The sequence below is a fragment of the Kitasatospora sp. NBC_01560 genome, from assembly GCF_045208415.1.
GTDB lineage: Bacteria > Actinomycetota > Actinomycetes > Streptomycetales > Streptomycetaceae > Kitasatospora.
This window is the reverse complement of the sequence record NZ_CP109364.1, coordinates 5,364,155-5,594,840: the sequence shown is the minus strand read 5'-3', so window position 1 is coordinate 5,594,840 and position 230,686 is coordinate 5,364,155. Positions and strand designations below refer to the sequence as shown.

Below are 230,686 nucleotides of genomic sequence, written 5' to 3'. Positions count from 1 at the left end.
AGCACCGGGTTCGGCTTGACGCCGGCCGTCCACACGATGGTGGAGGCGTCGGCCTCGACGCCGTTCTTCAGCACGACGTGCTGGTCGACGCAGGAGTCCATCGAGGTCTCGATGTAGATCTCGATGTTGCGCTCTTCGAGCTTCTCCTTGGTCCACAGACCGAGGTCCGGGCCCATCTCCGGGAGGATGCGGTTGGCCGCCTCCACCAGGATGAAGCGCATGTCGTCACGGCTGACGGTCTTGTAGATCTTGGAGGCGTCGCGCGCCATGTCCTCGATCTCGGCGATCGTCTCGACACCGGCGAAGCCGCCGCCGATGACGACGAAGGTCAGCGCCTTGCGGCGGATCGCCTCGTCCGTGGTGGACTCGGCCTTGTCCAGCTGCGCCATGACGTGGTTGCGGAGGCTGATGGCCTCCTCCACCGTCTTCATGCCGATGCCGTGCTCCGCCAGACCCGGGATCGGGAAGGTGCGGGAGACCGAGCCGGTCGCGACGACCAGGTACTCGAAGGGCAGCTCGTACGAGTCGCCGGCCGCGGGCTGGATGGTCGCGACCTTGCGGGCGTGGTCCACACCGGTGACAGCACCGGTGAGCACCTCCGCCTTCTTCAGGGCGCTGCGCAGCGGCGCGACGAGGTTGCGAGGCGCGACGTTGCCGCCGGCCGCCTCGGGAAGGAAGGGCAGGTACGTCATGTACGACCGCGGGTCCACGACCGTGACGGTCGCTTCGCCGTAGCGCATCTTCTTGAGGATGCGCATCGCGGCATACAGGCCGACGTAACCACCGCCGACAATGAGGATGCGAGGACGCTCCGTGGTGCTCATATCGGAAAGTATCCAGCACCGTCCGGAGCAGCCTTCGTGAGCCCGGTCACAAGCCACTGGACACCCCGTGCTACACTTCGCGCCCCCTCGGAGCGGCCGGGGGTGTCACCTCACGGCCCCCACGGCCCCCCTGTGAGCACAGGCGTGCGGATGCCCCACCTGAGCAGCAACGATCCGCACCACGCCTCGGTTCCCGCGCGTGATTTCGATTTTCAAACCCGTACGGGAACACAGCCTGCGATCCAGCGGGCGTCACGGCTACCGCACCTTCAGTCCCACATTTCGGACGTTGCGGGCACTCGGGCACGACGAATGGCTGGATCGCCATGTGAAGAAATTCACGAAGTTTCTCGCCCGGCCCCGGGCGCGCCCCGGCCCCGGCACCCCCAGCGGGGTCCCGGGGCCGGTCGGGTAAGGCCCGTACGAGGTCAGGAGGCCATACTCCAGGCGATGCCGTCCAGGATGTCGTGCTCGCTGACGACCAGCTCGGCGGCGCCGGTCCGGGTCATGATCTCCAGCAGCTCCAGGGCGCCGGCCGCGATCACGTCCACCCGGCCGGGGTGCATCGACGGGATGGCCGCCCGCTGGTCGTGGGTGGCGGTGAGCAGCTCGTCGGCGATCCGGGCCACCTGCTCGCGGCTGATCCGCGAGTGGTGGATCGCCCCGGAGTCGTAGGCCGGCAGGTCCTGGGCGATCGCCGAGACGGTGGTGACCGTCCCGGCCAGGCCCACCAGGGTGGCCGCGCCGGTCAGCGGGACGACCTCCTCGGCCTTGTCCAGCTCGGCCCGGACGTGCGCCCGGGCCTCGGCGACCTGCTCCGCCGACGGCAGCTCGGCGCCGCCGAAGTGGCGCTCGGTGAGCCGGACGCAGCCGATGTCCACCGAGCGGGCCGCCCGGACCTCCGCGCCGCCGAGGACGAACTCGGTGGAGCCGCCGCCGAGGTCGAAGACCAGGTACGGCGCGGGGAACTGACCGCCGGTGAGCTCCTTGGTGGCGCCGACGAAGGAGAGGTGCGCCTCCTCCTCACCGCTGACCACCTCGGGGCCGACGCCCAGGATGTCGCGCACGCCCTTGGCGTACTCGTCGCTGTTCTCGGCGTCCCGGGAGGCGCTGGTGGCGACGAAGCGGATCCGGTCCGGACCGACCCCGAAGCCGGAGATGATCTCCGCGTACTCGCGGCAGGCCGCGAAGGTGCGGGCCAGCGCGTCCGGGTGCAGCCGGCCGGTCCGGTCCACGCCCTGGCCCAGCCGGTTGATGACCATCCGGCGGTCGAGGTCGGTGATCTCCCCGGTCTCCGGGTCGAGATCGGCGACCAGCAGCCGGATCGAGTTGGTGCCGCAGTCGATCGCGGCCACGCGCGTCATGCTCACTCGGACTCCTGCGGTGCGGCATCCTCGGCCACGCGCTTCTTGGCGGCGCGCTCGGCGGTCTTCTGCTCCTTCGCGGCGATCACGGCCGCGTGGTCCTGCTCCTTGGCACGGTTCCGGGCGACCCGCCCGCCGGCCGCCTCGACCTCGGCCGGGGAGACGCAGGGGCCCTTGGCCCACCAGTCCTCCAGCATGCCGATCGCCTCGTCGCCGAGCGGGTTGACGCCCTCGCCGGCCGCCAGGGAGTGGCCGACCAGCACGTGCAGGCACTTCACCCGGTCCGGCATGCCGCCCGCGCTCGGGAAGCCCTCCAGCACCTCGATGGCGTCGCGGCGGGCGATGTAGTCCTCGTGCGCCTTCTGGTAGGCGGCGGCCAGCTCCGGATCCTCGGCGAGCCGGGCGGTCTGCTCCTTCATCACGCCGTCCGCCTCCAGGGTGCCGATCAGCGAGGCGGCCTTGGGGCAGGTCAGGTAGTACAGGGTCGGGAACGGCGTGCCGTCCGCGAGCCGGGGGGCCGTCTCCACGACGTCCGGGTTCCCGCAGGGGCAGCGGTGCGCCACGCCGCGCAGACCGCGCGGGACCCGGCCGAGCTGGGCGGCGATGGCCGCGACGTCGGCGTCGGAGACGGAGACGGAGGGGTGGTTCTCAGTGGTCATGGGGGGAGCTGGCTCCAGCAGGGGGCAGGGATGTCTGCGACGGGCGGGGAGGGGGCGGGGCGAGGGCCGCGGTGGTGTCGGCGGCGTCCACCGAGTCCCACACGCTCGCGTACCAGGGCTTGGCGGCCTTCGCCGGGGCGGCGGCCGTGCCGTCGGACGGCGCCGGCGCGGGCACGGAGGACTTGGCGGCGCCCTGGCCGGCCCGGTCCACCGCGATGTACGGGGTCTCCCCCGGCATCGCGTAGTGCAACCGGGCGCGGGCCTGCGCCTTGACGTACTCCGGGTCCTGCCAGCGGGCCTTGTCCCGGCGCAGCTGTTCGACCTGCTGCCGGGCGTGTTCGGCCTTCGCCCGCTGGGCGGAGATCTCGGAACGCTGGGAGATGAACTGCCGCGTCGGGTAGGCGAGGATCGCCACCAGCGAGCAGAGCACCAGGACGAGAACGGTCGCCCGGCTCGTGAAGCGCGGCCGGGCCGCCAAGCCCGGGATCCGCCAGCCTGCCATCTCCCGTGTCCCCTCCTGTCGCACCGGTGCCCCGCCGCCCACCCTACGGGGTGGACGGCGGGGCACCGGTCAGGCGTGCGCGGGCGGGCCCGGCTCGGCCCTCGTGCGCGCGGCCTCGGGTCACTCCGCGGCGCGGCTGAGCTGGTTGTTCCGCGGCGCGACTGCGCTCGTTACTCCGCTGCGCGGCTGTGCTCGTTACTCCGCTGCGCGACTGTGCTCGTTACTCCGCTGCGCGGAAGCGCGGGAAGGCGCCGCGGCCGGCGTACTCGGCGGCGTCGTCGAGGATCTCCTCGATGCGCAGCAGCTGGTTGTACTTGGCGACGCGCTCGGAGCGGGCCGGGGCGCCGGTCTTGATCTGGCCGCAGTTGGTGGCGACGGCGAGGTCGGCGATGGTGACGTCCTCGGTCTCGCCGGAGCGGTGCGACATCATGCAGCGGTAGCCGTTGCGCTGGGCCAGCTCGACGGCGTCCAGGGTCTCGGTCAGCGAACCGATCTGGTTCACCTTCACCAGCAGCGCGTTGGCGGTGCCGGTCTCGATGCCCTTGGCCAGGCGGGCCGGGTTGGTGACGAACAGGTCGTCGCCGACCAGCTGGACCTTGTCGCCCAGCTTGACCGTCATGGCCTTCCAGCCGTCCCAGTCCGACTCGTCCAGCGGGTCCTCGATGGAGACCAGCGGGTACGCGGCGACCAGCTCGGCGTAGTACTCGATCAGCTCGGCGGCCGAGAGGGCCTTGCCCTCGAACTGGTAGGCGCCGTCCTTGTAGAACTCGGAGGCGGCGACGTCCAGGGCCAGCGCGATGTCGCGGCCGGGCACGTAACCGGCCTTCTGGATGGCCTCGGTGATGAGGTCCAGCGCCTCGCGGTTGCTGTCCAGGTTCGGGGCGAAGCCGCCCTCGTCGCCGAGGCCGGTGGAGAGGCCGCGCTCCTTCAGGACGCCCTTGAGGGTGTGGTAGACCTCGACGCCCCAGCGGACGGCCTCGGAGAAGGACTCCGCGCCGATCGGAGCGATCATGAACTCCTGGATGTCGACGTTGGAGTCCGCGTGCGAGCCGCCGTTGAGGATGTTCATCATCGGGACGGGCAGGACGTGCGCGTTCGGGCCGCCCAGGTAGCGGAACAGCGGCAGGTCGCTGGCCTCGGACGCGGCGTGCGCGACGGCCAGCGAGACGCCCAGGATGGCGTTGGCGCCGAGCGAGGACTTGTCCGGGGTGGCGTCCAGGTCGAGCATGGCCTGGTCGATCAGGCGCTGCTCGGTGGCGTCGTAGCCGACCAGCTCCGGGCCGATCTGCTCGATGACGGCCAGGACGGCCTTCTCCACGCCCTTGCCGAAGTAGCGGTTCTTGTCACCGTCGCGCAGCTCCAGCGCCTCGAAGGCACCGGTGGAGGCACCCGACGGGACAGCGGCACGACCGGTGCTGCCGTCGTCGAGGCCGACCTCGACCTCGACCGTGGGGTTGCCACGCGAGTCGAGAATCTCACGGGCTACGACGACATCGATGGACGGCACGAGGCATCTCCTAGCGGAAGCAGGTCCGGCTGACGATGGGTGCTGTCGGCCGGACGATTGCGGAGTCGTTACGACCAGAGCCTAACCGCACGGGCTCCCGGGGCCACGCTGACCTCGGTCCCGTCTCAGCGTGTGGCCGTGCTACCCGCCGGTAGTTCACCTGGTTGCCGGTCGAAAGACGACCGGATGGGGACGAAGGGGGCCGAACCGGCCCCCCTCGCGCACCACTGCGGGCGGACGGCCGGTCAGCCGAGGCTGAGCACCTGGCCGGGCATGATCAGGTTCGGGTCCGTACCGACGGTCCCGCGGTTGCCGTCGTACAGCGCCTGCCAGCCGCCGGAGACGCCCTGGGCGCCGGCGATGCCGGCCAGCGTGTCGCCGTCGCGGACGGTGTAACCGTGACCGGCCTGCTGCTGGGCGGCGGCCGGGGCGGCGGGGGCGGGCTGCGCGACCCGGGCGTCCTGGGCGGCCCCCTGGCCGGCGTACTGCTGATAGACGCTCTGGTGACTGGTCCAGTACCAGTCACCGTTGCTCTGGTACCAGAACACCTTCGCGTCGGCGTCCCAGCCGGCGTGACCGGAGAAGCCCGGGGCCTGGGTCTCCTGCTGCCCGTACTGCTGGACGGCGGACTGCGGCGCCTGCTGCTGGACCGGCTTCTGCGCCGGCTTCTGGGCCTGCTGCACGGGCTTCTGAGCCGGCTTCGACGGTCCGGGCTGCTGCGCGGCGGGCTTGGCGTCCGCCGAGGTGTCGACCGAGGCCGGGGCACCGCCCTTGCTCAGTCCGGCCTTCTGGGAGCAGACCGGCCAGGCGCCCGGGCCCTGCGAGGCGAGGACCTTCTCGGCGACCGAGATCTGCTGCGCCCGGGTGGCCTGGTTGGCCTGCGGCGCGTAGCCGGTGCCGCCGTACGCCTTCCAGGTGCTGGGGGTGAACTGCAGACCGCCGTAGAAGCCGTTGCCGGTGTTGATGCTCCAGTTGCCGCCGCTCTCGCACTGGGCGACGGCGTCCCAGGTCGAGGCCGGGGCGGCCGAGGCACCGGTGGCGGTGAGCAGCGGCATCGCGAGCCCGACGCCGGCCACGCCGGCGACGGCGATGGCCCTCTCGGTCTGGGTGCGACGACGGTGACGGCCGGTTCCAACGAACAGCATGAAGGTCCCTCTCCGCACGCCTGCGAGGTGAGCTGTCGGGTTCGGACCGGGAGGTGGCCCGGCCGCGTGACGCGGACTTCCTGCCCGCGCGGGCGGCTTCACCCCGAGCCGTGGGGGACGGCAACAAACCTGGTTCCCCCGCCCCTGCCCAGGGTCTGGTCGGTTTCCCGTGGCACGGCGGGCAGGATTCGGCGTCCCGTGCACGAGGTCCGCAGCTGCGAACTCCACGGAGGGTAGACAGATCCTCTTACCAATCACAAGCTCATATCGCCGACATCACACAGAAATTACGACGCATGGTCGATCGCCCACCAACGACGGCGCTATGTCCGGATTGATGACGGTTCAACCCCCGTGCCTCCGCGCGTCGACGACACTCCATCAGAGTGGCGACGCCTCAGAACCCACTGTCGGAGGAATCACCCGAAGACCCGGCGGAAGGCATCGGGGAACTCACCGAGGACTTCTCCGGTGAGGTCACCGACACCTTCTTCGCCGGACTGAATTCGACCGGGAGCTCCCGCAGGCCACGCATGATCAGGCCACCGCGCCAGCGCAGGTCGTCCGGGTCGGCGGCGAGTTTCAGATCGGGCAACCGGGTGAGCAGGGTGGCCAGCGCCGCCCGCCCCTCGAGGCGGGCCAGCGGGGCGCCGATGCAGTAGTGGATGCCGTGCCCGAAACCCAGGTGCGGGTTGTCCGTCCGGCCGAGGTCCAGGGTGTTCTCCTCCACGAACCGCGCCGGGTCCCGGTTGGCCGCCGCGAGCACCACCAGCACCGGGTCACCGACCGGGATCGCCACCCCGCCGATGGTCAGCGGGCTGGTCGCGAACCGCCAGGTGGCCAGCTCCACCGGCCCGTCGTACCTCAGGAGTTCCTCGATCCCGGTCTCCAGCAGGCCGCTCTCGCCACGGGCCACCGACTCCTGCAGCTGCGCCCGCCGGTCCGGATTGCGCAGCAGCGCGTAGGTGCCGTTACCGATCAGGTTGACCGTCGTCTCGAAGCCCGCGAAGAGCAGGATGAAGGCCATCGCCGCGGCCTCGTTCTCGGTCAGGTGCTCGCCGTGGTCACTGGCCCGGATCAGGCCGGAGATCAGGTCGTCGCCGAGGTCCGCCCGCTTGCGGTGGATCAGTTCGAGCAGGTACGAGCGCATCTTCTTGACGGCACGCCCGACACCCCCGCGCCGGCCCCCGCCGTGGCGGATCATCATGCCCGCCCAGTCACGGAAGTCGTCCTGGTCCTCGGCCGGCACGCCGAGCAGGTCACAGATCGCGTAGATGGGGAGCGGGAAGGCGAACTCGTGGATCAGGTCGGCGCTGCCCCGCTCCGCGAACCCGTCGATCAGCCGGTCCGTGAGCTCCTGCACCCGCGGCTCGAACTCGGCCACCCGGCGCGGCGTGAACGCCTTCGACACCAGTCGGCGCAGCCGCGTGTGGTCCGGCGGATCGATGTTCAGCAGGTGCGTCATCAGATCGGCCTGGCGCTCGCCCGGAATGCCCACCCGGCCGGTGCGGTGCGCCTGCCCGCTGTGGTGCACCGGGTTCTTGGAGAGCCGCCCGTCGGCCAGCGCCTGCCGGGCATCCGCGTACCTGGTCACCAGCCAGGCCTCCACCCCGCTCGGCAGGGTGGTGCGGTGCACCGGCTCGTGCTCCCGCAGCCAGGCGTACGCCGGGTACGGGTCGGCGGCGAACTCCCAGGTGAAGAGGGGCGGGCGGGCGGAATCGGGCTGCACTGACATGGGTCGACGGTATCCCGGTGGGGTTCCCCGGCGGCGGTCCGGTCGGGGCCCGGACGGCGGCGCGGCGGGCGGCGCGGCGGGCAGTGCCGACAGGGGCGTGGCGAGCGGCGCGGGCCGGGGCACCGGGAGGGGCGCGGGCGGCGGCGCGCGGCGGGCGGGGCGGGGGCGCCCGCGGCGCTCCGGCGGGTTCTCCGGCGTGGCAGGCGTGAGCCTGGTCACCTGCGGGGTAATCCCTGTTGCGGAGGGTCAGGACAAGCCTACGATCCTCCGCAAAGCAACACGTGGGCGCCGGTGCGGAGCCGCCCACAGGGAGGAGCGCACCATGCGGGTCACCGGGGCAGTCGTCGTCATCGCCGTGGTCGACGGCGGGTCGGGTGCCGACCTGGCACGCCGCCTCACCGCCGCCGGCGCCGCCGGGGTGCTCATCGCCGACGAGCGCGAGGGCGTCGCCGAGGACCTCGCCACCGAGCTCGACCGGCCCGGCTGCCCGGTCGTCGGCGTCTGCGGCGACATCCGCCGGCCCAGCGACATCGCCGCCCTGGTCGACACCGCCGAGAAGCACCTCGGCCCGATCGACCTCTTCTGCGTGGCCGGCCCGGACGGCGAGCGGATCCTCTCCCTCGCCGACCTGCCCGACCACCTCGACCTGGAGCGGCTCGCCGAACTGCTCGAACTGGTCGGCGAGGCCATCGGCGAGGTCCTGGTACCGCCGCAGCGCCGGTCGGTGGAGACCGCCGCGGCGGTCTGACCCGCGCTACTCCGGCCGGCCGGGCCCGAGCCCCTCGGCGGCCCGCACGGCGTCCCGGTACCCCCGGGCCGCCGCGCGCAGCGCCGCGTCCACGTCCACCCCGCCGTCGTGCGCCCGCTGCGCCACGGCGAGCAGCAGGCTGCCCGCGGACTCCGCGGTCAGCTCGGCGGGTAGTTCGTACGGCGCGTCCGGCACGCCCGCGACCCCGCCGCGCCGCACCCGCGACACCAGCTTCGCCGCGTACGCCAGCGAGGGCAGCCCGGCCGGCACGCCGTCCAGCACCGACTCGCGGTCGGACTTCTCCGCCGCCTTCAGCGTCTCCCAGTTCGCCTCCACCTCGGCCGCGCCGGTGGCCTCGGTGTCCCCGAAGACGTGCGGGTGGCGGTACATCAGCTTGTCGACGAGGTCACCCGCCACGTCGTCGACCGAGAAGGCGTCGGTCGGGTGCTCCTCGGCGATCCGGGAGTGGAAGAAGACCTGGAGCAGGACGTCCCCCAGCTCCTCGCGGATCGTCGCGCGGTCCCCCTCCTCGATCGCCTCGACCAGCTCGAACGCCTCCTCGACCAGGTACTTCACCAGGCTGGCGTGGGTCTGCTCGGCGTCCCACGGGCAGCCCCCGGGCGAGCGCAGGCGGTCCATCACGGAGACCAGGTCCAGCAGCCGCGCACCCGGCAGGTCGTAGGAGCCCGGCAGGACCTCGATCTCGGGCACCTCCCCCGCACGCTCCACCGCCAGCCGCGCCAGCGCGTCGGTCAGCCCCGGATCGCCGTCCGGGCCGCCCAGCCAGACCGTCGGGCCCGCGGCGGCCGGCTGCCCGGTCAGCAGCCGGGCCAGCGCCGGTACGGAGCCGGGCTCCACCACCTCCACCTCGACGCCGGCCTGCCGCACCGCCGCCACCTGCGGGTTCCCGGCGTCCCCCGTCAGCACCCGGCCGGCCGACCGCAGCGCCTCCCAGGCCGGCCAGGACAGCAGGCCGGGGGCCACCCGGTGGGTCGTGGTGAGCAGGATCAGCTTCGCGTCCGGAAGATTCGTCACACCCCCGAACCTACCCGCCGCCGCGGGCGGGCCGCCTCCGGTTTCACCGGCCCCCGGCGCGGTCCGGAGGCCCGGGCAGGGCGCCCGCCAGCCGGTCGTACCGGAGGTCGGTCGTACCGGAGGTCAGGGGGCGGCTGGGGTCAGGGAGCGGCGAGCCAGGGCGGGGTTTCGGGGAGCAGGGCGACCCGCTCCGGGTCCCAGGTGCCGTAGCGGGGATTGATCCGCAGGTGCAGCGCGGCGGCGGTACCGGCCAGCGCCAGCCGGACGGTGGCGTCGCCCTCCGGGGTGCCGGCGTCCTGGCCGGCCGCGGCGGCCAGGACGCGGATGCCCAGCCGGCGGCGGTAGGAGGCGTCGATCCCGCTGCCCGGGACCCCGCCGGCGGCCAGCGCCCGGGCCAGCGCCGCGGCGCCGCCGTACCGCTGCTCGTCGGCCGCCCGGGCCGCCGCCACCTCCGGGGGGCCGACCGCCAACCCGCGGTCGGCCACCGCCCGGGCGACCACCGCGTCGAGCACCAGGTCGGTGACGGCCCTGCGGGCCGGCCCGTCGGGCTGCTGTTCCGCGTCCGCCGAGGCACCGCCGGCCGCATGGCGCAGCTCGGCGACCCTCGCCTGTACCGCGCCCACCGCGATCGGCCGCCCGTCCAGCACCGCCGCCGCCCCCGCGGTGAGCCCGCCGTCCGCGCACCCGGCGAGGGCCGAGGCGGCGAGCAGGGCGCCCACGAGGGCGGTCCGACGGTGCATGGCTGGCCTCCGGGGTGACGGCGGCGCTCGGCAGGGCGTTCGCGCGAAAGGCCGGGCGTTGTCCCGAGAGTAGGGCGGACGGGCCCGGGCCGCGCGGACCGCGGCGCGCGCGAGTCCCCCGGACGGAGCACCGCCGCCGCCGGCCCCGGGCGCGCTCGCCGGCCGGCCCGGGTCAGCGGGTGGGCGTCCAGGGGGTGGCGCGCGGGTCGGCGGGCGGGGGGTTGCCGGTGGTGCGGTGCGGCTGGAGGGTGTCGAGGTTCTGGCGGAGGCGGCGGACGGCCGGGTGGTGCGGGCCGTCGCGGCGCTCCCGGTCGAAGAGCAGCTGGAGCAGCCACTGCCAGGCGGCCTCGGCCTCGCCGCCCGCGGCGAGCAGGACGCCGATCCGCTCGCGCAGGTCGAACGCCCGGTCCTGGTCCCCGGCCGGGGCGGCGGCCAGCAGCGCACGGTACTCGGCGAGCGCCTCGGTGCCGTGGCCGAGCCGCTCCAGGCACTCGGCGGCCCGGTAGCGGTGCTCCTGGGCCGCCGGGCCGAGCGGGCCGCCGTCCGCGGTGGCGGCGAGCAGCCGGTACTCGGGGAGCGCGTGGGCGTAGCGGTGTTCCTGGTGGAGGGTGCGGGCGTGGATGGTCCGGATGGTGCGGACCAGCGGCGCGGCGTCACCGAGCGCCGCCTGCGCCCTGGGCAGCAACGCGGCGGCGAGGTCGAGGACCTCGGCGCGGCGGCCGGCGTCGACCAGGTCGGAGAGCCGGGCGCAGGCGGCCGCGAGGTCCGGCTCGCCGGGAGCGGCCGGCGGTGCGGGCGCCGACGCGGGCCGCGGCGGTGCGGCGGACGGCGCCGGGAGCGGTACGGCGGGCGGCGCCACGGGCGGGGGCACCGCGGCCATCAGGAACGGGTGCGGTTCGGCGCGCGGAGCCGGCGGGGCGGCCGCCGGCTCCGGCCGGGGCTGCGGCTGGAGCGGGTGCCGGTACGGGCGGGTGGGATCGGGCAGCGGCCCGAACCGGGGCTGCGGCGCGGGCACGGCCGCGGGGAGCAGCGGCAGCAGCCGGGCGTGCACCTCCTGGGCGTCGGCCGGGCGGTCGGCAGGCTGCTTGGCGAGCAGGTCGAGCACCAGCCGTTCGAGCACCGCCGGGACGTCGGGCCGCAGGTCGCGCAGCGGCACCGGCGGTTCGTCGACGTGCCGGCGCAGCACGCCGAGGGCGCTCGGCGCGCGGAACGGCTCCTCGCCCGCGAGCATCGCGTGCAGCAGGCAGCCGAGCGCGTAGAGGTCGCTGCGCGGGTCGATGGTGGCGCCGAGCGCCTGCTCGGGGGCCATGTAGGAGGGGCTGCCGATCGGCACGCCGGTGAGAGTGAGGCGGGTGGCCTCGGTGTCGAGCGCGGTGGCGATGCCGAGGTCGAGCAGCACCGTCCGGCCGTCGTCCCGGACCATCACGTTGCTGGGCTTGAGGTCGCGGTGGACGACCGGCACGGCGTGCACGGCGCCCAGCGCGGCGCAGAGCTGGGCGGCGACGGCGACCGCGCGTTCGAGCGGGAACGGTGCGTCCTCGGCGATCAGGTCGGCCAGGCTGACGCCGGGGACCCGCTGCATGACGAGGTACAGCTCGCCGTCGTCCTCGCCCGCGTCGAAGACGGTGACCAGGCCGGGGTGGTCGAGCGCGGCGGTGATCCGGCATTCACGCAGGAAGCGGCGGCGCAGCTCGTCGCCGTGGCGCCGGTGGTCGTTGCCGCCGGCGGAGCCGTCGGTGGGGAGCAGGTGGTCGGTGCGGAGGAGTTTGACGGCGACCGGGCGGTCCAGCCGCTCGTCGTAGCCGCCCCAGACCTGGCCCATGCCGCCGTGGCCGATCTTCTCGGCGAGCCGGTAGCGGCCGCCGATCACCCGGGCGGAGGTCACGGCCGGCCGCCCTCGCGGGCCTGGCGGCGGAGCAGTTCGCCGAGCTCGCGCAGCTCGTCACCGGTCGCGGGGGCCGGCGCGGGGCCGGGGCCGGCTCCGGGGGCGGGTGTGGCGGGGCCGGCCGCCGGGGCGTAGCCGGGCGCGGCACCGTACGACGGGCCGGCCGCCGCGGGCGGGTACCCGGCCACCGGCCCGGCGGCCGCCCCGGGCGGCGGGTAGTACGCCGCCGCCGGGGCGGGGGCCGGGGCCTTCGGGCGGCCCGCGTCCCAGACCGCCCGGAGGTCCATCGCCAGGAAGTGCAGCGGTGCGCCGAACCACATCAGCACCATCGCCACCATGCCGACGGTGTCCGCGGTCGGTGCGTTCTTGGTGCCGCCCGCGACCCCGGCGCAGACCAGGTAGGTGAGGAAGAGTCCGGCGAAGAGCACCGCGCCGGCGATGTCGTACGCCCGGCGGCGGCGGATCGCCAGCAGCAGCGAGGGGATCATGCCGAGCAGACCGACGGTCAGCAGCGGTACGAGGGACCACAGGATGCGGCCGAGCAGGCCGAACGGGCCGGCGGCCGCCCCGGGGCGCAGCGCCGCCAGCGGCTGGGTCGGCGGCACGGGGTACGGCCCCGCGGCGGGGTGGGGCTGGGCCGGGTACGGCGGGCCGTACCGGGGCGGGCCGAACTCGGGCTGCGCGTACTCGGCCGGGCCGAACCGGGGCTGCTCGAAGGAGGGTTGGCCGAACTGGGGGCCGACCGGGTGGGGCGCTCCGTACCCGCCCGCGTCGGCCGGGCCGTCGAGGGGCGCGCCGCCGGGGAACGCGCCGCCGGACGGTGGTCCGAACTGCCCGGGGTACTGCCCTGACATGTGCGCTCCTGAGCGGGGTGGAAAGGCGGCCGGCGGCGGTACGAACGGACTTCGCACACCGTACCGCCCGCCGCCGACCCTGCGGAGGGCGTTCCACCGTCACGGCTCCTGCGCCGGACGGCCCCGGCGGCCCGCCCGTACCGCCGCGGTCAGCCGGCCGTCGGGGGTACGCCGGTGGCGAGCGCGTCGGTGAGGGCCTGGGTGAGGGTGCGGGCCAGGCCGGCGGCCTGCTGGAGGGCGCTGTCGAACGCTTCGAGGCGGGCGAACGCGGCGCCGAGGGCCTGCTGTTCGGCGAGCGGCAGGCGCGGGAGCTCCACCCGGCGGATGTCGAGGCGGGCGGTGGTGGAGGCGTGGCTGGCGGCCCTGCGGGTGGCGGCGGTGGACCGGAACCGACCCGCCAGGAAGTCCGGGTCGAGCGCGGCCCGGTCGGGGCGGAGCAGGTGCAGCTGCCGGCCGAGCGCGGCGCCCGCGTACGGGCTGCCCGCCCGGACGACCCTGGCCACGCCGCCCCCGAGCGCGGGGACGAGGACGTCGCCCGGGCGGATCCGGACGTCACCGGCGGGGCCGGCCGGCCCGGCCGGGTCGAGGACGACACCGGGCGCGCCGCCGGTGAGGAGGTCCTGGTCCGTCAGCACGGGGGTGCCGGCCGGGTCGGCGGCCACCGGGCGGGTCGGCACACCGGAGCCCGAGGAGTACACCTCCAGCGCTCCGCCGCGGACCAGCTCCCCCACCGTGACCACCGGCGCGAGCGCACCGGCGGCGACCGCACCGGGGCCGGGCGGGACGGCCGGCGGCGCCCCCGGCGCCGGCAGCAGCGAGGCGGGCTCGGCCAGGCCGGCCAGCAGCTCGGTCAGCCGGCCGCTCAGGTGGGCGAGTTCGGCCGCCCCGCCGACCTGCGGGGCGGGCGGGACGTGCCGGGTCGGCGAGAGGTCGGTCTCGTCGTCGAGCAGGTCGATCGCGGGCATCGTCCGGTGGACCCCCGGCAGGTCCGCCGGCAGCGGCAGGCCCTCCCGGGCGGCGAGGTCGAAGCCGCGCCAGGCGTCCAGGACGGTCCGGTGGAGCGTGGCCCAGTCGACCTTGTCGCGCCCGCCCTCCCCCGGCTCGGTGACGGCCGGTGGCACGGGCCCGGGCGCGGGCGGGCCGAAGGACGCCGCCGACGCGTCGAGCAGCAGCACCTGGCGGAAGTCGTCCCCGGGCCGCGGCGCGCGCAGGATCCACAGGTGGAGCGGCACCCCGTACGGCGGGGCGGCGCCGGCCGGCAGGGCGACCACGGCCCGCAGGGCGCCGGAGCGCAGCAGCTCGGCGCGGACCCTTCGCCCCGCGCGGCGGGTGGCGACGGTCGGCGGCAGCAGCAGGGCGGCGAGGCCGCCGGGGCGGGTGTGGGCGAGGCAGTGCAGCAGCCAGGCGAGTTCGGACTCGCCGCGCGGCGGGACGAGACCGCCCGGCCAGCGCGAGTCGAACTGCAACTCGTCGTGCCCCCAGTCCCGTTCGTTGTAGGGGGGCTGGCAGAGCACGGCCTCGAAGGTGTCGCCGGGGTAGCCGTCGGCGCGCAGGGCGTCGCCGGCGCGGACCTCCGCCGGGAGCGGCCCCGGCTCGTCGGCGGGCGCGTGCAGGGCGAGCCGGAGCGCGGCGAGCGCGGCGGTCACCGCGTCCGCGTCCTGGCCGTAGCGGCCGGTGGTGGGCGGGAGGGCGAGCAGGACGGCTCCGAGGCCGACGGCCGGGTCGAGCACGGTGGCGGGGACGCCGGCCACGGCGGCGAGCAGGCCGGCGGCCTCGGGCGGGGTGGGGCTGAGCTGACGGGTGTTGGCCTCGGCGTAGCGGGTCAGCAGCTGCTCGTACGCGCCCGGGGCCCCGGCGGCGTCGGCGAGTTCGGCGAGCAGGCGGGCGAGGTCCAGCTGCGTGGAGCCGAGCAGGCCGGGGAGGCCGAGGGCCGCGGTGGCGCCGTGGCCGAGGGCGGCGGTCGCGACCTCGGCGAGCGCGCGGGGCAGGGCGGTGGCGAGCCGGGTGTCGGGTTCGGCGGCGAGCGCCTGCCGGTGGCCGGGCTCGCGATGAAGCAGGAGGAGGACGGCCCCGGCCTGGACGAGCGGCCCGGCGGGGTGGCCGGCCGGGTCCCGGAGGGTCTCCAGCAGCTGCCAGACGCGCTCCAGCAGCGGCAGCTCGGCGAGCTTGCCCTGGGCGCGGAGCCAGTCGGCCACCTCGTCGAGCGCGAAGGCCGGGCTGCTGTCGGTGCCGCCGACCGGGCGCGGGAAGTCGGCGTGGCGGCGGCGCCAGTTGCTGACGGCGGCCCGGCCGACCCCGGCCAGCCGGGCGATCTCGACGGCGGTCACCTCGGGGCGGTCCGGCATGGAGCTCCTTCGTCACGCACGGGGTGGGGTGTGACCGCACAGCATAGCCAGCACCCCCGACCTCGGCGTTCACATGTGAACAGAGCCGTTTTGCGAATAGCCGTTGACATCGTTCACAGCCAATGATGTGATCTCTCCTGTCGGCACCGCAGGAAGGCGCCGACGACCACCACCGAGATCCGGGAGCACCCCATGTCCGTCGCCACCACGCCCCGCCGCCGCGCCACCCGCCGCAACGCCGCCCTGCTGCTGGGCGCCGCGCTGGTCGCCCTCACCGCGACCGCCTGCAACTCCACCGGCGGCGCGTCCGTCGCCACCGAGCCGAAGCAGACCGCGGCCGCCTCCGCCCCGGCTGGCGCCGCCGCCGGCTCCACCGGCGCCGCCAAGCCCGCCGAGACCAAGCCGGCCGACGCGCCCAAGGCGGCGGCCAAGGTGGGCGACACCATCGCGCTCAAGGGCATGGAGAAGAGCAACACCGCCGACGTCACCGCCGTGAAGGTGGTCGACCCGGCCGAGAGCTCGAACGAGTACCTCAAGCCGGCCGACGGCAAGCGCTACGTGTCGGTGCAGTTCCAGATCAAGGCCACCGGCACCCAGGCCTACGGCGAGACCCCGTGGAGCAGCGCCAAGGTCGTCGACGCCCAGGGGCAGGCGTACGGCCCGACCCTGGCGGACACCAAGGCCGGCCCGGCCTTCCAGACCCCCACCAACATCGCCGCCGGCGAGAGCGGCAAGGGCTTCGTCACCTTCGAGGTCCCGACCGACGCCAAGCTCGACAAGGTCCAGTTCGCCCTGGACAACGGCTTCGCCAACCAGGTCGGCCAGTGGAAGATCGGCTGACACCTCGGTTCACGGGCAGCCCGGACCGCAGGGCCTTCACAGGGCGCACAAGCCCCACCGGACGCCCTCGCCCCACCTGCCCCACCCGCCGCATCAGCGGCACCCGCACCACCGGCCGGACCGGCCCCAGCAGCCGCACCGGCCGCAGGAACACCGGGGGAACGAGAACAGCGGTCCCGGGCACCGTTGCCCGAGACCGCCGCTCACCCCGCCACCGCGCCCCACGGCGCGGAGACGGTCCGCTACTTCTTCGCCCCCGCCAGGTCGTCGAACATCGCGGACAGGAACTCCCGGCACCATCCGAGCAGTTCACGCCCGACCAGCGGCTTCCCGCCGATCCGGCCGGTGGCCGGCCGGGGCACCAGCAACTGCTGGGCGGCCGCCTTGACCTGGCTGCGCGGGTAGAGCCGGTTCAGCCGCAGCTGCTGGGACTCGCGCAGCTCGACCGGCCCGAAGCGGACGTTGGCCCCCGCCAGGGTGATGTCCGCGATGCCGCAGCGCCGCGCGTACAGGCGCAGCGCCGCCACCAGCAGCAGGTTCTCCACCGGTTCGGGCAGCTTGCCGTACCGGTCGACCAGCTCGTCGCGGACCTGCTTGATGTCGTCCTCGGAGTTGACCGCCGCGATCGAGCGGTAGGCCTGGAGCCGCAGCCGCTCGCCCGGCGCGTACTCGTGCGGCACGTGGGCGTCCACCGGCAGCTCGATCTTCACCTCCAGCGGCTCCTCCTCCGGCTCGCCGCCGCCGCCGGCCAGCGACTCCCGGAACTCGGCCACCGCCTCGCCGACCATCCGCATGTAGAGGTCGAAGCCGACGCCCGCGATGTGCCCGGACTGCTCACCGCCGAGCAGGTTGCCGGCGCCGCGGATCTCCAGGTCCTTCATCGCCACGTACATGCCGGCGCCCATCTCGGTGTGCTGGGCGATGGTGGCGAGCCGCTCGTGCGCCGTCTCGGTCAGCGGCTTCTCCGGCGGGTACAGCATGTACGCGTACCCGCGCTCGCGGCCACGGCCGACCCGGCCGCGCAGCTGGTGCAGCTGGGAGAGGCCGAAGGTGTCGCCGCGCTCCACGATCAGGGTGTTGGCGTTCGAGATGTCGATGCCGGACTCCACGATCGTGGTGGAGACCAGGACGTCGAACTCCTTCTCCCAGAAGTCGACGACGACCTTCTCCAGCGCGGTCTCCCCCATCTGCCCGTGCGCGGTGGCGATCCGCGCCTCGGGGACGAGCTCCCTGAGCCGGGCCGCCGCCCGGTCGATCGACTCGACCCGGTTGTGGATGTAGAACACCTGGCCCTCGCGCAGGAGTTCACGCCGGACGGCGGCCGAGATCTGCTTCTCGTCGTACGGGCCGACGAAGGTCAGCACCGGGTGCCGCTCCTCCGGCGGAGTGGTGATGGTGGACATCTCGCGGATGCCGGTGACGGCCATCTCCAGGGTGCGCGGGATCGGCGTCGCGGACATGGTCAGCACGTCCACGTTGGCCCGCAGCTTCTTCAGCTGCTCCTTGTGCTCGACGCCGAACCGCTGCTCCTCGTCGACGATGACCAGGCCGAGGTCCTTGAACCTCGTCTCGGAGGAGAACAGCCGGTGGGTGCCGATGACGACGTCCACCGAACCCTCGAAGAGGCCCTCCAGGACGGCCTTCGCCTCGCTGTCGGTCTGGAAGCGCGAGAGCGCCTTCACCGTCACCGGGAAGTTGGCGTACCGCTCGGCGAAGGTGGAGAAGTGCTGCTGCACCAGCAGCGTGGTCGGCACCAGGACGGCCACCTGCTTGCCGTCCTGCACCGCCTTGAAGGCCGCCCGGACGGCGATCTCGGTCTTGCCGTAGCCGACGTCGCCGCAGATCAGCCGGTCCATCGGGACGGACTTCTCCATGTCCGACTTGACCTCGGCGATGGTGGTCAGCTGGTCCGGCGTCTCCGCGTAGGGGAAGGCGTCCTCCAGCTCGCGCTGCCACGGGGTGTCCGGGCCGAAGGTGTGGCCGGGGGCGGCCATCCGGGCCGAATACAGCTTGATCAGGTCGGCGGCGATCTCCTTGACCGCCTTCTTGGCCCGCTGCTTGGTCTTCGCCCAGTCCGCGCCGCCGAGCCGGTGCAGCGTCGGGGCCTCGCCGCCGACGTACTTGGTGACCTGGTCCAGCTGGTCGGTCGGGACGAAGAGCCGGTCGCCGGGGTGGCCGCGCTTGGCCGGCGCGTACTCCAGCACCAGGTACTCGCGGGTGGCGCCCTGCACCGTGCGCTGCACCATCTCCACGTACCGGCCGACGCCGTGCGCCTCGTGCACCACGAAGTCGCCGGCCACCAGCGCCAGCGGGTCGATCGCGTTGCGGCGCCGGGACGGCATCCGCCGCATGTCCTTGGTGGAGGACCGCTGCCCGGAGAGGTCGGTCTCGGTGACGACGGTCAGCTTGAGCGCCTCGTCGACGAAGCCGTGCTCGATCGAGCCGCAGGAGACGTGGACGACGTCCCGGGTCGGCGCCTCCGTGAGGTCGGCGACCAGCCGGGCCGGGATGCCCTCGTTGCCGAGCACCTCGGCCAGCCGCGAGGCCGGCCCGTGCCCCTCCGTCACCATGACCACCCGCCAGTCGGCGGCCAGCCGCTCCTTGGCGTCGGCGATGGCCCGCGCGGTGTCGCCCCGGTACGCCTCGACGGCGTGCATGCCGAGGGCGAGCGTGTTGGCGTCGCCGTGCCCGCCGTCGAATCCGGCCGGGCCCGCCGCCCCGCCGGCCGCGGACTCGCTGGTCGCGAACGGGCTGACCGACCACCAGGGCAGGCCGATCGCAGCCGCGTGCTCGCGCACCTCGGCCAGGGACCGGAGCGAGGCGGCGGAGACGTCGATCGCCTCCAGGTCGATCGGCCGGTCGCCGCCGGCCGCGGCCGCCACCCAGGAGGCGTGCAGGAACTCCTGACTGGTCGCCACCAGGTCGGCGGCCCGGGTGCGGACCCGCTCCGGGTCGCAGACCACCGCGACCGAGCCGAGCGGCAGCACGTCCATCAGCAGTTCCATGTCGTCCACCAGGACGGGCGCCAGCGACTCCATGCCCTCGACGGCGATGCCCTCGGCGATCCGGTCCAGGATCTCGGCGAGGCCCGGGTGCTCGGCGGCCAGCTCTGCGGCCCGCGCGCGCACCTCGTCGGTCAGCAGCAGTTCACGGCAGGGCGGTGCCCACAGGCCGTGCTCGGCGATCTCCAGCGAGCGCTGGTCGGCCACCTTGAAGTAGCGGATCTCCTCGACGTCGTCGCCCCAGAACTCCACCCGCAGCGGGTGCTCCTCGGTCGGCGGGAAGACGTCCAGGATTCCGCCGCGGACGGCGAACTCACCACGCTTCTCGACCAGTTCGACCCGGGAGTAGGCCGCCGCGGAGAGCCGGCGGGCAACCGCCTCCAGATCGTGCGACTCCCCGCGGACGAGGGCCACCGGCTCCAGCTCGGCGAGCCCCTTCACCTGCGGCTGGAGCACCGAACGGACCGGTGCCACGATCACCTGCACCGGCCCGGCCGCGGGGTCGTCCGCCCGCGGGTGCACGATCCGGCGCAGCACGGCCAGCCGGCGGCCGACGGTGTCCGAGCGCGGCGAGAGCCGCTCGTGCGGCAGCGTCTCCCAGGCCGGGTACTCGGCGACGGCGTCCGGCGGCAGCAGCGACCGGAGCGAGGCGGCGAGGTCCTCGGCCTCCCGGCCGGTCGCCGTGACGGCCAGCACCGGGCGGCCGCGCTCCCCCGCCGCCCGCCCGGCCAGGGCACGGGCCAGGGCCGCGATGACGAACGGCCTGGCGGCGGGCGGGCCGACCAGGTCCAGGTGCCGGCGGCCACCGGCCGCGGCACCGGTGGCGGTCGCGGCCTCGATCGCCTCGGCGAGCGCCGCATCCCGGGCGACGACATCGAGCAGTCCGGTCAGGCTCATCTGGAGTCTCTTCTTCGTCCCGTGGCTGGTGCTGCCCCGGGGCGGCAACGGCCCGCCGGGGCAACGCGAACGGCCCGGCACGCCGAGCGGCCGGGGGTCTCCAGCCTACGCCGCGGCGCCGACAGGCACGCGGCGCACGGCCGGGGCGCGCGCGGGACGCGTCCGGGACGCACCGGAGCCGGCCTCCGCGGCACGACCCGGACGCGGACGAAGCACCGCCCCCAAGCTGCGACTGTGCCTCCGCGATCCGCCACGAACTGGACATACTCCTGTCACTGCCCGTCCATGGAGATCGCGCACCATGGTGAATGTGCCCGCCGCACCCAACCGTGGGGGATGGCTGCGGAGGCACAGTCGCACTTCCGATGGGGGTCGGGGGTGCGAGGCCGGGCGACCCTGGGTGGGGGCGCCCGCCCAAGCGCCGGGAACCGTGGCGCCCTTTCCTGGAGGGCGCCACGGGTCTCGGCCTCTTCCGTTCCCGGCGGCCACGCCCGCCCCACGGGCACCTCGGCCCGCTCCGCAACCGCCTCCGCCCGCCGCGCGGGCGGCTCGGCCCGCTCCGGAGCAGTCGTACCCCATTTGTGCGAACGCGCACCCGGGCCGGTCCGCCCTCCCTACCCTGTTGTGAAGACCGTGTGGGGACGCCCGGAGGGGCCAGGGGGCGTCGCGATGGAGGGGGTTCTTCGTCATGCGCGTTGTCATCGCAGGTCAGGGCTACGTGGGGTTGCCGCTGGCGGTCCGGGCGGCCGAAGTCGGGCACCAGGTGGTCGGCTACGACGTCGACGAGCGCCGGATCAAACGGCTTGCGGTCGGCGAGTCGTACGTCGAGGACATCCCGGCCGAGCGGCTGCGGCCGCTGCTGGAGAGCGGGGCCTACCTGCCGTCGGCCGAACCGGCGGACGTCGCGGGCTTCGACATCGCGGTGATCACGGTGCCGACCCCGCTGCGCGACGGCGTGCCCGACCTCTCGTTCATCGAGTCGTCGGCCCGGCTGCTCGCCCAGCACCTGCGCGCCGGGGCCACCGTCGTCCTGGAGTCCACCACGTACCCGGGCACCACCGAGGAGCTGCTCGCGCCGCTGCTGGAGGAGGGCTCCGGGCTCACCGCCGGCCGGGACTTCCACCTCGGCTACAGCCCCGAGCGGATCGACCCGGGCAACCCGACCTGGCGGCTGGAGAACACCCCGAAGGTGGTCGCCGGCATCGATCCGGCGGCACTGGCCGCGGTCGACGGCTTCTACGGGCAGCTGGTCGAGCGGACGGTGCCGGTCTCCTCCTGCAAGGAGGCCGAGCTGACCAAGCTGCTGGAGAACACCTTCCGGCACGTGAACATCGCGCTGGTCAACGAGCTGGCGATGTTCGCCCACGACCTCGGCATCGACGTCTGGGAGGCGATCGACGCCGCCTCCACCAAACCGTTCGGCTACCTGCGCTTCACCCCGGGGCCCGGCGTCGGCGGCCACTGCCTGCCGATCGACCCCTCCTACCTGTCCTGGCGGGTGGAGCGGGCGCTCGGCCGGTCCTTCCGCTTCGTCGAGCTCGCCAACGACGTGAACAGCCACATGCCCGACTACGTGGTGCGCCGGCTCGGCGAGGCGCTGAACGACCGGCAGCGCTCGGTGAACGGCTCCCGGGTGCTGCTGCTGGGGCTCGCCTACAAGAAGAACACCGGCGACGCCCGGGAGACACCGGCGGCCCGGATCGCCGAGCTGCTGACCAGGATGGGCGCCGAGGTCCGGGCCGCCGACCCGCACGTGGTGGTCGGGGTGCACGTCCCGGAGCCGGTGATCCCGGGGCAGCGTGCACCCGAGCAGGACCGGCACGGCGACCCGTTCGCCGCCGTCCGCCGGGTGGAGGCGACTCCGGAGGAGCTGGCCGGGGCCGACGCGGTGGTGCTGCTGGCCGACCACGACGAGTTCGACTACGAGGCGGTGACGGCACACGCCCGGTACGTGCTCGACTGCCGGCGCCGGCTCTCCGGCGCGTCGGTCGAGGTGCTCTGACGCGACCGGGCCCGCCGCCCGGCGCTCTGCCGGCCCGGCGACCCGCGTGGCCGGCGCGACCGTGTGGGGTGGGGTGCCGGGCATCCGCACCTGCCCGGCACCGCCTGCGGAGCTCCGGCCGGACTACCAGCGGGAGAGGTTGATGTCGTACATCATCACCTCGTACCCCTGGTGCCCGTTGAAGTCGTACTGCTCCCAGTTGAAGACGGTCCAGGAGCCCAGGCCGCCCCCGAGATAGGTGATGACCCGGTTGTTCCCCGCGTCGATCCGGTCGACGTTGTAGATCCGGACCGCCATCCAGCCGTCATTCGCAAAGCAGAGCGTCCCGCTGTATCCGTAGTTGTAAACCTTCGCGTAATCGGTTCGGTTTCCGCAGTCAACCCGGTTCACCGCGTTCGCGCCGGTGACCGGCAGCAATGCGGCCGCGGCGGCGGTGAGAACGGCGACGGCCCCGGCCCGGCGGGCCTGGCGATTTCCGGCGCGACGTTCCCCGCGGGATTGTGCGCGATTTGTGCGGCGAATCATGAAACCCCTCCATCGGCAGCGGTTGCGACTCCAGAGGTTGACATGACGCCCCGCTGCCCAACAGTTGTTTTCCGGCCAAGCCGCACCACCGGAGCACCCCCCGAAACGGGTCGAAGCGGAATGCGCTAGGGTCCGAACAAGCTTGCCGTGCTTGAGGATCGGAGCAGACGGTTGGTACGTCCACCACATTTCGGACGATTCGCCGCCATCACCCTGGCGACCGTTTTATCGGCCTTTTCCGCAGGCTGCACCAGCACTTCCGTGAGCGGTCCGGCACAATCCCTGCCACCCCCTCCGGAGATCACCTCGCCGAAAGCCCCGGAATCCGGGCGCGGCGGAATGACCGGACTGCCGCTCTCCGCTTATCAGGGTGACGACCGGATGGCCGTACAAGAGATTCAGGCCCGGAATATGCTGGTCGTCAGCTGTATGCGCCGGGCCGGGTACACCGCATTCAGTGGCGACGGACTGCAGGCCGCGCGGGCGCCGGACAATGCGACGGCCCTGCCGGCCGGCGCCTGGGGATACCTCGGGGCGGAGGCCGCGGGCGTCCAGGGCTTCCACCCGCCGCAGCGGAGCCTGCCCCGGCCGACCGGGCCCGCCGCCGGATCCGGCGAGGCCTACGACACCACCCGGGTGGACTGCGACCGGCAGGCCGCCGAGCGGATCGGGGCACCGCCGGGGCCGGGGACGGAGCTGGTCGGGCGGCTCTTCAACGAGTCGCTCGCGGCGGCCGGCCGCGACCACCGGGTGATCGCGGCGACCGGGCAGTGGTCCGCCTGCATGGCCGCCGCGGGCTTCGCGGCGGCCGACCCGGCCACCCTGCCGGACCGCTTCCGCGCCGCCCCGGCGGTCACCCCCACCGAGCTCGCCACGGCCCGCGCCGACGCGGACTGCACCGGCCGGAGCAACCTGGCCGGCATCTGGTTCGCCGTCCTGGCCGGCTACCAGCAGCAGCAGATCGACCGCAACGCACAGGCCCTGACCGCCCAGCAGGAGGCGGTCAGGGCCCAGGATGCGAAGCTCGCGCAGTTGATGGCGGAGACGGGCAACGGCCCCTGAGGTCCGTCACCCGCCGCCGGCCGTCAGCGCCGCTTGTAGGCGACCGTGTGCGGGGTGGCGTACTCCGCCCCGTCGTCCACGATCACGATCTTCGGGATGACCCGGGTCCGGTCCTCCGGCCGGCCCGGCCCGTCCGCGGCACCGGCAGCAGCAGCCGCAGCCGCACCGGAGGCGGACGACCCGCCGGGCGGCGGCGAGGCCGGCCGCGGCGGTACACCGACGGGCGCGGTGGGCGCGACCGCCTCGGCGGGCGCCACGCGCCCCGGCGTGACCGGGCCCGGGCTCACCGGACCGGGAGTGACCGCACCCGGGGCCACCGGGCCCGGGGTGACCGGCAGCAACTCGGTGGCCGCCTCGGCCACGGCTCCCGGCCGGCCGGCGCTCGCGGCAACCGCCTTGCGCAGGTCCGCCACCGCGATCTCGCCGGTGTCCGCCTCGGAGTCCACCACCGGCACGTCGGCCACCGCAGCGTCCGGCACCGGCACGTCGGCCACCAGCACGTCCCGCGGAGCGGCCTCCACCGCCACCGCACCCGTCGCAGCCGGCGCTCCGCCCCCGGCCGTGACCGGGCCGGTCGCGGAGTCCGGCGTCGCGTCACCCGTCGCGTCACCCGCCGGCTCGGTCGCCGAGCCGGCCCGCAGGTCGGCGGCGGGCTCGATCGCGCCCACCGCCGCACCGGTGAGCGAGGCGAGGGTGCCCTTGATGTGGTCCAGGTGCTGCTGCACCGTCTCCTGCCGGGCCGCGAACTCGCGCTGCTCCCGCTCGCTGGCCGCGTTGATCCGCTCGGCCTCGCGGCGGGCCTGCTCGATCAGCTGGTCGGCGCGCGCCTGCGCCTCGGCGTCCGACTGCTTGATCTGCCCGAGCACGGTCTCCCGGTGCTGCTCGGCCTCCTTGACCCGGCGCTCGGCGGTCGCCGAGACCGCCTGCTCCTCCGCGTCAGCCCTGGCGGCCGTCGCGGCGAAGGTCTCGTCGGCGTTGCGGCGCAGCTCGGCCAGCTTGGCCTCGGCCCGCTCGGAGGCCTCGGCGGCCGCGACCCGCACCTTGGCGGCGTGCGCCGTCGCGGTGTCCCGCAGGGTCCGGATCTCGCGGTCGGCCTCGGCCCGGATCGTCTCGGCCTCCGCCCTGGTCCGCTCGTCGGTGCGCCGGGCGGCCTGGTCGGCCTCGGAGCGGGTGGTGGTGCCGTACTCCTTCGCGGACCGGGCGAGCTCCTGGCCCGCCTCGTAGACCTCGTCGCGGAGGTCCTCGGCGAACCGCTCGGCGGCCTCCCGGACGGCGCGGGACTCGTTCTCGGCCATCGCGGCCAGGCCGGCGGCCTGCTCGCTGAGCACCTGGTAGTCGGGTTCGGGAGCGTCGGCGGCGGCCTGCTGGATGTCGGCAAGACGGCGCTCCATCTCCCGGATCCCGGCGCCGAGCACACTGAGCCGCTCCCACGCCTCGTCCCGTTGGGCGGTGAATGCGGTCAGTGCTCGGTCGACCTGCTCGGGCGCGTAACCGCGCCGGGCAGCGGTGAAGCCGTACTGGGGGACGGCGTCGCTCATGGGCTCTTCCCCTCGGGTCGCGGGCTGCGGAGCCCATGATCGGACGGATCGGACGGATCGGGAACCCGATCGGGAACCGGGTCGGAATATCGACGAGGAACTGATCGGAGTATGGCGAGGACCGGACGAGTAGACCCATCCTCTTGACCTATTTTGCGCAGATCAGGGCGAAACCCCAACGAGGCAGAGCCGCGGCGGTATGCCGAAGGGGTCGCTCCGGGCACCGGAACGACCCCTTCACCTGCGCGGATCCGTGACGACCTGCTAGAGCAGGCCGTCCCAGAACTGCTCCAGCAGGACGGCCCACCAGGTGTCCGCCGACTGCAGGGCCGCCGGGTCGATCGCGGCGAGCTGGGCCTGGAAGTCGGTCGTCCAGCGACCGGCCTGGTCCGGCGTCAGCCCGTACCGGAGCCGCCACATCCGGCCCAGCAGGGCCAGCGCGCGGACGAACTCCGGTACACCGCTGTTGACGAACCGCGGCGGCTCCCCGGTTCCCTCCAGGTCCACCGCGACCACGTGCGCTGTGCCGTACTGCACACAGAGCTGGCGGCCGTAGTCGTTGCCGAGCACGAGGTAGCCGCCGAAGTCCGGGCCGCCGGCCTGGCCGCGCTCGGCGGCCAGCTCGGCGAGCGTCGGGATCGGGCGGCCCTCCTGCGCCTGGGCCCAGAAGAACGGGCCGAAATCGCGCGGCAGGCCCGACCACATCAGGGTCTGCGCCACCGGCTCGGGGACGCCCTGCCGGGAGACGGCGCGCTGCTCGAAGCGGAACACGTTCTGGCCGAAGGCCTGGCCGAGCTCCTGGGCGAGCTGCTGCGGCGGGACGGGCGGCAGCGGCGGGACGGCCCCGGGCGCGGGCAGCGGCACCCGGAACGGACGGACCCGCTGGGCCCCGGAGGCGAGCTGGTGCAGCTCGTCCAGGTGGTCGAGCAGCTGGGCCATGCCGGCCTGCCGGGAGTGGTGGTCCCGGCCGTAGTCGGCGGTGTGGGTGAGCCGGACGTTCGGCCAGGAGGCGGCGATCATGCGGTTGCAGTAGCCGCCCGGGAGGTCGCAGGACTCCAGCTCGGTGTAGAGCTCCAGCACCTGCTCCGGCGGGACGTTCAGCCGGCGGAGGTCCTGGAGGATCTTCCACTCCGGGTGCGGGGTGCCGGGCTCGCTGCGGTGCAGCAGCTTCTGCTCGGAGCCGTCCGGGCCGCGGTAGCTGAGCGCGGCGAAGTAGCCCGGGCCGACCGCGGGCACGCCGGGCGGCACCGGGGCGCCCTGCGGCGGCCCGGGGACGGGGGCCGGCGGGACGGCCGCCGGGGCGGGGGCGGGAGCGGCGCCCCCGGGGGCACCCGGGTAGCCGTAGCCGGCCGCGGGCGCGCCGGGACCGGGCGGCGGCGGGACGGCCGGTCCGCCGGAGGGCGGGGTGCCCGGGTCGGCCGGCACGCCGAGCAGCGCCGGGTCGATCGCCCCGGCCAGCTGGGTGCGCTCGTACGCCACCCCGCCGGCGGGGGTGCCTGTGGCGGGCGGGGCGGCCGGGGCCGCCTGGGCCTCCGGGCCGCGCAGGCCGGCCGGCGGCGGGGGCGGCGGGGTGGAGCCGGAGCCGCGGCCGCCCGCGCCGGCGGCGGGGGTGCCGCCACCGGCACCGGGGGTCTGCCGCAGACCGCCCGGCGGGGGCGGCGGCGGGGCCGAGGCCTGGTTGCGGCCGAGCGAGACAGGGGCGCCGGATCCGCCGGACGGCCCGCCGCGCAGCGCGGCGGGCGGGGGCGGCGGCGGGGTGGAGCCGCGGCCGCCCTGCGGTGCCTCGGCGGCGGGCGGCGGCACGGCCTGCGCACCCGGGCCGGGCGCGCCGGGCAGGCCCATCAGCCCGGGCAGGGCGTCGGGCGAGGCCAGCATGGTGGGCGCGTGCTCGACCGCGGGCCCGGCGGGCGGAGCCGCGGGTGCGCCGGGGCCGGGCACGGGGGCGCCGGGCAGGCCGCCGAGGCCGGGCAGGCCGTCCGGCGGCGCGAGCATGGTCGGCGCGTGCTCGACCGCGGGCGGGGCCGCGGGTGCGCCGTGACCGGGGGCGCCGGGCAGGCCGGACAGCCCGGGCAGGCCGTCCGGCGGCGCCAGCAGGGTCGGCGCGGGCGCGGCCGCCGGGGCTGGCGCGACCGGGGGCATGCCGTAGTCGGACACGGGCAGCAGTTCGGTGGCCGCCTCGGCGCCGGGCCGGGGCTCGCCGGGCAGGCCGGCGCCGTTGGTGCGCAGTCCGTCGGGCAGCAGGACGGTCGCCGCCTCGACGCTGCCGGAGCCGGCGGGCGGGGCCACGGGCGGTGCGGCGGGCGGGGCCACCGGCGGGGTCACGAGCGGGGCGGCCGGCGGGATGCCGAAGGCCGGTTCGTCGTGCCCGGGCGGCGGCGCGAGCATGGTCGGCGCGTCCCCGGCCGGCCGCTCGGAGACCGGCGGCGTGGTCAGCAGGGCCGGCGCCGGCGCCGGCAGCGGCTCCGGCACGGGCGGCGGAGCAGCAACCGGCGGAGCGGCAGCCTGCGGAACCGCGACGGGCGCGGGCGCCGGCCCCGGGGCCGGCGCTGCGGCCTGCGCCGGGACCGCGGCCGCCGGCGTACCCAGCCGTTCGGCCTCGGCCGCGATCGCCGCGGCGCCCGCCTCCTGGAGCCACTGCGGCGGGCTGAGCAGGAACGACGTCGCCTCCACCGGCCCGGGTGCGGGCTTCGCCGCGCCGGCCGGGTTGGCCGCGACCGGCCGCCCGTAGACCTCCTCGTACTGCCGGACCACCTCGTTGACCGGCAACGCCGGCCAGAGGGTGCTGGCGCCGGAGTCCCGGGCGATCACCAGCCGCGCCTCACCGGCCGAGCCGCCCGGGGCGGCCGCGTCCCCGGAGCCGTCGGCGGCACCGGCACCCGCCTCGCCACCGGCCGGCCGGACCGCCCAGCAGACGAAGCCGAGGTCGAACTCCCGGACCCGTACCTCGCGCTGCTGCGAACGCGGCACCCCGCCGTTGATCCACTCGTCGGCGAGCTCCTGCGCCTGCGCGTACGTCACCACGCCCGGTTCACCCCTGTCCCCTTCGTCCCCGCCTGCTGCTTCGCGCCCGCCTGCTGGGCACCGTCGATCGCCACCACCGGAGCCACGTCAGCCCACCGGTACGGCGCGGGCGAACCCGCCGTCCACCATCAGCTCCGCCACCGTCTCCAGCTCGGGCGGGCTGCCGGCCAGCCGGAGCAGGAACTCGTCGAAGTCCGCGCCGCAGGGCAGCAGCAGCCGGGCGACGCGGTCCTCGGGCGCCTCGGGGGCCCCGCCGTCGCGGGCGTCGTCGTAGAGGCAGAACCAGACCGAGCCGGTCCGGTCGCCGCGCACCTTGAGCGCCACGATCCCGCCCTGGGCGTAGGCGATGCCCAGGTAGTCCTTGGTGAGGTGGTCGCGCAGGCACTTGTTGGCGTAGACGACGTCCTGGGTGCCGTACTCCTCGCTGAGGGTCAGGAACGGCTGGTCGAGCAGCAGCCCCAGCTCCGGGTCGAGCGCCACGCCGACGGGGGCGCGGCCGCCGCCGAGCTTGAGGAAGGTCCGGTAGGCGCCGGGCAGCCGGTGGCCGAGGCGTTCCTCGGCGCGCTGCACGAGGTCCTCGGGGACGCCGATCGGGTCGCCGCCGTCCTTGGCGAGCGAGAAGTGCACGGGCCGGCGCTCCTGCAGCGGGCGGGTGCCGCGGCGGCCGTGGTCGGCGGTGGAGGTGGCCAGGCCGCCGTGGTGCCGCAACAGCGCCTTGACCTCGACCGGGACGAGCTCCATCCGGCGCCAGCCGGGCGCGGCCCGGCCGACCGCGTGGTGCCACGTCCAGCCGGGCGGGGTGGCGACGGCGGTGCCGAGGTCGGCCCAGAGCGGGTGGCCCTGGGTGAACTGCGCGGCGTTGGCCGAGACGTAGTCGGTCAGGCGCAGTTCGTCGACGCCGAAGCCCTCGGGCGGGTCGGCGACCTCGGCCGCGGCGGCGGCGTAGGGGCCGAAGTCCGGGAAGCCGTACTCGTCCACCCGGACCCCGGCGGGGTGCCGCTCCGCACGGACCGGGTCCGGGAACTGCACCACCTGACCTGCGTACGCCGCATTCGGTACGGCGGCGACGCCGGGCCGACCTGTCGTCATCTGGGAGCCCCCACTGGCTGCTGCAAATACTCGGTGCGCTTGCTGGCTACCAGCGTAGGGGGTCGGCCTGCGCACCGGACCCCCGCCCGGGGGCCGGAACGCTCCGGCGGTCAGTGCGCGAGCGCCTTGGCCAGGGCGTCGGCGACCCGCTCCTGCTGGCCCTCGGTGATCTGCGGGTAGAGGGGCAGGGTGAGCAGCTCCCGGGCGGCCCGTTCGGCCACCGGGAACGCGCCCTCGCGGTGGCCGAGGTGACGGAACGCCGGCTGGAGGTGGACCGGGACGGGGTAGTGGACGCCCGCGCCGATCCCGGCCTGCTGGAGGCGGGCGAGCACGGCGTCGCGGTCCCGTCCGGGCCCGATCCGCACCGCGTACAGGTGCCAGACGTGCTCGTTGCCGGGTGCCGTCCGGGGCAGGGTGACGCCGTCGAGCCCGGCCAGCAGCCGGTGGTAGCGGGCGGCGGCGGCCCGGCGGGCCTCGTTCCAGGCGGGCAGCCGGCGCAGCTTGGCGCGCAGGACGACGGCCTGCAGGGCGTCCAGCCGGGAGTTGAAGCCGAACCGCTCGTGCACGTACTTGCGCCCCGAGCCGTGGTCGCCGATCAGCCGGACGGCGGCGGCCAGGCCGTCGTCGTCGGTGACGACGGCGCCGGCGTCACCGTACGCGCCGAGGTTCTTGCCGGGGTAGAAGCTGGTGGCGGAGATCCGGCCGTGGAGGGCGCGGCCGTGCTGCCGGGCGCCCTGGGACTGCGCGGCGTCCTCCACCACCGGCCGGTCGCCGGCCAGCTCCAGCAGCGGCGCCATCGGGGCGAGCTGGCCGTTGAGGTGGACGGGGAGCAGGGCCACCGCCGCCGGCAGCACGGCCGCGACCCGGTCCGGGTCGATCAGCAGGTGCGCGGGGTCGGCGTCGACCAGCAGCGGGCGCAGCCCGGCCCGGACGACGGCCTCGGCGGTGGCGACGAAGGTGTTGGCCGGCAGCACCACGCCGCCGCCGGGCGGCAGGTCGAGGGCGCGCAGCGCCAGTTCGAGGGCGTCGGTGCCGTTGGCGGCGCCGACGCAGTGCCGGGTGCCGGAGAACGCCGCGTACTCCTCCTCGAAGCCGGCCGCCTCGGGGCCCCGGATGTAGCCGCCGGTGTCGAGCACCCGGTCGAAGCCGGCCCGGACCTCGGCCTCGACCTCGGCGTGCGCGGCCGACAGGTCGACGAGCGGGACGGGCTGGTCGGTGGTCATCCTGGTCTCCCCCTGGGGCGGCGTCTCGGCGGTCCTGGTCCGGGTCCGGGTCGGGCGCCGGCCGGTACGGTCCGGCGGGGCGGGCCGCCCTGCCGGACCCTGCGGGTGCGGATGCGGATGCGGGTGCGGGCTCAGCCGAGCGCGGCGCGCAGCGCGGCCACCACCCGGTCCTGCTGCGGTTCGGTGAGCGCGTGGTGGAGCGGCAGGATCAGCGAGCGGCCGGTGAGCAGCTCGGTGGCGGGCAGCGGCACCCGGGCCGTCCCCTTGTACGGGGCCTCCAGGTGGGCGGCCATGATGCCGCGCCGGGCGGAGACGCCGGCCGCGGCGAGCCGGGTGAGCAGTTCGGTGCGGTCGGGGGCGCCGTCCGGCGGCAGCACCCAGCAGGACTGGTAGTTGGTGGTGCCGTGCGCGGGGTCGGCGACCAGCCGGACGCCGGTGCCGGCCAGCAGCTCCCGGTAGCGCGCGGCGAGCTCGCGCCGCCGGGCGACCATGGCCGGCAGTTTGCGCAGCTGGACCAGGCCGATCGCGGCCTGGACGTCGGTCATCCGGTAGTTGAAGCCGATCTCGTCGTACGTCTCCAGCAGGCTCGCGCCGCCGGCCGCGGCGTGCCGGTCGGCGGCCGAGACGCTCATCCCGTGCTCGCGCAGCCGCCGCAGCCGGGCGGCGAGGTCGCCGTCCCGGCAGGTGACCATGCCGCCCTCGCCGGTGGTCAGCAGCTTGCGCGGGTGGAAGGAGTAGGCGGCGATCGCGGCGGTGCTGCCCACCGGGCGGCCGCGCAGCAGCGAGCCGGCGCCGCAGGCGGCGTCCTCGACGACGGTGATGCCGCGCGGCTCGACGGCGGCCCGGATCGCGTCCAGGTCGACCGGGACCCCGCCCTGGTCGACCGCGACGACGGCCCTGGTCCGCGCGGTGAGCAGCGGGGCGACGGTGCCGGCGGTGAGGTTGCCGGTGTCCGGGTCGACGTCGGCGAAGACCGGGACGGCACCGACGTAGGTGACGGCGTTGGCGGTGGCGACGAAGGAGAGCGAGGGCACCACGACCTCGTCCCCCGGCCCGACGCCGGCACCGATCAGCGCCAGGTGCAGGGCGCTGGTGCAGGAGGAGACGGCGACGGCGTGCGCCACCCCGAGGTGCTCCGCGAAGGCCCGCTCGAACGCGGCGACCCGCGGCCCCTGGGCCACCCAGCCGGAGCGGACGGCCTCGGCGGCGGCCTCGGCCTCCTCCTCCCCCAGCCAGGGGACCATCACGGGGATGCCGGGCGCTCCCGGGCCGGGCGCGGCGGGGCCACCGGGCGCGGCGGGGCCACCGGACGCGGCGGGCGTGCTGGACACACTGGACACAGGCGTACTCCGAACTGCCGTGAACTGCCGTGCAGACAGGGGAAGGACCGGGGACTACTGCTCGCGCCACCAGGCGACCAGCCGGCGCAGGCCCTCGTCGAGGCCCAGCCCGGGCTTCCAGCCGAGGTCCCGCTCGGCGGCGGTGATGTCCGCCAGCCGCCGCACCACACCGCCGGCGGTGCCCCGGGCCGGCCCGTGCTCGACGTCCAGGTCGGAGCGGTCCATCGCGGCGAGCAGCGCGTCGGCCAGACCGCGCAGCGACACCTCGGTGGAGCTGGCGATGTTGTAGACCCGGTCGGTGACGGGCGCGGCGGCCGCCAGCAGGTTGGCCCGGGCGATGTCCTCGGTGTAGACGAAGTCCATGGTCTGCGCGCCGTCGCCGAAGATCAGCGGCGGCTGCCCGGCGGCGATCCGCTCCATCCAGCGGATGAACACCTCGGTGTACTTGCCGTGCACGTCCATCCGGGGCCCGTACACGTTGAAGTACCGCAGCGCGACGTAGTCCAGCCCGGCCATCGCGTGGAAGGAGCGCAGCAGCCCCTCGTTGAAGACCTTCGCCGCCCCGTACAGGGTGTCGTTGTGGTACGGGTGCTGCGTCTCGGGCGTCGGGAAGGTGTCGGCGAGGCCGTAGACGGAGGCGGTCGAGGAGGCGATCACCTTGCCGACGCCCACCTCGGCGGCGGCCTCGACCACGTCGAAGGTGCCGTCCACCATGATCTCCAGGGCCAGCCGGGGCTCGGTGGCGCACTGGGTGATCCGGATCGCGGCCAGGTGGAACAGCAGGTCGGTGCCCGGGTGCAGCAGGTCGCGCAGCAGCGCGCGGTCCCGGATGTCGCCGTCCACCACCCGCAGCTGCCCGGGCGCGGCGATCTCCCGGGCGTACGCCAGGTTCGCCGCCCGGCCGCGGACGAAGTTGTCGAGCACGACCACCTCGCGGGCGCCCCCCTCGACGAGCTGGTCGACCACGGTGGAGCCGATGGTGCCGGCCCCGCCCGTGACCAGGCAGCGGGCTCCCTCGATCTGTACAGCGTTCACCGCGTGGCGGCCCTTTCCTGAGCGTCGGACAGTGCGTCATCCAGGCCTGCGCCCACCGGGACGGTGGCGCCGCCGAGTTCGAGGCTGAGCGAGGCCGCCTCCAGCAGCTGCAGCACGCGCAGCCCGGAGCGGCCGTCGGTGAGCGGGGCCCGGCCCTCGGTGATCGCCGCGGCGAACTCGGCCATCACGTTGCGCAGCGCCTCCTGCTCGACCAGCGCGGGGGCGACCATCTCGCCGACCCGGTAGGAGATCAGCGCCTGGTGGCGGATCGCGTCGGTCAGCTCGTCGGGCGGGGTGAGGTCCACACCGCGGTCGTGCACCGCCAGCCGGGCCTGCGGGTTGAGGTCGTCCCAGACCAGGGTGCGCCGCGAGCCGCCGATCAGCGTGGTGCGCACCTTCGTCGGGGAGAGCCAGTTGACGTGGCAGTGCGCCAGCGCGCCGTTGCTCAGCCGCACCGTCAGGTACGCTACGCAGGCCCGCCCGGCACCGATCGGGTCGGCGCCCTGCGCGGAGACGCCGACCGGCTCGACGCCCGGCGGGAGCACGAAGTCGAGGATGGACAGGTCGTGCGGGGCGAGGTCCCAGAGGACGTCGACGTCCGGCTGGACCAGCCCGAGGTTGATCCGCACCGAGTCGAAGAACTGGATGTCGCCGATCTCCCCGCCGTGCACCAGCTCACGGATCCGGCGCACCACCGGGGTGTAGCAGAACGTGTGGTCGCACATCAGCACCAGCCCGCGCTCCTCGGCGAGCGCCACCAGCTCGGCGGCGTCCGCGGCGGAGGTGGTGATCGGCTTCTCCACCAGGACGTGCTTGCCCGCCTCCAGCGCGGCCCGGACCAGCCGGTGGTGCGCGGCCGCCGGCGTGGCCACCGCGACCGCCCCGACCCGCTCGTCGGCGAGCACCTCCTCGAACGAGGTGGTCGACCGGACGGTGCTGTACTCGCCCAGCACCCGGCGGGACCGGCTCTCGTCCAGGTCGCAGAGCCAGTGCAGGCGCAGCGCCGGCGTCTGCTGCGCGTTGCGGACCAGGTTCGGGCCCCAGTAGCCGGCGCCGACCACGGCGATCCCCACCGGGTGCGCGGGCGCGGTCTGCGGCGGCGCCCCCGGCGTGGGCACGTGCTCGCCGGGCGCCTCGTTCGCGGTTTCCGTCTCCGTCATCGCAAGACCCCCCTTGCTCGTCGTCGACCGGGCCTGCCGAGCACGCGGACCGGCCGCCGGAAGGCCCTCGCGCCGACGCCCCGCACTGCCCCCGGGGCCTCTTCGCTCCGTCCCTGCCGACACCCGCGCACCCCTTCGGCCGCGCCGCGGCCGAACGACCCCGGCGGCCTCAACGGCCGTCACAGGCAAAGGAGTTGTCATGCCACGCCGGAAACCCCCCAGCGCCCGGCCGGCCCCTTGGCCCACTGCCGGAACGCTACCGGCCACCACCGCCGGCCGGGAGTGGATTCGCGAAACCCGGGGACGAGTCGTGACGATGCCGTGCGGATCCGGCCAACACCACGTGCCCGCCCCGCCCGGCCACCACCCCGCCGTGCACCATCACCGCCGCGCCCCGCCCGGCCGCCGCAACCCCGGTTGTACGGATGTCGGTGCCATTTGACAGGCTTGCCCCGGACTGACCCCGGTCGGCCGGTCCGTCCACGGGACACGGAAGCGGCAGGAAGAGGAGGATGACGAAGCATGACCACCGGTGAACCCGACGGCCCGCCCCTGCTGCGCCACCACCGCGACAGCCTGCTCCCCGCCGTCGCCGCCGCACTGTCCCTCAAGGGCGGCGAGGTGCACACCCTGGCCGGCGACAAGCCCGCCCGGCGCCCCGCCCTGCACCCGCTGGTCGGCGACTTCCTGGACACCCTGCCCCCGGAGCACCGCGAACGGTTCACCGGCCGCTGCCCCGAGGCCGTCCTGCTCTCCCAGTACCTCGCCGCCGTCGACGCCCGGCGCTCCAAGCGCGCCGCCCGCAAGCCGATGAGCGTGCAGGACGCCCGCAAGGCGCTCAAGGGCTCCCGGCTCACCACCGTCCGGATCCGCGAGGAGCACGACCCGGCGCACGGCACCCACGCCCCGCCCTGCCGCTCCTGCGTCCCGATGCTGGAGCACTTCACCGTGCAGAGCGTCGCCGTCGGCCCGCCCGGGCGCTGACCACGCGCCCCGCGCCGCCGCGCGCCCCCGTACGCCCCCTGTCCCCGAGCCACCGGAGCCCGTCCTGAATCCGCCCAGCCCGCCCCCGCCCCCGCCGGCCACCCTCGCCGGCCACGCCCTCCGCACCCGCCCGCGGTTCCCCGCCGACGTCGCCGCCGAACTCAAGACCGCCGGCTGGCACCCCGGCCGCTGGCAGATCGGCCAGGCCGAGGAATGGGCCGACACCCTCGTCGCCCACGGCGGCCCCACCGGCGTCCCGCACACCGTCTTCCCCGCCGCCGTCGAGGCCTGGGCCGAATTCGGCGGCCTCGCCTTCGACCTGGCCGGCCCCGGGCGACAGCTCGCCCGCACCCCGTTCCTGATCGACCCGCTCTGCGGCCTCCACCAGCCGCGCACCCTGGCCGACCTCGGCCGCGCCCTGGACACCACCCTCGCCCCGCTCGGCGAGGAGGCGTACGGACAGGCCCTGCTCGCCGTCGACGAGACCGGCCGCGTCTACAGCCTCGACCACACCGGCGAGTGGTTCCTCGGCCACAGCATCGACCAGGCGATCACCGCACTCGTCCTCGGCACCGCCCCGGAGCGCCTGCGCACCGCCGACGACACCTGACGGGCCGCCCGCCACCGACGCCCGGCCGGCGGCGGGCTCACGCCAGCCGGTCGGCCCGGACGGCCAGCCGGGACGGCAGCACCGCCTCCACGCGGAACCCGCCGTCCCGCTCCGGCCCGGACGAGAAGGAGCCGCCCAGCGCGACCACCCGCTCGCGCATCCCGACCAGCCCGTTGCCCCCGCCGGGCAGCGCCGCCGCGCCCCGCTCACCGCCCGGACACGTGTTCACCACGCTCACCCGCACACCGTTGGGCGCGTACGCCAGCAGGACGGACACCTCCGCGCCGCCGGCGTGCTTGTGCGCGTTGGTCAGCCCCTCCTGCACCACCCGGTACGCGGTCTGCTCGGCCTCGGTGCTGAACTCCTGACGGCTGCCGCTGACCGTCAGGGTGACGGCCATCCCGGCCACCCGGGACTGGTCCACCAGCCGGGGCAGCGCGGCCAGCGAGTCCGGCTCCGGCGCCGTCTCCTCCGACATCCGCAGCACCCCGAGGATCTCCCGCAGCTCGTTCAGCGCCTGCCGGCCGACCTCGCCCATCAGCTTGGCGCTCTGCGCCGCCTTCTCCGGATCCTTCGCCACGATCCGCTCCAGCGCCCCGGCGTGCACCACCATCAGCGACACCCGGTGCGCCACCACATCGTGCATCTCCCGGGCGATCCGGGTCCGCTCCTCCAGCCGCGCCCGGCGGGCCCGCTCGCGGGCCTGCTCGGCCAGCAGGTCCAGCTCGGTCTCCAGGCCGTGCGCACGGTCCTTGAGCGACTCGATCAGCCGCCGCCGCGCCCCCATGTACAGGCCGGTCACCACCGGCGGCACGGTCAGCCCGACGGCCACCAGCACCGCCATCAGCACCTGGCCCCAGAGCGGCGGCGCATCGGCCGCGGCGTCGCCCGGCGTCGACATCTCGACCAGCATCACCCCGACGGCCTCGGCGAAGGCCAGCGCCGACAGCGCCACCACCCGCCGGCGCCGCGACGGCCACTCCCAGGTCTCCGCCAGCGTGTACAGCGACACCATCAGCAGCACCACGCCGAGCATCCCGGGCATCGCCACCAGCGCCACCAGCACCGGCACCGCGGGCCAGCGCCGCCGCACCACCAGCGTCGCGCCCGCCGCCGCGCCGAACAGTGCGACGCCGACGATCGACCAGGGCCCCAGATGGACCCTCGGCGCGAGGAAGGCGACCGCGCTCGCCGCGCTCTCCAGAGCAGCCAGCGCGGCCAGCCCGACGTCCAGGAGAGCGCTGCGACGCCTCTCCCACCACCAGAACGACCGGCCCCGCGCGCGCTCCCCAGGCGACTTGCTCATAGCCCCACAGCCTATGCGCGAACCCTCACCCATCCCCACCCGGTTCCGTTCCGACACCCTTTCGAACCCTTAAGTGGTCCAGACCACACGCGGGGAACGTGATCTTGTCCGCCATCCGGCCACCTCGCGGACAGCACCCCTCCCGCCACCTATGCTGGGGCTCGTCGGACAGCGCGGTCCGCACGCGTCACACGCGCCACACGCGCGCGGAATGTGGCGATGAGCCGTTGCCGAACCCCACCACCACAGGGAGCCAGCCGTGACCGCTCCGGTCCCCACCCCGGCGGACAGCCCCACCCAGGCCGGCACCGCCGGCCCGAACGCCGACAACTCGGCCCTTCGCGCCGACATCCGCCGCCTCGGCGACCTCCTCGGCGAAACACTCGTCCGCCAGGAAGGCCCCCAGCTGCTCGGCCTCGTCGAACAGGTCCGACTGCTCAGCCGCACCGACGGCGAAGCCACCGCCGAACTGCTCTCCGACATCGACCTGGAGACCGCAGCCAAGCTCGTCCGCGCCTTCTCCACCTACTTCCACCTCGCCAACGTCACCGAGCAGGTGCACCGCGGCCGCGAATTCGCCACCCGCCGCGCCCGCGAAGGCTCGCTGCTCGCCCAGACCGCCGACCAGCTCGCCGACGCCGACCCCAAGCACCTCGAAGACACCCTGGCCAACCTCGCCGTCCGCCCCGTCTTCACCGCCCACCCCACCGAGGCCGCCCGGCGCAGCGTCCTCAACAAGCTCCGCCGGATCGGCGAACTCCTCGACCGCATCCACCGCGAGCAGCTCGCCTCCGGCCTCGCCGAGGCCAACCCCGCCCGCACCTCCTCCGCCAAGCGCCAGGCCGACCGCCGCCTCGCCGAGGTCATCGACCTGCTCTGGCAGACCGACGAACTGCGCATCGCCCGCCCGGAGCCCACCGACGAGGCCCGCAACGCCGTCTACTACCTCGACGAGCTCTACCGCGACGCCGTCCCCGAAGTCCTCGAAGAACTCCACGAGGAACTCGCCCGCGTCGGCCTCACCCTCCCCGACGGCGTCCGCCCCCTCACCTTCGGCACCTGGATCGGCGGCGACCGCGACGGCAACCCCAACGTCACCCCCCAGGTGACCTGGGACGTCCTCAACCTCCAGCACGAATACGGCATCAAGGACGCCCTCTTCGCCGTCGACGACCTCCGCGGCTCCCTCTCCACCTCCGAGCGACTCGCCGGCGCCTCCGTCGAACTCCTCGCCTCCCTCAACACCGACCTCCACCTCCTCCCCGAACTCAGCCCGCGCTACAAGCGGATGAACGCCGAGGAGCCCTACCGCCTCAAGGCCACCTGCGTCCGCCTCAAGCTGGAGAACACCCGCGAACGCCTCGCCCACGGCACCCCGCACGTCGAAGGCCGCGACTACCGCGGCACCCGCGACCTGATCGCCGACCTGCGCCTCATCCAGGACTCCCTGCGCGCCCACCGCGGCGAACTCATCGCCGACGGCCGGCTCGCCCGCGCCATCCGCACCATCGAGGCCTTCGGCCTCCAGCTCGCCACCATGGACGTCCGCGAGCACGCCGAAGCCCACCACCACGCCCTCGGCCAGCTCTTCGACCGCCTCGGCGAAGAAGCCTGGCGCTACGCCGACATGCCCCGCGAGTACCGGCAGAAGCTCCTCGCCAAGGAACTCCGCTCCCGCCGGCCCCTCGCCCCCACCCCCGCCCCCCTCGACGCCGCCGGCACCAAGACCCTCGGCGTCTTCAACACCATCCGCGAAGGCTTCGAACGCTTCGGCGACGAAATCGTCGAGAGCTACATCATCTCGATGTGCCAGGGCGCCGACGACGTCTTCGCCGCCACCGTCCTCGCCCGCGAAGCCGGCCTCATCGACCTCCACGCCGGCATCGCCAAGATCGGCATCGTGCCGCTGCTGGAGACCACCGACGAACTCCAGGAAGCCGACCGCATCCTGGACGAGATGCTCTCCGACCCCTCCTACCGGCTGCTCGTCTCCCTCCGCGGCGACATCCAGGAGGTCATGCTCGGATACTCCGACTCCTCCAAGTTCGGCGGCATCACCACCTCCCAGTGGGAGATCCACCGCGCCCAGCGCCGCCTGCGCGACGTCGCCCACCGCTACGGCATCCGGCTGCGCCTCTTCCACGGCCGCGGCGGCACCGTCGGCCGCGGCGGCGGCCCCTCCCACGAAGCCATCCTCGCCCAGCCCTGGGGCACCCTGGAAGGCGAGATCAAGGTCACCGAACAGGGCGAGGTCATCTCCGACAAGTACCTGCTGCCCTCACTGGCCCGCGAGAACCTCGAACTCACCATCTCGGCCACCCTCTCCGCCTCCGCCCTGCACACCGCACCGCGCCAGGCCCCCGAGGAACTCGCCCGCTGGGACGCCGCGATGGACCAGGTCTCCGAAGCCGCCCACACCGCCTACCGCGGCCTCGTCGAACAGGAGGACCTGCCGAAGTACTTCTTCGCCGCCACCCCCGTCGACCAGCTCGCCTCCCTCCACCTCGGCTCCCGCCCCTCCCGCCGGCCCGACTCCGGCGCCGGCCTCGACGGCCTGCGCGCCATCCCCTGGGTCTTCGGCTGGACCCAGTCCCGCCAGATCGTCCCCGGCTGGTACGGCGTCGGCTCCGGCCTCGCCGCCGCCCGCACCGCCGGCCTCGGCGACGTCCTGGACGAGATGTACGGCCAGTGGCACTTCTTCCGCAACTTCCTCTCCAACGTCGCCATGACGCTGGCCAAGACCGACCTGCGGATCGCCCGCCACTACGTCGAACAGCTCGTCCCCGCCGACCTGCGCCACGTCTTCGACCAGATCGTCGCCGAGCACGAACTCACCCTGCGCGAAGTCCTGCGGCTCACCGGCGAGACCGAACTGCTCGAACACAACCCCGTCCTCAAGCAGACCTTCACCGTCCGCGACGCCTACCTCGACCCGATCTCCTACCTCCAGGTCGCCCTCCTGCGCCGCCAGCGCGAAGAGGCCGCCACCGGCCGGCCCGAGGACCCGCTGCGCGCCCGCGCGCTCCTGCTGACCGTCAACGGCATCGCCGCCGGCCTGCGCAACACCGGCTGACACCCCGGCCCGAACAACCGGAGGAGCCCCGCGGCACCCTGCCGCGGGGCTCCTCCGCACTCCCGGTCAGCCGATCGACCGCACCTCGGCCACCAGCGCCCCGTACCGCGCCACGATCTCCGGGCGGACCCGGTCCGCATCCGCGGTGTACACCGCCACCCCCGCGCCGTCCCCCCGCGCGCCGATCTGCGCGACCGCGGCCGCGGCCCGGCCCGCCGCGGTCGCGGCCGTCCCGCCGGCCCCCGGACCACCCGACACGGCCCCGGACGGACTGCCGGACGCAGACCCGGACGGGCTGCCGGAAACGGATGACACCGGCCGGAAAATGCCGAAGGGGCCGGTGCCCGGTACCCCGGACCCGGCCCCTTCGGGCCTCGTCACTCCCCAAGATCGCCCGCACGGCGGCGCTTCACCCACAGGGCCGCACCGCCCGCCGCCACGACCAGGCCGCCACCGACGGCCAGCAGGCCCGCGTCACCACCGACCGAACCACCGAGCACCTGACCCGCCGCAGCGGGATCCGAGGACACCACACCCGGATCGGGCTCCGCCACCGACTCCGCGTGCGCCACACCGCCACCGGAGAGCAGCACCCCGGCCGCACCCAGCGCACCGGCCGTACCCACTCGCCGGCCGAGCCGTCTCAGCCTGGCCACCCGGACCTGCCGAAGGCGCCGGACCGGCCGAAAACTCCGCATCGAGAACTCCCCAGGACTCGTTCGCGTACTGGCCCGACGCTATCCGATCCCGCACACGATTCTCACTCCCGATCAGGTTTGGACGGCCAAGCGTTGTACGACCGTTGCGTACCCCACCCAGAATTTGACGCCGCGTCACCCGATCAGGAGTTGTACGTCCCCTGCGCCCGCTCCAGCCCCTCCGACAGCAGCGCCTCCACCGCGTCCGCCGACCGGTCCACGAACCAGTCCAGCTCCTTGCGCTCCGTACTGGAGAAGTCCTTCAGGACGAAGTCCGCAACGTCCATCCGGCCCGGCGGACGACCGATCCCGCACCGCACCCGGTAGTAGTCCGGCCCCAGCGACTTGGTGATCGACTTCAGCCCGTTGTGGCCGTTGTCCCCACCGCCCAGCTTCAGCCGCAGCGCCGCGTAGTCGAGATCCAGCTCGTCGTGGACCGCCAGCAGCGCAGACGCCGGCACCTTGTAGAAGTCCCGCAGCGCCGTCACCGGGCCGCCGGAGAGGTTCATGAACGACAACGGCTTCGCCAGCACCACCCGCCGCCCCGACAACCGCCCCTCCGCCACCTGGGCCCGGCTCTTGTGCGCCTTGAACTTCGCACCCATCCGCTGCGCCAGCAGCTCCACCACCATGAACCCGATGTTGTGCCGGTTCCGGGCGTACTGCTCCCCCGGGTTGCCCAGCCCCACCACCAGCCACGGGCCCTCGTACACGTCCTCGCTCATCCCACCGCTCCTCGTGGTCACCGTTCACCGCCATCTTCCCGGACATGCCGCTGCCCCGGGCGCTCCAGCGGGAGCGACCGGGGCAGCGGTCAGGCTGTGCGAGAGGCTCAGGCCTCGGCGCCGGCCTCGGCGGCCTCGGCGTCGGCGTCGGCCTGCGAGGCCTGGGCGCCGATGACCTGCAGGACGACGGTGTCGGCCTCGACGGCCAGCGTGGTGCCCTTCGGCAGCACGATGTCACCGGCGGTGATCGCGGCACCGGCCTCCAGGCCCTCGACCGACACGGTCACGGACTCGGGCAGGTGGGTGGCCTCGGCCTCGATCGGCAGCGCGTTGAGCACGTGCTCCAGCAGGTTGCCGCCGGGGGCCAGCTCGCCCTCGGTCAGGACCGGGATCTCGACGGTGACCTTCTCGCCGCGCTTCACGAGCAGCAGGTCGACGTGCTCGATGGTGCGCTTGATGGCCTCACGCTGGACGGCCTTCGGCAGGACGTACTCGTCCTTGCCCTCGATCGGAACGACCAGCAGGGCGTTCGGGGTCTTCAGGGCCATCATCAGGGCGTGGCTGGGCAGGTTCAGGTGAACCGGGGCGTGGCCGTGGCCGTAGACGACACCGGGGACGAAGCCGGCGCGGCGGGCACGACGAGCGGCACCCTTGCCGAACTCGGAACGGGTCTCAGCGGCAAGGCGGATCTCGGACACGACTGCACTCCTCGTGAAAATGGCGCGGGGGTGCAGGCAACGCGAAAAACCGCCGGGACCACACCCTCAGTACGTTCGGGGGTCACTCGGCGGCGTACGACCTCTGTCGGCAGTCGGAAATCCGACACCGGCAGCGCGTCGATCACGGAGCACGCACCCGGCCAGCAGGCACGCGGCATCCCTCGCCGAGCAGTTTCACGAGTCTAACCGCACCGGGGCGCTGACGCGAAATCGACGGCGGCCCCGGCCCATTCAGGACCGGGGCCGCCGACGCGGGGCTTCGTCAGTGCACGCCCTCGAACAGACTGGTGACCGAACCGTCCTCGAACACCTCACGGATCGCCGCGGCGATCGACGGGGCGATCGACAGCGTGGTGATCTTGTCCAGCTGCAGCTCCGCCGGAGTCGGCAGCGTGTTGGTGAACACGAACTCGCTGACCCGCGAGTTCTTCAGGCGGTCGGCCGCCGGCCCGGAGAGCACACCGTGCGTCGCCGCCACGATCACGTCCGCCGCACCGTTCTCGAACAGCGCGTCCGCCGCGGCACAGATCGTCCCCGCCGTGTCGATCATGTCGTCGACCAGGACACAGACCCGGTCCTGAACGTCACCGACCACCTCGGCCGACAGGATCGTGTTCGCCTGCGTCATGTCACGACGCTTGTGGATGATCGCCAACGGCGCACCCAGACGGTCCGACCACTGGTCCGCGACCTTCACCCGGCCGGCATCCGGCGACACGATGGTCAGCCGGTCCCGGTCCACCTTCTCGCCCAGGTAGTCCGCCAGCAGCGGCAGCGCGAACAGGTGGTCCACCGGACCGTCGAAGAAGCCCTGGATCTGCGCCGTGTGCAGATCCACCGCCATCAGCCGGTCGGCACCCGCCTGCCGCAGCAGGTCCGCCACCAGCCGGGCCGAGATCGGCTCACGGCCCAGGTGCTTCTTGTCCTGACGCGCATACCCGTAGAACGGCAGGATCGCGGTGATGCTCCGGGCCGAAGCCCGCTTCAGAGCATCGATCATGATCAGCTGTTCCATGATCCACTGGTTGATGGGAGCCGTGTGGCTCTGCATCACAAAGCAGTCCGCACCGCGCGCCGACTCCAGGAAGCGGACGTAGATCTCACCATTGGCGAAGTCCAGGGCCTTCGTCGGAACCAGCTCGGTCCCGAGCGACTCGGCCACCTCCCTCGCCAGCTCAGGGTGGGCACGGCCGGAGAAGAGCTTAAGTTTCTTCTCACCCGACGTCGTGATCCCGCTCACTGCACCGTCTCCTCGCGTTGCTGACGCTGAACCCGTCCGCACCGCAGGCAGGCACGAGCCCACAGGCGATAGGGGTCGGGGGAATGTCGGTACGCCTGGACACGGACTGTAAGCCCAGTGGCGCACGTATGACCCCAAGGTTACGCGCCCGCGCAGAAACCGTCCGCCCCGGGACCGCCCACCGGACACCCACCCCGCACCATCAGGCCTCCCCGGCCCCCTCCGACGCAGCAGCCGCAGCCTGCGCCGATGTGGTCCCCGGACGCTTGCGCTCCACCCAGCCCGCAATGTTGCGCTGCTGCGCCCGCGCCACCCCGAGTGCGCCCGGCGGAACATCGGAGGAGATCACCGAGCCGGCCGCCGTGTAAGCGCCGTCACCCACCGTCACCGGAGCGATGAACATGTTGTCGGACCCCGTACGGCAGTGCGCCCCGATCACCGTGCGGTGCTTGTTCACACCGTCGTAGTTCACCGTCACCGACGCCGCACCGACGTTCGTGCCCTCGCCGATCGTCGCGTCCCCGATGTACGAGAGGTGCGGCACCTTCGCACCCTCACCCAGCTCCGAGTTCTTCACCTCGACATAGGTGCCGACCTTCGCCTTCCGGGCCAGCTTCGCCCCCGGACGCAGGTACGCGTACGGACCCGCCGACGCGAAGTCGCCCACCACCGCACTGTCCGCCGTGGTGTTGCTCACACGCGCCCCCACCCCGATCCGGGTGTCCTTCAGCGTCGAGTTCGGCCCCACCTCGCAGCCCTCGCCCAGATGAGTGAGGCCCTGCAGCTGCGTCCCCGGCAGCACCACCGCGTCCGGCTCGTACGAGACCTGCACGTCCATCCACGTCGTCGCCGGGTCCACCACCGTGACACCCGCACGCATCGCCCGCTCCAGCAGGCGGTCGTTCAACAGCCGGCGCGCCTGCGCCAGCTGCACCCGGTCGTTGATGCCCAGGATGTCCCGGAAGTCCGCCGCCACCACCGCACCCACCCGGTGCCCCGCCGTCCGCAGGATCTCCAGCGTGTCCGTGAGGTACTCCTCACCCTGCACGTTGTCCGTGGTCACCTCCGCCAGCGCCACCGCCAACAGCTTCGCGTCGAACGCGAAGACCCCGGAGTTGATCTCGGCGATCGCCCGCTGCGCGTCCGAGGCGTCCTTCTCCTCGACGATCGCCGCCACCGCGCCGTCCGCCTCCCGCAGGATCCGCCCGTAACCGAACGGCTCCGGCACCACCGCCGTCAGCACCGTCACACCGTTGCCCTGCCCGACGTGCGCCGCGGCCAGCGCCCCCAGCGTCTCCCCGGTCAGCAGCGGAGCGTCCCCGGTCGTCACGATCACCGTGCCGTCCAGCTCCACACCGTCCGCGGCCAACGCCTCCAGCGCCGTCCGCACCGCGTGCCCGGTGCCCTTCTGCTCCTCCTGCACCACGGCCCGCGCGCCCGGGTGGTGCGCCGCCAGGTGCTCCTCGACCTTCTCGCGCATGTGCCCGACCACCACCACCAGCTGCTGCGGCGTCAGTTCCTCCGCCGCCGCCACCGCGTGGCCCACCAACGACCGTCCGCACACCTCGTGCAGCACCTTGGGGAGGCTGTTCGACTTCATCCTGGTCCCGCCACCGGCGGCGAGCACGACAACGGCAGCAGGCGAATTGGCACTCACGGGGGGAGGCTCCTCGGTCGGTTCACAGGAGGGCAGTGCAGGCCAGAGGAAGAACCGCACGTCGACGCCCTGGCGCTTCGAGGATAGTGCGAGGCATCCGAAGGAAAAGCCAAGCCCCCGGCCCGCCACCGGCAGACCAGGGGCTACTCATGGTGCTCCCGGAGGAGGATTCGAACCCCCATAAGCTGGACCAAAACCAGCTGTCCTGCCCTTAGACGATCCGGGACCGCGCTGCTTGCGGCTCCGGTCGCCACCGTGCCGCGCTTGCCCAAGACTACGGGGTGAAGGGCGCCACATCTACCTCCATTCCCGACCACCACCCCTCAATCCGTCGGTAGAGATCCGCACTGCCGAGCACGTTGACGGACAAACAGCCCCGGTAGGTCGTTCCCGTGTTCTTCCTGGTCGTCTTCGGGTTGTGGCGCTTGAGGGTGGGACGCAGGAAGCGCTCCACCGGCACCCCTGCGACCTCGGCCCAGTAGTGCTCCGCCCCCTCCACGTCGGCCGACTCGTGGATCGCCACTCGAAGCCGCCACCGGTCTGGTGAAATCCCCAGAAGTTGCAACCAGGCGAGATGGAGCCCGATGACCTGCGGGTCGCTGTTGATGAAGCGGACGGTCTCGCGGCGGGCACACTCCTTGGCCTTCGCCCCCTCGGCCCAGCAGAGGGCGATCCCCACGACGAACAGGTCCCGCTTGCTCATGGGACCGATCTCCGCCTTTGCCGCCTCCTTCGTCCGGACCCGTACCTCATCCCGTTTGGCCATGGCGACAGCGAGCCGTTCCTTGCCCTTGTAGGACCGTGCCCGTCGCGGTGGCGCCGGCAGGTCCCTCACCCGGAGGGATATCGAGCTCTTCGACACCCCCGGCTCTGCCCGGATCTCGTCGTAGGTGCGCCCTTCCCGTCGGAGGCGGCGGGCGGCTTCGCGGTGTTCGGTCTTGGCTCGCATGCAGTGATTCTGTGTGCGATACGTCCCGACACGGGGCGAATCCGGACTTCATCCATCCAGTCGGGTGAATTCACTCAAGCGCCGGGCGGCTACGTATTCCCCTGGCGGCCGGGGTCAACCTACGATGCCGTAGGTTACGCTGACGTAACCTCCCGCCCCTCTCCCCCAAGGGACGCCCATGACCATCCAGGCCGGCGAGGCGCGCACCGACACCGCGCACTCCATCGATCCCGCCCCCACGCTTCTCTCCGCCACCCGCGGCGGCGAGAAGCAGGGGCTCGCCGAGCGGATCGCGCTCGGAGCCTTCATCGCCGTACCGTTCGTCGCCCTGCTCGCCACCGTGCCGGTGGCCTGGGGCTGGGGGCTGGGGTGGACGGATCTCGCGATCGCCACCGTCATGTACTTCCTCACGTGCCACGGCATCACGATCGGCTACCACCGTTACTTCACGCACGGTTCCTTCAAGGCCAACAGGGCGTTGCGGGTGGCTCTGGCGATCGCCGGGTCGCTGGCGATCGAGGGGCCGCTGGTGCGCTGGGTGGCGGACCACCGCAAGCACCACCGGTACAGCGACAAGGACGGCGACCCGCATTCGCCGTGGCGGTACGGCGAGACGGTCCCGGCGCTGCTGAAGGGCCTCTGGTGGGCGCACATGGGGTGGCTCTTCGACGAGGAGCAGACCTCGCAGGCCAAGTACGCGCCGGATCTGGTGGGTGACCCGGCCATAAGGGCGGTGTCCCGGCTGTTCTGGCTGTGGACGACGCTGTCGATGCTGATCCCGCCGCTGGTCGGCGGTCTGGTGACGCTCTCCTGGCAGGGTGCGCTGTCCGCGTTCTTCTGGGGTTCGCTGGTGCGGGTGGCGCTGCTGCACCACGTGACGTGGTCGATCAACTCGATCTGCCACGCGCTGGGGGCGCGTCCGTTCCGGTCGCGGGACCGGTCGGGGAACGTGTGGTGGCTGGCGGTGCTGTCCTGTGGTGAGTCGTGGCACAACCTGCACCACGCGGACCCGACGTCGGCACGGCACGGGGTGCTGCGTGGGCAGATCGACTCCTCGGCCAGGCTGATCCGTTGGTTCGAGCTGGCCGGCTGGGCCCGGGACGTCCGCTGGCCGGACGCGCAGCGGATCGCTGCCCGCCGCGCCGCATGAGGGCTCGCCTGCAGCATGATGTAGGGGTGAACGGGAGCAGCGAAGACAGCACAGGCGGTCATGACAGCACGCGGACGGACGCCGCGCCCGAGGTGGCGCAGGCCCGTTCGCGTGCCGCTGCTCCGGGGGGTGCCGTGGCGCCGGCGGGTCGCCGGCGGGGTGGCCGGGTGCGGATGACCGGGAAGCAGCGGCGGGAGCAGTTGCTGGAGATCGGCCGGTCGGTGTTCGCGGAGCGTGGCTACGACGGGACGTCGGTGGAGGAGATCGCCGAGCGGGCCGGGGTGTCGAAGCCGGTGGTGTACGAGCACTTCGGTGGCAAGGAGGGGCTGTACGCGGTGGTGGTGGACCGCGAGATGCAGCTGTTGCTGGACATGGTGACGGGGGCGTTGACGGGCGGGCATTCGCGGGAGTTGCTGGAGCAGGCGGCGTTCGCGTTGATGGACTACATCGACACGTCGACGGACGGTTTCAAGATCCTGGTGCGGGATTCTCCGGTGGCGCAGTCGACGGGGACGTTCGCGTCGTTGATCAGTGACATCGCGACGCAGGTGGAGGACATCCTGGGTCTGGAGTTCAAGGCGCGGGGGTTCGATGCGCGGTTGGCTCCGATGTATTCGCAGATGCTGGTGGGGATGGTGGCGCTGACCGGTCAGTGGTGGCTGGAGGTGCGGAAGCCGCAGAAGTCGGAGGTGGCGGCGCATCTGGTGAATCTGGCGTGGCACGGCCTGGAGGGGATGGAGCGGCATCCGAAACTGGTGGGTGACCGGAAGGCCTGAGGACCGGGGCCGGGGCCGGCGCCAGGACCGGGACCGGGACCGGGACCGGGACCGGGACCGGGACCGGGACCGGGGTCAGCGTCTGGTGCCGACGGCGAAGATCCGCCGGAACGGGAAGACGGTGCCGTGGGGGCCGGCGGGGTAGGCCCGGCGCAGGAGTGCGCCGTATTCGGTGAGGAAGGCGTCCTGCTGGGCGGGGTCGGTGAGCCGGGCGAGGACGGGGCGCAGTGCGGTGCCCTTGACCCATTCGAGGACGGGGTCGGGGCCGGTGAGCAGGGTGCTGTAGGTGGTTTCCCAGACGTCGGCGGAGCAGCCGGCGGTGGTGAGGGCGTGGAGGTAGTCGGCGGGCGGGTGGACGCCGGCGGGGGTGTCGTCGCCGAGGTGGTCGCGCCAGCGGGGGCTGCGGCGGAGTTCGGTGAGGATGGTGTGGCTGGGGGCGTCGAAGTTGCCGGGGACCTGGAGGGCGATGACGCCGCCGGGTGGGAGGGCGGCGGCCCAGTGGGTCAGGAGCCGGAGGTGGCCGTCGATCCATTGCAGGGTGGCGTTGGAGACGATGGCGTCGGGTGCTGCGGGGGTGGGGTCGTAGGTGGCGGCGTCGGCGAGGAGGTAGTCGGCGGTGGGTTCGCCGGTGGTGCGGGCGGTGTCGAGCATCTGCGGGGAGTTGTCGATGCCGGTGAGGTGGGCTGCGGGCCAGCGTCGGCGGAGGGCGGCGGTGGAGTTGCCGGGGCCGCAGCCGATGTCGAGGACGGTGGGTGCGGGTTCGTGGGGGAGGGTGGGGACGTGGGCGAGGAGGTCGTGGAGGGGGCGGGTTCGTTCGGTGGCGAAGCGCAGGTACTGGTCGGGGTCCCAGGTGGGGGTGGGCATGGCGGCCTCCCAAGTATCTCGACGTCAAGATATCTGAACGCAGCTTCCACGTTACATTTCTCGACGTCAAGAGACTTCACATCGACACATCCCCCGATACACTGATCGTCATGGAGGACGAGGTCGACCGCCTGGTCGCAGCATGGCGCCGAGAGCGCCCCGACCTCGACGTGGAACCACTTGAGGTGCTCAGCCGGGTCAGCCGGCTCGCGCGGCACCTCGACCGGGCCCGGCGGACGGCCTTCGCGGAGCACGGGCTGGAGCCCTGGGAGTTCGACGTGCTGACCGCACTGCGGCGGGCCGGCACCCCGTACCAGCTCTCCCCCGGCCAGCTGCTCACCCAGACCCTGGTGACCTCCGGCACCATGACCAACCGGATCGACCGCCTCACCGGCAAGGGCCTGGTCAAGCGGCTGCCCGATCCGGACGACCGGCGCGGCGTGCTGGTGCGGCTCACCGAGGACGGCCGCGACCGGGCCGACCAGGCACTCGCCGGGCTGCTGGCGCACGAGCGCGAGCTGCTCGCCCAGCTCAGCGGCGCGCAGCAGGGCGAGCTGGCCGGGCTGCTGCGGCAGCTGGTCGCGCCGTTCGACAACATCCCCGGCTGAGCGGGCGCGCGTCCGTCGCACCCTCGCCGTCGTGCCCTCGACGCCGGACTCCGCCGTCGTGCCCCGCCTCCGCCACCGCCACCGCCACCGCCGTACTGCGCCCGCTGTGCCCCGCCCCCCGTCGGCCCGCTAGAACCCGTCGGGGTAGGGGGCGCTGAGCGCGGGCACCGGGGCCGGCTCGGCCTCGGCGGTGCGGTAGCCGGGCAGCAGCTCCGCCAGCCGCCGGCGCACCTCCCCGTCGCCGTTGCCGGCGGCGGCCTCGTACAGGCCGGTCAGGCCGCCGGCGAGGTCCTCGGGGCCGGCGGTGGATTCGGCGACGGTGGCGTAGATCCGGGCGTGCGCGGTGGGCAGCCGTTCCTCACCCTCGGAGAAGAGTGCCTCGTTCAGCTTCTCGCCGGCCCGCAGGCCGGTGTAGCGGATCTCCACCTCGTCCCGACCGAGCTGCACCTGCTCGGCGAAGTTGTGCACCAGGTCGACGATCCGCACCGGCTCGCCCATGTCCAGGACGAACACCTCGCCGCCGCGGGCCATCCGGCCGGACTCCAGGACGAGGCCGACGGCCTCCTCGATGGTCATGAAGAACCGGGTCACGTCGGGGTGGGTGATGGTCACCGGGCTTCCGCTGCGCAGCTGCTCGGCGAGGACGGAGAGCAGTGAGCCGCGGGAGCCGAGGACGTTGCCGAAGCGGACGGCGGAGAAGACGCCGGTGCCGAGGTTGCGGGCGTCGCGGGCGTTGGCCTGGACGATCAGTTCGGCGAGCCGTTTGCTGGCGCCGAGGACGGAGGTGGGGTCGGCCGCCTTGTCGGTGGAGATCAGCACGAACCGTTCGACGCCGGTGGCGAGGGCGGCCTCGACGAGGTGGTCGGTGCCGAGCACGTTGGACTTCACGGCCTCGCTGGGGTGGCGTTCGAGCAGCGGCAGGTGTTTGTGGGCGGCGGCGTGGAAGACCACCTCGGGCTTGAGGTCGCGGAAGATCTGCTGGATCCGCGGGCGGTCGCGGATGTCGGCGATCACGAGGGAGTCGTCGGTGAGCAGCGCCTCGCCCCAGATCTCCAGTTGGAGCCGGTGCAGGTTGGATTCGTCGTGGTCCAGCATGTAGAGCGCGCTGGGGTTGAACGCGTGGACCTGGCGGCAGAGTTCGCTGCCGATGGAGCCGCCGGCGCCGGTCACCAGGACGCGCCGGCCCTCGATGACGTCGCGGACGTCGGCGGAGACGACGTGGACCTCGTGGCGGCCGATCAGCCGGTTGACGTCGAGGCTGCGCATGTCGGAGCCGACGACTTCGCGGCGCAGTGCGGCGAGGAAGGAGGGCAGGTAGCGGACGGCGGCGCCGGCTGCGGCGGCGGCGGTGGCGAGGGCGCGGACGCGTTGCGGGGCGAGGCCGGGGATGGCGAGGGCGACGACCTGGGCGTGGTGTTCGACGGCGAGTGCGGTGAGGTCGGCGAGGGTGCCGAGGACGGGGACGGTGTCCACCGTGCGGCCGGATTTGGCGGGGTCGTCGTCGAGCAGGCCGATCGGGGTGAGGCCGAATTCGGGGGTGCGGCCGAGGTCGCGGACGAGGGCGGTGCCGGCCGCGCCGGCGCCGACGACGAGGGTGCGCAGGCCGGTCGGTGGTGCGCTCCGGTCCGTTCCCGGGGTGTGCGGGGCTGTGTGCGGGCGTGCGGAAGTGCTGTGCGGCGACATCTGTCCTCCGGATTTCCCTGACCTGACGGACCTGAGCCGGTATCTGGGTGTTACGGGCGGATCAGCCGGCGCCGGGTGCTGCGGTCGTGGCGACGGACGGCGGGGCTGGGGGTGCGGCCGGTTCGGACGGACTGATGCCTGCCCGGCGGGCGACCGCGACGGCGGCGAGGGTGGAGTGCACCCCGAGTTTGCCGAGGACGTTCTGCATGTGGGTGCGCACGGTGTGCGGGGAGAGGTAGAGCCGTTCGGCGACGGCCTGTCGGCCGAGGCCGGCGACCATGCAGCGCAGGATCTGCTTCTCCCGGGGGGTGAGCGTGTCGACGAGGCGTTCGCTCTCGGTGCGGTCCCGCCGGGCGGTGGTGAGTTCGCGGATGACGCCGGTGAGCAGGGCGGGCGGCAGGTGGGTCTCGTCGCGCAGGACGCCGCGGATCACGACGAGCAGGCGGGCGAGTGAACTCTCCTTGGCCACCCAGCCCGTGGCGCCGGCGTGCAGGGCGCGGGCGGCGCGGTGCGGGTCGTCGGCGGTGGCCAGGACGATCGCGTGCAGCGCGGGATGGTTGCGGCGGGCCCGGGCGAGCAGGGTGATGCCGTCGGGTGCCGGGGTGGTGCCGTGGTGGGACGCGGCGGGGTGGTGCAGGTGGTGCGGGTTGCCCGGTGGTGGCGGCAGGGCGGGTGGGCCGGTGGGTGGCGCGGCGCCGGGGCCGGTGGCGGGGCGGCGCGGGGCGGGCAGGACGGCCTGCGGGTGGCGGCGGGCGGGGTCGGGCGGGTCGGTGCCCGGCCGGGTGGGCCTGCGGGTGCCGGTGGCGGCGGTTGTGGCGGCGGTGACGGCTGCTGCGGCGGTGCCGCTGTCGGCGCCGAGGTCGGCGTCGATCAGGATGACGTCGAAGGCGCGCCCTTCCATGGCGGCGCGCTCCAGGGCGCGTTCGGCGGCGGCGGCACTGCCGGCCGCACCGACCTCCACGTCGGGCTCGGCGGCGAGCGCCGCGGCCAGCGCCTCGGCGAAGATCCGGTGGTCGTCGACCACCAGGACGCGGATCCGCCCCATCGTCACTCCCCCCTGCTCAGACCAGGTCTGTGCCCGGAGCGACGACCCGGTTCCACAGCCGTGACCTGGGCACTTCTCTGCCGCCCACCCCCCGGTTCCCGGGAGGCCCGAAGGCGCCGGCCCCCACCGGTACCGGATTCAGCGTACGGGGTGGGGGGCGGCCGGGTGGGGGTTTGGTGAAGTTTCGTCAGGAGGTGCGCACTTGGCGTGACTTGGTGCATCCGCGATGTCGTCGGGCCGGTCCGGCGAGGGCGGCCGGGAGTGGCCGGCGAGGCGGGCGGGGCCGGGCGGGCTGGGTGAGCCGGCGGGGCGGGGACGGGCATGGCGACGCCCGGCCCGCGGAGTGCGGGCCGGGCGTCGGGGGCCGGGTCGTGCCCGGTCGGCGGGTCGCACCCGGACGGCGCCCGGTACTGCTCCCCGCAGTGGATCAGACCCCGTACGGGTGCTCGGTGCGGGCGGTGCGCAGCGCGCGGGCCCACCAGGTGAGCTGGTCGAGCATGCCCTTGGCGGCGCCGTTCGGGATGGTGGCGTCGACGGGCTCGCCGTCGTCGCCGAAGACCGCCCAGGCGCTGTGGAAGCTGACGCTGTCCCGGACGGTGACGGCGTGCAGCTCGGCGAAGACGAGTCGGAGCTGCTCGACGGCGCGCAGGCCGCCGCCGAGGCCGCCGTAGGAGACGAAGCCGACCGGCTTGGCCTGCCACTCGGGCTTGTGCCAGTCGATGGCGTTCTTCAGCACGGCGGGGAAGCTGTGGTTGTACTCGGGCGTGATCACCACGAAGGCGTCGGCGGCGGCGAGGCGCGGCGAGAGGCCGCTGATGACCTCGGTCTGCTCGGCGGTGGGCTCGTGGCCCAGGTGCGGCAGGGGGTGCTCGGCGAGGTCGATCAGGTCGAGTTCGAGGTCGTCGCGGCGGCCGGCGGTGCGCAGGAACCAGTCGGTGACGGTGGGCGCGAAGCGGCCCTGACGGCTGCTGCCGACGAGGACGGCGACGCGGAACGGGGTCTCGGACATGGCTCTCTCCGGGGCTGGCTCGGCGGATGCCGCCCGATCGGACGGCCCGTCAGGTAAAGTACAACGTGCATGGCAGTAAGTACAACGATTACTGCAATCCTCTGGGAGGCCCGGCATGACCAGCGCGAACGAGATCCCGGCCGGTCCGCGCCGGGGGCTGGCCGAGAAGCGGGAGGCGATCGTCCGGGCCGCCCGCGCGATCTTCGGCCGGGACGGCTACGCGCGCGCCAGCATCGACGCCATCGCGGCCGGCGCCGGGGTCTCCACCCGGACCATCTACAACCACTTCGCGGGCAAGGAACTACTCTTCCGCACCGTCGTCCAGGAGAGCGCCGGCCAGGTCCGCGCCGCCCACCTGGACGTCATCGAGCGGCACCTGGCCGTGGTGACCGACCTGGAGGCCGACCTCACCGCGCTCGGCCTGGCCTGGGTCGGCGCACTCACCGACTTCGCCGACCACTTCGCGCTCGTCCGGCAGATCAACGCCGACGCGGCGCACCTGCCCAGGGACCTGCTGGAGTCCTGGCAGGAGGCCGGCCCGCGCTGCGCCGTGGCGGAACTTGCGCTCCGGTTCGGCGAGTTGGCGGACAACGGTCTGCTGGTGGCCGCCGATCCGGGCTGCGCCGCCACGCATTTCGTCCAGCTCACCGGCAGCGAGGTGGCCCAGCGCTCGTACTGGGGCGCGCACCCGATCGGCCCGGCCGAGACGGCGGCGATCGTCACCGTGGGCGTGCAGGCCTTCCTGCGCGCCTACGCGGCGCAGCCCACGCCGTCCGCGCAGCCCGTGCAGCCCGTGCAGCCCGTGCGTGCGGCACACGCGGTGCCGTAGCGGTCCGACGGGTCCGGCAGATCCGGCCCGGTCCGGTGGGTCCGGCAGGGGTGCCGGGAACGACGGAGCGCCGCCCCCCGGCGGTCCGGGGGCGGCGCTCACGGGGTGGCTGCGGCCTACAGGCCGTTCTTCTCCAGGGTGAACTTCCAGGCGTCGGCCACGATGTCGTCCAGGTTCGGGCGGCGCGGCGTCCAGCCCAGGGCCTCGTGGGCGCGCTCGGCGGAGGCCACCAGCACGGCCGGGTCGCCCGCACGGCGGCCGGTGGTCTGCACCGGGATCTCCCGGCCGGTGACGCGCTTCACGGACTCGATGACCTCGCGCACCGAGAAGCCGCTGCCGTTGCCCAGGTTACAGATCAGGTGCTCGCCCGGCTCGGCCGCGTCCAGCGCCAGCAGGTGCGCGTCGGCGAGGTCCGCGACGTGGATGTAGTCGCGGATGCAGGTGCCGTCCGGGGTCGGGTAGTCGTCGCCGTACACCGCGATGTGCGGGCGCCGGCCCAGCGCGGCCTGGAAGACCAGCGGGATCAGGTGCGACTCGGGGTCGTGGCGCTCGCCGTAGGCGCCGTACGCGCCCGCGACGTTGAAGTAGCGCAGCGAGACGGCGGCCAGGCCGTGGGCGACGGCCTCGCTGGTGATCAGGTGGTCGACGGCCAGCTTGGTGGCGCCGTAGGTGTTGGTCGGCGCGGTGCGGGCGGTCTCGGCGATCGGCACGACCTCGGGCTCGCCGTAGGTGGCGGCGGTGGAGGAGAAGACGAGCTTGCGCACGCCCGCCGCGCGCATAGCGGCGATCAGCTCCAGCGAACCGGCCACGTTGTTGCGCCAGTACTTCTCCGGGTCCACGACGGACTCGCCGACCTGCGAGGAGGCGGCGAAGTGCAGCACCCCGTCGAAGGAGGCGTCCAGGACCTTCCCGGCCTCCTGGATCCGGCCCTCGACGAACTCGGCGCCGGCCGGCACACCCTCCCGGAAGCCGGTGGAGAGGTCGTCCAGGACGGTCACCCGGTGTCCCGCCTCCAGCAGGTGTGCGGCGACCACGCTTCCGACATAGCCGGCACCACCCGTGACCAGGTACTTACTCATGATGCGACCTCCAGCGGCGACGGTCCGCCGCGTCGGCGGGCCATCGGTGACGTACGTACGACTGGCGCCTATTCTCCCTGGCCGCCGGGGGTGCTCCGGACCGCCTCCCGTGCCCCCGCCGGGCGAAGCCCCGGCCGTCGCGGGGGCCCGGCCGTCGCGGGGGCCCGGCCGTCGCGGGCCGGCCGTCGCGGGCCGGCCGTCGCGGGGGGCCGGCCGTCACGGGGGCCGCGCCGTTCAGTCGGGGCGCGGCGCTCAGTCGCGGCCCATCCGTTCGAGCAGTCCGGTGCGGGCCGCCACCGCCGCCGCCTCCAACCGGGTGCGCGCGCCGAGCTTCATCAGCACTCGCTGGACGTGCGTCCGGGCCGTGCTGGCGGCGATCCGCATCCCGGCCGCGATCGCCGCGGTGTCCTCGCCGTCCGCGATCCGGGCCAGCACCTGGACCTCACGGCGGGTCAGCAGGCGCAGCAGCCGGACGGCCTCGTCGTCCGATTCGGCTGCTGGGCGCAGCAGTTGGTCGAAGGCGCCGCGCAGGACGTCCACGGTGACGGCGGCCTCGCCGGCCCGGGCCCGGGCGATGGCGCGTTCGACCACCTCGATCCGCTCGTCGCTGGGCACGTAGCCCGCGGCTCCGGCGGCGAACGCGCCTGCCACGCCGCGGAGTTCGCCGACCGGTCCGAGGACGATGACGGCCACTTCGGGCCGTTCCCGGCGGATTCGGCGGAGTCCGTCGAAGGCCCCCGGCTCGCCCGGTCCGGCCAGCCCGAGCAGGCAGACCTCCGGTCGGCGGCCGGCGACCAGGTCGGCGGCGGATCCGGCGGGGGAGCCGACGGCGAGTACCCGGTGGCCGCGCAGCTGGAGCGCGGTGGCCAGCGCCTCGGCCAGCAGCCGATGGTCGTCGACCACCACGAGTCGAACGCCCATGACGCCCTCCCGGTCGGGTCCGGCTCCGCGCCCGCACCCGGTGGGGCGGGCGGCCGATGACGCACCATCACAGCGCATTCGGTACCCGGACCGCTAGGCCGCCTCCCGGGGGCGGGGTGCGGTCCGTGGTCCGGAGCAGGGCCGGGGGCGCCGTCCGGAGCAACGCAAAAGACCCCCGCCCGTTGGGCGAGGGTCTTTCACTTGGAGCCCCCATGCGGAATCGAACCGCAGACCTTCTCCTTACCATGGAGACGCTCTACCGACTGAGCTATAGGGGCGAACCGGTCGAACAAGGAAGACATTACACGGCCGACGGCCCGGAAGGGAAATCGGCCTCCGCCGCTCCCGGGGGTGCGCACCGGCCGGCTCACGGGCGCACTCGAAGCCCGGTCCGCACTCCGTCAGGCGGTGGGGTGGGCCCGGCCCGGAGGCGGGGCGGGCCCGGTCAGGCGTCGGGGTGGGCCCGGTCGAACTCCTCGCGGGCGGCGAGCATCAGGCCGGTCCGTTCCTCCGTCCAGCGCCCGACCGGGGCCACCAGTGCGGCGAGCTCGCGGCCGAGCGGCAGCAGGTCGTAGACCACCCGCGGCGGGGTCTCGGGGTACACCGTCCGCCGCACCAGGCCGTTCCGCTCCAGCGAGCGCAGTGACTGGGTGAGCATCTTCCGGCTGACGCCGTCGACTCCGCGCTGGAGTTCGGAGAACCGCTGCGGCCCGCAGGCGTGGAGGACCATCATGATCAGCATCGACCACTTGTCCGCCAGCTCGGCGAAGACGGCCCGGCTCGGACAGAGCTGGGCGAAGACATCAAGCCCCTGGGGCTCGTCGGCCCCGGCCCCGGCGTGGGCCTGCTCCTGTGTCGTCATTCCTCCAGGGTAACCGGAAGTCTCCAATCCATCCTTGGTAACCAATAGAGACCTGGTCTATATTGGAGACCGACGGGGGCCGCCACGGCCTGTCCGTGGCCCTGCCGCGCCCCCGTCGTCCGCAGCCCTGCCTGCCTTCCCCTGCCCCGCCCCGCCTTCCGCGCCCCTACCTGCCTTCGTCGAGGAGCACTCCCGCCATGACCGCCACCCGCCCGACCGTCGCCATCGCCTTCCACTCCGGCTACGGCCACACCGCCGTCATCGCCGAGGCCGTCGCCCGCGGCGTCGCCGCCACCGGGGCCGAGGCCGTCCCGATCGCCGTCGACACCATCACCGACGAGCAGTGGGCCCGGCTGGACGCCGCGGACGCGATCATCTTCGGCTCGCCCACCTACATGGGCACCGCCTCCGGCGCCTTCCACACCTTCGCCGAGGCCAGCAGCAAGCGCTGGTTCGGCGACGCCTGGCTGGACAAGGTCGCCGCCGGCTTCACCAACTCCGCCTCCAAGAGCGGCGACAAGGCCGGCACCCTCGGCTTCTTCCAGACCCTCGCCGCCCAGCACGGCATGAACTGGGTCAACCTGGGCCTCAAGCCCGGCTGGAACTCCTCCACCGGCACCGAGGACGACCTCAACCGCCTCGGCTTCTTCGCCGGTGCCGCCGCCTCCACCCCCTCCGACGGCGGCCCCGACACCGTGCACAAGGCCGACATCGCCACCGCCGAGTACCTCGGCGAGCGAGTCGCCAAGCACACCGCCGTCCTGCTGGTCGGCCGCGCCGCCCAGGCCGCTCCCGCCGCCTGAGCCCCGCACCCGCCTGCCCTCCGCTGCGGCCTCACGCCGCTACGACGTCAGACCCTCACGCCGTCACGCCGCCGGATCCGCCCCCAGCACGGGCGCCCGGCGGCGTGCGCCGTCCACCCCAGCCACCGCGAGGTCCGTACCGCTGGTCTCCGGGAGCAGCCGCAAGCAGAGCAGCGCCACCAGCCCCAGCGCCACCAGGTACCAGCCGACCGGCTCCGCCGTCCCGTACGCCTCGGTGAGCCGGGTCGCGACCAGTGGCGTCGTCGCCCCGCCGACCACGCCGCCCAGGTTGTACGTCAGCGCGGCCCCCGTGTACCGGACGCTGGTCGGGAACAACTCCGGCAGGTACGCCGCCACCGGCCCGAACAGGCACCCCAGCACCACCATCGACCCCGCCAGGGCCAGGAACATCAGCGGCCGCCGCACCGTCTCCAGCAGCGGGAAGAGCACCGGTGCCCAGCACACCGCGAGCACCGTCGCCCCCGACAGCGTCCGCCGGCGCCCCCACCCGTCACTGCGCCGCGCGCTCACCCAGACCGTCCCGCCCATCGCGACCCCGCCCGCCAGCAGCATCGACAGCACCAGCGTGCTCGGCACGCCCAGCCCGGTCGTCGCGTACGCCAGCGCGTAGGTGGTGGTCAGGTAGAACATCGCGTACCCCACGGTGATCATCCCGCAGCCGAGCAGCACCGTCCGCCAGTGCCCGCGCAGCACCTCGACCACCGGCGGCCGCTCCCGCACCCGCCCGGCCTCCGCCGCGAACAGCGGCGTCTCCTCGATCCGCAGCCGCACGAACAGGCCCACCGCCACCATCAGCAGCGACGCCAGGAACGGGACCCGCCAGCCCCACGCGTGGAACGCCCGCTCGTCCAGTGCCAGTTGCAGCGCCAGGAACACCCCGTTCGCGAGCACGAACCCGATCGTCGGCCCGAGCTGCAGGAACGCGCCGTACCGCCCCCGCCGCCCGGCCGGCGCGTTCTCCGCGATCAGCAGCGCCGCGCCGCCCCACTCCCCGCCCAGCCCGACGCCCTGGCAGACCCGCAGCACCACCAGCGCGACCGGTGACCACCACCCCCACGCCCCGTAGCCCGGCAGCACCCCGACCGCCGCCGTCGACAGCCCCATCAGCAGCAGCGACACCACCAGCGTCGCCTTCCGCCCCAGCCGGTCCCCGAAGTGCCCGAACACCACCGCCCCCAGCGGCCGTGCCAGGAACGCCACCGCGTACACCGAGAACGCCGCCAACAGCGCCCCCACCGCGCCCAGTTCGGGGAAGAACACCGGCCCGAAGACGAGCGCGGCCGCCGTTCCGTAGAGGAAGAAGTCGTAGAACTCGATCGCCGTCCCGATCAGCGCCGCCGCAGCGGCCCTCCGCAACTGCGCTGCCCGCCGGGCATCCTGCGTATCCATACCGCCACCCTGACGACCCGCCCGCCCCACGCCCAGCACCCACCCGGGTGACACCGGCGCACCCCCTGCCCGCGCGCCTCCCCGTCACCACGCACCCCCGGAAACACCACTGCCCGGCCGCCGGGCTCACGCCCAACGGCCGGGCAGTCACACACCCTTCCGGCTACCTCGCGTACGGGTTGTCGCCCGGCGGAGCTGGCGGCCCGTACACCGGCGGCACCGGGGGCCCCGCAGGCCCGCCCTGCTGCGGCGGGTACCCCACCGGCGCAGACGGCACGGGCGGCATCGGCGCCGCCGGGCCGCTCCGCCCCGCGGCACGCTTGCGAACCACGAAGAAGATCACGCCCGCCACCAGCACCAGCCCGACGACCACCGCCACCACGATCGGCAGGGTGCTGCCCGAGTCCGACGCCTTGTCAGCCTGCGGCTGCACGGCCGGCGACCCCACCGGCGAACTGCCCCCGCTCGGCACAGCCCCCGCCGACGGCACAGCCGACGCAGACGAGGACGCGGACGCCGACGCCGTCGCGGACGGAGCCGCCGACGAAGACGCAGACGGCTGCGACGGCACGGGCACCGGGGCGGCCGCCTCCGGAATCGGCGACACGTCCGCCGGCCCAGGATCCCCCGGCGTCGCCAGCGCGACACGCGGCCGAACAGCCCCGTAGCCGACGTTGTCGGACCGGGCCGAGCCGTCACTCGGCTTGCCCGCCGTGTTGATCAGCACACGGGTGACCTGGTTCGCCGTCCAGTCCTGGTGCATGGACCACACGAGTGCGGCCGAGGCGGAGACCAGGGCCGCCGCGTCGGACGTGCCGTGGCTCTGGCAGTAGCCAGTGGAGCCGATGCAGGCCTCGACCATGTCCATCCCGGGCGCGGCGAGATCGACCTGCGGTCCCCGCTCCGACTCGCTGGTCGTGGTCCCGTTCCGGTCGACCGCCCCTACCCCGACCACCTTGGGCAGCCCACCCGGGTACTCGACGGGGTTGCCGCCCTGCGCGTCATTTCCGACGCTGGCCACGACCAGCGCACCCTTCGCGGTCGCCCGTGCGATGGCATCGGTCAGCTTGGCCACGTCGTCCGGCGAGGTCCAGGTCGCGGACATCCCCTGGGAGACGCTGATGACCTTCGCACCCGCGTCGGCCGCGTACGTAATGGCCTGCCCGATCTGGCCGAGGTAGGTGGTCGCGACCAGCGGCTGTCCGTTCTTACCGTTGTCGATCTTCAGCGGCAGGATCTTCACCCCCGGGGCCAGCCCGTAGGCACCCTTGCCGGACCTGCCCTTGCCGGTTCCCGCGATGAGGCTGGCCATCTGCGTCCCGTGCCCGTCGGGGGAGGTCCCGACTCCGCCCGGCAGCCCGCTGAAGTCCTTGCCCGGCAGGAACTGCCCGACCAGGTCGGGGTGGTCCAGCTTGTAGCCACCGTCGACGACCGCGACCGTGATGCCCTGCCCCGTCGAGGTCTTCCACATCTCCGGAGCCTGCATGGCGTCCAGGTGCCACTGACTGTCACGGATCGAATCCTCGGCCGCCGCGGGTCCCGCGATCGGGCCCACTACCACCCCTGCGGCCAGGAGAGCCGAGGCGACCACCCGCCCCCGCAAGCGCACGCTCGTCCGCCTCATCACCACTCCTCGTCGTCTCCCCGTCGGCCGAGGACCGCGCCCCGGACAGGTCTGCCCGGCCACCGGGTGGGCCCAGTGGCCGGGCAGCCGTTCGGTCCTACTCAATCACGCCCGGATTGCTCTGCGGCGTACCGCTGGTCCAGGTCTCTTCGTCCTCGTGGAGGTAGTCGGCCCGCTGCCGGCGCTCGCGCTCGCTCTTGCCGGTGCCGCCGCCCGTCATACCGGGGCCGCCCGCCATGCCGTTCTGGCCCGACCGTGCGCCGCCCTCGGCACCGGGGCCGCCGGGCGCACTGGCCCGGCGCAGACCCGTACCGCCCGGGGTGAACTCCCCGCTCGCGGTCGGCCCCTTGCGGCCGCCGACCGTTCCGCCGGTGGTCGAGGTCAGCCCGCGGCCCCGCGCACTGCCGCCGGAGCCGCCGCCGTGACCGCCCGCGCCCGGGTGCATGCCGCCGCCCTGACCGCCCATACCGCCGCCGCTCGCGCCGCCGGACCGGCCGCCCTGGGCCGCCGCCTCACGGCCGAAGACCTGGCCGCCGCCGGGGATGCCGGGGGTGCCGCTCTTCGACGGCAGGGTGCCACCACCGAAGGTGCTCGTCCGGCTCGAACCGGGGCCGGTGCCCTTGGGCGGCACGGAGCCGCCACCGCCACCGAACGGGCCACTGCCCTTGGGCGGCACGGAACCGCCGCCACCGCCGAACGGGCCGGTGCCGGGGAAGGGGGTGGTCGGGTTGGGGGTGCTCGGGTAACCCGGCTGTCCCGGAGAGACCGGCGGCAGGTTGCCACCGCCGCCGCCGGGGACGGTCGGACCCGTCTGGCTGGGCAGGGTCGGCGCGGGCGGCAGGCTGTTGAGGTCGGTGCCGGGGCGGTCGCCCGGGTACGTCGGCGTCGGGGCCGGCGTGGGAGTTCCCGGGTCACCCGGCAGCGGCACCTGACCACCGTGCGAGGGAGGCAGGGTGCCACCGCCGCCCGGGCTGCTCGGGCCCTGCGGGCCGGTGGCCGGCGGACGGGGCGTCACCGAACCGCCGCCACCGCCACCCCCGACGGGCGGGCTGTAACTGCCGCCACCACCGCCGACACCGCTGTGCGGGTTGCGGTAGCCGCCGCCGGAGCCCGTCCCGCCGCCACCACCGCCACCTCCACCGAAGTCCGAGGAGCTGTCCTGGCCACCACCGGGGGTCCCCGGCAGGCTCGGCGGTTCGAGCGAGTTGAGCTTGGTCGTCGCCGCCTCGTACGCCTGCGCCAGCTTCACCATCTGGTTGACGGCTTCCTGGTGCTCCTGCTCGACCTTCTTGGCCGCCTGCTGTGCCTCGGCCGTCGTCACCCAGTTGGGGTTGCTCTGCTTCATGACGGAGTCGACGGTGGACCCGACGCCGTACCGGGTCTCGAAGTCCGCGGGGATGTACGGGATCGACTGGTTCTTGTGCTTGGCGACCCGGTCGATCTCGGTCTGCGGCAGCGGCGGCACGGCGGTCTTGGCGGTGCTGAGTGCCTCGCCGGCCTGGTGCATCGCGTCGCCGGCGCCGGTGGAGTAGTCGCCGAGCAGCGCGGCCGACTTGTGGAAGTTACCGGCCCAGGTCTTGAACTCCTCCGCGGCCGGCCCCTCCCAGCTGATCTGGTCGACGTGCGCCTTGAGCGCGCCGCTGAGCTCCTTCAGCACCTTCCCGGCCGCCTGCAGCTGGCTCCCGCGGCTCAGCACCTTGGCCGGGTCGGTGCTCTCGACCATGGCCTTGAGCTCTTCGTGCTTCTTGGCCTCGAAGTTCGTTCCGCCTGCCATTACCTGCTCCCCGTCATGCCGAAAGTCCCACCCTGGAGCGCCATCAGAAGGTCACCGTCGGGCCGGGGCCGTTCGGCCCTGCCGCCGGAGTGACGATGCCCGCGTTCTTGGCGACGGTCTGCTGGGCGGCCGTCGTCTGCTCCTCGTTGCCCGCGTAGTTGCTGGCCGTCTTCGCCACGCCGTTCTTCATCGCCTCGATCTGGGAGACGAAGCTGGCGTGGAGCTTCACCAGTTGGTCGTGGACCTTCCCGTACGCGGACGTGAGGTCGGTCGACTCGGCGAAGTTCTTGCCGAAGTTGTCCGCGTGCAGGCGCTGTTCCTGGAGCTTGTACGGCGCCGCCGCCGAGCCCTCCATCGCCTGGAGCAGTGCCTCGATCTTCTTCGTGAAGGCAGTCAGGGTGTCCAGCTCGATCTGGACGTTCTTGCTGCCGAAGGCGGCGACCAGCGACGAGGCGCTGGTGTTCGTCTCGGCGGCGCGGACGATGTTGTCGGCCACGCCGAACATCTTGCCGAACCAGCTGTTGCCGTGATCGCCGCCGAGCGAGAACGGTGTCTCGTCGGGCGCGGCCGCAACCGTCGTGCCGTTGGTCGTCCCCGTACCGTCGCCTGCAGGCGCGTCTGCCACCGCAATCCACCTCTCCCCCGTGTGCGGGGCGGCCCGCAGGCCGCCGCACCGCAACACACCGTCAACTTCTCGGTCGTACAGTCGTACCCGGCGCTCGCCGTCCGCCCTGGGACAGCGGTCGCCTCAGCCATCGTAGCCACCACCACCGTCGGACCGGCAGGCCCCTTGGCAGGAGCGACCGCGATCGGTACGAACTTGACACGTACAACGCCCCCCGGTGCCATCCGGCGCGCGGGGCGCCGGTGGCATCGGGGGGCGTTTCGGGTGGTTCGGGCGGCTCAGACCTGCTCGGCCAGCTCCATCCAGCTCATCTCCAGCTCCTCCTTCTCCTCGCGGACGGCGCGCAGCTGGCTGTCCAGCTCGGCGACCTTGGAGAAGTCGGCAGCGTGCTCGGCGAGTTGGGTGTGCAGCTTGGACTCCTTGGCGTCCAGCTTGGCGATCTGACGCTCCAGCTTCTGCATCTCCTTCTTCGCCGCGCGGGTGTCCCCGGCCGACAGGCCGGGGGCCGCGTCCACCGAGGCGGCACCGGCCGCGGACGCGGCGGCGGCAGCGGCGGAGGCCGCCATCCGGGCGCGCCGCTCCAGGTACTCGTCCACGCCGTTCGGCAGCATCCGCAGCTTCTTGTCGCCGAGCAGCGCGTGCACCACGTCGGTGGTCCGCTCGATGAAGAAGCGGTCGTGGCTGATCACGACCATCGAGCCGGGCCAGCCGTCGAGCAGGTCCTCCAGCTGGTTGAGCGTCTCGATGTCGAGGTCGTTGGTCGGCTCGTCGAGGAAGAGCACGTTGGGCTCGTCCATCAGCAGCCGGAGCAGCTGGAGCCGCCGGCGCTCACCGCCGGAGAGGTCGCCGACGGGGGTCCACTGCTTGTCCTTGCCGAAGCCGAACTGCTCGCACAGCTGGCCGGCGCTCATCTCCCGGCCCTTGCCGAGGTCGACCCGCGAGCGCACCTGCTCGACGGCCTGCAGCACCCGGGTGGCCGGGTCCAGCTCGGCGACCTCCTGGGAGAGGTAGGCCAGCCGCACCGTCTTGCCGACCTTGATGACCCCGGACTCCGGCTGCACGTCGCCCTCGGAGGCGTACGCGTCGCGCATGGCGCGCAGCAGCGAGGTCTTGCCGGCGCCGTTGACGCCGAGCAGGCCGATCCGCTCACCGGGGCCGAGCTGCCAGGTGAGGTCCTCCAGCAGCAGCTTGGGGCCGGCCTTCACGGTGACGCCTTCGAGCTCGAAGACGGTGCGGCCGAGCCGGGCGTTGGCGAACTTCATCAGTTCGCTCTTGTCGCGGGGCTCCGGCACGTCGGCGATCAGGGCGTTGGCGGCCTCGATCCGGTAGCGCGGCTTGGAGGTGCGGGCGGGGGCGCCGCGGCGCAGCCAGGCGAGCTCCTTGCGGGCGAGGTTCTGGCGCTTCTGCTCCTCGGTGGCCTCGATCCGGGTGCGCTCGGCGCGGGCGAAGACGTAGTCGGAGTAGCCGCCTTCGTACTCGTGCACGGAGCCGTGCTGGACGTCCCACATCCGGGTGCTGACCTGGTCGAGGAACCAGCGGTCGTGGGTGACGCAGACGAGGGCGGAGCGGCGGTTCTGGAGGTGCTGGGCGAGCCAGGCGATGCCCTCGACGTCGAGGTGGTTGGTGGGCTCGTCGAGGACGATCAGGTCGGGCGAGCCGAGCAGCAGCTTGGCGAGGGCGATCCGGCGGCGTTCGCCGCCGGAGAGCGGGCCGATGACGGTGTCGAGGCCGTCGGCGAAGCCGGGCAGGTCGAGGCCGCCGAAGAGGCCTTCGATGATGTCGCGGATGCGCGCGTCGCCGAGCCATTCGTGGTCGGCCCGGTCGGCGATCACCTCGTGCCGGATGGTGGCCGTGGGGTCGAGCGAGTCGTGCTGGGTGAGGACGGCCATCTCGACGCCGCCGGCGTGGGTGATCCGGCCGCCGTCCGGCTCCTCCAGCTTGGCGAGCATCCGGATCAGGGTGGTCTTTCCGTCGCCGTTGCGTCCGACGACGCCGATCCGGTCCCCCTCACTGACGCCGAGGCTGACCCCGTCGAGAAGGGCCCGGGTGCCGTAGACCTTCGTGACGGACTCGATGGTGGCGAGGTTGACGGCCACGTGTGCTGCGCTCCTGGAGTTCGACGGACCCGGGGCTCAGAGGGAGCCCCGATCCTCTCCAGCCTAGGGGGTGTCCGGCGTTTCCCCTGTCGGTGCCCGGTGGGCGGCCCTCCGGCCCGTCCGGCCCACCTGCCGGAGCCGCCTTCCTGAGCTGCCTGCCGGAGCCACCTTCCTGAGCCGCCGAGCGGATCCCCCGAGGCGAAGCGCCGGGCCCCGTACTCGCCCACCGCTCCCCTCGCCCCGCGCCCCGTGCTCAGCCCGCGAGCACCGCCGCGCCCGCCACCGGCCCGTACGTGGCGTGCGCCGCCCGGCAGGTGCCGGAGGCCCGAAGGGCGTCGGCGACGGCGGCCGCCGCGTCGGCGTCCTTGGAGAGGAAGGCGCACGTCGGACCGGAGCCGGAGACCAGGGCGCCGAGGGCGCCGGCCTCGGTGCCGGCCCGCAGGGTGGCGGCGAGCGCCGGGCGCAGCGAGAGGGCGGCGGGCTGGAGGTCGTTGGCGAGCGCGCCGGCCAGGGCGACGGCGTCGCCGTCGGCGAGGGCGGCGAGGAGGGCCGGGTCGGCGTCGGGGGTGCGGACGTCGGTGTCGGCGGAGCCGGTGCCGGCCTCGTCGCGCAGGCGGTCGCACTCGTGGAAGACGGCGGGGGTGGAGAGTCCGCCGTCGGCGACGGCGAAGACCCAGTGGTAGGTGCCGGTGACGGGCAGGGCGTCCAGGATCTCGCCCCGGCCGCGGCCGAGGGCGACGCCGCCGACGAGGGCGAACGGGACGTCCGAGCCGAGTTCGGCGGCGAGGTCGAGCAGCACGGGCTGCGGCGTGCCGAGGCCCCACAGCGCGTCGCAGGCGACCAGTGCGGCAGCGCCGTCGGCGCTGCCGCCGGCCATACCCCCGGCGACCGGGATGGCCTTGGCGATGTGCAGGTGGACGTCGGGGGCGGCGAGGCCGTGGTGGGCGGCGAGCAGCCGGGCGGCGCGGGCGGCGAGGTTGCTGTCGTCCAGGGGGACGACGGCGGCGTCGGGGCCGGTGCAGCTGAGGGTGACGCCCTGGCCGGGCGTGCCGGGGGTCGCGGTCACCTCGTCGCCGAGGGCGACGGCGAAGAAGACGTTGGCGAGGTCGTGGAAGCCGTCGGCGCGCAGGCCGCCGACCCCCAGCTGGACGTTGACCTTGGCGGGGACCCGTACGGTGATCACTCGGACTCCGTGGTCGCGGGCTTGTGCTCGGCGATGGCGGCGAACTGCTCGACGGTGAGCATCTCGCCGCGGAGCTTGTGGTCGATGCCGGCGGCGGCGAGTGCCTGCTCGGCGGCGGCCGGGGAGCCGGCCCAGCCGGCCAGGGCGGCGCGCAGGGTCTTGCGGCGCTGGGCGAAGGCGGCGTCGACGACGGCGAACACCTCGGTGCGGCTGGCGGTGGTCTTCGGCGGTTCGCGGCGGATCAGCGAGACGAGGCCGGAGTCGACGTTGGGTGCGGGCCAGAAGACGCTGCGCCCGATGGCGCCGGACCGCTTGACGTCGGCGTACCAGTTGGCCTTGACGGACGGGACGCCGTACACCTTGTTGCCGGGCTTGGCGGCGAGCCGGTCGGCGACCTCGCTCTGGACCATCACCAGAGTGCGTTCGATGCTGGGGAAGGTGGCGAGCATGTGCAGCAGGACGGGCACGGCCACGTTGTAGGGGAGGTTGGCGACGAGTGCGGTGGGCGCGGGCCCGGGCAGCTCGGTGACCTCCATGGCGTCGCTGAGGACCAGGTCGAAGGCGTCCGCCTTCCCCGGCATCCGGGCGGCGACGGTGTCCGGCAGGTGCTGTGCGAGGACCGGGTCGATCTCCACGGCGGTGACGTGCCGGGCGACCTCCAGCAGGGCCAGGGTCAGCGAGCCGAGCCCGGGGCCGACCTCGACCACGGAGTCCTCGGCCGTCACCCCGCCCGCCCGGACGATCCGCCGTACGGTGTTGCCGTCGATGACGAAGTTCTGTCCCCGCTGCTTGGTCGGCTTGACGCCGAACGCGGCCGCCAGCTCACGGATGTCGGCGGCGCCCAGCAGGTGGCTGTCAGAGGTGGGGTCGGTGGTGCTCACGCGCCAAGGATACGGGCGCGCCGGGCCGTCAGAGTTCGACGACCTGCTGGAGGTCGATCTCCACGGGGTAGGGCGCGGTGGTGCGCAGGACGCCCTCGTGCTGGGCGACGGGCAGGTAGACGCCCTTCTCCTCGTCCCGGTGGAACTCGTGGACGATCGGGAGGTTGTCCAGGCCGCGTTCGACGCGCCAGTAGTACGGGATGCCGGCCTCGGCGTACTGCCCGGGTTTGCGGAACCGGTCCGCCGCCCGGGAGCCGGGGGAAACAACCTCGACCGCCAGCACCACGGATTCGGGCGAGGTGCATTCCAGCTCGAAGAAGTCCAGGCCGGTCTTGTCGATGACGACGACGTCGGGCTTGGTCACGTTGTGGTCGTCGAGCAGCACACAGCGCTCGACGTTGACCACGTACGGCTGCACCCGCGCACTCGCCAGCGCGAGAAGCAATTGATCCCGCACCTGGTCGTGCCACCACTTGGCCATCCCTCGGACCACGACGGCTCCGTCCACCAGTTCCCAATCGAACGGCAGGTCCATGTCCTTGACCTGCTCGTACGTCCAGCCCTGGGACGGCGGAAGCTTCCAGTCGATCGGCTCGGCGGTCATCGCCACCTCCCTCACCGCACTCATGCTAACCAGCATTGCAGTCCGGTGAGAGTGCCGAATCGTTCCGCCGGAATCCGACGTTTGTTCGGCCAACTCGGTGTCGGCCGCCTCGGTCGCGGCCGGGGCTCAGTACCCGAAGGCCCGCGCCGTGTTGGCCGCGATCGCCGTCGCGAGCTCGTCCTCGTGCAGCCCCAGGGTGGCGGCCATCGACCGTACGGTGACCGGGATCAGGTAGGGCGCGTTGGGGCGGCCGCGGTAGGGGTGCGGGGTGAGGAAGGGCGCGTCGGTCTCGACCAGGACGCGGTCGAGCGGGGTGGCGGCGAGGGCGTCGCGCAGCGGCTGGTTGGCCCTGAAGGTGACGGGGCCGGCGAAGGAGAGGTACCAGCCGTGCTCGGCGCAGGTCCTGGCCATCGCGGCGTCGCCGGAGTAGCAGTGGAAGACGGTCCGCTCGGGTGCGCCTTCGGCCAGCAGGACGGCGATGACGTCCTCGTGGGCGTCCCGGTCGTGGATGACCAGGGCCTTGCCGTGCCGCTTGGCGATCTCGATGTGGCGGCGGAACGACTCCTTCTGGATCTCGACGCCCTCGGGGCCGGTGCGGAAGTAGTCGAGGCCGGTCTCGCCGACGGCGCGGACCTGCGGGAGGGCGGCGAGCGCGTCGATCTCGGCGAGTGCGGCGTCGAGGGCGGCGGCGCCGCCGGCCGGGCGCTGCTGCCCGGACCAGCCGTCGGGGTCGCCGAGGTGGATCCGCGGCGCCTCGTTGGGGTGGAGGGCGACGGCCGCGTGCACCTGCTCGAACTGGGCCGCCAGGTCGGCGGCCCAGCGCGAGCCGGGCACGTCGCAGCCCACCTGGACGACGGTGGTGACGCCGACCGACGCCGCCCGGGCGAGGCCCTCGGCGGGGGTGCCGGACTGCATGTCCAGGTGGGTGTGCGAGTCGGCCACCGCCACCGCCAGCGGGGCGGGCAGGGGCGGCGGCGTCGACCGGTCGCCCTGGGAGTCGGCCGCGGTCTTCTTCGGCATCAGGAGGCCGGCTTCTCTTCCAGGCGGGGGAACAGGATGTCGCCCTTGGTGACGGTGGCGCCGGCGGGCAGCCGGCCCCAGTCGGCGACGGTGGCGATGGTCTGCGCGGACAGCGCGCCGAGGCCGGCGGCGTCGGCGCCGAGCGAGTCCCAGAGCTTCTCGGCGGTGGCGGGCATCACCGGGTTGAGCAGGACGGCGGTGGCGCGCAGGGCCTCGGCGGCGGTGTAGAGGATGGTCGCGAGGCGGGCCCGGCCCTCCTCGGAGTCGTCCTTGGCGACCTTCCACGGCTGCTGCTCGGTGAGGTAGCCGTTGACCTGCTTGACGAACTCGAAGATCGCCGCGAGGCCGCCGGCGAAGTCCAGCTCCTCGCCGATCTTGCGGTCGGCCGTGGCGACGGCCCTGGTCAGCCCGTCGGCGACGGCCTGCTCGGCGTCGCCGTGCGCGGCGGAGGCCGGCAGGGTGCCGTCGAAGTACTTGCCGACCATGGCCGCCACCCGGGAGGCGAGGTTGCCGAAGTCGTTGGCCAGCTCGGAGGTGTACCGGGCGGTGAAGTCCTCCCAGGAGAACGAGCCGTCGGTGCCGAACGGGATGGCCCGCAGGAAGTAGTAGCGGTAGGCGTCCACGCCGAAGTGCGAGGTGAGGTCGGTCGGGGAGATGCCGGTCAGGTTGGACTTGGACATCTTCTCGCCGCCGACCATCAGCCAGCCGTTGGCGACGACGCGCTTGGGCAGCGGCAGGCCCGCGGCCATCAGCATGGCCGGCCAGATCACCGCGTGGAACCGCAGGATGTCCTTGCCGACCAGGTGCACGGAGGCGGGCCAGAGCTCGGCGAAGCGCTCGGGGTCGCTGCCGTAGCCGGCGGCGGTGATGTAGTTCTGCAGGGCGTCCACCCACACGTACAGGACGTGCTTCTCGTCCCAGGGCAGCGGAACGCCCCAGTCGAAGGTGGAGCGGGAGATCGAGAGGTCCTTGAGGTCCTGCTCGACGAAGCGCAGCACCTCGTTGCGGGCCGAGGCGGGCTGGATGAAGTCCGGGTTGGCGGCGTAGAACTCCAGCAGCCGCGGGGCGTACGCGGAGAGGCGGAAGAAGTAGTTCTCCTCCTCCAGCCACTCGACGGGCCGCTTGTGCACGGCGCAGAGCTTCTCGTCCTCGGTGGCGCCGTCGAGCAGGTCGCCGGGGAGCTTGTACTCCTCGCAGCCGACGCAGTAGGGGCCGGAGTAGCCGCCCTTGTAGATCTCGCCCTTGTCGTACAGGTCCTGGACGAACTCCTGCACCCGGTCGGTGTGCCGCTGCTGGGTGGTGCGGATGAAGTCGTCGTTGGCGATGTCGAGGTGCTGCCAGAGCGGCTTCCACTCCTCCTCGACCAGCTTGTCGCACCACTCCTGCGGGCTGACGCCGTTGGCCTCGGCGGTCCGCAGGATCTTCTGGCCGTGCTCGTCGGTGCCGGTCAGGTACCAGACCTTCTCGCCGCGCTGGCGGTGCCAGCGGGTCAGCACGTCCCCCGCCACGGTGGTGTACGCGTGGCCCAGGTGCGGGCGATCGTTCACGTAGTAGATCGGGGTGGAAACGTAGTACGCCGGGGTCGTGCCCCCGGTGGTGCTGTGCTCTGCAGTGGCCGCCATGGTCGGAAAGCTTAATCGCGTGCGGGGGCCGCCCTCGACCGAGTTCTCGGCGGGGCGGCCCGGGCTGCGGCGGCTCCCCGGCCGCCGGTGGGGGTGGGGGTGGGGGTCAGCCGGTCAGCCGCGCCCAGAGCCGGGCCAGCCGGCCGCGCGGGCGGACGGGGCGGGGCTCCGGCGGGGCTCCGGCGGGCTCGGCGTACGCCGAGTAGCCGGGGGCGTGCTGCCACAGCTGGTCGGTGACGGCCACCCGGCCCTCGCGCATGATCCGGACGGTGTGGCCCCCGCAACCGGGGCAGGTCGGCTTGAGCAGCGGCGACGGCACCCGGACACCGTTGGCGTGGTACTCGAACACGACGTGCCCGTCCCGGGCGACGTGGTGCTCGATGTCGTACGCCTGCTCCCAGCCGTACCCGCAGCTCAGGCACGCGAAGGAGTAGGCCTCCCGGACGGTCTCCACGGGAGTGTGCGGCCGGCCGGTCAGGCCGGGGTCGCTCAGCGCGTTGCCACCGCGGGGGCTACCGATCGTCTCGCTCATAGCCGTCTCCCAGCGCCCGCCGGACGCTCGCCCGGCTGGGTCTTTCCCCTCCAGGAAATGCCCGGACCACCCCGGTCGATGCCCGTCTTGTGAAGTCTTGGACGCGGGTTGGGAATCCCTATACGAAAGGGTGGTTCCTGTCCGAAAATCCCGGCCGAAGCTTCAGCTCAACGGGTGTTTACCAGGGCCTTCCCTCCAAGGTACGCGCCCCTGCCGGGGGTGGCACCCCCGGATTCCGGGGCCCCCGCAGGCCCGGATTCCAGGGCTCCCGCCCGCCCTGATTCCGGGGCCCGGTGCCGGTGGATTCCGCGGCTGCGGCGCCCCCCGGATTCCGCGGCCCCGGCCCCCCTCGTCCTCACGGTTTGGCGGGGGCCTGCGCGCGCTCCGCGTTCTTGGCCGCGACCACGGCGTCGAACACCTCCCGCTTGGGCAGCCCGACGGCCTCGGCGACGGCTGCGATGGCCTCCTTGCGCCGCTCGCCGGCCTCCTCCCGGACGGCCACCAGGCGGGCCAGCTCGGCCGGGGTCAGCTCCTTCGGGGCGGCCGGCGGGGCGCCGGCGACGACCACGGTGATCTCGCCCCGGACGCCCTCGGCGGCCCAGGCGGCCAGTTCGCCGAGCGGGCCCCGCTTGACCTCCTCGTAGGTCTTGGTCAGTTCGCGGCAGACGGCGGCGGGCCGGTCGTCGCCGAAGGCTCCGGCCATCGCGGTCAGGGCCTCGGCGATCCGGTGCGGCGCCTCGAAGAAGACCATGGTGCGCGGCTCGGTGGCGACGGAGGCGAGCTGGCGGGCCCGGTCGCCGGTCTTGCGCGGCAGGAAGCCCTCGAAGGTGAAGCGGTCCACCGGCAGGCCGGACAGCGCCAGTGCGGTCAGCACGGCGGACGGCCCGGGCACCGCGGTGACCTTGATGTCGGCGGCGACGGCGGCGGCCACCAGGCGGTAGCCGGGGTCGGAGACCGAGGGCATCCCGGCGTCGGTGACCAGCAGCACCCGGGCGCCGCCGAGCAGGGCCTCGACCAGTTCGGGGGTGCGGCCGACCTCGTTCCCCTCGAAGTAGGAGAGGACCCGGCCGACCGGGGTGACCCCGAGCGCCTGGGTGAGCCGGCGCAGTCGCCGGGTGTCCTCGGCCGCGATCACGTCCGCGGTGGCCAGCTCGGTGAGCAGCCGGGGCGGGGCGTCCGCGACGTCGCCGATGGGGGTGCCTGCAAGTACCAGTACGCCTGTCACGGGCCCCATCCTTCCAGCAACGGCGGCCCGGGTGCTTTTGGTGACGATTCGGGCAGCTTCGGAGGGAGCCGTTCCCCCTGTGGAAACCGCCCCTACGATGTGGCGGATGAACGGCGACACGGCGGCGCAGACGCCCACTGGTACAGACCACACCGCAGAGGGTGGCGTCGGCGTGCCGGTCCTGACGGACCAGCCGTCCTCCGCCGTCCCGGGCCCCCGTGCGCCCGGCCTCGCCCCCGGCTCCGACCTCCTCTCCGGCTCCGCGGCCGGGTCGGAGGCGGACGGCGGGCCCGACGACGGGCCCGACGACGCCGGGCCCGCTCCGGGCCCGGAGCGGCCGGCCTGGCTGCGCGGCCTGGCCCGGTTCGGTCACGCGCCGGCCCCGCAGGCCCCGCTCGCCGAGCGGCTGGTCCCGCCGATGCCGGACGGCCCGGGCGTGACGCCGGACCGGGTGGCGCCCTCCGCGCTGCTGCTGCGGCTCGGGGTGGCGTTGCCGGCGCCGCTGTGGTCCTGGCTCTGCCGCTGGGCGGGCTGGCTGGGCCCGGTCGCCGTGGCGGTGTTCGCCGGGGTGCTGCGGTTCACCGGCCTCGGGCAGCCGCACGCGATCATCTTCGACGAGACGTACTACGCCAAGGACGCCTACGCGCTCTGGCACGGCGGCTACGAGATCAGCTGGCCGGACGGCGCCAACGAGAAGATCATCTCGGGCGGGCCGGTGCCCTACCGGCCGGATCCGAGTTACGTGGTCCATCCGCCGGTGGGCAAGTGGATCATCGGCGCGGGTGAGCAGCTGTTCGGCATGAACCCCTTCGGCTGGCGGTTCGCGGTCGCGCTGCTGGGCACGCTCTCCGTCCTGATGGTGGCCCGGATCGGCCGCCGGCTGTTCCGCTCGACGCTGCTGGGCACCGTGGCCGGCCTGCTGCTCGCCGTGGACGGCCTGCACTTCGTCCTCAGCCGCTCGGCGCTGCTGGACCTCGTGGTGATGTTCTGGATCCTCGCCGCCTTCGGCTTCCTTCTGCTGGACCGCGACCGCACCCGGGCCCGGATCGCCGAGCGGCTCGGCGGCCTGGCGGACTCCGCGGCGGCGCAGCGGCTGAACCTCGGCTGGCGGCCGTACCGGATCGCGGCGGGCGTCTGCGTCGGCCTGACCTGCGCGACCAAGTGGAGCGGCCTGTACGTGGCCGCCGCCTTCGGCGTGCTGACGGTGCTCTGGGACGCGGGTGCGCGCCGGCTGGCGGGGGCGGGGCGGCCGTACCTGTGGACGCTGGTGCGCGACGTGGTGCCGGCCTTCGTGTCGGTCGTCGTGGTCTCCGTGGTGGTCTACGTGACCTCGTGGTGGGGCTGGTTCGCGAGCAGCACGGTGCCCGGCAAGGGCGGCTGGGGCCGGGACTGGGCGGTCGGGAGGTCCACCGACTACCCGTGGATACCCGAGGGCCTGCGGGCCCTGTGGCACTACCACTCGACGGTCTACGACTTCCACACCCACCTGAGCGACCCGCACACGTACCAGTCGAACCCGTGGAGCTGGCTGGTGCTGGGCCGGCCGGTCTCGTTCTTCTACGAGTCCCCCAAGCAGGGCCAGGCCGGCTGCACCGCGAGCGAGTGCGCCCGCGAGGTGCTGGGCATCGGCACCCCGCTGCTCTGGTGGGCGGGCGTGGTGGCGCTGGTGTACTGCCTCTGGCGCTGGGCCGCCCGGCGCGACTGGCGGGCGGGCGCGGTGCTCTGCGGCCTGGCCGCCGGCTACCTGCCCTGGTTCGCCTACCAGCAGCGCACCATCTTCCTGTTCTACGCGGTGGCCTTCGTCCCGTTCCTGGTGCTCGCCGTCACCATGCTGGTGGGCGCGCTGATCGGCCCGCCGGGCGTCTCCCGGGACCGCCGGATCATCGGTTCGACGGCGGCCGGCCTGCTGGTGCTGCTGATCGTGTGGAACTTCCTCTTCTTCTACCCCCTGTACACGGGCGAGACGATCCCGATGGACGACTGGCGCAGGCGGATGTGGTTCACCAGCTGGATCTGAGCGCGGGAACGGTGCGGACGTGGTACGCGACACGTACCAGATCCGTCACAAGACCCGGGCATTTCGTCGGCGTACGGAGCCGAGCTGCCTAGGCTGGGCTCCGAACGCGCATCCGGCCACCTCCGGCTGCGGCCCGCCGCCAGACCCTTGGGGGAGCAGCACCATGCGCAGAGGCGCGAAGATCGGCATCATCACCGGCGTGTCCCTGGCCGTGCTGGCGGGAGGCGGCTACGGGGCCTACAGCCTCGTCGGCGGCTCCGACTCGGACGGCGCGGCGGGCAAGAAGGCCCGCACGGTGGTCGCCGAGCCGCCCAGCGCCGAACAGGCGGCGGCCGGCGCCAAGGACTTCCTGACGGCCTGGGCCGCGGGCGACCTCGCGAAGGCGGCCGCGCTGACCGACGACCCGGCGGCCGCCACCACGGCGCTCACCGCGTTCAAGGACCAGGTGAAGCCGAGCGGCCTGACCCTGACGCCGTCCGGCCCGGCCACCCCGGCCGCCTTCGCCTCGGCGACCGGCACCCCCTCCCCCGCCGCCAAGCCGACCGGCGCGGCGTCCACCGCGGCGACGCCCTCGGCGGCCGCCACCGACTCCCCCTCGGCGTCCGCCCCGGCGGGACCGACCGGTGTGCTGATGGGCTACAAGGCCCGGGCCGAGTTCGAGGGCACCAGCCGGGTCTGGGACTACAACGGCTTCCTCGGCGTCGTGAAGATGAGCGACGACACGCCGGCCGTGCACTGGGCGCCGACGGTGATCCACCCGCACCTGGCCGCGGGCGAGGTGATCTCCACCCAGCCGGTCTTCGCCCCGCCGGGCAACGTCGTCGACCGCAACGGCAAGGCCCTCCAGGGCGCCTCGCTCACCCCGTCGCTGCTGGCCACGCTGCAGGACAACGCGCGCAAGCTGCAGCCGGCCCAGGACCAGAGCGACGCGGGCAGCGGCGTGGTCATCACCGCCGCGGACGGCAAGAGCGCCACCGACAGGCTGTTCACCATCGTCGAGCCCAAGCCCGCCAAGCCGTTCAAGGTGACCATCGACAACACGCTGCAGGCCGCCGCCGAGAAGGCGATGACCGACCTCGGCGGCAAGCAGGGCTCGATCGTTGCCATCGAGCCGAGCACCGGCCAGGTGCTGGCCTTCGCCAACGCGCCCGCGAACGGCCAGAACCGGGCCTTCGTCGGCCTGCTGGCCCCCGGCTCGACGATGAAGATCGTCACCGCGACCGCGCTGCTGGAGGCCGGCGTCAACCCCGACACGGTCGTCCCGTGCCCGGTGAAGAGCAGCAACCCGAAGGCGATCCCGAACTCGTTCCCGGACGCCTACCCGAACAACACGCTCCAGCAGGACTTCATGATCTCCTGCAACACCGCCTTCATCGACCAGGGGCTGGCCAGCCTGAAGCCGGGCTCCCTGACCAGCACCGCCAAGGACGTCTTCGGCGTCGGCCTGGAGTGGAAGACCGGCCTGCCGAACACCGACGGCCGGGTGCCGGACCCGGGCACCAACAAGGACGAGCAGGCCATGCAGTCGATCGGCCAGGGCAAGATCCAGATGAACCCGCTGGCCATCGCCTCGATCGCGGCGACCGTGCAGAGCGGCGAGTTCAAGCAGCCGATCCTGGTCGCCGACCTGCCGCAGCAGAAGGCCGCCCGCGCCCTCTCCCCGGACACCCTGGGCAAGCTGAAGGCGATGATGGCGGCCACCGCCAAGGACGGCACCGCCAAGGCCGTGATGGCCGGGATCTCGGACAACGCGGGTGCCAAGACCGGCTCGGCGGAGGCCACCGGCGTCGAGACCACCAACAGCTGGTTCACCGCCTACCGGGGCAACCTGGCGCTCGCCGCCGAGGTCCAGGGCGGCGGCCACGGTGCCGACGCGGCCGGTCCCGCCGTCGCCTCGGTGATCAAGGCGGCCGGCAACCGCTGACCCCCGGGACGACCACCCGCACCTCCCGAACGGACACTGCCCCGGAAGTGCCCGGCTCCGGCCGGTCACTCCCGGGGCAGTGCGCTGCCGGGGCAGCGCGGGTCCGCGGCAGTACGGGTCCGCGGCAGTACGGGTCCGCGCAGTACCGGTCCGGGCTGCTACCGGGGCAGCGCGGGCTCGGGCAGGCTCAGCAGGCAGCCGGCCGGGACGGGCGGCTTCGCGCTCCACCGGCGGGCGGCCAGCCGGGGCCAGATCACCAGCACCGCCGGCAGCGCCAGGTAGCCGAAGCGCCCGGCGGGCGCCAGCATGAACGCGATCGCCAGACCCGCCGCCAGCAGGTCGGCGGCGGCGATCGCGGAGACCGGCGGCCGGGCCAGCAGCCAGATCGCCACCCCCAGCCCGCCCACCGTCATCAGCGCCAGCGACACCGTGTGCCCGGTCGGCCCGAAGCCCGCCAGCACCTTGCCGGGCAGCGGGCTGCCGGCCGGGGTCTGGATCGCGGTCAGCCCGAGCGGGAACCGCACCACCTGTTCGCGCAGCGCGTCGGCCCGGGCCACCGCGGAGGGCACGATCACCGCCAGTCCGGCGCCGAGCGCCGTCAGCCCGGCCCGGGCCGCCGGGCGCCGCCCGTACAGCCGCCAGAGCAGCAGCACCGCGACGGGGAGCGCCGGCCAGGCCGTCCACTTCAGCGTGCAGGCCAGGGCGAGCACCAGTCCGGCGCCGATGGTGCGGTCCCGCTCGGCCAGCGCCATGGCGAGACAGCAGACGCCGATCAGCGGCAGGTCCACCCCGCCGACCACCAGCGCCAGCGCTATCAGCGGCGAGGCGGTGAGCACGGCCAGCGGCAGCAGCGGGGCGCGGTCCCGGGTCGGCCGCAGCAGCCGCCAGCTGGCCAGCAGGCAGGCCAGGAAGGTCAGCGCGAACCAGATCCGGGCGTCCCCGGCGACCTGCGCGACGGCGTTGCCGTGCCCGACGAGGGCGCGCGGCATCCCGAACAGCGTCATGGCCGGCAGGTACGGGTTGTAGTCGGTGACCACCACCGGGTGCGGCAGGTACGGGCTGCCGGTGGTCAGCAGCAGGTGCGCGGAGCGCTCGACCACCATCACCTCGGACTGGTGGCGGCCCTGCAGGGCCAGCAGCGCCAGCGGCACCAGGACGGCGCCCAGCAGGGCCGCCCCGGCCGCGGCGCGGGCCGCGAAGCGGCGCGGCAGGACGAGGCAGAGCAGGCCCGCCAGGGCGTACGAGGGGGCCGCGACGGCGCCCCAGAGCCGCTGGTTGGGCAGGTCGGAGACGACGGGGAAGGCGGCCGCCCAGCCGGCGGCGATCAGGCAGCCGAGCAGCTGGACGCGGCGCAGCCCGGCGAGCCGGGCCGGATTCAGCCGATCGGGCGGCGGCCGGAGCGGGCCGTTGCCACGCTGGCGGGGGAACGGACGGGGGGAGAGGCCGCGGCGCAGGCGTCCGCGGGGGGTGGGCGGTCCGGCCGCTGCGGGCGGGACGGGCGTGCCGTCACGGCCGGTGAAGCGGCCGCGCGGGCGGGAAGTGCCGGGCGTGCGGGTGCTCACCATGGTGGAAGGTTAGGGGTGGGGGCCGCGCCCTGTCGCCCTGTCGGCGGCGGGAGTGTCCCCGGGTACGGGTGGGGCCGCCGGGGTGTGCTCACCCCGGCGGCCCCACGTGCGGATGCGCCGATCGGTCAGCCGCGCTGGGTGCCGGCCGGGCTGTCGGCCTCGGCCGGCTGCCCCGCGCGCTCCAGCTTGGAGTGCTTGATGCTGTAGCCGAAGTAGACGACCAGGGCGACGGCGAGGGCGATCCCGCCGGCGCGGAAGGTGTCGGCGTGCAGGCCGGTGATCAGGTAGATGCAGAAGCCGACGCTGACCAGCGGGACGACCGGGTAGCCGGGCACCTTGAAGCCGCGCGGCAGGTCGGGCTGGGTGCGGCGCAGGATGATCACGCCGATCGAGACCACCGAGAAGGCGATCAGGGTGCCCAGGCTGGTGATGTCGGCCAGCACGTTCAGCGGGATGAAGGCGGCCAGCGCGCCGACCCCGATGCCGACCACGATGGTGTTCCAGACCGGGGTGCCGGTGCGCGGCGAGAGCTGGGCGAAGCGCTTGGGCAGCATGCCGTCACGGCCCATCGAGTACAGGATGCGGGTCTGGCCGTAGATCACCACGAGGGTGACGGAGAAGATCGAGACGATCGCGCCGACCGCGAAGAGCATCGCGGGCCAGCTCTGGCCGGTGATGTCCTGGAGGATCTGGGCGAGGCCGGCCTCCTGGCCGCCGAACTTCTGCCACGGCTGGGCGCCGATGGCGGCCAGCGCCACCAGGATGTAGAGCACGGTGACCACGACCAGCGAGATGATGATCGCCATCGGGAGGGTGCGGCGCGGGTTCTTGACCTCCTCGCCGGCGGTGGAGACGGCGTCCAGGCCGATGAACGAGAAGAAGATACTGGACGCCGCGACCTGCACGCCGCCGATGCCGAGCGGCATGAACGGGGTCAGGTTGCCGGAGTGGAAGCCGGTCAGGGCGACGCCGATGAAGAGCACCAGGATGAGGATCTTGATGCCGACCATGGTCGCGTTGACCTTGGCCGACTCGCTCACACCGCGGATCAGCAGGAAGCAGACCATCGCGACCAGGATCAGCGCCGGCAGGTTGAACCAGTGCGTGGCGTCCGGCGCGCCGGAGAGCGCCTCGGGGATCTTCCTCCCGAAGGCCAGGTCGAGGAACTTGTTCAGGTACTCGGCCCAGCTGACGGCGATGGCGGAGGCGGAGACGCCGTACTCCATCAGCAGGCAGATGCCGACCGCGAACGCGACGCCCTCGCCGAGGGTGGCGTAGGCGTAGGAGTACGAGGAGCCGGAGACCGGGATCGCGGAGGCCATCTCGGCGTAGCAGAGCGCGGTGAGGCCGGCGGTGACGGCGGCGATCACGAACGACAGGATCACGGCCGGGCCGGCCGCCGGCACCGCGGTGGTGAGCACGAAGAAGATGCCGGTGCCGATGGTGGCGCCGATGCCGATCGAGGAGAGCTGCCAGAGGCCGATCGAGCGGCGCAGGTGGATGCCGGAACGTCCGCCCTCCTCGGGCGCACCGGCGGGGAGGGTGTCGGTGCCCTCGCTCTCGGCGATCAGGGTCGAGACGGGCTTGCGCCGCAACAGGCGCGAGCCGAGGGTGTCGCTGGCCAAAACGATGGTCCTTCTGGGCGGGGGGAGGGTGTGTCCAGGCGGCCGGTCACTCGAAGCGCCGTGGGGTGACATCGGGGACCAACCGAACAAACATGGGACAGTACCCCGCGAATGCACCAGTGTCGCAAACGAACAGTCGCGCCCCGCGCATTGTACGAATCGTCGCATTGGCGTGTACAAACCGGACACTTCGCAGACGGCGGATCTTGAACCGAGCGGCTAAGCCCCAGCTCAGGGCCGGTCCGGGCGGATCAGCCCGCCAGGACGGCCTGCATCACCGACCGGGCGACCGGCGCCGCCAGCCCGCCACCGGTGACGTCCGTGGCGTCACTGTCGGCGATCACCACCGCGACCGCGACCGGCGGCACCCCGTCCGATCCGTCCGGTTTCGCCCAGGAGATGAACCAGGCGTACGGCGTCCCGGTGTTGTCCACCCCGTGCTGGGCGGTGCCGGTCTTGCCGCCGACCACCGCGCCGCCGATCCGGGCGTTGCGCCCGGTGCCGTTCTCCACCACGTCGGTCATCAGCCGCTGCACCTGCCCGGCCACCGCCGGGGTCACCGCCTGCCGGTAGGTGACCGGCCGCATCAGCTGCACGGTCGTCCCGTCGCTCTTCGTCAGCCTGTCCACGAGCTGCGGGCGCATCACGGTGCCGTTGTTGGCGACCCCGGCCGCGACCATCGCCATCACCAGCGGGGTGGCCGCGGTGTCGAACTGCCCGATCGAGGAGAGCGCCAGCTGCGCCTTGTCCATGGTGGTGTCGAAGTTCGACCGGGCCGGCCGCACCGGGGTGTCCAGCTTCGGGTCGTTGAAGCCGAAGCCCTCCGCCGTCGCGACCATCCGGTCCAGCCCCACCTGCACCCCGAGGTGGCCCAGCACGCTGTTGCAGCTGAGGACCATCGCGGTGTCCAGCGACTGCCCCGGCTCGTTGCAGGCCTCGGTGTCGTTGACCAGCGGCGTGGTGGTGCCGGGCAGCACGTACGGGTAGGGCGCCGTGGTCGGCGCGTCGATGTCGGTGACGACGCCGTTCTGCAGCGCGGCCGCCGCGGTGACCACCTTGAAGGCCGAGCCCGGCGGGTAGGTCTGGCGCAGCGCCCGGTTGAGCATCGGCTGGTCGGGGTCGGCCTGCAGCCGGTTCCAGGCGGCCTGGTCGGCGGCGGAGGAGCCGGCGAAGCTCCCCGGGTCGTACGAGGGGGTACTGGCCAGCGCGAGGATCCGCCCGGTGGCCGGCTCGATCGCGGCGACGGCCCCCTGCCGGCCGCCCAGGCCGCGCATCGCGGCCTGCTGGGCGGCCCGGTCGATGGTGGTGCGGACGTCGCCGCCGGGGTTCTGGCGGCGCGCGACGGCGTCCCACACCGCCCAGCTCGCGAGCCGGCTGTCGGTGCCGGAGAGCAGGTCGTCCTCGATGCCCTCCAGCTGGGAGTTCCCGTACGCCTGCGAGGCGTAGCCGGTGACGGCGGCGTACAGCGGCCCGTCGGTGTAGGTGCGCTTGTAGTCGTAGCGGCCGCCGGTGGGCTCGGAGCCGGTGACGCTGTCGGCACCGGCCAGGATGTTGCCGCGCGGCTGCGAGTACCGCTCGACGGTGAGCCGCTGGTTGGCCCGGTTGTGGTTCAGTTCGTCGGCCCGGAACACCTGCACCCGGGTCGCCTGGACGCAGAGCGCCGCGATCAGCAGCAGGCAGAAGGTGCCGGCCCGGCGGCCGGTGACGGAGATCCCGGGCAGGCCCTGCGGCCCGTTGCCCCGGCCGACGGTCATCGGGCCTCCCCGGGGGCGGGGCGGCGGGCGAGGTCGCTCATCCGCACCAGCAGCGCGACGATGATCCAGTTGGTCACCACCGAGGAGCCGCCCTGCGCGACGAACGGCAGGGTCATCCCGGTCAGCGGGATGAGGTCCAGCACGCCGCCGGCCACCACGAAGACCTGGAGCCCGACGATCGCCGCCAGCCCGATCGCCAGCAGCCGCCCGAACGGGTCGCGCAGCGCGATGCCGGTCCGGAAGCCCCGGGAGACCAGCAGCGCGTACAGCAGGAGGACGGCGATCAGTCCGGTCAGGCCGAGCTCCTCGCCGATGGTGGCGAGGATGAAGTCGGACTTGGCGGCGAAGCCGATCAGGACGGAGTGCCCGTTGCCGAGCCCGGCGCCCAGCTCCCCGCCCCAGGCGAAGGCGAACAGCGACTGGGCGATCTGGTTGGCGCCCCGGCCGGCCGCGATCGAGCCGAGCGGGTCCAGCCAGTCGGCGACCCGGCTGTGCACGTGCGGCGAGAGCAGGCCGACCACGGCCGCCGCGGCCGCCGCCAGGAACAGCCCGATCGCGATCCAGCCGGAGCGCGCGGTGGCCACGTAGAGCATCACCACGAAGAGGCCGAAGAAGAGCAGCGAGGTGCCGAGGTCGGTCTCCAGGACGAGGACGCCGACGAAGGCCGCCCAGATCAGCAGCACCGGCCCGAGCACCCGCCCGCGCGGCAGTTGGAACCACAGCACCCGCCGGCCGGTCAGCGCCAGCGCGTCGCGGTGCACCGCCAGGTAGGCGGCGAAGAAGACCGCGAGCAGGATCTTGGCGAACTCCCCCGGCTGGAAGGAGAGCGGCCCGACGGTGATCCAGATCCGCGAGCCGTACACCGGCGGGAAGAAGATCGGCAGGACCAGCAGCACCAGCGCCACCAGCGCGCCGATGTAGGCGTAGCGCTGGAGCCGCTTGTGGTCGCGCAGCAGCAGCACCACGGCGGCGAACAGCCCCACTCCGAGGGCGGACCAGAGCAGTTGGGCGAGCGCCGCACCGCCGCCCGGCCCCGCCCGGTCCAGGCGGTAGATGACGACCAGGCCGATCCCGTTGAGCAGGATGCCGATCGGCAGCAGCAGCGGGTCGGCGTACGGGGCCTTCCAGCGGACCACGGCGTGCGCCAGCAGGGCGAGCACGCCGAGCGCGGCACCGTACTCGGCGGCGTCGGGGGGCACCGTGCCGTCGAGGTTGAGGCCCACCTCGGCGTAGCCGAGGACGGCGGTCAGCACGGCCGCCAGCACCAGCGCGAGTTCGGTGTTGCGCCGGGTGCGCACCGTCCGGCGGGGCCGGCCGGCGGTTCTCGTCACGGCGGAGGGTGTCGCCACGGGCCGTCCAGGGTGTCCTGCTGCTGCGGCGGCGCCGCGGGGGTGGCGATCGGGGCGGACGGGCGTCTCGGCCCGTCCGCCCCGACGTGAGCGGCTGGTCAGGTGGGAGCGGTTCAGACCGCGGCCGGGGCGGCGTGCGCCCGGGCAGCCTCGACGGTGGCCTTCAGCTCGGCCTCCGCCTCGGCGGAGAGCGAGGTCTGGATGATCCGGCCGCCGAAGCCGGCCAGTGCGGGGACGACCTTGTCCGCGGTGGCCCTGCGGACCAGCAGGAACACCGCGGCACTGCCCGGCCGGAGGTGCTCGCCGACCTCGCGCATGAAGGTGTCGTCCACCCCGATGTCGGTGGAGGCGCCGACGGCCGCGCCCGCGGCGCCACCGACCGCCGCGCCGAGGAACGGCATGAAGAACAGCAGACCGATCACCCCGCCCCAGAGCGCCCCCGAGGCGGCGCCCGCTCCCGTGGTGCTGACCTGCTGGTGCAGCTTGATCCTGCCGTCCTCGCGGCGCTCGACGACGACCGCGTCCTCCAGGTCGATCAGCTTCTGCTTCTGCAGTCCGACCGCTTCGCCCCGCACCGCCTGGGCGGTGGCCAGGTCCGGGTAGGCGATCGCGAAGAGGTTGCTCACGTGCTGGTCCTTCCAGTCGGCGGACGTACCGTCCGGGGCGGGCCGCCGGTGCTGCGGCGCCCGCACCCCGTTCGTCACCCTAACGGGCGTTATCCCTGTGTATCGGCTTTTCCCACCGGTGTGTCCCGTATTGCCCGGACCCCGGACCTCGTACCCCGGACCCCGGGCCGTACCGAGCCGCCGGGACCGGCCCGCCCGGTGGCGCGCCCGACGGCCGCCCGCCCGGTGGCAAGCCACCTCCCCCGCCGCCCGCCCGGGCACCTTCCCGCACCCTCCCGGGCACCGGACCGGCGCAACGCGCCGCGCCCGGCAGCCGATCGCCCACCGGCGCCCGGGAGTTCGCGCCGGAGCCCGGCCACCCGCGCAGCGGACCGCGTTGGCCACGGCGAACTGATGATCCCTAGGATCTGGCGGGTGATTACCGGACGACGACCGAAGGCCAGGCTCGGCAGCCTGCTGGCCGCCCTGGCGATAACGGGCGGTGCGCTGCTCAGCGGCCTGCCCGCCCATGCCGACGAACCATCAGCCGGCTCCGCCGGCGGCAAGGAGGCCCCCCGGGTCGACCTCGTCCTGGATGTCAGCGGCTCCATGCGGGCCGCCGACATCCAGGGCAAGAGCCGCATCGCGGTGGCCCAGCAGTCCCTGAACGAGGTGATCGACGCCCTGCCCCCGGAGACCGAGTTCGGCATCCGCACGCTGGGCGCCAACTACCCCGGCGACGACAAGGCGCAGGGCTGTCAGGACACCAAGCAGCTCTTCCCCGTCGGGAAGACCAACAAGACCGAGGCCAAGACCGCCGTGGCGACCCTGCGCCCGACCGGCTGGACCCCGATCGGCCTCGCCCTGCGCGGCGCCGCCCAGGACCTCGGCAAGGGCGAGACCACCCGCCGGGTGGTGCTGATCACCGACGGCGAGGACTCCTGCGCCCCGCCGGACCCGTGCGACGTGGCCCGTGAGCTCGCCGCCCAGGGCATCCACCTGGTGGTCGACACCCTGGGCCTGGCGCACGACGACAAGACCCGCCAGCAGCTGCTCTGCATCGCCAACGCGACCGGCGGCACCTACACCGACGTCCGCACCCAGGAGCAGCTCACCGACAAGGTGAAGCAGCTGGTCGACCGCTCCAACGACACCTACACCGTGACGCCGGTCAAGACCGCGGGCACCGACAAGTGCGAGAGCGCGCCCGTGCTGACCCCCGGCGTCTACAGCGACCGGGAGAAGTTCGCCGAGCACCGCGTCTACCGCGTCCCGGTCAAGGCCGGGCAGGAGCTGCGCGCCTCGGTCAGCGTCGCGCTCGACCGGGCCGTGGCCCGCGACTACGGCGTGCTGCTCCAGGCCACCAGTACCACCGGCCAGGAGCTGGTCCGCGGCACCGACGCCGGCAGCGGCCGGACCGACGTGATCTCCACCGGTCTGCGCTGGTCCACCGACGACTCCAAGGGCTACGCCTCCGCGAAGCCGTCCGCGTCCCCGAGCAGCAAGCCGGAGACGACGGTCTGCCTGGTCGTCAGCAACTCGCTGGCCGCCCAGGCCGGCGTCCAGGCCGAGCCCGGCCTGCCGCTGGAGCTGACCGTCGACCTCACCGCCGCCTCGCCCGCCCCGGACGGCCCGGCGATGGGCCTCGGCCGCGGCTGGATCCTGCTGCTGGTGCTCACCCTGGCCGGACTGCTGGCCGGCCTGCTCTTCGGCTGGATCGCACGCTGGCGGATCGCTGTCTGGCGGGAGAACTGATCATGCGCACCACTGCCCGCACCACCGTCCGCGGCGCGCTCGCCGCGCTCGCCCTGCTCCCCGCTCTCGCGGTCGCGGCCCCCGCCGCCTCCGCCGCCTCCGCCGCCTCGCCGTCCCCGACGGCCTCCGCGAGCGGGACGCCCGCCCCGGCCACCAAGGCCGGGACGTCCTTCCTGACCGCCATCAACCTGGCCTCCGGCCAGGACGCCAAGGTCTCCGCCTCCACCGGCGACTACCTCTACTGGGCGTTCGGCGCCTCCGAGGGCCAGACCCCGACGGTCGGCCTGACCGTCGACCTGGCCCCGGCCGCCGACCGGCACGACGCGCAGACCTGGAGCGTCGAGGTGTTCGACGGGCTGCGCCGCCGCCAGTCCTGCACCGCCGGCACCCAGAACGCGACCGCCGCCCCGGCCACCGCCTCGGTCGCCCTGAGCTGCACCCTGCGCGAGATCCGCTCGTGGGCCGAGCCGTGGTCCGGCGACCCGCTGCCCGGCACCTACTACGTCCGGCTCTCGGTCTCCGACGTCCCGCAGCCCGACCTCGGCCTCGCCGCCGCCGTCCAGCTGCACGTCGCCGCCAAGGGCGACGCGGACAACGCCCAGCCCGAGGGCGGCGAGCTCAAGGCCCCGCTCGTCCCGCCGGCCGGCGGCGGCGCCGCGACCGCCAAGGCCGCCGCGCCCGAGGAGCCCGAGGACCACTGGTACACCGGCTGGTTCTCCGGCTGGAACAGCCGCTGGTTCTGGACGGTGGGCGGCGGCGTGCTGGCCGCCCTGGCCGGCGTCGCCGGCTACACCCTCACCCGTCACCCGCGCGGCCGCCGGCCGGCCCGCTACGGCTCCGTGCCGCCCCAGGCCGGCGCCCCGCAGCCCGGCCCGTACGCGGGCTCGGGCCAGCCCTGACGGGCCCCGCCCCACCACCGGGGGCCGGTCGGAGCACCCGCTCCGGCCGGCCCCCGGCCGTCTCGCCGGGCCCGCCGGCGGCACCTACCCTCGAACCATGGCCCCGCAGCCGGACGGCAGGATCGTGGTCGGCGTGGACGGCTCCCCGCTCTCCCACGCCGCCGTCCGCTGGGCCGCCCGGATGGCCGCCCTCACCGGCAGCCCGCTGGAGGCCGTCACCGTCTGGGAGTTCCCCGGGCTGCACGGCGAGCACGGCCTCGTCCCGCCCGCGCTGGACGGCTTCGGGCCGGAGCGCCGCGCCACCCGCATCCTCGACGAGGCGCTGGCCGCCGCCCTCCCGCCCGCGACCGCCGTCCGCCGCCACCTGAAGGCCGGCCCGCCGGGCCCCGCCCTGGTCTCCGCCGCCGCGGGCGCCACCGTCCTCGTGCTCGGCAGCCGCGGCCGGTCCGCCCCCGCCGGCGCCCTGCTCGGCACCACCGCCCAGTACTGCGTCCACCACGCCCCCTGCACGGTGGTCGTGGTGAAGCGGTGATCATCGCCACAGCGCGCGAACCGATCCCCCGGAGGCCCCGCCTGACCCAGCGTCCGACGCGCTCCGCCGCAACGGCCCGCACAACGCAGAAGTCCCGCCCGGTCTGACGACCTGGCGGGACTTCCTGTTGGGTGGAGCTGAGGGGATTCGAACCCCTGACCCCCTCGATGCGAACGAGGTGCGCTACCGGACTGCGCCACAGCCCCAACGAGAAGAAACTCTAGCACCTTTCGGAGGGGGGTCGTGACCACCCCCGGGCCGCCGCGGGGGGCGCCCTCCGGACCACCCCCCGCGGTGCACTGCTGGTCGGGGGGTGGGGCGGGTCATTCGTTGGCGGCGCGGGGGCGGCCCTCGGCGGCCGGCGGCTCGGCGTACTGGTCGAAGAGCGGGGTGGTGCGCCCCTCGGCCGCGCGGCCCTCGCCACCCCGGCCCTCGGCACCCCGGCCGTCGACGGGGCGGCCGGCGGTCCAGGTGCCGGGGGCCGACAGGTCGAGGCCGCGGGTGACCCGGGGGGCCACCGGGGCGGTGACGTACGTCGGCAGCGGGACGGGTACGGGCTCCCAGGAGTCCGGGCCGGCCGCACCGCGCTCGCGCATGCCGTCGACCCACTCCTCGTGCTCGGTCGCCTCGGCCACCGCGGAGGCCGAGCCGGAGCCGGCCGGGCCGGGCTCGGCGGGGGCCGGTTCGGTGGCGAGCCGCAGGTGCGCCCGGCTGCGGACGGGCTCCTCGGCGGTGTCCGGCTCCGGCCGCTCGGCCGGGCGGGCCTCGGCGCGCTGCTGCTCGCGCTTGCGCAGCCGCTCGGCGGCCTGGGCGGCCCGGGCCCGGTCGATCTTCACCTCGTACCGCAGGCGCTCCAGCTTGCGCAGGTGGCCGATGTAGAGGGTGAGGAGGAGGGCCGGCACGGCCGGGACCCAGAGGAAGGCCAGGCCGGCCACCGCCGCGACGACCGCGCCCAGCGCGAACGCCAGGAAGAGGGCGCTGACCATCCGACGCCGGCGGGCCAGCAGCCGTGCCCGGCGCTCGACCCCGGCCCGGTGGCCGGCCGCGTCCTCGGCGGCGTGCTCGGCCTGGCGGTCGGCAGGGCGGTCGGCGGGGCGGTCGGTCCGGTGGCCCGGCTCCCGCTCCGCCGCCGGGGCGCCCTCGGGACCGGGAGCGTCGCTCCGGTCCCCCGGGCCCCCGGGGTCCCCCGGGTCTACGGGGTCGCCGGAGGCGGCCCCGTCCCGTCCGGGAGGGCCGTCGTCCTGCTGCTCGTCGTCACGCGGTCCGTCGCCCAGGGCCCGGGATGCCCGCCGCTCCAGTGCCGAACGCCCGGCCAGCAGGCGGATGGCGGTGCTGAAGCGTTCCGTCGGACGCGCCTCGTTGAGTTCGTCCTGCCTGCGGAGCCACATCGGCACGAGATAGGCGGCCCAGGCCCCTACGATGACGGCGTAGATAAGGCCGCTACTGCTCACGTTTCACACCGTACGGGCGCCGGGGAAGGCCCGGCAGCAATTTGGCACGGCGTGTCGTGTGATCAAGCTGATTCTCCGACTATTTTGCCGGTATTTGTGCCCGTCCGTCGCCACGCCGATGCCATATCGATATTTCTTTCGAACAAGTATTCAATTACCGCCGGTACGCCCCGACCTGAGCGCCCGCCAGCGCTCCAGCATCCCCTCCGGGACCTCCTCGGCCGTGAGCGCGTACACCAGGTGGTCCCGCCAGTCGCCGTCGATGTGCAGATACCGGGGCCGCATTCCCTCCGGGCGGAAGCCGAGCTTTTCCACCACCCGTCGGCTCGGCCCGTTCTCCGGGCGGATGCAGACCTCGATCCGGTGCAGTCCGAGGGTGCGGAAACAGTGGTCCACCGAAAGTGCCACGGCGGCCGGCATGATGCCCTGCCCGGCCACCGCCTCGTCGATCCAGTAACCGACGTTGGCCGAGCACATCGAGCCCCAGGTGATCCCGCCGACGGTCAGCTGACCGACCAGCTGCCCCTTGTGGAGCACCACGAAGGGCAGCATCCGCCCGGCCGAGGCCTCGCCGCGCAGGAAGCGGGCCATCTGCCGGTAGGTCGGGCGCGGGCCCGCGCCCTGACCGGCCGGACCGGGCGGCACGGTGGCCTCCCAGCGGCGCAGCCAGTCCCGGTTGCGCCGGCTCACCTCCTGCCAGTCCCGCTGGTCACGGCCCCGGATCGGGCGCAGCGTGACGTCCCCCTCGTGCAGCTCCACCGGCCAGCCGGCGTTCAGTGCGCCCTCCCGGAGTCGGGCGCGTCGGGCCGGGGGTGGTCCCCGCCGCCGAGCTGGTCGACCGCGTGGGCGAGCAGCGGCTCCAGGACGGCGAGGCCGTCCTTGACGCCGCCGGTGGAGCCCGGCAGGTTGACGATCAGGGTCCGCCCGGCGAGGCCGGCCAGCCCGCGGGAGAGCGCCGAGGTCGGGACCTTCTCCCGGCCGTACGCGCGGACGGCCTCGGCGATGCCGGGGACGTGCCGGTCGATGACCCGGGCGGTCATCTCCGGGGTGAGGTCCATCGGCGAGATGCCGGTGCCGCCGGTGGTCAGCACCACGTCGTAGCCGGCCGCGACGGCCTCCCGCAGCGCCGCCTCGACGGGTTCGCCGTCCGGGACGACCCGGGGGCCGTCGGTGCGAAAGCCCATCGCCCGCAGGCCTGCGACCAGCAGCGGGCCGCCCTTGTCGGCGTAGACGCCGGCCGAGGCGCGGTTGGAGACGGTGAGTGCGAGGGCCCTCATGCGCCGGCCCTGTTCCGGGCCGCGGGTGCCTCGCGCGGTGTGCGGCGCCCGGCGGCGGGCGTGGTCCGCGCGGTCACCGGGAGGCCTCCGGCGCGAACCAGTCGCCGCTCTTGCCGCCGGTCTTGCTGAGCACCCGGACGGCTTCGACGGTGGCGCCCTTGTCGACGGCCTTGACCATGTCGATCACGGTGAGGCCGGCCACCGCGACGGCGGTGAGCGCCTCCATCTCGACGCCGGTGCGGTCCGCGGTCCGCACGGTGGCGGTGATCTCGACCGCCTCGTCGGTGACGGTGAGGTCGACCTCGACCCCGGAGACCGCGATCGGGTGGCAGAGCGGGATGAGGTCCGGGGTCCTCTTGGCGCCCATGATCCCGGCGATCCGGGCGACGGCGAGGGCGTCGCCCTTGGGCACGCCCTCGCCGCGCAGCAGCTCGACCACGCGCGGGGAGACCCGGACCCGGCCGGCCGCGACAGCGGTGCGCGCGGTGGTGGCCTTCCCGGAGACGTCGACCATCCGGGCCGCGCCCTGGTCGTCGACGTGGGTGAGGCGGTCGCCGGGTGGTGAGGTGGTCACGGGGTGCTCCAGGGGGCGCGCAGTCGAATACCGCGCTACCGTACCCCCCGCTCCGGCCGGGGCGTGGGACGGGCCGCGTCCACGGGACGGCCCGCCGCGCCGGACGGTCAGCCGCCGAGCAGGACCACGTCCACCTCGCTGCCTGCGGGCAGCTCGGTGACGTCCTCGGGGACGGTGATCAGGCAGTCCGCCCGGGCCAGCGCGCCGACCAGGTGGGACTCCGCCCCGCCGACCGGCTCGACCACGCCGGCCGCCGCGTCGTACCGGCCGCGGAGGAACTGCCGGCGGCCGGCGGGCGAGCGCAGTGCCGCCGGGCAGAGCGCCCGGACCACCGGGCGGTGGACGTCGGCGGCGCCGAGCATGGTGCGGATGACCGGGCGGACGAACAGCTCGAAGGAGATGTAGGCGCTCACCGGGTTGCCCGGCAGGGCCAGCAGCGGCACGCCGGCGGCGGCGCCGGGGCCGCCCGCGCCGATCCGGCCGAAGCCCTGCGGCTTGCCGGGCTGCATCCGCAGCCGGCGGAAGTCGACGCCGCCGTAGGACTCGAAGACCTCCTTGACCACGTCGTACGCGCCGACGCTGACGCCGCCGCTGGTGACGATCAGGTCGGCCCGGCCGAGCTGGTCCTCCAGGACGGCGCGCAGCCGGGCCGCGTCGTCGGGGACGCCGCCGACCCGGTAGGCGATGGCGCCGGCGTCGAGGGCGGCGGCGGTGAGGGTGAAGCTGTTGGAGTCGGTGATCCGGCCGGGGCCGACCGGCTCGCCGGGCTGGACGAGCTCGCTGCCGGTGGAGAGGACCACCACCCGCGGGCGGGGGCGGACCCGGACGGTGGCGCGGCCGATCGCGGCGAGCAGGCCGAGCTGGGTGGGGCCGAGCCGGGTGCCGGCCTCCAGCACCCGGGAGCCGGCGGCGACGTCGCTGCCCCGGCGGCGGACGTGGGCGCCCTCCGAGACCGGGCGCAGCACCCGGACCTCCTCGTCCGCGACGGCCGGGCCCATCGCGTCGGCGGCCTCGCCGGTGCCGCTGCCGCCGTCGGTCCACTCGACCGGGGCGACGGCCTGGGCGCCGGGCGGGACGGGGGCGCCGGTCATGATCCGGGCGGCCTGGCCGGGGCCGACCCTGGGCAGTTCGGCGGCGCCGGCGGCGATGTCGCCGACCACGGTGAGCACCGAGGGGTACTCGCCGGTGGCGCCCGCGGTGTCGGCGGTGCGGAGCGCGTAGCCGTCCATCGAGCTGTTGTCGAAGGGCGGCAGGTCGCCGTCGGCGACCACGTCCTCGTCGAGCCGGCAGCCCTGGGCGTCGAGCAGCTGGAGCTCGATGGCGGGCAGCGGGCCGACGGCGGACAGCACGTCGGCGAGGTGCTCGTCGACCGTCCACAGCCGGGGCGGCGCGGCCGGCGCACCGGCGGCCGACCCGGCCGGGCGGGGCGCCGGTGCCGGGTCCGCGGATCCGTCGCAGCAGGCGGCGGGGGTGGTGTTGCTCTCCGTGGACCCGGTCATCGGCGCGCTCGCTCTCGGTCGGTGTGTCAGTCCTGCAGCTCGGTGGCGACGAACTCCCGGAGCCAGGAGCGGAACTCCGGGCCCAGGTCCTCGCGCTCGGAGGCCAGTCGGACGATAGCGCGCAGGTAGTCCGCGCGGTCACCGGTGTCGTAGCGGCGGCCCTGGAAGAGGACGCCGTGCACCTGGCCGCCGACCTCGGCGTCACGGGTGGTGAGCTCGCGCAGCGCGTCGGTGAGCTGGATCTCGCCGCCGCGGCCGGGCGGGGTCTCGCGCAGCACGTCGAAGACCGAGGGGTCGAGGACGTAGCGGCCGATGACGGCGTAGTTCGACGGGGCGTCGGCGGTGTCGGGCTTCTCGACCAGGTCGGTCACCTGGAAGACGTCCTCGCCGAAGCCGTTCGCCTTGACGGCGGCGCAGCCGTACAGGTGGATCTGGGAGGGGTCGACCTCCATCAGCGCGACGACGGAGCCGCCGAGCTCCTGCTGCACCTCGATCATGCGGGAGAGCAGCGGGTCGCGCGGGTCGATCAGGTCGTCGCCGAGCAGGACGGCGAAGGGCTGGCCGGCGACGTGCTGCTCGGCGACCGAGACGGCGTGGCCGAGGCCCTTGGGGTCGCCCTGGCGGACGTAGTGCATGTTGGCGAGTTCGACGGACTCGCGGACGCGGCGCAGGCGGTCCTGGTCGCCCTTGCGGGAGAGCAGTTCCTCCAGCTCGTAGGCGCGGTCGAAGTGGTCCTCAAGAGCGCGCTTGTTACGGCCGGTGACCATCAGTATGTCGGACAGCCCCGCGGCGGAGGCCTCCTCGACGACGTACTGGATCGCCGGCTTGTCGACGACCGGCAGCATCTCCTTCGGAGTGGCCTTGGTCGCGGGCAGGAAGCGCGTGCCCAGTCCGGCCGCGGGTACCACGGCCTTGGTTACCGGAATGCGGGAGCTGGTCGTCGTCATGCGTTTTACCTTACTAAGGCATGTTTTCGCCTGGCCGAGCGCGGTTGACCGGCTATGACAGCACGTCGCGGGGCCCGGCCACGATGGCAGGCAGAGGTGGAGTGACGGGTGAGGTGAGGGGGTCCTCTCCGGCACAGGGCGACAGACTACCCGGCTTTTCCGAACGGTCACGCTCGGCAGCGGGGCCGGTGCGCGACCGCGGGGAGGCCGTTCCGTGCCAGCAGTCCCCTCCGGATGCGCGGGCCCGGGCGAGGGCCCGGTCGGCGGCCCGGAGCAGGACAGCGGCATGGGTGCCGTCCTCCGGCAGCACCGCGACGCCGACCGCGGCGGTCAGCCCGTTGCCCTGCGGGCGGCGGTCCTCGCGCGGGCCGGAGGACCAGTCCAGCAGCAGGTGGCGGCGGACGGACCAGACCAGCCGCTCGGCGACCTGCGCGGCGCCGCCGGCCCCGGTGTCCGGCAGGACGGCGAGGAACTCCTCGCCGCTGTAGCGGCCGAAGGTGTCGGAGCGGCGGATCTCCATCCCGAGCCGCTGGGCGAGGTCGCGCAGCACCGCGTTGGCCCGGGCCCGGCCGTGCTCGGCGACGACCGCGTCGAAGCCGGCGATCTCCAGCAGCAGCACGGCCAGCGGGCGCGGCCCGTCGTGCTGCTCGGTGTGCTCGGCGCGGCGGGCGCGCTCGATCTCCCGGTCGAGGGTGAGCTGCAGGTGGCGGTAGTTCCACACGCCGGTGAGCGGGTCGCAGGAGGCGGTGCGCTCCAGCTCGGCGCAGCGGGTCTCCAGCTCGGCGACCCGCGCGCGCAGCCCGTCCTCGCGGGCGGCGGCGCGGCGGTCGCCGCGGCGCACGCGCAGTCCGAGCGCGGTGGCGCCGGCCAGCGCGGGGACGCTCAGTGCGGCCAGGGCCTGGACCAGCAGTGGGGTGGACATCGGGCCGCCTTCCGCGTGTCAGGCTCTGAGCGTCACCGGCACAGAGCTGGGGAGGGTCGAGCTGTGGAGGATCGAGCCGTGGAGGATCCCATGCACAACGAGAAGAGCGCGCTGAGGACACGGCTGCTGTCGGAGCGGCGGGCGCTGGCCCCGCAGGCGCGGGAGGCGGCCGCGCGGGCGCTGGCCGGGCACGCCGGGGAGCTTGCCACCCCGGGCGGCACGGTGGCCGCGTACGTGTCGGTCGGTGCCGAGCCGGGCACCCGGCCGCTGCTGGACGCGCTGCTGGCGCGCGGGGTGCGGGTGCTGCTGCCGGTGCTGATGGCCGACAACGACCTGGACTGGGCCGCCTACGCGGGCCCGGAGGCGCTGGCCCCGGCCGGGCGCGGGCTGCTGGAGCCGGTCGGCGAGCGGCTCGGGCCGGCGGCGGTGACCGGGGCGGAGCTGGTGCTGCTGCCCGGGCTCGCGGTGGACCGCGCCGGTCTGCGGCTGGGCCGGGGCGGCGGCTCGTACGACCGGGTGCTGGCCCGGCTCGGCCGGGCCGGGGTGCGTCCGCTGCTGGCCGTGCTGCTGTACGAGCACGAGCTGCTGGCGAGCGTGCCGGCCGAGCCGCACGACCTGCCGGTGGACGTGGCGCTCACGCCGTCGGGGCTGCACCGGCTGGGGTAGCCGGGTCGCTCCCGGCCCGGGCGGGGAGGGTGAACGGCGGCGGCCCCGCCCCCGTGGATCGGGGACGGGGCCGCCGCCGCGTCGTTCGGTGCCGTGCGGGCCGGTGCGGTGCGCCGGCCGGTGCGTCAGCCGGTGGTCAGCACCAGCTTGTTCTTGGCCGACTTCTCGACCGCCTCCGGCGAGAAGGACCAGGTCAGCAGCTTGCCCTTGAGCCAGAGGTCGGTCTGGTCGTTGTAGTTGGGGTGGAACGCGTGCCCGGAGGCCCCCCCGACGTTGACCCAGCGCGAGGCGTCCAGGTCACTCAGGTCGACCACCATCCGCATCGACGGGATCCAGTCCACCTGGTAGCCGGCCGCGGCGTTCCAGCCCGCCGCGTCGACCGCCGCCGAGCCGCCGGAGAGCCGGTACGGGCCGCGGTTGAGCAGCCGGTGGACGACGCCGGAGGCGATCGAGGAGTCGTCGCTGCCCATGGTCTGTTCGCGCAGCGTCAGGGTGTGAAGACGGCCCCAGCTCCAGGTCGAGACGTCCTTGCTGAGCAGCGCGGTGAGGTCCTGGCGGGCATTCTTCATGGCCTCGCCGAGCAGGTTGTCGAGGCCCTTCTGCTCCTTGTGGTCCGAGTCGATGTACGTCCACCAGCTGCTGTCGGGCTTCTCCAGCTGCTGGCGCACCACCTCGGTCCAGCGGTCGCCGCCGTCCGGCTGGGCCTTGCCCGGATCCCGGGTGCCGCACTCGGTGACGATCTGGGTGCTGCTGTCCGGCTTGGTCGGGTCGGTCTGCCGGCGGACCAGCAGGCAGTTGTCCTTCGCCCGCAGGTCGGCCGGGAACTTCTGGCCGAAGGAGAGGCTGAGCAGCTGGCGCCAGACGCCGTTGTAGTAGGCGGCGGCGGCCGAGTCGGCGTCCTGGTGGTAGTTCCAGTCCTTCAGCAGGTCCTGCGCCTCGCGCACGTACGGGTCGTCGATCTGCACCTTGAGCAGCAGCGGGACGAGCGTCTTCGCGAGGATGCTGGTGTTGTCGAGCTGCATCTCCTGCATGTCGTCCGGCGAGATCTTGCCGTTGTTCTTGAGCTTGGCGTCGATCTGGTCGGTGATCTCCTTGGCCCGGGTGCCGTACTCCCAGTCCTTGGTCAGCAGGTACTTGTAGGACGGGTCGACCACGGCCTGGTTGGCGGTGACGATGTAGCCGGCGGACGGGTTGCTGCTGAACGGCAGGGCGGAGAAGGGCACGGAGCCCTTCCACTGGTAGGCGGAGTCCCAGCCGGGGGCCGGGGTGGAGCCGTCGCCCTTGCCGCGGATCGGGATGTTCCCGGGCGCCTGGTAGCCGATGTTCTTGGCGTCGGCGTAGATCAGGTTCTGCGCGGGGACGGCGAAGTCCTTGGCGGCGTTGCGGAAGTCCTCCCAGCCCTTCGCGCGGTCCAGCTCGAAGACGGCGTCCATGGTCTTGCCCGGGCTGAGCGCCGTCCACTGCAGGGCGACGCCGTAGCCGCCGGTGCCGCGGTCCGGGGCGGAGGTGCCGTTCGGCGCGTACTTGCCGACGTTCTGCTGCTCGGTGCTCTGGTCGGAGATCAGCGGGGCGCCGGTCCGGGTGGTGCGGACGGTGATGGTGCGGTCCTCACCGCCGGCCACCTTGATGGTCTCCTTGCGGAGCTCGAACTTCTCCTCCTTGCCGTCCACCAGGTAGGTGTCCGGCCCGGTGACCTTCTCCAGGAAGAGGTCGGTGACGTCGGCGCCGAGGTTGGTGAAGCCCCAGGCGATGTCCTTGTTGTGGCCGATCACCACGCCCGGCATGCCGGCGAAGGTGAAGCCCGAGACGTCGAACTGGCAGGCGGCCGACGCGGTGCGGCAGTGCAGGCCCATCTGGTACCAGACCGAGGGCAGGCCGGGGCCGAGGTGCGGGTCGTTGGCGAGCAGCGGCTTTCCGGTGGTGGTGTGCGCACCGGCCACCACCCAGGAGTTGGAGCCGATGCCCTGGCCCTGGCGGCCGAGCAGCTGCGGCATCGCGTCGATCCGGTCGGTGACGCCCTGGAGCATCGCCTTCGTGGCGGCCGCGCCCTGGGCGGTGCCGCCCGCCGCGGCGCCGGAGCCGGGCGGGACGGAGCCGTCGGCGGGGTGGTAGGCGTCGCCGCCGACGGTGCCGGTCTTCACGATCGTGCCGTTGCGCGCGTACGGGTACTCCGGGTACAGCTCGGCGATCTTCTCCGGGCTGAAGTCCTGGGCGAGCAGCGAGCGGTCGATCTCCTCCTGGAGGTTCCCGGAGAGGTTCCAGGCCATCGCCTTCAGCCAGGCCACCGAGTCGACGGGCGTCCACTGCTCGGGCTTGTAGTCGCCGTTGACGGTGCCGAGCAGCGTGTACTCCAGCGAGGCGCTCGCGCCGCCGGGGTGCTCGCCGAGCCAGGCGTTGACACCGTCCGCGTAGGCCTGGAGGTACTTCTTGGACTCGGGCGACAGCTGGGTGTCGAACTCCTTCTGGGCCACCTGGCGCCAGCCCATGGTCCGGATGAAGGAGTCGGTCTCGACCTGGCTGTCGCCGAACATCTCGGAGAGCCGGCCCGCGGTGATGTGCCGTCGGACGTCCATCTCCCAGAACCGGTCCTGGGCCTGGACGTAGCCCTGGCCGCGGAAGAGGTCCTCCGGGGTGTCGGCGTAGAGCTGCGGGATGCCGTTGGCGTCGCGCTTGACGTCGACCGGCGCGCTCAGGCCCGCCACCTTGACGCTGCCGTCGACCTCCGGGAAGGAGGCGCGGACCGCGGCGACCCCGCGGTAGCCGCCGTAGCCGACGCCGGCCACCAGCAGCACGACCAGCACGATCACGATCAGACGGGCGCGCCGGAACTTCTTCGAGCGGGGCATCTGGGTCCTTGCGGTCCTCGACTGGGGGGCGGGCGGGCATGTCCAGGGCACTCGGCCGTGACAGGGGACCACATTAGGCCGACTCGGCCGGCGGCCGTGCACGGGGGACGCTCACGGTGGGATCGGAGGAGGTCAGGGAAGGACCGGAGAAAGGGAGGTGAGGGACCGATGTGACAGGGGAAACTAAAGATATGGCAAAATGTTAGACTGAGTAACGATCCGCAAGGGGAGCAATCGGCCTGCCCGGCCGCCCGCCCCCCCTTGCCGGTCGGCTCCCCGGCCTCACCGCCGCCAGACACCCCGCCCGCCCCCAGCCTGCCCGAGGTGCCCCTGCGTGAATGTCGACCACCTGAACCAGCTGCTCCTCGAGTTCTCCGTGATCCTGCTGGTCGCGGTGGTCGCCGTGCGCATCTCGACCCGGTCGGGACTGCCCAGCCTGCTGATCTACCTCGGCATCGGCGTCGCCCTCGGCCAGAACGGCCTCGGCGTCTCCTTCAACAACGCCGCCCTGACCCAGGTGATCGGCTACGCGGCCCTGGTGGTGATCCTCGCCGAGGGCGGCCTCAAGACCAGCTGGCGCGAGGTCAGACCGGTGATGCCGGCCGCCACCGTGCTCGCCACCGTCGGCGTCGGCGTCAGCGTCTTCGTCACCGCCGCCGGCGCGCACTGGCTGGTCGGCCTGGACTGGCGCACCTCCATGCTGCTCGGCGCGATCGTCTCCTCCACCGACGCCGCGGCCGTCTTCTCCGTCCTGCGGATGGTGCCCCTGCCGCAGCGGCTGACCGGCCTGCTGGAGGCGGAGTCCGGCTTCAACGACGCGCCCGTGGTCATCCTGGTCGTCGCCTTCGCGACCACCGGCCCGCTGGACTCCTGGTACGTGCTGGTCGGCACGATCGCCGCCGAGCTGGCGATCGGCGCCGCCGTCGGCCTGGCCGTCGGCAAGATCGGCGCCTTCGGCATCAAGCACGTCGCCCTGCCGTCCTCCGGCCTCTACCCGATCGCGGTCATGGCGCTCACCGTGCTCGCCTACGCCGGCGGGGCCATGCTGCACGGCTCCGGCTTCCTCGCCGTCTACATCAGCGCCGTCATCCTCGGGAACGCCAAGCTGCCGCACGGCCCCGCCGTCCGCGGCTTCGCCGACGGCCTGGCCTGGATCGGGCAGATCGGCATGTTCGTGCTGCTCGGCCTGCTCTGCACCCCCGGGACGATGGGCTCCGCCGTGGTGCCCGCGCTGGTGATCGGCGCCGTGCTGGTCTTCGTGGCCCGGCCGCTGTCGGTGGTGCTGACCCTGACGCCGTTCCGGCTGCCCGGACGCGAGCAGGCCCTGCTGAGCTGGGCCGGGCTCCGCGGGGCGGTGCCGATCGTGCTGGCCACCATCCCGATGGTGGCCGGCGCGCCGATGGCCCAGGACGTCTTCAACATCGTCTTCATCCTGGTCGTCGTCTTCACCCTGCTCCAGGGCCCGACCCTGCCCTGGGTGGCCAAGTGGCTGCGGATCGGCGAGGGCTCGATGGGCCACGACCTCGGCATCGAGTCCGCCCCGCTGGAGAAGCTGCACGGCCACCTGCTGTCGGTGGCACTGGCACCCGACTCCAAGATGTCGGGCGTGGAGATCGGCGAGCTGCGGCTGCCGGCCGGCGCCGCGGTGACCCTGGTGGTCCGCGAGGGGAGCAGCTTCGTGCCGGACAAGGCGACCGTGCTGCGCGGCGGCGACGAGCTGCTGGTGGTCACCACGGACGAGGTGAGCGAGGCCGCCGAGCGCCGGCTGCGGGCCGTGGACAAGGGCGGCAAGCTCGCCGGCTGGCTGTTCGGGCGGGGAGCCTGAGCGACCCTGGTGCCCTTGGCGGGAGCGGGCGGGCCGCGCGAACCCGGCACGCCTGCCTCTCGAAGGGTTGGTTCGAAGTTCACCTTCAATTAGCAGGACAATTTTGGACGCAGCCTGTATTATCGAGGGAAGCGCGACATCTACGCGCGTATAAGTATGATGGTTGAAACACACCCAGCATCTGCCTGACGCAGAGTTGGCGCGACCGCTCGGCGGCCGCGGTCCGGCCCTCGGCAACCACGCCGGGCCGACCCGGTAACTACCCCGGTCGACGCGGAGAGGACGACTCTCGGCGCCGTCGGGGCCACCCCATGCCCCTTCCGCGCTACCAGGCAGCAGGAAGGACCGACCGTGACGGCCCGCCGAACGGTCGAGATCGACAGCGTCCCCGCGGACGCCACGCCGGACACCCCGGCGCCCGCCCGCATCGGGTACGGCGCACTGCTGCGCACCCCGGGCGCCCGGACGTTCCTGGTGCCCGCGTTCGCCGCGCGGCTCCCCTACGCCATGCTCAGCCTGGGCATCGTCCTGCTCGTCCTCGAAACCCACGGCTCGTACGGCACCGCCGGCACCGTCGCGGCCGTGTCGGCCGTCGCCCAGGCCCTCGTCGGCCCGCAGACCGGCCGGCTGGCCGACCGCTACGGACAGGCCGCCGTCCTGGTGCCGACCGTGGTCGTGCACGCGGTCTCGGTCGCGGCGCTGATCGCCCTGGCCCTGGGCCACGCCCCGGTCTGGGCCCTGCTGCTGGCCGCCGCGCCGGCCGGCGCCAGCGTGCCGCAGATCGGCGCGATGGTGCGCTCCCGCTGGGTGGCCAAGCTGTCCGCCGAGAACGCGCCCGCCGCCAAGCTGAACACCGCCTTCGCCTTCGAGTCGGTGACCGACGAGTTCACCTTCGTGATCGGCCCGGTGCTGGCCGGTGCCATCGCCACCTCGGTCAACCCCGCGACCGGGCTGATCGCCGAGGCCGCGCTGACCGTCCTGGGCGGCCTGGCCTTCGCCGCCCAGCGGCGCACCGCCCCCGCCCGGCACCCGCACGAGCCCGGCGTCCGCCGGGTCTCCGCGCTGGCCTCGCCCGGCGTCCGGCTGCTGGCCGGCGCGTTCCTCGGCGTCGGCACCGTCTTCGGTGCGATGCAGGTCTCGGTGACGGCGTTCACCGAGTCGGTCGGCCAGCCGGGTGCCAACGGCACGGTGTACGGGATCTTCGCGGGCGGCTCGATGCTGGCCGGCGTGCTCTACGGCATGGTCGCCTGGCGCCGGGCCCCCCGGCAGCGGCTGCTCGGCTGCTACGCGCTGCTGGTGCTGGGCTGCTCGACGCTCTGGGCGATGCCCAACCTGGTCGCGCTCTCCGTCGCCGCCCTGGTCTGCGGCCTGGCCATCGCGCCGACCCTGATCACCGGGTACACCCTGGTCGAGACGCTGGTCGCGGACGGCGCCAAGACCGAGGCCTTCACCTGGCTGACCGGCGCCATCGGCCTGGGCCTGGCGACCGGCTCCACGGTGGCCGGGCAGCTGATCGACGGCCACGGCCCGTCGGCCGGGTTCCTGGTGCCGGTGGCCGGCGCCGGGGTGGGCCTGGTCGCGCTGGTCGCGCTGCGGCACCTGCTGGTCGCGCCCGGCGCGGCGAGCACGGTGGCCACCGGCGGCGAGCGGCCTGCGGCACGGCAGCTGGTCGGCGCGGCCAAGGGCTGAGCCGGGCCCTCCCGGGCGGTCGGCGCACGGCCGCCCCGGGCCCCGCTCCGGCCTGCCCCGCTGCGGCCCCGGCTCATCTCACATTCGAGTCGCTGGACTGATGCAGCGGAATGCCGCATCATTGACCATCGTTAGCACTCATCAGGCGAGAGTGCCAGGAGGAAGACAAGTGCCCACGTACCAGTACCAGTGCACCGAGTGCGGCAACGGCCTGGAGGCGGTGCAGAAGTTCACCGACGAGGCGCTGACCACGTGCCCCGACTGCCAGGGACGGCTCCGCAAGGTCTTCTCGGCCGTGGGTGTGGTCTTCAAGGGTTCCGGCTTCTACCGGACCGACAGTCGCTCGTCCTCCAGCAGCACGGTGGGCTCGGGTTCGTCGACCACGTCCTCGTCCTCGACGACCGCTCCGGCCTCGTCCTCGGGCGGCTCCGCCCCGGCGTCGAGCCCCGCTCCGGCGGCGGCGGCGAAGCCGGCCGGCTGACCCCGGACACCTCAGGCCTTCCAGGCTTTCGAAAGGCCCGTTGGCCCGCTTCGGCGGGGCCGACGGGCCTTTCGGCGTGCCCGGGCGCCGGGGCGGCCTGTCGGGCAGGGCGGGGGCCGGGAGCCGGAGGCGGGAGGCGGGGGCCGGGAGGCGGGGGCCGGGCTTAGGGGGCCGGGCGTCGTTCCGGGGACACCGGGCCCACCCCTGCGGGTGACGGCGTTTGTCCACAGGCCCGGGTTGTCCACAGGCTGGGGACAGCGGATTCCACCGGGGCCGCCGGCGCCGCAGAGTGTGCGTCACGAGATGCCGGCCCGCCCGGGGCCGGCACCGGACGACCACCGGTGGTGCCCATGACGACGACCACGAGCCTCCCCCGCCCGTTCCCGCTGCCCGCGCCGGCCGTCCCGCCGCGGCGCGAAGTCCCGCCGTTCCCGCCGATCCGGCGCGGCGGCGGGCGCGGCCACCGGCTCCGGCAGGCCCTCCGGCACCGGCCCGCGGTCCCGGTCGTGCTGCTGCTCGCGCTGGCCGCGGCCCTGGCCCTCGGGCCCGCCCGGGCCTGGCTGCCCCCGCCTGGAGCCGGCCCCGTCCACCGAACGGGTTGTCAATCGGACACCGGCGAAGATCACCCGTGACCGGAAAACGACTTCGTCGTTCACGCGGCATGAAGGGCTTCAAAGAATTCCTGTTGCGGGGAAATGTCGTCGACCTCGCCGTTGCCGTCGTCATCGGCGCGGCCTTCACCAACATCGTCAACGCCTTCGTCAAGGGCGTGATCAATCCGCTGGTCGGTGCCTTCGGGCCGAAGGACCTGGAGTCCTACACGTCCTGCCTCAAGGGCCCCTGCGAGCTGAGCGCGACCGGTGAGGTCACGTCCGGGATCATGATCCTCTGGGGCTCGGTGCTCAGTGCCGCGCTGCAGTTCCTGATCACCGCGGCCGTCGTCTACCTCTGCCTGATCCTGCCCATGACCAGGTTCGCCGCCAAGCGGAAGAGCCCCGCCGACATCGAGGCCGAGGCCGAGGCCAGGGAGGTCGTCCTGCTCACCGAGATCCGCGACGCGCTGGTCACCCAGCAGCGTTGAGCGGCACCGCCCCGGTCAGTCGCCGTGGTGCGGCGGGCGCTGGCTCAGGTACCAGTCCAGTCCCCGCCCGCCACTGTCCCCGCCGCCCGGGCGGCCGCCCCAGCCGGCATCCGTGTCGTCCCGGGACTGCTGGTCCAGCGGGTCCCGGAAGACCAGCCGGGCCGCGCTCCTCGCCGCCGGTGCCGCCGCGGGCTCCGGGTCGGCCCCGGCGGCTGCGGGCCCGGCGGCCGCGTCGTCCCGCCCGGGCAGCTGTTCGGTCACCGGGCCGTCTCCGTGTCGTCCATCGTCCATGCCTCCAAGCCTAGGGCGCGGCGTTCCGGAGCCCGACCGGCCGGGCTCCGCGCACAGTCCGGGTGCGCACCGTCCGGACGTGCACCGTCCGGACGCGCGCGGGCCCCGGGTGCGGGAGCGCTCCCGCACCCGGGGCCCGGGCGGTCATCCACTGTCCTTGCGCGCGTGGCGGTCACGACCGGCCTCGGGCGGCCGTCAGGCGGCCTCGAAGCCGGCGTGGTCGGCGATCCGCTTCAGCTCGGCCAGCGCGTGCTTCTCGATCTGGCGGATCCGCTCACGGGTCAGTCCGTGCTGCTTGCCGACCTCGGTGAGGGTGCGCTCACGGCCGTCCTCCATCCCGTACCGCGAGCGGATGATCGACGCCGTGCGGTCGTCCAGCCGGCCGATCAGGTCGTCCAGCTCCTCGCGGCGGAGCATGACCATCACGGCGTCCTCGGGGGACGTCGCGCCGGTGTCCTCCACGAGGTCACCGAACTGGGTCTCGCCCTCGTCGTCGACGGACATGTTGAGGCTCACCGGGTCACGGGCCCAGTCGAGCACGTCCTTGATCCGGGCCTCGGTGGTGTCCAGCTCAGCCGCGATCTCGGCCGGCTCGGCCTCCCGGCCCAGCTCCTTGGACTTCTCCCGCTGCACCCGCCGGATCCGGCCCAGCTCCTCCACCAGGTGGACGGGCAGCCGGATCGTCCGGGACTGGTCGGCGATCGACCGGGTGATCGCCTGCCGGATCCACCACGTCGCGTAGGTGGAGAACTTGAAGCCCTTCGCGTAGTCGAACTTCTCGACCGCCCTCACCAGGCCGGCGTTCCCCTCCTGGATGAGGTCCAGGAGCGGCAGGCCACTGCGCGGGTAACGCCGCGCGACGGCGACCACGAGGCGCAGGTTGGAGCGGATGAAGACGTCCTTGGCGCGTTCCGCGTCCTCGGCTATCGCCTCCAGCTCGTCGCGTTCGACGCCCTTCGGCAGCTCGCCTTCGCCCAGCAGGTGCTGGGCGTACACGCCGGCCTCGATCCGCAGCGAGAGCTCGACCTCCTCGGCGGCATCGAGCAGGGGCGTCCTGGCGATTTCGTCGAGGTACATACCGACCAGGTCGCGGTCGGCCTCGAAGTTGGTCGGGCGGGCCGCGCGAGTCCGGTCGGCCCTGTCGCGAACGACGGCACGGGTGGCCATGCTTGCTCCCTTTGCTGGTGTTGCCGAGGTCTGCCTGCCTGCCCTGTGAGGGCAAGAGTGCGGGCCCCACCCGGGGCTCACACGTAACGATCCAACGAACAGATTCCGGACAACATTCCCAAGTCGGCCAGATTCTTCCAGCGATGCAGTATCCTGCTGGATTTCACCCCGCTCGTGAACGGAGGGTGAGCGCTCGGCTGCGCCAGGTGCCACCCGGGCGACCGGTCCGGACCGGATCCGGCCCTCTCGCCGAGCCGCCGAGCCGCGACACCGGCCCCGGCACCACCCTCCCGGGCCCCGGCTTCACCGGCCCTTGACTTCGTGAACCCCCGAACCGCCGCCCGCGTTCCCGCACCGCCCGGGATTCGCCCGGGATCCACCCGCACCCGGCCGGCGCCTCACCGGGCGGCACCGGGGATCCCGGCCGGCCCCGCCCACCGGGCGAGCGCCCCCGGCGCGCCCGCACCCACGCCCCCGCGCACGCAGGTCCTCCGCACAAAAGATGCCAAATCGCTATCGCCTCAGCCCCCGATCGGCACACCGCACTGGGAAGGTGTCAGCCATGCACCTGACCAAACGCTCGGCAAGCCTCACTCCGCGTAGTCGCCACCTGCTCCGGCACGCGGCGCTCGCGACCGGGTGCGCCCTGCTGTTCGGCATCCTCGCCGCCCTGGTGCAGACCGGCTGGCACCCGCTCGCCCGCCTCGACCACGCCTGGGTCGACGGCCTGCACCGCTACGCCCGGGACCACACCGCCACGACCGCCGCGGTGCAGACGTTCTCGGACATCGGCGGCACGATCACCATGCGGACGCTGCTCGGCATCGCCGCGGCGTGGCTCTGGCTGATCGGGGCGAGGGTCCTGGCCTGCTGGGTGGTGGCGCAGACGCTGGTCGGCTGGGGCGCGCAGTGGGCGTTCAAGCTCTCGTTCGGCCGTGAGCGGCCGTCCTTCCCCAACCCCGTCTCGCACGCCGGCGGCCCGGCCTTCCCCTCCGGGCACGCGATGGCCTCGGCCATCACCTGCGCCGTGCTGGTCGGGCTGTTCTGGTCGCAGGCCCGGCGCGGCGGGCGGATCGCCGCCGTCGCCGTCGCCGCACTGACCGTGCTGACGATCGGCTGGACGAGGATCGCCCTGGGAGTGCACTGGCCGAGTGACGTGCTGGGCGGGTGGCTGGCCGCCGGGATCGTGCTGGGCACCGTCACCGTCGCGGTCGAACTCTGGCGCCCCGGCGCCCTGGCCCGGGACATCCGGCGGGTGAACTGGCGCACCCGGCCCCGGGTGCAGCGCGTCCTGGCCTCCCCGAAGGATCCCTCCCCCGCCGGCCCGGGCCCGTACGACCCGGAGTTCGGGGAAGCCCCCGACCGCCCCGACGGCGCCATCGGCTGACTCGCCCCACCACGGACAAGGGCCGGCCCCGGGGATCACCCCGGGGCCGGCCCTTCGCTTGTCCGTCGCCGTGACGGGCACTGTGCCCCAGGCAGGATTCGAACCTGCGACACCGGCTTTAGGAGAGCCGTGCTCTATCCCCTGAGCTACTGAGGCGGGGTGCGTGCGGGCCGTGCCGAGGACCCAGCGGGTCGGTCTCGACGCGGAGCGACAAACACCTTGGCCGGACGGCACGGGCTGTGTCGGGGCCCTCCGCCGGGGAGGGTGTGGACACGGCACCGTCGGGATCGCCGTCGGACCGCAGACAGCCTACCGGATCGCGTCGTGGCAGCGGCGGCCTGCCGGACGGCGGCCCGGTCCGTCCGGCCTGACCTGCGGGTTCCGCCCCGGCGCGGGAGCGGCCGGGGGTCGGGAGGGGAGCCGGAGGGGAGCTGGAGAGGCGCGGAGGCCCTCCGCGCGTGGCGCCCGTCCCGACGGAGGCGGCCACAGCCCCCGAACGGCCGATCAAGTGACATGTCGTCACGCCGGCCCGTGCCGCGGGAGTTCCGGCCGAACGGTCGGACGACCTTCTCGACAGACGCATGCACGTCCGGGCCGGGCGGATCGCCCCGGCCCTGGCCCCGGTGGCCGGGCCGCTGCTCGCCGGCAGCGGCGCGACCGTGGCGATCGGGTGCACCCCCCCGACCCCAGCCCCTGCATCGACTCGGCGCCGGCACCGAACAACCGAAGAGACGGCCGACGCCGGTGGCGCCGCATCCCGTGGCATCACTGGCGTGTCCACGCCCAACGCCGGTGCCCGCGCCGCGCGGACGGCCCGGAGGGGCAACTGCCGACAGGACGTCAGGCGGAGTCCAGTAGCCTGCGAGGGACCGACCCCTCCGCGTACAACCACGAAGGCCGCCCGATGCCACCAGCTGCCCTCCCGGACCAGGCCCTCCGACTGCTGGGCCGGGTCTGGCTGTGGCCGGCGCTGGCCATGCTCTGCATCGGCGGGTACCGGCTCGGCACGCCGGAGCTCTGGCGGGACGAGGTGGCCACCTGGACGGCGGCCACCCGCCCGCTCGGCGATCTGCTCCGGCTGCTGCAGCACGTCGACGCCAGCAACGGCACGTACTACCTGCTGATGCACGCCTGGACGGTGGTGTTCGGCGACACCGCCGTCGCGCTGCGGCTCCCCTCGGTGCTGGCCATGGCCGCCGCGGCGGGGTTCGTGGCGCTCACCGCCCGGCGGCTGTTCGGCGGCCGGGTGGCCGGGATCAGCGCCGGACTGCTCTTCACCGTCGTCCCGCTGATCTCCCGTTACGCCCAGGAGGCCCGCTCGTACGCCCTGGTGACCTGCGCGGTCGCCGGGGCCGCGTGGTTCCTGCTGCGGGCCCTCGAACGGCCGTCCGTGGGCCGCTGGGCCCCGTACTGCGCGGCGATGGCGGTGGCCGGCGCCGGGCACCTGATCTCGTTCAGCACGATCGCCGGGCAGGCCGCCCTGGTGCTGCTGCACCTGTGGCGGACCCGCGGCGAGCCGCAGCGGCGGCTCCTCTGGCAGTACCCGCTGGCGGTCGCCGTGGCCGCCCTGCCGGTGGTGCCGGTGGTGGTGCTGGGCAGCAGCCAGTCCGGGCGGCAGCTGGGCTGGATCGGCAAGCCCACCTTCTACCAGCTGCGGCACTTCGGCGAGCCGCTGTTCGGCTCGGCCGGGGTGTTCCACGCCTTCGTCCTGCTCGCCCTGCTGGTGCTGCTGCTGCCCGGGCGGCGGCTGCCCGCGCTCCAGCTCCTGCTGCTGGCGGTGACGCCGGTGGTGGCCGTCTGGCTGGTGTCCCGCGGCAGCACCTCGTACTTCGTGGACCGGTACCTGCTGTTCACCGTCCCGGCCTGGGCCGCACTGGCCGGCGGCGGGGTGCGCGCGGTGTACACGACGGTCGCGGCGGCCGCCCGGCGCAGCCGGACCCCGGGGCAGGTCCGGGCCGCCGGAGCCCTGCTGGCGGTCGGGCTGCTGGCGGTGCCCGCCCTGGTGGCACTGCCCCAGCAGTCCTCCGTCCGGTACGCGGGCTCGCACTCGTACTCCCGCGAGCCGTACCGGGCGGCGGCCGAGCTGATCGCGGCCGGTTACCGGCCCGGGGACGGCATCGCCACGCCGCTCGGCAACCAGAGCTGGGCGATGGTCGGGACGGGCATCTCCTACTACCTGCCGCCGGACGTCCGCCCGTACCCGGTGTTCGTCCAGCACAGCGCCGTCCAGGCGGAGGACCTCTTCCCCGCCGCCTGCCCGCAGCCGGACGACTGCGTGGGCCAGGGGCAGCGGATATGGCTCCTGGTGCTCGGGGACACCGCCGAACCGCTCGCCGCCATGCCCGGCGACCAGGCCCGGGCCCTGCGCTCCCGCTACGGCGCCCCCGGCCTCGTGACGCCCCTCGGCGGCGTCACCCTCGCCCTCCTGGACCGCACCGCCCGCTGACGGTCGCCGCTCCCCGCCCGGCGCCCGGTGGCGGCGGGGCCGCTGCCCCGGGCCGCCCCCGGATGCGGGGGCGTGGGGGGCGGGCGACCATGGAGCCCGGTGATCCGGGTGTCTCCGCCCGGCCGCCCGGAGCTCCCGCCCGCGCCTGCGCCGCAGGCGGCCGGTGCGCCCCGGTGGCCGCGGTGCCGGCCCCGGGCCCGGGCGGCGCGAGGCGGAGGTGGGAGTCCATGCGGAGCAGCGGCGACCGTTGGCAGCGCCGCGGGGTGCCCACCCCTGGAGCCCCGGCAGCGCCCGGCGCCCGGGCGGCCCCGGTGGGCGGCCGGGGAACGAGCGCCGGGCCCGGGGGGACGGGCGCGTGAGCGGGCATCCGGGCGGGCGGAAGGAGCGGTGGAAGCGCCGGTCGGCGGAGGCGGCGCAGTTCGCCCGCGTGCTGCCCGAGCAGGTGCCGCTGGTCGGGCGGGCGCTCGGGCAGCTGCTGCGGGTGAACCTGCTGGACTGCGCCACCCGGTTGGCGGCACAGGCCTTCCTGAGTGCGCTGCCCGCGTTGTTCGTGCTGGCCGTGTTCGCCCCGGCCGCGATCCGGGACGGCGTGGTGACCACGCTCCGCCAGGAGCTTGGCCTGCAGGGCTCGGCCCAGCAGTCGGTGCAGCAGCTGCTGGACACCGGCAAGGAGTCGGAGACCGGCTTCGGCGTGATCGGCGCGGTGGTGACCCTGCTCTCGGCGACGGCGCTGAGCCGGGCCATGCAGCGGGTCTGCGAGCGCTGCTGGGAGCTGCCGAAGTCCGGGACACGGCTGGCGGCCTGGCGGTGGCTGGTGTGGCTGCTGATCTGGGTGGTCGCCCTGACCTTCCAGGCACCGGTGCGGGACGGCTTCGGCCAGGGGGCCTGGCTGGGGATCCCGCTGACCTACCTCACCTCGGGGGCGATGTGGTGGTGGACGCAGCACCTGCTGCTGGCCGGCCGGGTGCGCTGGCTGCCGCTGCTGCCCGGGGCGCTGCTCTGCGCGGCGGGCGTGGTGGGTCTGGGGGTGGCGGCGCGGGTCTACCTGCCGCACGCGATGTCGCGCAGTGTGACGCAGTTCGGGCCGTACGGGGTGGTCTTCACCGGCCTCTCCTGGCTGATCGTGCTGTTCGCCGCGTTGACGCTGGCGATCGCCCTGGGGCGGGTCGTCTCCGAGGAGCCGCCGATGGCGGAGTGGCTGGGCAGCCGGACCGCTCCGGGGCGCTGGGGCAGCGACCGGTTCTGACCGGCCGCCGCCGTCGGCCCCGCGTGCGCGGCGGTGGGGCCGACGGGCCCGGAAACGCCGCGGGCCCGGAAACGCCGCGGGCCCGGGAACGCCGACGGCCCCGGAAACGCCGACGGAGCGGGGCGGCGGCCGGTCCGGCGTCCCGCTCCGTCCGCGCTGCGCGGCTCCCGGCGGCGCTGCCACCGGGAGCCGCCGGGTGCTCAGAGCATCCGGGTGAGGCGGTCCAGGATCGACGGCGGTGCCAGGTCGGACTGGAGGACGACCGGGACCTCCACCTTGTTGTCGCCCGCGCCGACGCTCAGCACGCCGACCTGCGTCCCGGCCTTGGCGCTGTGGCCGGTCTTCGCCGGGGCCAGCGTGAGCGTGCCGGAGATGCCGGGGAACCCGGCCGCGACGAGGTCCGCGCCCGCGACCACCGGGACGGTACCGCCGAGGCCGTCGTCGACCCGGGCGACGACGTCGCCCTGCTTGGCCAGGGTCTGCCCGGTGACGCCGTTCTGCGCGGCCTGCATCTGCTTCCCGCTGACCTTCAGCACCGTCGGGAGGATCCCGTCGCCGGGGGCCGCGGAGGTGGCCTGCTGGCCGAGGGTCACCCCGAGGATCAGCCGCTTCACGCCGGCGATCTCCTTGTACGCGGCCCACATCAGGCAGCCTCCGGCCGGGGTGCTGGAGCCGGTCTTGACCCCGATGATCCCGGTCTTCGCGTTGATCAGGTTGTTGGTGTTGGAGATCTTCTGGTTGTTGAAGGTGGTGTCCGGGCTCGACACGATCTGCCGGAAGATCTCGTCCTGCATCACCTGCTCGGCCAGCTTCAGCTGGTCCTTCGCGGTGCTCTTGGTGTCCGGGCTGAAGCCGGCCGGGTCGGTGTAGGTGGTGTTGGTCATGCCGAACTTGGCGGCGGTGTCGTTCATCTTCTTGACGAACGCGTCCTCCGAGCCGACGTCCCAGCGGGCCAGCAGGCGGGCCACGTTGTTGGCCGAGGGGAGCATCAGCAGCTCCAGCGCCTGGTACTGGGTGAGCTGCTGGCCCTCGGTCAGGGTGACCCGGGACTCGTCGACGTTGCCGGACTCCTGGGCGGCCTGCTTGTCGACGGTGATCTTCGGGCCGCTCTCGCCCTTCTTCAGCGGGTGCGCCTGGAGGATCAGGTAGGCGTTCATCACCTTGGTGACGCTGGCGATCGAGGCCGGCGTCTCCGGGCCGGAGCTGCCGAGGCTGCCCACGCCGACCACCTCGGCGGCGGACTGGCCCTTGGCCGGCCAGGCCAGGTCGAGCGGGTCACCGCCGAAGCTGAAGCTGCCCGCGGCGGTCAGCCTGACCTCGGCGTCCGGCAGCGGGCGGAGCAGCTGGGCGACGGCCACCGCGCCGAGCACGACGGCGAGGAAGAGCGTCCAGATGGTGATCCGCTTGAGCGCGCGGCGCAGCGGCGAGACCGGGCGGGCGTTGAGCGCCGCCAGCACGTCCATCGCCTCGGCCGTCGTCGCCGGGCCGAGCATCGGCTCGGTGATGCGCAGCGGGTCGGGGGCGGGCACGGGCTCGGTGACGGCCGTCGCCGCGGCACGGGGGCGCGACGCGGTGGCGCCCCGGGGCTCGGCGGCGGGCAGCGGCTCCGGCTCGGGCAGCGGCGGGGCCGGCGGCATCGGCTTCGGGTCCGGCACGGGGAGCGGCTCGGGGGCCGGCTCCGGCTCCGGCTCCGGCGCGGGGGCGGGCTCCGGCAGCGGCTCCGGACCGGGCTCCGGCTCGGGCAGCGGGCGCGGCTTCGGGGGCTCGGGGACGCTGCCCCCGGCGGGGGCGGCGGCGAGGGCGGCGGCGGCCCCCGGGGGGAGCGGGGTCGTGGGGAGGGACTTCGCCGGCCGGGGCTGCGGCTCCGCGGTGCGCGGCTCCGCCGGCTCCTCGGCCTTCGCCGGATCCTCCGCCGCCTTCGCCGGACCCTCGGCCTCGGCCGCCTTCTGCTCGGGCTTCCGCGCCGGCTCCGGCTCGGCGTCCCCTGCCGCCCGGTCGGCTGCCGGCTCCTCCGACGGCTCCTCCGACGACTTCTCGGACGACTTCTCGGACGGCTTCTCGGACAGTGGCTCCGGCTGCGGCTCCGACGGCGACTCCTGCGCCGTCCGCTCCACCTTCTCCGCCTGCTCCGCCTTCTCCGACGCGGACTCCCCGGCCGGCGCGGCCGTCCGAAGCGCGAGACGCGGGTCGGCGACGGCCGGGCGGGCGGGGGTCCCGGCGGGGGCCTCCGCGGCGGCCCCGCCCTTCGCCGGCGTGCTGCTCGCGGAGTCACCGGACCGGCCGCCGGCAGCAGGCTCGCCGCTGCCGGGGGTGGGCGTGGTGAGCTCCGGAGGCAGCCGCAGGGCAGTGGTCGCGTTGTCGACGGGGAGCCGGAGCATCGTGGTCCTGCTGTCCACATCCCGGACCCGGAGCTGCACGGTGGAGCCGGCCCGGACCGGCCCGGCGGACTCCCCGGCCGGGCGGCCCCCGGCCCCCTCCGAGGCGTCGGCCGCCTCGACGGCCGCGGCGTCGGGAGCGTCGTCGACGGTCTCCCCGGACCCGCCGTCGACGCCCGCCGGACGGTCCCGTTCCCCGTCCCGCTCCCGCGCCCGCTCGCCGTCCCGCAGCACCCTGTCGGGGGACTCGCCCACGTAACCCAGCCTCCTCAACGCCCGGCGGGGCATCGGCAGACCCGATTTCGGGAAGCCGACGCCCCGCCCCGTGTACCTGTACAGTCTCCGCCACCGGTGGCCGTTCCGGCCGACCACACCCCGCCCGACCGGCGCTTATTGCCGCCGCACGGTCTCGTCACAACCTGTTCACCGGTCAGACGCCGGGCCCTGCGCCGCCGGTTCCCCGTCTCGTACGCAAGGTCACGATTCGGAGGCGTACTCGACAAGCCCGTGTGAGAGGCGTCACGCTGTTTCCCATCCACGCGGGGAGGCTTGGATGGGCAAGAGTCGCAGAACTATTCCCGAGGAACTCCTGCTGCTCGCCTTGGACCCGACCACGGGCACCACGGCGCAGCCGCAGACCCTCGACCTCGGACTTGCCGGGGCCCAGCTCGTCGAGCTGTCCCTGGCCGGACGGATCGTCCCGGAGGGCGACCGGATCGCCGTGGTGCTACCACGGCCGACCGGCGACCCGACACTGGACCACGCGCTCGAACTGCTGCGCCGACGCGGCAGTCCGGTACGCGCGGCGCACTGGATCGGCGGGCCCCGACTGGGGCTTCGGCAGACCTATCTGGCGCACCTGGAGAGGTGCGGCATGGTCACGGCCGTGCCGGGCCAGGTGTGCGGGGTGCTTCCGACGACGCGCTATCAGGCGTCCGACGACTGCACCAACGCCGCGATCAAACAGCGGTTGGACACCGCCATCCGCACCGGCGTTCCGCCGGACCCGCGGACGGCGGCGCTGGCCGCGCTGGCCCACGCGGTCGGGTTGGGCAAGCACCTGTACCCCGGCAACGAGGGCCGGTCCTCACGGTCGCGCCTGCGCGACCTGATCCGGTACGACCCGCTGGGCGGGATGGTCGCGCACGCCGTCATGGACGTGCAGAACGGCCTGCCGGCCCAGCAGAATCGTTCTGCCCCGGGCGGTGCCCCTGCCGGGCCCGCGCATGCCGGACGGCCCACCGTGGGCCGCGCCGGAGCCGGTGGCCGGATCGTGGCGCCCCGGGTGGGCGTGCGCTGACCCGGCCCGGCCGGCACCGGGCACCACCGGCACGCGAGCAGTAACGGCACGGCCGCACGACCAGCACGTGAGTACCACCGGCGGGTGCGCACGACCGGCACCCGGGCCGGGCAGCACGACGGCCGGCAGCACACCGCCGCCCGGCAGGCACCATCGGCCGGCAGCGCCGGACCCGCGCACCACCCGGCGCTCACCGCGCCGCTCGCGCCGCCACCCGGCGGTGAGCAACCAGCAGCACGGAGGGGCGGTCGCCCGCGACGGAAGTCGCCGGGCGGCCGCCCCTCCGCCGTCCCCGGAAGGCGGCCGGGACCCAGGCCGAGCCCGGCCCGGACCGCCTCCGCACGTGCCACCAGCACATGTGCGGGCGCCGGCGGCGCCCGCACCCCCGTCCCAGTACCACCGGATCGAGCCGTATCGCCGCCCTACCACTCGGAGGCGTCCGCCGTCTCGCAGAAGCGCTTTTCCGATGATCTGTTCTACTGCGCTCCTGTGATTCCCCGGCGCCGACCTGATCCAAGGTGACATGCTGCTCAAAGTCAGGGGGGTTGGTCCCAATTTCCACAGTGTTCCGAGGACTGCCGTTCCAACGATCACCAGAGGTCCGGCCGGAGGTCGACGTGTCCGCGAACATCAATCCCACCGTGCGTCGCAGGCGCCTCGGCTCCGAACTGCGCAAGCTGCGCGAGGGCCTGGCCATGACGGCGGAGGAGGTGGCCGGCCGGCTGATGGTCTCCCAGTCGAAGATCAGCCGGCTGGAGAACGGGCGCCGCAGCATCAGCCAGCGCGACGTCCGCGACCTCTGCGACGTCTACAACGTGACCGACGACGCGATGCGCGCCAGCCTGATGGAGATGGCCCGGGAGTCCCGGCAGCGCGGCTGGTGGCACGACTTCAACGACATGCCGACCCCGTACAGCGTCTACATCGGCCTGGAGGCCGAGGCCTCCTCGATCCGCGCGTACGAGTCCTCCTTCGTCCCCGGCCTCCTGCAGACCGAGCAGTACGCCCAGGCCGTGGTCGAGGGCACCCAGCCGGACACCGACGCGCTCTCCGTGCAGCGCCGGGTGCAGGTCCGGATGAAGCGCCAGGACCGGGTGAACGGCGAGAACCCGCTCGGCAGCCTCTGGACCGTCATAGACGAGGCGGTACTGCGCCGCGAGGTCGGTAGCAAGGCGGTGATGGCCGATCAGCTGAAGCACATGCTGGAGCTGAGCCAGCGCCCCAACATCACGATCCAGGTGATCCCCTTCTCCAAGGGCGCCCACCCCGGCATGACCGGGACATTCTCCCTGTTGGAGTTCCCCGAGTCAGCCGATTCGACGGTTGTCTACTTCGAAGGGGTGACGAGCGATCTCTACCTGGAGAAGGACGCGGACGTCCGCCGCTATACCAGTCTCTACGACCACCTGCGGGCGGCGGCGCTCGGGGTGGCCGAGAGCCGGACACTGATAGCCGACATTGAAGAGGGATACCACGTATGAGCACCACCTTCGAGAACGGGACGGTCTGGCGGAAGAGCAGCCACAGCGGCGGCAACGGCGCCTGTGTGGAGATCGCGACGCCGGCCGGGGGCGCGGTGGCGGTCCGGGACTCCAAGGACCCACGGGGTCCGCAGTTGCAGTTCTCCGCCGAAGCCTGGAACGCCTTCGCCGAGGCCGCCGGGGCAGGGGTGTTCGGCGGCTTCTGATCCGTATCCGCCGTTCTCGGCCCGGTTGCCCGTAGCGCCGGCCGCCGCCTCCCCCGGCGGTGGCCCCCGCTGCGGGCAACGGCATGTCGGCGGCCGGGCAACGTGCGCGGCCGGGGCGCATCGGGAGTCAGGGCGCATCGGCAGTCGGGGCATGCCGGCAGTCGGGGCGCGCCGGACGCGGCCTCAGCCCAGGACGGGGTAGCGCGCCGACCAGGCGGCGCCCTCCACGGTGTCCGGCCCGTGCAGCTCCGGCCCGTGCATCAGCTCCAGCACGAAGTCGTCGGCCAGCTCCAGCACCGCCCCGCGCCCCTCCAGACCGGCCACCAGGCCGGGTGGCAGCGCGGTGTCCCCGTGCAGCACCCCGAGCAGGTTGCCGCAGATCGCACCGGTGGAGTCGCTGTCCCCCGAGTGGTTCACCGCGAGCAGCAGCCCCGAGCGGATGTCGTGGGCAACCAGCGCGCAGTACACCCCGATCGCCAGTGCCTCCTCGGCGACCCAGCCCTCCCCCAGGGCCTCGACCCGCTCCGCGGACGGCTCCCCGGCCCGTACCGCGTCGAGCGCGCCGCGCAGTGCGGCCGTGGTCTCCTCGTGGCCCGGCCGCTCGGAGAGCAGCGCCAGCGCCAGGTGGACGCCCTCCTCCAGCGTGCCGCCGCGGGCCGCGGTCTGGACGATCACCGCGAGCGCGCCGGCCGAGAGGTAGCCGGTCGGGTGGCCGTGCGTCAGCACCGAGCACTCCACCGCCAGCTGGAAGACCAGGCCCGGCTCCCAGGTGGCGAGCAGCCCGAACGGCGCCGCCCGCATCACCGTGCCGCACCCCTTGGAGTGCGGGTTCTTGGGCGCGTCCAGGGTGCCCAGGCGCTCCGCGTCCGGGCCGGAGAGGCCGGAGAGGCAGGCCTGGCCGGGGGCGCGCTGGGCGTAGAGCCACTCCTCGCGGCCGAGCCAGCCGAGGTCGGCCCGGCGCTCGTCCGGCCCCCAGTCCCGCTGGGTGGCGGACCAGCGCAGGTAGGCGAGGTGGAGATCGGTCGGCGGGTGCCAGCTGCCGGTGTCCCGGCGGATGTGCGCCCGGATCAGCCCGTCGACGGTGAACAGCACCATCTGGGTGTCGTCGGTGACGGCGCCGAGCCGCCCGTAGGCGGGGACGTAGCCGGTGACGCCCTGCGGGCCGTGCGCCGCACGGATCTTCTCCAGGGAGTCGAACTCGATGCCCGCACCGAGCGCGTCGCCGATCGCGCCGCCGAGCAGACAGCCCCGCACCCGGCTGCGGAAGTCCTGCTGCTGTGCGCGTGACCACAGAGGCATCACGACGGGGCGCCTTTCGTCCGGGGAGCGGTCCGCGCGCCACTGGGCCGGTCGCGCGCCCTCGCACTGTATTCGAATGGCCGAACAAGTCGAGGGGCTGCCCGGAACACCAGTCTTCAACAAAATGTTGCTGATGCGCCATGCGGCGGCCACGGACCGCCACCCGGGGCTGCCTACCGTCCGGGGCCATGACCATCTCCCGCACCCGCCTGGCCACCGCGCTCGCCCTGACCGGCGCGCTGACCCTCGGCACCCCGGCGCTCGCCGTCGCCGCCCCGGCCGGCTCCCCCGCCCCGGCCGCCGCCGCGCACAGCGCGCGCGCCGTCCCGTTCACCGCCGCCACCGCCACCCAGCAGGCCGACGGCAGCTTCACCCTCACCTGGACCGCCCCCGGCACCCGTGCCGTCACCGTCTACGCCGGCACCGACCCGGAGGACGTCCGCCGCCGCAAGCCCGTCGCCAAGGGCGCCGGCACCGCCACCGTGACCGTCACCGGCCTGGCCGCCGCCGACCGCTGGTACTTCGAGCTCGTCCCGGACGGCGGCGCGCCGCTGGTCGTCGCCGACCGCTCGCTGCACCTCGCCTCCGCCCCCAACTTCCGTGACGCGGGCGGCTACCGCACCACCGACGGCCACTGGGTCCGGATGGGCGTGGTGTACCGCTCCGGCGACCTCTCGAAGCTCACCGAGCAGGACCTCGCCAAGCTGCGCCGCCTCGGCATCCGCACCGTCTTCGACCTGCGCACCCCCGCCGAGCAGAAGACCGCCCCGGACCGGATCCCGGCCGGCGCCACCGCCGTGAGCGCCAACGTGCTCGGCGTCGACAACACCGGCGCGTTCAACGTCACCACCCCGCAGGCCGCCGTCCAGGCCATGGTCGACGCCGAGCGGACGATGGTCTCCGCCGACAGCGCGAAGTCCGCGTACCACGCGGTGCTCAACTCCCTGGTGGAGCGCGACGACGAGAACGTGCTCTTCCACTGCACCGCCGGCAAGGACCGCACCGGCTGGGCCTCGGCCGCCCTGCTGACCGCGCTCGGCGTGCCGCGCGAGAGCGTCGAGGCCGACTACCTCGCCAGCAACACCTACCGGGCCGCCGAGAACGCCGCCGTCCTGGCCCAGCTGCCGCCCGCCTACCAGGCCGTCTACAAGCCGCTGCTGGACGTCCGGCCGGAGTACCTGAACGCGGGCTTCGACGAGGTGCAGCAGAAGTTCGGCTCCTTCGACGCCTACCTGAAGTCCGGCCTCGGGCTGGACCAGCGGGACCTCCGCGACCTGCGCAGCCAGCTGCTCGTCGGCTGACGCGCCCGGGCGCCGCGGGCCGTCACGACCCGGCCGTCACGACCCGGCCGTGACGGCCCGCGGCGCGCGGCCCGGGCTCCCCAGGAGTCAGTCGAGGACCGGCAGCAGCTCCGGCAGGTGCCCGTCCGAGGCCAGCGCCGCGGCCCGGCGCTCCTCCGGCACCTCGCCGTAGGTGGTGGTGCGCTGCCGGTGCGGCCGGCCCGCCGCCTCGGCGATCGCCCGGAGGTCCCGGACCGACTTGTAACTCCCGTACGCCGAACCGGCCATCCGCGAGATGGTCTCCTCCATCAGCGTGCCGCCGAGGTCGTTGGCGCCCGAGCGGAGCATCTCGGCCGCGCCCTCGGCGCCCAGCTTCACCCAGCTGGTCTGGATGTTGGGGATGTGCGGGTGCAGCAGCAGCCGGGCCATCGCCACCACCGCGCGGTTGTCCCGGGCGGTCGGCCCGGGCCGGGCGATGCCCGCCAGGTAGACCGGCGCGTTGGTGTGGACGAACGGCAGGGTGACGAACTCGGTGAAGCCGCCGGTGCGCTGCTGGATCTCCGCGAGCAGCCGCAGGTGGCCCAGCCAGTGCGCCGGGGTGTCCACGTGCCCGTACATCATGGTGGACGAGGAGCGGATGCCCAGCTCGTGCGCGGTGCTGACGACCTCCACCCAGGTCGCGGCCGGCAGCTTGCCCTTGGTGAGCACCCAGCGCACGTCGTCGTCCAGGATCTCGGCGGCCGTGCCCGGGATGGTGTCCAGGCCCGCCTCCTTGGCCTGCTGGAGCCAGTCCCGGATCGAGAGGCCCGTCCGGGTCGCGCCGTTGACGACCTCCATCGGCGAGAAGGCGTGCACGTGGATGCCGGGCACCCGCTTCTTCACCGCCCGCGCGATGTCGAAGTAGGCGGTGCCGGGCAGGTCCGGGTGGATGCCGCCCTGCATGCAGACCTCGGTGGCGCCGACGTCCCAGGCCTGCGCGGCCCGGTCGGCCACCTGCTCCAGCGAGAGGGTGTAGGCGTCCGCGTCGGTGCGGCGCTGCGCGAAGGCGCAGAACCGGCAGCCGGTGTAACAGACGTTGGTGAAGTTGATGTTCCGGGTGACGCAGTAGGTGACGTCCTCGCCGACCGCGTCGCGGCGCACCGCGTCGGCGATCCGGCAGAGCGCGTCCAGGGCCGGGCCGTCCGCGTGGAAGAGCGCGAGCGCCTGGTCGTCCGTCAGCTTCCGCGGGTCGTCGGCCGCCACCGCCAGGGCGCCGCGGAGGTCCCCCGCCAGCCGCTCCGGGGCGCCCTGGGCGAGCACCTGCTCGCGCAGCACCTGCCAGTCCCCGTAGACGTCCTCGAAGTCGGCCCGGCGGTCGCCGGTGCGCCCTTCGGTGTCGATGGTGGCGTGCAGGTCCGTCCGCCCGTACGAGGCGGGCAGGTCCTCGGGCTCCTGCCAGGGCAGGCCGCGGACCACCGCGTCCGGGCGGGCCAGGCCGGTCTGCGGGTCGGACAGCGCGCGGACGTGCGGCAGCACCCGCGGGTCCAGCCAGGGCTCGCCGTGCCGGACGTACTCGGGGTAGACGGCGAGGCGCTCGCGGAGCTCGAAGCCGGCCGCCGCGGACCGCTCGGCGAGCCGGTCGATCTGCGGCCACGGGCGCTCGGGGTTGACGTGGTCGGGCGTCAGCGGCGAGACGCCGCCCCAGTCGTCGATCCCGGCGCCGATCAGCCGCTCGAACTCGCCGTCCACCAGGTTCGGCGGCGCCTGGAGGCAGGCGGACGGGCCCATCAGGTGCCGGGCGACGGCCACGGTGGCGACCAGCTCGTCCAGTTCGGCGTCGGGCATGCCGCGCATCGCCGTGTCCGGCTTGGCGCGGAAGTTCTGCAGGATCAGTTCCTGGATGCCGTGGTAGGCGCGGGAGACCTTGCGCAGCGCGAACAGCGAGTCCGCGCGCTCCTCGTACGTCTCGCCGATGCCGATCAGCAGGCCGCTGGTGAACGGCACCGAGCTGCGCCCGGCGTCCTCCAGCACCCGCAGCCGGACGGCCGGCTCCTTGTCGGGCGAGCCGTGGTGCGGGCCGCCGGGCTCGCTCCACAGCCGGGTGGCGGTGGTCTCCAGCATCATGCCCATCGAGGCCGAGACCGGCTTGAGCCGCTGGAAGTCCGTCCAGCTCAGCACCCCGGGGTTGAGGTGCGGGAGGAGTCCGGTCTCCTCCAGGATGCGGATCGACATCGCCCGGACGTAGGCGACGGTGTCGTCGTAGCCGTGCGCGTCCAGCCACTCGCGGGCCTCCGGCCAGCGGTCCTCCGGCTTGTCGCCGAGCGTGATCAGGGCTTCCTTGCAGCCCAGTTCGGCTCCCCGGCGGGCCACCTCCAGCACCTCGTCCGGCGACATGAACATCCCGTGCCCGGCCTTGCGGAGCTTGCCGGGGACGGTCACGAAGGTGCAGTAGTGGCACTTGTCGCGGCAGAGCCGGGTGAGCGGGATGAAGACGCTCTTGGAGTAGGTGATGACGCCCGGCCGGCCGGCCGCCAGCAGGCCCGCGTCACGCACCCGGGCGGCGCTCGCGCAGAGGTCCTGAAGGTCCTCGCCTCTGGCCTGGAGCAGCACCGCAGCCTCGGCCGCGTCCAGCGCGACACCGTCCCGGGCACGGCGCAGGGCACGCCGCATCGCGTTCGCAGTCGGGGGGAAGGTTCCGTCCATGGCGCGACACTACGCCAGGTCTCGTACATCCGGAGTACGTGACCCTGAGGGTCTCTCAGGGTCGGATGGGCCACGAGTCCTACCCCGATCTGGCCCTGCAGGGCGATGCCCCGGCCGGGCCGGGGCCTTGTAATGGAGGACAGCGGCGCACAGCGGCGACCGGTCACGGCAACGGGAGGGTTTGACGCGATGACGGACGACACGGCGGGCGAGCAGTACGAGGGCGGGGGCGCACCCTATCGGGCGGGGCGGCGCACCGCGGTGCGGGTGGCGGTACCGGTGGCGGTGGCGGCGGTGATCGCCGCGGGGGTCGGCCTGGTGCCGGCGCTCGCGGCCGACTCCCCGCCGGACCTGCCGACGCTGACGGCGGAGCAGGTGGTGGCGAAGGCCCTCGGCTCGGAGGCGCAGACGCTCTCGGGCACGGTCTCGGTCTCGGCCGACCTGGGCGTGCCGAGCCAGCTGCTGGCCGCCGCGGGTGCGGGCGGCGCGGCGGCGGCCGGCGGCGTCGCCCCGGGCGGGCCGGGCTCGTCCGGTGGTTCGGAGGGCTCGAACGGCTCCGGGTCGTCCGCGGCCGCGCCGGAGGCCAAGCTGGCCCAGCTGCTCGGCGGCGACCACACCCTGCGGGTCGCGGTGGACGGCCCCGACCGCCAGCGGATCGGGCTGATCGAGCAGCTCGCCGGCTACGAGCTGGTCCGCAACGGCGACCAGGTCTGGGCCTGGGACAGCTCCAGCAACGAGGCCGTCCACCTGACGGCCCCGCAGGGCACCCGGCCCGACCACCGGGAGGGCCGGCCGCCGCTGACCGGGGTGCCGGCCACCCCGCAGGAGGCCGCCCGCCAGTTCCTCGCCGCGGGCGCGGGCACCACCGCCGTCACGGTGGACGGCACCGCGACCGTGGCCGGGCAGAAGGCGTACCAGCTGAGCGTGAAGCCCACCCAGTCCGGCTCGACCATCGGCGAGGTCCGGATCGCGGTGGCCGCCGACAACGGCGTGCCGCTGGCGGTGCTGGTCAAGGGCGCCGACGGCGGCAAGGTGCTGGACGTGCACTTCACGGAGGTGTCCTTCGCCCAGCCCGCCGCCAAGACCTTCGACTTCACCGTGCCCAAGGGCGCCAAGGTGACGGAGCAGAAGGCCGCGCCGAACGCGAAGGCCCCGTCCGGGGACGGCGCCGGCCCGGCGGGCAAGGCGGGCCGGGCGGGCACCGCGGCCGAGGGCCTGAACGTGATCGGCGAGGGCTGGACGGCGGTGCTCAGCACCACGCTGCCCAGCGGCGGCGACGCGGCCGGCCCCGCCAACGCCGAGGGCGGGCACGGCAAGCACGGCAAGGGCGGCCCGGCCGCGCTGCAGAACCCGCTGGCGCTGGCGAAGTCGCTCGGCAAGCCGGTCCAGGGCGGCTCGCTGATCAGCACCAAGGTGCTGAACGTGCTGGTCACCGACGACGGCCGGGTCTTCGCGGGCGCCGTGACGCTGCCGGTGCTGCAGAGTGCGGCCGGGGTGAAGTAGGTGACCAAGGCTCCCGTAACGGGGGACGTTACGGAGCCGGCCGGGGGGCCGGGCGCCGCACTGCGCCCGGCCCCCGTGGCCGTTCCCCGCGTCACCCCGCCCAGCGCGTCCACCGCTTCCGCTGTCCCGACGACGTCCGGCGCGTCCGAGGACGTGATCAGGACCCGCGGCCTGACCAAGCGCTTCCGCGGCGGCCAGCTCGCCGTCGACGGGCTGGACCTGACCGTCCCCCGCGGCTCGGTGTTCGGTTTCCTCGGGCCCAACGGCTCCGGCAAGACCACCACCATCCGGATGCTGATGGGCCTGATCGCGCCCACCGCCGGCACGGCCACCGTGCTCGGCGAGCCGATGCCGCAGTCCGTCGGGTCGGTGCTGCCCCGGGTCGGCGCCCTGATCGAGGGCCCGGCCCTGTACGGCTTCCTCTCCGGCCGGGACAATCTGGCGCGGTTCGACGCGGCCGATCCGACCGCCGACCCGCGCACCCGGCAGCGGCGGGTCACCGAGGCGCTGGAGCGGGTCGGCCTGACGGCCGCCGCGGGCAAGAAGGCCCGGGCGTACTCGCTCGGTATGAAGCAGCGGCTCGGCCTGGCCTCGGCTCTGCTCCAGCCGCGCGAGCTGCTCGTCCTGGACGAGCCGACCAACGGCCTCGACCCGCAGGGCATGCGGGAGATCCGGGCGCTGGTCCGCGAGGTCGCCGCCGAGGGGACGACGGTCTTCCTCTCCTCGCACCTGCTGGACGAGATCGAGCAGGTCTGCACCCACGCCGCGGTGATGTCGCGCGGCCGGCTGGTGGTGCAGGGCACCGTCGCCGAACTGGCCGCCCGCGCCCAGGGCCGGCTGGTGGTCCGCACGCCGGACGTGGCGAAGGCCGCCGAAGTCCTGGCCGCGCACGGGGTGGCCGGTGTGCAGCCGGGCGACGGCCAGGTGGAGGGCGAGCCGGCCGGACCGGCCGAGGACGTCCTGCCGGCGCTCTGCGCGGCGCTGGTCGCCGCCGGGGTGCGGGTGCACGGCTTCGGCGTGGAGCGGGGCACGTTGGAGGACGCCTTCGTGGCGCTGACCGGGGAGGGCTTCGATGTCGCGGGCTGAACTGCTGGAGGCCCCGGTGGCCGGGCGGCGGCCGCAGACGGCGGCCGGCTTCCTGTCGCTGTTCCGCAGCGAGATGCTGCTGACCTTCCGCCGGGTGCGCACGATGGTGCTGCTGGGGATCCTGGCGATGCTGCCGGTGCTGATCGGCGTGGTCGTCCGGATCGAGACGGACGGGCCGCGCGGCGGCGGGGGCCCGGCCTTCATCGCGCAGGTGACGCAGAACGGGCTCTTCCTGGTCTTCACCGCGCTCGCCGTCTCGCTGCCGATCTTCCTGCCGATGACGGTCGGCGTGGTCGCCGGGGACTCGGTGGCCGGCGAGTCGGCCGGCGGCACGCTGCGCTACCTGCTGGTCGCCCCGGCCGGCCGGACGCGGCTGCTGGCCGCCAAGTTCGTCGCCGGGCTGACGTTCTGCCTGGCCGCGACGGTGACGGTCGCGCTGTCGGCGCTGGCCACCGGTGCGGCGCTGTTCCCGCTCGGCGATGTCACGCTGATCTCCGGCGAGACGATCGGGCTGGGCCCGGCCCTGCTGCGGGCGGTGCTGGTTGCCGCCGTGGTGGCCGCCTCGCTGGCCGGTCTGGTCGCGATCGGGCTCTTCATCTCGACGCTCACGGGCAGCGGCATCGCGGCGATGGCCGCCACCGTCGGCCTGGTGATCACCGTCCAGATCCTCGACAGCTTCCCGCAGCTGCACGCGATCCAGCCGTTCCTCTTCACCCACCACTGGCTGAGCTTCGGGGACCTCCTGCGCGCACCGATGTACTGGGACGGCGTACTGAAGAACCTCGGGCTCCAGGCGGCGTACGTGGCCGTCTTCGGCTCAGCCGCGTGGTCGCGGTTCACCAGCCGGGACATCACCGCGTAGGCGGCCGGGGTCGCCGCGCAGGCGGCCCGGGCGCGGTGCGGCCCGCCGCCGACGGGGTCGGGGGCGGGCCGGGACAGCGGGTCCAGCAGCGGGTCTCAGCAGCCGGCCGGCGCGAGCGTCGGCGGGTGCGAGCCGGTCAGCCGGTGCGGGCCGGTCGGCGGGTCCGTGCCGGTCAGCTGGTGCGGGCCGGGGCCGGGTCGGCCACCGGTGCGCCGGTCGGCGCCGCCGGGGCTGCGGCCCGGTCCGCTCGGGCGAGGGCGGCGGCGCGCGCCACCCGGTCGGCGTGCACCCGGTGCAGCGCGTCCCAGGTGAGCACCGCCAGCGCGGCCCACACCAGGGCGAAGCCGGCCCAGCGGGCGGGCGGCATCGACTCGTGGAAGACGGCGATGCCGATCAGGAACTGGAAGACCGGCGCCAGGTACTGGAGCAGCCCCAGCATGGTGAGCGGCACCCGGACGGCCGCCGCGCCGAAGCACAGCAGCGGGACGGCGGTGATCACGCCGCTGAGCACGAGCAGCCCCGAGTGCCCCCAGCCGTACTGGCCGGCCACGGTGTGCCCGAAGGTGCCGCGCCCGCTGACCTCCAGGTAGATCAGGTACCCGAGGGCGAACGGGAACATGAAGGCGCTCTCGGCCGCCAGGCTCTCCAGCCCGCTCAGCCCGACCTTCTTCTTCAGCAGGCCGTAGGTGGCGAAGGAGAGGGCGAGGGTCAGCGCGATCCAGGGCAGCCGCCCGTAGCCGATCGTCAGCACGGCGACCGCGAGGGCGCCGATCCCGACGGCGGCCCACTGCGCCACCCGGAGCCGCTCCTTCAGCAGCAGGACGCCGAACGCGATGGTCACCAGCGGGTTGATGAAGTAGCCGAGGCTGGTCTCCACCACGTGCCCGGCGTTGACGCCCCAGATGTAGACGCCCCAGTTGACCGAGATCACCGCGGCGGCGGCACCCAGCATGGCGAGCCGGCGCGGCTGGCGCAGCAGCGGGCGTATCCAGCCCCAGTGCCGCTGGGCGACCAGCAGCAGCACCACCGCGACCAGGGACCAGACCATCCGGTTGGCCAGGATGTCGTCGGCGGCGCCCGGCTCCAGCAGCGGCCAGAACAGCGGGAACAGCCCCCACATGCCGTACGCGGCGAAGCCGTACCAGAGGCCTCTGCCGGCCTCCTGCTGGGTTGTCTCTGCCATCGACGGCCTGCCCTCCGCGCGCACGTGTGTCGAGCCGACGGTAGCGGGCGCGGGGGCGGGCTGTCATCTCCGTCTCACGTTTTTGGTCATGACAGGACCGCGACCGGGACGCCCGGCCCGGACACCCGGGCGGGGCGTCCGGGCGGGGCGTCCGGGTCGGGCGTCAGGGGCGGGCGTCAGGGTCGGGCTCCGGCCGGGTGCCCGGGTCAGGCGCCGAGCGCCGCCCGCACGCTCTCCGCCAGCGGGCGGGTCGGACGGCCGATCAGGCGGGCGAGGTCCCCCGGGGTGCCGGCCAGCTCGCCGCGGGCGATACCGGCGTCCACGTCCACCAAGGCCTCCGCGAAGCCCACCGGCAGACCCGCGCCGACCAGCACCTCACGGTGCTCGGCCGGGGTCACCTCGCGGTGCACGACGGGCCTGCCCGAGGCCTCGGCCAGCTCGGCCGCCAGCTCCGGCAGGCTCCACGCCGCGTCGCCGCTCAGCTCGTACACGGTGTCGGTGTGGCCGCTCTCGTCGCCCTCGGCGAGCAGCACGGCGACCGCCGCGTCGGCGTAGTCCTGCCGCGGGGCGCTGGCCACCCGGCCGTCGCCGGCGCTGCCGACCACGACGCCGCGGGCCACCGTGCCGGCCGCGTCGCCCAGGTAGTTCTCGGTGTACCAGCCGTTGCGGAGGAAGGAGAACGGCAGACCGGACGCGCGGATCGCCGTCTCCGTCGCCCGGTGCTCGTCGGCGAGGCGGAAGGTCGCCGCGCCCGGCGCACTGGTGTACGCGAGCAGGGCGACCCCGGCGGCGCGCGCCGCCTCGATCACGGCGGTGTGCTGCGGGATCCGGCGGCCGACCTCGCTGCCGGAGATCAGCAGGACGCGGTCCCCGGCCGCGAAGGCGCCGGCCAGGCTCTCCGGCCGGTCGTAGTCGACCACCCGGACGGTCACGCCGCGCTCGGCGAGGTCGGCGGCCTTCCCGGCGGAGCGGACGGCCACCGCGACCTCGCTCGCGGGCACCTTGGCCAGCAGGCCCTCGACGACCAGACGGCCGAGCTGTCCGGTGGCACCGGTGACGACGTACATGGTGATGCTCCCTCGTTCGGTTGACGCGGCCCCGCGGTCTCGCGGTCCGGTGTCTCGTTGACCTCGCAACCAACCCTAGGGACGGTACTAACTTTCCGAAAGTACGCACTTCGAAGTACGGTACTGATATGCAGGTAATGAGCCAGGCCGAGCCCGCACCGCTGCGCGAACTGCCCCCGCCGGACGTCTTCGACCGGATGTGCCCGTCCCGCGGCGTGCTGGAGCACGTCACCAGCCGCTGGGGCGTGCTGGTGCTGGGCGCCCTGAACGAACGCGGCTACCGCTTCAGCGAGCTGCGCCGCCGGGTCTCGGGGGTGAGCGAGAAGATGCTCGCGCAGACCCTCCAGACCCTGGAGCGCGACGGCTTCGTCCTCCGCGAGGCCCACCCCGTCATCCCGCCGCGGGTCGACTACAGCCTCACCGACCTGGGCCGGGAGGCCGCGCAGCTGGTCGCCGCGCTCGCCCACTGGTCCGAGGAGCGCGTCCCCGCCGTCCTCTCGGCCCGCACCGAGTACGACGACCGGCCCCGCTGAGCCCACTCCCCCGGCCCGCACCGGCCCGCACCGACCGCCGCCGCCGGATCAGCCCGTGGGTGCCCCGGGCGCCGCACGGAGGGCGTCCCGGGCCTGCTCCGCGGCGCGCAGGATGCTGCCGCCGACGACGTCCCCGAGGCGCGCGATGCCCTCCAGCCGGGCCGCGGCCGGGCTGCCGGGCCCGAGGACGCCGACGCCCCGCCGTACGGTCGCGGCGACCAGGGCGACGCCGTGCGCACCGGCGATCGCCGACCGGTGCCAGACGCCGTCGTCGAGCACGTAGCGCTCGCGGCGGCGTCCGTCGCGCTCCCGGCGGACGAAGCCGTGCCCGTCGAGGAACGCCACCGCCTTGGAGACGGACGCCGGGCTGACCCGTAGGCGCAGGGCGAGCTCCGACGCGGTGAGGCTGCCCGCGTCGGTGGTGAGCAGACAGGCCAGCACCCGGGCGGCCATCCCCGGCAGGCCCTGGTGCAGCAGCAGGGCCGCCAGCTCCTCCCCGTACGCGCGCACCGCCCCGTCGTCGCGCCCCTGACCCTGCCCCTGCGCCTGCGCCTGCGCCTGCGCCTGCGCCGACCCGCGCGGCGCGCTGCCGCGGGGCCGGCGGGCCCGGCGTTCGGCGGCGAGCTGGGCCCGGTCGGCCCGGTAGGCGGCCGGGCCGCCGTTGCGCCGCACCTCCCGCGTGACCGTCGAGGCGGGGCGGCCGAGGCCCCTGGCGATCTCCGCGCAGGAGAGGCCGGCGGCCACTCCCAGAGCGATCTGCCGGCGCTCCTGCCGGCCGAGCCTGACTCCCGGCACCGCGATCCCCTCTCCGCGCTCCCCGCTGTCGTGCGGCCCACAGCTCCCACACCCCGAGCCCGCCGCCCCGAGCCCGGCGCCGCGGCCCCGAGCATAGCGTTCACCGCCACTCCATTGCAACGAACGCACAGCTGTCATTGCGTTAGATATAGCTCCATTGCAATGATTACACGCATCTGACCTGCTGTTATTCAGTCTCATCGCAACAAGCATCTTGAAGGATTCTTGAATGCAACGTAGCTTTTCCATCATCAGAAACGCCAAGCAGACAGGTGAGCACGATGCAGAAGTTCGACACCACCGCCCCGATCACCACCGTCCTCGACATCCCCGCGGGCCACGTCCGCCTCATCGCCTCGGACCGCACCGACACCACCGTCGAGGTCCGCCCCGCGGACGCCGCCAAGGGCCGCGACGTGAAGGCCGCGGAGCAGACCACCGTCGAGTACCGCGACGGCGTCCTGCGGATCGCGACGGCCGGCCCCAAGGGCCAACTGTTCGGCTCCTCCGGCTCCCTGGAGATCACCGTCCAGCTGCCCGCCGGCTCCAACGTCGAGGCCACGGCCACCGCCGCCGAGCTCCGCGTCGTCGGCCGCCTCGGCGACATCGCCTTCGAGGGCGCGTACCGGCAGATCGAGATCGACGAGGCCGCGAGCCTCCGCCTCACCGCGGTCGACGGCGACGTCGAGATCGGCCGGCTGGGCGGCCCGGCGACGATCAGCACCGCACGCGGCGACATCCGGATCACCGAGGCCGTGCGCGGCGCGGTCGTACTCAGCACGCAGTCGGGCGACATCAGCGTCGGCGCCGCCCCCGGCGTCTCCGCGGCCCTGGACGCCGGGACGGGCCACGGCCGGATCAGCAACGGCCTCCGCAACGACGGCACCGCCGAGCTCGACATCCGCGCGACCACCCCCCACGGCAACATCACCGCCCGCAGCCTCTGAGGAGCACCCACCATGACGAACCTCGCCATCTCGGCAACCGCACTGCGCAAGTCCTACGGCGACAAGCTCGTGCTCGACGGCATCGACCTGACCGTCCCGGCCGGAACGATCTTCGCCCTGCTCGGCCCGAACGGCGCCGGCAAGACCACCGCCGTCAAGATCCTCTCCACCCTCGTCTCCGCCGGCCCCGGCAGCGGCACCGTCCGCATCGGCGGCCACGACCTGGCCACCGCCCCCCAGGCGGTCCGCGCCGCGATCGGCGTCACCGGGCAGTTCTCCGCCGTCGACGGCCTGATCACCGGCGAGGAGAACATGCTCCTCATGGCGGACCTGCACCACCTCTCGCGCAGCGAGGGGCGGCGCACCGCCGCCCGGCTGCTGGAGCGCTTCGACCTCACCGAGGCGGCGAAGAAGCCCGCCTCCACCTACTCCGGCGGCATGAAGCGCCGCCTGGACATCGCCATGACGCTGGTCGGCGACCCGCGGATCATCTTCCTCGACGAGCCGACCACCGGCCTCGACCCGCGATCCCGGCACACCATGTGGCAGATCATCCGCGAGCTGGTCGCCGACGGCGTCACCGTCTTCCTCACCACGCAGTACCTGGACGAGGCGGACGAGCTCGCCGACCGCATCGCCGTCCTCAACGACGGCAGGATCGCCGCCGAGGGCACCGCCCAGGAGCTGAAGCGGCTCGTCCCCGGCGGGCACGTGCGGCTGCGCTTCACCGACCCGGCCGTGTACCGGGCCGCCGCCACCGCCCTGCCCGGGGCCGCCGGGGACGACGAGGCCCTGACGCTCCAGGTGCCCAGCAACGGCAGCCAGCGCGACCTGCGCTCCGTCCTCGACCGGCTGGACTCGGCCGGCGTCGAGGCGGACGAGCTGACCGTGCACACCCCCGACCTCGACGACGTGTTCTTCGCCCTGACCGGCAACGCCGGGCTGCCCGGTCAGCCCGGCCCGGCCGACCGCACCGGTCCGGTCAGCACCGCCCCCTCCGCCCCGTCCGCCCCGTCCCACCAGTCCGAGGAGACCGTCCGATGAGCTCCCTCTCCCTCGCCGCCCGCGACTCGGCCACGATGCTGCGCCGCAACCTGCTGCACGCCCGGCGCTACCCGTCGCTCACGCTCAACCTGCTGCTCACGCCGATCATGCTGCTGCTGCTCTTCGTCTACATCTTCGGAGACGCGATGAGCGCGGGCATCGCCGGCGGCAGCCCGGACCGCTCCGCGTACATCGCCTACGTCGTCCCCGGCCTGCTGCTGATGACCGTCGGCAGCACCGTGATCGGCACCGCGGTGTCCGTCGCCAACGACATGAACGAGGGCATCATCGCCCGCTTCCGCACGATGGCGATCCACCGCCCGTCGGTGCTCGTCGGCCACGTCGTCGGCAGCGTGCTGCAGTCGGTGGCGAGCGTCGTCCTGGTCGGCGCCGTCGGCGTGGCCATCGGCTTCCGGTCCACGGACGCCACCGTCCTGGAGTGGCTGGCGGCGTTCGGGCTGCTCGTGCTCTTCGCCACCGCACTCACCTGGATCGCCGTCGGCATGGGCCTGGTCAGCCCGAACGCCGAGGCGGCGAGCAACAACGCGATGCCGCTGATCCTGCTGCCGCTGCTCTCCAGCGCCTTCACCCCGATCCACTCGATGCCCGGCTGGTTCCAGCCGATCGCCGAGTACCAGCCGTTCACGCCGGCCATCGAGACCCTGCGCGGCCTGCTGCTCGGCAGCGGGATCGGCCACAACGGGTGGCTCGCGGTCGGCTGGAGCGTCGGTCTCGCGGTGCTCGGGTACTTCTGGGCGACCTCGAAGTTCAACGCCGACCAGCAGTAACCGCCGTGACTGCGCGGGCAGCTCCCGCACCTCGTTCCGCCCCAGGGCGGCGCACTCCGACACCGGGTCGGCAGGCGCCGCCCCGTCGGCGTTCCCGGCCGCCGGCCGAGTAGGTACTACGGCCCGAAGCCGGGCCTGCCTACTGCTCCGCCCGGCGCTCCGCGATCAGCGCCGCCAGCCCGTCCAGCACCCGGGCGAGGCCGAAGGCGTAGGCGTGCTCCGGGCTGAACGCACCGCCGTACGCCTCACCGGCGGCGGCGCCCACCCGAGCGGCGACCGGGTGCGCCCCGGGGTCGAACACCCGGGCCAGCAGGTCGGCGTTGGCCGCCCACCACTGGGCGTCGCTCATCGCGCTGTCCTGTTCGGCGGCGCGCTCGTCGGCGGCCATCCGGGCGCAGGTCTGCACGAACCCGAGCAGGTGGGTGAGGGCCGCGTCGAGGTCGACGTCCGGCAGGCCGGACGGTTCCAGGGCCCGCAGCTCGTACTCGTACTTGGCCATCAGCCCCGGCCCGAGCGGCGGGCGGCTGGTGGAGACGCCCGCCACCCAGGAGTGCGCCCGGTAGAGCGCGCGGTTGTCGTCGGCCACCGCCGTCGCCCGGGCGCGCCAGCCCTCGTCGGCGGGGGCGGTGCGCGGCATGGTGGCGTAGACGGTGTCGAGCATGAGGTCCAGCAGTTCGGCCTTGCCGGGCACGTAGGTGTAGAGCGCCATCGGGGAGACGCCCAGCTCCTGGGCGACCCGCCGCATCGTCACGGCGTCGACGCCCTCCGCGTCGGCCAGCGCGATCGCCGCGGCGGCGATCTCGGCCGGCGACTTCGCCTGGCGGGGCCCGCGCCGGCCGGGCTTCTCCTCGGCGGAGATCCCCCAGAGCAGGGCGAGGGTGCGCGCCGGATCTCCTGCGCTGCTGCGGTCGGTGGCCATGGGGCCGATCCTTTCACGCCTGCTCCCGGCTACCGTGGGGCCATGACCGACGCCGACCCGCTCCCCGGCACCGACGCCCGGGAGGTCCTCCGCCCCCGGGTCACCTGCCGCCGCTGCCACCGGCCGCTGCACGATCCCGAGTCCCGCATGCTGCGGCTCGGCCCGGAGTGCCGGGACCCGGCCGAGCGCGTGGCGCGCCACGAGGTCGAGCAGGAGACCCTGCCGGGCCTCGACGGCGCCTGAGCCCACCGTGGCCCTCGCGGCGGCACGCACGGCGGAGGCGGACGGGCGCCGCGCTCTCAGCCGACCAGGCGTCGGCGCCAGTCCAACGGGGTGACGGTGACGGCCCGGCCCGGGTCGCCGTCCCACTCGGTCCGGAGCCCGGCCTCGGCGAGGGCGGCCACCACCTCGTGGCCGACGGCCGTGGTGGTCAGGGGCGAGCCGTCGAAGCCGCCGTAGAGCAGCATCAGCCCGCCGCCGGCCGCGGCGGAGTCCGTGCACTGGGTGTGGAAGTAGACGAAGCCGCGGGCGTCGGGGCCGCCTTCGGCGCCGATCTCGGACTCGCCGCAGGTGCGGCAGCAGGTGAAGTGCTCGCGGGCGGTGATGCCGGCGTCCTGCAGCACCGCGAACGCGCGGGTGAGCCGCTCCGGGTCGGTCTCGCCACGCCACTGCGCCTGCTCCGCGACGCGCTCCAGCCAGAGCCGGTCGGCCAGCACCCTCGCCTGGTCGCGCGAGACGGGCCGGCGGTCCGGGGTGACGAGGTACTCCTCGGCGACCTCGGCCAGCTCGGCGCGCGAGGCATAGCCGCCGAGCAGGACTTCGCGCAGGCGCCGCTCCAACTCCGCGCGGTCGCCGTCGGCGAGGTCCGGCGGCGGCACCTCGGTGACGGGCCCCATGTCCATCAGCGACCAGCGCGGGCCGTCGGCCCAGCCGGCGTCCTGCCGGGCCCAGCCGGTCAGCGCCGCGATCACGGCCTCGGCGCTGTCGAGCGTGGCCTCGAAGTGCCGGTCGGCGGCGCCGTCGCGGTGCTCCAGGGTGTACGTCCCGTCGGGGTCGCGCCAGGTCTGGGCGAAGACATCGGGCAGGTCGGGGACTCGGGTGAGCACCAGGAACCGGTCACCGCCGCCTTCGAGCCGCCGCACCAGCGTGGCCAGCTGCTCCTCGGGCACGCGAACGTGCCGCGCCCCGTTCTCCGTCCGCACCACGATCCCGAGCATGCGCCGACTCTGGCAGACCCCACTGACATCCGGGCCCCGGTCACCGCGCACCGGCACCGGGCGGCGGGGTGATTTGGTCATGCAGCTGCCGACCCTCGGCCCCGCTGCAAGCACTGGAGCCTTGCGCCGCGCGCCTCTTGGAGTCGGCAGGGCATGCGCCCCCTGCCGCTCCGGAGAGCGGGCCGCGGCGTAGTGTGCACGGGGTGAACGAACTGATCTTCCGCGCCAAGGACCGGTACCGTCCGTCCTGGTCGCACCTCGTGGCGATACTCGTGGTCTTCGGCGCCCAGGGTGCCCTGGCCGCCGTCAAGCTCGGCCCCACGGGCGGCGCCTGGCTGATCGGCGGGACGATCGCCCTCATGGCGCCCCTCGGCGTCATCGCGTTCCGGAGCTGGTCCTCGGTCGGGCCCGCCGGGATCACCATCTGCTGGGGCCTCGGGCGCGGCCGCACCTACCCGTGGCACGAGGTCCGGTGGATCGACGTGCGCGAGGTCGAGAGCCAGGCCGGCGACTCGCGCGCGGCCCGGATGTTCCTCACCACCGGGCGGCGTCGCGCGCTCCCGGGCCTCCAGCACAGCGACATGTACCCCGACCCCGACTTCGACGTCGACTTCCGACGCGTCGTCAACTGGTGGGAGCTGAGCACGGACGCGTCCCTGCGGGTCCCGCCGGAGAAGGGGCTCCGGGACCGGATCACGCCGACGGTGTTCGCCGTCCTCGCCACGATCCTCATCGCGGTCGTCGCTGGGGTCGTCGTCGTGCTGATGCACTAGGGCTCCGGTGCGGCGTCGTGATCCGTGTCGCACCGCGCGACGTCGGTCGACCCCTGTGACGCGGGGCGACGAGGCCGGCAGGCTTGCACCTCACGCGACGTCAGGGCGCATCGTCGATGCATGGGCATCGATCAGACCGCGCCCTCGGGCTTCACGGCCGTCCGCTCGGCGGTCGGCTGCGCGGCGACCGGTGGCCGGCACAGCCGGACGAGGGCGGCCACGCCGCCGAACAGGGCTGCCAGGGCGCAGAGTTGCGTCCCGTGGTTATCGCGACGGTGAACGCCTCGTTGGCGGCCACCGCCTTCCCCTACCCGGGCGCTCCGCCGACCGCATTGCACGTGGCGCCGGGGCAACCGGTGGCGTAGGTCTGGGTCAGGCCGATCGCCAGCAGGTACCGGTGGCCTGCGTAGGCCTTGGCCTTGATCGCCTCGATGTCCGCGCGCCGCCAGTCGAGGTACACGACCCGCTCGGACTCCTCGTCCAGGTAGGGCTTCGCGTCCGGACCACTCAGAGACGGCCGGTTGTCCCAACTGCCGCTCACCGGCGGAACACCCGTGCGGTCCGCGACTCCCACCGTCAGCGCGGTCGATTTCCGGCCGTCGCCGGGCACGTGGTCCACGCTGACCGTGTTCGGCCGGGCCAGCGCCTCCGCCGTCTGCTCGGCCGTCGCGTCCGCCCCCGGGCTGTGCATGCGCTGCAGCCGCTGCACCAGGCTCCTGCCGTCGCTCCGGGCCTTCCAGCCGAGCCCCGCCAACGCCCCGTCCAGGTCGGCGAGCCGCGGTTCGATCTCACCGTCGAACGCCGCGTACAGCACCGTCGTCCGCACGCACAGCACCGGCGACCACGCGGGCTTGCCCCCGAAGCTCCCGCTCCGGGCCTCGGCGTGGCAGCGGTCGGCGACCGAGTCGCCCAGGACCTCCGCCCAGGGCGCCGCCGCCCTCAGCCGCGCCGTCTGCTCGGCCCCGAACGCCACCGCCCGGTCGCGGGCCTCCCGGGTCTCCGCGGACCGCGCGAGCGCCTGCGCGTCCGGCCCGTGGGGGACGGTGGTCAGGTCGTGCCACTGCCAGGCGGCCACTCCGACGAAGATCACCGCCCCCGCCACGACCATGCCCAGTAACGTCAGCAAGACCCGCCTTATCCCGGCCCGGGCCGTCCCGCCCCCCGTACTCATGGCCACCACCGTAGCCAGGTGCGCGCGCGGAGCGTCCGGTCGGGACGGCACTGGGACGCCCCCGCAACGGGCCCGAAACCCGCCCCGCCGCTCCCTCGGGACCGCACCGCAGATCCGCGCGTGCGGCCCGGTGAAAACGGCGCGACAGTACCGAGTCGTCAACAACCCCGACGCGGTCACGTCACATCCGGGTCAAGACCGCCCCAAGGCCATGGCGCTCGACCCCTCGGCCGCGCTATCAACGTGGGAGCAGGGCCGCCGCCTGACGGCCCGGAACACGGGGGAACCTCCTATGAGCACCATCCACGCCGGCACCCGCATGTGGACGCTCGTCAGTCTCGCCGCGGTCGGCGCCCTGACTCTCACCGCCTGCAACGACAACGACTCGGCCGACTCGGCGGTCACCACTCCGCCGGCGGCCGCCGCCCCGACGACCCCGGCGCCCGCCGCGAGCACGCCGGCCGCCGCACCCACCACCCCGTCCGCGGCGAACCCGTCCGCCCCCGCCGCCGGTGCGGCCACCACCCCGGCCGCACCCGCCCCCGCGGCCGGCGGCGGCACGGACGCCACCCCGGGGCAGAGCTTCAAGATCGGCCAGCCCGCCCAGGTGCAGTTCACCTCGGGCAGCACCAAGGGCGTCATCGCCCTGTCGGTCACCACGATCGAGGCCGGCGACCCGAGCGACCTGGACTCGCTGAAGCTCGGCGACAAGGTCAAGGGCTTCGTCCCGTACTACGTGCGGTACTCGATCACCAACACCGGCACCACCGACCTGTCCTTCACCAGCGTGGACCACATCAAGGGCCTCCTGCCGGACGGCAGCGAGGCCCAGGAGCTGATGATCATCGGCGGCTTCCCCAAGTGCCCGAGCTCCTCGCTGCCGAAGGGCTTCACCAACGGCCAGACCGCCCAGGGCTGCGCCGTCGCGCTCGCCCCGACCGCCACCAAGGTGACGGGCGGCGAGTACTGGGGCGCTCCCTACACCCTGGGCAAGAGCGCCATCACCTGGAAGTAGCGGAGCGGGGTGCGGGCGCCGGCCCTCGCGGCCAGGCGCCCGCACCCACCTCGCCGGTCCGCTCGGGCAGCGTGCCGGGCCCCCGGGCACCCTCCCCCCAGGATCGGGGTACCTTCCCCTCATGAACGAGCTCCGCCACCCCTCGCCCCGCCAGGACGCCGGGGCCGTCCGCTCCCTCCGGGCCCGGTACGCCCGCAGCTACCGGCTGCGCGTCGCCGTCCTCTTCGCGGGAGTCGCCCGCGACGGGCTGCTCGTGGCCTTCAAGGCCGTGGCGAAATCCTCCCGCCAACGCAATTCGGGCGACGCCGACTCCTGACGCGCGACGACGCGCCTCGCGCCCGCGCCGCTCAGCCCTGCGCCGCCGCGCCCACGGGCAGCAGGCCGCGCTCGCCGAAGACCTTCTTCGCGACGAACGTCGCGTTGAGCGCGCGGGGCATGCCGCAGTAGACGGCCGAGTGCAGCAGTGCCTCCACGATCTCCTCGGGCGTGAGCCCGACGTTGAGCGCCGCATTGATGTGCACGTCCAGCTGCGGCTCGCAGCCGCCGAGCGCGGTGAGCATGCCGAGCGTGACCAGCTGCCGGTCGCGCGGGGCCAGGCCCGGCCGGTCGTAGACGTCACCGAAGGCCCAGGCAACGACCTGGTGGCCCAGCTCCGGCGAGATGTCCGCCAGCGCGTCGATCACCCGCCGCCCGCCCTCCCCGTCGATCCGGGTGAGCACCTCCATGCCGTGGTCGAACCGCTCCTGCCGGGTGGCGGCGGGGGCGGTGGCCCGAGCAGAAGCGGCAGGGGCGGCGGCGGGGGCGGGGGCGGCGGCGTTCTTCATGAGGGGTCCGTTTCCGCCGCCGGTGGGGCAGCTGTTCGTTGCGGGTGGTCCTGCACTCCGGCCCCGGGACGCTCTCCCTCGGCCACAACGACGACAGTAGAAGTTGGAGTCCGCTCCAACACAAGCGCTCCAACACAAGCGCTGCCGCGGCAGCGCTCTGCGCATTCCCCTGGCGCTTTTCTCCGTACTGTGTATAGTGTACTGCGTACGGGGTAATTGCCGACGAGAGGGCCACCACTCATGCAGGTCACCGCTGCCGCCGTTTCGCTCACCGTCGACGACGAGACCGCGTCCTCGGCCTTCCTCCGGAAGCACTTCGGGTTCGCCGAGAAGATGGCCGCCGACGGCTTCGTCTCGCTCGGCCGGGACGACTCCGGAATGAACGTGATCTTCCTGCGGCGCGGCCTCGACGTGCTGCCGGAGGGCTTCCGGGACCAGCACGCGGCCGGGCTGATCCTCGCCTTCAACGTCACCGGCCTGGAGGGCGAGGAGGCGCGACTCCGCGGCGAGGGCGTGGAGATCACCATGCCCCTGCTGGAGGAGCCGTGGGGCGAGAAGCTCTTCCAGGTCACCGACCCGAACGGGGTCGTCATCCAGCTGGTCGAGTGGGTCCAGCAGTAGTCCGGCCCCTCACGGCGACCGTCGCGGGGCGGGCCCGGCGGGCCCGGCCGGCGGCGGCGCCCCGAACGGGAACGACCCGTCGGGGCACCACCGCGGGGCGGGCGGTGGTCAGTCCACCGTCCAGGCGTCGCTCCCGGCCAGCAGACCGGCCAGCTCGCCCGCGCCGTGCTGGGCCGTGGCGGCGTCCAGCTGGGCGGCCATCAGCTCGTCGTAGACCGGCCGGCGGACGCTGCGCAGCACACCGATCGGCGTGTGGTGCAGGGTGTCGGTGTCGGCGATCCGGGAGAGCGCGAAGGCGCCCGCCGGCGAGGCCGCACGGGCGTCGTGGACGACCAGCGCCGACTCGTTCTCCGCCGTCACCGCCGCCACGAACAGCTCGCCGTCCGCGCCGCGGAAGACGCCCTTGGTGCCGTCGGCGCCGAACCGGATCGGCTGCCCCTGCTCCAGCCGGATCAGCGCTTCGTCCCGGGTGCCCGGCTCCTTCAGGACCTCGAAGGCGCCGTCGTTGAAGATGTTGCAGTTCTGGTAGATCTCCACCAGCGCCGTGCCCTCGTGCTCCGCCGCCGCCCGCAGCACGGACTGGAGGTGCTGGCGGTCGGAGTCGACGGTGCGGGCAACGAAGGTGGCCTCCGCGCCGATCGCCAGCGAGAGCGGGTTGAACGGGGCGTCCAGCGAGCCCATCGGCGTGGACTTGGTGATCTTTCCGACCTCGCTGGTCGGCGAGTACTGGCCCTTGGTGAGGCCGTAGATCCGATTGTTGAACAGCAGGATCTTCAGATTGACGTTCCGCCGCAGCGCGTGGATCAGGTGGTTGCCGCCGATCGACAGCGCGTCGCCGTCACCGGTGACCACCCAGACGCTGAGGTCCTGCCGGGAGGACGCCAGCCCGGTGGCGATGGCCGGCGCGCGGCCGTGGATCGAGTGCACGCCGTAGGTGTTCATGTAGTACGGGAACCGCGAGGAACACCCGATCCCGGAGACGAAGACCGTGTTCTCCCGGGTGATCCCCAGTTCGGGCATGAAGGACTGCACCGCGGCCAGGATCGCGTAGTCGCCGCAGCCGGGGCACCAGCGCACCTCCTGGTCCGTCTTGAAGTCCTTGGCGCTCTGCGGCGCCTCGCTCTTCGGGACCAGCTTCAACGACGGGAAGCGCTCGCTCATCGGTTGGCCTCCTCGCCCGCCGGCTCGTCCAGACTGCCGATCGCCGCCGACAGCACGTCGGCCAGCTGCGCCGCCTTGAACGGCAGTCCGCGGACCTGGTTGTAGGACTGCGCGTCCACCAGGTACTTGGCACGCAGCAGCAGCGCCAGCTGCCCGAGGTTCATCTCGGGGACGATGATCTTGTCGTAACTCTTCAGCACCGCACCGAGATTGGCCGGGAACGGGTTGAGGTTGCGCAGGTGCGCCTGGGCGACGTGCCCGCCGTCCGCGCGGATTCGGCGGACGGCAGCGGTGATCGGCCCGTACGTCGACCCCCAGCCGAGCACGAGGAGGCGTGCCTCGCCCGACGGGTCGTCCACCTCCACGGCGGGCACCGTGATGCCGTCCACCTTGGCCTGCCGGGTGCGGACCATGAAGTCGTGGTTGGCCGGGTCGTAGGAGATGTTCCCCGTGCCGTCCTGCTTCTCGATGCCGCCGATCCGGTGCTCCAGGCCGGGCGTGCCGGGCACCGCCCACGGCCGGGCCAGCGTCTGCGGATCCCGCAGGTAGGGCCAGAAGGCGCCGTCCTCGCGGTTCGGCCCGGTCGCGAAGTCCGGTGAGATCTCCGGAAGTTCGTCGACCTCCGGGATCCGCCAGGGCTCCGAGCCGTTGGCCAGGTAGCCGTCCGAGAGCAGGAACACCGGCGTCCGGTAGGCCACCGCGATGCGGGCCGCCTCCAGCGCCGCGTCGAAGCATTCCGCCGGGGTCGCCGGGGCCACGATCGGCACCGGCGCCTCGCCGTTGCGGCCGAACATCGCCTGCAGCAGGTCCGCCTGCTCGGTCTTGGTCGGCAGCCCCGTGGACGGGCCGCCGCGCTGGATGTCCACCACCAGCAAAGGCAGTTCGAGCGAGACGGCCAGGCCGATGGTCTCGCTCTTGAGCGCCACGCCCGGGCCGGACGTGGTCGTCACCCCGAGCGCGCCGCCGAAGGCCGCACCCAGCGCCGCGCCGATGCCGGCGATCTCGTCCTCGGCCTGGAAGGTCCGCACGCCGAAGTTCTTGTGCTTGCTGAGCTCGTGCAGGATGTCCGAGGCCGGGGTGATCGGGTAGGAGCCCAGGTAGAGCGGCAGCCCGGAGCGCTCGGCGGCGGCGATCAGACCGTAGGAGAGCGCCAGGTTGCCGGAGATGTTGCGGTAGCGGCCGGGCGGCAGCTTGGCCGGTGGCACCTCGTAGGAGACGGCGAAGGTCTCGGTGGTCTCGCCGAAGTTCCAACCCGCCCGGAAGGCGCTGATGTTGGCCTCGGCGATCTGCGGCTTCTTGGCGAACTTGCTGCGCAGGAAGGTCTCGGTGCCGTGCGTGGGCCGGTGGTACATCCAGGAGAGCAGGCCCAGGGCGAACATGTTCTTCGCCCGCTCGGCGTCCTTGCGGGCCAGGCCGCTGTCCTTCAGCGCCTCCAGGGTGAGCGTGGTCAGCGGCACCCTGTGCAGGTGGAAGGCCTCCAGCGAGCCGTCGGCCAGCGGATCCGCCGGGTAGCCGACCTTGGCCAGCGCCCGCTTGGTGAACTCGTCGGTGTTGACGATGATCTCCGCGCCGCGCGGGAGGTCCGCGAGATTGGCCTTGAGGGCGGCCGGATTCATCGCCACCAGGACGTTCGGCGCGTCGCCCGGCGTCAGGATGTCGTGGTCCGCGAAGTGCAGCTGGAAGGACGAGACACCCGGCAGCGTCCCGGCGGGCGCCCGGATCTCGGCCGGGAAGTTGGGCAGGGTGGAGAGGTCGTTGCCGAAGGACGCCGTCTCCGAGGTGAACCGGTCTCCGGTGAGCTGCATCCCGTCGCCGGAGTCCCCGGCGAAGCGGATGATCACCCGGTCAAGTCTGCGGATCGGCTTGGCCCGTCTGGGCTGCGGACTGCCCGGCACGGCGGGACCGGAGCGGTCCTCACCGGGCCCGGAGCGGCCCTCGTCGCCGTCCGGGCCGTCCACTGCTGCTGACTGATCGACCTGACTGGTCACTGCCGCGGACCTCCTCGTGGGCACCAGCCGCGGGCGTGAGCCGTGTGCCCCGTCCGCCTGGTGCACCTCTCGCATCCTATGCGGGTGGGGATCTCCTGGGACGGAACTGCCCGATGCGGCGGGAAATCACCGCCACATCGACTACAACGCCCCGGAGCCCCCGTCCCATACCGGACGGGGAAAGGGCGGTTCGGGCACCTACCGATCGGGCCGGCCGGCCCCGACACGCCGCGCGCGGGGGGCGGCCGGGGTGCCGGGCGAGGTCCGGACGGCACCCGGACGAGGGACCGGCGGCGGCGCTGTGCGAACGCCCGGACGACGTCCGAACGGCGGGTCGACGGGCTGCTCGGCGGCGGTTCTCCCGGGGCCGTGCGGTGCGGGCTAGGAGTTCAGGTAGGTGAGCACCGCCAGCACCCGGCGGTGGTCCTCGGAGCTCTGCGCCAGGCCCAGCTTGAGGAAGATGTTGCTGACGTGCTTCTCCACCGCGCCGTCCGAGACCACCAGCTGTTTGGCGACCGCCGCGTTGGTCCGGCCCTCCGCCATCAGCCCGAGCACCTCGCGCTCGCGCGGCGTCAGCCCTGCCAGCACGTCGCCCTTGCGGCTGCGGCTGAGCAGCTGCTGCACCACCTCCGGGTCCAGCGCGGTGCCGCCCCCGGCGACCCGGACCACCGCGTCGACGAACTCGCGCACCTCGGCGACCCGGTCCTTCAGCAGGTAGCCCACCCCGCGGGTGGAACCGGCCAGCAGCTCGGAGGCGTACTGCTGCTCCACGTACTGCGAGAGCACCAGGACCCCCAGCTGCGGGTAGAGGCCGCGGAGCGTGACGCAGGCGCGGACGCCCTCGTCGGTGTGGGTCGGCGGCATCCGGACGTCGGCCACCACCACGTCGGGCAGCGCGCCGGCCTCGGCGAGGTCGTGGACGGCCTTGAGCAGCGCCTCGCCGTCCCCGACACCGGCCACGACCTCCAGGCCGCGGTCGGTGAGCAGCCTGGTCAGGCCCTCCCGCAGCAGTACGGAGTCCTCGGCGATGACGACGCGAAGCATGGCGGCCTTCCGGGTGGGCGGTGCGGCGGGGTTGGGCTGACAGGGTCAGTCTTCCCTACTCGCGCGAACGCCGGGTGACAATCACACCGAGCCCGCAGCCCCCGGGGCGGGCCCCGCCCGGACACCGGGGCACGTACCGGAACAGGCACCGGGACGGGCCCGGTGCCTGTTCGTCAGCCTGTTCGTCGGCCGGCGTCTCGGCCGAGACGTCGGCCGGTGTCTCGGCCGGTGCCTCACATCGTGCGGATGGCCACCGCGTCGCACAGGCCCTGCAGGGCGGCCTTGGCCGCGCCCTCCGGCAGCGGGTCGAGCAGCGCCCGGGCCTCCTCCGCGTGCCGCAGCGTCTCCCGGCGGGCCAGCTCCAGCGCCGGGTGACGACGCAACAGCCGCAGCGCCTCGGCGTGCCGCTCGTCGTCGTCGAGGTCGCCGGCGACCAGCTCACGCAGTCGCAGGTCGGCCGGGTCGGCGGCGTCCACCGGGATCTGTGCGAGCAGCAGGGTCGGCAGGGTCGGCACGCCCTCGCGCAGGTCGGTGCCGGGCGTCTTGCCGGACTCGTGACCGTCGCTGGCGATGTCCAGCACGTCGTCGGCCAGCTGGAAGGCGATCCCGATCCGCTCGCCGTAGGCGGTGAGGATGTCCGTCACCCACGGCTCGGCCCCGGCCAGCAGTGCTCCTATCCGGCAGGAGACGGCGATCAGCGAACCGGTCTTGCCGGCCAGCACCTCAAGGTAGTGGTGCAGCGGGTCGTCCTCCGGCCCGGGGCCGGCGGTCTCCAGGATCTGCCCGGTGACGAGCCGCTCGAACGCGTCGGCCTGCAGCCGGACGGCCTCCGGGCCGAGGTCGGCGAGCACCTGGGAGGCGCGGGAGAAGAGGAAGTCGCCGGTGAGGATGGCGACCGAGTTGTCCCAGCGCGAGTTGGCGCTCGGGGCGCCGCGGCGCACCGGGGCCTCGTCCATGACGTCGTCGTGGTAGAGCGTCGCGAGGTGGGTCAGCTCGACCACCACGGCGGCGGGCACCACGCCGGGGGCGTTGACGTCGCCGAACTGGGCGGCGAGCAGCACCAGCAGCGGGCGGAAGCGCTTGCCGCCGGCCTCCATCAGGTGGCTGGCGGTGACGGTGATGAACGGGACGGGGCTCTTCACCGCCTCGACGAGTGCGGCCTCCACCGCGTCCATCCCGGCCTGGACGTCACGGGTCAGGTCGCGGTCCTGCACGCTGAGCCCAAAGGGTCCCACGACGGTCACGAAGACCACTCCTCTGTCCCTGGTCGATCTAGCGGCCTGGTCCCTGAGTGCCGCCGCTGGCCATACAGGCAGGGTATCCGGTCGCGAGTGGATCACTGCACGGGCGTGCGGGTCCTGTCATGATCGGGCCGGACCCGCAGGTCAAGGCCGATCCGGGAGCTCCTCCGGAGGCGGCACGTCCGGAGCCTGCGCGTCCGGAAACCGTGCCTCCGGACGTGGTGTCCTCGAACGTGGCGCCGCCGCGGGCGGACGCGCCCGCAAGCGGCGCGTCCGGGCCGCGCGGAGAAGGTGCGCGGCCCGGACGGCGGGGCCGGACGCCGGCGGTGGCCGGCCCCGGACTCAGCGGACGAAGAGCGAGGCCTTCGAGGCGAGGTCCAGGAAGTACTGCGGGAGCAGGCCGAGGCCCAGCGTCACCACGACGCCGAAGCCGATCGCGGTGGCCGTGAAGGCGCTCGGGATGGCCACGGTCGGGCCGCCCGGCTTCGGGTCGGAGAAGAACATCAGCACGATGACCCGGATGTAGAAGAACGCGGCCACCGCCGAGCTCAGCACACCCACGATCACCAGCGGGGTCGCCCCGCCGGCCGCCGCGGCCTGGAAGACCGCGAACTTGCCGGTGAAGCCCGAGGTGAGCGGGATGCCCGCGAAGGCCAGCAGGAACAGCGCGAAGACCGCCGCGACCAGCGGCGAGCGCCGGCCCAGCCCGGCCCAGCTGGAGAGGTGGGTGGCCTCCCCCTTGGAGTCGCGCACCAGGGTGACCACGGCGAACGCGCCGAGCGTCACGAAGGAGTACGCCAGCAGGTAGAACAGCACCGAGCCGAGGCCCTGCTTGTTGGTGGCGATCACGCCGGTCAGGATGAACCCGGCGTGCGCGATCGAGGAGTAGGCGAGCAGCCGCTTCACGTCCTGCTGGGTGACGGCCAGCACCGCGCCGACCACCATGGTCAGGATCGCCACGCCCCAGAGCACCGGCCGCCAGTCCAGCCGCAGGCCGGGGAAGGCCACGTAGAACAGCCGCAGCAGGGCGCCGAACGCGGCCACCTTGGTCGCGGCCGCCATGAAGCCCGTCACCGGGGTCGGCGCGCCCTGGTACACGTCCGGGGTCCAGGAGTGGAACGGCACCGCGCCGACCTTGAACAGCAGGCCGACCGAGAGCAGCGCCAGGCCGATCAGCAGCAGCGCGTCGTTCTGCGTGGTGGAGAGCAGCGCCGGCGTGGCCAGGGCCTTGCCGGAGATGACGTCCGCGATGTCGCCCAGCCGGACGCTGCCCGCGTACCCGTAGAGCAGGGCGGTGCCGAACAGGAAGAACGCCGAGGCGAAGGCGCCGAGCAGGAAGTACTTGACCGCCGCCTCCTGGGAGAGCAGCCGGCGGCGCCGGGCCAGCGCGCAGAGCAGGTAGAGCGGGAGGGAGAAGACCTCCAGCGCGACGAACATGGTCAGCAGGTCGTTGGCGGCGGGGAAGAGCAGCATGCCGCCGACCGCGAACATGGTGAGCGGGAAGACCTCACTGGTGGCGAAGCCCGCCCGGACGGCCGCCCGCTCCTGCTCCCCGCCCGGGGTGGCGGAGGCCTGCGGGGCGAACGCGTCCGCCGGCTCGCCGCCGGCCTTGGGCTCCAGCTTGCGCTCCGCGTAGGTGAGCACGGCCACCACGGCGACCAGCAGGATCACGCCCTGCAGGAAGAGCGCGGGGCCGTCGAGGGCCACCGAACCCATCGCCAGCAGGTCCACCTTGGTCGAGCCGTAGCCCTGGGAGGCGAGCACCACCACGGCGGTGAACGCGCCGGCCAGCCCGAGCAGGGCCAGCCAGACCTGCGCCCGGTGCCGGTGCCGGCGGGGCAGGAAGGCCTCCAGCAGGATCCCGGCCACGGCGGTGCCGAACACCACCAGCATCGGGGAGAGCTGGCCGTACTCGACATGCGGCGCCGGGATGCTCGGGGTGTTGCCGCCGGCGGCGGCGAGCCAACCGGTGGTGCTCACTTGTGCTCACCTCCTGAGGTGGCGTCTGCGGAGTCGGCGGCCACCGGGTGGGCCGGCGCCGGATCGGTCTGGTGGACCTGCGACAGGGTCGCGTCCACCGACGGGTTGACGAGGTCGGTGAGCGGCTTCGGGTAGACGCCGAGCAGCACCGTCAGCGCCAGCAGCGGTGCCACCACGACGAGTTCGCGCACCTTGAGGTCGTGCATGCCGCGCACCCCCTCCTTGACCGGACCGGTCATGGTGCGCTGGTAGAGCACCAGCGCGTACAGCGCGGCGAGCACGATGCCGAAGGTGGCGACGATGCCGATCGCCGGGTACCGGGTGAACGTGCCCACCAGCACCAGGAACTCACTGACGAACGGCGCCAGGCCGGGCAGCGAGAGGGTCGCCAGACCGCCGACCAGGAACGTCCCCGCGAGTACCGGGGCGACCTTCTGCACGCCGCCGTAGTCGGCGATCAGCCGGGAGCCGCGGCGGGAGATCAGGAAGCCGGCCACCAGCATCCACGCGGCGGTGGAGATGCCGTGGTTGACCATGTAGAGGGTGGCCCCGCTCTGGCCCTGGCTGGTCATCGCGAAGATGCCCATGATGATGAAGCCGAAGTGCGAGATGGACGCGTACGCGACCAGCCGCTTGATGTCCTTCTGGCCCACCGCCAGCAGCGCGCCGTAGACGATCCCGATCACCGAGAGGACGAGGATCGCCGGGGCGAAGGTCTTCGAGGCGTCCGGGAAGAGGCCCAGGCAGAAGCGGAGCATCGCGAAGGTGCCGACCTTGTCGACCACCGCGGTGATCAGGACGGCCGTCCCGGCGGTGGACTCGCCCATCGCGTTCGGCAGCCAGGTGTGCAGCGGCCAGAGCGGTGCCTTCACCGCGAAGGCGAAGAAGAAGCCGAGGAACAGCGCCTTCTCGGCGGTGCCGCCGATCACCAGCCGGCCGTCCGCGACCGCCGAGGAGAGCGTCGGGAGGTCGAAGGTGCCGAAGCCCTGGTCCTGCGCGATCACGTACAGACCGATCACGGCGGCCAGCATGACCAGGCCGCCGAGCAGGTTGTAGAGCAGGAACTTCACTGCGGCGTAGGAGCGCTGACGCGCCGAGTCGGGGCCGCCCGCCCGGTCCCCGAAGCCGCCGATGAGGAAGTACATCGGGATCAGCATGGCTTCGAAGAAGACGTAGAAGAGGAAGACGTCGGTGGCGTAGAAGGAGACGATCACCATCGCCTCCACCGCCAGGATCAGCGCGAAGAAGGCCTGCGTCCGCCGGCGCCGCTCGAAGGTGGGATCGGCGGCGGCGCCCGGTGCGGCGGGCGCCGGATCGGCGTCGTGCCAGGAGGCCAGCATCACGATCGGGACGAGGACGGCGGTGAGCAGCGCCAGCACGGCGCCGATGCCGTCCACCCCGAGCGAGAAGCTGATGCCGAAGGAGCGGATCCAGCTGTACGACTCGGTCAGCTGGTAACGGGGCCCCTCCGGCTCGAACCGCGTGGCCACCACGGCAGCCAGCGCCAGCGTGACGGCCGAGACGCAGATCGCGACGGCCTTGGTGGTCCGCCGCCGGGCGTCGGTCGTCCCGGCGGGCAGGGCGGCGGTGAGCACCGCGCCGGCTGCCGGGACGGCGCAGGTCACGGAGAGCAGTGCGCTCATGCCCCGCCCCCCTGACGGTCTGTGTGTTCCCTGTCCATCAGACGGACCTCATCAGCAGAGTCGTGGCGACCAGCACCAGCGTGCCGCCGAACATGGAGAGCGCGTACGAGCGGACGTAGCCGTTCTGGATCCGCCGCAGCCGGCTGGAGATGCCGCCGATAGTGGCGGCCAGGCCGTTGACGAAGCCGTCCAGGCCGCGGCTGTCGAAGAAGACCAGGGCCGCGGCGAGCGCCGAGCCGGGCCGGACCAGGACGGCGTGGTTGAAGTCGTCCTGGAGGAGGTCCCGGCGGGCGGCGCGGGTGAGCGCGGAGCCCACCGGCGGCACCACGGGGACGGGCGAGCGCCAGTACATCAGGTAGGCGACCGCGACCCCGAGCACCATGCAGGCCGTGGCGAGCAGCGTGACCGTCAGCGGGGTGAGCGGCGAATGGCCCTCCTCGTGCCCGGTGACCGGCTCCAGCCAGTTGACGAAGGAGCTGTTCAGGACGAACAGCCCGCCGGCGAAGACCGAGCCGAAGGCCAGCAGGATCATCGGCGTCGTCATGGTGCGCGGCGACTCGTGCGGGTGCGGGTCGTTGCCGTCCGCGTCGGGCTGCCAGCGCTTCTCGCCGAAGAAGGTCATGATCATCACGCGGGTCATGTAGAACGCGGTGACGGCCGCGCCGACCAGGGTGCAGAGGCCGAGGATCCAGCCCTCGGTGCCGCCCTTGGCGAAGGCCGCCTCGATGATCTTGTCCTTGGAGAAGAAGCCGGACAGGCCCGGGAACCCGATGATGGCGAGGTAGCCGAGGCCGAAGGTGATGAACGTGATCGGCATGTACTTGCGCAGGCCGCCGTAGTGACGCATGTTCACCTCGTCGTTCATGCCGTGCATGACCGACCCGGCCCCGAGGAACAGCCCCGCCTTGAAGAAGCCGTGCGTCACCAGGTGCATGATCGCGAAGGCGTAGCCGATCGGACCGAGACCGGCCGCCAGGATCATGTAGCCGATCTGCGACATGGTCGAGCCGGCCAGCGCCTTCTTGATGTCGTCCTTGGCGCAACCGACGACCGCACCGAAGAGCAGGGTCACCGCGCCGACCACCACCACGGCGGTCTGGGCGTCCGGTGCCAGGTTGAAGATGGCACCGGAGCGGACGATCAGGTAGACGCCCGCGGTCACCATGGTGGCCGCGTGGATCAGGGCCGAGACCGGGGTCGGGCCCTCCATGGCGTCACCCAGCCAGGACTGCAGCGGCACCTGCGCGGACTTGCCGCAGGCCGCCAGCAGCAGCATCAGGCCGATCGCCGTCAGCTTGCCCTCGCTCGCCTGCCCCGCCGCCCCGGCCGCGCCCTCCGAACCGAGGATCGCCCCGAAGGAGAAGGAGCCGAACTCCACGAACATCAGCATGATCGCGATGGAGAGGCCGAGGTCACCGACCCGGTTGACGAGGAACGCCTTCTTGGCGGCCGTCGCGGCGCTCGGCTTGTGCTGCCAGAACCCGATCAGCAGGTACGAGGCGAGCCCGACGCCCTCCCAGCCGAAGTACAGCAGCAGGTAGTTGTCGGCCAGCACCAGCAGCAGCATCGCCGCCAGGAAGAGGTTCAGGTAGGCGAAGAAGCGGCGTCGGCGCTCGTCGTGCGCCATGTAACCCACCGAGTAGAGGTGGATCAGCGTGCCCACGCCGGTGATCAGCAGGACGAAGGTGATCGAGAGCTGGTCGAGCTGGAACGCCATGTCGGCCTGGAAGCCGTTCACCGGGATCCAGGTGTACAGGTACTTGGTGACGGCGCGGTCCTCGGCGGTGCGGCCCAGCATGTCCCAGAACAGGACGAGACCGAAGGCGAAGGAGAGCGCGGCCAACGCGGTGGCCAGCCAGTGGCCGAACCGGTCGAAGGCCCGGCCACCGAGCAGCAACAGGGCAGCACCGGCCAGCGGGGCCGCCACGAGCAGCGGAATGAGTGAGTTCACCGAAGGCCCTCCGCCTACAGCTTCATGAGATTGCTGTCGTCGACCGAAGCGGAGTGCCTGGTCCGGAAGATGGAGACGATGATCGCGAGGCCGACCACGACCTCGGCCGCCGCGACCACCATCGTGAAGAACGCGATGATCTGGCCGTCCAGATTGCCGTGCAGCCGGGAGAAGGTGACCAGGGCCAGGTTCGAGGCGTTGAGCATCAGCTCGACGCACATGAACAGCACGATCGCATTGCGCCGGATCAGCACGCCGGAGGCGCCGATGGTGAACAACAGGGCCGAGAGATAAAGGTAGTTGACCGGGTTCACTCCGCGCCCTCCTCGTCGTGGTCGGGCACCGGCCGGACGGTCGGCACCGGCTCCAGGGACTTGCGCGGACCGGTCACCGGCGGACGCTCGGACGGCGGGCGGCCCAGCCACTCGGCGGTGGTGGACTCCAGCTCGGCCATCCGCTGCATCACCTCCTGGCTGACGTCGCGGATCTGGCCGCGGTCGCGCAGCGTCGCCGACACCGAGTCCTCGGCGATCGTGCCGTCCGGCAGCAGGGCCGGCGTGTTCACCGCGTTGTGCCGGGCGTACACGCCGGGCGCCGGCTTCGGCGGGATCTGGATGTTGTCCCTGATCCGCTCGGCGGCCAGCTCGCGCTGGGTCTTCGGCGCCTTCACGTGCTCGCGGTGGGTCAGCACCATGGCGCCGATCGCCGCGGTGATCAGCAGCGCGCCCGTCACCTCGAAGGCCCAGACGTACTTGGTGAAGATCAGCCGGGCCAGGCCCTGGACGTTGCCCTCGGCGTTCGCCTCGGCGAGGCCGGTGAAGGTGTCCAGCTTCGCGTTGGCGATGCCCGCGATCAGCAGCACCCCGAAGCCGAGCCCGCAGAACACCGCGGCGAACCGCTGGCCCTTCAGCTGCTCCTTCAGCGAATCGGCGCTGGTCACACCGACCAGCATGACCACGAAGAGGAAGAGCATCATGATCGCGCCGGTGTAGACGACGATCTGCACCACGCCCAGGAAGACGGCGCCCTCGGCCATGTAACAGACCGCCAGGGCGAGCATGGTGGCCGCCAGGCAGAGCGCGCTGTGCACGGCCTTGCGCATCAGCAGCATGCCGAGCGCGCCGCCGACGGCGATCACCGCGAGCACCCAGAACTGGACGGCCTCTCCGGTGGACGCCGCACCGGTGGCGGCAGCGGCCAGGGAGGAGTGGGCGGCACCAGTGGCGGCGGCCAGGGAGGAGTGGGCGGCAGCGAGGGAGGCGGACGTCACGACTGCTCCTCCTTCTCCCGGTCGGTGCGCTCCTGCTGGACCGTCCCCGGCGCCGCCGCGGTGATCTCGCCCCGGTAGTAGGCACCCTCGTCGGTGCCCGGGAAGATCTCGTGCGGGCTGTCCACCATGCCCTCGGAGAGGCCGACCAGCAGCTGCTCCTTGGTGAAGATGAGGTCCTGGCGGGAGGAGTCCGCGAGCTCGTACTCGTTGGTCATGGTGAGCGCGCGGGTCGGGCAGGCCTCGATGCAGAGGCCGCAGAGGATGCAGCGGGCGTAGTTGATCTGGTAGACCGCGCCGTACCGCTCGCCGGGCGAGTAGCGCTCGTCGTCGTGGTTGTCGGCGCCCTCGACGTAGATCGCGTCGGCCGGGCAGGCCCAGGCGCACAGCTCGCAGCCGACGCACTTCTCCAGCCCGTCCGGGTGCCGGTTCAGCTGGTGACGGCCGTGGAAGCGCGGAGCGGTGGGCTTCTTCTGCTCCGGGTACTGCTCGGTGAGCCGCTTCTTGAACATGGCCTTGAAGGTCACGCCGAAGCCGGCGGCCGGCCCGAGGACGGAAGGCTTGTCGGGCCGGTCTGGCCGGTCGCCGCTGCCGTTCTGGTCGGACGACATCTCGGTTCAGCTCCCTTCGGAATGGTCGGCGCCGTTGAGGGCGTCCTGGAGTTGCTTCGGGGCGCGACTGCGCCGGCGCGGCACGGGCGGCAGCTGCTGCCCGGGCAGCGGCGGCACCGGGTACCCGCCCGCCATCGGGTCGAACGCGCCCTCCGCCTGCGGCCCGGCGCCACCTCCGCCACCGGGCGGTGCCTCCGCCTCCGGCTTGCGCTTCAGGACGTCCCGGACGAGGGCGAGCAGCAGGATCACGCCGGCCGGGGCGCCGACGTACAGCACCACCTCGCCGAAGCCGTAGCCCTCGTTCCGCAGCGCCCGGACACTGGCCACCATGACCAGCCAGACCAGCGAGACCGGGATCAGCACCTTCCAGCCCAGCTTCATGAACTGGTCGTAGCGGAGCCGGGGCAGGGTGCCGCGCAGCCAGATGAAGAAGAACAGCACCACCTGGATCTTGAGGACGATCCAGAGCATCGGCCACCAGCCGTGGTTGGCCCCCTCCCAGAAGGTGGAGATCGGCCAGGGCGCCCGCCAGCCGCCGAGGAACAGCGTGGACGCCACCGCCGAGACCGTGACCATGTTGACGTACTCGGCCAGCATGAACATCGCGAACTTCAGCGAGGAGTACTCGGTGTTGAAGCCGCCGACCAGCTCGCCCTCGGCCTCCGGGAGGTCGAACGGCGCCCGGTTGGTCTCCCCGACCATCGAGATGATGTAGACGATGAAGGAGACCGGCAGCAGCACCGCGAACCAGGTCGGCTGCTGCGAGGAGACGATCTCCGAGGTGGACATCGACCCCGAGTAGATGAACACCGCCGCGAACGACAGGCCCATCGCGATCTCGTAGCTGATCATCTGCGCGGACGAGCGCAGCCCGCCGAGCAGCGGGTACGTCGAGCCGGAGGACCAGCCGGCCAGCACGATGCCGTAGATGCCCACCGAGGCGGTGGCCAGGATGTACAGCAGCGCCACCGGGAAGTCCGTCAGCTGCAGCGGCGTCCGGGTGCCGAAGATCGACACCTCGTTGTCGGCCGGGCCGAACGGGATCACCGCGAAGGCCATGAACGCCGGGATCGCACAGACGATCGGGGCCAGGATGTAGACCGCCTTGTCGGCGCCCTTGACCACCAGGTCTTCCTTGAGCGCCAGCTTCACGCCGTCCGCGAGCGACTGCAGCGTGCCCCACGGGCCGTGCCGGTTGGGCCCGATGCGCAGCTGCATCCAGGCGACGACCTTGCGCTCCCAGACGATCGCGATCAGCACCGTGCCGACCAGGAAGGCGAAGCAGAAGACCGCCTTGAGCAGCACCAGCCACCAGGGGTCGCGGCCGAAGAAGCCGAGGGTCTCGTACGCGGCGAGGTTCACTGCTCCCCCTCCGTGGTCGTGGTGGTGGCGGTGCCGGTGGTCGTGGTGGTGCCCGTGGTGGTAGCGGCGGTGGCGGCGGTGCCGGTGGTGGTGCCGGTGGCCGTGCCGGGGGTGTCCGGGAGGGTGTCCGGGGTGAGGGTGTCCGCCGCCACGGTGACCAGGTGGCCGACGGTGGTGCCGAGGACGCGGTGGGCGCCGCCCGGGGTGGAGTTGAGCGGGATCCAGACCGTGCGGTCCGGGATGTCCTTGGCGATCTCCAGCGGCAGCGTCAGCGAACCGGCCGGGCCGGTCAGCCGCAGCGCGGCCGTCGGAGCCGCGACGGCGCCGATCTCCTCGGCGGTGGCCGGCGAGATCCGGGCGACCGCCCGGTGCCGGGTGCCCGCCAGGTGCGGATCACCCTGCTGGAGCGTGCCGTTGTCGAGCAGCAGGCGCCAGCCCGCCAGCACCGCCTGACCGGCGGCCGGGCGGGGCAGCAGCCCCGGGTGGGCGGCCGGGTCGGTGGCCCGGTCCCCCGTCCACGGCGCGAACCGGTCCAGCTCCAGCCGGGCCGAGCGGACGTCCGCCAGGCCCAGCCGGTGGCCCAGCGCGTCGGCCAGCATGTTCAGCACCCGGGCGTCCGGGTGGAGGTGACGGCCCACCTGCTGGTCCGGCTTGAGTGCGGCCTCGAACATCCGCACCCGGCCCTCCCAGTCCAGGAAGGTGCCGGCCTTCTCGGCCACCGCGGCGACCGGCAGCACCACATCGGCCTGCGCGGTGACGGCGGACGGGCGCAGCTCCAGCGAGACCACGAACGGCACGGCGGCCAGGGCCTCCTCGGCGAGCGCCGGATCCGGCAGGTCGTCCGGATCGACGCCGCCGACCAGCAGCGCGTCGAGGTCCCCGGCGGCGGCCGCCGCGAGGATCTGGTCGGTGTCCCGGCCGATCCGGGCCGGGAGCTCGGCGACGCCCCAGGCGGCGGCGGTCTCGGCACGGGCGGCCGGGGCGGAGACCGGGCGGCCGCCGGGCAGCAGCCCGGGCAGGGCGCCGGCCTCGATCGCGCCGCGCTCGCCGGCCCGGCGCGGGACCCAGGCGAGCCGGGCGCCGGTGGCGTGCGCCAGCCGCAGCGCGGCGGTGAGCGCACCCGGGGCCGCAGCCAGCCGCTCGCCCGCCAGGATGACGGCGCCGGGGGTGTGCAGCAGCTCGGCGGCACGGCCGGCGTCGTCGTTCAGCGGCTCGTCGGCGGCGAGGGCGGCGAACCACTCGGCCTCGGTGCCGGGGGCGGCGGGCAGCAGCGCGCCGCGCAGCTTGGTCAGGCCCCGGGAGCCGAAGGCGGCGATCGAGTAGACCTTGGGGCCGCCGGCCCGGGCGGCCTTGCGCAGCCGCAGGAAGACGATCGGCGACTCCTCCTCGGGCTCCAGGCCCGCGAGCAGCACGACCGGCGCGTCCTCCAGCTCCTGGTAGGTGACGCCGGCACCGTCGATGTCGGTACCGCGACCGGCGACCACAGCGGCCAGGAAGTCCGCCTCCTCGCCGCTGTGCGGGCGGGAGCGGAAGTCCACGTCGTTGGTGCCGAGCACCACGCGGGCGAACTTCGCGTAGGCGTAGGCGTCCTCGACGGTGACCCGGCCGCCGGTCAGCACGCCGGTGCGGGCGCCGCGCAGCCCCTCGGCCGCCCGGGCCAGCGCCTCCGGCCAGGAGACGGGGACGAGCTCGCCGTTCTCCCGGACCAGCGGAGTGGTCAGCCGGTCACGCTGCTGGGCATAGCGGAAGGCGAACCGGCCCTTGTCGCAGTTCCACTCCTCGTTGACCGCCGGGTCCTCCCCCGCCAGCCGGCGCAGCACCTTGCCGCGCCGGTGGTCGGTGCGCTGGGCGCAGCCGGCCGAGCAGTGCTCGCAGACGCTCGGTGAGGAGACCAGGTCGAACGGGCGGGAGCGGAAACGATAAGCCGCCGAGGTGAGCGCGCCGACCGGGCAGATCTGGATGGTGTTGCCGGAGAAGTACGACTCGAAGTCGTCGCCCTGGCCGGTGCCCACCTGCTGGAGGGCGCCGCGCTCGACCAGGTCGATGAACGGGTCCCCGGCGATCTGCTGCGAGAAGCGGGTGCAGCGGGCGCAGAGCACGCAGCGCTCGCGGTCCAGCAGCACCTGGGTGCTGATCGGCACCGGCTTCTGGTACGTCCGCTTCATCCCCTCGAAGCGGGAGTCGCTCTCGCCGGTGGACATCGCCTGGTTCTGCAGCGGGCACTCGCCGCCCTTGTCGCAGACCGGGCAGTCCAGCGGGTGGTTGATCAGCAGCAGCTCCATCACGCCGCGCTGCGCCTTCTCGGCCACCGGCGAGCTGACCTGCGTGCGGACCACCATGCCCTCGGCGACCGGGATCGTGCAGGAGGCGACCGGCTTGCGCTGGCCCTCGACCTCGACGATGCACTGCCGGCAGGCGCCGGCCGGGTCGAGCAGCGGGTGGTCGCAGAAGCGCGGGATCTGGGTGCCGACCTGCTCGGCCGCCCGGATCACCAACGTCCCCTTGGGGACCTGCACTTCGACGCCGTCGATGGTGAGCGTGACCAGGTCGACCGCGGCCTTGGAGGTGGCTGGTTCTGTGATCGTCACGCGTGCACCTCCCTTTCGGTGGCGGACTGGTGGCCGGGGCGGGGGCCGTCGGCCCAGACGGTGGAGGCGGCCGGGTCGAACGGGCAGCGGCGCTCGGTGAGGTGCTGCTCGTACTCGGCCCGGAAGTACTGGAGCGAGGAGACGATCGGGCTGGCCGCGCCGTCACCCAGGGCGCAGAAGGACTTGCCGTTGATGTTGTCGGCGATGTCGAGCAGCTTCTCCAGATCGCCGGCCACACCCTCGCCGGCCTCGATCCGCTTGAGCAGCTGGACCAGCCAGTACGTGCCCTCGCGGCACGGCGTGCACTTGCCGCAGGACTCGTGGGCGTAGAACTCCGTCCAGCGGGTCACCGCCCGGACGACGCATGTGGTCTCGTCGAAGACCTGCAGCGCCTTGGTGCCGAGCATCGAACCGGCCGCGCCGACGCCCTCGTAGTCCAGCGGGACGTCGAGGTGCTCGTCGGTGAACATCGGGGTGGACGAGCCGCCCGGGGTCCAGAACTTGAGCCGGTGCCCCGCCCGGATGCCGCCGGTGATGTCCAGCAGCTGGCGCAGCGTGATCCCGAGCGGGGCCTCGTACTGACCGGGGTTGGTGACATGGCCGGAGAGCGAGTAGAGCGTGAAGCCGGGGGACTTCTCGGTGCCCAGGCCCTTGAACCACTCCTTGCCGCGGGCCAGGATCGGCGGCACCGAGGCGATCGACTCGACGTTGTTGACCACCGTCGGGCAGGCGTAGAGGCCGGCGATCGCCGGGAACGGCGGGCGCAGCCGGGGCTGGCCGCGGCGCCCCTCCAGCGAGTCCAGCAGCGCCGTCTCCTCGCCGCAGATGTACGCGCCGGCGCCGGCGTGCACGGTGATGTCGAGGTTGATGCCGGAGCCGAGGATGTCCTTGCCGAGCAGCCCCGCTTCGTACGCCTCGGCGACCGCGGCCTGGATCCGGCGGAGCACCGGGACGACCTCGCCGCGCAGGTAGATGAACGCGTGGTCGCAGCGGATCGCGTACGAGGCGATGATCATGCCCTCGATCAGCGAGTGCGGGTTGGCGAACAGCAGCGGGATGTCCTTGCAGGTACCGGGCTCGGACTCGTCCGCGTTCACCACCAGGTAGTGCGGTTTGCCGTCGTTCTGCGGGATGAACTGCCACTTCATCCCGGTGGGGAAGCCCGCGCCGCCGCGGCCGCGCAGGCCGGAGTCCTTGACCAGGGCGATCACGTCGTCCGGGGGCATCGCGAGGGCGGCCTTCAGGCCCTCGTACCCGGCGTGGCGGCGGTAGGTGGCCAGCGTCCAGGGGCGGCTGTCGTCCCAGGAGGCGGAGAGCACGGGGGTGAGCAGCTTCTCGGCCGGCTCGGCGGAGGTCATCACGCTTCGGTCCCTTCGTGGCCGGCCTCGTCGTGGTCGGACGTTCCGTGACCGGGTGCGTCATGGCCGGGCGTCCCGTGGGCGGAGGCGTCGTGGCCGGGCGTCCCGTTGGCGGAGGCGTCGTGGCCCGTGGTCCCGTGGCCGGTCCCCTCGTGGCGGGGTGCGACGACACGGGTGCCGCCGGTGCCGGGGAGGGCCTCGCCCCGGGCCAGCCGCAGACCGGCCAGCGAGGGCGCACCGCCCGCGCCGGACTCGTCGACGGCGCCCGGGCGCTCGTCGGAGAAACCGGCCAGGATCCGGGCGGACTCCTTGAAGCTGCAGAGCCGGGCGCCGCGGGTGGGCTGGACCTCCCGGCCCGCGCGCAGCTGGTCGACCAGCTGCCGGGCGCTCTCCGGGGTCTGGTTGTCGAAGAACTCCCAGTTGACCATCACCACGGGGGCGTAGTCGCAGGCCGCGTTGCACTCGATGTGCTCGATCGAGATCTCGCCGTCCCCGGTGGTCTCGTTGTTGCCGATCCCGAGGTGCTGCTGGAGCTCGTCGAAGATCTGGTCGCCGCCGAGCACCGCGCACAGGGTGTTGGTGCAGACCCCGACGTGGTACTTCCCGGCCGGCCGCCGCCGGTACATCGTGTAGAAGGTGGCGACGGCGGTGACCTCGGCGGTGGTGAGGTCCAACTGCTCTGCGCAGAAGCGGATGCCGGTCGGGCTGACGAAGCCCTCCTCGGCCTGCACCAGGTGCAGCAGCGGGAGCAGCGCGGAGCGCGCCACCGGATAGCGGCCGATCAGCTCGGCGGCGTCGGCCGCCAGGCGGGTGCGCACCTCCTCGGGGTACGGCTTGGCCGGCAGCGCCGGCAGTCCGAGTTCCACATTGCTCACCGGTCCACGCCTCCCATCACCGGGTCGATCCCGGCCACCGCGACGATCACGTCGGCCACCTGGCCGCCCTCGCACATCGCCGCCATCGATTGCAGATTGGTGAACGACGGATCCCGGAAGTGCACCCGGTACGGCCGCGTCCCGCCGTCGCTCACCACGTGCACGCCCAGCTCGCCCTTGGACGACTCGACCGCCGCGTACGCCTGCCCGACCGGGACCCGGAAGCCCTCGGTGACCAGCTTGAAGTGGTGGATCAGGGCCTCCATGGAGGTGCCCATGATCTTGCGGATGTGGTCGAGCGAATTGCCCATCCCGTCCGGGCCGACGGCCAGTTGGGCGGGCCAGGCGATCTTCTTGTCGCCCACCATGACCGGGCCGGGGCGCAGCCGGTCCAGGCACTGCTCGATGATCCGCAGCGACTGGCGGATCTCCTCCAGCCGGATCAGGAAGCGGCCGTAGGAGTCGGCGCTCTCGGCGACCGCGACCTCGAAGTCGTAGTTCTCGTAGCCGCAGTACGGGTCGGTCTTGCGCAGGTCGTGCGGCAGGCCGGTGGACCGCAGGACCGGGCCGGTGACTCCAAGGGCCAGGCAGCCGGCCAGGTCGAGGTGCCCGACGCCGGCCAGGCGGGCCTTGTACACCGGACTGTTGGCGGCCAGCTTGTCGTACTCGTGCACGCGGGACCGGAGGGTCTTCACCGTCTCGCGGATCTGGTCCACCGCACCGGGCGGGAGGTCCTGCGCGACGCCGCCGGGGCGGACGTAGGCGTGGTTCATCCGCAGACCGGTGACCATCTCGAACACGTCCAGGATCAGCTCGCGGTCGCGGAACCCGTAGACCATCACCGTGGTGGCGCCGAGCTCCATGCCACCGGTGGCCATGCAGACCAGGTGCGAGGCGATCCGGTTGAACTCCATCATCATGACCCGGATGACGGTGGCCCGCTCCGGGATGTCGTCGGTGATCCCGAGCAGCTTCTCGACCGCCAGGCAGTAGGCGGTCTCGTTGAACAGCGCGGTCAGGTAATCCATCCGGGTCACGAAGGTGGTGCCCTGGACCCAGCTGCGGAACTCCATGTTCTTCTCGATACCGGTGTGCAGGTAGCCGATGCCGCAGCGGGCCTCCTTCACCGTCTCGCCGTCGATCTCCAGGATCAGCCGCAGCACTCCGTGGGTGGACGGGTGCTGGGGGCCCATGTTGACGATGATGCGTTCGTCGTCGGCCCGGCCGACGGCCTCGACCACCTCGCCCCAGTCGCCGCCGGTGACGGTGAACACCCGGCCCTCGGTGGTCTCGCGGGCCTCCGCCGACTCTGCCGCCGCCGCCCCTGCTGCCTCTTCGTAATGCTGAGTACTCATCAGCTGTACGACCTCCGCTGGTCGGGCGCCGGGATCTGGGCGCCCTTGTACTCGACGGGGATGCCGCCGAGCGGGTAGTCCTTGCGCTGCGGGTGGCCCTGCCAGTCGTCCGGCATCATGATCCGGGTCAGCGCGGGATGGCCCTCGAAGATCAGACCGAAGAAGTCGTAGGTCTCGCGCTCGTGCCAGTCGTTGGTCGGGTAGACGCTCACCACCGACGGGATCCGCGGATCGGCGTCCGGCGCGGTGACCTCCAGCCGGATCAGCCGACTGTGCGTGATCGAGCGCAGGTGGTAGACGGCGTGCAGCTCGCGCCCCCGGTCGCCCGGGTAGTGGACGCCGCTCACACCGAGGCAGAGCTCGAAGCGGAGCGCCGGGTCGTCGCGCAGGATGCGGACCGTCCGCAGCAGGTGCTCGCGGGCGATGTGGAAGGTGATCTCGGCGCGGTCGACAACGGTCTTCTCGATCACGTCCACCGGGTCGAGCCCCTGCTCCTCCAGGGCGCCCTCCAGCTCGTCCGCAACCTCGTCGAACCAGCCCCCGTACGGGCGTTGGACGGCGGGCGGCAGGGCGATCGGGGTCGTCAGGCCGCCGAAGCCGGAGGTGTCGCCGGTGCCCTTCGCACCGAACATGCCCTGGCGCCGGCCGACCACCTCGACCGGGATCTCCCTGCGGGGGTGCTCGCGGCGGGTCTCGGGTACCTGTTCGTTCATCGCAGCAGCCCCCGCATCTCGCTCACCGGGGTGGCCTTCAGCGCGAGTGCCTCGCCCAACTCCTCGGCCCGGCGGCGGTTGGCCCCCAGCGGCTCGTGCTGGATCTTGTCGTGCAGCTTCAGGATGGCGTCCAGCAGCATCTCCGGACGGGGCGGACAGCCGGGCAGGTAGATGTCCACCGGGACGATGTGGTCGACGCCCTGCACGATCGCGTAGTTGTTGAACATCCCGCCCGAGGAGGCGCAGACACCCATCGAGATGACCCACTTCGGGTTGGGCATCTGGTCGTAGACCTGGCGCAGCACCGGGGCCATCTTCTGGCTCACCCGCCCCGCCACGATCATCAGATCGGCCTGCCGGGGGGAGCCCCGGAACACCTCCATGCCGAACCGGGCCAGGTCGTAGCGGCCGGCGCCGGTGGTCATCATCTCGATGGCGCAGCAGGCCAGTCCGAAGGTGGCCGGGAAGAGCGACGCCTTGCGCACCCAGCCCGCGGCCGTCTCCACACTCGTGAGCAGAAAGCCGCTCGGCAGCTTCTCCTCGATTCCCATCAGATCCCTCTCAATGCCCTCGGTGCCCTCAAGTCCTGTGGTTCGTGCACTCGTTCGGGTCGCTGCACCCGGACGGGCTTGTCCGCCCGTTCACAAAGTCAGCGGCCGCCCCGCACTCAGTCCCACTCCAGGCCGCCACGACGCCAGACGTAGGCGTAGGCGACGAAGACGGTGGCGATGAAGAGGAGCATCTCGACCAACCCGAAGATCCCCAGGGCGTCGAAGCTCACCGCCCACGGGTAGAGGAAGACGATCTCGATGTCGAAGACGATGAAGAGCATCGCCGTCAGGTAGTACTTGATCGGGAACCGACCACCGCCCACGGGCTGCGGTGTCGGCTCGATGCCGCACTCGTACGCCTCCAACTTGGCCCGGTTGTAGCGCTTCGGGCCGGTGAGTGAGGCCATCACGACGGAGCCGACCGCGAACGCCGCCGCGATGGCACCGAGTACGAGGATCGGCGCGTAGGCATTCATAGCCCCCGCTCCCTCCGTCCAGTCGTCCTTGACTGCAGATCGGAACCGACGGGTCACGCTGTGGTGGACCCGCGTTCCAGTTCCCGAGATCCACCTCATGTGAGGCAGTTCACAAAGCCTGGAACGAGCGCATCCTATGCCCGTCCGCTTGTGATCTGCGACACGCAGTTCACGACGATCTTTGTGATCTACGCCACCCCTGGAATGGTGGCGAAAGTGAACATGCCCAGAGTTGTCAACACAAAGAAGTCAAATGGTCACAACCAGTCGCATTTATCTGCGAAGCGGCTGGTCAGGGCCGCGCTCCTATATCAACTATGCTCCACCCAGGGCAAATTTTCGGGCGTCATGTTGACGTGTTATAGCGGCTCACTCGCAGGGGTGGCGGTACCCCGAACGTCCGCTTGACCCTTCGTTCACAAGCGCGCGAGAGGTGATGGACGAGGGGCGGTGGGGTGGGCACCGGGGTGGTGCGGGGGCCGGCGAGGTGCGGGGGCCCGGGTGAGGCCGGGGTGGGGGTGAGGGTGAGGGGGGATGGGGGATGGGGGATGGGCGTGGGGGTGGCACGCGCGGGGCAGAGTCGAAGTGGCGGGCGGTCGCCGGCGATGCCCGGCGATGCCCGGCGGTGGCGGGTGGGTGCCGGTGGCGCGGAGGCGGTCAGTGGTGCGGGGTGGGCGGTGGTGCGGGGTGGGCGGTGGCTTCGGCGGCGCGCAGGTCGGCTCGGCGCCTGGCGGTGATTCCGGCAGGGCGAGCGGGCGCGGTGCGTGCGCTGCGTGCGGTGCATGCGGTGGGTTGGCGGGCCGGTGGGTTGGCGGGCCGGTGGGTTCGCGGGCCCGCCCGGTTCACGGGCTGGCGTTGTAGCGATCAGGCGGGGGTGCGCGAGGCGAGAAGGTAGCGGCTCAAGAGCCGGTCTCCCACGCCCAGGCTGCGATTCCCACCCGGTTCCGGGCTCCGATCTTGCGCTGGATCGTGGCCAGGTGGTTCTTCACCGTCCCGGCAGCGATGAACAGCTCCGCTCCGATCTCCGCGTTGGTGGCTCCCCCGGCCACCAGCTGGGCGATCTCCTTCTCCCTCAAGGTGAGTTCCTCGATGAACGCGGGCGGCTGCTGGTCCTGCCCGTACTGCCTTCCCCTCCTGTCGTGGTCCTCGTTTCCCTGGTCCCGACCGCGCCCCTGTGTCTGGCCATCGCCGTACGGCTGCCCCGTTCCGTACGGCTCCGCCTGCTTCGACAGCTGTTGCAGCAGGCGGACGGTGACCTGCGGACTGATCAACGCATCCCCGGCGACCGCCGCCCGGACCGCCTCCGCTAGCAACGCCGGGCCCGAACGCTTCAGCAGGAATCCGGCCGCACCCGCCCGGATCGCCGCGTGAACGTACTCGTCCAGGTCGAAGGTGGTCACCACGACCACCCGGAACTCCCCACCCAACCGCCGGGTCAGCTCCAGCCCGTCCAACCTGGGCATCCGGATGTCCGCGAGGATCACATCGGGCTTCAGTCGGCCGGCGGCCTCCACCGCCGCCTCGCCGTCCTCGACATCACCCACCACCTCGATGTCCGGCTGTGCGTCCAGGATGATCCGGTACGCGCTGCGGATCGCCTCGTCGTCGTCGGCGAGAAGTACTCGGATGCTCATCGGCCCTCCAAGGGGATCGTTGCGGTGACCTGCCAGCCGCCTGCACGTGCTCGGCCGGAGGCGAGCGACCCGCCCAGCGCTTCGGCCCGGGCCGCCAGCCCGGCCAGCCCGCTGCCGCCGCTCCGACGCGCTTCGCCGAGCCGCAGCCCTGACGGCGCTCCGCCGCCGCCGTCGTCCTGCACCACGACCTCCAGCCGCCGCCCCTCGCGCCGCACTCGGACGTCCACCACACGCGCGGTGGGTGCGTGGCGGCGGACATTGGTCAGGGCCTCAACCACGATCCGGTAGGCCGTGGCCGCCACCTCCCGAGGAATGCCGGGCTGATCCGCCGAGGCGTCCAGCCTCACCGTGACGCCCCCGGACTCTGCGAACCGGTCGGTAAGGGCGGTGAGTTCGGCCAGGCCCGGCTGCGGCCCCCGCTCCGGGCCGTCCGCCTCCTCGCTGCGCAGCAGGTGGACGGTCCGGTCCAGCGAGGTCAGCGCTTGCTGCCCGGCCTTCTCTATCCGCTCGAACAGGGCGGCCGCCCGGACCGGATCGGAGGCGGCCAGCACCATGCCGGCCTGCGCCTGGGCGACCATGCCACTCACGTCGTGTGCCACGAAGTCATGAAGGTCATGGGCGAGTTCGAGGCGCTGGGCGCGCCGGGCCGCGGTGACCGAACGTCGCCTGGTCTCGTCCAGGCGGCGCAGGTACAACCCGGCCAGCACCGCCGGCATCGTGAGCACTGCTCCGAACCCGAACAGGGTCAGCACGTCCACCGGCCCGACGACCACCTCGAAGCGGGACGGCCAGAGCGTGACCGCACCGCCGATCATCCAGGCCACCGCCGCGGACCGTCGTCCGTCCTCCGCACGCAGTGCCGGTATCACCAACAGGAGCAGGCAGGCGACTTCCAGCAGGCCGACGACGCCGGACCAGCGGTCCCCCTCGGCCCACCGGCCGGCCACCCAGACGGCGACCGTGACGGTGACCGAGACCGCCCCGGCCCCGCCGGCCAGGGCCACCAGTCCGTACCGCGCCCGCATCACCCATCCGAGCAGCAGGGCCACCGGGACCACCAAGCACAGAATCTGACTCATCATCGCCCCCCTTTCCTGCCGCCAGCGTACGGACCGCGACGTCCGGTCGCCTCTGCCGATCGGCACATTCCTACCGGTCGTGCGAGCAGCGGGAACAGCCCGATCGGCACTGCCGCCGACCACCCCCCGGACCCCAGGCTTGCCTCATCGAACCGGCCGTCGGGGCCGGCCGGAAGGGAGTCCCCACCATGACCGAATCGACCAGGGTCGGCGGCAGCACCCTCAACAGCACCGCGGCCGCCGCCAACGCCGGCGCCGGAGCCGTGACCGTCCCCGCTCCGGCGGCGTCCCGCACAACAGCTCACCGAAGCGCGGCGCCCCGAAGCACGGCGCACCGCACCGCGGCGCACCGAACGGCAACGCGCGCCTGGCGGGGCTTCCGGCCCGGCGGCCCTGCGACGCCCGTCCCGCGCTGGGCGGAGCTGGCGGCCAAGGCCGCCGTCTGGACCACCGTGCCCTCCGGGCTCTGGCGGATCGCGTTCGGTCTCGGCATCCCGGTCGGTTTCAGCGGGGAGTTCGCCGAGACGGCCGCTCGCCACAACCCCGGCTGGGGCACCGTGTACGTGCTGGTCCTGAGCGCGCTGGCCGAGACACTGGCGTTCCTCACCGTCGGGTTGGTCCGCCCCTGGGGAGAGGTGGTCCCGCGCTGGATCCCGCTGATCGGCGGCCGGGCCGTCCACCCGCTCGCCGCGATCGTCCCGGCCGCCCTGGGCTCCGCGATACTGACCGCGCTCGGAACGGCCGCGCTGTTCGGCGGCTGGAGCAGCAGCATGAGCCTGCCCGAGTCACCGCACGGCATGGCCGGCCTGGTCATGACGCTCTGCTACCTCCCGCTGGTGGCCTGGGGTCCGCTCGTCGCACTCGTCACCGTCGTCTACGCCCGCCGGACTCTGGGGCGCCGGTGACGTGCGCATCCAGTCAGACCGACGCGGGCTGTGCCGCCACCTCCGCCGGCTCTACCTCGTCCGGGGCCGGAGTCACTGCGGTACGGCGGCCCCACTCGGTGGCGACCAGGACGAGGGCCCCGCCCAGCAGTGCCAGCGGGCCGAGGTGGTTGCCGGCCAGGGTGATCCCGAAGACCGCGGCCCAGAGCGGCTCGGTCCCGAGCAGCAGGCTGACCCGGGACGGTGAGGTGGTGCGGACGGCCCACATCTGCACGAAGAAGGCGAACAACGTGCAGAGCAGCGTCAGATGCAGCAACCACGCCCACTGGGTGGGCCCGTACGACGCGGCGACCGTCCAGGGCATCGGCCCGGCAAAGGGTGCGACAGCGACGAACACCAATGTCGCGCTGGCCAGTTGGACCCAGGTGAGGGCCAGCGAGTCGGTGTCCCGGATCGCCCGGAGGCGGGACATGGCCAGCACGTGCACCGTCCGCACCACGGCAGCACCGAGTACCAGCAGATCACCCAGCGACGGAGCCTTCAGCCCACCGCCGCCGGTGAGCAGGGCGACCCCCACCACTGCCAGTCCGGCGGCGGCGAGGAAGGGCCTCGGCAGTGGCGTCCGGGCGAGTGCGCTCTCTGCGAGAGGAGTGAACACCATGGTGAGACTGATGATCAGGCCTGCGTTGGTGGCCGAGGTGTGCACCGCACCGTAGGTCTCCAGCACGAAGACACCACCGAGCACCGACCCCAGGACGACGCCACCCCACCACCCGGCCCGGCCCATTCGCCGCAGCCCCCGCCAGGCGACGACCGCCAGCAGCGGCAGCACCAGACCGAACCGCAGCACCAGCATCGCCATCACCGTCCCCGGCTCGGCCACCCGCTGGACGGCGAGAAAACTCGACCCCCACACCACGGCGACCAGCAGGACGGGCACATCACGAAGGAAGGACGAAGAACCGCGCATGAAGAGGACCCCTCCGGAGCGAACGGAACCGATGAGAGATTCCCGTACGCCATCGGACGGATCTCGGGCCAGGGTGGACGTCCCGACCACGGGCCCGCCATCTTCGCGCACCCGGCTGCCGGCGATCAATGGCTTTCGGGCACCCAGTGTGACCGCGCCGCCTCCCGCACACCGCGTCGTCCCCGCATCGGTCGGCGACCCGGCGCCGGCGGGCGATCGGCTGGCCGGCGTCAGGACATCGGCGGACCTCAGTGCGCCACCAAGCCGTGCGCCTCCGCGATGGCCTCGATGTCGGCGGGCGTGCCGGACATGATGGCCCGGACGTGTTCGGTGACGAGCTCCACCGGCCAGTCCCACCAGGCGGCGCGCAGCAGCCGTCGATGTCCACCTCGTCGAAGCGCCGGCGAATCGGACGGGCTGGGTTCCCGCCGACGACGGTGTAGGGCTCGACGTCGGCGGTGATCATGGCACCGGCCGCGATGATCGCACCGTCGCCGATCCGCACCCTGGGCAGCACGGTGGCGCCGTGACCGAACCAGACGTCGTTGCCGACGACGGTGTCGCCCGGGCCCGGGAGGCCGGTGACGATGTCGAGGGTCTGCTCGGTCCAGCTTCCGCCGAACATCGTGAACGGGAAGGTGGAGACTCCGATGGTGGGGTGCACGGCCGCGGCCATCAGGAAGCGGGTGCCCGTGGCAATCGCACCGTACTTACCGATCACCAGCCGCTCGGGCCCGTACGCGTAGAGGACGTTGCGTTCCTCGAAGCGGGTGGCACCCTCCAGGTCGTCGAAGTAGGTGTAGTCGAAGGAGGTGTACTCGCCGTCCTGGATCCGTGGGTCGCTGACAAGCGGGCGCAGCAGGACGACGCGGTCGTGCCCAGCGAGCGGGGAGCGCGGTGGGGTCGGGGATGGCAGCAGGCATGGAACTCCTCAAAATGCGACGCTAGTCGCATTAAGATGAGGGTCGCACGGCAACACCGCCGCGGCAAGCCTTAACGCGACTGGAGTCGACTTTGAACAAGGCCACCCCAACCGACACCTCCGACACCGACCCGCCCCACACCGACCCGTCCCACACTCACACCCCCACCCCCCGGCCCGGTGGGCGCAGCACCCGGGTGCGGGCGGACGTGGTGGCCGCCACGCTCGCCGAAGTAACGGAGAAGGGGTACGAGGAGCTGACGGTCGACGCGGTCGCAGCCCGCTCCGGAGTTCACAAGGCCACGCTGTATCGCCGCTGGGGCGGGGTGGACGGCCTGGTCGCGGACGCGCTCGCCGCTTCGGCCGACCAGCCCTGGCCACTCCCCGACACCGGCGACCTCATCGGCGACCTGCGCCGGATCACGCATGAAGTCTTCGCCGTGTTCACTGATCCCGAACTGGGCCCGACCCCGACCGCCCTCATCTCCGCCGCCCAGCGCTCCGACGCCGGAGCCGCTGCCCTGCGCACCTTCTTCACCGCCCGCCACCACCAAGCCGCCGAGGCAGCCGATCGAGCCGTCGAACGCGGCGAGCTTCCGGCCGGCACGGACGGCGCCGAAGTGATCCGGGCGGCGACCGCTCCCCTCTACTACCGCCTGTTCGTCACCGGCGAGCCGTTGGACGCCCGCACCGCGGAACGGGCTGCGGACGCAGCCGCCCTCGCCGCCCGCGCCGGCCTCTTCACCACGGAGGCCGACTGATCCCTTCCTCCGCAACCAACGAGCAGCCACCACGGAGCCCGGCCACCCTTGGAGCACCCCTCCCAGAACGGCCCCTCATGACAGCCGCCCTCCGAACCGGCTGCGGGCGGGCGCCGACCACTCCCGGGAACGAGGCCACCGGAGCCCGCGGCAACGGCGGGAGCGGCGAACACGCCCAACCGCCCAACCGCCCAGGTCGCGACGTCTACCGCATCTGCGCCCGGACGTGGATGATGTCGCCATGACAAATTTGCCGTCCATCACCCCCCGGAAGGCTCGTCACGTGAAGCGCAAACACTGGGCGTTGCTCGCCGTTGCCACCGTCCTCCCGCTCGTCGCGACCACGGGAACTGCTGCCGCGGACACCCCGTCGGCCGCCCCGTCGCCGACCGCGCCCACCACCACCTGCGCATACACCCCGGCGGTGCCCGCCGACAACTTCAAGGGCATCCCGGTCTTCGACGCCAAGAAGGCCGCCAAGCCCTACAGCGCGACCCTGAAGACCAGCCAGGGTGCGATCACCTTCCAGGCCCTGACCGCCGAGGCCCCCTGCACCACCTTCTCGTTCCGCTTCCTCGCCGAGCACGACTACTTCGACCGGAGCCACTGCCACCGGCTCACGACCCAGCGCATCTACGTGCTGCAGTGCGGAGACCCGACCGGCACCGGCAGCGGCGGCCCCGGCTACTCCTTCCCGGACGAGAACCTGACCGGCGCCACCTACCCCGCCGGCACCGTGGCCATGGCGAACGCGGGCCCGAACACCAACGGCAGCCAGTTCTTCTTCGTCTGGAAGGACACCAAGTTGTCCCCCGCCTACACCCCGTTCGGGCGGATCACCGCAGGTCTGGACGTCCTGCAGAAGATCGCGGCCGGTGGCGAGGACGACCAGAACAACCCCGGCGACGGCTTCCCGACTCTCCCGGTGAACATCCGCAACGTGAAGATCAGCGCCCGCTGAGCACCCGGACCGACACCCGGGCCAACATGCAGGACAACGCCCGGGCCAACACCCAGGCCAACACCCGGACCGACACCCGGCCGGGCTCCCGTACGGTGGCAGCTCCATCAAGCGGCCGTACGGGAGCAGAGCGCATGGACAGCAGGATCTGGGAGAGCGTCGACCACATGGTCGCCTGGCTGGACGACGAGAGCCGGCTCTCGGCCCCGGAGGAACGCCTGCTCCGCATCCTCAAGCTCTCCGAGGAGGTCGGCGAGGTCGGGGCCGCGGTGATCGGGGCCACCGGCCAGAACCCTCGCAAGGGAGTCACTCACTCCTGGGAGGACGTCCAGCACGAACTGTGCGATGTGGTGTTCTCGGCACTGGTCGCCCTGCGCACGCTGACCCCGGATGCCTCCCGGGTGTTCGCCGAGCGGCTGGCGTACGTCGAACAGCGGTCGGCCGCCAGCCGACGGCCTGCCGACGAAGCCTGAGTCGAGCAACCACCGAGCAGCCGGCGAGCAGCGCCCGTCCGGCTCGCCCGGGGCCGACCGAGGAGTGACCAAGGAGCGGGCGAGTGGCAGGCAAGGACCGGGCAAGAGGTGGACAAGTCCGACACGGTCGCCCGGCAGGACCCGCAGCACCACCGGCCTCCGGCAGCCTCGGTCACGGCCCTACCAACCCAAAGCTATGGCCATGTCAAATAACGCCACTGGCTGTAAAAGAGCCGTAACAATCAGGTCATCAATCGCCATTCGTTGCCCCTTCGCGCCATGCCGAGGTGCCCGGAAGCGAGTTCCTCGGGCGAGCCTCTTGCTTTACCTGGATTAACAAGGCGAAATACTCGAAGGCGCGTCAGAAACTTGGTTCGATCGCCCAGTTGTAGATCGCGTCACCCCGCCGCCGGGGCGTTTCGGCGGAGTCGCCCCTCCCCGGTGGGCGACCGCCGGCGTTACACACCCTCTGAGGGAGGGGGGACGGCCTTGCAGTGGCCCACAAGGGGGCAAGGTGGACATCCACCCCCTGTCGGGGCGGCCCGCGGGTGTCCGGGCCGCTGGAAAAGAACGTGAGATAGGCCACATGGCGCGCCCGCCGGAGCACTCCGACCCGGATCTGGGCGATCCGGGTACTGCCGGGGACCGGCTGCGGTAGTGTGCGGCGCATCACCGGGCGCCCTGCCCTCACCAGACGGACGGGCACCCCCTCGCCCCCACCGGGGCTGAAGGCCGGAGCGGGTCAGATCGACCAGGCCCGACCCCACCGACCATCCGTCGGCCCGCGCACATCAGCCCATAGCGGCGATCTCCCCGCGCGACCTCCCCCTGTGACCTCCCCCTGTGACCTCGCCTGGCGATCTCCACCGGCGATCTCCGCCCAAGAAGGCTCCTGCTGCGCGATCGAGGCCCCACCAGCCCCGACCCGGCACACCACCCAGGGCGTACCCGCGACCACCGAGTCGTCCGGCAGACCGCCCAGCCACCCGGCCGCCCAGCCACCCGGCCACCCGGCCACCCGGCCACCCGGCCACCCGGCCGGACACGCCGCAGGCCCGCCGTACGGTTCCGCCTCCCGCGCACCCCTCAGCGTTCTCGCCACCGGAACTTCCCCGCGGAGGATCCGCCCCCGCGCAGAGCACTGCCGCCACCGCAGCCCTCCCCCGCCCCACAGGCCATCTCCGCCCCCACCGGCCCTCACGCCAGGGCCCGCGGGGGCCGGCTCGCCGCAGGCGGCACGCAGCACGTCCAGGCGCTCCGAGCCCGAGCCCGAGCCCGCACCCCTGCCGCCGACCGGGCCCGTTCAACATCGGCACACCCGGGCCCACCAGGCACTTCTCCCCCTCGCACACAACGCGGCCGCGCCTCGGCGCCGGCGGGCCTTGTGTCGGCCAGGCTTATTGCACAATACTTGCAACTACTAGTCATAGGCAGCTAGAGACGGGTGGGCGACAGTGGTCGGACCGGTGGTGGCGCAGCGAATCGCATCGCCCTGCGCCCAGGCCTCCAGCCACGCGCCCACCCGCACCACCACCGCGGTGACCTGCAAGGCACCGGACCGACGCAGGCCCGCGCCCGTCGAAGCCCACACTCCCACGGAGGCCCGCACCGTCACTCCGAGGCCCGGCCGGGCGCTCCCCCGCCCGCCCAGCGCCCACACGTCCACGACCGGCAGCCACACGCTCCCTTCCGGCACGCGCCTCACCAGCACCGCAACTGCCGGTGCCCCTCCCCGCCATGGCCACGGCTCGACCGGCGCCCGCCACCTCGGCCCAGCACCCGCCTAGCGGCAGCACCACTCCAGCAACAGCACCCACCACAGCAACATCTCCACAGCACCGCCCACCACAGCGCCACCCACCGCAACAGCACCCACCGCAGCACCGCCGCACCCCCCGGCGCAGCCGGGCACCCCGACCAGCTCCCCCCGGCTCTCCACCGACCCTCCGCCGGCCCCACCGCCTCCCGGCCAGCCCCCGGCCAGCCCCCGCCCGTTCCCCGCCCGTTCCCCGCCGGCCCCACCCGCCGCCACCCGGACCCACCCGCCGCCACCACCGACACCCCGCCCCGAGTCCGCCTCCGCGCTGGACCCCAGGCGTACGAAGGGCCCGGACGGAGCAAGGCGCGAGCGACTTCCGCTCCCCGCTCCCCGCTCCCGCTCCCCACCCCGGGCAGGTTCGCACCAGCCGTCGGCAGCTGATCCAAAACTCGTTCGTGCAGGAGGCGTTGGAGGTCCGTACGGGGGTGGCGACGCCGGCTGTGGGCGCCGTCACTCCGGGCCTTTCGTGGCCGGCAATGCCGGCCTGCCGCCGGGCCGCACCGGCCTCCGGCCATCCCCTGTCGGCACACCGGCCGGAGCCTCCCGCCCGACCCCCGCGCCAAGTAGAAACGGGTGCACGGCAATTGCGCCGACCGTCGCCCGACTCGGGTGGCGGCCATCACAGTTTTCACCTAGACAGCAACACTTTTGACGGATAGTCATCATCTAGCGACGCCGAGTAGAGGGCGCCCCCGAGTCGGGTGATCCGCCCCGGCGCACGTGGATACCCGGGGTGCAGCCCGGTGCCCGACGGATACCGCGGCCCGCAGAACGTGATCTCGCCGCAATAGGTGGGCCGAAGTCCGGCCGGATGCGGCATCCGGGCAGCTCAGTCCGGGTTTCAAGACCCTCGGCGCGACCACGGAACGGCATCGGGGATTTACAGCGGGTCGCTTCTCGACTTATAGTCACGCCCGGTGGGAGAACGCTAGACCGGTGCCGATACTTCATGGCCGCGCCGTTACCAGGCCGGCTATTCGAAGGCAAGCGACCGGCGGGATGGGGGGAGGCGTGAAGGTGTGTCTGCAAGATAGATCAGAGGGTCACCGAAACCTCTGTCGCCGATGTACTGAGGCTGCCTGAGCCCCAGTAGGACACCATGCGGCCGTGAAGTCCCTTGAGGACACAGGCCGTTCATGTAGATGTCGTACGAGTCCTACCGGCTCCACATAAAAGCCTGAATACCATCATGTTGTCCTGTCCCCCCATGCCTATTTCCAGGGGTGCGTCACTCGACAACAAATGGTCTATTGTGGCCGAGGTCTTTGACATGCCTTTGACATCGGCTATACGAGCATGAACCCTTACCGGCGATGCGCTCGAAAATGACTAATTCGAGGTTCGAGGGATTATGGCGAAATTAACGGTGCCCGATGAATTGGTACTGCCGGACATGCTGCGCGCGGCCACAGTTGTCCAGCCCGACCGGACTGCTGTCTCGTGCGGCAATCAGCGACTGACTTTTCGGCAGCTCGACGAGCGCAGTGAGGACATAGCCGGCCTCCTGCGGCAGCTCGGCGTGACGCTGGACGAGCCGGTCGGCATTTTCATGGAGCCGTCCGTCGACCTCATGGCGAGCGTCTGGGGCGTCCTGTACGCGGGCGCCGCCTACCTGCCGTTGTCGCCGGAGTACCCGGACGAGCGCGTGCGCTACATGGTGGTCGACTCGCAGGCCAAGGTCATCCTGGCCGACGAGTCCCTGGCCGCGCGTCTGGCCACGATGACGCCTCCGCAGACGCGGATCGTCACACTGGCCCAGGCCCGCGCGCATCGCGACGCCACGTCGGGCACCCCGTCCGGCCCCACTCCGAACGCCACGCCGGACGCCACCTCGGACGCCACCGCCGCCCCTGCAACCCGGCCCACCGCCCAGGACCTCAGCCAGGACCTCACCCAAGACCCCGCCCAGACCCCCGAGCACACCCCTGCCCGCGTCCGGGGGAACCACCTCGCCTACGTCATCTACACCTCCGGGAGCACCGGCAACCCGAAGGGCATCGGCGTCGAGCACCACAGCATCGTCAGCCAGATGCACTGGCTCGCCGACGAGCACGGCCTGGACGCGACCAGGACGGTGCTGCAGAAGACACCGCTGAGCTTCGACGCGGCCCAGTGGGAGATCCTCGCGCCGGCCTGCGGCAGCAGCGTGGTGATGAGCGAGCGGGGCGTCTACGCCGACCCCAGCGGTCTGCTCGACCTCATCGCCGCGCACCGGGTGACCACCCTCCAGGGTGTGCCGACCCTGCTTCAGGCACTCGTCGACAGCGGCCGGCTGTCGGACTGCACCTCGCTCACCCAGGTGTTCAGCGGCGGCGAGGCGCTCACCAAGAGTCTGGCCATCGAGCTGCTCGACGCGTTGCCGGACGGTGAACTGATCAACCTGTACGGCCCGAGCGAGTGCACGATCAACTCGTCCTCCCTCACCGTCGACCGGGACACCGTCCAGCAGGGGCCGGACCACGTGTCCATCGGCCGGCCGGTGCGGGGCATGAGCTTCCACATCCTCGACGAGACCAGGAAGCCGGTCGTGCCGGGCGAGTCGGGCGAGCTCTGGATCGCCGGCCACCAGGTCGCCCGCGGCTACCTGAACCGCCCCGACCTGACGGCCGACCGGTTCATCACCAACCCGTTCTCCGACGACCCCGGGTACGACCGGCTCTACCGCAGCGGTGACCTGGCGCGCTGGAACGACGACGGCACCGTGCAGTTCCTCGGCCGGACCGACAGCCAGGTCAAGCTGCGCGGCTTCCGGGTCGAGCTGGACGAGATCAAGGTCGGCATCGAGAGCCAGGACTGGGTGAAGCGTGCCGCCGTCCTCGTCCGGGACGACCCGCGCTTCGGTGCCAACCTCATCGCGTTCATCGAGCTCGACCCCAACCAGGCCGCGCTGATGGACCAGGGCAACCACGGCGCCCACCACCAGTCGAAGCAGAGCAAGCTGCAGCTGCGGGCCCAGCTCGCCAATCTGGGGGTCCGCGAGGACGACGGCCTCCCGGTCGTCGAGCTGCCCGGCCGGACTCCCTCGGCGGAGCAGCGGCGCACCGTGTTCGCCCGCAAGACCTACCGCTTCTTCGAGGGCGGCGAGGTCACCAGGGACGACATCCTGGCCCTCGTCGCGCCGCCGGCCGACGGGCCGGCCGGGCCCCGGCAGCCGGACACCCTGACGCTGCCCGAACTCGGCACCCTGCTGAGGTACTTCGGCCAGTTCGCGAGTTCCGAGCGGCTGCTGCCGAAGTACGGGTACGCCTCGCCCGGGTCGCTGTACGCGACGCAGCTCTACCTGGAGCTGTCGGGCATCGCGGGCATCGAGCCCGGCTTCTACTACTACCAGCCGGTCGACCACCGGCTGTCGCTGATCGCTCCGGCAGCGGCCGGCGAGCCGCGACTGCGGGTGCACTTCGTGGGGCGCCGGTCGGCCATCGAGCCGGTCTACCGCAACAACATCCAGGAAGTCCTCCAGTTCGAGGCCGGCCACATGGTGGGCCTGTTCGACCAGGTGCTGCCCGCGTACGGGCTGCGGATCAACTCCAGGGCCGGGGTGCCGGAGGTCAAGGACCTCCTGCAGTGCCCGGAGGAGGACTACTACCTGGGCACCTACGAGGTGGAGTCCGCCGCCGCCCCGGCCGACTTCGGCCAGGTCGAGCTGTACGTGCAGGCCCACCCGGGCCGGGTCGCCGGCCTGCCCGCGGGCCAGTACCGCCACACCGGCGGCGAGCTGGTGCGGGTCTCCGACGAGCTGGTGCGCAAGCAGCACGTGATCGCCATCAACCAGGAGGTCTACCAGCGGTCGAGCTTCGGGATCAGCATGATCGGCGGCGCGGCGGAGCCGTGGCAGCGCTACACCGATCTCGGCCGTGAGCTGCAGCGCCTCCAGATGAACGACAACGGTCTGGGCCTGATGTCCTCGGGCTACAGCTCGGAGACCGGCAACAACCTGCCGTCGGCCCGCCGGATCGCGGAGATCGCCGGCCTCGGGCCGGAGGTGGCCTCCTACTTCGCCGTGGCCGGGCGGATCAGCGCTGAGCAGCTGCTCAGCGAGGGCATGAAGGAGGACTCGGTCCACATGCGCGGGCCGGCCGAGATCATCAAGGACGACCTCGCCGCGTCACTGCCGCCGTACATGGTGCCCAACCGGGTCACCGTGCTGGACGCCTTCCCGCTCACCCCGAACGGCAAGGTCGACCACCAGGCGCTGCGCGCCCTGGACGAGGCGTCCGTGGACGACACCGAGGCACCGGTCGTGCTGCCGCGGACGCCGACCGAAGAGGCGATCGCCACGCTGTGGCGCAAGGTCCTGAAGCGGGAGCGGGTCTCGATCCGGGACGAGTTCTTCGCCTCCGGCGGCCACTCGCTGACCGCGGTCAACCTGGTCAGCCGGATCAACCGGGAGCTCGGCAGCTCGCTGCCGCTCCAGGTGCTGTTCGAGGCGCCGACCATCGCCGACCTGGCCAGGCGCGTCGACCGGGAGCCGGCCACCGCGCTGTCCCGGCTGGTGCGGCTGCGCGGCGGCGAGGACGGCCGCCGGCCGAACTTCTGCTGGCCCGGGCTGGGCGGCTACCCGATGAGCCTGCGCCTGCTGGCCAGCAGGCTGGAGCAGGACCGGCCGTTCCTCGGCGTCCAGGCCTACGGCATCAACACCGGCGAGGTCGCGTACCCGACGTTCGACGAGATGGTCGCCCGGGACATCGAGCTGATCAAGCAGGTCCAGCCCGTGGGCCCGTACGTGCTGTGGGGCTACTCCTTCGGCGCCCGGGTCGCGTTCGAGGTGGCCTACCAGCTGGAGAGCGCCGGCGAGCAGGTCGAGGAGGTCGTCCTCATCGCGCCGGGCAAGCCGCCGGTGGAGGCCGGTCACAGCGGGGCCGGCGACACCGCGGTCAGCTTCGCGGACGCCACCTTCGTCTCGATCCTCTACTCGGTGTTCTCCGGGAACCTGGAGCAGTCGGCGGTCGACGACTGCATCGCCGCGACGGTCGACGAGGAGAGCTTCATCGACTTCGTCTGCGGCCGGTTCGAGCACCTGGACCGCGACCTGGTCCGCCGGATCGTCGACGTGGTGTGGCGGACGTTCCTCTTCGAGTACGCCCCCCACGAGCTGGCCGAGCGCAGCCTCAACGCCCCGGTCACGGTCTTCCGGGCCAGGGGGGACCAGGACTCCTTCATCGACTCCGGGCTGGTGTCGGCGAACACCCGGCCCGCGGTCGTCGAGCTGGAGGCCGACCACTACGGCCTGCTCCGCGCGGCCGGCATCGACGAACTCGTCACCGCTGTTCAGTCCGCACAACTCACCAGAAAGGTCACTCGCGTGCCGCACGTCAGCATCAAGCACTACCCGAACGACCTCGACGCCAACCAGATCTCCACCCTGGTCGAGGCGATCACCAGCGCGGTCCAGGCCGCCTTCTCGGTCGAGGAGGGCGCCGTGTCGATCGCCCTGGAACCGGTCGCCGAGGACGCCTGGAACGAGCGGGTGTACATCCCGGAGATCGTCGAAGGCACCGGGAACCTGGTCAAGGTTCCCAACTACTGATCCATCCGGCAGATCTGACGGAGCATCTGGTACCACGCCACCACCAACGGAGGACCGCATGCGTAGGACGATCGCCAGGGCGACGGAGGACCTCTCCATGATCGTCGCCCGGGACCCCTCGATCCGCACCCGTGCGGAGGCGCTGCTGCACCCCGCGCTTCCGGCGCTGTGGACGCACAGAGCGGCGCACGTCCTGCACCTTCGTGGACACCGTCAGATCGCCCGGATCCTGGCCTACCTGGCCCGCACCGCGACCGGCGGGATCGAGATCCACCCGGCGGCGCGGCTCGGCCGCCGGGTGTTCATCGACCACGGGGCCGCGGTGGTGATCGGCGAGACCGTCGAGATCGGCGACGACGTCACGATCTTCCACCAGGTCACGCTCGGCGCGGTGGGGTGGTGGCGGGACGAGCGGCGCAAGCCCGGTGCCCGCCGCCACCCGAAGGTCGGCAGCCGGGTGGTGATCGGCACCAACGCGATCGTCCTCGGTCCGGTCACCGTCGGCGACGACGCCCTGATCGGCGCCGGGTCGCTCGTCCTGGCCGATGTGCCGGCCGGGGCCCGGGTGATGGCCCCCGTGGCCGAGGTCGTGCCGCGGCCGTCGGCCGAGGATCGCGAGGACTCGGCGCAGTTGCTGCGTGCCCTGGCCACCTCCGGGTGCTGGTAGCGATCCGCCCCTCCCTGTACGTCGCAGCTCAAACCGGCCGCGTGCCGGCATGCCAACGGAGGCATAGATGATTCACGTCGGTGTCCTGGAGAGCAACCTCTCCGGTTCCGGGTTCGAAGGTCTGCAGATCATCAAGGAACTCGACTGCCGCGTCACCTTTTTCACCCGCGACCTGGACCGTTACCTGGAGGTACCGGGGGGCCCGGCCTACTTCGACAACTATGTCGACGAGATCGTCCACTGCGAGACGAACATCTTCGAGGAGCTCCTGCCGCACGTGGAGGCGGCCGGTGCCGAGCACCCCTTCGACGCCTTCCTGACACTGGCCGAGTACGACGTGGTCGTGGCCGCCGAGGTGGCCATCCACCTCGGGCTCCCGACGGTCAGCGTCGAGGGCGTCGCGGTGGCCCGCAACAAGGCGCTGATGCGCCGGCGCTGCGCCGAACTCGGCGTCGCGATGCCCGCGTTCCGCACGGTGCAGACCCCCGAGGAGGCCGCCGCGGCCGCCACGGAGATCGGCCTGCCCTGCGTGGTGAAGCCGGCCGACGAGACCAGCAGCGCGGACGTCCGGCTGGTGGAGACCGCGGAGCAGGCGGCCGAGCACGTCGCGCTGATCCGCTCCCGGATCGAGAACACCCGTGGTCAGAGCCGCTACCACGAGCTGATGGTCGAGGAGTTCATCACCGGCCCCGAGGTCAGCGTCGAGGTGCTGGCCGAGGGCGACCGCTTCGAGGTGCTCGGCGTCACCGACAAGTCGGTCACCGGCCAGGGCTACTTCGTGGAGCTGGGCCACAGCTTCCCGTCCAGCCTGCCCGAGTCCGTGGTCTCCGCGATCGGGGACCTCGCCGTGGAGTCGCTGCGCGCGGTCGGCTTCGACCTGGGCATGGCCCACGTCGAGATCAAGGTCACCCCGGACGGCCCCAAGCTCGTCGAGATCAACCCGCGCCCGGCCGGCGGCAAGATCACCTACCTGGTCGACCGGGCGCTCGGCATCCGCTCCCTGGAGCTGGTGACCAGGCAGTACCTCGGCCAGCCGCTGCCGGCCGAGGTCGTGCCGGCCACGCCGGTCGCCGGCGCCGCCATCCGCTACCTCACCGCGCCGGCCGGCCGGGTGGTGTCGGTCGGCGGGCAGGACCGCGCCGCCGCGCTGCCCGGCGTGGAGGAGGTCGTCGTCAAGCCGAAGCCGGGCGCCGTCCTGAACGAGGTGCGCCGCAACGGCGACCGCGCCGGTCACGTGCTGGTGATCGCCGAGACCGCCCAGCTCGCCCAGCGGACGGCGGAGGCCGCCGCGCGAGAGATCATCATCCGGACCGAGCCGGTCACCCGACGCCCGGTGGCGGAGTCGCTCGTCGAACTGATCGGCCGCACGCCGCTGCTGCGGCTGCCCACCGAGCGGATCCTGGACGGCGTGCCGGCCGACGCCACGGTGCTGGCGAAGCTGGAGCTGTTCAACCCGTGGTCCAGCAGCAAGGACCGCGCCGCCCTCGCGATGCTGCGCGGCGCCGAGGAGCGCGGCCTGCTCACCCCGGGCAGCGGCACCGTGATCGAGGCGACCTCGGGCAACACCGGGATCTCGCTGGCCGCACTGGCGGCGGCCCGCGGCTACCGCTGCGTCATCGTGCTGCCGGACAACGCGACCCCGGAGCGGGTGTCGAGCCTGCTCTCGCTCGGCGCCGAGGTGGTGCGGACGCCGCACACCGGCGGCTACCAGGCCGCGGTCGACAAGGCCGACGAGCTGCACCGCGCGACCCCCGGGTCGTGGTTCTGCTGCCAGCACGACAACGAGGACAACGCGCGGGCCCACTACGAGACGACCGGCCCGGAGATCTGGGACGACGCCGAGGGCCTGGTCGACGTCTTCGTCTGCGGGGTCGGCACCGGTGGCACGCTCAGCGGCGCGGGCCGGTACCTGCGCGAGCGCAACCCCGACGTCCGGATCGTGGCGGTGGAGCCGGCCGGCTCGCCGCTGCTCTCCGGCGGTGAGCCCGGTACGCACTGCATCCCCGGCTTCAACGGCGGCTTCATCGCGCCGACCACCGACCGGAGCCTCATCGACGAGGTGATCCCGGTCTCCGACGCCGACGCCCTGGAGACCACCCGGCGGCTCGCGCTGCGCGCCGGCCTCGTGGTCGGCGTCTCCTCCGGCGCCGTCGTGCACGCCTCCGGCGTGGTGGCGGCCCGTCCGGAGTTCCTGGGCAAGCGCATCGTGACGCTGCTGCCGGACACCGGCGAGCGCTACCTGAGCCTGCTGGGCCGCGAGGCCGCACCGGCCGCGGCGGCGGCCGGTGCCGACGGCGGTGCCCGTTGACCGCCGACCGCACCGGCCCGGCCTCCGACGCCGACGCCGCGCCCGACGCCGGCCCCGGACCGGACGCCACGGACGGCCGGCCCCGCCTGCTGATGGTGATGCCGTACCGCCAGTTCGTGCAGAAGGCCCAGGCCGAGGGGTTCTGGGTCGGCGCGATCTGGGACGCCACGCTGGAGTCCCCGGCCTACCTGGACGAGGTGCGCGAGCTCGCGGACTTCTTCGTGCTGACCGACTTCCAGGACGAGGAGCTGCTGCGCAGCACCATCCGGACGGCGGCGCAGGAGCAGCGGGCCTCGGTGGTCTACCACATCGGCCGCGAAGAGAGCATGGTCGCCGCCTACCAGGTGGCGGAGGAGCTGCACGTCGAGCTCAACCCGGCCTCGGCGGTCCGCTTCCTCGCCGACAAGCACGCCATGCGGGACCTCCTGGCGGAGCGCGGGCTCTCCCCGGTCTCCTTCGTGGCGGCGCCGACCCGGGGCGAAGTACCGGACGCGGTCCGGAAGATCGGCTACCCGGCGGTGGTCAAGCCGGCCGCGCTCGCCGGCAGCCGGGGCGTGTTCCTGTGGCAGGGCCCGGAGGACGAGGCGGTCTGGACCGGGCTGGTCGACGAGTACGACTACGACGGACCGTTCCTGGTCGAGGAGTACCTGCGCGGTCCCGAGTACAGCGTGGAGACGCTGAGCCAGGACGGCCGCCACCAGGTCGTCGGCATCACCGAGAAGGTGCTGGGCCCGCCGCCGCTGTTCGTGGAGGTCGGGCACGTCCACCCGGCGCCGCTGCCGGCGGACCGCGAGCGGGCGATCCGGGAGCTGACCACCGCCCTCCTCACGGCGTGCGGGTACCGGTTCGGCCCGGCGCACACCGAGGTGATCTGGACGCCGGACGGCCCGCGGATCGTCGAGTCGCAGGCGCGGCTGGGCGGCGACCGGATCCCGCGGCTGGTTCAGCTGGCCGGCGGTCTGGACATCGAGCAGGCGATCTTCGCCGGCATCGCGGGCACCGAGGCCGTGCTGCCCGCGCCGACGGCGACGGCGACGGTGCGGTTCTTCACCTTCCCGCCCGGCCGGGTCGACGAGGTCCGGGGGCTGGAGGCGGTGCGCGCGCTCGGCCACGTCGACGAGCTCAGCCTCAAGCTGCAGCCCGGTGACGTCGCGCCGGAGATCCGCGACTCCAAGAGCCGGCACGGGCACGTCATCGTCTCCGGCGCCACCCCCGAGGAGGCGCTGGCCCGCTGCGCGGAGGTGCTCTCCACGATCGAGGTCGTCATCGACGGAGTGCCCACCCGCGCGGACGGGCGGACCGGGGCGATCGGCACGCCCGCATGAGCGTCGTTCGCGTCGTCCCCCCTCACCGAAAGGCAGTGGCCATGCAGTGGTCCGAACCAGCAACCAGGAGGTCGCGATGACCACCCCCGACACGGACGCCCAGGTGGTGTTCGTCGGCTACAACGCGGCTTATCTGCGCGCGATCGACGGCAAGGTCCCCAGCGGGTCCGTCGTGGTGATCGAAGAGCCCGACATCATCCGCAAGCGCAACCTGTACGACGCCCCGGCGGGCTTCGACTGCCTGGACCGGATCGTCCCGGCCGGCTACCAGCAGTCGACCGAGGCGCTCGACCTGGCGGTCGAGCTGGCCTCCGCGCGGCCGGTGGCCGCCGTCGTCCCGGGCCTGGAGTACGCGGTGCCCGCGACGGCCGCGCTGGCCGCCAAGCTCGGGCTGCCGGGCGCGACCGAGTCGGCCGCGCAGGCGCTCCGCGACAAGGTCCGGCTGCGCGAGGTCGCCGGTGCCGGCGGTGTCCGAAACCCGCGCTGGCGGGAGGTGTTCGGGCCCGAGGACATCCTCGACTTCGCCGGGGACGGCCCGGTGGTGGTCAAGCCGGCCAACCGGCAGGCCAGCGTCGGCGTGCAGCTGCTGGACTCGGTCGACGCCGATTCCGCGGCCCTGGCGTGGGAGCGGACTTCGGGTGCCGCCGAGTACGAGCAGGTCCCCGACCGCGAGCTGGCCTGGCGCTTCCTCGCCGAGGAGCGCCTGCAGGGCCCCGAGTTCAGCGTCGAGGCGCTGGTCCGGGACGGCGAGGTGATCTTCGAGAACGTCACCGCCAAGACGGTGATCGCCGGCCCGTACCCGGTCGAGCTCGGTCACCTGCTGCCCGCCCCGCTCGACCAGGACACCCGGGCCGCGTTCCAGGACGCGATCCGGAAGCTGGTCTCCGCGACCGGGTTCGAAACGGGCATCCTGCACGCCGAGTGGATCCTGACCGACGCCGGCCCGACGCTGGTCGAGTGCGCGGGCCGCTGCCCCGGTGACTACCTGATCGACCTGGTCGACCTGGCGTACGACACCAGGATCCGGCTGACGCTGATCGACCTGCTGGCCGGGCGTCCGGTCGAGCTGCCCAGCTCGGCGCAGCGGACCTCGGCGATCCGGTTCCTGGCCGCCGAGGCGGGCACGGTGACCGAGGTCGCCGGGGTGGACACGGCGGCGGCGCTGCCCGGCGTCCACGCCGCGGAGGTCGACGTCACGGTCGGCCAGGAGGTCCGGGTCTGGGCGTCCTCCTGGGACCGCGCCGGGCACGTCATCGCGACCGGGCCGGATGCGGACAGCACGCGCCAGCGCGTCCTGGACGCGGACGCCGCCATCCGCATCACGACCGGCTGAGGAAAGACATGTCTGTTCTGTGGCAGCGCATCCGCGGACTGCGCGGGTCCATGCCCGGAGGTTCGGTCGGCTGGCGGCTGGCCGTCATGGCGACGATCAACGCCGTCGGCACCGGTGCCTTCCTGTCCGTCTCGGTGCCCTTCATCACCAAGTCGGTCGGCCTCTCGGAGGGCAACCTCGGGCTGGGGCTCACCCTGTCCGCCACGATCTCGCTCGGCACCGCGATCCCGATCGGGATCCTGGCCGACCGGATCGGTCCGAAGAAGGTCCTGGTCGGGGTCAGCCTCTGGCGCAGTGCGTGCTTCGTGGTCTACCCGTTCGTCCAGAACCTCTGGCAGTTCATGACGGTGGTCTGCGTCCTCGGCCTGGTCGACAAGGCGGCCGCACCGATGGAGCAGGCCCTGGTCGGGCAGGCGGTGTCGCCCGACGAGCGGATCAAGCTGATCGCGATCCTGCGGTCGATCCGCAACGTCGGGTTCACCGTGGGCGCCCTGCTGGGCGGCATCGGACTGTTGATCCATACCCGGGCGGGGTATACTGGCATCCTCCTGATCAACGCCACCACCCTGGCGGTGCTCGCGCTCCTGGCCTCCCGGCTGCCGGTGCTCAACAAGCCGGCGAACAGCCTGCGGCGGCGGTTCTCGATGGACGTGCTGCGGGACGGCTCGTTCCTGTCGTTCACCGGGATCAACGCGGTGCTGACGATGCACATGACGCTGCTCAGCATCGGCATCCCGCTCTGGATCACCAACCACACCGAGGTCTCGTCCGCGGTGATCTCCCCGCTGGTGGCGGTCAACACCGTGCTCGCGGTCGCCCTCCAGGTGAAGGCCAGCAAGGGCACGGAGACCATCCCCGGTGCGGCCAAGGCACTGGTCCGGGCCGGCTTCTCACTCGCCGTCTGCTGCCTGCTGCTGATCGCGGCACCGAGCCTGCCCGTCGTCCTGGCGATCGGCGTCCTGCTCCTCGCCATGGTCGCGCTGACCGGCGGCGAGCTCTGGCAGTCCGCCGGCGGCTGGGGCGCGTCCTACCTGCTCGCGGTGCCCGGCCAGGAGGGCGTCTACCTGTCGGTCTTCTGGCTCGGCCTCGCCATCCAGCAGATCGCCGCGCCGATCCTGGTCAGCCTGGTCGTCACCACCGGCGCCGTCGGCTGGATCGTGCTGGCCGCCCTCTTCGCCGCCTGCGGCCTGGCCGCACCCGCCATCGGCCGCTGGGCGCAGGCCCAGGCGGACAGCCGGGCCCCGCAGGAACCGAGCCTGGCCGAGGCCAAGTAACCACTCGAACATGCCGACCCGTCAGCCCGGGCGGTACTTGTGAAACACACTGAGGAGAGACATGTCCATTCCCCTGTACGTCCCGGCCGGCGGTGGCGAGTTCGCCAGCATTCGTGACGGCAAGAAGAAGACCTACTTCAAGCTCACCACCGAGCAGTCCAACGGTGAGTTCGGCTTCTTCGAGCACCACATGGCCCCCGAGGCCAACGGCGCCTCCCCGCACATCCACGACCAGTCGACCGAGATGTTCTACGTGGTCAAGGGCGAGATCGAGTTCACCATCGGTGACGAGAAGATCGTCGGCGAGCCGGGTGCCTTCGCCTACGTCCCCAAGGGCGCGCCGCACGGCTTCACCAACCACGGTGACACGGACGCCACCCTGCTGATCATGTTCTACCCGATCTTCAGCCGCGAGGACTACTTCCGTGGCCTGGAGCGCCTCACGGCCAACGGCCGCAACCCCAGCATGGAGGAGCTGCAGGAGCACATGGCGAAGTACGACCAGCGCATGGTCTGATCCACACTTCGCCCCAACGGGCCCGGGCCCGGCAGCGTCTCCGCTGCCAGGCCCGGGCCCTTCGGTCTGCCGGCGGTCAGCCGGCGACGTCGACCTTGCGGAACTTCCGCTGAAGCTCACGGACCTCGTCGGCGAGCCCGGGGACCGGGCCGGCCACGGCCAGGCCGGGGACGATGTCCCGGATGGCCAGCGGGTTCAGCGGCGAGGTGATCGGCAGGCCCCACTCGGTCAGCCAGCCGCGGTACTGCTCGGTCGAGCTCACGTACACGATCCGGCCGAGCCCGGCCCAGCCGTGCGCGGCCGCGCACATCGGGCAGTGCTCGCCCGAGGTGTAGACGGTCGCCGCGGCCCGCTCCTCGGGGCCGAGGTTGATCGCGGCCCAGCGGGCGAGCTCGAACTCGGGGTGCCGGGTCGGGTCGCCCGCGGTGGACTCGCGGTTGCGGTCCTCCGCGAGCACCTTGCCGTCGGCGCCGACGAGCACGGAACCGAACGGCCAGTCGCCGGCCGCCACCGCCTCGGCGGCCAGTTCCACGCAGCGGCGCAGGTGGGGGAGGTCGGCCTCGCGGACGGCGGCGGCGCCGTCGGTGGCGGTCCCGGAAAGGTCGTGGTCGTTGGAGGCCACTGGTACTCCGTCTCTGTGGGGGGTGTCGGCTAGGAGCGGTTCGCGGCGACGGCGGCCAGCGCCTGCCACGCCACCTCGGGCCGGAGGGTCTCGTTCGGGTCGCCGTTGTACGGGTCGAGCAGGACGGTCTCGGCGCCGAGCAGACGGAGCTGCTCGATGTCGTCGAGAATCTGCTCCAGGGTGCCTTCGCCGGCCCGGCGCTCGGGGTTCTCGACCGGATTGTCGGTCAGTCGGAGAATCATTCGCGGCGCCAATTCCGGCACCGGCTGCTGAAGTTCGGCCGAAATGGTCTTCAGACGCTCCAGCGTCTCCCGGAACCAGGGCATCGTGAACCGGAGCGGATGCCACGCCGAACCGAAGCGCACCGCCCGGCGCAATGCGGCATCGCTGTGGCCGCCGACCCAGAACGGAATCTGCCCGCACTGGTAGTCGTCCTCGTTCTCCCACGCCTCGCGCATCGTCCGGAGGTACTCGTCGGTCAGCGCGCCGCGCCGCTCGAAGGGCACGCCGAGCGCCTCGAACTCCTCCTTCGCCCACCCCGCGGCAACGCCCAGGATCAGCCGGCCGCCGCTGAGTTGGTGCAGGTTGGCGGCCATTCGGGCCATCAGCAGGGGGTGCCGGTAGGGCACGATGATGACGGTCGTGCCCAGCTGCACCCTGGTGGTGATGCCGGCCAGCCAGGAGAGCGTGGTGAAGGGCTCGTAAAAGGGCCCCGGATACTGTTTGGCGACATCCGGGGTGATCGCGACATGGTCGGAGACCATCAGCAGGTCGAAACCGAGACCTTCCACGGTTTTGGCCCAGCGTGCAAGGTTTTCCGGGTTGGTACCAGGTCCGAAGTTGGGAACATTCACACCTATCCGCATGGCGCAAGGCTAGCAACTGTTAACCGCCGACGGGTGGTTATCGCCAAGCCCGAATGACATTCCCCCGGATGCGTCACCAATGGGCCGTCAGTTCTCCGTCTTCCGTTCCCGCAACGCCGACCGCCCCGCCTCCCGGGCCGGTCCGGGAGGCGGGGCGGAAAGCGGGGCGGGGAGGCGGGGCAAGGTGCGCCGAGGCGCCGGCGCACGAGTGCGCCGACGGGCCGTCAGGCGTTCGGGGCGGCCTTCGCAAGGCCGTTGATGATGCGGTCCATCGCGTCGCCGCCCTGCGGGTCGGTCAGGTTGGCGAGCATCTTGAGGACGAACTTCATCAGGACCGGGTGGGTCAGGCCGCGCTGGGTGGCCAGCTGCATCACCTTGGGGTTGCCGATCAGCTTCACGAAGGCGCGGCCGAGCGTGTAGTAGCCGCCGTAGACGTCCTTCAGGATGCGCGGGTACGCCTGGAGGGCGCGCTCGCGGCCGGCCTCGGTGACCCGGGCATTGGCCTGCACGATGACACCGGCGGCGATCTGGCCGGATTCCATCGCGTAGGCGATGCCCTCGCCGTTGAACGGGTTGACCATGCCGCCGGCGTCGCCGACCAGCAGCAGGCCGCGGGTGTAGTGCGGCTGCCGGTTGAAGGCCATCGGCAGGGCGGCGCCGCGGATCGGGTCGGTCATGTTCTCGGGGGTGTAGCCCCACTCCTCCGGCATGCTCGCGCACCAGGCCTTGAGCACCTCGCGCCAGTCCAGCTCGCCGAAGGCGGGCGAGGAGTTGAGGATGCCGAGGCCGACGTTGGAGGTGCCGTCGCCCATGCCGAAGACCCAGCCGTAGCCGGGCAGCAGCTTGCGCTCGCTGCCGCGGGTGTCCCACAGCTCCAGCCAGGACTCCAGGTAGTCGTCGTCGTGGCGCGGCGAAGTGAAGTACGTCCGGTAGGCGACGCCCATCGGGCGGTCCTCGCGGCGGTGCAGCCCCATGGCGAGCGAGAGCCGGGTGGAGTTGCCGTCGGCGGCGACCACCAGCGGGGCGCGGAAGGTCACCGCCCGCTTCTCCTCGCCCAGCCGGGCGGTGACGCCGACGATCCGGCCGGTCCGGTCGTCCAGCACCGGGCCGCTGACGTTGCACCGCTCGTACAGCCGGGCGCCGGCCTTCTCGGCCTGACGGGCGAGCAGCTCGTCGAAGTCGGCGCGCTTGCGGACCAGGCCGTAGTCGGGGAAGGCGGACAGCTCGGGCCAGTCGAGCTCCAGCCGGACGCCGCCGCCGATGATCCGCAGGCCCTTGTTGTGCAGCCAGCCGTTGTCCGTGGAGACGTCGATGCCCATGTCGACCAGCTGCTTGGTGGCGCGCGGGGTCAGACCGTCGCCGCAGACCTTCTCGCGCGGGAACGCCGTCTTCTCCAGCAGCAACACGTCCAGCCCGGCCTGGGCGAGGTAGTACGCGGTGGCGGAGCCGGCCGGGCCCGCACCGACCACGATGACGTCCGCGGTGCTCTCCACGGGGCTGTCCGGCTTCGTCAGGTCGGCTGCGGTCTCGGACACGGTGGGCACTCTCCTGGAGCTGCGGCTGGGGGACGGCGGCTTTCCCCGGCAGTCTAGTTGCCGTCCCCGGGCCCGGATCCGACGGCGGCACCCCGTACGGGTGTCCGGCCGGACGCCCGGGCGGGCGCCGTCGGACACCCGGTCGAGCACCGAACCGGCGATCGGGCCCGCCCGACCGACCGGTCCGGGCCGAGCCGGACCGGCCCTCGGCCGTCAGGAGACCTTGTACGCCCGGTGCAGTGCGACGATCCCGCCGGTCAGGTTGCGCCAGGCGACCTTCGACCAGCCGGCCTCCTGGAGCTTCGCGGACAGCGCGGGCTGGTCCGGCCAGACCCGGATGGACTCGGCGAGGTAGACGTACGCGTCCGGGTTGCTGCTGACCGCGGTGGCCACCGGCGGCAGCGCGCGCATCAGGTACTCGGTGTAGACCGTGCGCAGCGGCGTCCAGGTCGGCGTGGAGAACTCGCAGATCACCAGCTTGCCGCCGGGCTTGGTGACCCGGTGCATCTCGCGCAGCGCGGCGTCGGTGTCGTGGACGTTGCGCAGCGCGAAGGAGATCGTCACCGAGTCGAAGGTGTCGTCGGCGAACGGCAGGTTGGTGGCGTCCCCGGCGGTGAGCGGCAGCTCGGGGTGGCGCCGCTTGCCCTCGGCGAGCATGCCCACCGAGAAGTCGCACGGGACGACCTGGGCCCCGGCCTCGGCGAAGGGCAGCGAGGAGGTGCCGGTACCGGCCCCGAGGTCGAGCACGAGGTCCCCCGGTCCGGCGGCCACCGCCTCGGCCACCGCCCGGCGCCAGGCACGGGCCTGGCCGAGGGAGATCACGTCGTTGGTGCGGTCGTACTTGGCCGCGACGTCGTCGAACATGGCGGCGACTTCGTGCGGCTGCTTGTCCAGAGAGGCTCGGGTCACGCCCCCATTGTTCACCCTGGCACCGGCTGCCCGGGCAACGGGGCACACCGAGCACCCGTCCGGGCCTCCCGCGCCCGCCCTGCGGCGCCTCCCGCCGCACCCCGCCCCCGGCGAGCCGCGGCGAGGGACCGGTCCGGGTCCGGTCCAGGATCAGCGCGGAACCGGTGCGGGATCAGTGCAGGCCGCGGCGGCCGCCCGAGCGGCGCTTGCGGCGCGAGCGCTTGCCCTGGGTTATCGCCGGCATGCCGTCCGGCAGCGCCCCCGCGGCGAGGGCGACGGTGGTGGCGATCCGCCCCTGGCCGCTCCGGATGGCGAGCGCCCGGCGGTGCCGGCCGATCCGCAGCACGCAGGCCAGGAAGAGCAGGGCGGCCAGCGGCACGCTGATCCGGGCCAGCCCGACGCCGACCGGCTGCGGGTAGGTGTCGCCGCAGATCCGGACGGCGCCCGCGTCGTCGGCGGCGTGCTCCAGGCAGATCGCGTCACCGACCCTGGTGCCGTCGGCCAGCGGCAGCGCGGCCGCGGTGTGCGACTGGCCCGCCGCCCGGTAGTTGACGGTGGAGTACGAACCACCGCCGGTGGGCAGCTGGGTGACGACGCCGTCCACTCTCACCGGGTGCGCGCCGATCCGGTCGGCCTGCTCGGCCTGGCGCCAACCGAGCAGGCACATGCCGACGGCCAGCACGGCGCTGAGCACGGCGGTGAGGTACCAGCCACGGCCCAACCGCGGGGAGCGCGGCGGGGGGACGGTCGCGGATCGCATGGTTCCTGTCCTGGCTTGCCTTCGGGGCCGGGGACGGGCCCCGCCGCCCGGGGGGACGGACGGTATGTGGTGAGGGTACGGAGTGAGCTGTCCGGGATCGTATCCGCTGGCGGGCCCTCAGGTCACGGCGAAGGGTGAATCAGACGATATGGCCGGAACCGCAGTTCGGCGGTACACGGAGGAACTGCCTTGCACCGCCCGGCAGTCCGGCTACCCGCAGGTAGCGGGGGTCAGCGCCGCCGGTGGACCAGCCGGCCGGCCAGGACGGTGGCCAGCGAGCCACCGGGCCGCGGGGCGGGGTGCCCGGCGGGGGCGGCGGCCTCGGCTCCGGCGGCCGGGAGCGGCGCGAAGACCGCGAAGTCGGCCGGGCCGCCGACGGTCAGCCGGCCGTGCACCGCCGCCGCGAGCGGCCGCACGGCGAGCGGGTCCAGCGGGCCCGCCGCCCCCACCGCACCGGGTACGCCGGACGCACAGGACTCACAGGCCGCACCGGACGGGCCGGGCAGCGCGGTCAGCCCCGAACGGGTCACCGCCGTCCGCACCGCGGCGCGTTCGAACGGCCCGGCCACCGCGGTCACCCCGAAGCCGAGCATCCGCTGCAGGCCGCGGCGGGCACTCGCACCGCACCGCGTCGCGTCGTCCGCGGCGGACAGGCCGCCGGGCACCGGCGCGTCCCCGATCTCCTCGCGCGGATCCGGGTGGTAGGCGTGCTCCAGCAGCCAGTGCCCGGCCGGGTTGAGCAGGCCGGGCGTGAGCAGCGCCTCGCCCCAGTCCCGCAGCCGCGCCTCCGGGTGGCCGGCGGCCTGCTCGGCGTACCGGCCGAGGGCCGCGATCCGCCCGTCGCGCACCAGCACCGCCCCGTCGGCGAGCGACGGGGCGGTGGGATCGGCGGGGTCGGGCAGCAGCAGGGCCGCCCGGTGCAGGGTCAACACCTCGGCGGGGCCTCAGGCGTTGTCGAGGATCTTCAGCTCGGGGTGCGCGGTGCCGCCCTCGATCGCCGTGGAGGCGATGTGCGAGGCGACCCGCGGGTCGACCGGGTCGTTGGCCGGGTCGTCCAGCACCCGCAGGTGCTCGTAGGTGGTCGCGCGCTGGGCCGGGACGCGGTCGGCGGCCCGGATCAGGTGGATCAGCTCGGTCAGGTTGGAGCGGTGCTTGGCACCCGCCGCCGAGACCACGTTCTCCTCCAGCATGACCGAGCCCAGGTCGTCCGCTCCGTAGTGCAGCGACAGCTGGCCGGCCTCCTTGCCGGTGGTCAGCCAGGAGCCCTGGATGTGCGCGACGTTGTCGAGGAAGAGCCGGGCGATGGCGATCATCCGCAGGTACTCGAAGACGGTCGCCTGGGTCGAGCCCTGGAGCTTGTTGTTCTGCGGCTGGTAGGTGTACGGGATGAAGGCCCGGAAGCCGCCGGTGCGGTCCTGCACGTCGCGGATCATCCGCAGGTGCTCGATCCGCTCGGCGTTGGTCTCGCCGGTGCCCATCAGCATGGTGGAGGTGGACTCCACACCGAGGCCGTGGGCCGTCTCCATGATCTCCAGCCAGCGCTCGCCGGACTCCTTGAGCGGGGCGATCGCCTTGCGCGGCCGCTCCGGCAGCAGCTCGGCGCCGGCACCGGCGAAGGAGTCCAGGCCGGCGCGGTGGATGCGGGTGATGGCCTCCTCGACCGACACCTTGGAGATCCGCGCCATGTGGTCGACCTCGGAGGCGCCGAGCGAGTGGATCACCAGCTGCGGGAAGTCCGCCTTGATCGCCGAGAACGCGCGCTCGTAGTACTCCACGCCGTAGTCCGGGTGGTGCCCGCCCTGGAACATGATCTGGGTGCCGCCCAGCTCGACCGTCTCCGCGCAGCGGCGCAGGATCTCGTCGAGGTCGCGGGACCAGCCCTTGTCGCTCTTCGGCGCCACGTAGAAGGCGCAGAACTTGCACGCCGTCACACAGACGTTCGTGTAGTTGATGTTGCGCTCGATGATGTACGTCGCGATGTGCTCGGTGCCGGCGTAGCGGCGGCGGCGCACCGCGTCGGCCGCCGAGCCGAGCGCGTGCAGCGGCGCCGAGCGGTACAGCTCCAGCGCCTCCTCCGGGGTGATCCGGCCGCCGGCGGCGGCCCGGTCGAGCACGGCCTGCAGGTCGGTGCTGGGCGCATCGAGGGTGGTCGCTGCGAGCTCGGACACCTGGCGGCCTTCTCTCTCTCGGGTACTGCTGCGTGGTTCGGTGCTTCCGGGTGCTTCCGGGTACGGCCGAACCAGCCTACGCCAGGGCATTCCGGCCGCCGCGTCAGCCCGCTGCCTGCCCGCGTCGGCCCGTTGTTCGGGCCGCGCCGGGCCGTCGCCGCGGGCCGGCCGGGGCCGCCCCCGCCCGCGGCGGACCAGGGGTCAGCCCGTCGACCGGTGCAGCGTGCCGGACGGGTTCCCGGCGGGCGGGTCGGCGGAGGTGAAGAGGATCGTGCCGTCCTTCCGCAGCGTCAGCGTCTCCGCGTTGGAGCCGCCGGTGCACGCGCCGGGCAGGGAGGAGCGCGTCAGCCGGGAGGTGAGGACGAGCTTCTCCGGGGAGGCCGAGTCGAGCCGCCACGCGCCCTCGCAGCTGATGGAGAGCAGGCCGGTGACTTCGTTCCGGCTGGTGACGCCGTCCTGGCCGATCGCCGCCGGGCCGATCACCAGCGTGGTCGTCCCGCCGGGGAGCCCCTTCTCGGTGGTCATGTCCCCGCGCCAGGTGCCGAGGAAGGCGGCCGGGACGGCGCTCGGGCCGGTCGCGCCGCCGGGCGGCGGCGCCGGGCTGCCGGTCGTGGTGGTCGTCGTGGTGGACGTGGACGTGGTGGAGGACGCGGTGACCGACCAGCTGAACGAGGCGCTGACGCTGCTCGTCGCCGACGGCAGGACTTCGGGAGAGCCCTGGCCGCCGCCGAGGCTGCGGTAGACGGCGTACCCGACAGCCGGAAGCACCACCACGGCCATCACCGCGGCGGCGACCGCGGTGCGGCTCCGGCGCCCGGCCGGCGCGGGCACCGCCTCGGTCGGGGTCCGGTCCCGCGGCTCGCGGTCCGCCGGCACCCGGTCCGCCGGGCTCTCCTCCGCCGGACCGCCGTACGGTCCGGCCCCCGGTCTGCCGGCTCCGGCGGCACCGACCGCACCGACCGCACCGACCGCGCCGACCGCGCCGGACGGACGACCCTGTGCCGGACGACCCTGCGCCGGACGGTCCTCGGGCTCGCCCTCCAGGTCCAGCAGCCCGACGGCACTGCGGCCGACCGCCGCCGCCAGCGCGGGCGGCAGCCAGCCGCCCCGCCCGAGCCGGACGGTGGCCGCGCCGTCGCCGTCCAGCAGGTCCCGCAGCCGGTGCGGGGCCGGGCGGGCCGCCGGGTCCTTGGCCAGGCAGGCGAGCACGATCGGGCGGAGCGGGCCGGTCAGCCGGGCGAGGTCCGGCTCCTCGTGCAGCACCCGGTAGAGCAGCACCGCCACGCTCACCGCCTCGCCGAACGGGTGCACCCCGGTGGCCGCGAAGGCCAGCACGGCCCCGAGCGAGAAGACGTCGCTCGGCGGGCCGGCGGGCAGCCCGTTCGCCTGCTCCGGCGACATGAAGCCCGGCGAGCCGACCACGTAGCCGGACTGCGTGACCCCACTGGTCGCGTCCAGCGCCCGGGCGATGCCGAAGTCGATCAGCCGCGGCCCGTCCAGGGTGAGCAGCACGTTGGACGGCTTGACGTCGCGGTGCACCAGGCCGAGCCCGTGCACGTGGTCCAGCGCCTCGGCCAGCCCGACGCCGAGGGTCCGGACGGCGGCCTCGGGCAGCGGGCCGAAGTCCTGGACGGCGCTGCCGAGTGCGGGGCCGGCCACATAGCCGGTGGCCACCCAGGGGTGCTCGCCCTCGGTGTCCGCGTCCAGCACCGGGGCCGTCCAGGCGCCGCCGACCAGCCGGGCCGCGGCGACCTCCTGGCGGAACCGGGCCCGGAACTCGGCGTCCTCGGCCAGTTCGCCGCGGACCACCTTGACCGCCACCGTGCGCCCGCCGGCCGTCCGGCCGAGGTAGACCCGGCCCATCCCGCCCGCGCCGAGCCGCCGCAGCAGCCGGTACCCGCCCACCTGGCGCGGGTCGTCCGCCCCCAGTGCCTGCATCCCGCACGCTCCCCTCGCCCCGCTCGGCACCGGTGGTCCCGCCGGTGACGTCGCGTGCCGACGCTACCGGCGGCAGCGGAGCGAAGCGAAGGGGACGGCGGGTCGGGGCCGCTGCCCCGCACCGCCGTCCCCTTCTTCTGTCCGGTTCTTCCGTCCGGCCCGTTCCGCTGTCCCGCCCGGGCTCAGGCCACCACGGGGGCGGGCACGCGCTCCAGCAGCCGGACCTCGACGTCGGGCGCGAAGCCGCTGTCGTGGGCGACCCGGCGGGCGAACTCCGCGACGCCGGCCAGCTGCCGCTCGCCGAGCGAGAAGTCCAGCGCCTCGCTGAAGTACCGCTCCAGCACCCCGGCGTCGAAGGCCTCCCAGCGGGCCGCGTGCTCGGCCACCTCGTGGGCCTCCACGAGCGAGAGGTCGCGGGACTCCAGGAAGGCCCGGTGCACCGCCGCCGTCAGCTCGGGGCTGCGGGCGGCGAAGTCGCGGCGGGCGGCCCAGACGGCGAAGACGAAGGGCAGCCCGGTCCACTCCTTCCACATCTCGCCGAGGTCGTGGACGGCCAGCCCCTTCGCGGCGGCCTGGCCGAGGTACGCGCGCAGCGCCGGGTCACCGATCAGCACGGCGGCGTCGGCCTCGGCGAGCATCGCGTCCAGGTCGGGCGGGCAGCTGAAGTACTCCGGCCGCACGCCCTCGCGCTCCTCCAGCAGCAGCCGGGCGAGCCGCACCGACGTCCGGCTGGTGGAGCCGAGCGCGACCCTGCGGCCGTCCAGCTCGGCCAGCGGCACCTTGCTGACGATCACGCAGGACATCACCGGGCCGTCGCTGCCGACGGCGATGTCGGGCAGGACGAGCAGCTCGTCCGCGTGCCGGAGGTACTCGACGCAGGTGATCGGGCCGATGTCGAGCGAACCGTCGACCAGTTGGTCGCTGAGCTTCTCCGGGGTGTCCTTGGTGAGGTCGAGGTCGAGCAGGTTGCCGGTCCTGGCCAGACCCCAGTAGAGGGGCACACAGTTCAGGAACTGAATATGCCCGACCCGCGGCCTGACCGGGGTGTTCTCCTGGGGCTCCTGCGTTTCCGCATCCGGTACCGCCACTGCGCCGCTCCCTTGCTGTTCGTGCGCTTCCCCGCAGGGTATGCCCGCCGTTCCGGAAGGCCCGCACCGGCCTTACGACACGCCCTGTCCGGCCCTCAAGTCACCCCTGGTCGTCACAGCAGCCGCATGCTAGCGTTGCCCTCAGTTGCAGTTTGATTCCCCTTGCAGTACTTGAAGCCTGCGGAGCATGTAACCGCAGGCTTTTTGTAGTTTTTCAGCAATATCGAAAAACTCCGGACCCGTCCGGAGGCAGGGCGATCAGCGCAGCGGACCGGGTGCCACACGGTGTGGTCCCCAATACGTCCCTCGCAAGGAGAACGGCATGGCTCAGGGAACCGTCAAGTGGTTCAACGCTGAGAAGGGCTTCGGCTTCATCGCCCAGGAGGGCGGCGGCCCCGACGTCTTCGTCCACTACTCCGCCATCAACGCGAACGGTTTCCGCTCGCTGGAGGAGAACCAGGCGGTCAGCTTCGACGTCACCCAGGGTCCGAAGGGCCCGCAGGCGGAGAACGTCACCGCTATCTGATCATCCTCTGATGACCTGATCGCTCGGGACCCCTCGGGTCCGCCGACGGCCCACCGGCCGTCACCATGAGCACAAGAGAAGTACCCAAGGGGGCCCGCCGCGCGGTGGGCCCCCTGCCTTGTACCCGCCGGCCGTGTTGTCTCCCGGCCGTACTGCCCCCGGCCGTGCCGTCTCCGGCCGTGGCGTTCCCCGGGCCGGCACCCGCCCGGCGCCCACCGGCCCGGTGCCGGACGCACCGGAGCCCGCCCCCGCGCCGGGTGGCGCGGGGGCGGGCTCCTGGCCGGGCCGGGGTCAGGCGGCGGCGGGCTGCTGGCCCGAGGCCTGGGCCGGGATCACGGCCGACGCACCGTCGAGCAGGTCACCGGCCGGGTTGTTGTAGGCAGCCAGGTCGAGGGTCTTCTCGCGGGCCGCGACCAGGACCGGCACGACCGCCTGGCCGGCGACGTTGGTCGCGGTGCGCATCATGTCGAGGATCGGGTCGATGGCGAGCAGCAGGCCGACGCCCTCCAGCGGCAGACCCAGCGTCGACAGGGTCAGCGTCAGCATCACGATCGCGCCGGTCAGGCCGGCCGTCGCGGCCGAACCGATCACCGAGACGAAGGCGATCAGCAGGTAGTCCTTGATGCCGAGGTCGATGCCGTAGACCTGGGCGACGAAGATCGCGGCCAGCGAGGGGTAGATCGCGGCGCAGCCGTCCATCTTGGTGGTCGCGCCGAACGGGACGGCGAAGGAGGCGTACTCGCTCGGGACGCCGAGGCGCTCGGTGACGCGGCGGGTGACCGGCAGGGTGCCGACCGAGGAGCGGGAGACGAAGGCCAGCTGGATGGCGGGCCAGGCGCCCTTGAAGAAGTTCAGCGGGTTGAGGCCGCCGGCGAACTTCAGCAGCAGGGAGTAGACGACGAACAGCACCAGGGCGCAGCCGACGTAGATGTCGACGGTCAGGGTGGCGAACGGCTTCAGCAGGTCCCAGCCGTACTTGGCGACGGACTTGCCGATCAGGCCGAGGGTGCCGAGCGGCGAGAGGCGGATGACCCACCAGAGTGCGGTCTGCACCAGCTCCAGCACGGACTCGCTGAGCTTGAGGACCGGCTCGGCCTTGGCGCCGAGCTTGATGATCGCCGCACCGACCACGACCGCGAGGAAGACGATCTGCAACACGTTGACCTGGGTGAACGCGTCGACGATGTTGGTCGGGAAGATGCCGGTGAGGAAGTCGATCCAGGTGCCGCTGGACTTCGGCGGCTTCAGGCCCTCGGTCTTGAGGTTGGTGCCCTCGCCCGGGTTGGTCAGCAGGCCCAGGCCCAGGCCGATCGCGACGGCGATCAGCGAGGTGATCAGGAACCAGAGCAGCGTGCGGCCGGCCAGCCGGGCCGCGTTGGTGACGTTGCGCAGGTTGGCGACGGACACCACGATCGCGGTGAAGACCAGCGGCGGGACGGCCAGCTTGAGCAGCTGGACGAAGATCCGGCCGATCGTCTCCAGCGTGGTGGCCAGCCAGGAGATGTCGGCCGCACGGGCCAGGTAGCCGAGGCCGACGCCGAGCAGGAGGCCCGCGACGATCTGGACCCAGAACGGGGTGCGGCGGATTCGGGAGAGCACGGACGGCGACGAGGTCGCCTCGGGCGCTGTGGACATGACGGTGCGGCTCCGGGGGAGGGCGTTGCTGACGGTGGGGTGAGGCGCGGGACGGCGGCACGGCGCGCGGGCCGGGCGGGGAGGAGCCGGCCCCGATCAGGGGCGTGCCGCCTGGATACAGCTCATGGCGCGACAACGGCGCGAACGGTCCACCGCACCCGGCAGGCAGCACCGGCGGGCGGCTCCGGGCATCGTGCCCAGGCCGTTCTTCCGGGGTGCTCCTGAGGTGGTCATGGCCGACACGTTAGCAGCAAAGGTTTGAGATGTTCAAAGTACTTGTTTGAGATGCGGACACCCCCCTGATCAAATCCGGACACGAACGAGACTGACGCAGCATCAGATCTTGAGAACGCCCCGATTGACCGCTCAGCAGTTATACGTATAACTTGGAGAGCACCCCGCCCACCCCTGCCCGCACCCGGAGAACCGTTCTATGGGCTACGCCGCCCTGCTCCGCGCCCCGCACGTCAGCCGCCTCCTGCTCGGCACCCTGCTCGGCCGCCTCCCCGCCGGCATGACCGCCCTGGTGATCGCCCTGGCCCTGCGCGACGCCGGCACGCCCTACAGCCGGATCGGGCTGGCCACCGCCGCCTACGCGATCTCGGCCGCCGTCGGCGGGCCGGTGCTGGGCCGGATCGTGGACCGCACCGGGCAGCCACGGGTGCTGCTCGCCTCCGCGGTGGTCGCCGGCGGCGGCTACGCACTGCTCGCCCTCGCCCCCGGCTCCGCGCTGGCCGCACCGCTCGGCGCCGCGATCGCGGGCCTCGCCATGCCGCCGCTCGAACCCTGCCTGCGCTCGCTCTGGCCGGACGTCGTCGAGGAGAAGCAGCTCGACACCGCGTACGCCTTCGACTCCGCCTCGCAGCAGATCCTCTACGTCGCCGGACCGCTCGCGGTGGCCGGCATCGCGGGCGCCTTCAGCCCCGTCGCCGCGCTCTGGGTGGCCGCCGGACTGGGGCTGGCCGGCGCCCTGATCGTGGCCACCGCCGGCCCGGCCCGCGCCTGGCAGGCACCGCCGCGCGCGCACTCCTCCGGCCTGCTCGGGCCGCTCCGCTCCCCCGGCCTCGTCCTGCTGCTGATCGGCCTGGCCGGCGCCGGCTGGGCGGTCGGCGCGCAGAACGTGCTCTTCATCGCCTACGCCGAGGCACACGAAGGCGCCCTGCCCGGCGGCGCCGGCACCCTGCTGGCGCTGGCGGCGCTCGGCGGCCTGCTCGGCGCGCTCGCCTACGGCGCGGTGCGGTGGCGCAGCAGCACCGCCACCCGGACGTGGGTGATGGCGCTCGGCATGGCCGTCAGCTACCTGCCGCTGGTGCTGCTGCCCGGGCCGTGGGCGATGGCCGGGCTGGCCTTCCTCTCCGGGATCGGGCTGGCGCCGCTGCTCGCGGCCGCCTTCGTCCTGGTCGCCGAGCTGGCCCCGGCCGGCACCGTGACCGAGGCGTTCGCCTGGCTGGTGACGCTCTTCGCGACCGGCAACTCGCTCGGCTACGCCGTCTCCGGCCACCTCGCCGAGGACTCGCTGCGCCCGGTGGCGCTCTGCGCGGCGGGCGGGATCGGCCTCGGCGCCCTGGTGCTGTTCGGCGCCCGCCGCTGGTTCCGGCCCGCCCCGGCCGCCGCCGCCCCGGCGGTGGCACCGGTGCCGGTGGGCTGAGCCCCGGCCACGACGGCGGGCCCGGCCCGCCCCCCGAACGCGACTGCGCCCGTCGGACAGGTGGTCTGGCCGACGGGCGCAGTCGCCTGTGCCGGTCCGGGCGGCACGCCGGCCGCGCGGGCCCCGGGTCCGAGGACGCGGAGTACGCGGCCGGCCCACGAACGCCTCAGACCCGGGAACGCCTCAGGCCCGTGGCGCGGTCGAGGAGCGCAGGACGAGCGAGGTCGCGAGCGGCTGCACCGGAGCCACCGGCTCGCCGCGGAGCAGGGCGGCGAGGGCCGCCACGCCGGCCCGGCCCAGCTCCTCGCCGGGCAGGTCGACGGTGGTGAGCGGCGGGGTGAGCAGCCCGGCCACCGGGATGTTGTCGATGCCGACCACCGAGACGTCGGCGGGAACGCGGAGCCCGAGTTCGGCGGCGGCCTGGTAGAGGCCGGAGGCCACCACGTCGTCGTCGCAGATCACCGCCTGCGGGCGGTCCGGGCGCTCCAGCAGCAGGCGGGCCACCGTGCGGGCGGCGGGCTGCCCCTCGTTGAGGCTGACGCCCAGCTCGACCACGTCCAGGCCGAGCTCCCCGGCCGCCGCCTCGAAGGCGGCCTGGCGCACCCGGAAGGTGTACGCGGAGTGGGTGGAGCGCAGCCGGCCGATCCGGCGGTGGCCGAGCCCGGCCAGGTGTCCGACGGCGGCGCGCATCCCGCCCGCCACGTCCAGCTCGACGGTCGGCCGGGCCCGGTCGGTGCCCGGGTCGGCGTCCAGGAAGACGGCGGGGGTGTCCGCGGGCAGCTCGCCGAGCTGGCTGTCGTCCGGGGAGCAGATGAGCAGGCCGTCGAACCGGCTGGTGGTGGCCGCGTCGGCCAGGGTCGCGCTGCCCCAGCCGGAACTCACCACGACGGCCAGGCCGTGCTTGCCGGCCTCCTCGTGGACGCCCTCCAGCACCCGGCCGAAGAACGGGCCGAGGATGTTCGGCACGGCCAGCAGGATCATGCCGCTGCGGCCGAGGCGCAGTTGCCGGCCGGCCGCCTGCGGGCGGTAGCCGAGGCTGCGGGCGGCCTCGCGGACGCGCTCCCGGGTGGCGTCGGAGACCCTCCGGCCGGCCTCGGAGCCGGAGAACACCAGCGAGACGGTGGCCTGGGAGACTCCGGCGAGCCGGGCGACGTCCCGCCCGGTGGGCCTGCGGACGGGGGCCGGCCACGTCCCGCTGACGACCTCGGCCGCGTCGCTCCGGGCGGGCGCGGCGGCGCCGTCGGACGCGGGCGCGTCACCGGGCGGGCGCTCGTCGTCCGACGGCGGTGGACCGGAGGTGGGTGAGGGCACGGCGGCGGTTCGGTCAGCCCTGCAGCGCTGCCGAGCGGGCCGCGTCGTCGGCGGCGTCCTCCTCGGCGTTCTGCGCGGCGATCCGGTCGGCCGTCCGGTTGCGCAGGCCGTCCACCCTGCCGGAGATCTGGGCCGACATGTCGTCCCGCTGCCTGCTCAGCAGCACGTAGCTGACCGGCGCGGAGACGACCGCGGCGATCAGGAAGAGGAAGACCACACCGAGTTCGCCCTGGACCGGGATCACCTGGAAGTGACCGAGCAGCAGGGCCACCAGCAGGCAGCCGAGGAAGATGCTGACCCGCAGGGAGGTGTAGCGGAGCGTGGCGTGCGTCTTGTTGCTCACATTGCTCACCGGGGACACGTCCTTCTCTGCGCTGGGCTGGCCGGTCTCCCAGTGAAGCATGCCCGACGGCCGGAGCGGGGAACGGGTCGCCCGTCCCCGCACGAACGGCCCGACCGGGCCCCGCCGTCAGCGCAGGTCGAGCCACATGGTGACGTCGTCGCGGTCGTCCCCGGGGCCGACCCGGATCGCGGCGGGCACCCGGCCGACCTCGGTGTAACCGCAGCGCCCGTAGAACTTCTCCAGGCCGAGGCCGCCGCGCAGGGTCAGCCGGAGGCCCTCCAGGCCCCAGGCCCGGGCCGTCCGCGCGGCCTCGGCCATCAGCTCGGCACCGTAACCGCGGCCCTGGAAGTCCGGGTGGATCATGACCCGCTTGAGCATCCGCCAGTGGTCCATCGGGCCGAACCGCATCGACTCGAAGAACAGCATCCCGGCCGGCCGGCCCGTCCGCGCCTCGTACGCGACCAGCAGCCGGTCCGGTTCAGCCGGCCCGACGGTGGCGAAGTGCCGCTCGGCGACGACCCGCACCTCGTCCTCCGTCACCGGGGCGACGAAGCCGACGGCGCCGCCCGCGTTGGTGGCGTCCGTCCAGAGCCGGACGAGACCGGACCGGAGCCCGGGGTCGAGATCGGGGTCCAGGGTGAAGGCGAGCGTCATGATCGCGGAGCCTACTCGCCGACCCCGGCGACTCGGCACCCGGCACCCGGCACCCGGCACCCGGCACCCGGCACCCGCTACGACAGTGCCGGGACCGGCCGGGCCGCCGCGCCGTCGCCCCGCAGCGCCAGGCAGAGCACGACGGCGACGGCGCAGAGCCCGCCGGCCACGTACCAGGCGAGGTCGTAGGTGCCGAGCGCGTCCCGGGTCAGGCCCGCGAGGCCGGCCACCACCGCGGCCCCGATCTGGTGGCAGGCGAGCACCCAGCCGAAGACGATCGGCGCGTCCTCGCCGAAGTGCCGGCGGCAGAGCGCGACGGTCGGCGGCACGGTGGCCACCCAGTCCAGGCCGTAGAAGATCACGAAGGCCAGGATCGGCGGCTCCAGCGAGCCGGCGAACAGCTGCGGCAGCAGGAGCAGCGAGAACCCGCGCAGCGCGTAGTAGACGACCAGCAGCAGCCGGGAGTCGAAGCGGTCGGTGAACCAGCCGCTGGCTATCGTGCCGACCACGTCGAAAACGCCGATCAGGGCGAGCAGGCTCGCCGCGGTGGTGACCGGCAGGCCGTGGTCGTGCGCGGCCGGGATGAAGTGGGTGCCGACCAGCCCGGCCGTGGTCGCGCCGCAGATCGCGAAGGAGCCCGCCAGCAGCCAGAAGGCCCGGCTTCGGGACGCCCCGCGGAGCACCCGCAGCGAACGGGCCAGCGCCCGCCCCTGCGGGGCCGGGGCGGGCGGGGCCTCGGTGGCCCCGTACGGGAGCAGCCCGAGGTCGGCCGGGCGCTCACGCATCAGCAGCAGCACCGGGACGGCCACCGCGGTGGCCGCCAGCGAGACCACCACCACCGCCGAGCGCCAGCCGTGCTCCTCGACCAGCCAGGCACCGACCGGCAGGAAGACCAGGTTGCCGGCGGCGCCGGCGGCGGTGAGCACACCGGTGACCAGCCCCTGCCGGGCCCGGAACCACCGGCCGGTGATCGTGGTGGCGAAGGCGCCGGCCATCGAACCGCTGCCCAGGCCGACCAGCACGCCCCAGCAGAGCACCAGTTGCCAGGGCTCCCGCATCAGCATGGTGAGGCCGGCGCCGACCGAGATGGTGAGCAGCGCGCAGACCACCACCAGCCGGACGCCGAACCGGTCCATCAGGGCGGCGGCGAACGGGGCGGTGAGGCCGTAGAGGGCGAGGTTGACCGAGGTGGCGCTGGAGATCGTCCCCAGCGACCAGCCGAACTCGTTGTGCAGCGCGTCCATCATCAGGCTGGGGGTGGAGCGGAAGCCGGCCGAGCCGAGCAGCACCAGCAGCGCGACGGCGGCGACCACCCAGGCGTAGTGCGGGCGGCGCCGCCCGGCTCCGGCGGGGGCGGGGCCGACAGCGGCTGCGGGGTCGGCGGCGGTCGTGGGGGCCGGGTCGGCGGCGGGGGTTGTGGGGGCGTTCCGTTCGTTCACCCGGCCGAGTCTCCCGAACGGGCCCCGCCGTCACGAGTGGCCTGACTGCCAGCTTTCGCAAGAATCGGGCCACCACCCCGGCGTAGGCTGGCCCGACGGACCGGCCGGGGAAGGGAGCACGGGGTGGCGCACAAGGTCGCGGTACTGGCCCTCGACGGGGTGATCGCCTTCGAACTGGGCATCCCCGCAAGGATCTTCGGGTCGGCCAAGGACGCCGACGGCCTCCCCTGCTACGAGGTGGCCACCTGCACCGTGGACGGCCGGCCGGTCGCCACCAGCACGGACTTCAAGGTCACCGTCGAGCACGGGCCCGAACTGCTGGAGTGGGCCGACACCGTGGTCGTCCCGGCCTCCGCCGACCCGGGGCCGAAACAGGTCGACGCCGCGCCCTCCCCCGCCGTGGCGGCCGCGCTGGCCCGGCTCCGGCCCGGCACCCGGCTGGTCTCGATCTGCACGGCCTCCTTCGTCCTGGCCGCCGCCGGCCTGCTCGACGGCCGCCCGGCCACCACCCACTGGCAGTACACCGAGCGCTTCGCCGCGCTCTTCCCGAAGGTCCGGCTCGATCCCGACGTGCTGTTCACGGACGACGGCGACGTGCTCACCTCCGGCGGGGTGGCGGCGGGCGTCGACCTCTGCCTGCACATCGTGCGCCGCGACCACGGCAGCGCGGTGGCCAACGCGGTGGCCCGCACCTGCCTGGTGCCGCCGTGGCGCGAAGGCGGCCAGAAACAGTACGTGGCACTCCCCCGGCAGGCCGCCGACACCGGCCCCGGCACCGCGGCCGTCCGGGCCTGGGCCCTGGAACGCCTCGACCGGCCGCTCCCGTTGCGGCTGCTCGCCGGCCGGGCCGGCATGAGCGTGCGGACCTTCACCCGGCGGTTCCGCGAGGAGACCGGCGCCAGCCCGGGCCAGTGGCTGACGGTGCAGCGCACCGAACGGGCCCGGCAGTTGCTGGAGCGCACCGACCTGAGCATCGACCAGGTCGCCCGCGAGTCCGGCTTCGGCACCGCGGCCTCACTGCGGCTACAGCTGCGCGGGCGGCTGGACGTGGCACCGAGCACGTACCGGCGCACCTTCCGGGCCGTCGAACCGGCCGGCTGACGACCCACCCCGCCACCGGAGCCCGGCCGGACGCACCCCGACCACGGCCTGACCCAACCTGACCCGGGCGAGCCCGGGGCCGGTGCGGCCGGTGGCCGGAAACCGCACCCCGCAGTGGACGGATTGGATGGCGGCGGGCCGCACGCACCCCGAGCGCGGCGCGGCAGGCCGCCATCCAACCGTGAGCACGGGCCCTGAACCCGCGCCACCCGCCCTCCGCACTCGCCGAGGAGCCACCGCACTACCGGCCTGCCACGGCCCCCCTGCTGACATGGTCCCCCTGGACAGCAGCACCGCAGCGGCATTCGGGTGTTCCCTCGGCGTCCCCTCGCAACGGAGCGCTGCTCCCAAGAGTGATCAGTCGGATACGTCACGTCAATGGGTTGTCCGAAATTCGGAATGGTTGCGTCAGGTTTCGGCCCGATGATCGACGGGTGAACCGGCGGCGGTCCGGACGGGTCGACCGGCAGGCGGCCGGCCGGCCCGTCACTGCGCCAGCGCGGCCCAGTCGACAGTGGTCAACGGGTCCACCGGGCGGGCGTCCGCGCCGATTTCGCACCAGACCCGCTTGCCCGAACCGTCCGGGTACCAGCCCCAGCGGTCGCAGAGCAGCTCGACCAGCTCCAGGCCGCGCCCGTTGGTGGCGTCGGTGTCGGCGCCCGCGTGCCGGGGGGCCGGGGCCGCCTGACTGGCGTCCGCCACCTCGACCCGGAGCGGACCGGCCGCCGCCGACCCGCGCAGCCCCGCGGCGCCCGCCGCGTCGTCCGCGGCCGCCCCCGGAGCACCGCAGTCCATCGGGAAGCAGAGCCGCAGCACGGCCGGACAGCCGGTGTGCACCACCGCGTTGGTCACCAGCTCGGAGACGACCAGCACCACCGTCTCGGCGATCGGGGCGTCCGGGTCCACGCCGTGGTTGAGCAGCCGCGATCGCACCCACCGGCGGGCCCGGCCGACCTCGGCAGGGTCCGCCTGCACCGCCAGCTGTACCTGAAGAACCTGCACCGCTCCACCACCCGCACTCGCAGTTCGGCCGTCGTCTCGATCGGGCCGGATCGTCCGGCCGGCCCCGGCATGCGCCGGGCCACCGCAGGCCGGGCCGCGCCGTACGTCACATCCGCCGTACGTCGCACCCGGTACGTCGCGCCCGCGCCATCTCGTCAGTCGCGCACCGGCTGCGACACGAATACGCCTCAGGATGAGTCGACGGACGGGCCGCAGCAAGCGCTTCGGGCATATTCCAGCGATCGGGGGACGGCGCAGTGCATACTGTCCCGTTCACTCTCGCGAGCCTCGCACCGGTGCTCGTCCGACCCGGGCCGGACGGGCCGGACACGCAGAGGCGAACCTACCGCCGGACGCTCCCGGGACCGGGCCCGCCACTCGCGAACCACCCGTGCGACATATGTCCGACCGGCTTCGAACGGCGGGATCGGCGGCAGGTCGCACGATGTGACGATCCGAAACCGCGGGCTCCGTTCTTCACCGTTCTTCACCGAATCCGCCCGGCCCCGGAACGCCGCAAGATACCGTTGAGTACGGCTGCGCGGCAGCCGCGCCGACCAGTGGTCCGGTGGCGATCCGACGGCACATTCCCACGGCAGGAGGGTGGTTGACGATGACCGCCCCCGGCGGCGCACCGCGCTGGGACGAGCAGCTCCAACTCCGCCTCGCCCGCGGCGAGGAGACCGCGCTCGGCGAACTCTACGACCAGCTGGCGCCGATGGTGCACGGGCTGGCCGGGCGGATACTCGCCGACCAGGCCGCCGCCGCCCAGCTCACCCGCGAGATATTCGCCCACGTCTGGGAGCACCCCGAGGCCTTCGACCCGGCCCAGGGCTCGCTCCGCTCCTGGATCGGCTCGCTGACCCACCGCCGCGCGGTGGACCGGCTCCGGCTCCGGCGCGCCGCCGACGCCCCGCCCGGCGGCGCCGAGCAGCACGGCACCCACGGCACGGACAGCCACGGCACCGGGAGCCCGTACGACGAGAACTCCCCCGTCGAGGAGGAGATCCGCACGGTGGCCACCGCGGCCCGGATCCAGTACGTGGTCGACTCCCTGCCGCAGACCCTGCGTGAGACGATCACGGTGTCGTACTACGACGGCCGCACGTACCAGGAGACGGCCCGCCGGCTCGGCATCAGCGAGCAGATCGCCAAGCAGCGGATGCGGCTCGGCCTGGAGCTGCTGGCCACCGAACTCGCCGCGGAGCGCGAGCGCCAGCGGCGGCAGCGGACCACCGGGCCGGGCGCGGCCGGGCCCGGCGAACGGCACCGGAACGAGGGCGGGGGCACGTGACGACCACCGAGGAGCGGCACGAGGCCCTCCGTTCGCTGCTCGGCGCCTGGGCGCTGGGCGCCTGCCCCCGCCACGAGGCCGCCGAACTGGAACAGCACCTGCGGGCCTGCCCGGACTGCGCCGGGGAGGCCGCCCGGCTCCGGGAGGCGGCCGGCTGGCTCGCCGCCGACGAACCGCTGGACCAGCCCGGCCCGCTGCGCCAGCAGGTGCTCGACTGGTGCCTGGCCCGGCGCCCGGCCGAACTGCCCGTCCCCTCCTGGGGCGCGCCGTACACCGCCGAGACCGCCAAGCTCGACGCACTGCTGCGCGACCTCGGCCCGGAGGAGTGGCAGGAGGTGGTCGAACTCCCCTGGCACGGCGGCACCGAGTACCTCCGACCGGCCGAGGTGCTCTGCCACCTCGCCGCCGTGGACGGCTACCTGGCCGTCGCCCTCGGCCTGCCCGACCCCGTCCCGGGCGGCCCGGCACCGGCCGCCGCCCGGCGGGTGCCGCCGCAGGACCCCGCACCGCCGGCGCCCCGGGTGCCGCCGCAGGGCAGTTCGCCGTGGGCCGGGATCACCGGGCGCACCGCCCGGCTGACCGCCGAGCAGGCCGGGCTGCCGCCGCAGCGGGTGCGGGCCCGGTGGCGCCGGCACTGCCACGAGCTGGTCCGGACCGCCGCGCTGGCCCCGCAGGGCAACACCCCGGTCGACTACGGCTTCGCGACCGTCCCGCTGCGCGACGCCTTCGTCGACCGGGCGTTCGAGTGCTACGTGCACGGCGAGGACGTGGCGCGCGCGGTGGCGTACCCGTACGACCCGCCGGCGCCGCAGCACCTGCGGCAGATGGTCGACCTCGCCGTGCGGATGCTCCCGCAGGCGCTGGCCGGGTTCCGGGCCCTGCGGCCCGAGCCCGCCGGGGCGCCCACCGGGGCACCGGGCGGCGGCCGCCGGCCCGGCGGGCCCGGGCGGCAGCTCCGGCTGGTGATCGACGGCCCGGCCTCCGGCGAGTGGCTGATACCCCTGGACGGCCCGGCGGCCGGCCCGGCCGGCGGGGAGCCGGTGGGCGCGATGGTGCTGGACGGGCTGGAGTTCTGCCAGCTGGCCGCCGCGCACCGCGATCCGGACCGGGTGCCGGTGGGCGAGCACGGTGACCGGGCCGCGATCCGCGAGGTGCTCCACGCGCTCCCGCTGCTCTCCCGGCCCTGACCCCCGGCCTTGTCGCCCGGCCCGGACCCTCGGCCCTGACCCTCGGCCGGGAGCCCGGCCCCGGGCGGGCGGTCAGGCTCCGGTCAGGCGGTCAGGCGAAGACGACGGTGCGGCGGCCGTTCAGCAGCACCCGGTGCTCGCTGTGCCACTTCACCGCGCGCGCCAGCGCCTGGCACTCGACGTCCCGGCCGAGCGCGACCAGCTGGTCCGGGGTGATGTCGTGGGTGACCCGGGCCACCTCCTGCTCGATGATCGGGCCCTCGTCGAGATCGGCGGTGACGTAGTGCGCCGTGGCGCCGATCAGCTTCACACCGCGGGTGTGGGCCTGGTGGTAGGGCTTGGCGCCCTTGAAGCTCGGCAGGAAGGAGTGGTGGATGTTGATCACCTTGCCGGAGAGCTCGGTACAGAGCCGGTCCGAGAGCACCTGCATGTAGCGGGCCAGCACGACCAGCTCGACGTTCTCCTTGGCGACGAGGTCCAGCAGCTGCTGCTCGGCCTCGGCCTTGGTCTCCCTGGTGACCGGGATGTGGTGGAACGGGATCCCGAAGCCCTCGGTGAGGTCGCGGAAGTCGGTGTGGTTGGAGACCACCGCGGCGATCTCCACCGGCAGCGCGCCGATCCGGCTGCGGAACAGCAGGTCGTTCAGGCAGTGCCCGAACTTGCTGACCATCAGGACGATCCGCATCCGCTCCGTGCTCGGGTGGATCTGCCAGTCCATCCCGAAGGAGGCCCCGATCGCCGCGAAGCTGGCCCGCAGCTTGTCCACGGTGACCGGCTCGACGGCGGAGAAGTGCACCCGCATGAAGAACAGTCCGCTGTCGCCGTCCCCGAACTGCTGGCTGTCGATGATGTTGCAGCCGGTCATGAAGAGGTAGCTGGAGACCGCGTGGACGATGCCCTGCTTGTCCGGGCAGGACAGCGTGAGGACGTACTGGGCGCTGGCCGTCGGCTGTTCCACGGTGGGGTTGTCCCGTTCTGAGCTGCGTGTGGTCGGTGAACGGCCCAGCGTGTCACATCCTGGACAGCCGCCGCCCCGCTGCCCGTACTGCGGGACGGCCCCGACCGGTCCCCGGGCTCCGGCCGCCGGGCTCCGGCTGCCGGACCGTGCGTGCCGGACCGTGCGTGCCGGACCGCGGGTACCGGGCCTCAGCCGGCGGTCAGGATGCGCAGCACGTCCAGCGAGCGCGGCGGGGCGTCCGGGTCCTCGCCGTCGTTGCCGGCCAGCTTGACGTGCGCCTCGCGGGCCGCCCGGACCGCCTCCGGCCAGCCGTGGTGGCCGAGGTAGGCGGAGGCCGGGGCGTCCGCGCCGACCTGGTGCAGGATCCGGACCACCCGGAGCACGGCGACGTCGACCACGGCGGCCTCGGCGGAGTCCCGGAAGATCGTGCCGACGTACTTCTCGGCCGACCAGCGGTCCAGCCAGGTGTCCTCCACCAGCCGGTAGACGGCGTCGGTCACGTCACCGAAGCCCTCCCGGCCGGACAGCCAGGTGTCCTGCTGGAAGGCGGGGTCCGAGAGCATGTGGAGCGCCGAGCGCAGTCGGGCTCGCCAGCGCCACCAGGGCAGGTCGTTGTGCGGCATGCCGCCCATCGTGCTGGAGCGGTGGCCCTGACGAGAAGGGTTTCGGGCAGACCGGTGCGAAGAATCTGTGCTGGCGGACATGGTGAACGATCGTACGTTCCCCGACCGTTCGTGCTCTACTCCCGATCTACACGCGTCCGTGCCCGGAGTTCGGGCGCCGTTTGCCGTCCGTTCCCTTTTCGGCCCTCTCGGCGTGTGACATCAGGGCTTGGCTGGTGCCGGTGCGCAGCAGAGCGCCCCGGGAGGGAAGACCGATGACCAGCCTAAGGGGCTCGTCCCAGGCTCAGAACCCGATCGCGGTACGGCGTCGCCGCCGCCCGATCGCCGCAGCCGCCACCGCCGTGGCGCTGCTCCCAACCCTCTTCTCGGCCTCCGCGTGCGGCGGACCGGCCGATGCCGCGACCAACGGCGGCGACCTGACCGTGATGACCTGGGCGCCGTCCGGCACCGGCACCGCCGACCGGCCCGGCATGACCGAGCTCGCCGAGGCGATCGGCCGCGACATCAACGCCAAGGGCGGCCTGAACGGGCGCCGGATCCAGGTGATCACCTGCAACGAGCACAACTCCGCGGACGGCGCCACGGCCTGCGCCCAGCAGGCGGTGGACGCCAAGGCGGTGGCCGTGCTCGGCTCGTACAGCCAGTTCGGCGACCGCTTCATGCCCGTCCTGGAGCGGGCCGGCATTCCGCTGATCGGCGGGTACGGGCTGTCCCAGCCCGAGTTCAGCAGCCCGCTGTCGTACCCGGTGGCGGGCGGCCTGCCGGCCCTGATCGGCGGCAGCGGCCGGCAGCTGGTCGAGGCCGGCTGCAAGGCCGTCGCGCTGATCCGGCCGGACACCCCGGCCGGCGACAACCTGCTCGGCTACCTGGCGAACGCGCTCAAGCCGGCCGGGATCAAGCTGCTCGACGTCAAGGCGCCGGAGAAGTCCCCCGACTACACCCCGGTGGTCCGCAAGGCGGTCGGCAAGGACGAGCCGGGCAACTGCATCACCTCCGCGCTGGGCGCCGAGCCGACCGGCAACCTGCTCGACACCTACCGCCGGGTGGGCCCGAAGAACACCAGGATCGCCTCGGTGATCGGCAGCGTCCAGCAGTCGGTGGTCGACTCCACCGGCGGCGACAGCGGCCCGCTGGCCGGCGCCTACGTCACCGGCTGGTACCCGCCGGAGTCCGCCAGGATCTGGGACGCGCTGCGCGCCGTCGTCCGCAACGACCCCGCCGGCCGGCCCATCGACGTCGCCGACCCCGGGGTGCAGACCACCTGGGTCGCGTACGAGGTGTTCCGGCAGGTGTCCGACCGGCTGAGCGGGGCCGGGCGGCCGGTGAGCGCCAAGACGGTCACCGCGCTGCTGGACGGCGGCGAGCAGGTGGACGTCGGGCTGACCCCGCCGCTGAACTGGGGCACCACCAACATGCTGCCCAGCACCGAGTCGCCGCGGCTGGTGAACACCTGGGTCACCTACCAGGTGGTCAAGGGCGGCCGGATGACCCTGCAGCAGCCGGGCTTCGTGGACGTGCGCTGGGTGCTCACCGGGGGCAAGCCGCCGGCGTGACGCCCGCCGCGGCGGCGGGGCCGCGCCGTGACGCGAGGAGCCGCGCCGTGACGCGAGGGGCCGTACCGGGCAGCCGGTGCGGCCCCGGCGTCTTCCCCGGCCCCCGGCCGGGCGGACCGGGGCCGCCACGCTGCGACCCTGTTACGGCCCCGCAGCGGCCGGGCTAGAGGTCCCCGTCGCCGCGGGTCGCCAGCCCGGTCTGGCCGGCGATGGTGTTCCAGAGCCCGGAGGCCTGCTTCTTCGCCCCGGTCGCCGTGCCGCTCGCCTGGACGGCGTTCTTGTAGTGCTGGTTGTCGGTCTTCTTGGCGTCGCAGCCGCCCTGCATGTCCGCGGCCCAGGCCGCGTACTCGTCGTCGGCCGTCGCCGACGCCGTCCAGGCCGCGTTCAGCTGCTCCACCAGCTGCGGGCCGCCGGGCAGCTTGTCCGTCTTGAGCGCCGCCAGCTTGGTCTGCAGCTCCCGGCGCTTGGCCGCGGCGTCGGTCAGCGCCTGCTGGGACTCCGGCAGCTTGTCGCACTTCTGGACGGCGCCGACCGCGTTGACGACCGCCTGCCGGCTGTCACCGGCGGTGCCGAGCAGGTCGGAGAGCGGCTGCGCCTGGGCCTTGACCTCCGGGTTGACCGTCGCCGAGGCGGATCCGCCCGCGGCCGGTGAGCCGGCGGCGGTACCGCTGCCGGTGCCGCTGACCACCGGGGCGGCCTGCTTCTCGTGCCCGGGCTTGTCGTCGCCGCCGCTCAGCAGCACGGCGACCAGGATGCCGGCCGCCGCGCAGCCGGCCACCACCCCGCCGATGATCAGCTTGTTGGAGGACCGCCCGCCGCCGCGCCCGGCGATCGTGGCGTCCTGCCCGGCGTACTCGGGCTGGGCCGGGTACTCGGGCTGGGCCTGCGGGTAGGCCTGGTAGCCCTGCTGCGGCTGCTGCTGGGGGTAGCCCTGGACCGGCGCCGGCCCGGGCTGCGGGTAGCCCGGCTGGGCCGGGTAGCCGGCCGCCTGCGGGTCCGCGGTCGGGTACGGCGGCAGGTACTGGGTCGCCGGGGCCTGGTCGGCCTGCGGCGGCCCGTACCCGGGCTGCGGCGCGCCGCCCCACGGCGCGGCCTGCGCCGGCATCGCCTGGGTGGGCAGCGCGTGCCCGCCCTCGCCGAGGTACTCCGGCTGCCCGTGGGGCTGCTCGTACGGCGGCCCGGCCGGCTGCTGGCCGGGGCCGCCCTGGCCCTGCGGCTGGCCCTGCGGCTGGCCCGGCTCGGGGCGGAACAGGTCGTCCAGGTTGAAGTCACCCGAGTTGGGGTACGAGCGGCGCTGGCTCAACGCGATTCCTCACCTGTGCACGACCGCGCGCTGACGGCGGACCACATCTCGTCGGTTCTTGGGAGCATCACAGTTCATGGGACGTCGCGCCCACGCTACCGGTTCACCGAACCGGGTGACCACGTGGGCGGTCGATCCCTCACCGGCCCCTCACCCGCGCGCCGGACCGCCGGTCAGGCCGCCTCCGCCTCGGCCCTGGCCTGGAACTCGCGGACCACCCGCTGCTCCCGGAACGGCTCCAGCCGCCGCCGGAACTCGTCCAGGTACTCCACGCCCCGGTTGGAGCGCAGCCCGCTCAGCAGCCGGACCGCCTGGGCCCCGGTCTCGCAGGCCCGTTCGAGGTCGCGCTGCTGCAACTGGGCCGTGGCCAGCAGGACGAGATCGACGGCCCGGCGCCGCACCCTGGTCGGCGGGTGCAGGTCGAGCGCCCGGCGGGCGTAGTGCTCGGCCGGGCCGGCCTGCTCCAGATCCCGGTGGCAGTGGGCCAGCTCGTCCGCCAGGTAGGCGTCGTCGAAGTGGACGATCCAGTCCGGGTCGTCCTCCGGACGGCGCTTCTCCATCGCCTCCAGCGCCTTGGCGGCCACCGCCTCGCAGGAGCGGGCGTCGCCGAGCAGGGCGTGGCCGCGGGCCTCGGCCGCGTAGAACATCGCCATCGCCGTCGGGGTGGCCACCGAACGGGCGCCCTCCTGCGCCGCGCGGGCGAGTTGGGCGATCTCCCGCGGGTTCCCCAGGGTGGCCGCCAGGTGGCTCATCGAGGCGGCCAGCACGTAGCCGCCGTACCCGCGGTCGTCCGCCGCCTGGGCGAGCCGCAGCGCCTGGATGTAGTAGCGCTGGGCCAGGCCGGGCTGGCCGGTGTCCACCGCCATGTAGCCCGCCAGCTCGGTCAACCGGGCGACCGCCGCGAAGAGTTGCCGACCGGTCTCCTCCCGGTAGGCGCCGCCGAGCAGGCCGGAGACCACGCTGTTGAGGTAGTGCACGACCACCGGGCGGACGTGCCCGCTGCCGAACCGGTGGTCGAGGTCGACCAGCATCGCCGTGGTCGCCTTGATCGCCGCGACGTCCGTCGGGCCGACCCGCGGACCGCCGGTGCGGGCCACCACCGGGTCGGGCGGGGTGATCAGCCAGTCCCGGCTGGGCTCGACCAGCGCGGAGGCCGCGACCGTCGCCCCGGTCAGGAAGTCCCGCCGGCCGACGTCGCTGCGCCACAGCTCGCAGACCTGCTCCAGCGCGGCACCCAGCGTCGGCGCGAACTGCAGCCCGATCCCGGAGCTGAGGTTCTTGCCGTCGGCCATGCCGATCTCCTCGACCGACACGCTCCGCCCGAGTTTGCGGCCGAGCGCCTCGGCGATCACCGCCGGGGCCTGCCCGCGCGGCTGCTGGCCACGGAGCCAGCGCGCGACGGAGGTCTTGTCGTACCGCAGGTCCAGGCCGTGTTCCGCGCCGCAGAGGTTGACTCTGCGCGCCAGGCCGGCGTTGGAGCAGCTGGCCTCCTGGATCAGCTGCTGCAGGCGCTCGTTGGGCTGTCGTGCGACAAGTGGTCTCGCGGCCATTGGGCTTCGCCTCCCCACACCCTCCGGTCCCGGCCGGCGGGCGACGATTCTGCTGATCTGTTGCCGACTGTCCGACCGTCCAAGGAATCTGACACCAGGTTAGCGATCAGCAACGCCACCGGGATACCCACGGTGACGATCCCCACCCCCCACGCGCCCTGGGAAATGCTCCCGTGCGCCCCCACTGCGCCCACCTCCGTCCACCTCCGCCCGCGCCAACGCGGTCGCCTCACCGATTCGGGTGACATTCCCACCGCGCGACACACCGGCCCCCACCCGGCCGTAACCAGCCTCACGCACGGTAGTTGAGCAGCGCGTGGACGACATCCCAGACTCCCCCGACCAGGGCGGCACCGCCGGACTGCCCCCGCTGCTCATCGAAGCCGTCAGCTACGCCGAGAGCCGGCACTGGGAGGTCGCGCCGGGCGCCTGGCTGATCGACGGCGACGGCCCGGCCCGCTGCTCCTGCGGCGACCCGCGCTGCGCCCTCCCCGGGGCGCACCCGATCGACGCGGACTGGGCCCGCAAGGCGAGCGCCGGCCCCGGCGCGGTGCGGCGCTGGTGGACGGAGCGCCCGGACGCGTCGATCCTGCTGCCCACCGGCCGCTCCTTCGACGTGCTCGACGTGCCGGAGGTGGCCGGCTGCCTGGCCCTGGCCCGGATGGAGCGGATGGACCTCCAGCTCGGCCCGGTGGTCGCCGTCCCGGCCGCGCCGGGCCGCTCCGGCCGGCGGCTGCACTTCCTGGTGCTCCCGGGAGTGGCGGCCAAGCTGCCGGAGATGCTGCGCAAGCTCGGCTGGCCGCCCGGCCGGCTGGACCTGGTGGCCCGCGGCGAGGGCGACTGGACGGTGGCGCCGCCGTCCCGGGTCGGCCCGAGCGGCTTCGCCCAGTGGGCCCGCTCGCCCTCCGCCCTCAACCGCTGGCTGCCGGACGCCGCCGAACTGATCAGCCCGCTCGCCTACGCGTGCGGGCGCGAAGCCCCGTCGCCCAGCCCCCGGCCGGCCCAGCCGGCCGGTGTGCGCTGAGGCCGCTGGGCCGGACGGCCTCCGGGCACCGCCCGGAGATTCACCGTCCCGTGGACGGCCGCCCTCCGCCTATCGGGTGAGGGCCGGCCAGGCGCGGCACCCCGCGCGCGGCTGACGGGCCTTGCCTCCCACCGGAGGCGGGGCCCGTCACACGCATGTGCGGATAAGGCTTCGATGTACCCGCTGGTCAACGGCGGAAGCCCCTCGTACGAGTGACAACGCTCAAGGATTGCCATGATCTGCCGAGGGGAGGAATTCCACCGTGAGGGGACGCCGGAAGGGGCGCTCGGACGGGGAAGCCGGGCGGGGCGGTCGGGAGGGAGCGGAGGGGACAGGGAGGGAGCAGGGAGGGGCCGTGGCACCGGCCGGGTTCGGGGAGGCCGGTGCCACGGAAGCAGGGAGGGACGGGAGGGACGGGAGGGAGCAGGGAGGGAGCAGGGAGGGAGCAGGGAGGGACGGGGAGGACGAGCAGGGCCCGGTGCACGGGGATGCACCGGGCCCTGCTCATTCCGCTGTGGGGCACCCCGCCGGAGCGCCCGCCGTGCGCGTCACCGCGCGACCGCCTCAGGAGTGCGCGACGAACACGTGCGCGGCGATCTCCTTGCCCAGCTCGGCCGCGTTGTCGCCGTCACCGACCAGCACCCCGCCGACGCCGGCGGTGACCCGCACCGTCGACCCCGGCCGGATCCCGGCCCGGCGCAGCGTGCGCATCAGCTCGCCGTCGGTCTGGATCGGCTCGCCGATCCGGCGGACGACGACGTCGGCGCCGCCCTCGCCCGGGGCCACCGTGTCCAGCGGGACGAGCGCGGCGTCGAAGCCCTCGCCCTCGGCCTTGGCGTCGCCCAGCTCGTCCAGGCCCGGGATCGGGTTGCCGTACGGGGACTGGGTGGGGTGGCCGAGCATGGCGAGCACCTTGCGCTCCACCGTCTCGCTCATCACGTGCTCCCAGCGGCAGGCCTCCTCGTGCACCTGCTCCCACTCCAGGCCGATCACGTCGACCAGCAGGCACTCGGCGATGCGGTGCTTGCGCATCACCCGCACGGCGAGCCGGCGGCCCTCCTCGGTGAGTTCGAGGTGACGGTCGCCCGCGACCTGGAGCAGCCCGTCGCGCTCCATCCGGCCGACCGTCTGGCTGACCGTGGGGCCGCTCTGCTCCAGACGCTCGGCGATCCGGGCGCGCATCGGGACGATGCCCTCCTCCTCCAGCTCCAGGATGGTGCGAAGGTACATCTCAGTGGTGTCGATCAGCCCAGACATCGCCGCTGGCTCCGTTCCTCGGTGTCCTCACCGCCAATTCTGACGTACCGCACGGACAACCGGCGCCGCGCGGAGCCTTCCGGGACTGCTTTTCGTTGCTGTTGACAGCGGTACGGGTGAGGCAGCACGGTGCTCGCCGTAGCTTTCTCCATCGGCGGTCTGGACCACCGGACCGCCCCACCCGGCCGGCTCCCCCACCGGCAGAGAGCGAAGGCACAGATGAACGACCTGGTCGGCCGGTACTTCGACGCCGCGATCGCCCATCTCCGGCAGGTCCGCACCGAGGAGGCCGACGCCATCGAGGCGGCCGGCGCGCTGCTCGCCGATGCGGTGACCGAGGGGCGCCGGGTGTTCACCTTCGGCTCCGGTCACTCCTCGCTGGCCGCCCAGGACGTGGTCTACCGGGCCGGCGGGCTCGTCCCGGTGAACCTGCTGGACGTCCCGGGGATGGCCGGGGTGACGGTGATGCCCGCGCCGCTCGCCAGCGCGCTGGAGCGGGTCTCCGGCCTGGCCACCAGTACCCTGGACCTCACCCCGGCCACCGCGGGGGACCTGCTCTTCGTGATCTCGCTCTCCGGCCGCCAGGTCATGCCGGTCGAGCTGGCCCAGTACGCCCGCGGCCGCGGCCTCAAGGTGATCGGCGTGACCTCGCTGGCCTACCCGGCGGAGGTGCCCTCGGCGCACCCGTCCGGCACCTACCTGAAGGACCACTGCGACGTCGTCCTGGACAACAAGATCGCGGTCGGCGACGGCGAGCTGACCCACCCGGCCGCCGAGACCACCTTCGGCCCGGTCTCCACCATCGTGACCAGCGCGCTGATGCAGGCCGTGGTCGCCTCGGCGGTCGGCCGGCTGGCGGACGCGGCGGCGGCCGGCACCGGCGCCACCCCGCCGCTGTTCCGCTCCGGCAACGTGCCCGGCGGCACCGAGTGGAACGCCAAGCAGATGGCCGACAACGCGGAGCGGATCTTCTACACCTACTGAGGCCGGGCGGGGCCCGGGCCCCGCGCCGCCGGGGCGAGTACCACGATATGGGACAACCTCCGGCGGCATCCCGGCCAATGCGGCCCGGCCGGGCCCGGAGCAGGCGTACCGGACCTGCGGGCGGGGCAGGACAGCGGTGCGACCGGAGCGACGGGTGGGGGCCGAGGATGGCGTCGGGTGCGGGTCCGATGGGGAGGGTGCGCGAGCAGGAGCTGCTGCCCGCGCTGTTCTGGTCCGCCGATTCGGCCTCGCTGCAGGGGCAGCGCCGGTCCGTGCTGCTCTCCGCCTGGGAGCTGGTGCTGCTGGTCGCCGCCGCCGCGTTCGGCTCCGCCGACGGCGCGCCCTGGGCCTGGCCCGCCGCCGTGGCCTACCTGGGCGCGATCGCCGTCGCCGTGGTCGTCAGCCGGCAGAACCCGCAGGGCCTCTGGTACGAGGGCCGGGCGGCCGCCGAGTCGGTGAAGACGCTGGCCTGGAAGTTCGCCGTCCGGGCCGACGCGTACCAGCCGCCGCCGCGCAGCCTGCCGGACGCCGAGGGGCTGTACAGCTTCCAGCTCGGCCGGGTGCTGAACGCCTTCCGGGGCAGCCGGGCGGTCGGTGCCGGCGCCGGCACCGACAGCAGCGAGGGCGACGGGGCGCGGATCACCGGCGCGATGCGCGGCCTGCGCGACCAGCCGCTGTCCGTGCGCCGCGAGGTCTACCTGCGGGAACGCATCCAGGTGCAGCGCGACTGGTACCGCGCCAAGGCCCGGTACTGCGCCCGGGCCGGCTTCTGGACGGGTGTGCTGGGCGTGGTGCTGCCGCTGCTGGGCCTGGTGCTGGCGGTGCTGCGGGCGCTGGGCTGGTTCGGCTACGACGCGCTCGGCACCGTCTCGGCGGTGGCCGCGTCGGCCGCCGCCTGGGCCCAGCTGCGCCAGTACCGCCCGCTGGCCGCCGCGTACCGCCTGGCCGCCGACGAGCTGGAGCTGATCCGCAGCCAGCTGGCCCGGCTGGACGTGGGGTCGGCCGACGCCGAGGAGATCTGGGCCCGGCTGGCCCGGGACGCCGAGGACGCCGTCTCCCGGGAGCACACCACCTGGCAGGCCCGCCGGGAGGTCCGCGGCACCACCGACCGGGACCACTGAGCACGGACCACCGAGCACCGGCCACCGGGCGGGGAGCACCCCGTGGGCAGCACCCGGCCGGTGACGCCGAACGGGGGGCCACCGACCGGGACCGCCGGGCGGGGCCGCGGAGCACCGAGGAGGACGCGCGTGTCGTTACGCATGGTCAAGGCGCCGGACGGCCGCGCCATCGCCGTCGAGACCGTGGGCGACCCGCGCGGCCGCCCGGTGTTCCTGCTGCACGGCATGCCCGGCAGCCGGGTCGGCCCGCACCCGCGCACCACCGTGCTGTACCGCCTGGGCATCCGGCTGATCTCCTTCGACCGGCCCGGCTACGGCGACTCCACCCGGCTGCCCGGCCGCCGGGTGAGCGCGGCCGCCGCCGACGTACGGACCATCGCCGACGAACTCGGGCTGGGCGGCTTCGCGCTGCTCGGCCGGTCCGGCGGCGGGCCGCACGCGCTGGCCTGCGCGGCGCTGCTGCCCGACCGGGTCAGCCGGGTCGCCGTCCTGGTCAGCCTGGCGCCGCGGAACGCGACCGGCCTGGACTGGTACGGCGGGATGACCGAGTCCAACGTGCGGGCGTACCGGGAGGCGGAGCGCGGGCACGACCGGATCGCCGACACGATGCGGTTCCGCTCCGAGCAGATCAAGGCCGACCCGGTCCGGCTGCTCAAGGGCCTGCGGCCGGAGCTGCCGCCGACCGACCGCGAGGTGGTCGCCGACACCGGCCTGCGGCGGATGCTGCAGAGCAACTACCGCGAGGCGTTCCGGCACGGCGCCGACGGCTGGATCGACGACGTCCTGGCGTTCACCGCCGACTGGGGCTTCAAGGTGCAGGACATCACCGTGCCGACCTGGCTCTGGCACGGCGCGGACGACCAGTTCTCCCCGGTCGAGCACTCCCGCTGGCTGGCCGACCACATCCCCGCGGCCTCGCTCTTCCTGGAGCCCGGCGCCGCCCACTTCGGCGCGTTCCGGGTGATGACCACCGCGCTCGCCTGGGCGGCGGGCCACACCTCCGCGGGCCCCGCCCTCACGCCCTGACCGCGCTGACCGGCCCGCCGCCGGCCAGTACGGCGAGCACGTTCTCCACCGCGAGCCCGCCCATCGCCTGCCTGGTCCGGACGGTGGCGCTGCCCAGGTGCGGGGCCAGCACCGCGCGTTCCTCGGCGAGCAGGGCCGGCGGCACCGCCGGCTCCCGCTCGAAGTTGTCCACCGCGGCGGCGAACAGCGCGCCCGACGCCAGTGCGGCGGCCAGCGCCTCCTCGTCCACCACTCCGGCGGTCATCGAGACGACGACCGCACCGGCCGGCAGCAGGGCCAGCCGGCGGGCGTCCAGCAGGTGCCGGGTGGCCGCACTCAGCGGGCAGGTCACCACCAGCACGGTGGAGGTCGCGAGCAGTTCCTCCAGCGGCAGCCAGGTGGCCTCTCCGGCCTCCCCGGGCGGCAGTTCGCGGCGGTTGTGGTAGCTCACCGGCATGTCGAAGGCGCGGGCCCGGCGGGCCACCGCCTGCCCGATCCGGCCCATCCCGAGCACACCGAGCGGGGTGCCGGCCAGCTCCAGGCCGAGCAGGAAGTTCGGCGCCCAGGCCCACGGCCGGCCGGAGCGGAGCCACCGCTCGCCCTCGCCGAGCCGGCGGGTGGCGGCCAGCAGCAGTGCCCAGGCCATGTCGGCGGTGGCCGCGGTGAGCACGCCGGGGGTGTTGCTGACCAGCACGCCGCGCCCCGCGCAGGCCGCGAGGTCGATGTTGTGGTGGCCGACGGCGTGGTTGGCGACGATCCGCAGCCCCGGGCCGGCCGCGTCCAGGAAGGCTTCGTCCACCACGTCGTCGAGCGTGGTGACCACCGCGGCTCTGCCGCGGACGGCGGCCAGCAGCTCGCCGCGCGGCATCGGCAGGTCGGAGTCGTGCTGCGTCACCGGGTGGTGCGCGGTGAGCCGCTCGATCACGCCGGGCGCGAGGCGGCGGGTGACCAGGACCGGGGGCAGTGGCTGCTCGCTCATAGGTCTCGCAGCGTACCCCCGGCCCGCGGCCGGGCTCCGGTCAGACCGGCTGCGGCTCCAGGTCGCGGTTGATCCGCTTCCAGCCCCGGGCGGACACGGTGTTGGGGTGCTCCTCGCCGAACTGCCGGATCAGCTCGGCGATCGCCTTGGCCCGCAGCTCGGCGGCCTGGGTGTGCCGGCCCGCCGCCCGCAGGGTGATGGCCAGGTTGGCCTCGCAGGCCACCGCGTCCGGGTGCCGGGGCGTGTAGCGCTCGCACAGGCCCGCGTACGCGGTGCGGCCGAGCGCCTCGGCGATGTCGGTCTGCCCGTCGTCGCCGTAGGCGTTGGCCAGGTTGATCATCGCGATCAGGGTGTAGGGGTGGTCCGCGCCGACCGACCGGGTGAGGCCGTCCACGGTGGCCAAGCCGCGCTCGATCGCCCCCGGGACGTCCCCGCTGCCTCGCAGGTAGATCCCCAGGTTGTTGGCGCAGGCGAGGGAGAACGGGTGTTCGTCGCCGAACAGCCGGCGGTGGCCCTCGTAGACGGTCGCGCAGAGGTCGCGGGCGGCCTCCTTGTCGCCGGAGGCGCTGTGGTCGGCGGCCAGGTTGAGCGCGCAGGCCAGCGCGTCGGGCGCGTCGGCGCCGTACCGCTCCAGGTAGCGCTCGTAGGTCTCCTTGGTGATCCGGCGGGCCTCGGCGAGCTGGCCCGTCCGGCGCAGCGAGACGGCCAGCGACTTGGCGTTGCGCAGGTTCTCCGGGAGATCCGGGTCGAGGACGTCGCCGAGGTCGTCGGTGACCTCCTGGAGCAGCTCCACCGAGCCCTGGTAGTCGCCCAGTTCGCGCAGGTCCCGGGCGAGGTTGGACTTGGTCGAGAGGGTGTACGGGTGGCGCGGGCCGAGCACAGCGGTGCGCCGGTCCAGGGTTTCCTGGTCGAGTTCCCGGGCGGCCTCGGTGTCGCCGGCCAGCCGGTAGTCGATCGCCAGGTTGTTCGCCATGGAGAGGGTGCGCGGGTGGTCGTCGCCGAACAGCTCGCGGAACTGGTCGAGGATCTCGCGGTCCAGGTCGAGTGCGGCCTGGAACAGGCCGAGGGCCCGCCGGTCGGCGCCGAGCGAGCCGCCGGTCATCAGGGTGTACGGGTGGTGCTCGCCGAGCAGCGTCCGCTGGCGCTCCCGGGTGGCCTCGTCCAGCGCCAGCGCCTCGGCGTAGTTGCCCTGCGAGCGCAGGACGTTGGCGAGCTGGAAGCGCAGCAGCAGGGTCTGCCGGTCGTCCTCGCCGAGCTTCCTCGTCCACTCGTCGTCCAGGGAGTGGCCGAGGTCGCGGGCCCGGTCCAGCTCACCGCGCTTCCACAGGTAGCGGACGCGGTCGATGAGCAGCTGGCGGGTGTCGGCCTCGTCGCAGTTGTACGCCTTGGAGGGCGACAGGTGCGGCCAGATCTCCTCGAATGCGGGCCAGTTGGCCGGGTCGTCGGTGTCGCCGAGGACGGGCCGGGCACCGGTGAGGATGCGGTGCACCTCGTGGACGGCGGCCTCCTGCTCCTCCTCGCTCATCTCGGCCCGGACGACCGCCTGGACCAGCCGGTGCACCTGGAAGCTGTTGGTGCCGGCGTCGACCTTGGCCAGCGCGTACCGGCCGATGGCCTGGATCACCTTGCCGAGCATGAACTTGTCGCTCAGATCGGCGTCGTACTGGACGAGCGCGCGAATCATCTGGTCGCTGTAGAAGAGGTTCATCGAGATCGGCTCGGGTGCGAAGAACGCGCAGAGCTGCAGCAGCCGGACGGCCGCCGGGGACTGCTCGCGCAGCCGGGCGATCGAGACGTTCCAGGTGGTGCCGACCGGCGTCGGGTAGTCGGCCGGCCGGCTGCCGGCCAGCGCCCGGGCCGCCTCGGCCTGGAGCTGGGCGACGTAGGTGTCGACCGGGGTGCCGGTGGTGTCCAGCCAGGCGGCCGCGACCTCGACGGCCAGCGGCAGGTCGCCGACCGCCTCGGCGACCCGGTCGGCGTCCGGGCGGGAGAGCCCGCGGGCGCGCCGGCAGAGGTGCTCGACGCTCTCGCCGCGGGTGAAGACGTCGACCTCCAGCGCCTCCGCGTGCCCGGACCAGGCCTGGTTGCGGGAGGTGACCAGGATGTGGCCGGAGCCGCCGGGGAAGAACCGGCGGATCTCGGCGGGCTCGTCGGCGTTGTCGAAGATCAGCAGCCAGCGGGAGGTGGGGGCCCCGCGCCGCAGCGCCTCGCGGGCGGCCTCGGCGGCATCGGTCACCGAGTCGCCGACCCGCAGGCCGAGCCGCCGGGCCAGGTCGGCCAGCGCGGGCGCGACCTGCTCGGTCCGCTCGGCGTCGATCCACCACACCAGGTCGTAGTCGGACATGAAGCGGTGCGCGTACTCCAGCGCCACCTGGGTCTTGCCGACGCCGCCCAGCCCGTACAGGGTCTGCGGGGTGGGCAGCACGGCGGCCATCCCGCCGCGCAGCTGGTTGCGCAGCTGTTCCAGCACCGCGGCGCGGCCGGTGAAGGACGGGTTGCGCGGCGGCACGTCCCAGACCTGCGGCTTGCTGCCGGGGAACCGCGGGCCGCCGACGGGCGCGTCGGGGAGCGCGGCCTCGCCCCGGCCGAGCGCACGCAGCAGGGTCTGCACGGACTGCGTCTCGTCCCGGCCGACCAGGTCGACGGGGTTGCGGTTGGAGAACGGCGCGGTGAGCCGGACGTCGCCGACCCGGACGGGGACGAGCTGGCGCCGGGTACCGGACGGGTCGGAGCTGACCACGGACTCCCAGAGCGCGCGGGCCTGCGGCGAGCGCTGGTAGGCCGGCGAGAGCACGGCGACGGTCCGGTAGGCCGCGTCGATGCCGCGCTCGGTCTCCTGGCGCGGGTCCGAGCCGGCGCTGAGGTCCCGCGGCAGCACCCGGAAGCCGGCCCGGGTGAGGACTGACTCGATCCAGTCCGCCCACATCCGGTCCTCGGGCACGTAGGACAGGTAGAGGTCGGCCGGCACGGACGGACGGCGCCGGGTGAAGGCGTCGACGTAGCGGAGCCGGACCTCCTCGTCGACCGGCGGCAGCGAGGTGGCCCGGCCCTCGGTGATCGCCGAGGTCAGCCGCTCGCAGGCGGCGAGCATCGAGGTCTGGGTGCCGCCCTGGTCGCCGAAGGTGGCGAGGATCTCCTCGTAGGCGTAGAACGGCCGGTACGGGATCTCCACCGAGCCCCAGTAATGGGCGAGCTCCTCGCCGTTCAGGCCGGCGGGGAGGCCGTCGAAGCGGATCCGGGCGAGCGCCCGGCCGGCGTCCGCCTTCTCCTTCTCGCCCTCGTCGATGCGCATCGGCACCGGCAGGATGCGGATGCCGCGCTCGCGGTAGCGCTCGTGGATGTGCTGGGCGATCCGGGAGGCGCCGTCGATCGACTGGTCGCTGAGGGTGAAGCAGACCACCAGGTCGTCGGGCATCTGCACGGTGCAGATCTCGGCGATGTCGGAGAGCCCCGTCCGGGAGTCGATCAGCACGTAGTCGTAGCGCTTGCTCATGTCGGCGCGCAGTGCGTCGAAGAACTGCCCGCCGTCGAAGCGGTCGTAGAAGATGTCCCAGTCCAGGTGGGTGACGGCCTCGGAGTAGTCCCGGTTGAACTGGCCGGCGGAGAGGAAGTCGAGGCTGCCGCCGGCGGGGAACATCGGCCAGGACAGCGACAGCGCGTGCGGGTGGACCCGGGCGAAGTCGAGGTGCCAGCCCTCGGCGTGCTCGACCGGCCGGAGCGCCTCCTCCCGGTACTCGGCGATCAGGTCCATCATGCCGGTGGTGCCGGCCAGCACCGCCGGGTCGAGGAACGGGTGGAAGAACTTGGCCAGGCCCGGCGCCTCCAGGTCCCAGTCGACGGTGAGCACCCGGAAGCCGTTGGCCGCCAGGATCCACGCGGTGTTGGCGAGCGCCATGGTGCGCCCGGTGCCGCCCTTGTACGAGTAGAAGGTGATGATCCGGCCCTGCCGGTCCTGCTCCGCCTCCCGCCGGGCGGCGAGTTCGGCGACGGTGATGCCGCCGATGCGGAAATTCCTGGTGCGGTTCTCGCTCATGCGCCCACCTCGCTCCGCTCGGCGGCCGCTTCGAGAAACGCGCCGCCCCCAATGACTCGCCCGCTCAGCCCACTCATGCGGTTCCTCCCCGGGTCGGCACCCCCGATGACTCGCTCGGTTCGCTCACTCATGGATTCCTCCCCGGTTCGGCGCCCCGTCGTCCGGATGGGCGCCCGGGCCGCGTGCCGGGTGGTCGTCGTCCTGGGCGAACGGGTCGCCCCCCGGCCCGTCCCGGCCGCGCCCGTACCGGAAAGCGTCCCGCAGGTTGGGCCGGGGCGGGGGCGGTTCCTCGGGTTCGGTCCTGGTCCGGCCCTCGAAGGCGTACTTGGCCTTCATCGCGGCCCGGGGCAGCGCGTCGTCGAACTCCTCCAGGCTGGCCAGGCCGGGCGGCCCGCCGGTGGCGCCGAGGAAGCTGGGGCGGGCCGAGCGGTGGGTGAACCGCAGTGCCTGGTCGCTGAGTTCGCCCATCTCCCGGTGCTGTTCGGCGCAGTCCGGGTCGTCGAGGTTCCAGGGCTCCAGGACGCTCACCCAGGTGCAGTCCGAGCGGTCGAAACGGCGGACGAGTTCGCGCCACCGCTCGTCCTTCAGCGCCCAGCGGTCCAGCAGCAGCAGGCCGGGGGCGACGGGGTCGCCACCGTCGATGATCGTCTCGGCCTCGGCGTCGAACTCGTGAACGGTGGCCTGGAATCCGAGCTGCCGGGCCAGCCGGACCGCGTGTTCGGCCAGCGGGCGGGCGGCGGCGGGCCGGTACGGATGCCAGTCGGTGCGCCGGTCGCCGTAGTAGTCGGGGTTGCGGTCCGCCGGTACCTCGTCCCGGTGGTAGGCGAGGACGGAGATCCGCAGCTGCTTGGTCGGCGCGGCGACGTTGAAGGCGCTGGGCTGGGTGTTGAAGTCGAGCCGGCGGCCGACCGGGATCACCGTCTCCTCGGCAACCTCGACGATCCGCCGGGCCAGCCGGTGCACGGCCAGCTCGTAGGCCGAGCGGAAGTAGGTCAGCTTCATCAGCGCGTAGAGGCCCTCGGTGGCGTAGTCCGGACCGAAACTGGCGTGGTTGAACTGGAGTTCGCTCGCCACCTCGGGCAGTCGGTAGCGGCTCATCGGCGCCCAGAGCACCGGGACGATGCCGCTGGTCCGCTCGGAGTCCAGGTTGGCCGGGTAGACCGGCCGCTGCGTGAAGGAGTGCCATTCCTGGCCGCACGGCATGCTGTTGAAGTACCGCGGCGAGTAGAGCGGTACGAACACCCGGCAGGTGGCCAGTTCGTCCGCGAGCCGGTCGGCCCACAACTCCCCCTGGTGCATGGACTCGTCCATGAATCCGACCGGCACCCCCGCGGGCACGGTGGTGAGTTGCAGCACGGCCTCGCAGAGGTCGCGGTACAGCTGCCGCACCCAGTGGTTCGGGTCGCCGGCACCGCGGGCACCGGCCTTCGGGGTGTGCGCGTAACTGAGGAAGAAGTACGGCCGGGCGGCGTCCTCGTCCCAGCCAAGATCGTTCACACGCGCCTCCCCCTGGCCCCCCGGTAACCGCTTCCCCCCGCGTCCCGGCTCGCGGGGCTTCAGTGTAGGAACGACTCAGGGGGCAAGGGAATAGCGCGTGGGAGCGCCAGGGTTGACATGACCGAAACGACTGGGGGCGCGGAAGCGTGCGCCCCGGCGTGTTCGCGGGCCCGCTCAGCGGGGGCGCCGCTCCCGGAAAACGTCGGTGGCGAGGTCGACGGCCTCGCGCATCGGGATCAGCCGGCTCGGCGCGCCACCCACCGGCCCCTGCGTCAGGCCGGTGGCCCGGGCCAGCACCTGCGCGCCGACCTCCTCGAACTGGACGTCGTCGAGGAGCGGACCGTCGAAGTAGCACCACCGGGAGCCGTCCCCGTCCTTCACCTTGCAGCCGTAGTGGCGGACCTCCTCGATGCCGGCCCGCACGTCGGCCAGGTGGAAGCCGGTGAAGGTGCCCATCGGGGCGCCGATGGACAGCACCCGGGCGTCGAGCCGGTAGAGCGCGCCGAGCGGTGACCGCTCGCCGAGGTGGCACTCCAGGTCATGGACGGCGGTGACGTCCACGGCCCGGGCACCGATCGCCGCGAAGGAGGCCTGCGGGTGGCTGCTGCGGACGGCGCCCGGGTGCCGGCGGATCAGCTCGGAGAGCGTGCCCATGGTCGGCGAGGCCGGTGTCGAGAGCGGGTCGAAGGGCGGCAGCGACTCCCGCCAGGCCTGCATCCGGTCCTCCGACCAGCCTGCGGTCATCGTGGTGACCACCCGTGAGGTGATCGAGTTCTCCGGGCTGGCCGTGAAGGCGACCAGGGTGCCGCGTTCCGGGCCCCCGAGGGCGTCCAACAGCGCCTCGACCACGGTGGCGCCGCCCTCGACCGGGCCGAGGGCGCGCAGGGAGGCGTGGACGAGCAGCACCTGGCCGGGCCCGACTCCGAGCCCGGTGAACCGGTCGGCCAGCTCGGCACGACCGAGGGGAGCTATGCCGGACGGGGCGGACACGGCCGTGCGCAGCGGAACGTCGATGAGCATGGGGGATCCCTGGGTCGGAGGGGGGGGAGGAGGTACGCAGTGGCGGGGCTCAGCCGGTGACGACCGGGCGCCGCCGGGCGCGGTCCCGTTCGGCGGCGGCCTCCGCGGCGCGCGGCAGCGGAACGGCCAGCCAGGGGGCGACGGTGGCCCGCATGCCGTCGGCGAAGCGCAGGCCGACCGGCGTCAGCGAGCCCGAACCGGCCAGCCGCTCCACGGCCTCGGCGGTGTACCGGCGCCAGAGTGCGAACCGGGCCCGGGCGTACTCGGCGGCCTCGCCGGGCAGGCCGTCGTGGGCGCGGACCCGGGTGCCCCAGTACGCCGTCACCGCGAGGTGGGCGTAGGTGCCCTGGAACAGCCCCTTGATCGGGCGGGGGTCGGGCCGCCAGGGCGCGTCGTACCACGCCGTGTCGGCCGGGTCGTAAAGGTCCAGCGCGTCGAGCACCGCCCCCAGCTTGACGTGCTGGAACTCGTGCGCGAGCAGCAGCGCGAGGGTGGGCGCGGTGGCCGGCCGGGCGATCCCGACCGCGCCGAAGGCCTGCCGGGCGGCGGCGCTGACGTCCCGCCCGGGCGGGCCGGGGCGCAACGGGGTGACGGTGGTCAGCCCGGCCCGCAGGCCGGCCGCGTACTCCGGAAGGTCCCGGTCCAGCAGTTCGGCGGCCTCGCGCAGGCCCCAGCTCCAGGAGGCGAACTCGGGCTCCCCCAGGCGGTCGGCGACCGGCAACTCGTGGCTGTCGCGCTGCGGGTCGACGTCCTCCAGCACGAGCTCCCAACCGCCGGCCAGCGCGACCCGCCGGACCGGTTGCCAGTGCGGGCCGGCAAGGGGGACGGCGGCGCCGTCGGCGGTCCGGACGGTGAGCCCCTCCGCCGCGCCGGTGACCAGCGCCTCGCGGGCCCCGGCGCCGAGGTCGAGCCGGCCGAGCGTCGGCAGGTGCAGCACGCCGTTCCGGGCCGGCACCGCGACGGTGTCCCCGCGCCCCGCCAGGACGGCTGCGGCCGCGGCCAGCCCGGCCAGCGGCCCGAGGCCGGCCGCCGGGTCGCCGCCCAGCCGGCGGGCCGCCCAGGCGCGGGCGTACGGGTGGGCGAGCACCTCGTCCACGGCGGCGGGCGCCGCGGTGTCGAGCTCGGTGAGCAGCTCCCAGGCGGCCGAGCGGGCGAGCCCGGAGGTGGTCCGGACGGCAGCCAGCATGGTCCGGGTGAGGGCGAGTTGGGCGCGGGCCAAGGCGCGTACGGTGTCGGCCCCGCCGTGGCCCCGGGCGAGTTCGTCGAGCTGCCGCTCGGTGAGGCCGGCCGGGCCGGGCGGCCCGACGGGCTGCGCCGGTACGGCGGGTGCTGGTGCCGCGGCAGCCGGCGGGGCGGGCGGCTGCTCGGACCGGGCGGCGATGCCGTTGATGAGGTCCATGAGGTCCCCGCAGTAGACGGAGGGGTGGTCGAAGCCGCCGTCCCGGTACCGGTGGGCGTACAGCCCGCCCCCGCAGGAGCGGACCACCGGACAGGCCCGGCAGGCGGCGCTCAGCCCGGCCAGGCCGCTCTGCCGTGCGGCCATCCCGGGGTGGCGGGCCACCTCGTCGAGACTGTGCGCGAAGACGTCCAGACCGGTGGCGGGGGCACCGTCGTAGGCGGTCTTGAGACTGTCGGCCTGTTCGAAGCTGCCGTCGGTCTCCAGCACCACCAGGGCGGCGGGTTCCAGGCCGAGCGACTCGGTGAGGCTGGAGAGCCCGTGCCTGGTCCGGTGGACCGAGTCGAAGGTGCGGACGGCGAACGGCCGGCCGGCCGCCTCCCAGCGGTCGTAGACGGTCAGCAGCCAGTCCGCGTAGGGGTTCTCCCCCCGGTCCGCGGGGCGCTTCGGCGGATCCTCCCAGGTGGCGTGCGGCAGCAGGAAGTCGACGGCCGGGGGGTCGAGTTCGGCCAGGGCCTCATAGACGGCGACCGGGTCGTTCTCGACGTCGATCGTGCAGAGCAGGCCTGCGTAGAGGTGGCGGTACTGCGGCCGGCGGAGCAGGCCGACGGCGCGGAGCACCTGGGGGTGGCTGGAGCGGCCGTCGGCGTACCGGCGGTGGCGGTCGTTGGCGGCGCGGTCGCCGTCCAGCGAGACGCCGACCTGGATGTCCAGTTCGGCGAAGAGATCGAGGAAGGCCGGGCCGAGCAGCACGCCGTTGGTGTGGATCCGCAGGTCGATCGCGCAGCCGGGGGGCAGGGCGGCACGGAACGCCTCGGCTGCGCGGCGCAGCCGTTCCGGGCCGGCCAGCAGGGGTTCGCCCCCGTGCAGGACGACCCGGACGCCGGTCAGACCGTGAGCGGCGGCGTGTTCGCCGATCCGTTCGGCGGCCCTGGTCAGGACGGCGTCGGTGATCGTCTTCGGCCTGGACCGCCAGCTGGTGTCGGCGTGCTCGTACACGTAGCAGTGGTCGCAGGCGAGATCGCACCGACTGTGCACCTTCACCACGAACTGGGTGAAAGGCAGCGGGTTTTGCGTCATGGCCATTCGGTTTCGGCTCGGTTCGGCTCGGTTCAGCCCGGTCCCGTTCGCGGCCGGCGGGCGCGGCGCGGCCGGGATCGGCCGGTCAGATGGACGAGTTGAAGGCAGCGACCGGCACTGGGCCGGGGCCGGTCCCGGGGAGTGCGCGGCAGAGCTGCTCGGTCAGCTCCTCCGCACCGAGCCCGGCGAGGTCGGCCAGACTCACGCGGTCGTTCGCGTGGCGACGGTCCGTCAGTTCACTGATGGGGCGGGCGTCCAGTACTGGTGTCATGTTCGATTCTCTTCCACGCAGGGGATTAGAGAGTGCTGATGCCGGGTACAGGCCCGGCCGCACCGTCCCAATGTAGTGCCCCGGCAGCGGCAACGCCGTACAGTCCCGGCCGCCGCCGACGCGGCACCCCGCCAGGCTGCGGCATCCCGTTGAAAGTTCACCCGCTCGGCGGTCGCATCGGAGAACCTGCCCGGCGCACGGTGCCCGCGCCGGTCAGGCCGGCGGCGACTCGACCACCCCGTCCAGCCGGCACCCGTCCCGGATCGCCGCGGTGACCGGGTGGTCGTGCCCCAGCGTCTCCGCGGCGCGGGCCAGCGCGTGCGCGGCAAGCTCGGCGGCCCGCTCCGGCCGGCCGACGGCGGCCAGGCCGAGCGCGTGGGCCGCCACCGCCGCGAGGGTGTCCGGGTGGTCCGGGCCGAACGCCTCGCCCAGCAACACCGCGGCCGACCCGGCGAGATCGAGCGCGGCGCGGTCCTCTCCGGTCGCGGCCAGGTCGTTGGCGTGGTTGAGCATCGCCAGGCCGAGGTACGGGTGGTCCGCGCCGAGCACCGCGCGCAGGCCGGTCAGCACGGACTCGGAGAGCTGCCGGGCCTGCGCCGGACGACCGGCCCGGCGGAGCAGGACGGCGAGGTTACCGGCTGCGGTGAGCGCGGTGGGGTGCGCCTCACCGAGCTGGTCCCGCAGGCAGCGGCGGGCCTCCGCGGCGAGCGGCACGGCCCGGTCGAGGTCACCGAGCGCGCCGAGCACAGCGGCCAGGTTGCCCGCCGCGGCGGCGGTGTCCCGGTGATCGGCGCCGTGCCGGCCGAGCAGCCGGCGGTGCACGTCCTCGTCGTTGCCGAGCGCGTCCTGATAGCGGCCGAGCCGGCGCAGGACGACACCGAGGTGACGACGGGCACGCAGGGTGGTGTCGTGGTTCTCGCCGAGGGTCTCCCGGCACGCGTCGACCGTCGCCTCCAGCCTGGCCAGCGCCTCGGTGTACCGCCCTGCCTCGCTCAGCATCCACCCGTAGGTGGCGTCCCCGCTGAGCGCGTACAGGCTGCGGGGGCCGGAGACGGCGTGATGCCGCCGGGCGGCCTCGTCCTGGCGCGGGAGCGCGTCGGCGAGATCGCCGTCCAGCTGGGTGGCGAGGGCGAGGTTGGCGGCGGCCATCAGGGTGCGCGGGTGGTCCGGGCCGAGCGCCCGCCGGGCGGTGGCGAGGGTCTCCCGGTCCAGCGCGCGGGCCTGCGCGTAGCGGCCGAGGTGGCGCAGGTCCCCGCCGAGGTTGCTGGCCGCCGCGATGCTGCGCGGATCGTCGCCGCCCAGGACGGCGCGCAGCCGGGCCAGCACCTCGCGGTCCGTCTCGTACGCCTCCCGGGCACTGCCGGCGGACCGCTGGAGGTTGCCGAGCTGGACGCGCAGGTTGAGAGCGGAGGGGTCGTCCTCGGCGGCCGGTCCGTCCAGCTCCCGCCAGCGGGCCAGCACCCGGTCGGCAAGCTCGCGGCCGGCCGTGTGCAGGCTGCGCTGCCAGAGGTAGCGGACGGTGTGGACGATCCACTGCCGGACGGCCGGGTCGGTCGAGTCCGGCGCACCGGACGGCCAGAGGTGGGGCAGGAGTTCGGCGTACCGGGGCCAGTTCTCCTGGGCGTCCGGGTCGCCGGGGTCGGCCAGGGCGAGGGCTGCGCAGACGGCCGTCCGGATCCGCTCCCGGTCGCCCTCGGCCACCTGGTCGCGGAGCAGCGCCTGGACGACCCGGTGCACACCGACCGTCCCGGCCGTCCGGTCGTACTGGGCGAGGTTGAACTGGTCGACGGTGCGCAGGATCTCGCCGAGCACGATCCGGGTGTCCGGACCGCCCAGCGGCAGGTCGATCACCTCGGCCACCGGAGCACTGTAGAGCAGCCGGATCGGGATGGCGTCCGGGCCGAGGAAGCCGCAGACCTCCAGCAGCCGGGCGGCGGGGGCGTTGATCCGGCGCAGGTCGCGGCCGGCGATCTGCCAGGTGGCGGCGGCCACGCCGGGCATGCCGTCCTCCTCGGCCGGCCGGAGCTCGTCGGGAACGGACCGGTCGAGGATGTCGGTGAGCGTCTCGTCCAGCAGGTCGGCGTAGGTGGCGGCCGGCATCGGGGTCTCGTGCAGCCAGGCGGCGGCCTGGCCGACGGCGAGCGGCAGGTCGCCGAGGAGTTCGGCGATCCGCTCGGCGTCGGCGTCCCCGACCCCGGCGTTGAAGCGGCGGACCAGTTCGACGCTCTCCGCGCGGTCGAAGACCTCGACCTCGGTGCGGCCGCGGTGCCGGGCCCAGCGCCGGTCGCGCGAGGTGACCAGGACGTGCCCGTCGGCGGAGCCGGCCGGCAGCCACGGGGCGAGCTGCTCCGGGTCCTCCGCGTTGTCGAAGACCAGCAGCCAGCGCCGGTACGGCCGGCCCCGGCCGAGCGCGTCCAGCACCGCCCGGGCCGTCCGGGCCGCGTCGCCGCCGCTCTCCAGGCCGAGTTCGGGGGCGAGTTCGGCGAGCCGCTGCGGGATGCCGGCCGGCTCCTCGGCCGGCACCCACCAGACCACGTCGTACGCGGGCGCGAACCGGTGGGCGTACTCGACGGCGGTCTGCGACTTGCCGACCCCGCCCATGCCGTACAGCACCTGCACGGGCTCGGCCGCCGGGCCGGGGGCGAAGCCGTCCCGCAGGGTCTCCAGCAGCCGGCCGCGGCCGGTGAAGGTGGGCAGCCGGGGCGGCGGGTTCGCCACGTCGGGGCGCCCGGCCGGGAAGCGCGCGGGGGCGGCCGGGGCCTCCTCGCCGGCGTCCAGGTCCAGCCAGCGGCCGGCGCCGGGCGGCGGGCCGAGCAGTTCGAAGAGCTGGGTCTCGGCCTGTTCGGTGGAGCCGGCCGCCAGCCCGGGCACCGGGCGGTCCGCGAACGGCGCGGGGAGCGCGTCCGGCGGCGTCAGGGCGAGCGCCAGCAGACCGGCCGGGCCGCCGTCCTGCTCGGCCGCGACGAGCCGGCGCCAGAGCTCCCGCCCGCGGGGCAGCGCCGCGTACTCGGGCGAGAGCAGCACCAGCACCCGGCCGTCGCCGTCCAGCGGGCCGGCCGCCTCGGGCAGGGCGGCGTCGCCCGGCGGTCCGGCGTCCAGCGGCACCCCGGCGCCGTGCAGCGAGGCCAGGTAGCCGAGGCCGGCCAGGGTGGCGGCGGCCCACTCGGCCCAGATCCGGTCCCCCGGCGCGTAGCTGACGTAGACCTGGCGCGAGCGGGTACGGCCGGTGCGCAGGTACGCCGCGTAGAGCCGGCGGCGGGCGCGGTCGGGGACGGGCCGCAGGGCGCGGACCTGACCCTCGGTGAGCCAGGACGCCAGGCGTTCGAAGGCGCCGAGCAGGCTGCGGCTCTGCTGCGGCCGGTCGACGACGGTCGCCGGCACCTCCTCGTAGGCGTAGAACGGCTTGTAGGGGACTTCCACGTCCCGCCAGTAGTCGGCCCGGAGCTCGGCGCCGAGCCAGCGGCCCAGGTACGGCGCGAAGGCGTCGTGGGCGAGGTCGCGGCCGGCCGCCAGGCCGGCCCGCTCGGCGTCCTCGACCCGCATCGGGACGGGCAGCACCCGGATGTCGCGCTCGTCGGCGTCCACGATGGCGCGCGCCGCGTCGACCCCGCCACGGATGCTCTGGGCGCCGAGCGTGAAGCAGTCCACCACGGTGTCGGGCATCAGCACGGTGCAGATGCCGGAGGTGTCGCTGACCCCGGTCCGGCTGTCGATCAGCACGTAGTCGTAGGCGCCGGTCCACTGCTCGCGCAGCGCGTACAGGAACTCGGCGCCGCGGATGTCGGCGCGGTTGTAGAAGCTGCGCCAGTTGAAGCTGGTCACGGCGGCCGAGTAGGCGGCGTTCTGCCGGCCGGCCGGCATCAGGTCGAGCCGCCCGCCGGCCGGCAGGTCGAGCGCGAGGCCGCAGAGGTAGCGGTCGAGCCGGCCGGGCGCGGCCACCCACTCCCGGGGGGACGCCGCGGCGGCGTCGCCGGGGCCGGGCAGGGCCTGCTCGACGTAGGCCCGCAGCAGGTCGATCAGGCCGTCGGTGGCGTGGAGTTCGGGGTCGATCAGCAGCGGGTGGTAGTACCGGTGCAGACCGGGTGCCTCCAGGTCCCAGTCGACCACCAGGACGCGCAGGCCCTGGCTGGCGAGGATCCAGCCGACGTTGGCCAGCGCCATGGTGCGGCCGGTGCCGCCCTTGTAGGAGTAGAACGTGACGACAGATCCCGGCCCGGGCGTCGACAGGGCGACGGGCTCGGTGCCCGCCAGGGCCACCTGGTCGGCGGTCATCGTACGGAGTCTCCTTCACGGGGCTCCCGGGGTGCCGGGGGCAGGGCTGTTTCGGTGGACGCGGCCGGGGGCCAGGCCGGGATGGTCAGCCCGGGCATGGCGGCGACTCCGGGCCCCAGCCCGAACGCGGCCCGCGCGAGGACCGGATCGGCTTCGTCCGCCTCGTCTAACAGCCTCCCCTGGGCGACCGTCACGGTACGCAACAGGTCACTTTCGAAGCGTTCCCGCGTGACCCGCACCCTGAACAGCGGCTCCGGCCCGGACCGGTGCAGCCAGTTGCGCGGGAAGACCTCGCGCACCCCGCCCCAGAGCCTGCTGCGCGCCGGCCCCTCGGGCGGGTCGTCGGTGCCGGCCGGCACCAGCACGCCGGTGACGGGGTGGTTCTGGTCGTCGAAGTCGCGCAGCACCTGCCGGTACGGCTCGGCGCCGGCCGCCCACGGGTCCACCAGCAGGATGCAGGCCTCGTTGTCCTCGCGGGCCCGGTCCAGGCTGGCGGCCAGGCCCGGGCCGACCTCGTCCAGCGTGGTGCTGTGCCCGGCCCGGGTGATCACCTGCTGGGCCTGCACGACCAACGGGGGCAGCCGCGGCGGGTGGTAGGGCGCCCAGTCCCTGGGCCGGTCCCCGTACCAGCCGCCCCGATACCCGGCCTCGTCCTGCTGCTGTGCCGGGGCACCGGGCGCGGCCGCCACCGGCGCCTCCGCGGCCGGTGCCTGTGCCTGTGCCTGTGCCGGAAGGTTTACGGAGAGGGGCTCGCCGGACGGCCGGCGGGCCGGCGACCTGCCGGCGGCGACGAAGATCCGCACCATCCCGCTGCGCCCGGGCGGCGGTGCGGCGTCCGGCAGCGGGAAGCAGCCGCTCACCCGGCCCAGGTCTAGGTGGGTCAGCTCGGTCAGCGGCAGGCAGGCCGCCTCCCGCACCCGCTCGGCGATGGCCCGGACCACCCGGCGGTAGTCGGGCCCGTGCGGGTCGGCCCGCAGCAGGCCGCGCAGCCCGCCGGCGGCGTAGGCCGCGCCCAGGTCGTGCTGGCTGTACTGGATCCGCCTCACCTCGGACGGCAGGCAGGCCGGGGGCGGCTCCCAGACCACCGGTATCAGGGCCGGCACCTCCTCACCGGTCAGCGTCCGGTGCCGGCGCATCCGCCCGTCGAAGGCCGTCCACTCCTTACCGCAGTACGGACTGGCGAAGTAGGCCGGGGAGTAGAGCGCCACCATGGTGCGACTGACCGCGAGCATCCGGGAGAGCTGCTGCTCCCAGTCGTCGCCGACGCGCAGTCGTTCGGTGTCGCGGTAGGCGAGTTCTCCCGGGCCGGCCGCGGGTTCGATCCGGGCCAGCTCGTCCCGGAGGTCGCTGAAGAACTGGTCGACGAAGGCCCCGCCGGCCTGGTGGTCCCGCCGCGCGTAACTGAAGAAGAAGTACGGTCGCACTGCACCCCCCGGGCCTGTAAACCGACTCGGCCCACGGTACGGGAGTTGACGATCGCTCAGCCGGGATTCGGGAGACCTCGGGCGCCCGGCCCGGTCAGATCATGGACGAGAACTTGGCCACCGGCCCGTCGTCCTCGACCCCGGCACGACGCAGCAGCGCGCCGAGGTCGTCCGCCGGCATCGCGGCCAACTCTCCGAGAGTCGGCCGCCCGGGGGCGTCGTCCGGCCCGGGCGCCGGGCCGGCGGGGGTGGCGGTGTCGCTCATCGATTGCCTCGCCCTCTGGAGAAGAGTGGTGGCCCGACCAGCCGCCGGAGCCCCCGCTCCACGCTACCGCGAGAACTGATGACCGGTCAGAGTCCGGTGAGGGGCAGCGGGTTCACGCAGGAGCGCACGGCGGGGCGCACGGTCGCGGCCGACCGTCCCCGCCCGTTGACGCCCCGGCACCCGCAGCCACCCCGGTCACGGGCAGAGCCGCTCCACCCGCCAGCCGGTCGGCGCCGCCGGGTCGGCGAGGTACCGCAGCCGGTCGTGCAGCCGGTTCTCCCGGCCCTGCCAGAACTCCACGCTCTCCGGGACGACCCGGTACCCGCCCCAGAACGGCGGCACCGGCACGCCCTCGCCCTCCGGGTAGCGCCGCTCCAGCTCCGCGTAGCGGCGCTCCAGCACCTCCCGGCCGTCGACCGGGCTGGACTGCTCGCTGGCCCAGGCGCCGAGCTGGGAGCCGTGCGGGCGGGTGCGGAAGTACGCGGCGGTCTCGTCCCGGCCGACCTTCTCCACCCGGCCCTGGACGATCACCTGGCGGGCCAGCGGGATCCACGGGAAGAGCAGCGCCGCGTGCGGGTTGGCGGCCAGCTCGGCACCCTTGCGCGAGCCGTAGTTGGTGTAGAAGACGAAGCCGCGCCGGTCGAAGCCCTTCAGCAGCACCGTCCGCGAGTTGGGCCGGCCCTCGGCGTCGGCGGTGGAGAGCACCATCGCGTTGGGCTCGACCAGCCCGGCGTCGTCCGCCTCGTGGAACCAGCGGGTGAACTGGGCGATCGGCTCGGCGGCGAGCTGCTCCTCGACCAGGCCCTCGTGCGTGTAGTGCTTGCGCATCACGGTGAGGTCCGGCCCGGGCCGGGCCTCGTCGGCCAGGATCCGGGTGGCGGGGCTCGGGGGCGTCGACTGGGCGCGTTCCGGGGTCACCCCAACATCATCCCGTAAGACAAGCAACCGCCACCGCTACCTCCGGACAAACCCCGGTGGGAGATAAGGTGACTCGCCACCGCTTGACCGCCCGTCCTACGGTGAATTGTCCGGAACCTGTGGTTTGGTTCCGGAGATTTCCCGGGCACGACCGGCCTCCGGGCGAAAAGTCAAGCGGCCCCAGGGGAAACATCACCACGTGGTGTATGGCGCAATGCACCCCGTGCCTGTCACGCTGGCACGGAGTGCCAACCACCATTCGGTCACTGGCGTACCGCCCCACCATGGCGGCCCGCCGATCGCAGAACTGAAGGAGCCGTCGCATGTCCGACTTCGTACCCGGGCTTGAGGGAGTCGTCGCGTTCGAGAGCGAGATCGCCGAACCCGACCGTGAAGGCGGCGCCCTGCGGTACCGCGGAGTCGACATCGACGACCTGGTCGGCCACGTCTCCTTC

General features: G+C 73.6%; 187 protein-coding genes, 4 tRNA genes, 2 pseudogenes and 1 riboswitch (2 of these 194 cut by a window edge). Of the genes and pseudogenes, 64 read left to right on the top strand and 129 right to left on the bottom strand.

Annotated elements, in window-relative coordinates; translation table 11 throughout:
- The 7 genes from OH807_RS24475 to OH807_RS24445 all read right to left on the bottom strand — a co-directional run.
- Positions 1 to 824 carry the 5' portion of an NAD(P)/FAD-dependent oxidoreductase gene (locus tag OH807_RS24475; RefSeq protein WP_406202523.1) on the bottom strand. 550 nt of this gene lie to the left of the window's left edge, so the window shows 824 of its 1,374 coding nt (coding positions 1-824); the start codon lies at positions 822 to 824; its stop codon lies off the left edge, out of view.
- A 428-nt stretch (positions 825 to 1,252) separates the two neighbouring features.
- Positions 1,253 to 2,188, bottom strand: coding sequence for an exopolyphosphatase (locus tag OH807_RS24470; protein WP_406211159.1), 936 nt, complete (start codon positions 2,186 to 2,188; stop codon positions 1,253 to 1,255).
- Between the two features lie 2 nt (positions 2,189 to 2,190).
- Positions 2,191 to 2,865 (bottom strand): DUF501 domain-containing protein, encoded by a 675-nt coding sequence (locus OH807_RS24465; RefSeq protein ID WP_406211158.1) that lies wholly within the window; start codon positions 2,863 to 2,865, stop codon positions 2,191 to 2,193.
- Entirely contained in the window at positions 2,837 to 3,349 is a 513-nt protein-coding gene (locus tag OH807_RS24460; RefSeq protein WP_406202521.1) for a septum formation initiator family protein, read from the bottom strand. The genes OH807_RS24465 and OH807_RS24460 overlap by 29 nt, the downstream gene beginning before the upstream one ends.
- A gap of 220 nt (positions 3,350 to 3,569) precedes the next feature.
- Positions 3,570 to 4,856, bottom strand: coding sequence for a phosphopyruvate hydratase (gene eno / locus OH807_RS24455; protein ID WP_406202519.1), 1,287 nt, complete (start codon positions 4,854 to 4,856; stop codon positions 3,570 to 3,572).
- A 245-nt stretch (positions 4,857 to 5,101) separates the two neighbouring features.
- On the bottom strand, positions 5,102 to 6,001 hold the full coding sequence (locus tag OH807_RS24450; RefSeq protein ID WP_406202517.1) for a transglycosylase family protein: 900 nt from the start codon (positions 5,999 to 6,001) through the stop codon (positions 5,102 to 5,104).
- 1 nt (position 6,002) lies between these two features.
- Positions 6,003 to 6,172: riboswitch (cyclic di-AMP (ydaO/yuaA leader) on the bottom strand.
- A gap of 226 nt (positions 6,173 to 6,398) precedes the next feature.
- Positions 6,399 to 7,736 (bottom strand): cytochrome P450, encoded by a 1,338-nt coding sequence (locus tag OH807_RS24445; protein ID WP_406202516.1) that lies wholly within the window; start codon positions 7,734 to 7,736, stop codon positions 6,399 to 6,401.
- 322 nt (positions 7,737 to 8,058) lie between these two features.
- Here OH807_RS24445 and OH807_RS24440 point away from each other — a divergent pair, with 322 nt between their 5' ends.
- Positions 8,059 to 8,484 carry an SDR family NAD(P)-dependent oxidoreductase gene (locus OH807_RS24440; RefSeq protein WP_406202514.1) on the top strand — a complete coding sequence of 142 codons (426 nt, stop codon included), beginning with the start codon at positions 8,059 to 8,061 and terminating at the stop codon, positions 8,482 to 8,484.
- Positions 8,485 to 8,490: 6 nt separating this feature from the next.
- Here OH807_RS24440 and OH807_RS24435 read toward each other — a convergent pair whose 3' ends face one another.
- From OH807_RS24435 to OH807_RS24415, 5 genes are all read right to left on the bottom strand, one after another.
- Entirely contained in the window at positions 8,491 to 9,519 is a 1,029-nt protein-coding gene (locus OH807_RS24435; protein ID WP_406202512.1) for a MazG family protein, read from the bottom strand.
- 140 nt (positions 9,520 to 9,659) lie between these two features.
- Positions 9,660 to 10,259, bottom strand: coding sequence for a hypothetical protein (locus OH807_RS24430; protein WP_406202510.1), 600 nt, complete (start codon positions 10,257 to 10,259; stop codon positions 9,660 to 9,662).
- Between the two features lie 172 nt (positions 10,260 to 10,431).
- Positions 10,432 to 12,144, bottom strand: coding sequence for a protein kinase domain-containing protein (locus OH807_RS24425; RefSeq protein WP_406202508.1), 1,713 nt, complete (start codon positions 12,142 to 12,144; stop codon positions 10,432 to 10,434).
- Positions 12,141 to 12,998 carry a hypothetical protein gene (locus OH807_RS24420; protein WP_406202506.1) on the bottom strand — a complete coding sequence of 286 codons (858 nt, stop codon included), beginning with the start codon at positions 12,996 to 12,998 and terminating at the stop codon, positions 12,141 to 12,143. Before OH807_RS24420 ends, OH807_RS24425 begins: the two co-directional genes overlap by 4 nt.
- 149 nt (positions 12,999 to 13,147) lie before the next feature.
- Positions 13,148 to 15,343 (bottom strand): N-6 DNA methylase, encoded by a 2,196-nt coding sequence (locus OH807_RS24415; protein ID WP_406202504.1) that lies wholly within the window; start codon positions 15,341 to 15,343, stop codon positions 13,148 to 13,150.
- A 192-nt stretch (positions 15,344 to 15,535) separates the two neighbouring features.
- On the opposite strand from OH807_RS24415, the gene OH807_RS24410 reads away from it, so the two are divergent.
- Positions 15,536 to 16,183 (top strand): DUF4352 domain-containing protein, encoded by a 648-nt coding sequence (locus tag OH807_RS24410; protein ID WP_406202502.1) that lies wholly within the window; start codon positions 15,536 to 15,538, stop codon positions 16,181 to 16,183.
- 242 nt (positions 16,184 to 16,425) lie between these two features.
- Here the strand turns inward: OH807_RS24410 and mfd are convergent, their stop codons facing one another.
- Complete coding sequence (mfd, locus tag OH807_RS24405) at positions 16,426 to 20,082, bottom strand: transcription-repair coupling factor (protein ID WP_406202500.1); 3,657 nt, start codon at positions 20,080 to 20,082, stop codon at positions 16,426 to 16,428.
- Positions 20,083 to 20,770: 688 nt separating this feature from the next.
- Here mfd and OH807_RS24400 point away from each other — a divergent pair.
- The gene (locus OH807_RS24400) at positions 20,771 to 22,084 is read left to right on the top strand and encodes a nucleotide sugar dehydrogenase (RefSeq protein ID WP_406202498.1); all 1,314 of its coding nucleotides are present in this window, start codon (positions 20,771 to 20,773) and stop codon (positions 22,082 to 22,084) included.
- 123 nt (positions 22,085 to 22,207) lie between these two features.
- Here OH807_RS24400 and OH807_RS24395 read toward each other — a convergent pair whose 3' ends face one another.
- Positions 22,208 to 22,609, bottom strand: a complete 402-nt coding sequence (locus OH807_RS24395; protein WP_406202496.1) for a beta/gamma crystallin domain-containing protein — start codon at positions 22,607 to 22,609, stop codon at positions 22,208 to 22,210.
- 411 nt (positions 22,610 to 23,020) lie between these two features.
- Between OH807_RS24395 and OH807_RS24390 the strand changes: the two genes are divergently transcribed.
- Positions 23,021 to 23,671 carry a hypothetical protein gene (locus OH807_RS24390; RefSeq protein ID WP_406202494.1) on the top strand — a complete coding sequence of 217 codons (651 nt, stop codon included), beginning with the start codon at positions 23,021 to 23,023 and terminating at the stop codon, positions 23,669 to 23,671.
- Positions 23,672 to 23,694: 23 nt separating this feature from the next.
- On the opposite strand, the gene OH807_RS24385 is transcribed toward OH807_RS24390, so the two are convergent.
- The 7 genes from OH807_RS24385 to OH807_RS24355 all read right to left on the bottom strand — a co-directional run bounded on the left by OH807_RS24385 (position 23,695) and on the right by OH807_RS24355 (position 34,077).
- Positions 23,695 to 25,209 (bottom strand): hypothetical protein, encoded by a 1,515-nt coding sequence (locus OH807_RS24385; RefSeq protein ID WP_406202492.1) that lies wholly within the window; start codon positions 25,207 to 25,209, stop codon positions 23,695 to 23,697.
- Positions 25,210 to 25,473: 264 nt separating this feature from the next.
- Entirely contained in the window at positions 25,474 to 28,230 is a 2,757-nt protein-coding gene (locus tag OH807_RS24380) for an SUKH-4 family immunity protein (RefSeq protein WP_406202490.1), read from the bottom strand.
- An 87-nt stretch (positions 28,231 to 28,317) separates the two neighbouring features.
- Positions 28,318 to 29,319, bottom strand: a complete 1,002-nt coding sequence (locus tag OH807_RS24375; protein ID WP_406202488.1) for an SMI1/KNR4 family protein — start codon at positions 29,317 to 29,319, stop codon at positions 28,318 to 28,320.
- A 110-nt stretch (positions 29,320 to 29,429) separates the two neighbouring features.
- Positions 29,430 to 30,542, bottom strand: a complete 1,113-nt coding sequence (locus OH807_RS24370) for a DegT/DnrJ/EryC1/StrS family aminotransferase (protein ID WP_406202486.1) — start codon at positions 30,540 to 30,542, stop codon at positions 29,430 to 29,432.
- Between the two features lie 131 nt (positions 30,543 to 30,673).
- Positions 30,674 to 31,882, bottom strand: coding sequence for a DegT/DnrJ/EryC1/StrS family aminotransferase (locus OH807_RS24365; RefSeq protein ID WP_406202484.1), 1,209 nt, complete (start codon positions 31,880 to 31,882; stop codon positions 30,674 to 30,676).
- Positions 31,883 to 31,936: 54 nt separating this feature from the next.
- A complete protein-coding gene (locus OH807_RS24360) occupies positions 31,937 to 32,917 on the bottom strand; it encodes an NAD-dependent epimerase/dehydratase family protein (protein ID WP_406202482.1) in 981 nt (326 codons plus the stop codon).
- Complete coding sequence (locus tag OH807_RS24355) at positions 32,914 to 34,077, bottom strand: Gfo/Idh/MocA family protein (RefSeq protein ID WP_406202480.1); 1,164 nt, start codon at positions 34,075 to 34,077, stop codon at positions 32,914 to 32,916. Before OH807_RS24355 ends, OH807_RS24360 begins: the two co-directional genes overlap by 4 nt.
- Before the next feature lie 522 nt (positions 34,078 to 34,599).
- On the opposite strand from OH807_RS24355, the gene OH807_RS24350 reads away from it, so the two are divergent.
- Both OH807_RS24350 and OH807_RS24345 read left to right on the top strand, forming a co-directional pair.
- A complete protein-coding gene (locus OH807_RS24350) occupies positions 34,600 to 35,061 on the top strand; it encodes a YwqJ-related putative deaminase (RefSeq protein WP_406202478.1) in 462 nt (153 codons plus the stop codon).
- Positions 35,062 to 35,125: 64 nt separating this feature from the next.
- On the top strand, positions 35,126 to 35,671 hold the full coding sequence (locus OH807_RS24345) for an SUKH-3 domain-containing protein (protein WP_406211157.1): 546 nt from the start codon (positions 35,126 to 35,128) through the stop codon (positions 35,669 to 35,671).
- A 37-nt stretch (positions 35,672 to 35,708) separates the two neighbouring features.
- On the opposite strand, the gene OH807_RS24340 is transcribed toward OH807_RS24345, so the two are convergent.
- Complete coding sequence (locus OH807_RS24340; RefSeq protein WP_406202476.1) at positions 35,709 to 36,977, bottom strand: sensor histidine kinase; 1,269 nt, start codon at positions 36,975 to 36,977, stop codon at positions 35,709 to 35,711.
- A gap of 259 nt (positions 36,978 to 37,236) precedes the next feature.
- Here OH807_RS24340 and ppc point away from each other — a divergent pair, with 259 nt between their 5' ends.
- On the top strand, positions 37,237 to 40,050 hold the full coding sequence (ppc, locus tag OH807_RS24335; RefSeq protein ID WP_406202474.1) for a phosphoenolpyruvate carboxylase: 2,814 nt from the start codon (positions 37,237 to 37,239) through the stop codon (positions 40,048 to 40,050).
- Between the two features lie 66 nt (positions 40,051 to 40,116).
- Here the strand turns inward: ppc and OH807_RS24330 are convergent, their stop codons facing one another.
- From OH807_RS24330 to OH807_RS24295, 8 genes are all read right to left on the bottom strand, one after another.
- Entirely contained in the window at positions 40,117 to 40,308 is a 192-nt protein-coding gene (locus OH807_RS24330) for a hypothetical protein (protein ID WP_406202472.1), read from the bottom strand.
- Positions 40,309 to 40,427: 119 nt separating this feature from the next.
- Complete coding sequence (locus tag OH807_RS24325; RefSeq protein WP_406202470.1) at positions 40,428 to 40,706, bottom strand: hypothetical protein; 279 nt, start codon at positions 40,704 to 40,706, stop codon at positions 40,428 to 40,430.
- 185 nt (positions 40,707 to 40,891) lie between these two features.
- Complete coding sequence (pth, locus tag OH807_RS24320) at positions 40,892 to 41,473, bottom strand: aminoacyl-tRNA hydrolase (RefSeq protein WP_406202468.1); 582 nt, start codon at positions 41,471 to 41,473, stop codon at positions 40,892 to 40,894.
- Between the two features lie 107 nt (positions 41,474 to 41,580).
- Positions 41,581 to 42,171 (bottom strand): 50S ribosomal protein L25/general stress protein Ctc, encoded by a 591-nt coding sequence (locus tag OH807_RS24315; RefSeq protein ID WP_406202466.1) that lies wholly within the window; start codon positions 42,169 to 42,171, stop codon positions 41,581 to 41,583.
- A gap of 283 nt (positions 42,172 to 42,454) precedes the next feature.
- Entirely contained in the window at positions 42,455 to 43,432 is a 978-nt protein-coding gene (locus OH807_RS24310; protein ID WP_406202464.1) for a ribose-phosphate diphosphokinase, read from the bottom strand.
- A 202-nt stretch (positions 43,433 to 43,634) separates the two neighbouring features.
- A complete protein-coding gene (gene glmU, locus OH807_RS24305) occupies positions 43,635 to 45,089 on the bottom strand; it encodes a bifunctional UDP-N-acetylglucosamine diphosphorylase/glucosamine-1-phosphate N-acetyltransferase GlmU (protein ID WP_406202462.1) in 1,455 nt (484 codons plus the stop codon).
- A 155-nt stretch (positions 45,090 to 45,244) separates the two neighbouring features.
- Positions 45,245 to 45,315 (bottom strand) — tRNA-Gln (locus OH807_RS24300).
- Positions 45,316 to 45,363: 48 nt separating this feature from the next.
- Entirely contained in the window at positions 45,364 to 46,038 is a 675-nt protein-coding gene (locus OH807_RS24295) for a hypothetical protein (protein WP_406202460.1), read from the bottom strand.
- A gap of 178 nt (positions 46,039 to 46,216) precedes the next feature.
- Here OH807_RS24295 and OH807_RS24290 point away from each other — a divergent pair, with 178 nt between their 5' ends.
- Positions 46,217 to 47,188: an acyl-CoA desaturase gene (locus OH807_RS24290; RefSeq protein ID WP_406202458.1), complete on the top strand. Its 972-nt coding sequence runs from the start codon at positions 46,217 to 46,219 to the stop codon at positions 47,186 to 47,188.
- A 173-nt stretch (positions 47,189 to 47,361) separates the two neighbouring features.
- Positions 47,362 to 47,964 (top strand): TetR family transcriptional regulator, encoded by a 603-nt coding sequence (locus OH807_RS24285; RefSeq protein WP_406211156.1) that lies wholly within the window; start codon positions 47,362 to 47,364, stop codon positions 47,962 to 47,964.
- 75 nt (positions 47,965 to 48,039) lie between these two features.
- Here OH807_RS24285 and OH807_RS24280 read toward each other — a convergent pair whose 3' ends face one another.
- Entirely contained in the window at positions 48,040 to 48,828 is a 789-nt protein-coding gene (locus tag OH807_RS24280; protein ID WP_406202456.1) for a methyltransferase domain-containing protein, read from the bottom strand.
- 110 nt (positions 48,829 to 48,938) lie between these two features.
- Here OH807_RS24280 and OH807_RS24275 point away from each other — a divergent pair, with 110 nt between their 5' ends.
- Positions 48,939 to 49,436: a MarR family winged helix-turn-helix transcriptional regulator gene (locus OH807_RS24275; protein ID WP_406202454.1), complete on the top strand. Its 498-nt coding sequence runs from the start codon at positions 48,939 to 48,941 to the stop codon at positions 49,434 to 49,436.
- 129 nt (positions 49,437 to 49,565) lie between these two features.
- On the opposite strand, the gene OH807_RS24270 is transcribed toward OH807_RS24275, so the two are convergent.
- The 3 genes from OH807_RS24270 to OH807_RS24260 all read right to left on the bottom strand — a co-directional run bounded on the left by OH807_RS24270 (position 49,566) and on the right by OH807_RS24260 (position 53,173).
- Entirely contained in the window at positions 49,566 to 51,119 is a 1,554-nt protein-coding gene (locus tag OH807_RS24270; protein ID WP_406202452.1) for a polysaccharide biosynthesis protein, read from the bottom strand.
- A 61-nt stretch (positions 51,120 to 51,180) separates the two neighbouring features.
- Entirely contained in the window at positions 51,181 to 52,164 is a 984-nt protein-coding gene (locus OH807_RS24265; RefSeq protein ID WP_406202450.1) for a LuxR C-terminal-related transcriptional regulator, read from the bottom strand.
- A gap of 427 nt (positions 52,165 to 52,591) precedes the next feature.
- The gene (locus tag OH807_RS24260) at positions 52,592 to 53,173 is read right to left on the bottom strand and encodes an NADPH-dependent FMN reductase (RefSeq protein ID WP_406202448.1); all 582 of its coding nucleotides are present in this window, start codon (positions 53,171 to 53,173) and stop codon (positions 52,592 to 52,594) included.
- A gap of 115 nt (positions 53,174 to 53,288) precedes the next feature.
- On the opposite strand from OH807_RS24260, the gene OH807_RS24255 reads away from it, so the two are divergent.
- The gene (locus OH807_RS24255; protein ID WP_406202446.1) at positions 53,289 to 54,002 is read left to right on the top strand and encodes a TetR/AcrR family transcriptional regulator; all 714 of its coding nucleotides are present in this window, start codon (positions 53,289 to 53,291) and stop codon (positions 54,000 to 54,002) included.
- 116 nt (positions 54,003 to 54,118) lie between these two features.
- On the opposite strand, the gene galE is transcribed toward OH807_RS24255, so the two are convergent.
- From galE to OH807_RS24235, 4 genes are all read right to left on the bottom strand, one after another.
- Complete coding sequence (galE, locus tag OH807_RS24250) at positions 54,119 to 55,081, bottom strand: UDP-glucose 4-epimerase GalE (protein ID WP_406202444.1); 963 nt, start codon at positions 55,079 to 55,081, stop codon at positions 54,119 to 54,121.
- Between the two features lie 252 nt (positions 55,082 to 55,333).
- On the bottom strand, positions 55,334 to 56,002 hold the full coding sequence (locus tag OH807_RS24245; RefSeq protein ID WP_406202442.1) for a LuxR C-terminal-related transcriptional regulator: 669 nt from the start codon (positions 56,000 to 56,002) through the stop codon (positions 55,334 to 55,336).
- A 202-nt stretch (positions 56,003 to 56,204) separates the two neighbouring features.
- Positions 56,205 to 56,280: transfer RNA gene (locus OH807_RS24240), tRNA-Thr, on the bottom strand.
- A 167-nt stretch (positions 56,281 to 56,447) separates the two neighbouring features.
- Complete coding sequence (locus OH807_RS24235) at positions 56,448 to 56,864, bottom strand: winged helix-turn-helix transcriptional regulator (protein WP_406202440.1); 417 nt, start codon at positions 56,862 to 56,864, stop codon at positions 56,448 to 56,450.
- Between the two features lie 197 nt (positions 56,865 to 57,061).
- Between OH807_RS24235 and OH807_RS24230 the strand changes: the two genes are divergently transcribed.
- Positions 57,062 to 57,667: a flavodoxin family protein gene (locus OH807_RS24230; RefSeq protein WP_406202438.1), complete on the top strand. Its 606-nt coding sequence runs from the start codon at positions 57,062 to 57,064 to the stop codon at positions 57,665 to 57,667.
- Between the two features lie 63 nt (positions 57,668 to 57,730).
- Here the strand turns inward: OH807_RS24230 and OH807_RS24225 are convergent, their stop codons facing one another.
- From OH807_RS24225 to rsmI, 12 genes are all read right to left on the bottom strand, one after another.
- The gene (locus OH807_RS24225; protein WP_406202436.1) at positions 57,731 to 59,077 is read right to left on the bottom strand and encodes an MFS transporter; all 1,347 of its coding nucleotides are present in this window, start codon (positions 59,075 to 59,077) and stop codon (positions 57,731 to 57,733) included.
- Between the two features lie 163 nt (positions 59,078 to 59,240).
- Positions 59,241 to 60,701, bottom strand: a complete 1,461-nt coding sequence (gene mycP, locus OH807_RS24220) for a type VII secretion-associated serine protease mycosin (protein ID WP_406202434.1) — start codon at positions 60,699 to 60,701, stop codon at positions 59,241 to 59,243.
- A gap of 97 nt (positions 60,702 to 60,798) precedes the next feature.
- The gene (locus OH807_RS24215; RefSeq protein ID WP_406202432.1) at positions 60,799 to 62,475 is read right to left on the bottom strand and encodes a WXG100 family type VII secretion target; all 1,677 of its coding nucleotides are present in this window, start codon (positions 62,473 to 62,475) and stop codon (positions 60,799 to 60,801) included.
- A 43-nt stretch (positions 62,476 to 62,518) separates the two neighbouring features.
- Positions 62,519 to 63,100 (bottom strand): hypothetical protein, encoded by a 582-nt coding sequence (locus OH807_RS24210; protein ID WP_406202430.1) that lies wholly within the window; start codon positions 63,098 to 63,100, stop codon positions 62,519 to 62,521.
- Positions 63,101 to 63,378: 278 nt separating this feature from the next.
- Entirely contained in the window at positions 63,379 to 65,196 is a 1,818-nt protein-coding gene (locus OH807_RS24205; RefSeq protein ID WP_406202428.1) for an ABC-F family ATP-binding cassette domain-containing protein, read from the bottom strand.
- A 253-nt stretch (positions 65,197 to 65,449) separates the two neighbouring features.
- On the bottom strand, positions 65,450 to 66,379 hold the full coding sequence (locus tag OH807_RS24200; RefSeq protein ID WP_406202426.1) for a 4-(cytidine 5'-diphospho)-2-C-methyl-D-erythritol kinase: 930 nt from the start codon (positions 66,377 to 66,379) through the stop codon (positions 65,450 to 65,452).
- Complete coding sequence (gene rsmA / locus OH807_RS24195) at positions 66,376 to 67,260, bottom strand: 16S rRNA (adenine(1518)-N(6)/adenine(1519)-N(6))-dimethyltransferase RsmA (protein ID WP_406202424.1); 885 nt, start codon at positions 67,258 to 67,260, stop codon at positions 66,376 to 66,378. Before rsmA ends, OH807_RS24200 begins: the two co-directional genes overlap by 4 nt.
- A gap of 28 nt (positions 67,261 to 67,288) precedes the next feature.
- Positions 67,289 to 67,888, bottom strand: a complete 600-nt coding sequence (locus OH807_RS24190) for a Uma2 family endonuclease (protein ID WP_406202422.1) — start codon at positions 67,886 to 67,888, stop codon at positions 67,289 to 67,291.
- Between the two features lie 102 nt (positions 67,889 to 67,990).
- The gene (locus OH807_RS24185) at positions 67,991 to 68,884 is read right to left on the bottom strand and encodes a TatD family hydrolase (protein ID WP_406202420.1); all 894 of its coding nucleotides are present in this window, start codon (positions 68,882 to 68,884) and stop codon (positions 67,991 to 67,993) included.
- The gene (gene metG / locus OH807_RS24180; protein WP_406202418.1) at positions 68,884 to 70,506 is read right to left on the bottom strand and encodes a methionine--tRNA ligase; all 1,623 of its coding nucleotides are present in this window, start codon (positions 70,504 to 70,506) and stop codon (positions 68,884 to 68,886) included. The genes OH807_RS24185 and metG overlap by 1 nt, the downstream gene beginning before the upstream one ends.
- Before the next feature lie 106 nt (positions 70,507 to 70,612).
- Positions 70,613 to 71,038: a hypothetical protein gene (locus tag OH807_RS24175; protein WP_406202416.1), complete on the bottom strand. Its 426-nt coding sequence runs from the start codon at positions 71,036 to 71,038 to the stop codon at positions 70,613 to 70,615.
- 355 nt (positions 71,039 to 71,393) lie between these two features.
- On the bottom strand, positions 71,394 to 72,272 hold the full coding sequence (gene rsmI / locus OH807_RS24170) for a 16S rRNA (cytidine(1402)-2'-O)-methyltransferase (RefSeq protein WP_406202414.1): 879 nt from the start codon (positions 72,270 to 72,272) through the stop codon (positions 71,394 to 71,396).
- A gap of 97 nt (positions 72,273 to 72,369) precedes the next feature.
- On the opposite strand from rsmI, the gene OH807_RS24165 reads away from it, so the two are divergent.
- Both OH807_RS24165 and OH807_RS24160 read left to right on the top strand, forming a co-directional pair.
- Entirely contained in the window at positions 72,370 to 74,280 is a 1,911-nt protein-coding gene (locus OH807_RS24165; RefSeq protein WP_406202412.1) for a dolichyl-phosphate-mannose--protein mannosyltransferase, read from the top strand.
- Between the two features lie 163 nt (positions 74,281 to 74,443).
- Entirely contained in the window at positions 74,444 to 76,204 is a 1,761-nt protein-coding gene (locus OH807_RS24160; protein WP_406202410.1) for a penicillin-binding transpeptidase domain-containing protein, read from the top strand.
- 158 nt (positions 76,205 to 76,362) lie between these two features.
- Here the strand turns inward: OH807_RS24160 and OH807_RS24155 are convergent, their stop codons facing one another.
- The 5 genes from OH807_RS24155 to OH807_RS24135 all read right to left on the bottom strand — a co-directional run bounded on the left by OH807_RS24155 (position 76,363) and on the right by OH807_RS24135 (position 83,123).
- Positions 76,363 to 77,769: a glycosyltransferase 87 family protein gene (locus tag OH807_RS24155; protein ID WP_406202408.1), complete on the bottom strand. Its 1,407-nt coding sequence runs from the start codon at positions 77,767 to 77,769 to the stop codon at positions 76,363 to 76,365.
- A 125-nt stretch (positions 77,770 to 77,894) separates the two neighbouring features.
- A complete protein-coding gene (locus OH807_RS24150) occupies positions 77,895 to 79,466 on the bottom strand; it encodes an amino acid permease (protein WP_406202406.1) in 1,572 nt (523 codons plus the stop codon).
- Positions 79,467 to 79,645: 179 nt separating this feature from the next.
- Positions 79,646 to 81,148, bottom strand: a complete 1,503-nt coding sequence (locus OH807_RS24145) for a penicillin-binding transpeptidase domain-containing protein (protein ID WP_406202404.1) — start codon at positions 81,146 to 81,148, stop codon at positions 79,646 to 79,648.
- A complete protein-coding gene (locus OH807_RS24140; RefSeq protein WP_406202402.1) occupies positions 81,145 to 82,479 on the bottom strand; it encodes an FtsW/RodA/SpoVE family cell cycle protein in 1,335 nt (444 codons plus the stop codon). Before OH807_RS24140 ends, OH807_RS24145 begins: the two co-directional genes overlap by 4 nt.
- A 131-nt stretch (positions 82,480 to 82,610) precedes the next feature.
- Complete coding sequence (locus OH807_RS24135; protein WP_406202400.1) at positions 82,611 to 83,123, bottom strand: DUF1269 domain-containing protein; 513 nt, start codon at positions 83,121 to 83,123, stop codon at positions 82,611 to 82,613.
- Positions 83,124 to 83,537: 414 nt separating this feature from the next.
- Here OH807_RS24135 and OH807_RS24130 point away from each other — a divergent pair, with 414 nt between their 5' ends.
- From OH807_RS24130 to OH807_RS24120, 3 genes are all read left to right on the top strand, one after another.
- Positions 83,538 to 84,857, top strand: a complete 1,320-nt coding sequence (locus OH807_RS24130; RefSeq protein WP_406202398.1) for a VWA domain-containing protein — start codon at positions 83,538 to 83,540, stop codon at positions 84,855 to 84,857.
- Positions 84,858 to 84,859: 2 nt separating this feature from the next.
- Entirely contained in the window at positions 84,860 to 85,756 is an 897-nt protein-coding gene (locus OH807_RS24125) for a peptidase (protein WP_406202396.1), read from the top strand.
- A gap of 97 nt (positions 85,757 to 85,853) precedes the next feature.
- Positions 85,854 to 86,288 (top strand): universal stress protein, encoded by a 435-nt coding sequence (locus tag OH807_RS24120; protein WP_406202394.1) that lies wholly within the window; start codon positions 85,854 to 85,856, stop codon positions 86,286 to 86,288.
- Between the two features lie 132 nt (positions 86,289 to 86,420).
- Here OH807_RS24120 and OH807_RS24115 read toward each other — a convergent pair.
- From OH807_RS24115 to OH807_RS24080, 8 genes are all read right to left on the bottom strand, one after another.
- Positions 86,421 to 86,494, bottom strand: a tRNA-Ala gene (locus tag OH807_RS24115).
- Positions 86,495 to 86,611: 117 nt separating this feature from the next.
- The gene (gene glpR / locus OH807_RS24110; RefSeq protein ID WP_406202392.1) at positions 86,612 to 87,739 is read right to left on the bottom strand and encodes a gephyrin-like molybdotransferase receptor GlpR; all 1,128 of its coding nucleotides are present in this window, start codon (positions 87,737 to 87,739) and stop codon (positions 86,612 to 86,614) included.
- A gap of 150 nt (positions 87,740 to 87,889) precedes the next feature.
- On the bottom strand, positions 87,890 to 88,498 hold the full coding sequence (locus OH807_RS24105; RefSeq protein WP_406202390.1) for a GNAT family N-acetyltransferase: 609 nt from the start codon (positions 88,496 to 88,498) through the stop codon (positions 87,890 to 87,892).
- A gap of 14 nt (positions 88,499 to 88,512) precedes the next feature.
- Positions 88,513 to 89,016: a molybdenum cofactor biosynthesis protein B gene (locus OH807_RS24100; RefSeq protein ID WP_406202388.1), complete on the bottom strand. Its 504-nt coding sequence runs from the start codon at positions 89,014 to 89,016 to the stop codon at positions 88,513 to 88,515.
- A 73-nt stretch (positions 89,017 to 89,089) separates the two neighbouring features.
- Complete coding sequence (gene moaC / locus OH807_RS24095; protein WP_406211155.1) at positions 89,090 to 89,530, bottom strand: cyclic pyranopterin monophosphate synthase MoaC; 441 nt, start codon at positions 89,528 to 89,530, stop codon at positions 89,090 to 89,092.
- A 167-nt stretch (positions 89,531 to 89,697) separates the two neighbouring features.
- Positions 89,698 to 91,089, bottom strand: a complete 1,392-nt coding sequence (gene glp / locus OH807_RS24090; RefSeq protein ID WP_406202386.1) for a gephyrin-like molybdotransferase Glp — start codon at positions 91,087 to 91,089, stop codon at positions 89,698 to 89,700.
- Positions 91,090 to 91,115: 26 nt separating this feature from the next.
- Positions 91,116 to 92,036, bottom strand: a complete 921-nt coding sequence (galU, locus tag OH807_RS24085) for a UTP--glucose-1-phosphate uridylyltransferase GalU (protein WP_406202384.1) — start codon at positions 92,034 to 92,036, stop codon at positions 91,116 to 91,118.
- A gap of 52 nt (positions 92,037 to 92,088) precedes the next feature.
- The gene (locus tag OH807_RS24080; protein ID WP_406202382.1) at positions 92,089 to 92,958 is read right to left on the bottom strand and encodes a GGDEF domain-containing protein; all 870 of its coding nucleotides are present in this window, start codon (positions 92,956 to 92,958) and stop codon (positions 92,089 to 92,091) included.
- 90 nt (positions 92,959 to 93,048) lie between these two features.
- Between OH807_RS24080 and OH807_RS24075 the strand changes: the two genes are divergently transcribed.
- Positions 93,049 to 93,624 carry a 5-formyltetrahydrofolate cyclo-ligase gene (locus OH807_RS24075; RefSeq protein WP_406211154.1) on the top strand — a complete coding sequence of 192 codons (576 nt, stop codon included), beginning with the start codon at positions 93,049 to 93,051 and terminating at the stop codon, positions 93,622 to 93,624.
- Between the two features lie 125 nt (positions 93,625 to 93,749).
- On the opposite strand, the gene OH807_RS24070 is transcribed toward OH807_RS24075, so the two are convergent.
- Entirely contained in the window at positions 93,750 to 96,470 is a 2,721-nt protein-coding gene (locus OH807_RS24070; protein ID WP_406202380.1) for a penicillin acylase family protein, read from the bottom strand.
- A 334-nt stretch (positions 96,471 to 96,804) separates the two neighbouring features.
- Here OH807_RS24070 and OH807_RS24065 point away from each other — a divergent pair, with 334 nt between their 5' ends.
- The 4 genes from OH807_RS24065 (at position 96,805) to mscL (ending at position 101,546) form a co-directional block, all read left to right on the top strand.
- Positions 96,805 to 98,295 carry a potassium/proton antiporter gene (locus tag OH807_RS24065; protein WP_406202378.1) on the top strand — a complete coding sequence of 497 codons (1,491 nt, stop codon included), beginning with the start codon at positions 96,805 to 96,807 and terminating at the stop codon, positions 98,293 to 98,295.
- A 375-nt stretch (positions 98,296 to 98,670) separates the two neighbouring features.
- Positions 98,671 to 99,984, top strand: a complete 1,314-nt coding sequence (locus tag OH807_RS24060) for an MFS transporter (protein ID WP_406211153.1) — start codon at positions 98,671 to 98,673, stop codon at positions 99,982 to 99,984.
- A gap of 169 nt (positions 99,985 to 100,153) precedes the next feature.
- Positions 100,154 to 100,465 carry an FmdB family zinc ribbon protein gene (locus OH807_RS24055; protein ID WP_406202376.1) on the top strand — a complete coding sequence of 104 codons (312 nt, stop codon included), beginning with the start codon at positions 100,154 to 100,156 and terminating at the stop codon, positions 100,463 to 100,465.
- Between the two features lie 661 nt (positions 100,466 to 101,126).
- Positions 101,127 to 101,546, top strand: a complete 420-nt coding sequence (gene mscL / locus OH807_RS24050; protein WP_406202374.1) for a large conductance mechanosensitive channel protein MscL — start codon at positions 101,127 to 101,129, stop codon at positions 101,544 to 101,546.
- A 15-nt stretch (positions 101,547 to 101,561) separates the two neighbouring features.
- Here mscL and OH807_RS24045 read toward each other — a convergent pair whose 3' ends face one another.
- A complete protein-coding gene (locus OH807_RS24045) occupies positions 101,562 to 101,837 on the bottom strand; it encodes a hypothetical protein (protein ID WP_406202372.1) in 276 nt (91 codons plus the stop codon).
- Positions 101,838 to 102,032: 195 nt separating this feature from the next.
- A complete protein-coding gene (locus tag OH807_RS24040) occupies positions 102,033 to 103,004 on the bottom strand; it encodes a sigma-70 family RNA polymerase sigma factor (RefSeq protein ID WP_406202370.1) in 972 nt (323 codons plus the stop codon).
- A gap of 562 nt (positions 103,005 to 103,566) precedes the next feature.
- Between OH807_RS24040 and OH807_RS24035 the strand changes: the two genes are divergently transcribed.
- Positions 103,567 to 104,391, top strand: a complete 825-nt coding sequence (locus tag OH807_RS24035) for a phosphatase PAP2 family protein (protein ID WP_406202368.1) — start codon at positions 103,567 to 103,569, stop codon at positions 104,389 to 104,391.
- Positions 104,392 to 104,474: 83 nt separating this feature from the next.
- On the opposite strand, the gene OH807_RS24030 is transcribed toward OH807_RS24035, so the two are convergent.
- A tRNA-Arg gene (locus OH807_RS24030) sits at positions 104,475 to 104,547 on the bottom strand.
- A gap of 748 nt (positions 104,548 to 105,295) precedes the next feature.
- Between OH807_RS24030 and OH807_RS24025 the strand changes: the two genes are divergently transcribed.
- Both OH807_RS24025 and OH807_RS24020 read left to right on the top strand, forming a co-directional pair.
- On the top strand, positions 105,296 to 106,837 hold the full coding sequence (locus OH807_RS24025) for a glycosyltransferase family 39 protein (RefSeq protein ID WP_406202366.1): 1,542 nt from the start codon (positions 105,296 to 105,298) through the stop codon (positions 106,835 to 106,837).
- A 355-nt stretch (positions 106,838 to 107,192) separates the two neighbouring features.
- Positions 107,193 to 108,083: a YhjD/YihY/BrkB family envelope integrity protein gene (locus OH807_RS24020; RefSeq protein WP_406202364.1), complete on the top strand. Its 891-nt coding sequence runs from the start codon at positions 107,193 to 107,195 to the stop codon at positions 108,081 to 108,083.
- Positions 108,084 to 108,283: 200 nt separating this feature from the next.
- Here OH807_RS24020 and OH807_RS24015 read toward each other — a convergent pair whose 3' ends face one another.
- Positions 108,284 to 110,713 carry a hypothetical protein gene (locus OH807_RS24015; protein ID WP_406202362.1) on the bottom strand — a complete coding sequence of 810 codons (2,430 nt, stop codon included), beginning with the start codon at positions 110,711 to 110,713 and terminating at the stop codon, positions 108,284 to 108,286.
- 298 nt (positions 110,714 to 111,011) lie between these two features.
- Between OH807_RS24015 and OH807_RS24010 the strand changes: the two genes are divergently transcribed.
- The 3 genes from OH807_RS24010 (at position 111,012) to OH807_RS24000 (ending at position 113,445) form a co-directional block, all read left to right on the top strand.
- Positions 111,012 to 111,758 carry a GPP34 family phosphoprotein gene (locus tag OH807_RS24010; protein WP_406202360.1) on the top strand — a complete coding sequence of 249 codons (747 nt, stop codon included), beginning with the start codon at positions 111,012 to 111,014 and terminating at the stop codon, positions 111,756 to 111,758.
- A 617-nt stretch (positions 111,759 to 112,375) separates the two neighbouring features.
- Entirely contained in the window at positions 112,376 to 113,239 is an 864-nt protein-coding gene (locus tag OH807_RS24005) for a helix-turn-helix domain-containing protein (RefSeq protein ID WP_406202358.1), read from the top strand.
- On the top strand, positions 113,236 to 113,445 hold the full coding sequence (locus OH807_RS24000) for a DUF397 domain-containing protein (protein WP_406202356.1): 210 nt from the start codon (positions 113,236 to 113,238) through the stop codon (positions 113,443 to 113,445). Before OH807_RS24005 ends, OH807_RS24000 begins: the two co-directional genes overlap by 4 nt.
- A 183-nt stretch (positions 113,446 to 113,628) precedes the next feature.
- On the opposite strand, the gene OH807_RS23995 is transcribed toward OH807_RS24000, so the two are convergent.
- Positions 113,629 to 114,744, bottom strand: a complete 1,116-nt coding sequence (locus tag OH807_RS23995) for an ADP-ribosylglycohydrolase family protein (protein WP_406202354.1) — start codon at positions 114,742 to 114,744, stop codon at positions 113,629 to 113,631.
- Between the two features lie 188 nt (positions 114,745 to 114,932).
- Between OH807_RS23995 and OH807_RS23990 the strand changes: the two genes are divergently transcribed.
- A complete protein-coding gene (locus OH807_RS23990) occupies positions 114,933 to 116,045 on the top strand; it encodes a tyrosine-protein phosphatase (protein WP_406202352.1) in 1,113 nt (370 codons plus the stop codon).
- An 87-nt stretch (positions 116,046 to 116,132) separates the two neighbouring features.
- Here OH807_RS23990 and OH807_RS23985 read toward each other — a convergent pair whose 3' ends face one another.
- Positions 116,133 to 118,706, bottom strand: a complete 2,574-nt coding sequence (locus OH807_RS23985; protein WP_406202350.1) for a bifunctional FO biosynthesis protein CofGH — start codon at positions 118,704 to 118,706, stop codon at positions 116,133 to 116,135.
- 189 nt (positions 118,707 to 118,895) lie between these two features.
- Between OH807_RS23985 and OH807_RS23980 the strand changes: the two genes are divergently transcribed.
- From OH807_RS23980 to OH807_RS23970, 3 genes are all read left to right on the top strand, one after another.
- Positions 118,896 to 120,209, top strand: coding sequence for a LolA family protein (locus OH807_RS23980; RefSeq protein ID WP_406202348.1), 1,314 nt, complete (start codon positions 118,896 to 118,898; stop codon positions 120,207 to 120,209).
- A 153-nt stretch (positions 120,210 to 120,362) separates the two neighbouring features.
- Positions 120,363 to 121,295, top strand: a complete 933-nt coding sequence (locus tag OH807_RS23975) for an ABC transporter ATP-binding protein (protein ID WP_406202346.1) — start codon at positions 120,363 to 120,365, stop codon at positions 121,293 to 121,295.
- Entirely contained in the window at positions 121,282 to 122,157 is an 876-nt protein-coding gene (locus OH807_RS23970; protein WP_406202344.1) for an ABC transporter permease, read from the top strand. The genes OH807_RS23975 and OH807_RS23970 overlap by 14 nt, the downstream gene beginning before the upstream one ends.
- Before the next feature lie 172 nt (positions 122,158 to 122,329).
- Here the strand turns inward: OH807_RS23970 and rarD are convergent, their stop codons facing one another.
- Positions 122,330 to 123,340: an EamA family transporter RarD gene (gene rarD, locus OH807_RS23965; protein WP_406202342.1), complete on the bottom strand. Its 1,011-nt coding sequence runs from the start codon at positions 123,338 to 123,340 to the stop codon at positions 122,330 to 122,332.
- Positions 123,341 to 123,546: 206 nt separating this feature from the next.
- A complete protein-coding gene (locus OH807_RS23960) occupies positions 123,547 to 124,407 on the bottom strand; it encodes an SDR family oxidoreductase (RefSeq protein ID WP_406202340.1) in 861 nt (286 codons plus the stop codon).
- 137 nt (positions 124,408 to 124,544) lie between these two features.
- On the opposite strand from OH807_RS23960, the gene OH807_RS23955 reads away from it, so the two are divergent.
- On the top strand, positions 124,545 to 124,940 hold the full coding sequence (locus OH807_RS23955) for a winged helix-turn-helix transcriptional regulator (protein ID WP_406211152.1): 396 nt from the start codon (positions 124,545 to 124,547) through the stop codon (positions 124,938 to 124,940).
- Between the two features lie 48 nt (positions 124,941 to 124,988).
- On the opposite strand, the gene OH807_RS23950 is transcribed toward OH807_RS23955, so the two are convergent.
- Positions 124,989 to 125,735 carry a helix-turn-helix domain-containing protein gene (locus OH807_RS23950; RefSeq protein WP_406202338.1) on the bottom strand — a complete coding sequence of 249 codons (747 nt, stop codon included), beginning with the start codon at positions 125,733 to 125,735 and terminating at the stop codon, positions 124,989 to 124,991.
- A gap of 281 nt (positions 125,736 to 126,016) precedes the next feature.
- Between OH807_RS23950 and OH807_RS23945 the strand changes: the two genes are divergently transcribed.
- From OH807_RS23945 to OH807_RS23935, 3 genes are read left to right on the top strand one after another with little or no spacing between them, the layout of a single operon-like run.
- Positions 126,017 to 126,682: a DUF4097 family beta strand repeat-containing protein gene (locus OH807_RS23945; protein ID WP_406202336.1), complete on the top strand. Its 666-nt coding sequence runs from the start codon at positions 126,017 to 126,019 to the stop codon at positions 126,680 to 126,682.
- Between the two features lie 12 nt (positions 126,683 to 126,694).
- On the top strand, positions 126,695 to 127,726 hold the full coding sequence (locus OH807_RS23940) for an ATP-binding cassette domain-containing protein (protein ID WP_406202334.1): 1,032 nt from the start codon (positions 126,695 to 126,697) through the stop codon (positions 127,724 to 127,726).
- Positions 127,723 to 128,514, top strand: coding sequence for an ABC transporter permease (locus OH807_RS23935; RefSeq protein WP_406202332.1), 792 nt, complete (start codon positions 127,723 to 127,725; stop codon positions 128,512 to 128,514). The genes OH807_RS23940 and OH807_RS23935 overlap by 4 nt, the downstream gene beginning before the upstream one ends.
- A 139-nt stretch (positions 128,515 to 128,653) precedes the next feature.
- On the opposite strand, the gene OH807_RS23930 is transcribed toward OH807_RS23935, so the two are convergent.
- Entirely contained in the window at positions 128,654 to 129,433 is a 780-nt protein-coding gene (locus tag OH807_RS23930) for a TetR/AcrR family transcriptional regulator (protein ID WP_406202330.1), read from the bottom strand.
- A 42-nt stretch (positions 129,434 to 129,475) separates the two neighbouring features.
- Between OH807_RS23930 and OH807_RS23925 the strand changes: the two genes are divergently transcribed.
- Positions 129,476 to 129,676 (top strand): DUF6011 domain-containing protein, encoded by a 201-nt coding sequence (locus OH807_RS23925; RefSeq protein ID WP_406202328.1) that lies wholly within the window; start codon positions 129,476 to 129,478, stop codon positions 129,674 to 129,676.
- Between the two features lie 56 nt (positions 129,677 to 129,732).
- Here OH807_RS23925 and OH807_RS23920 read toward each other — a convergent pair whose 3' ends face one another.
- Entirely contained in the window at positions 129,733 to 130,650 is a 918-nt protein-coding gene (locus tag OH807_RS23920) for a DUF6891 domain-containing protein (protein WP_406202326.1), read from the bottom strand.
- A 203-nt stretch (positions 130,651 to 130,853) separates the two neighbouring features.
- On the opposite strand from OH807_RS23920, the gene OH807_RS23915 reads away from it, so the two are divergent.
- Positions 130,854 to 131,423, top strand: coding sequence for a hypothetical protein (locus tag OH807_RS23915; RefSeq protein WP_406202324.1), 570 nt, complete (start codon positions 130,854 to 130,856; stop codon positions 131,421 to 131,423).
- Between the two features lie 307 nt (positions 131,424 to 131,730).
- Here the strand turns inward: OH807_RS23915 and OH807_RS23910 are convergent, their stop codons facing one another.
- Positions 131,731 to 132,549, bottom strand: coding sequence for a hypothetical protein (locus OH807_RS23910; protein WP_406202322.1), 819 nt, complete (start codon positions 132,547 to 132,549; stop codon positions 131,731 to 131,733).
- 337 nt (positions 132,550 to 132,886) lie between these two features.
- Between OH807_RS23910 and OH807_RS23905 the strand changes: the two genes are divergently transcribed.
- Together OH807_RS23905 and OH807_RS23900 are read left to right on the top strand one after the other, a co-directional pair.
- A complete protein-coding gene (locus OH807_RS23905) occupies positions 132,887 to 133,609 on the top strand; it encodes a hypothetical protein (RefSeq protein ID WP_406202320.1) in 723 nt (240 codons plus the stop codon).
- 121 nt (positions 133,610 to 133,730) lie between these two features.
- Positions 133,731 to 133,925, top strand: coding sequence for a hypothetical protein (locus OH807_RS23900; RefSeq protein ID WP_406202318.1), 195 nt, complete (start codon positions 133,731 to 133,733; stop codon positions 133,923 to 133,925).
- A gap of 31 nt (positions 133,926 to 133,956) precedes the next feature.
- Here the strand turns inward: OH807_RS23900 and OH807_RS23895 are convergent, their stop codons facing one another.
- A complete protein-coding gene (locus tag OH807_RS23895) occupies positions 133,957 to 134,334 on the bottom strand; it encodes a carboxymuconolactone decarboxylase family protein (protein ID WP_406211150.1) in 378 nt (125 codons plus the stop codon).
- Positions 134,335 to 134,673: 339 nt separating this feature from the next.
- Between OH807_RS23895 and OH807_RS23890 the strand changes: the two genes are divergently transcribed.
- A complete protein-coding gene (locus OH807_RS23890) occupies positions 134,674 to 135,054 on the top strand; it encodes a VOC family protein (protein ID WP_406202316.1) in 381 nt (126 codons plus the stop codon).
- A gap of 108 nt (positions 135,055 to 135,162) precedes the next feature.
- Here the strand turns inward: OH807_RS23890 and OH807_RS23885 are convergent, their stop codons facing one another.
- The 20 genes from OH807_RS23885 to OH807_RS23790 form a co-directional block, all read right to left on the bottom strand.
- Positions 135,163 to 136,215, bottom strand: a complete 1,053-nt coding sequence (locus tag OH807_RS23885; RefSeq protein ID WP_406202314.1) for a thiamine pyrophosphate-dependent enzyme — start codon at positions 136,213 to 136,215, stop codon at positions 135,163 to 135,165.
- Positions 136,212 to 138,203, bottom strand: coding sequence for a 2-oxoacid:acceptor oxidoreductase subunit alpha (locus tag OH807_RS23880; protein ID WP_406202312.1), 1,992 nt, complete (start codon positions 138,201 to 138,203; stop codon positions 136,212 to 136,214). Before OH807_RS23880 ends, OH807_RS23885 begins: the two co-directional genes overlap by 4 nt.
- A 381-nt stretch (positions 138,204 to 138,584) precedes the next feature.
- Entirely contained in the window at positions 138,585 to 139,247 is a 663-nt protein-coding gene (locus tag OH807_RS23875) for a LuxR C-terminal-related transcriptional regulator (protein WP_406202310.1), read from the bottom strand.
- 233 nt (positions 139,248 to 139,480) lie between these two features.
- Positions 139,481 to 140,491, bottom strand: a complete 1,011-nt coding sequence (locus OH807_RS23870; RefSeq protein WP_406202308.1) for a polyprenyl synthetase family protein — start codon at positions 140,489 to 140,491, stop codon at positions 139,481 to 139,483.
- 339 nt (positions 140,492 to 140,830) lie between these two features.
- Positions 140,831 to 142,468, bottom strand: coding sequence for an NADH-quinone oxidoreductase subunit NuoN (gene nuoN, locus OH807_RS23865; RefSeq protein WP_406202306.1), 1,638 nt, complete (start codon positions 142,466 to 142,468; stop codon positions 140,831 to 140,833).
- Entirely contained in the window at positions 142,465 to 144,111 is a 1,647-nt protein-coding gene (locus OH807_RS23860; RefSeq protein ID WP_406202304.1) for an NADH-quinone oxidoreductase subunit M, read from the bottom strand. The genes nuoN and OH807_RS23860 overlap by 4 nt, the downstream gene beginning before the upstream one ends.
- 37 nt (positions 144,112 to 144,148) lie before the next feature.
- On the bottom strand, positions 144,149 to 146,062 hold the full coding sequence (nuoL, locus tag OH807_RS23855; protein WP_406202302.1) for an NADH-quinone oxidoreductase subunit L: 1,914 nt from the start codon (positions 146,060 to 146,062) through the stop codon (positions 144,149 to 144,151).
- 14 nt (positions 146,063 to 146,076) lie between these two features.
- A complete protein-coding gene (nuoK, locus tag OH807_RS23850; protein ID WP_209412994.1) occupies positions 146,077 to 146,376 on the bottom strand; it encodes an NADH-quinone oxidoreductase subunit NuoK in 300 nt (99 codons plus the stop codon).
- The gene (locus OH807_RS23845; RefSeq protein ID WP_406211148.1) at positions 146,373 to 147,263 is read right to left on the bottom strand and encodes an NADH-quinone oxidoreductase subunit J; all 891 of its coding nucleotides are present in this window, start codon (positions 147,261 to 147,263) and stop codon (positions 146,373 to 146,375) included. The genes nuoK and OH807_RS23845 overlap by 4 nt, the downstream gene beginning before the upstream one ends.
- A gap of 65 nt (positions 147,264 to 147,328) precedes the next feature.
- On the bottom strand, positions 147,329 to 147,940 hold the full coding sequence (nuoI, locus tag OH807_RS23840; RefSeq protein ID WP_406202300.1) for an NADH-quinone oxidoreductase subunit NuoI: 612 nt from the start codon (positions 147,938 to 147,940) through the stop codon (positions 147,329 to 147,331).
- A gap of 6 nt (positions 147,941 to 147,946) precedes the next feature.
- Positions 147,947 to 149,302, bottom strand: coding sequence for an NADH-quinone oxidoreductase subunit NuoH (gene nuoH, locus OH807_RS23835; RefSeq protein ID WP_406202298.1), 1,356 nt, complete (start codon positions 149,300 to 149,302; stop codon positions 147,947 to 147,949).
- A complete protein-coding gene (locus OH807_RS23830) occupies positions 149,299 to 151,890 on the bottom strand; it encodes an NADH-quinone oxidoreductase subunit G (RefSeq protein WP_406202296.1) in 2,592 nt (863 codons plus the stop codon). The genes nuoH and OH807_RS23830 overlap by 4 nt, the downstream gene beginning before the upstream one ends.
- The gene (gene nuoF, locus OH807_RS23825) at positions 151,887 to 153,248 is read right to left on the bottom strand and encodes an NADH-quinone oxidoreductase subunit NuoF (protein ID WP_406202294.1); all 1,362 of its coding nucleotides are present in this window, start codon (positions 153,246 to 153,248) and stop codon (positions 151,887 to 151,889) included. Before nuoF ends, OH807_RS23830 begins: the two co-directional genes overlap by 4 nt.
- On the bottom strand, positions 153,248 to 154,123 hold the full coding sequence (gene nuoE, locus OH807_RS23820) for an NADH-quinone oxidoreductase subunit NuoE (protein WP_406202292.1): 876 nt from the start codon (positions 154,121 to 154,123) through the stop codon (positions 153,248 to 153,250). The genes nuoF and nuoE overlap by 1 nt, the downstream gene beginning before the upstream one ends.
- Complete coding sequence (locus tag OH807_RS23815; RefSeq protein WP_406202290.1) at positions 154,120 to 155,478, bottom strand: NADH-quinone oxidoreductase subunit D; 1,359 nt, start codon at positions 155,476 to 155,478, stop codon at positions 154,120 to 154,122. The genes nuoE and OH807_RS23815 overlap by 4 nt, the downstream gene beginning before the upstream one ends.
- Complete coding sequence (locus OH807_RS23810) at positions 155,478 to 156,191, bottom strand: NADH-quinone oxidoreductase subunit C (protein WP_406202288.1); 714 nt, start codon at positions 156,189 to 156,191, stop codon at positions 155,478 to 155,480. Before OH807_RS23810 ends, OH807_RS23815 begins: the two co-directional genes overlap by 1 nt.
- The gene (locus OH807_RS23805) at positions 156,188 to 156,742 is read right to left on the bottom strand and encodes a NuoB/complex I 20 kDa subunit family protein (protein ID WP_406202286.1); all 555 of its coding nucleotides are present in this window, start codon (positions 156,740 to 156,742) and stop codon (positions 156,188 to 156,190) included. Before OH807_RS23805 ends, OH807_RS23810 begins: the two co-directional genes overlap by 4 nt.
- A gap of 116 nt (positions 156,743 to 156,858) precedes the next feature.
- On the bottom strand, positions 156,859 to 157,218 hold the full coding sequence (locus OH807_RS23800) for an NADH-quinone oxidoreductase subunit A (protein ID WP_014137597.1): 360 nt from the start codon (positions 157,216 to 157,218) through the stop codon (positions 156,859 to 156,861).
- 899 nt (positions 157,219 to 158,117) lie between these two features.
- The gene (locus tag OH807_RS23795) at positions 158,118 to 158,852 is read right to left on the bottom strand and encodes a response regulator (protein WP_406202284.1); all 735 of its coding nucleotides are present in this window, start codon (positions 158,850 to 158,852) and stop codon (positions 158,118 to 158,120) included.
- On the bottom strand, positions 158,849 to 159,934 hold the full coding sequence (locus OH807_RS23790; protein WP_406202282.1) for a sensor histidine kinase: 1,086 nt from the start codon (positions 159,932 to 159,934) through the stop codon (positions 158,849 to 158,851). Before OH807_RS23790 ends, OH807_RS23795 begins: the two co-directional genes overlap by 4 nt.
- A gap of 185 nt (positions 159,935 to 160,119) precedes the next feature.
- Here OH807_RS23790 and OH807_RS23785 point away from each other — a divergent pair, with 185 nt between their 5' ends.
- The gene (locus OH807_RS23785) at positions 160,120 to 160,836 is read left to right on the top strand and encodes a hypothetical protein (protein WP_406202280.1); all 717 of its coding nucleotides are present in this window, start codon (positions 160,120 to 160,122) and stop codon (positions 160,834 to 160,836) included.
- A 13-nt stretch (positions 160,837 to 160,849) separates the two neighbouring features.
- Here OH807_RS23785 and OH807_RS23780 read toward each other — a convergent pair whose 3' ends face one another.
- Together OH807_RS23780 and OH807_RS23775 are read right to left on the bottom strand one after the other, a co-directional pair.
- On the bottom strand, positions 160,850 to 161,785 hold the full coding sequence (locus tag OH807_RS23780) for a DMT family transporter (protein WP_406202278.1): 936 nt from the start codon (positions 161,783 to 161,785) through the stop codon (positions 160,850 to 160,852).
- A 248-nt stretch (positions 161,786 to 162,033) separates the two neighbouring features.
- Positions 162,034 to 162,708: pseudogene (locus OH807_RS23775) on the bottom strand (CatB-related O-acetyltransferase).
- Between the two features lie 91 nt (positions 162,709 to 162,799).
- Between OH807_RS23775 and OH807_RS23770 the strand changes: the two are divergent.
- From OH807_RS23770 to OH807_RS23720, 11 genes and pseudogenes are all read left to right on the top strand, one after another.
- The gene (locus OH807_RS23770; protein WP_406202276.1) at positions 162,800 to 163,468 is read left to right on the top strand and encodes a TetR/AcrR family transcriptional regulator; all 669 of its coding nucleotides are present in this window, start codon (positions 162,800 to 162,802) and stop codon (positions 163,466 to 163,468) included.
- Positions 163,469 to 163,751: 283 nt separating this feature from the next.
- Positions 163,752 to 164,429, top strand: coding sequence for a peptidylprolyl isomerase (locus OH807_RS23765; RefSeq protein ID WP_406202274.1), 678 nt, complete (start codon positions 163,752 to 163,754; stop codon positions 164,427 to 164,429).
- Between the two features lie 134 nt (positions 164,430 to 164,563).
- Positions 164,564 to 164,902: a MazG-like family protein gene (locus OH807_RS23760; protein ID WP_406202272.1), complete on the top strand. Its 339-nt coding sequence runs from the start codon at positions 164,564 to 164,566 to the stop codon at positions 164,900 to 164,902.
- Positions 164,903 to 168,087: 3,185 nt separating this feature from the next.
- Positions 168,088 to 172,248, top strand: coding sequence for an amino acid adenylation domain-containing protein (locus OH807_RS23755; protein ID WP_406202270.1), 4,161 nt, complete (start codon positions 168,088 to 168,090; stop codon positions 172,246 to 172,248).
- A gap of 58 nt (positions 172,249 to 172,306) precedes the next feature.
- Positions 172,307 to 172,915, top strand: a complete 609-nt coding sequence (gene epsC / locus OH807_RS23750; protein ID WP_406202268.1) for a serine O-acetyltransferase EpsC — start codon at positions 172,307 to 172,309, stop codon at positions 172,913 to 172,915.
- Between the two features lie 67 nt (positions 172,916 to 172,982).
- Positions 172,983 to 173,867 (top strand): annotated as a pseudogene (locus tag OH807_RS23745) (acetyl-CoA carboxylase biotin carboxylase subunit family protein); the annotation flags it as partial.
- A 57-nt stretch (positions 173,868 to 173,924) separates the two neighbouring features.
- The gene (locus OH807_RS23740; protein WP_406211146.1) at positions 173,925 to 175,223 is read left to right on the top strand and encodes a pyridoxal-phosphate dependent enzyme; all 1,299 of its coding nucleotides are present in this window, start codon (positions 173,925 to 173,927) and stop codon (positions 175,221 to 175,223) included.
- A complete protein-coding gene (locus OH807_RS23735; RefSeq protein WP_406202266.1) occupies positions 175,220 to 176,548 on the top strand; it encodes an ATP-grasp domain-containing protein in 1,329 nt (442 codons plus the stop codon). The genes OH807_RS23740 and OH807_RS23735 overlap by 4 nt, the downstream gene beginning before the upstream one ends.
- 76 nt (positions 176,549 to 176,624) lie before the next feature.
- Positions 176,625 to 177,881 carry an ATP-grasp domain-containing protein gene (locus OH807_RS23730; RefSeq protein ID WP_406202264.1) on the top strand — a complete coding sequence of 419 codons (1,257 nt, stop codon included), beginning with the start codon at positions 176,625 to 176,627 and terminating at the stop codon, positions 177,879 to 177,881.
- Between the two features lie 8 nt (positions 177,882 to 177,889).
- The gene (locus OH807_RS23725) at positions 177,890 to 179,155 is read left to right on the top strand and encodes an MFS transporter (protein ID WP_406202262.1); all 1,266 of its coding nucleotides are present in this window, start codon (positions 177,890 to 177,892) and stop codon (positions 179,153 to 179,155) included.
- Between the two features lie 61 nt (positions 179,156 to 179,216).
- Positions 179,217 to 179,672, top strand: coding sequence for a cupin domain-containing protein (locus OH807_RS23720; RefSeq protein ID WP_406202260.1), 456 nt, complete (start codon positions 179,217 to 179,219; stop codon positions 179,670 to 179,672).
- Between the two features lie 76 nt (positions 179,673 to 179,748).
- On the opposite strand, the gene OH807_RS23715 is transcribed toward OH807_RS23720, so the two are convergent.
- The 9 genes from OH807_RS23715 to OH807_RS23675 all read right to left on the bottom strand — a co-directional run bounded on the left by OH807_RS23715 (position 179,749) and on the right by OH807_RS23675 (position 189,558).
- Positions 179,749 to 180,294 carry a nucleoside deaminase gene (locus tag OH807_RS23715; protein WP_406202258.1) on the bottom strand — a complete coding sequence of 182 codons (546 nt, stop codon included), beginning with the start codon at positions 180,292 to 180,294 and terminating at the stop codon, positions 179,749 to 179,751.
- Between the two features lie 29 nt (positions 180,295 to 180,323).
- Positions 180,324 to 181,160, bottom strand: coding sequence for an LLM class flavin-dependent oxidoreductase (locus OH807_RS23710; protein ID WP_406202256.1), 837 nt, complete (start codon positions 181,158 to 181,160; stop codon positions 180,324 to 180,326).
- 224 nt (positions 181,161 to 181,384) lie between these two features.
- A complete protein-coding gene (locus OH807_RS23705; RefSeq protein WP_406211144.1) occupies positions 181,385 to 182,674 on the bottom strand; it encodes a geranylgeranyl reductase family protein in 1,290 nt (429 codons plus the stop codon).
- A 234-nt stretch (positions 182,675 to 182,908) separates the two neighbouring features.
- Positions 182,909 to 183,604, bottom strand: coding sequence for a demethylmenaquinone methyltransferase (locus tag OH807_RS23700; RefSeq protein WP_406202254.1), 696 nt, complete (start codon positions 183,602 to 183,604; stop codon positions 182,909 to 182,911).
- Positions 183,605 to 183,776: 172 nt separating this feature from the next.
- Complete coding sequence (locus OH807_RS23695; RefSeq protein ID WP_406202252.1) at positions 183,777 to 184,364, bottom strand: hypothetical protein; 588 nt, start codon at positions 184,362 to 184,364, stop codon at positions 183,777 to 183,779.
- A gap of 230 nt (positions 184,365 to 184,594) precedes the next feature.
- Entirely contained in the window at positions 184,595 to 185,296 is a 702-nt protein-coding gene (locus OH807_RS23690; RefSeq protein WP_406202250.1) for a hypothetical protein, read from the bottom strand.
- 12 nt (positions 185,297 to 185,308) lie between these two features.
- Positions 185,309 to 186,532 (bottom strand): cyclic dehypoxanthinyl futalosine synthase, encoded by a 1,224-nt coding sequence (mqnC, locus tag OH807_RS23685; protein WP_406202248.1) that lies wholly within the window; start codon positions 186,530 to 186,532, stop codon positions 185,309 to 185,311.
- Positions 186,533 to 186,733: 201 nt separating this feature from the next.
- A complete protein-coding gene (locus OH807_RS23680) occupies positions 186,734 to 188,470 on the bottom strand; it encodes a serine/threonine-protein kinase (RefSeq protein WP_406202246.1) in 1,737 nt (578 codons plus the stop codon).
- Between the two features lie 182 nt (positions 188,471 to 188,652).
- Positions 188,653 to 189,558 carry a menaquinone biosynthetic enzyme MqnA/MqnD family protein gene (locus OH807_RS23675; protein ID WP_406202244.1) on the bottom strand — a complete coding sequence of 302 codons (906 nt, stop codon included), beginning with the start codon at positions 189,556 to 189,558 and terminating at the stop codon, positions 188,653 to 188,655.
- A 322-nt stretch (positions 189,559 to 189,880) separates the two neighbouring features.
- Here OH807_RS23675 and OH807_RS23670 point away from each other — a divergent pair, with 322 nt between their 5' ends.
- Entirely contained in the window at positions 189,881 to 190,084 is a 204-nt protein-coding gene (locus OH807_RS23670; RefSeq protein WP_057227626.1) for a cold-shock protein, read from the top strand.
- A 291-nt stretch (positions 190,085 to 190,375) separates the two neighbouring features.
- On the opposite strand, the gene OH807_RS23665 is transcribed toward OH807_RS23670, so the two are convergent.
- On the bottom strand, positions 190,376 to 191,719 hold the full coding sequence (locus OH807_RS23665; RefSeq protein WP_406202241.1) for a dicarboxylate/amino acid:cation symporter: 1,344 nt from the start codon (positions 191,717 to 191,719) through the stop codon (positions 190,376 to 190,378).
- A gap of 433 nt (positions 191,720 to 192,152) precedes the next feature.
- Between OH807_RS23665 and OH807_RS23660 the strand changes: the two genes are divergently transcribed.
- A complete protein-coding gene (locus OH807_RS23660; RefSeq protein WP_406202239.1) occupies positions 192,153 to 193,367 on the top strand; it encodes an MFS transporter in 1,215 nt (404 codons plus the stop codon).
- Positions 193,368 to 193,550: 183 nt separating this feature from the next.
- Here OH807_RS23660 and OH807_RS23655 read toward each other — a convergent pair whose 3' ends face one another.
- The 4 genes from OH807_RS23655 to OH807_RS23640 all read right to left on the bottom strand — a co-directional run bounded on the left by OH807_RS23655 (position 193,551) and on the right by OH807_RS23640 (position 197,114).
- A complete protein-coding gene (locus OH807_RS23655) occupies positions 193,551 to 194,678 on the bottom strand; it encodes a LacI family DNA-binding transcriptional regulator (protein WP_406202237.1) in 1,128 nt (375 codons plus the stop codon).
- Positions 194,679 to 194,691: 13 nt separating this feature from the next.
- Positions 194,692 to 195,030 (bottom strand): DUF4229 domain-containing protein, encoded by a 339-nt coding sequence (locus tag OH807_RS23650; RefSeq protein WP_406202235.1) that lies wholly within the window; start codon positions 195,028 to 195,030, stop codon positions 194,692 to 194,694.
- Between the two features lie 117 nt (positions 195,031 to 195,147).
- Complete coding sequence (locus tag OH807_RS23645) at positions 195,148 to 195,675, bottom strand: GNAT family N-acetyltransferase (protein ID WP_406202233.1); 528 nt, start codon at positions 195,673 to 195,675, stop codon at positions 195,148 to 195,150.
- A gap of 77 nt (positions 195,676 to 195,752) precedes the next feature.
- Positions 195,753 to 197,114, bottom strand: coding sequence for an MFS transporter (locus tag OH807_RS23640; RefSeq protein ID WP_406202231.1), 1,362 nt, complete (start codon positions 197,112 to 197,114; stop codon positions 195,753 to 195,755).
- A 123-nt stretch (positions 197,115 to 197,237) separates the two neighbouring features.
- Between OH807_RS23640 and OH807_RS23635 the strand changes: the two genes are divergently transcribed.
- Complete coding sequence (locus OH807_RS23635) at positions 197,238 to 198,215, top strand: GlxA family transcriptional regulator (protein ID WP_406202229.1); 978 nt, start codon at positions 197,238 to 197,240, stop codon at positions 198,213 to 198,215.
- 486 nt (positions 198,216 to 198,701) lie between these two features.
- Here the strand turns inward: OH807_RS23635 and OH807_RS23630 are convergent, their stop codons facing one another.
- Entirely contained in the window at positions 198,702 to 199,217 is a 516-nt protein-coding gene (locus tag OH807_RS23630) for an ATP-binding protein (RefSeq protein ID WP_406202227.1), read from the bottom strand.
- 613 nt (positions 199,218 to 199,830) lie between these two features.
- Between OH807_RS23630 and OH807_RS23625 the strand changes: the two genes are divergently transcribed.
- On the top strand, positions 199,831 to 200,511 hold the full coding sequence (locus OH807_RS23625) for a sigma-70 family RNA polymerase sigma factor (RefSeq protein ID WP_406211142.1): 681 nt from the start codon (positions 199,831 to 199,833) through the stop codon (positions 200,509 to 200,511).
- Complete coding sequence (locus tag OH807_RS23620; protein ID WP_406202225.1) at positions 200,508 to 201,698, top strand: zf-HC2 domain-containing protein; 1,191 nt, start codon at positions 200,508 to 200,510, stop codon at positions 201,696 to 201,698. Before OH807_RS23625 ends, OH807_RS23620 begins: the two co-directional genes overlap by 4 nt.
- A gap of 91 nt (positions 201,699 to 201,789) precedes the next feature.
- Here OH807_RS23620 and purU read toward each other — a convergent pair whose 3' ends face one another.
- Together purU and OH807_RS23610 are read right to left on the bottom strand one after the other, a co-directional pair.
- Positions 201,790 to 202,656, bottom strand: a complete 867-nt coding sequence (gene purU, locus OH807_RS23615; RefSeq protein ID WP_406202223.1) for a formyltetrahydrofolate deformylase — start codon at positions 202,654 to 202,656, stop codon at positions 201,790 to 201,792.
- A gap of 188 nt (positions 202,657 to 202,844) precedes the next feature.
- On the bottom strand, positions 202,845 to 203,360 hold the full coding sequence (locus OH807_RS23610) for a hypothetical protein (RefSeq protein ID WP_406202221.1): 516 nt from the start codon (positions 203,358 to 203,360) through the stop codon (positions 202,845 to 202,847).
- A gap of 173 nt (positions 203,361 to 203,533) precedes the next feature.
- Between OH807_RS23610 and OH807_RS23605 the strand changes: the two genes are divergently transcribed.
- Positions 203,534 to 204,832 (top strand): ABC transporter substrate-binding protein, encoded by a 1,299-nt coding sequence (locus OH807_RS23605; protein WP_406202219.1) that lies wholly within the window; start codon positions 203,534 to 203,536, stop codon positions 204,830 to 204,832.
- A 163-nt stretch (positions 204,833 to 204,995) separates the two neighbouring features.
- On the opposite strand, the gene OH807_RS23600 is transcribed toward OH807_RS23605, so the two are convergent.
- Complete coding sequence (locus OH807_RS23600) at positions 204,996 to 206,135, bottom strand: hypothetical protein (RefSeq protein WP_406202217.1); 1,140 nt, start codon at positions 206,133 to 206,135, stop codon at positions 204,996 to 204,998.
- Positions 206,136 to 206,308: 173 nt separating this feature from the next.
- The gene (locus OH807_RS23595) at positions 206,309 to 207,685 is read right to left on the bottom strand and encodes a transcriptional regulator (RefSeq protein ID WP_406202215.1); all 1,377 of its coding nucleotides are present in this window, start codon (positions 207,683 to 207,685) and stop codon (positions 206,309 to 206,311) included.
- 316 nt (positions 207,686 to 208,001) lie between these two features.
- Here OH807_RS23595 and OH807_RS23590 point away from each other — a divergent pair, with 316 nt between their 5' ends.
- Positions 208,002 to 208,709, top strand: coding sequence for a bifunctional DNA primase/polymerase (locus OH807_RS23590; protein WP_406202213.1), 708 nt, complete (start codon positions 208,002 to 208,004; stop codon positions 208,707 to 208,709).
- Between the two features lie 564 nt (positions 208,710 to 209,273).
- On the opposite strand, the gene OH807_RS23585 is transcribed toward OH807_RS23590, so the two are convergent.
- On the bottom strand, positions 209,274 to 209,966 hold the full coding sequence (locus OH807_RS23585) for a metal-dependent transcriptional regulator (RefSeq protein ID WP_406202211.1): 693 nt from the start codon (positions 209,964 to 209,966) through the stop codon (positions 209,274 to 209,276).
- Between the two features lie 219 nt (positions 209,967 to 210,185).
- Here OH807_RS23585 and OH807_RS23580 point away from each other — a divergent pair, with 219 nt between their 5' ends.
- The 3 genes from OH807_RS23580 (at position 210,186) to OH807_RS23570 (ending at position 213,097) form a co-directional block, all read left to right on the top strand.
- On the top strand, positions 210,186 to 210,950 hold the full coding sequence (locus OH807_RS23580; RefSeq protein WP_406202209.1) for a sugar isomerase domain-containing protein: 765 nt from the start codon (positions 210,186 to 210,188) through the stop codon (positions 210,948 to 210,950).
- Between the two features lie 197 nt (positions 210,951 to 211,147).
- Positions 211,148 to 212,071: a DUF4231 domain-containing protein gene (locus OH807_RS23575; protein WP_406202207.1), complete on the top strand. Its 924-nt coding sequence runs from the start codon at positions 211,148 to 211,150 to the stop codon at positions 212,069 to 212,071.
- Positions 212,072 to 212,212: 141 nt separating this feature from the next.
- The gene (locus OH807_RS23570; protein WP_406211140.1) at positions 212,213 to 213,097 is read left to right on the top strand and encodes an alpha/beta fold hydrolase; all 885 of its coding nucleotides are present in this window, start codon (positions 212,213 to 212,215) and stop codon (positions 213,095 to 213,097) included.
- Here the strand turns inward: OH807_RS23570 and OH807_RS23565 are convergent.
- The 10 genes from OH807_RS23565 to pdxH form a co-directional block, all read right to left on the bottom strand.
- Positions 213,087 to 214,055 carry a 2-hydroxyacid dehydrogenase gene (locus tag OH807_RS23565; RefSeq protein WP_406202205.1) on the bottom strand — a complete coding sequence of 323 codons (969 nt, stop codon included), beginning with the start codon at positions 214,053 to 214,055 and terminating at the stop codon, positions 213,087 to 213,089. The genes OH807_RS23570 and OH807_RS23565 overlap by 11 nt on opposite strands.
- Positions 214,056 to 214,095: 40 nt before the next feature.
- Positions 214,096 to 218,088 (bottom strand): FxSxx-COOH system tetratricopeptide repeat protein, encoded by a 3,993-nt coding sequence (gene fxsT, locus OH807_RS23560; RefSeq protein ID WP_406202203.1) that lies wholly within the window; start codon positions 218,086 to 218,088, stop codon positions 214,096 to 214,098.
- 123 nt (positions 218,089 to 218,211) lie between these two features.
- Positions 218,212 to 219,585 carry a TIR-like protein FxsC gene (locus OH807_RS23555; protein ID WP_406202201.1) on the bottom strand — a complete coding sequence of 458 codons (1,374 nt, stop codon included), beginning with the start codon at positions 219,583 to 219,585 and terminating at the stop codon, positions 218,212 to 218,214.
- Between the two features lie 174 nt (positions 219,586 to 219,759).
- Complete coding sequence (locus OH807_RS23550) at positions 219,760 to 220,605, bottom strand: aminoglycoside N(3)-acetyltransferase (RefSeq protein WP_406202199.1); 846 nt, start codon at positions 220,603 to 220,605, stop codon at positions 219,760 to 219,762.
- A gap of 49 nt (positions 220,606 to 220,654) precedes the next feature.
- On the bottom strand, positions 220,655 to 223,081 hold the full coding sequence (locus tag OH807_RS23545) for an FxsB family cyclophane-forming radical SAM/SPASM peptide maturase (protein WP_406202197.1): 2,427 nt from the start codon (positions 223,079 to 223,081) through the stop codon (positions 220,655 to 220,657).
- Positions 223,082 to 223,166: 85 nt separating this feature from the next.
- Positions 223,167 to 223,352, bottom strand: coding sequence for an FxSxx-COOH cyclophane-containing RiPP peptide (fxsA, locus tag OH807_RS23540; RefSeq protein WP_406202195.1), 186 nt, complete (start codon positions 223,350 to 223,352; stop codon positions 223,167 to 223,169).
- 213 nt (positions 223,353 to 223,565) lie between these two features.
- Positions 223,566 to 227,624: an FxSxx-COOH system tetratricopeptide repeat protein gene (fxsT, locus tag OH807_RS23535; RefSeq protein WP_406202193.1), complete on the bottom strand. Its 4,059-nt coding sequence runs from the start codon at positions 227,622 to 227,624 to the stop codon at positions 223,566 to 223,568.
- Positions 227,621 to 229,048, bottom strand: a complete 1,428-nt coding sequence (locus OH807_RS23530; RefSeq protein WP_406202191.1) for a TIR-like protein FxsC — start codon at positions 229,046 to 229,048, stop codon at positions 227,621 to 227,623. Before OH807_RS23530 ends, fxsT (OH807_RS23535) begins: the two co-directional genes overlap by 4 nt.
- A 94-nt stretch (positions 229,049 to 229,142) precedes the next feature.
- Positions 229,143 to 229,313, bottom strand: coding sequence for a hypothetical protein (locus OH807_RS23525; protein ID WP_406202189.1), 171 nt, complete (start codon positions 229,311 to 229,313; stop codon positions 229,143 to 229,145).
- 195 nt (positions 229,314 to 229,508) lie between these two features.
- Entirely contained in the window at positions 229,509 to 230,141 is a 633-nt protein-coding gene (gene pdxH / locus OH807_RS23520) for a pyridoxamine 5'-phosphate oxidase (RefSeq protein ID WP_406211138.1), read from the bottom strand.
- 413 nt (positions 230,142 to 230,554) lie between these two features.
- Here pdxH and OH807_RS23515 point away from each other — a divergent pair, with 413 nt between their 5' ends.
- Positions 230,555 to 230,686, top strand: the 5' portion of a protein-coding gene (locus tag OH807_RS23515) for a citrate synthase 2 (protein WP_406202187.1). Its footprint extends 969 nt past the window's final position; the window shows 132 of its 1,101 coding nt (coding positions 1-132); it begins with the start codon at positions 230,555 to 230,557; the stop codon falls past the right edge of the window.

Coding starts and splice junctions, on each gene's coding strand:
- OH807_RS24470 (WP_406211159.1), bottom strand. CDS start 2,188: ATGACGCGCGTGGCCGCGATCGACTGCGGCACCAACTCGATCCGGCTG.
- OH807_RS24460 (WP_406202521.1), bottom strand. CDS start 3,349: ATGGCAGGCTGGCGGATCCCGGGCTTGGCGGCCCGGCCGCGCTTCACG.
- OH807_RS24450 (WP_406202517.1), bottom strand. CDS start 6,001: ATGCTGTTCGTTGGAACCGGCCGTCACCGTCGTCGCACCCAGACCGAG.
- OH807_RS24445 (WP_406202516.1), bottom strand. CDS start 7,736: ATGTCAGTGCAGCCCGATTCCGCCCGCCCGCCCCTCTTCACCTGGGAG.
- OH807_RS24440 (WP_406202514.1), top strand. CDS start 8,059: ATGCGGGTCACCGGGGCAGTCGTCGTCATCGCCGTGGTCGACGGCGGG.
- OH807_RS24430 (WP_406202510.1), bottom strand. CDS start 10,259: ATGCACCGTCGGACCGCCCTCGTGGGCGCCCTGCTCGCCGCCTCGGCC.
- OH807_RS24420 (WP_406202506.1), bottom strand. CDS start 12,998: ATGTCAGGGCAGTACCCCGGGCAGTTCGGACCACCGTCCGGCGGCGCG.
- OH807_RS24415 (WP_406202504.1), bottom strand. CDS start 15,343: ATGCCGGACCGCCCCGAGGTGACCGCCGTCGAGATCGCCCGGCTGGCC.
- OH807_RS24410 (WP_406202502.1), top strand. CDS start 15,536: ATGTCCGTCGCCACCACGCCCCGCCGCCGCGCCACCCGCCGCAACGCC.
- mfd (WP_406202500.1), bottom strand. CDS start 20,082: ATGAGCCTGACCGGACTGCTCGATGTCGTCGCCCGGGATGCGGCGCTC.
- OH807_RS24400 (WP_406202498.1), top strand. CDS start 20,771: ATGCGCGTTGTCATCGCAGGTCAGGGCTACGTGGGGTTGCCGCTGGCG.
- OH807_RS24395 (WP_406202496.1), bottom strand. CDS start 22,609: ATGATTCGCCGCACAAATCGCGCACAATCCCGCGGGGAACGTCGCGCC.
- OH807_RS24390 (WP_406202494.1), top strand. CDS start 23,021: ATGCTGGTCGTCAGCTGTATGCGCCGGGCCGGGTACACCGCATTCAGT.
- OH807_RS24385 (WP_406202492.1), bottom strand. CDS start 25,209: ATGAGCGACGCCGTCCCCCAGTACGGCTTCACCGCTGCCCGGCGCGGT.
- OH807_RS24375 (WP_406202488.1), bottom strand. CDS start 29,319: ATGACGACAGGTCGGCCCGGCGTCGCCGCCGTACCGAATGCGGCGTAC.
- OH807_RS24370 (WP_406202486.1), bottom strand. CDS start 30,542: ATGACCACCGACCAGCCCGTCCCGCTCGTCGACCTGTCGGCCGCGCAC.
- OH807_RS24355 (WP_406202480.1), bottom strand. CDS start 34,077: ATGACGGAGACGGAAACCGCGAACGAGGCGCCCGGCGAGCACGTGCCC.
- OH807_RS24350 (WP_406202478.1), top strand. CDS start 34,600: ATGACCACCGGTGAACCCGACGGCCCGCCCCTGCTGCGCCACCACCGC.
- OH807_RS24340 (WP_406202476.1), bottom strand. CDS start 36,977: ATGAGCAAGTCGCCTGGGGAGCGCGCGCGGGGCCGGTCGTTCTGGTGG.
- pth (WP_406202468.1), bottom strand. CDS start 41,473: ATGAGCGAGGACGTGTACGAGGGCCCGTGGCTGGTGGTGGGGCTGGGC.
- OH807_RS24295 (WP_406202460.1), bottom strand. CDS start 46,038: ATGCGAGCCAAGACCGAACACCGCGAAGCCGCCCGCCGCCTCCGACGG.
- OH807_RS24290 (WP_406202458.1), top strand. CDS start 46,217: ATGACCATCCAGGCCGGCGAGGCGCGCACCGACACCGCGCACTCCATC.
- OH807_RS24285 (WP_406211156.1), top strand. CDS start 47,362: ATGACCGGGAAGCAGCGGCGGGAGCAGTTGCTGGAGATCGGCCGGTCG.
- OH807_RS24280 (WP_406202456.1), bottom strand. CDS start 48,828: ATGCCCACCCCCACCTGGGACCCCGACCAGTACCTGCGCTTCGCCACC.
- OH807_RS24275 (WP_406202454.1), top strand. CDS start 48,939: ATGGAGGACGAGGTCGACCGCCTGGTCGCAGCATGGCGCCGAGAGCGC.
- OH807_RS24270 (WP_406202452.1), bottom strand. CDS start 51,119: ATGTCGCCGCACAGCACTTCCGCACGCCCGCACACAGCCCCGCACACC.
- OH807_RS24265 (WP_406202450.1), bottom strand. CDS start 52,164: ATGGGGCGGATCCGCGTCCTGGTGGTCGACGACCACCGGATCTTCGCC.
- OH807_RS24260 (WP_406202448.1), bottom strand. CDS start 53,173: ATGTCCGAGACCCCGTTCCGCGTCGCCGTCCTCGTCGGCAGCAGCCGT.
- OH807_RS24255 (WP_406202446.1), top strand. CDS start 53,289: ATGACCAGCGCGAACGAGATCCCGGCCGGTCCGCGCCGGGGGCTGGCC.
- galE (WP_406202444.1), bottom strand. CDS start 55,081: ATGAGTAAGTACCTGGTCACGGGTGGTGCCGGCTATGTCGGAAGCGTG.
- OH807_RS24245 (WP_406202442.1), bottom strand. CDS start 56,002: ATGGGCGTTCGACTCGTGGTGGTCGACGACCATCGGCTGCTGGCCGAG.
- OH807_RS24235 (WP_406202440.1), bottom strand. CDS start 56,864: ATGACGACACAGGAGCAGGCCCACGCCGGGGCCGGGGCCGACGAGCCC.
- OH807_RS24230 (WP_406202438.1), top strand. CDS start 57,062: ATGACCGCCACCCGCCCGACCGTCGCCATCGCCTTCCACTCCGGCTAC.
- OH807_RS24225 (WP_406202436.1), bottom strand. CDS start 59,077: ATGGATACGCAGGATGCCCGGCGGGCAGCGCAGTTGCGGAGGGCCGCT.
- mycP (WP_406202434.1), bottom strand. CDS start 60,701: ATGAGGCGGACGAGCGTGCGCTTGCGGGGGCGGGTGGTCGCCTCGGCT.
- OH807_RS24215 (WP_406202432.1), bottom strand. CDS start 62,475: ATGGCAGGCGGAACGAACTTCGAGGCCAAGAAGCACGAAGAGCTCAAG.
- OH807_RS24190 (WP_406202422.1), bottom strand. CDS start 67,888: ATGAGTGCGGTGAGGGAGGTGGCGATGACCGCCGAGCCGATCGACTGG.
- OH807_RS24185 (WP_406202420.1), bottom strand. CDS start 68,884: ATGCCGAAGAAGACCGCGGCCGACTCCCAGGGCGACCGGTCGACGCCG.
- metG (WP_406202418.1), bottom strand. CDS start 70,506: ATGGCGGCCACTGCAGAGCACAGCACCACCGGGGGCACGACCCCGGCG.
- OH807_RS24175 (WP_406202416.1), bottom strand. CDS start 71,038: ATGAGCGAGACGATCGGTAGCCCCCGCGGTGGCAACGCGCTGAGCGAC.
- rsmI (WP_406202414.1), bottom strand. CDS start 72,272: ATGGGGCCCGTGACAGGCGTACTGGTACTTGCAGGCACCCCCATCGGC.
- OH807_RS24165 (WP_406202412.1), top strand. CDS start 72,370: ATGAACGGCGACACGGCGGCGCAGACGCCCACTGGTACAGACCACACC.
- OH807_RS24160 (WP_406202410.1), top strand. CDS start 74,444: ATGCGCAGAGGCGCGAAGATCGGCATCATCACCGGCGTGTCCCTGGCC.
- OH807_RS24155 (WP_406202408.1), bottom strand. CDS start 77,769: ATGGTGAGCACCCGCACGCCCGGCACTTCCCGCCCGCGCGGCCGCTTC.
- OH807_RS24150 (WP_406202406.1), bottom strand. CDS start 79,466: ATGTCACCCCACGGCGCTTCGAGTGACCGGCCGCCTGGACACACCCTC.
- OH807_RS24145 (WP_406202404.1), bottom strand. CDS start 81,148: ATGACCGTCGGCCGGGGCAACGGGCCGCAGGGCCTGCCCGGGATCTCC.
- OH807_RS24125 (WP_406202396.1), top strand. CDS start 84,860: ATGCGCACCACTGCCCGCACCACCGTCCGCGGCGCGCTCGCCGCGCTC.
- OH807_RS24120 (WP_406202394.1), top strand. CDS start 85,854: ATGGCCCCGCAGCCGGACGGCAGGATCGTGGTCGGCGTGGACGGCTCC.
- OH807_RS24100 (WP_406202388.1), bottom strand. CDS start 89,016: ATGAGGGCCCTCGCACTCACCGTCTCCAACCGCGCCTCGGCCGGCGTC.
- moaC (WP_406211155.1), bottom strand. CDS start 89,530: ATGGTCGACGTCTCCGGGAAGGCCACCACCGCGCGCACCGCTGTCGCG.
- glp (WP_406202386.1), bottom strand. CDS start 91,089: ATGACCGGGTCCACGGAGAGCAACACCACCCCCGCCGCCTGCTGCGAC.
- galU (WP_406202384.1), bottom strand. CDS start 92,036: ATGACGACGACCAGCTCCCGCATTCCGGTAACCAAGGCCGTGGTACCC.
- OH807_RS24080 (WP_406202382.1), bottom strand. CDS start 92,958: ATGTCCACCCCACTGCTGGTCCAGGCCCTGGCCGCACTGAGCGTCCCC.
- OH807_RS24075 (WP_406211154.1), top strand. CDS start 93,049: ATGCACAACGAGAAGAGCGCGCTGAGGACACGGCTGCTGTCGGAGCGG.
- OH807_RS24070 (WP_406202380.1), bottom strand. CDS start 96,470: ATGCCCCGCTCGAAGAAGTTCCGGCGCGCCCGTCTGATCGTGATCGTG.
- mscL (WP_406202374.1), top strand. CDS start 101,127: ATGAAGGGCTTCAAAGAATTCCTGTTGCGGGGAAATGTCGTCGACCTC.
- OH807_RS24045 (WP_406202372.1), bottom strand. CDS start 101,837: ATGGACGATGGACGACACGGAGACGGCCCGGTGACCGAACAGCTGCCC.
- OH807_RS24040 (WP_406202370.1), bottom strand. CDS start 103,004: ATGGCCACCCGTGCCGTCGTTCGCGACAGGGCCGACCGGACTCGCGCG.
- OH807_RS24035 (WP_406202368.1), top strand. CDS start 103,567: ATGCACCTGACCAAACGCTCGGCAAGCCTCACTCCGCGTAGTCGCCAC.
- OH807_RS24025 (WP_406202366.1), top strand. CDS start 105,296: ATGCCACCAGCTGCCCTCCCGGACCAGGCCCTCCGACTGCTGGGCCGG.
- OH807_RS24010 (WP_406202360.1), top strand. CDS start 111,012: ATGGGCAAGAGTCGCAGAACTATTCCCGAGGAACTCCTGCTGCTCGCC.
- OH807_RS24000 (WP_406202356.1), top strand. CDS start 113,236: ATGAGCACCACCTTCGAGAACGGGACGGTCTGGCGGAAGAGCAGCCAC.
- OH807_RS23995 (WP_406202354.1), bottom strand. CDS start 114,744: ATGCCTCTGTGGTCACGCGCACAGCAGCAGGACTTCCGCAGCCGGGTG.
- OH807_RS23990 (WP_406202352.1), top strand. CDS start 114,933: ATGACCATCTCCCGCACCCGCCTGGCCACCGCGCTCGCCCTGACCGGC.
- OH807_RS23985 (WP_406202350.1), bottom strand. CDS start 118,706: ATGGACGGAACCTTCCCCCCGACTGCGAACGCGATGCGGCGTGCCCTG.
- OH807_RS23980 (WP_406202348.1), top strand. CDS start 118,896: ATGACGGACGACACGGCGGGCGAGCAGTACGAGGGCGGGGGCGCACCC.
- OH807_RS23970 (WP_406202344.1), top strand. CDS start 121,282: ATGTCGCGGGCTGAACTGCTGGAGGCCCCGGTGGCCGGGCGGCGGCCG.
- rarD (WP_406202342.1), bottom strand. CDS start 123,340: ATGGCAGAGACAACCCAGCAGGAGGCCGGCAGAGGCCTCTGGTACGGC.
- OH807_RS23960 (WP_406202340.1), bottom strand. CDS start 124,407: ATGTACGTCGTCACCGGTGCCACCGGACAGCTCGGCCGTCTGGTCGTC.
- OH807_RS23955 (WP_406211152.1), top strand. CDS start 124,545: ATGAGCCAGGCCGAGCCCGCACCGCTGCGCGAACTGCCCCCGCCGGAC.
- OH807_RS23945 (WP_406202336.1), top strand. CDS start 126,017: ATGCAGAAGTTCGACACCACCGCCCCGATCACCACCGTCCTCGACATC.
- OH807_RS23940 (WP_406202334.1), top strand. CDS start 126,695: ATGACGAACCTCGCCATCTCGGCAACCGCACTGCGCAAGTCCTACGGC.
- OH807_RS23935 (WP_406202332.1), top strand. CDS start 127,723: ATGAGCTCCCTCTCCCTCGCCGCCCGCGACTCGGCCACGATGCTGCGC.
- OH807_RS23930 (WP_406202330.1), bottom strand. CDS start 129,433: ATGGCCACCGACCGCAGCAGCGCAGGAGATCCGGCGCGCACCCTCGCC.
- OH807_RS23925 (WP_406202328.1), top strand. CDS start 129,476: ATGACCGACGCCGACCCGCTCCCCGGCACCGACGCCCGGGAGGTCCTC.
- OH807_RS23920 (WP_406202326.1), bottom strand. CDS start 130,650: ATGCTCGGGATCGTGGTGCGGACGGAGAACGGGGCGCGGCACGTTCGC.
- OH807_RS23905 (WP_406202320.1), top strand. CDS start 132,887: ATGAGCACCATCCACGCCGGCACCCGCATGTGGACGCTCGTCAGTCTC.
- OH807_RS23900 (WP_406202318.1), top strand. CDS start 133,731: ATGAACGAGCTCCGCCACCCCTCGCCCCGCCAGGACGCCGGGGCCGTC.
- OH807_RS23895 (WP_406211150.1), bottom strand. CDS start 134,334: ATGGAGGTGCTCACCCGGATCGACGGGGAGGGCGGGCGGCGGGTGATC.
- OH807_RS23890 (WP_406202316.1), top strand. CDS start 134,674: ATGCAGGTCACCGCTGCCGCCGTTTCGCTCACCGTCGACGACGAGACC.
- OH807_RS23885 (WP_406202314.1), bottom strand. CDS start 136,215: ATGAGCGAGCGCTTCCCGTCGTTGAAGCTGGTCCCGAAGAGCGAGGCG.
- OH807_RS23875 (WP_406202310.1), bottom strand. CDS start 139,247: ATGCTTCGCGTCGTCATCGCCGAGGACTCCGTACTGCTGCGGGAGGGC.
- OH807_RS23860 (WP_406202304.1), bottom strand. CDS start 144,111: ATGAGCGCACTGCTCTCCGTGACCTGCGCCGTCCCGGCAGCCGGCGCG.
- nuoI (WP_406202300.1), bottom strand. CDS start 147,940: ATGTCGTCCGACCAGAACGGCAGCGGCGACCGGCCAGACCGGCCCGAC.
- nuoF (WP_406202294.1), bottom strand. CDS start 153,248: ATGACCTCCGCCGAGCCGGCCGAGAAGCTGCTCACCCCCGTGCTCTCC.
- OH807_RS23815 (WP_406202290.1), bottom strand. CDS start 155,478: ATGAGTACTCAGCATTACGAAGAGGCAGCAGGGGCGGCGGCGGCAGAG.
- OH807_RS23810 (WP_406202288.1), bottom strand. CDS start 156,191: ATGAACGAACAGGTACCCGAGACCCGCCGCGAGCACCCCCGCAGGGAG.
- OH807_RS23805 (WP_406202286.1), bottom strand. CDS start 156,742: ATGGGAATCGAGGAGAAGCTGCCGAGCGGCTTTCTGCTCACGAGTGTG.
- OH807_RS23800 (WP_014137597.1), bottom strand. CDS start 157,218: ATGAATGCCTACGCGCCGATCCTCGTACTCGGTGCCATCGCGGCGGCG.
- OH807_RS23795 (WP_406202284.1), bottom strand. CDS start 158,852: ATGAGCATCCGAGTACTTCTCGCCGACGACGACGAGGCGATCCGCAGC.
- OH807_RS23790 (WP_406202282.1), bottom strand. CDS start 159,934: ATGATGAGTCAGATTCTGTGCTTGGTGGTCCCGGTGGCCCTGCTGCTC.
- OH807_RS23785 (WP_406202280.1), top strand. CDS start 160,120: ATGACCGAATCGACCAGGGTCGGCGGCAGCACCCTCAACAGCACCGCG.
- OH807_RS23780 (WP_406202278.1), bottom strand. CDS start 161,785: ATGCGCGGTTCTTCGTCCTTCCTTCGTGATGTGCCCGTCCTGCTGGTC.
- OH807_RS23760 (WP_406202272.1), top strand. CDS start 164,564: ATGGACAGCAGGATCTGGGAGAGCGTCGACCACATGGTCGCCTGGCTG.
- epsC (WP_406202268.1), top strand. CDS start 172,307: ATGCGTAGGACGATCGCCAGGGCGACGGAGGACCTCTCCATGATCGTC.
- OH807_RS23730 (WP_406202264.1), top strand. CDS start 176,625: ATGACCACCCCCGACACGGACGCCCAGGTGGTGTTCGTCGGCTACAAC.
- OH807_RS23725 (WP_406202262.1), top strand. CDS start 177,890: ATGTCTGTTCTGTGGCAGCGCATCCGCGGACTGCGCGGGTCCATGCCC.
- OH807_RS23720 (WP_406202260.1), top strand. CDS start 179,217: ATGTCCATTCCCCTGTACGTCCCGGCCGGCGGTGGCGAGTTCGCCAGC.
- OH807_RS23710 (WP_406202256.1), bottom strand. CDS start 181,160: ATGCGGATAGGTGTGAATGTTCCCAACTTCGGACCTGGTACCAACCCG.
- OH807_RS23695 (WP_406202252.1), bottom strand. CDS start 184,364: ATGCGATCCGCGACCGTCCCCCCGCCGCGCTCCCCGCGGTTGGGCCGT.
- OH807_RS23680 (WP_406202246.1), bottom strand. CDS start 188,470: ATGCAGGCACTGGGGGCGGACGACCCGCGCCAGGTGGGCGGGTACCGG.
- OH807_RS23670 (WP_057227626.1), top strand. CDS start 189,881: ATGGCTCAGGGAACCGTCAAGTGGTTCAACGCTGAGAAGGGCTTCGGC.
- OH807_RS23665 (WP_406202241.1), bottom strand. CDS start 191,719: ATGTCCACAGCGCCCGAGGCGACCTCGTCGCCGTCCGTGCTCTCCCGA.
- OH807_RS23660 (WP_406202239.1), top strand. CDS start 192,153: ATGGGCTACGCCGCCCTGCTCCGCGCCCCGCACGTCAGCCGCCTCCTG.
- OH807_RS23645 (WP_406202233.1), bottom strand. CDS start 195,675: ATGACGCTCGCCTTCACCCTGGACCCCGATCTCGACCCCGGGCTCCGG.
- OH807_RS23625 (WP_406211142.1), top strand. CDS start 199,831: ATGACCGCCCCCGGCGGCGCACCGCGCTGGGACGAGCAGCTCCAACTC.
- OH807_RS23610 (WP_406202221.1), bottom strand. CDS start 203,360: ATGTCCGCCAGCACAGATTCTTCGCACCGGTCTGCCCGAAACCCTTCT.
- OH807_RS23605 (WP_406202219.1), top strand. CDS start 203,534: ATGACCAGCCTAAGGGGCTCGTCCCAGGCTCAGAACCCGATCGCGGTA.
- OH807_RS23595 (WP_406202215.1), bottom strand. CDS start 207,685: ATGGCCGCGAGACCACTTGTCGCACGACAGCCCAACGAGCGCCTGCAG.
- OH807_RS23585 (WP_406202211.1), bottom strand. CDS start 209,966: ATGTCTGGGCTGATCGACACCACTGAGATGTACCTTCGCACCATCCTG.
- OH807_RS23580 (WP_406202209.1), top strand. CDS start 210,186: ATGAACGACCTGGTCGGCCGGTACTTCGACGCCGCGATCGCCCATCTC.
- OH807_RS23570 (WP_406211140.1), top strand. CDS start 212,213: ATGGTCAAGGCGCCGGACGGCCGCGCCATCGCCGTCGAGACCGTGGGC.
- OH807_RS23565 (WP_406202205.1), bottom strand. CDS start 214,055: ATGAGCGAGCAGCCACTGCCCCCGGTCCTGGTCACCCGCCGCCTCGCG.
- fxsT (WP_406202203.1), bottom strand. CDS start 218,088: ATGAGCGAGAACCGCACCAGGAATTTCCGCATCGGCGGCATCACCGTC.
- OH807_RS23550 (WP_406202199.1), bottom strand. CDS start 220,605: ATGCTCATCGACGTTCCGCTGCGCACGGCCGTGTCCGCCCCGTCCGGC.
- OH807_RS23545 (WP_406202197.1), bottom strand. CDS start 223,081: ATGACGCAAAACCCGCTGCCTTTCACCCAGTTCGTGGTGAAGGTGCAC.
- fxsA (WP_406202195.1), bottom strand. CDS start 223,352: ATGACACCAGTACTGGACGCCCGCCCCATCAGTGAACTGACGGACCGT.
- fxsT (WP_406202193.1), bottom strand. CDS start 227,624: ATGACCGCCGACCAGGTGGCCCTGGCGGGCACCGAGCCCGTCGCCCTG.
- OH807_RS23525 (WP_406202189.1), bottom strand. CDS start 229,313: ATGAGCGACACCGCCACCCCCGCCGGCCCGGCGCCCGGGCCGGACGAC.
- pdxH (WP_406211138.1), bottom strand. CDS start 230,141: ATGCGCAAGCACTACACGCACGAGGGCCTGGTCGAGGAGCAGCTCGCC.